Source organism: Bacillus cereus group sp. MYBK79-1, assembly GCF_051915365.1.
Classification (GTDB): Bacteria; Bacillota; Bacilli; order Bacillales; family Bacillaceae_G; genus Bacillus_A.
Genome location: NZ_JBQAEO010000001.1, coordinates 288,358 through 519,043, shown reverse-complemented (window position 1 = coordinate 519,043; position 230,686 = coordinate 288,358). Strand labels below are relative to the sequence as shown.

Here is a 230,686-nt window from a genome sequence, read left to right as displayed (position 1 = left end):
AATTAAAATTCGCGGTTTCCGAATTGAGTTAGCTGAAATTGAAATGGTCTTACAACGACATGAAAATGTTAAGCAAGCAGTGGTAATGGTACGAGAAGACCGCCCGAATGATAAACGAATCGTTGCGTATATTGTTGCCGAAGATAAGGAAACAATTAATCTTGCAGAAATGCGTTCTTATGTTTCAGAAAGTTTAGCGAATTATATGGTGCCATCAGCATTTGTGTTGCTAGAAGAATTACCATTAACGCCAAATGGTAAGGTTGATAGAAAGAAATTGCCTGCTCCAGATTTTAATGGAACAAACAATGAGAGAGTTGCTAGAAATCCGAAAGAAGAAATATTATGTGATTTATTTGCGGAAGTACTTGGTGTTTCTCGCATTAGTATTGATGATAATTTCTTTGAAATGGGTGGCCATTCGCTTCTTGCATCTCGTTTAATGGCAAGAATTCGTGAAACGTTAAGTGTCGAATTAGGAATTGGGAAACTATTTGAATCTCCAACTGTTGCTGAACTAGCGAAACAATTAGATCAAGCAAAAAGTGCAAGACCAGCAATTAAGAAAGTAAGTAGACCAAATGAAGTTCCACTTTCATTTGCACAGCGTAGGTTATGGTTCTTAAATTGTTTAGAAGGTCCAAGTCCTACTTATAATATTCCATTAGTCATTCGTATTTCTGGAAAGTTGAACGAGGAATCATTGCAAGGTGCCTTTTATGATGTAGTTGAGAAACATGAAACACTTAGAACGATTTTCCCTAACGTATTAGGTAGTTCCTATCAGAAAATTTTAGATATGGAAAATTTAAATCTAGAGATGATAATAACAAAAACATGTAAAGATGAATTAGAAAGTGTGCTTGCAGAGGCGGTACGATATAGCTTTAACCTCGATATTGAACCAGCAGTTCGTTTGGAACTTTTTACAGTGAGTGAAAATGAACATGTATTACTAATGCTATTACACCATATTGTAGGGGATGGCTGGTCATTACAACCGTTAACGAGAGATTTTACAGCGGCATATAAAGCACGATGTCAAGGTAACAGAGTTCAGCTAGAGACACTTCCAGTTCAATACGCAGATTATGCACTTTGGCAACAACAGTTGCTTGGTGATGAAACTACAGAAGAGAGTCTTATTTCAACACAATTAGAGTTTTGGAAGAAAGAGCTAGAGGGGTTACCAGATCAATTGGAGTTACCTACAGATTATCAGCGTCCAATTGAAACGAGTTATCGAGGAGAAACAATTCATTTTCAAATAGATGCGGGTATGCATAGTAGGTTAGTAGAACTTGCACGGAAAAACGGAGTTAGTTTGTTTATGGTGTTGCAAGCAGGACTTAGTGCGTTATTTACAAGATTAGGTGCAGGTACTGACATACCAATCGGTAGTCCGATTGCTGGAAGGAACGATGATGCACTCTCTGACATAGTCGGTTTATTTGTAAATACATTAGTGTTACGTACAAATACAGCAGGAGATCCAAGTTTTAAAGAATTATTGAATAGAGTGAAGCAAGTAAATCTTGCAGCTTATGAAAATCAAGATGTGCCATTTGAACGACTTGTTGAAGTGTTAAACCCAGTACGTACTCGAAATAGTCATCCGCTGTTTCAAGTTATGTTAGCTTTCCAAAATACGCCAGAAGCAACGTTTGATGCTCCTGATATAGAAGCGAACCTTGAAATTCAAAGCGTCGGCTCTGCAAAATTTGATCTAACATTTGAAATTAGCGAGAGTAACGGCGTTGATGGTACTCTAAACGGCTTACACGGATTATTAGAGTTTAGTACGGATTTATATAAACGTGAAACGGTGCAAAAATTAATAGAACGATACATTTTGTTATTAGATGATGCAGTAGAGAATCCGGATCAATCAATTGGTAGATTAGAAATTTTAACGTTAGCAGAGAAAAATACAGTGTTAGAAAAGTGGAATGGTGGTTTTCAAATTGTACCAGAAATGACATTATCACAATTATTTGAAAAGCAGGCTCATATAAATCCAAATGCTATTGCTGTCGTCTTTGAAGATGAAAAGTTAACTTATGAAGAGTTAAATAAAAAAGCGAATAGAATAGCTCGTTTGTTAATAGCAAAAGGAATTGGTCCTGATCAACTCGTTGCTTTAGCAATGCCGAGATCTTTACATATGGTTGTGAGTTTACTTGCGGTTCTTAAAGCAGGAGCAGGTTATCTTCCATTAGATCCAGATTACCCATCTGATCGTATTTCATTTATGCTCCACGATGCGAAACCATCATGTGTTTTAACAAATTCAGATGTGGAAGTTGAATGTGATGAAGAACTGAAAATTTTAGTTGATGATGAAAAAGTAATAAAAGAAATTGAGAAATATAGTGAAGATAATATTGATGAAATGGAGCGTGTGAAGCCGTTAACTCCATCACATATTGCTTACGTTATTTATACGTCAGGCTCAACAGGTAGACCGAAAGGCGTTATGATACCTCATCAAAACGTAGTAAGACTTTTAGGAGCAACTGATCATTGGTTCCAATTTGACGCAGACGATGTTTGGACGATGTTCCATTCATACGCTTTTGATTTCTCAGTTTGGGAAATTTGGGGGCCTTTATTATATGGAGGGCGTCTAGTCGTGGTACCACATACTGTAAGTCGTTCACCGAAAGAATTTTTACAACTTCTTGTTAAGGAAAAGGTTACTGTTTTAAACCAAACTCCATCAGCGTTCTATCAATTGATGCAAGCGGATCGTGAAAATGAAGAGATTGGTCAAACATTATCTTTACGATATGTTGTTTTTGGAGGAGAAGCACTTGAGCTAAGTCGATTAGAAGATTGGTATAGTCGACATCCTCAAAATGCACCGAAGCTTATTAATATGTACGGTATTACAGAGACGACAGTACATGTTAGTTATATTGAGTTAGATGAGAATATTGTTTCTTTACGCGCGAATAGCTTAATTGGTTGCAGTATACCAGACCTTAAAGTATACGTATTAGACAACTACTTACAACCAGTGCCACCTGGAGTAGTTGGAGAAATGTATGTTGCTGGTGCAGGGCTTGCTCGTGGGTATTTAGGAAGAGCAGGATTAACTGCTGAGCGCTTTATCGCAGATCCATTTGGTAAGCCTGGTACAAGAATGTATCGTACAGGAGACTTAGCGCGTTGGCTTAAAGATGGGACGCTAGATTATATAGGGCGTGCAGATCAGCAAATAAAAATTCGTGGATTCCGAATTGAATTAGGTGAAATAGAAGCGGTCATAATGAAACACCCTAAAATTCAGCAAGTAGCCGTTATTGTACGGGAAGATCAACCAGGGGATAAACGGTTAGTTTCTTATATCATCGCATCTAATAATGAAATGATTGATACGAATGAAATGCGTCAGTATGCTGGAGGCAGTTTACCAGATTACATGGTTCCGTATGCTTTTGTAGTAGTAAATGAGTTACCTTTAACTCCAAACGGTAAATTAGATAGAAAGGCATTGCCAGCTCCAGAATTTATCGCATCATCTTCTAGTCGTGGACCAAGAACACCGCAAGAAGAAATGTTATGTGACTTATTTACAGAGATTTTAAGTGTACCTCAAATTGGAATTGATGACGGATTCTTTGATTTAGGTGGTCATTCACTTCTTGCGGTGCAGCTTATGAGCCGAATTAAAGAAGCGCTTGGAGTGGAATTAAATATCGGAACTTTATTTGCAGCACCAACCGTTGCGGGATTAGCTGAGAGACTTGAAATGGGAAATGGTCAAAGTGCACTTGATGTGTTGCTTCCATTACGATCGGGTGGAGACCAATTACCACTATTTTGTGTACACCCCGCAGGGGGATTAAGTTGGTGCTATGCAGGACTTATGAAATCTTTAGGAACAGATTATCCAATCTACGGTGTCCAAGCACGTGGTATCGCTAAAAATGAAGAACTTCCAAAAAGTTTAGAGGAGATGGCGGCGGATTATTTAAAACACGTTCGTGAAGTACAGCCTCACGGACCATATCGTTTACTCGGTTGGTCGCTCGGAGGAAATGTTGTGCATGCAATGGCAGCTCAACTACAAAGTGAAGGGGCAGAAGTAGAATTACTCGTTATGCTGGATTCTTATCCTGGTCACTTCTTACCGAATACGGAAGCACCTACTGAAGAAGAAGCGTTAATCGCATTACTTGCTTTAGGTGGATATGATCCAGATAACATGGATGGTAAACCACTTACGATGGAAAGTGCGGTTGAAATACTTCGTAAAGATGGAAGTGCATTAGCAAGTCTTGAAGAAGAGACTATTTTGAACTTGAAAGAAACGTATGTAAATTCGGTAGGGTTGTTAGGGAAATATGTACCGAAAGTGTATAACGGAGATATTTTATTCTTTAGATCTACTGTTATACCAGACTGGTTTGATCCTATCTCTCCAAATACGTGGCTAAATTATTTAGATGGGGAAATTGTACAACACGATATTGAGTGTAGACATAAAGATTTATGTCAGCCAGGTCCGCTTACAGAAATAGGACAAGTATTAGCGAAATATTTGCAGAATAAGAAAGGGGTAAGTACAGTATGACGAATCCGTTTGAAAATGATAATTACACATATAAAGTATTAAAAAATGAGGAGGGCCAGTATTCTCTCTGGCCTGTCTTTCTCGATGTACCTATTGGGTGGAATGTCGTACATGAAGAAGCTAGTAGGCATGATTGCTTACAATATGTTGAGAATAACTGGACAGATTTGAATCCAAAAAGTAATCAAGTTGGCGAAAAAATATTAGTAGGAAAACGATAATGAAGGCAAAAATAAATCCAAAAGTAGTTGTAAGTATCGTATATATAACAGCGATGTTTATGGCTGCGATGGATGCAACAATTGTGAACGTAGCACTACAAACGATAAGTAAAGAACTACAAGTGCCTCCATCTGCAATGGGGACGGTTAATGTTGGGTATTTAGTTAGCTTAGCTGTTTTCCTTCCGATTTCTGGTTGGTTAGGAGATCGCTTCGGTACGAAAAGAGTATTTCTAAACGCTCTTTTCGTATTTACAACTGCCTCTGTATTATGTGGAATAGCGAACGATATTACTTCATTGAATATTTTTCGTATCATGCAAGGTGCTGGTGGGGGACTTTTAACACCAGTCGGGATGGCGATGTTATTCCGAACATTTTCACCAGAGGAAAGGCCGAAAATTTCACGGTTTATTGTGTTGCCAATTGCTGTCGCACCGGCAGTAGGACCGATTATTGGCGGTTTCTTTGTAGATCAAATGTCTTGGCGCTGGGCATTTTATATTAATTTACCGTTTGGAATCGTAGCGTTACTATTCGGTCTTCTATTTTTAAAAGAGCATATTGAAAAATCAGCTGGTCGCTTTGATTCTCTCGGTTTTGTTCTTTCAGCACCCGGATTTGCGATGCTAATCTATGCACTTAGTCAAGGGCCGTCAAAAGGATGGGCTTCCCCAGAGATTATAAGTACTGGAATAATTGGGACTGTATTCATTGCGTTGTTTATTATTGTAGAACTTAGAGTAAAGCAACCGATGTTAGATTTACGCTTATTAAAAGAACCAGTCTTTAGAAAAATGAGTCTTATTTCATTGTTTTCATCCGCTGGTTTACTAGGAATGTTGTTTATTTTTCCACTTATGTATCAAAATGTAATAGGAGTTTCCGCACTGGAATCAGGTCTTACAACGTTCCCTGAGGCGATTGGATTAATGATTTCTTCGCAGATTGTGCCATGGTCATATAAGAAATTAGGAGCCAGAAAGATAATTTCTATTGGATTAATTTGTACGGCGATTATCTTTGTTTTATTAAGTTTTGTAAATCACGATACGAGCCCTTGGCAAATACGTGCATTATTGTTTGGCATCGGTATTTTCTTAGGTCAGTCTGTTGGAGCAGTTCAATTTTCTGCATTTAATAATATTACGCCACCCTCTATGGGGAGAGCAACTACTATATTTAATGTGCAAAACCGATTAGGCTCTGCGATAGGAGTTGCTGTTTTAGCTAGTATACTAGCCGGTTTTGGAAATAATAGTGCACAAAATAATGCTCAGTCAGATTTCTTACCCTATCAAGCGGCATTAATTGGATCAGCAATATTTTTACTCGTAGCATTACTATTTTCTTTACGTATTTCTGATAAAGAAGTAATGTCAAAGAAGAAAGAAAAAATGTTATCCGTATCAAAAAAAGAGAAAGCACTTGTCAATGAATAACAACTGAAATTCGTTGTATAAAGGAGAGTTTACATGATAGAGAGTAAAGTTGTAGATTCTGTACCAACTTTGAATGAGAATAGTTGTCAAATATGGTGGGCAAGAATTTCAGATTTACAATCATGGCATTACAATTTACTAAATGACGTTGAACGAGAGAAAGCAAATTCATATCATCATTCGGCAGATCGTGCACGTTTTATAATAGGTTGCGTAATTAGTAGATTAGTTCTTGGGCAAATACTTTCTATTTCACCAGTTCAAGTACCAATTGATCGAATGTGCCCGGTATGTAAGTTACAACATGGCAGACCACAATTACCAGAAGGAATGCCGCAAATATCTGTTTCACATTCGGGTGAATGGGTTGTTGTTGCATTCACAAAGTCTGCACTTGTAGGCGTTGATGTTGAACAAATGAATCCAAATGTAGATGTTATGAAAATGGCAGAGGGCGTATTAACAGACTTTGAAATCGCGCAAGTTATGAAATTACCAGATGAACAGAAAATAGAAGGTTTTTTAACATATTGGACCCGAAAAGAAGCAGTACTAAAAGCGACAGGTGAAGGACTAATGATTCCACCAGTAGATATTACTGTATCAGCTCCCAATGATCCTCCAAACTTGTTGGTTTTTAAGTGTAGACAAGAGTTAGTAGAAACTACAAGGATGGAAGATATAAGACCAAGTGAAGATTATATGGCTTCCATTGCAATATTTAGTAAAGAAGTAACTGAAATTATGCAATTAGACGCAGTAGCGCTTTTAAATTATAAATAAGTTTAATAAAATATCTTATAGAAGAGGTGTTCCTCATGTTAGTAGCGGAAAATAGAAAAAATGAATTCACTTATAATGTACAAGCAATTAAAAATATTTTATTTTCTGGAGATATATCGTCTATTCATGCTTTAGAAAAGATTTTGAATGATACAGTTCAGTTTGATGTTCTCGAACAAGAGGTAATTGATAGACAGTACATCCCGAAAGAAGCAAAGAATTTCTTTGATAAAAACGGAACATTTCTTTACCGTGTATCCAATGTTAGTTATAAAGGAAAAGTATTATCTGAAAATCTCATTTTTGCGGACACTTCGTTTTTACCAAATATAATAAAGAGTGAGTTAGAGAGTGGAAACATTCCAGTTGAAAAACTTATAGAAAAGATGGAAGTAAGAAGGAACGTATTATATGAGGGATATCAGCCATCTGGAAATATTATTGAATTGTTTGATGGATGCTCTGTTATGGCGAATGTGTATCCAACTAGAAAATCTCAAATTGTAAGTAATTGCAAATGCATATTTTATATTTGTGAAGTGTATCATGCAGAAAATATAAAGGAATTACTTAAATAAAACAAGAAACCAGCCTATAAAATGGCTGGTTTCTTGTTTATTTCACAGCTTCTTTTAACTCTTTACCTGCTTTAAATGCTGGAACTTTACCAGCAGCGATTTGAATTTCTTCGCCAGTTTGTGGGTTACGTCCTGTACGAGCAGATCTTTCGCGCACTTCAAAAGTTCCAAAGCCAATCAATTGAACTTTATCGCCAGATTGTAATGCAGTGGCAATTGTGTCAAATACAGATTGTACAGCTGCAGAAGCATCTTTTTGAGAAATATCAGCTGATTGTGCTACATTTTTAATTAATTCTGTTTTGTTCATGTTTTCACCTCATAAAAAGTTTTTTAGAATGAATGTTTTAGTATAATGGATAGTATAGAGAAAGCTATTTATATGGTTAGAAAGAATACTATATAGTTATGTTAATTTCGTTGTAAGAGACTGAATCCCTGCTAATAATTAGGGATTAATTAAGAATTGATGTATAGAAAACGCTATAATATGAGGATGAGGGGGAGTATACGGATGATTTTTCGTGAAAAAGATGAGAAAGAAAGTATATTAATTCGTCAACATGATCATGGTTTTTTAGCTGGAGAAATTGCGAAGCATATAAAAAAAGATTTTTTTGAAGATGACGCATACTTAAAAGAGACTATTGATGCAATATATGAGCATGATAGAGGATGGATAGAACTTGATAAAGTACCAATTTTGAATGACGCTAAAAATATCCCATATACATTTATGGATTGTCCCAGTTCATTGCGCTTTGTTTTTTATATAATTGGTTTGAATGAAATTGAAGATTCGAATCCATACGGCGCATTACTTTGTAGTAAACATTTTTTATCCTTTCCATTAAATGAGGAAGATGAAGAGATGATTTCATTTTATACAGGGGAATTGGAACGACAAAAAAGAATATTGAAAACGTTAACAAAAGAACAATTTGCGATGTTTGATAAACATTATAGATTATTAAAGTTTTGCGATGAACTTTCTTTATATGTATGTATGAATAAACCTGGTGTAGAAAAAGAAGATGAAATTGATTTGTTTAAATATGGTTTTGAAGGAACAGAAATGTTTAATAGTAAGGAGGAGAAATCTATTCAAGCTGAATGGGTAGATGAGAAAACAATTCGAATTACACCGTTTCCATTTCAAACGGAATTTCATACGTATGTAAAATATAAAACTATAAATAAACGTGAAATTGAAGAAAAAGGAATTGCAAAAGCTGATAGAGAATCGGAAATGGAGAAACAAAATATTCGTTTCATACAATAGGGGGGCGATTTCGATTGAAAGAGCACATGTTAAAACAGGTTGATTACCATGCTTGGGCTAATATACGATTATTCAATCGACTAAAAGAATTACCAAACTATGAGACTATTTATAATGAACAGATACAGAGTGTATTTCCATCAATCAAAGATACTTTCGCGCATATTTATATTACAGATCAAGTGTGGTTACACATATTGCATGGTAAAAGTATGAATGAAGCAATACAAGACCGAGAAAATTTACGAAAACAAATCGAAACTAAATCGTTACATGAATTAGAAAAAATGTTTGAAAACATGGCAAAACAATATAAAGACTTTTTAATTACAATACAAGACGTGAATGCTGTGTTTGTTATTGAGAATCCATATGCAGGGAAATTAGAAACTTCAATTTTAGAGTTAGTACAACATGTCGTAAATCATGGTACATATCATAGAGGAAATATAACAGCGATGATTCGTCAACTTGGTCATTCATCGACAATGACGGATTTTGTGCTGTATTTACATATGGTGCAGAAGGAAGTGAAATAGGTAAAAAAAGAATGGCTTATTATAGATAAGCCATTCTTTTTTTTGTGATTAACTTGCCTGCTTTTTATGACTTTCTTTCAATTTCTCTTCTTGTAAAAAACGATTCGTTTCAGCTACAACAATACCACTTAATCCAATAAGTCCAATTAAGTTTGGAATCGCCATAAGTCCATTTGCAATATCAGCAAATGTCCATACGATGCCTAATTTTAAATTTGCACCAACAGCAATCATGACGATAAAGATCGCTTTATAATATCGTACAGCTCTTTCACCGAATAAATAAGCTACACACTTCTCACCGTAATATGACCAGCCTAAAATAGTAGAGTAGGCGAATAATATAATCGCGATACCGAGAATCATACTACCAGCAGTGCCAAATACAGATTGGAACGCAAGTGTTGTCGCTTCAACGCCAGTTTTACCAGATTTCCATGCACCTGTAGTAATTAATACTAGCCCTGTAATTGTACATACAATAAACGTATCTAAAAAAGTACCAGTCATAGAAACTAAAGCTTGTTTTGCAGGGGAATCTGTTTTTGCAGCCGCTGCTGCAATAGGGGCACTCCCTAAACCAGCTTCGTTCGCAAATACACCGCGCGCCATTCCGATTTGAATTGCAGATGCAACTGTTGCACCGATAAAACCTCCAGCAGCTGCAGTACCATTGAATGCGCCAGAAAAAATAAGTGAGAATGCTTCTGGAATTTGATCGTAGTGATAGAAAATAATAATAAGCCCAGCAATGATATAAAAGAAAGCTTTAATAGGAACGATGTATCCTGTCACTTTTCCGATTTTTTTCACACCGCCTAAAATAACAATGGCGATTAAAAACGACATGAATATACCAGTTAAAGCAGGTGGGAAAGAGAAATTAATTCGCATTGCCTCTGCAACTGAGTTAGATTGCACCATATTACCGATACCGAAAGAAGCAGTTGTACCGAATATAGCGAATAAAACAGCAAGCCATTTCTTACCTAAACCACGTTCTAAATAGTACATCGGTCCACCTGAATATTCACCATTTTCATTGCTAACACGGTATTTCACCGCAAGAATTGCTTCGGCATACTTTGTTGCCATACCGAACAAAGCAGTAATCCACATCCAAAAAATTGCACCGGGACCACCGATCGTCACAGCAGTTGCAACGCCAGCTATATTTCCCATGCCAATCGTTGCGGCCATAGCTGTCATCAGTGCTTGGAAGTGGCTAATATCTCCAGAGGAGGATGTATCTTCTGATTTTTTAAAAGCTAGTTTGTGAGCGTATAATAGTTTACTAAACTGTAAACCCTTTAAACGCACTGTGAGAATGGTACCAGTACCAACGAGTAGCAACAACGTTGGTAATCCCCACACATAGTGATTCATTTGTTCTAATACTGTACTTACTGTCTCCATCTGTATTCTCCTTTTTTAGAAAAAATAAAACCACTTCAAGTGAATGAAATGGTCTCTGGAGAAACAAGGGATAGAAAAATAAACCGATACAAATCGGCTTTTTCTTTCGCTTGTCTCTGTCCTTTTACCTGAGAGATTATCCGCTATAGTAGCGGATTTGCTCCTTCGGTGCTCGTTTTCCTCTGCGCTATAAAAAAGCGAAAGGGAGTCTCTCCAGAGATTCGTCCCCATGCAGTTCTACTTGTAAACAAGACCTGAGAGTTTCAAAGTTGATTCAGCAACTTTTTGCCCCGTCGGTAGATCAATAGACCTTCTCCTGAATGGTTCATCCGAATTATAAAATTAATAACTTATACGCATTAAATGTGTATAGAATCAATAAAAACATTATAGATATACAATTAGTGAAATGCAATCATTTTTTATTTTAAAATAGTAAATAGTTCTATTTTTTTAAAAGTCCTAATTTATCTTCAACTTCATTTAAAGTAGATAAAGCTAGTACAATATGTTGGTCCGCAAGTCCTAAAGCGTGTTTAGTATTTTCAATTGTTTCATTGGATGGAGTAGAGTTATTTGCCCCGTCTATAATTAAATCTGCTGCGTTTTTCATAAATTTAGAAGCAGTCTTAAACTCAGTTGTAAAATAAACTAGCTGTTCTTGTATTTGTACTTCCGATATATTTTCTTTAATTTTCAAAGTGTCTATTTCGTTCAAAATGTTTTCATATTGTTTGGAAACAGCAGTCATTGTAACTAATAGTTTATCTCTATTTACTGAATCTCCGTTCGTGTTAATTTCTTCCCAAGCAGGCAACCAATCTTTTTCGATGATGTCATTATAATTAGTAGTTAATTCATTAATTTTAGGTTGCAATTTAGTTTTGAAAGTTTTTGTATCCGTTGTTTCTACAGTTGCTTTTTCTTTGTTATTTTTAACATTAGTAACGTAGAAAATTGTACCGAAAATGATGAAAATAGAAATAACAACTGTCCATTTAGTAAAAAGTAATTTTTGCAATATGTAACGCCTCCAAAATTAAAAAACTTATAATTATAATATATAACAATAATGTTGTTTGAAGTAGAGAAAATAGGTTCGAAAGTATATAATATATATTTTATATACATAAATAATTAAAGTTAGTAAGATGATGAAAGTAATATGTAAGAAAAGAGGATTTTTAGTGAAAATGAATAGAAGAAAACTAGTTTCAAATATTCCAATGGCTATGTTATTAGTTGGTTTAATTGCATTCATATTTATGAATAAAGAATCTAAAATTAAAGATTTTCCAGTGCCAATGTCAGCAACACATATTAACGATGATAAGGAAGAGGATTATAAATATATAAGTGTAATGCCTATTACAAAGGTAAGTGGATGGGAGAACTTAGGTGAAAACGGGCATACTGCTAGTTTTAAAAAAGGGGTAAGGATGGTAACAGTATTACATTATCCTAATGAAATTACCTATTATTTATTTGAAAAGTAAATCGAATGGCCATAGAAAAATCGTTTTTTTATTAATTTGTTTATAGTTTTTTATATCTTTTTACATATTGTAAAATTGAAGTTCAACCAATAGTAAGAAGGTCTTTTTGTTATAGCAGAGAATATAAATAATGATATAAAAAAATATAAGGAGATGTATTTTATGATGAACGAAGCCTTATATGCGATAGAAGAATACCGAAAGGAATTAAATACGGGTAATATTGAGAAAATAAATAATTGGGTATCAGATGATTTTATTGGCTACTTTGGGTATTACAATGATAGGGATTATGAAGTATATCGAGGGGATACATATAAAGAAGATAATATTGAAACATTAAAGAGTTATGAAGGGCAAAACCCCTATTGGAATTATAAAGATTTAACACATAGTTTAAGGCAAGAGAACGAACTAGTGTTATCTGCCATTGTAGATTTTTATTTACATGATAAGAAAGTAGCATCGGTTTTAGCGATGGAAGTTTTTAAGAAAGAAATAGATGGATGGAAGTTATATAGGCAGCATATGGAAAGATATGCGGAATAATGAGAGAGATTAAATGAAGAAAATTTATATCTTATTGCATCATAATAAAAGATTCGTAGTTGGTGTGTATGAATCTTTTGTTATGATGTATTTTTATGGTGTAAACTTAATTGAAGTTTATAGTGTCTATAATTTTGTTATGTAAACTATTGTAGTGAAGGAAAGAGATAAGATGATTGTAGTTCGATCTTGTGGATATTTCCTGACAAGATATGTATGTATGGTGTCAACTCACAGCATTTATAGATGGTCATTAAAGTTCGAATGAAGAAATGTAGTCGATAACAATAGAAATTAACGTTTGTGTAAGTAAAAGTGCTGCAACTGGGAAATGGAATGTAAGATGAGGGGGAATTAAAAATGTTACTAAAAACAATCTATTGTAAGGTAGAAGCAGAGAAAAAGGAATTGTTTTCAAAAGCACAAGAAAAATGGCGTGATATACAGCATCTAGATGGATTTCATGGACAATTTGGTGGATGGAGTGAAAATGAGGCGTGTGTTTATACTTTATGGAATGATAGGGGTGCGTATCATTCATTTATGAATGGTGCTCACGATACCATTTATTTAAATAGTAATCAAGAAGATACGTTTCTTTCATGTGAAATTGAACTGTTTCAAACATTGTATGATATAACTGATATGCCTTTGAAAGGCGTTGTTACAGAAGGGTCATTTGTAAGAGTTGCAATTTGTGATGTAAAACAACAGAGTGAAAAGCAATTTTTACATAAGCAAGAGGAAATTTGGAATAAAGGAATGAAAAAAGCAAAAGGGATGATAGGTGGAGTAGTTGGGAAGTCTTTAAAAAATGTAAATCGTTACATAGTGTTAACTTATTGGAAAGATGAGATGGCTCATCAAAATTATGTAGAAGAGATTTTCCCTGAGTTGTATAAATTAGCTAATATTCATGAGGATATAGAAAAAGTACAAGGAAAACAAGCTGTATGTAAGGAAGAATGGCTTGTATATTAAGCGCAAAAAAAGTGCATAAATGAATGTATAATAAAGATAATTTCTTATAAACAAGAAATTAATAGAAGACGTTATATACCCTTTCATGTTAATATATTTAAGTTATAATAGAAGGCTTACCCTTTTGTATTGTACGGTAGAAGCAGTGTGAGCTTGAATTTTTTTGAAAAGGATGTGCCTAATTTGCGTATCAATAAATTTATTAGTGAAGCTGGAAAAGCGTCTCGACGTGGAGCAGATAAATTAATTAATGAGAGAAGAGTAATTATTAACGGTAAGGTTGCAAAAATTGGTGACCAAGTAAATCCAGGTGATGATGTACGCGTAAATGGAGAGCAACTTCGTATTGCTCGAGATCACGTATATATCGCTTTAAATAAACCAGTAGGTATTACATGTACGAGTGAAAAAGCTGTAAAAGGTAATATTATTGATTTAGTGAATCATCCATTACGAATTAGTCACATTGGACGTCTTGATAAAGACTCAGACGGTTTAATTTTATTAACAAATGATGGTGATATTGTTAATGAAATTTTACGTGCTGAAAACAAACATGAGAAAGAATATATCGTTTCAGTAGATAAGCCAATTACACCTGATTTTCTAGAGAAAATGGCAGCTGGTGTAAAAATTTTAGGGACGAAAACGCTTCCTTGTGAGATCACACAGTTATCAAAATATGAGTTCCAAATTATTTTAACACAAGGGCTAAATCGCCAAATTCGTCGTATGTGTGAAGCTTTAGGTTATCAAGTATACACGTTAAAACGTACGAGAATTATGAATATTGAATTGAATAATTTACCAGTCGGACAGTGGAGAGATTTATCGAAGAAAGAGAAACGACGTCTATTTTCAGACTTAAATTACGAACCACAAGATTGGTAAAATTGAGAAGGGGAAACCAAAAATCTATTTTTGGTTTCTTTTTTTTATTAAATAAAAAATCTTTTTTAAACACTTGCAAAAATAAAATGAATAAGATATAGTAAATAACAATTAATGGATGTACTTATAAAAGCAAAGAAAAGGACACGAGTTATTTTCCCCGGTTATACAGAGAAGGAAGGAAAGCTGAGAACTTCCTAACGCAGAAAAATAACTTACCACCTTAGAGCTGCACTAGGGAAATACAGTATCTAGTGCCGTGTAAGCGACGTTATCGCAAAAGAAGCCATTATGTTTTTTTGTGATGGGAATCTGGGTGGAACCACGAATATAAGCATATTCGTCCCTAATTTTTAGGGATGAATATGCTTTTTTGCATTCAATTTCATAATAAGCGAAGAAAAGGACACGAGTTATTTTATCCGGTTATACAGAGAAGGAAGGAAAGCTGAGAACTTCCTAACGCAGAAAAATAACTTACCACCTTAGAGCTGCACTGGCGAAATTAAGTATCTAGTGCCGTGTAAACGACGTTACCGTAAAAGAAGCCATTGTATATTTACGATGGGAATCTGGGTGGAACCACGGGTAAAAGCACGCTCGTCCCTATTTTAGGGATGAGTGTGCTTTTTATTATGAAATGGAGAGATGAAAAATGAAAGAACAAATGATTGAAATTAAATTTCCAGATGGTAGCGTTAAAGAATTTGTAAAAGGAATTACTTTAGAAGAAATTGCTGGATCCATTAGCAGTAGTTTAAAAAAGAAAGCAGTCGCAGGGAGAGTAAATGATGGGTTATATGATTTACGCCGAAATATTGAAGAAAATGCGGAAGTAGAAATCGTTACTATAGATTCAAATGAAGGGGTAGAAATTGCAAGACATTCCGCCGCACATATATTAGCGCAAGCTGTAAAGAGAATGTATGGCAATGTAAACCTTGGTGTAGGACCGGTTATTGAAAATGGATTTTATTATGATATGGACCTTCCAAGTAGTGTGAACGTAGAAGATTTACCGAAAATCGAAAAAGAAATGAAAAAGATTATAAATGAAAATGTAAAAATAGAACGAATTGAAGTCTCACGAGAAGAGGCAAAAAAACTGTTTCAAGAAATGAATGATCACCTGAAATTAGAATTGTTAGAAGCAATTCCTAGTGGGGAAAGTGTAACACTATATAAACAAGGTGAATTTGTAGATTTATGTAGAGGACCACATTTACCGTCAACAGGCTATTTGAAAGCATTCCAATTAACTCATGTTTCTGGTGCATATTGGCGAGGTGATAGTAACAATCAAGTGCTTCAGCGAATATATGGTGTTGCGTTCTCTTCTCAAAAAGAATTAGAAGAGTATTTACATTTCGTTGAAGAAGCAGCAAAGAGAAATCATCGTAAATTAGGTAGTGAGCTAGAGTTATTTATGTTTTCTGAAGAGGCTCCGGGAATGCCGTTTTATTTACCGAAAGGACAGATTATCCGAAATGAATTAGAAGCATTTTTAAGAGAAATTCAAAAAGAGTATAAGTATCAAGAAGTACGTACTCCGTTTATGATGAACCAAGAATTATGGGAGAAATCGGGACACTGGGGACATTATAAAGACAACATGTATTTCTCTGAAGTAGACAATAAAAGCTTTGCATTAAAACCGATGAACTGCCCAGGACATATGTTAATGTTTAAAAATAAATTACACTCTTATCGCGAATTGCCAATTCGTATGTGTGAGTTCGGCCAAGTACATCGACATGAATTTAGCGGGGCATTAAACGGATTATTAAGAGTACGTACTTTCTGCCAAGATGATGCTCATTTATTTGTAACTCCAGAACAAATTGAAGATGAAATTAAATCCGTAATGGCGCAAATTGATTACGTTTATAAAACTTTTGGGTTCGAATATGAAGTAGAGCTTTCTACTCGTCCAGAAGGTTCAATGGGTGATGATAAATTATGGGAGCAAGCAGAGGCGTCATTAGAAAATGTATTACATTCATTGAATTACAAATATAGACTAAATGAAGGTGACGGTGCATTTTACGGGCCAAAAATTGATTTCCACATTAAAGATGCTTTAAATAGAAGTCATCAATGCGGAACAATTCAACTAGATTTTCAAATGCCAGAGAAGTTTGATTTAAATTATATAGATGAGAAGAATGAAAAGAAAAGACCAGTTGTCATTCACCGAGCAGTATTAGGATCTTTAGATCGTTTCTTAGCAATATTAATTGAGCACTTTGGAGGTGCGTTCCCGGCATGGGTGGCACCAGTTCAAGTGAAGGTCATTCCAGTTTCAAATGCAGTTCATGTACAATATGCTGATGAAGTTGCAGATAAATTAGCACAAGCTGGCATTCGTGTTGAACGAGATATGCGAGAAGAAAAATTAGGATATAAAATAAGAGAAGCGCAACTGCAAAAAGTTCCTTATGTTCTTGTTATTGGTGATAAGGAAATTGAAAATGGAGCTGTGAATGTACGTAAATATGGGGAAGAAAACTCAGATGTAATGGAACTAGATGTGTTTGTGGAAAGTATGAAAGAGGAAATAAATAATCGGAAATAGAGTTTAAAGAGAAAACACACCAATTCAGAATGGTGTGTTTTCTTTTTAACCTTACAAAAATGTAAGGTAAATGTAAGCGAAATCGAAGGAACGAGTTGTAGAAAAATGAGAATATGAAATAGGAAAAAGGTTTACGTTACCGGTGTAATTCTTTCTGATTGAAAAGTTAAAAAATTCTTAAGGGTTTACATGAGAAAAAGATAAGAAATATGTGAGAAATTAATTTTATACAAAAGGGATGGAGTGAAAGAGATGTCAACAAATGTAGTTACTGTAGAAAGTGTAGAAAAAACGTATGGGAAAAGGAATGAGAATCAGTCAAAAGCGTTAAGGGGTGTGTCATTAAGTATTAAAGAAGGGGAATTCGTCGGGATTATGGGTCCTTCTGGATCTGGAAAAACGACTTTACTTAATGTGATTAGTACATTGGATCAAGCGACAGGTGGTAGTGTGACAATAGCTGGTACAAATATTACTTCTATGAAGGGGAATGCATTGTCAGATTTTCGATCTCAAAAATTAGGGTTCATTTTTCAAGATTTTAACTTACTAGAAAACTTATCAATTTATGAAAATATTGCTTTACCACTCTCTCTGCAAGGTGTACCTTCAAGTGAGATTACTGGAAAGGTAAATGAGGTGGCGAAGAAATTAGGAATTACTGAAATTTTAACAAAATATCCAACTGCGGTTTCTGGTGGACAAAAGCAAAGAACAGCGGCAGCACGAGCTTTAGTACATAATCCAGCAATCGTATTAGCAGATGAACCGACAGGAGCGCTTGATAGTAAAAATGCAAAAAGCTTATTAGAAGCGATGCAAGATTTACATGAAAATCACAATGTAAGTATTTTAATGGTTACACACGATGCATTTAGTGCGAGTTATTGTGAGCGTATATTATTTATTCAAGACGGCCTTCTTTATAAAGAGTTAAAGCGTCAAGGAACACGAGAAAATTTCTATCAAGACATTTTAGGTGTGCTCGCTCATATGGGCTCAGCTGCTGAGTCTAAGTAGGGGGTGAGACTATGTTATTCAAATTATCACGTCATAGTATGAAAAAGATGTTAAAAGATTATATGGTTTTACTTATTGGTCTCGTTATTAGTATTAGTATTTTCTACATGTTTCAAACGATGGCGATGAATAGTGAATTTACGAAGGATAATAGTCTTATTAGTAGTATTAGACTCGTATTCTGGGTAGGTGCCATACTATTATCTTTCATTACTGTATTTTATATTATATATGCCAATTCTTTCTTGCTCACATTAAGAAGAAAAGAACTCGGTATGTACATGATGCTCGGTGCGAAAAAGAAAAAAGTAGCACAGTTATTATTTATTGAAACATTCGGTATGGGTATTGTCAGTATTATTATCGGGATTTTAGTAGGGATGTTACTTGCAAGTGTAGCAGGAAACTTTTTAATGAATGGTATGGAGATTTCTGCAAAAGGTAGTTACTCATCTGTATATACACCAGCAATCTTAGTTACAGCTATTTTCTTCTTAATACTATTTTTTATTACTGGTTTAATGAATAGCATCCGATTATTACGTAAAACAGAACTAGAGTTAATTCGTGAAGATGAAACACTAGATGAAGTGAAGAAAAGTAAAACTCGCATTATTATAATGACTGTACTTGGTGTATTACTGGTAAGTACAGGATACTATTTTATGGTAAATATAAAAATGTTTGCTGAAGTTGGTTTTATAATAGCGACGATCGTTACAACACTTGGAACATATTTTATTTTTAGTTCATTGCTCCCATTTTTTGTGATGAAAATAAAAGGGAATAAAAAACGAAATGAAACGGGTTTAAATAGTTTTACATATGCACAGCTACGCTTTCGAGTAAATAGCTTATCGAGAGTACTAGGTACGGTAGCGATGTTAATTGCATTAGGCGCAGGCGCAATGACAGCAGGTATGGCGTTTCAAAAAAATGTAGGTATTATGACAGACTTTTCTCGTGTATATGATGTTGTAATTCATGATCCAAATGATCAAGATAAAGCGGCCTTAAAAGAAATGGAAATTGTAGAAGAAAGCAAGTATAAGTATAAAGTAGATGGAGAAGCGGTTTATTATTTACGTAATGATTTAACTGAGAAACCACCACTCGTTTCCGATCACTTTGATACAAAAACTTTAAAAGAGCCTGCTCGTAAACGTGTGGCTGAACCTTTAACTGAACCTGTTTATACTGCTTTGGAAGCTCCCGAAGCAGCGAATAAGCTTCCTCGTATGCCAAGAGATTGGGAAGATGCAGTTGTAAGAGAAATACAAATTACACATAATCAGTTTAACGGAAAACCTGTAAGAATTGCTGATGAAGAACACTACAAAGCAGTTCAAGGAACGGAACATAGTGTAACATTAGCAAAAGTAGATGATATGAAAAAATATAAACCATTGTTGCTCGATATAGATAAGAGGCAAAAAGAATTAATTGAAACATCAACAGGTACAAAAGTAGAACTATATACAAAAATGACCATTTATCAGTTTATGAACAGTTTCATGAGTGGAACAATGTTTATGGGATTTTTCCTTGGAATTGCCTTTTTAGCAATGATGGCAAGTTCGCTTATGTTCAAAATATTAACAGGTGCTTCTCGTGACGTACGTCGTTATGAAATGTTACGAAAAATCGGTGTGAGACGTAGTATGTTAACAAAAAGTATATATAAAGAAATTTCATATTTATTTATCTTCCCGGCGATTATTGGAATTTCCCACGTGTTAGTAGGACTTAACTTATTTAGCTTTATATTAGTTGACCCGTTTGTAAAAGTGTGGGTGCCAATAGGGATTTTCTTAGTTATTTATTTCATCTATTACTGGATAACTGTCCAACTTTATAAAGGTATGGTAATGCCGAAAGAAGAGGTAGCTAAATAGTTTATGAAAAGAGTCTTTGTTTAGAAAACAAGGGTTCTTTTTTTATTTTAGTAATACATTGTGATTAAGTCTTCCAAAGATTAATGTATTGAAAATTAAGAAAATATTAAGAGTTTATATAGCAGAAAGTTAAGAAGTGTATGGGATATTAAGAATGTGCAAAAAATCAAGGTGAAATTGTTGTACATTTATACTTTTTTGGTAGTTTTGCAGAACTAAATTGATATTTTTATAAATTTAAAAGAAAGGAAACTACTTATGAAGAAGATGAAAAAATTAATTAAACTCATTGGTGTCATCACTATACTATTATTAATCGTAGCACTAATATTTCCTACATGGACCTCGCAAATAAAAGGAAAAAACAGTATAAGTACATTAGAGCAAGTAGAGATAAATGGAAGTGGTCATGAAATTATGATACGCGGCAAAGATAAGAACAATCCGGTCATTATTTTTGTACATGGTGGACCAGGTACTTCAGAAATACCATATGCTCAAAAATACCAAAACTTATTGGAAGAGAAATTCACAGTTGTTAATTACGATCAAAGAGCGAGCGGGAAATCGTATCATTTCTTTGAAGACTATTCGAATCTTACATCAGAACTTCTTGTAGCAGATTTATTAGCTTTGACAGATTATATTTCAAAACGTCTAGGTAAAGAAAAAGTAATATTGGTTGGCCATTCTTACGGTACATATATTGGAATGCAAGCTGCCAATAAAGCTCCTGAAAAATATGAAGCTTATGTTGGCATTGGGCAAATGAGTGATACAGTAGAAAGTGAAATGGATAGTTTAAACTATGTGATTGAACGGGCACAAAATGCTGGGAATACAGATGAGGTTTCCTATTTAAATGGGTTGACTGAAAAAATTAAAAATGGTGATACATATACTCCGAGAAATTATGTTGTGAAATATGGTGGAACATCAAGACTCATTGAAAACCCAGATGGTGATAACATTGGAATGTTACTCAGTAATGAATATAACTTGTTAGACGTAATTCGTTATAACGTTGGATTATCACATTCTCAAACGGTCTTATTAGAAAAGGATTTAAAGAATCCATTGCCTAATAAGGTGACTAAAATGAAGCTACCGTTTTATTTCCTTATGGGGAAATATGATTATAACACTTCATTACATGCGGCAAAAACATATTTTAATACGATTGAAGCAGAGAAAAAAGAATTTATTACTTTTGAGAAATCCGCGCATTATCCGCAATTTGAAGAGAAGGAAAAGTTTTATGAGTGGATGTCTGATACATTTGTAAAATAAATAAAGTGTATCCCAACTATAGAGAATTAAAAAGTTAGCAAGATATATCATTACAAAAAGCGAAGTTAAATAAAAAAGACTCTTGTATAAAAAAACAAGAGTCTTTTTGTAATGTTCTTTATATAGAAGGGAAATATTGGATAATGGTCGAAAAATATAATGTAACTTCCAAGAAATGACTAAAATAATACTATTTTGTCGAGAGAAAGGATACGAAGTATGAAAGAAATGCTACAGTTATTTCGCAACAAAGTGTATGCACGATTTTTCCTAGCAAATATTTTAGAGCGACTCGGTTCTATGATTGCTGGAATTTCTTTAATATTTTATTTTTGGGAAATGCATGTATACAATTTTTCTCTCCATCAGAACAGTCGATGATACAGGGAGTAGTTGAATTAGATCAATACAGTGCAGCAGCGGGTATGAATCAAATAGTAAATAGTTTGTATGCTTTGTTTGGTGTAGGAATTGCAACAATGGGCTGGATGTATGAAATTGTAGAAGAGTCATTCATGGGACGTGTTCAAAGTTTACTAAGTCCATTAACGACAGGATTCCAGCTGTTATCTCTCGGTGCGATAGCAATGTTGTTCCCGAAATGGATTCGTGCAGATACATTGTTTATTATTTTTTGTTACTTGTTTATATCAAGCCATTTTACCTAGTGGGAAGAAACGGGTGCAAGGTATAGCTGAAGAGGTGTAATATATGTGGCTTTTGATTTCTGAATATTCTATCGGAAGGTAAGGGGAAATCGTTATGTTGATGCGAATTGCTAAATGGTGTGGGATTACTTGTTTACAACTAGTAGCTGCAATCTTATGTATAATCTGCCTAGGTGCGCTGCCGCGTTTATTTAAGGGATTGCAAATTGATTTAATTGGTTTTTGGAACACGATTGTCTTTCTTGGAGGGAAGTTACTTCAACCAGGTGAAATTACATATGGGTTTCGGAACTCAAGAAAATTATTTCCGCAAATTTGGATTCATTATATTGAAACGATGATTGTATTTCTATCAGCGTTTTTACTATCTTTGCTTATAGCATATATACTTGTCGTTTTGGTATTGCAGCGTTCTCATATGAAACAGAAAATGTGGAACGGGATTTTTCTTACGCTCGAGAGTATACCGGATATATTACTTATTTTATTATCACAACTTCTTGTCGTAATTATGTTTCAAAAAACAGGATTTATGCCGGTCAAACTAGCTGGATTAGGGGAAGAAAGAATACGTTTGTTACCGATTATATGCCTTACTATACCAACAACATTATTGTTTATTAAACTTTTGTTATTACGATTTAAAGAAGAATTAGAGAAAGAATATAGTTTATTTGCTAAGAGTAAGGGGCTAAGCTTACGGCATATTTTGACACATCATATTTCAAGAAATGTTTTATTGACGACAATTTATTATGCGAAAACAAATATTTTATTTATGCTTTCAAATTTATATATTATCGAATGGATTTTCAATACATATGGAATGTTTGTTTTTGTAAAAGAAAATTCTAAATTAGAAATATTTACAGTGAGTCTAGTAATATTATACGTACCGCTTTTTATACTATTTCGTATATTACATACGCTTTTACAAAATGTTATAAAGGAGCGTGTGTAACATGTGGCAAGTTGTAAAAAGAGATGTGAGATTTTGGATAGGTATTACTTTTTTGAGTGTACTAATGATTGTTAGTATTGGATATACGGTGTTTTTTGATGGGAATATTCGTGAACTTACGATGATGTATAACGAAAAAGGGGAACTAGAGGCAGCCCCATTTTCACCATCAAGTAAATTTTGGTTTGGAAGTGATGTGAAAGGCCGCGACCTTGTTCAATTAATAATAGAAGGCGCGAAATGGACAGTTGGAGCAAGTATCATTATAGCGATAGTACGAGTTATAGTTGGAGGGGGAATTGGTTTACTTCTTGGTATGTATAGTAAACGTTCTTTTCCAGTTATTTCATCCTTTTTTGATCCTTTTAGCATTGTACCAATGGTTATGATTTCTTATTTTATGTTAAATGAAGTTTTGACGTTTGACAGTGGAGCAGAAGTTGTGCCGTTGTATTTGCGTGTGGCATTTCAAATTATAGTTCTTGTATGTCTTGCGGTACCAACGGTTATATTGTATGTAGCGCAAGAAGTAAAGCGTATTAAGAAAGAAGAATTTATGTTGGCAGCTACTGTGCTCGGCGGAAGTAAGTGGCATCGGTTGAAGCGCCATATATGGCCGCATATGTTACCCCCATTTCTTTTATTAGTAGCTCAACAATTTGTAAGTACTTTATTGCTTCTTTTACACCTTGGTTTGTTGCAATTATTTTTTGGTGGAACAATAACCTTCAGTGGAATGGACCCAGATAGTGTAACAAAAGAATGGACGGGTTTAATTGGTCAAAACTTCCGCCATTTAACGACTCATACATGGATTGTACTTATACCGATTGCTTTTTATAGTATGACAATTCTTGCGGGAAATCTAGTTAGTAATAGTATGCAAGATGCGATTAAACTAGGAAATGTAAGAATGCCTAGGAGTAAGGATAAAGAAGTAAAGGAAGAGAAACAAATACAATCTACTGTGAATGATTTTTCTTTCTATAGAGATATACAAAAATAAAAAAAGATAGCTGAAGACAAATCGTTTTCAGCTATCTTTTTTTCGTTTCATTTAGTGGTGTCCAGTTAATAGAGTAAACACTATTATTAGTAAAAATCCACTAGTTGCCCACATGAAAAATGTAAGGAAAGAAAGCTGTTTCTTTGCCTTCCAAAGCATTTCATGAATTGTAACATAGCCAAGTGAACCGATAGCACTTCCCATAATAAGCCCTTGTAAATGTATGGCTTTGCCTTCCATCAAAATGCCAAAAACAGTACCGGTACCGAGAATAAGTGAAAGTAATAAAGTTGTTAGTAAAAATGAAATATATTTATGCTTTGTAAAGAGAAAGGGGATAATTAAAGCTAATCCTTCAGGAATATGGTGAACGACAATTGCTATTAAAAAAGGAATGGCAGAGTCAGCATGATTAATAAAAGCTGTACCTAAAGCAAAGCCACTCGGTAAATTATGAATAAATATAGCAAAAGAAAGAAAAAGGAAAGTTTGCCATGCTTGTTGATCTTTTTTATGTATCATTGGATGATGACAATAGTTATCTAATAAGCTCATAACTAAAATACCGATAGCTATACCGAGTATAGGGCCAATTATTTCATAGCTTGCAAATGTTTCAGGAATAATTTCAAGGGATAAAAGACCGAGCAAAATTCCGCCACATAATGCATATAAACGATGCATTTTTTCTTCAATTAGCTGGCGCGTAGCAATGCCGACAGCACCACCTAATAGTAATCCTCCGAATGAAAAAAATGTAACTATCATAGGAATCCATAATCGTTCCATCGTATCACACTCCGATTCTTCCACTTATTTTTAGCTTACGAAAAGGAAAGTTAGATTAGTCCAAGTAATTGTGTTTGATTATAGAGAAAAAACTAACAATTCGTTATAATTTATATATTATATTTAAATGGAAAAATGAAATGGGGAATACAATTGCAAACAAAATGGAGTCTATCTGAATACGAAAATCCAAAACGATATGATATAGAAAATAAAAGTTTGTCAGATTTTCCGTTCTTACTATCATGGGCACAAAAACTAAGTATACAAAATGAATGGATTCTAGATATCGCCTGCGGAACAGGAAGGATTACAATTCCATTTATAGAAAACGGATATCAAATGATTGGTGTAGATATACATGAAGGTATGCTTGCTGAAGCGAAGAGAAAATCTAAGGAGTGTAAAAAAGTAAAATGGCTACAACAAGACTGCTTACAATTAAAGATTGAAGAAACGATTCCGTTCGCATTTATGGTTGGCCACGGATTTCAGCATTTTCTTACGAATACTGATCAAAATAAGTTATTAACATCTATTCATCATGTGTTAGCTGATAATGGTATATTCATATTCGATACACGTTTTCCTTCAAAAGAAGAATTAATACAACCATCTACAGAAGAATATTGGATAACTGTTAGTGATGAAAAGCGAAGAAAATGTGATCTGTATACTGAAATGACATATGATTCAATTCAGCAAATACAGCACTACATAACAACAAGAAAGTTTTATGAGAATGATGTACAAGTAGAGGAACTGAAAACAACGATTGATCTTCGCTATACGTATCCCCAGGAGTTAGAAAGATTATTAGCAGCGAATGGTTTTGAATTATTACATATATATAATGATTGGGAAGGAAATGAGTTAGGGGAAGACTGCTATTCTATGGTAGTAGTTTGCCGGAAGCAAAAAAAGTGTTATTTTTAAAATATGAATGTGAAAAGCTTTTAAGGAGAGAAAAAGATGACTTGGTACTTAGATAATGTTTATGAAATAAATAAAGAAGCGCCCTATACATTCTATCTTCCTAGCTCAGAAGTTTTGGAGAAATTAAAGATTGGAGATTTGGTGAAGCTAATTTTTGTATCTAAAAATGAGGAAGAAGATGGGTTTCATGGCGAAAGAATGTGGGTTAAAATCACTGAAAGAAGTGAGAAGAAGTTTGTAGGGGAACTGGACAATGATCCGTATCGTTTAGATTTAAAAATAGGTGATAAAATTTCATTTGGAATTGAAAATATATGTGATACAGAATATGATGATCCAGCTTCAAGTGACTGGGATTTCTATTTTGATACGAAGGTAATTGTTAGTGATGATGTACTTGAAAAAAGAGAATTTAACTTTATGCTTAGAGATAATTCAACAGCAGAGAGCGATCCAGATTGGTCAATTTTAAGTGGCTATGAAAGTAATGACTATGTAAATGATCCTAAAAACTTTCAAATTATTTCAATTGGAGTCATATTGAATATAGATGATTCTATTTTAGAATTTCTTGAGGAACCACCTTTATGTGCATATGAAAGAAACGATGAAGGTAGATTCTATAAAATTGAAGACTATGATTGGGATGCTTATTTAAATGGATAGGAGAAGGTACTACTTGTTAAAGAAAAGCACATTTTGTTTCGGAATCATATTAACGTTTTTATTAAGCGGATGTATTAGTTTTGGTAAAGAAACTACAGATACAATATATTTAATTCCTGAAGAGTACGAAGGGGATTTAATTGTTGTGTACAACGTACCTGGTGCTAAGTTGTTACCGAAGGAAGAAGAGTTTAGTGTTGTTACTTTCGCAGCTGACGGGACTGCTTTGACATCTACAAAAGATATGAAATATGGTACAGTGAATGATTTATATTACACAGTAAATAAAGAAGGGAAGCGTACAAAAATTGATTCGAGCTGTATACACCTTGCTTCAACTGGAAGTAGAAGCGAAAATTCGTGGGAATTTCCATTTGCAAATTTAGAGGTAACTCGTAAATCATGTTCTCAAGAATTTTCAGCCAATGGCAGAGAGGTAACAGAGAATCAAGAACATCCTGCTGAAAAGAAGATGAGAGATTTAATGCAGCATGTACAAGAACAGTATATGAATAAAGTGAAATAGTTATTATGTTAGAACGCAGAAATTTAAAAGTGGTGAAAATTGAAGAGAGTAGTAGTAAATGGAGGGTTTTGTAATGCAGCAAATTAAAAAAATAGGAAACTCATTTTGGTATATGACACCTGTTTCTGAAACAGATAGACCTATATTAGGAATGGTCGTTGGACGAGATAAAACTTTAATGATTGATGCTGGAAATTCAGAAGAACATGCACAATTATTTCTAGAAATGCTACAAGAACAGAATGTATCAAGTCCTGATTTCGTAGCATTAACGCATTGGCACTGGGATCATATTTTTGGATTACCTGTACTACAAAATGCATTAACTGTTGCGCATGCTGAAACGAAAAAAGAAATGCAGACACTAGTATCTTATAAATGGACAGATGAAGCGTTGGACGCACGCGTAAAAGAGGGTAATGAAATTGAATTTTGTGCGGATTGCATCAAGAAAGAGTTTGAAGAAAAAGCGAGAAATATTAAAATTATTCCTCCAACCTTAACGTTTCAGGATCAAATTGAATTAGACCTTGGTGAAGTGACATGTGTGTTACAACATGTCGGCGGAGATCATGCACATGATTCTGTTGTTATTTACGTGAAAGAAGAAAAGATATTATTTTTAGGAGACTGTATATATGCAGATATCTTTTCTTCAAAGTGGAACTATACGACGAAACGAACGTTTAAATTAATAGAAGAATTGGAGGCGTTTGATGCTGAAACATATATTCTTTCTCATGGGACAGCGATAAATCGGGATGAGTTTTTACAAGAAATACATTTACTAAAAACAGTAGGAACTTATACAGAAATACATAAAGGCGATGAAGAGAACATAAAAGCAGCGTATAAACGAGACGTAAATAGAGAATTAAATGAAGATGAATTAGAAACAATAACGTTTTTTGTAAATGGTTATGAGATGAATAATCAGTAAGACACTACATGAATCAAATATAATTAAACTGCACAAAAAGAGTATTGAAATTTAATTCAATACTCTTTTCAATAGTTAAATATGTAGTTTCAACCAAATGCTAATTAGAGGGTTACATCGTTTGAAGTGATGCCATTCTATTTATTTTTCGTATAGATAAGTTTTCAAAATGAAGCTTTCTTCGCTAATTCAGTTATATAGTTGAAAAATCCGTTGTGGTTTACATCATAAACGACATTTACAGGTCGCCCACTATCAAACTCCACTGTACGCCCCTGGCTAGGTCCATATGTATGAACAATACTATTAATCGTTTGAGTTTTTGCAAGATTAGTGTTTCCGACAAATGCAGTAGTTAGTACATCCCACAAATAATAAGTAGAGTTCGTTGAGAAGTGAACGAGGGGAGGAACCATTGCATAGCATTGACCAAGGAAATCCACACCAATATATTTACGCTCTTTCGCCCACTGTTCACGTATGTCTATAGTTAATGGGACTTGGTTTGTACTTTCTAGTGTCACTAAGTCGATTTTAATTTTTGATTCCCATACACGAGCTACTGCTTCAGGATCCCAAAACGAATTCCACTCAGCTGTTCCATCATGTTCTGGTTCATGTACATTGCCGGCAGTACGAAATGTTCCTCCCATCCAAACAAGGCGCTCAATTTTCCCCTCGATTACAGGTGCTTCATATAGTGCACGGGCTAAATCGGTAAGAGGACCTGTAAATAATAAAGTTGTTTTCTCTTCAGTTTGTAGTAGGGTTTCAATTAAATGATGATGTGCAGGTTTTTCTGCTACGGGTGTGACAACTTTTCCAGACTCATTTAAAATCGGTAAAGCATCTACATAAAATGCATGCATCCGCCAGTCTTTTGGAAATGGATTTTTCGCACGGGAATTTGATGCAGCTACTTCAATATTTTCTTTGCCGAAACGATCAATAATTTTGCGACTTGCAGACATTGCTGGTTCTAAATAGCAATCTGCTGGGATAACTGAAACACCTTTAAGCTCGACATTATCCATCTGTAGTAATAAAAATAGTGAAATTAAATCATCTACACCACCATCATGATTGAAGTACACTTTTTGCATCATTGTAATCTCCATCCTATATGATTTAGTTAGAAATTAAATATGAATTGTGGAAAAATCATCAATAATTTCCACCACTTCAATTTCGCCATTAATCAGTAACTCAGGGAGTTCATTACTATCGTTTCCTCTCCAATACTCTCTAGCTTGCTCAATTTTTTGAGAGAAAGGAATACCGTCTTCTTTCGGTAAAAGATTCTCGTCACCTTTAAAAGAATTACCGATTACTCGTAGTTTAACAATTTGTAAAACTTCTCGATTGTAAGAATCAAATAATGCTTTCCATTTTAATGCATCTTCGTAGCTCTTTGCAGCATATAAACAAGATAACCTGGAAGGGTATTCAGGGAATTCTTGTAGTCTTACCATTTCTACAATTGTTTCTCTAACGGCTCTAATTGTTTGATCCATATAATTCATAACTACTTTAGTATTTTCATTATTTATATGTAATTCTTCATTTGTATAATGTTCTTTTAAAATTTGCATGGGATCTTCACCGTTAGAATTCAAATGTTCCCTTTCAAAAAAGAAATGAAAGAGGGTATTCGTTTGATTTTTATCGAAATGAATGATTTGTCCAATATTCATTTTTTTCCTTGTTACGATGTGATATGCGTAAAACGCTTGTTTATCCATGGTTATCCTCCTAGTAGTAACTATCAGGTATTACAAAGTTAAATTTAATAATTCAACATTGAAATATATAAAACCTTTATAAATAAAAGTGAGAATTTGAGTAGAAAGTATAGTAAATATATGATAACGCTTTAAAAACGTTCACAAAATGTTCACTTACGAAGAGGTTTCCACAATCGATATAATGACAAAGACTTAAACAGAAAGGATGATAGAAATTGCCAACAACAAGAAAAGAAAGCCTCCAATTCGGTATGATGATGTGCCTTGGGATGGTTATTGTAATGACGTTTTATAATTTACTACTGAACGGAGCAGGAGAGCCAATTCATATTAAGGAGATCGCATTAGAACTAATAATTGGATTCATTATTGCATTATTAATTGAAATATGTATCGTTGGACCTTGTGCGAAAAAAATTGTATTCATGTTACCGTTTGATAAATCGAAGAAAATAAATATTATAGTTGCGATGGCGACAGCTATGGTAATCGGAATGGTTTTCTTTATGTCTTTTTACGGAATGGCTATGATGTATTTACATGGTGGACTACAAGGAGACTCATTTGTATCGATGTATTTTTCAATTTTTATTAAAAATTTCATTTTGGCGTATCCATTACAATTAATTATTATGGGGCCACTTGTGCGTTTTTTATTTGGAAAGTTTGTTATGAAGAATAAACCTGTTAATATAGCGTAGTTATAATTATTAAAATAATATATAAAGATAAAAAAATAAAAACACATCTCAAATATTTTGAGTTGTGTTTTTTATTATTCATTTGTAGCTATCTTCATACTGATGTGACATTTGTCCTTTTGCCTTTATAGGATTATAGCTTTTAATTAAGTCAGAAATAGAAGATTAGGAGATGATTTTTTGAAAGGCATTGTATTTGCTGTTTTAGCTGGTGTATTTATTACACTTCAAGGGACATTTAATGTAAAACTTAGTTCACATATTGGTATATGGTCAACGAGTATTATAACGCATTTCATTGGATTCCTTATTGCAACAACAATATTTTGGTTAAAGAAAGAAGAGAAAATAGCGGATTTGAAGGATGTGAAAAAAATATATTTAGTAGCTGGTGCACTTGGTGGGTTAATTATTTGTGCAGAAACAATAGCAATACATTCAATGGGAGTTACATTAACAGCTGGAACACTTATGGTTGCTCAATTATTAACAGCAACTTTTATTGAGATGAAAGGATTATTTCAAATAAAAAAGATACAGATAGAGAGATATCATATTGTGGGAACAATAGTAATGATTATAGGTATTGTTGTATTTAATATGTAAATGAAAGGAGGAAATGAAAGTGGAGAATAGATCAGATTTAATTATTCATTATTTGAAAACCAATAAAACACTAGAGGCTTTTTCAGAAATAGATACAGCTTATTTTCAATTAAATCATTTTGAAAAAGGCGAGCTGATTTGCAATATAGATGACGAAATGGATCGTTTATATTTTGTTGTTAAAGGTAAAGTAAAAGTTTACACGATTACACCAGAGGGAAAGAAACTGATCCTTCGTTTTATTAATCCATTGGCGGTTGTTGGTGATATTGAATTCATACAAAATAGTAAAGCGCATAATGCTGTTGAAGCTTGTTCAGAAGTTGTAGCGATCTCTATTTCCCATACGGTTATTAGAAATAAGTTATTACAAAGTCCTAAATTAATGAATTTTTTGCTTGAAAACATTGCGAACACATTAAAAATATCGACTCGTTTTACAGCTCTTAATTTACTGTATCCAGTAGAAGTACGTGTAGCTAGTTATTTACTTTCTATTTCCACTGACAGTAACGGGAATATGTATAAAGAAGACTTGGATGCGACTTCTGTATCAAGTATTGCGGATTTTATAGGAGTAAGTTATCGGCACGTAATTCGGGTGTTACAAAAATTTTATAAAGAAAAATTAATTGAAAAGAGAAATGGAGTTATTGTAATTAAAGATTTTTTTGGAATGAAGGAAGTTGCTAAAGATAATATATATGAGTAATGAGAGGGAGAGAAAGATTTTGATTGGATTTAGTTTAGCGATAGTAGCTGGAATATTAATTAGCGTACAATCTGTTTTTAATGCAAAGGTAAATGAAAGTGTAGGACAGTGGTTAACATCAACATGTGTTCTTGGAATAGGTCTCATAAGTTCTATTCTGTTTTATATCATGACAGAAAACAGTATTAGCATTAAATTTTATACTACAAATTATTTGTTTTATATAAGTGGATTGTTTGGCATTGGGTTAATTATTTGTATAATGGGTGCAATAAAGAGTTTGGGTCCAGCGTATACGGTGCTCATTAGTCTTATTACTCAATTAGTTGTTGCGTTATGTATTGATACATTCGGCTTATTTGGAATAGAAAGGGTTTCCTTACAAATAAATAAATTAATTGGAATAGCTCTTTTAATTGTAGGGGTAGCAATTTTTAAAAATCTTTTTTTGAATAAAAAAGCTATTAAAATAACTGAGGATGAGATTTAAAGTATATAAAGGCAAAGGTATTAAGAATCAGATTATATATTTATGTAGTAGAGAATGCCTTTCTTATATGTCCTATAAGTGAAGGTTTTATATCTATTGAATAAAAACGTGAGTTAGCAATTAGCGTAGTTGAAAAGAAGACATCGATACGTGGAGGTCTTCTTTATTTATATTGTTTTGAGGTTATATGAACTTAAGTATAGGGGTATAAGAAGTGGCTTTAGGCAAGAAGAATATGACCGAAAATATAATATTACTAAACATATATAACTAATGCATGCAATGTCTCTTTCAATTATTATATTGAAAATAATTTTATGGTAAAATCTTTAACATAATGAAATAAAGGAGTAGTATTCTATGGGGTATTTCTCAAATAGTTTATTAGTTTTGTTTGTTCTTATCGTCTGCAGTTGTATGATTTTTGGTTGATACTATAATGATAGATTTATATAAAAGAAGTTAACTGAGGTGAGGTTAACTTCTTTTTATTTTATGTTGAGAAGGAATTATTTTGTTCTTATGGAAGTTTGTTTAAGTTAATTACATATTAAGGGTAATTTTGTGAAATACAAACAAACGAGAGAATAAGGAGAATTTACATGAATAATAGTATAAATTACACAATGGAACACCCAACAGATTTCAATGGATTATTAGCTTTATACGAATTTTTAGGATGGAATTCTCTTAAATTAACGGTTAATGAATTGGAGAAAATGTGTAAACAAAGTTGGTATGCAATATATGCTTTTAAAGAGCAAAGATTAATTGGGATGGGACGAGTAATATCAGATGGGATAATTACGGGCATTATTTGCGGTGTATGTGTAATGCCACAATATCAGTCCATTGGTATTGGAAAAGAAATAGTAAAGCGATTAATCCAGCACTGTGAACAAAACAAGGTTATTCCCCAACTTATGTGTGTGGAAAAATTGCAATCTTACTATGAATCTTTAGGATTTGAGGCATTCTCTATTGGGATGACAAAACATATTATAAGATAGCCGCGCTTTATATTTTCGATTTACTCGTACATATTTTCAAACTTCATTATAAAGGAGAATTGCTGTATGGAGATTGCTAAAGGGGTAGAAATGTTACAACTTGAGTTTCAAGAATTTATTATTCACCCAATTCTTTTATGGGATGATGAAATGGCAGTTTTAATAGATACTGGTTTTCCTGGACAATTTGAAGATATACAAATAGAGATGGAGAGAGTTGGGGTATCATTTGATAAGTTAAAAGTCGTGATTTTGACGCATCAGGATATAGATCATATAGGTAGTCTTCCAGAGTTATTGCAACGCTGTGGAAGTAATATTAAAGTTTATGCGCACGAGTTAGATAAGCCATATATTGAGGGAGATTTACCTTTATTGAAAGATGGAAAAGTCGAGAATCCACCAAAAGGAAAAGTGAGTAATACTGTGATTGACGGGCAAGAACTTTCGTATTGCGGTGGGATACTAATTCTACATACTCCAGGGCATACACCGGGCCATATTAGTTTATATTTGAAACAAAGTAAAACTCTTATTGCAGGAGATTCTATGTATAGTGTGAATGGAAAGTTAAGAGGAATTCACGCCCTAACTACTTTAAATGTTAAGGAAGCGCAGCAGTCTTTGAAGAAGTATTTAAATTTAGAAATTGAAACTGTAGTTTGTTATCACGGGGGATTATGTAAGGAGAATATACATGAACAAATTAAAAAATTGTAGAAGATGAAGATAAGTATATTTTTGTTAATTAATGCTAAAATATAATCTAATTATTAGTATATAAAAAGGCATGTTTGAAGAAATACAAACATGCTTTTTTATTAAAGGAAACCCATGTAATATTAACGGCCTAATCCGTTCCAATAAAAAGAAACGATTTCTTGTGCTAATTCATCTATATTAGCAATAATGGGATTGTGATTCTCATCTTTAAAATTCCCAATTGATAATAAAGATACGAATGCATGAGCCGCAAACTTAGCGTTGCCTTTTGGGATTTCTCCAATTTGCATTGCATGATCAAGTGCTTTTTCTAATACTTCATACATGTTGTCTTCAGCATTTTTTAATTGCTTCAATTGTTCTTCAGATAACGACAGTTTTGCATCTTTCATAAAATTCTTCATATCAATATCCATCGTTGCGTGTAAGTAGACTTTAGCGAAGTCCAATAATCTTTCTTTTAAAGTCTTATTTGTAGAAAGGATTTGAGACATATTCTCGCGTATACGTACCATCATTTGAATCATAGTAGCGGTAAATAAATCTGCTTTTGTTGAATAGTAATAGTAGACGGTTGCTTTCGTAACACCACAAACTTTTGCGACTTCATCCATGGAAACGACTTGATAATTTTGAGTAAGAAATAACCGAGTTGCCACTTCTAAAATAGTTTCTTTTGTAGATTTTGTATTTTTATTCTGACGAGGCCTTCCGAGGGGACGTTGTTTTTGTTCCAAATCCATTCGCTCCTGACATGTATTGTTGAGATAATTATAACACAAATTTTTATTCATTCTTGATTAATTAACCGACCAGTATATATAATTAATATTAGAGGAAAAAAGGAAGGTGGGTTTTTATGAAAAAGCACCGGTTACATATGTTAGGGAGGCTTGTAGCAGGGAAAAATACACAATGGATCACTTTATCGATTTGGATTCTTATTACATTACTACTTTCATTTACTTTGCCACAAGTAAACAGTACGAAAGAACCGAATCCGAAAAATTTACCTGAAACAGCTATGTCGCAGCAAGCGGAAGCACTTATGAACAAAGAGTTTCCGAATAATGCAGGAAACCCTTTGTTAGTAGTATGGTATAGGGATGGTGGATTACAGTCACAGGATTATAAACTCATACAAGACGTTTATAAAGAATTAAAGGCCAGTCCTTTAAAGGAACAATCAACGTTACCACCATTTGATACAATTCCGGAACAAGTATTATCAAAAAGTGCATCAAAAGATGGTACATCATTTGTTACACCAGTATTTTTTAATAAGTCTGCTGGAACAGATATATTAAAAGGAAATCTTGAAGATGTAAGAAACATAGTGAATAGTAAGGTCGATAAAGATCCATTCAAACAAAAAATAAGTGATTCTGGTTTACATGTTCGATTATCTGGACCAGTAGGTATTCAAACAGATGCGGTTAGCTTATTTAGTCAAGCTGATGTGAAGTTATTAGTTGCTACTGTACTACTCGTATTAGTCTTATTAATTTTACTGTACCGTTCACCAATTTTAGCAATTTTACCTTTACTTGTTGTTGGCTTTGCATACGGTATTATTAGTCCTACACTCGGTTTTTTAGCTGATCACGGATGGATTAAAGTAGATGCCCAAGCGATTTCAATTATGACAGTATTATTGTTTGGTGCTGGAACGGACTATTGTTTATTTTTAATTTCAAGATATCGAGAGTACTTGTTGGAAGAAGAAAATAAATATAAGGCATTGCAACTTGCAATTAAAGCTTCTGGCGGGGCAATTATAATGAGTGCGTTAACTGTTGTACTAGGATTAGGAACATTATTACTCGCTCATTATGGTGCCTTTCATCGATTTGCAGTGCCATTTAGTGTTGCTGTATTCATAATGGGAATTGCTGCTTTAACAATTTTACCAGCGTTATTATTAATTTTCGGTAGAGCTGCATTCTTCCCATTTATACCGAGAACAACTTCAATGAATGAGGAATTAATAAGAAAGAAAAAGAAAGTAGTAAAAGTTAAAAAATCAAAAGGTGCCTTTAGTGAAAAACTTGGAGATGTTGTAGTACGAAGACCGTGGACAATAATTATGCTCACTGTATTTGTATTAGGTGGATTGGCATCATTTGTACCACGTATTCAATACACATATGACTTATTAGAATCGTTTCCTAAAGATATGCCTTCCCGTGAAGGGTTTACGTTAATTAGTGATCATTTCTCTGCGGGTGAACTAGCGCCAGTAAAAGTAGTTGTTGATACGAAAGGAAAAGAGCTTCCTATTAAACAAGAAATAGAGAAATTTTCTTTCGTAAAAACTGTGAAAGATCCAAAAGAGGGTAAAGAAAATAAGCAAATTAAAATGTATGAGGTTTCTTTAGCTGAAAATCCATACTCAATTGAAGCGTTAGATCAAATCCCTAAATTGAAAAACAGTGTAGAAAAAGTATTAAAAGATGCAGAGATTAGTAATGCTGAAGATCAATTGTGGATTGGCGGAGAAACGGCGTCATTATACGATACAAAGCAAATTACGGAACGTGATGAAGCGGTTATTATTCCAGTAATGATTAGTATTATAGCGTTATTGTTACTTGTTTACTTACGATCAATTGTCGCGATGATTTATTTAATTGTAACTGTCGTTTTATCATTCTTCTCGGCATTAGGCGCCGGATGGATATTACTTCACTTCGGTATGGGAGCGCCGGCCATTCAAGGTGCGATACCGTTATACGCATTCGTATTTTTAGTTGCTTTAGGTGAAGATTATAATATCTTTATGGTTTCAGAAATATGGAAAAATAGAAAGACACAAAATCATTTGGATGCAGTAAAAAATGGGGTTATACAAACAGGTAGTGTCATTACATCAGCAGGTTTAATTTTAGCAGGAACTTTTGCGGTATTAGGTACACTTCCAATTCAAGTTCTCGTTCAATTTGGTATCGTAACTGCAATTGGTGTACTACTAGATACGTTTATTGTTAGACCGTTACTTGTACCAGCAATTACAGTTGTTCTAGGGCGTTTTGCTTTTTGGCCAGGGAAACTTTCGAGAAAGAGTGAAGAAGTACAAAAGGTGGATGCATAGTTAAGAAAGCCAAGGATATTTTCCTTGGCTTTCTTTTATGTATTTCATTAATTTTTTGAAGTCAAATCTTCAGTTTCAGCGTGATCAGCATCTTCAATAGCGGTTTCTGGCATTCCATATAAGCCGTTCATTGCTTGTTCTTCCACATTAAGGTTTGCAGTATTATTATTCTGAATAGGTGTAGCGTTTTCGGTAACATTTTCTTTTTTATTTACATTTTTGTTATTCATGTTTTACCCCTCCAAACGTCAGTTGATTTATTAATAGTATGTGGTTGGATTTCAATAAATATGTGAATGGATTTTTGTTGATGTTATATAATTAAATAAAAAACTTGAGGATAAATTTAAATTGTAAGGAGTGAACAGGTGTGGTGAGAACAAGAAAGTTAGCCTTCTAAAATAAAAAATAAAATTTTAGGAGGCTATTAAAATGAGTTTTCATATAATTGACAGAGAAAATTGGCATAGAGAGCAGTATTTTGAACATTATTTAAAGTTGAAATGTACGTTTAGTATGACGGTGAATATTGATATCACGATGTTATTAGAGGAATTACAGCAAAAGGGAATAAAATTTTATCCCGTTTTTATATATTTAATTTCTAGAGTAGTAAATAATCATAAAGAATTTCGAACATGTTTTAACGATGAAGGAGTTTTAGGCTATTGGGAGAAAATGATACCAAGTTATACAATCTTCCATAAAGATGATAAATCTTTTTCAAGTATATGGACGGATTATTCTAGTGATTTCCACATTTTCTATAAAAATTATGAAGAAGATATGAGATGCTATGCTAATGTTCATGGTCTCTTCACGAAAGAGAATATTCCGCCAAATGCTTTTCCAATCTCTAGCATACCTTGGTCTAGTTTTACTGGATTTAATCTGAATATTAATAATGATGGTGATTTTCTATTGCCAATTATAACTTGTGGAAAATATTTTAATGAAGATAATAAGGTTATACTACCAATTTCATTGCAAGTCCACCATTCGGTTTGTGATGGATATCATGCGAGTCGATTTATAGAGGATTTACAGAAGTTAAGTAATAGTTGTAACGAGTGGCTTAAGTAATATGTAATTTTTAAATATGCACAATTAAAAATGAATAAAAGAAGTGACCGTGTTTATTACATGGTCTCTTTTTTATTCATTAATACTAAGTTACAGTGGAAAAAATGGGTCGATTTGTAGTTTAATGGTATATAAATAGATTAATTTTAATTTTCTTTATTTTATATCTATATCGTTCGCAAAACTTATTATTTTGTAACAATGAAGGGGAAAACAAAAATGACAATGATATCTATAGAAAAAACTACAATTTTAGATGCCGAAAAGTTAACAGAAATAATGACAAGAACATTTGATGAAGAAGCAAAACGATGGTTATGCTGTCAAGATGATGTAATTGACTATAACATCCAACCACCGGGGTATTCTTCAGTTGAAATGATGAGATATTCGATTAAAGAACTGGATTCTTTCAAAGTAATAATGGACGAAGAAATAATAGGGGGAATTATAGTTACGATTTCTGGTAAATCATACGGTAGAATTGATCGTATTTTTGTAGATCCTAAATATCAAGGAAAAGGAATAGGGTCGCAAGTTATTAATTTAATAGAAGAGAAATTCAAAAGTGTAAGGATTTGGGATCTTGAAACATCTAGTAGACAAATTAATAATCATCATTTTTATAAAAAAATGGGTTATGAAATAATTTTTAAATCTGAAGATGAGTATTGTTATGTAAAAAGAATAACTGTAGAGCCAGTTGAAGAGAATCTAATTAAAAATGAAGATTTGAAAAATAGCCAATACGAAAACTGTAATCTGGTTAATACAGAATATTATCAAGTAAATTTAAAAAATAGTGTATTTGTCGGTAGTAATATAATGCATATGAATGTGAGTAATTGTAATGTAAGTCAATCAAAGTTTAGAAATATAAATTTTAAAAGGTCTTTATTTGCAGATTTAAATCTTTCTGGTGGTAAATTTAATTTGGTGACATTAGGTGGAGTGCAATTCAAAAATATAAGTCTTGAAGATGATAAAGAACCAATTTTATTCGATAAATGTGATTTAGAAGGTAGTACGATAAGTAATAGTAATCTAAAGAATATGGAAATAGAAAATTGTGATATAACCGGTATGAAAATAAATGGTATTTCAATTGAAAACCTGCTTGAGTTATATAATAAAGTAAAGAGTTAACCAGCATAAAATTGTTGATAAGTTGATAGAAAAACGAATATTATTCTAAAATAATTATGTAAAAATAACATAAAGAAATGAAGTTAAGAAGGGGTTTTATGTGGGGAGCTAGAGAATATATATGTATTGTTATGAATATGGAGGGAAGAAATTATGGGGATCAAAGTAAGAGCGGTAGAAATACAAGATGCTAGAGCCATTCATCGTATATGCATACAAGATAACGTTTTACCTTATATGGTTTTCTTACCTAGCATGCGTGTAGATGCGATGGAAAATAGAATTCGAAATTTAGCACCAAATCAATTTGAATTTGTTGCGGAGTATGATGGAGAAGTTGTTGGATTTGTTGGATTAACCCAAAACCCAGGACGTAGATCTCATTCGGGTGATTTATTTATAGGGGTAGATAGTGAATTTCATAATAAAGGCATTGGGAAAGCACTTCTTACAAAAATGCTTGATTTAGCTGATAATTGGTTAATGTTAGAGAGAGTGGAATTAGGTGTTTTAGAAACGAATCCTAATGCGAAATCTCTATATGAAAAATTCGGATTTGTAGAAGAGGGAGTAAAGATAGCGAATTTGAAGGCCCACGGAAAGTTTATTAATGAAATTATGATGAGTCGTTTTAGACCAGATGGTTTAATTGTACATAATAAATAAAATTGTAAATTAAGACTGTTGCTTTAACATAAAAAGTATGGTTAATATTTGCCATGCTTTTTTTGCTATTAGAAGAACGAATAATTAATAATGGTTGATATGTTAGGAATCATTTTAGTTTGAAATGCATATTACTTAATAGTATTTATTTCTGTGAACAGGAAGAATGAAATAGAAATTTTATACTCAATTCTGTAATTATGACTCAGACAACTACAGTGCTAGATGGAACATGCATCAGATATATGCATGGGTATAAATTATTGCACCTTGAACAATGCACTACATTACATAAGTACATTTAAATTATATATATTTCTATACATAGCATATTAATGCATTCAAGGAATAAGGAGTGATTGGATTGTCGACAGAGCAACCTATTCCTGGACATTTCGTAATGGATGAACAGCGTGCTATGCTGTTGCCGCCAGAATTAAAAGCGGCTCCATCTGAATCCTTAACTGAACAATTATTTATTGAACGATCTTTAACAGAAAATAGATTTTGGTTACGTATAATGAAAGAGCATGCATTGTTTCTTGGTGAAGGATTTAATCGAAATGATAAAAATTTAATTCAGCAGGTAGACCAATTTTATAATCTGTTTGATCGACATTTGCAAAAAGCGTTTACGATTCCGCAAACAGTTCAAGCGGTTAGGCAATTAAATGAAGAAAGTATTCAACTCGTATATGCTTTTCGTAATTATAAAAGAAATTTACTCATTTTAATTATTAATTGTAAGGTGAAAGGTTTTAATTTTCCGCTTTTAGTAGATCACATTGCAAGAGAAGCAGAATATTTTATGCGAACACTTCAAAAGTTTAACGAAGGGAAAATGGACCCTATTCAAGATGCGATCATTAGTGAGAATGTATTTTGGTTGCGCATTATGATGGAGCATTCCCGTTTTATTGCTTCATTATTGGATCAATCGGAGAGAAACCTAGTTCATAAAGCATTGAAGTTCGGAGATGATTTTGAGGTGTTATTAAACCAAGCTAGAGATGTTGAATCTATGCTATACAAAAAAGAACCGACCTATCCAATTATTGGTAAAATGAATAAAGATAGCGAAAATGCGACAGTGGAGTTAAGGAATTTCAAAAAAGCAGGATTAGAACTAATTCAAACGTGCCAAATTCGAAATGTTATCAACCCTCTGTTGGCTGATCACGTTACAAGAGAAGCAGAACATTTCCTGTTTATGATTCATGTTTTAGAACAAAGATTGAAACAAAAACAGATGGATCAATCTACGCAGCAATAAAAAGCATGACAAATCAATGTCATGCTTTTTTATTTGTTAGTTGTGATTAGGCAGTTTTGATTGTAATAAAAATAATGCTAATCCAATGAAAATAATTGAAATTCCCAGTGATTGTTGTAAAGAAATAGTCTCTTCTAATATAAAGTACGCTAGTATACAAGTTCCAATCGTTTCTCCTAAAATACTCATAGAAATAACAGTAGCGCTCATCCATTTTAGTAACCAATTGAATATAGTCTGACCTAAAATCGTAGCAATGAAAGCTAAGCCAATAAAGCAAACCCAAGTTTGTGTAGAGTAGTAGATGAAAGATTCGTTTTGCATGTAGGCAAATAAACCAAGAAAACAGGCGCTACTTCCATAACTAATTACGGAATACGGAATAAGTGATAAATCTTTACGAACATGTTGGCTAATGAAAAAGTAAGCTGTAATAATTCCAGCCGCAATAAACGCTAAAATATCTCCGTATAAAGCTTCTCCACTAATTTGGAAGTCTTGCCATCCGATAACGATACTTCCTGAAATAGCGATGAGGCAACCAATAATCGCTCCTTTCGTAAATCTCTCTTTAAATAGAAAGTAACCGCCAATCATTGAGAATAAAGGTTGTAACGTTACGATAACTGTAGAACTTGCTACAGAAGTATATTGTAATGATTCGAACCAAAGTACATAATGTGCAGCTAAAAAGAGACCAGATATGAATCCGAATACCCATTGTCTTCTTGTTACTGTTTTTAGCTCGCTTCGATTATTTTTACTAAAAAGTAAAAAGGGTAACAGAATTAGTGCAGCAAAGAATAATCGATAAAAAGCAATGATAGCTGCAGGAGCTTCTGCTAATTTTACAAAAATCGCTGAAGTTGATAGGGCAAATACGCCGAAAAATAAGATGCAATATGAAAGAATAGGTGATTTCACAGTTTGTGCCTCCGATACAATGTTTATTATAATGAACTTTATACGATATAATGTACAAAGGTAAGTATATAAGTCCCTGAGGCGATAGGAAAGGATTATTTACCTTTGTTTACTATGTCAGAACAAAGACAACGAAACATGCAATATGATGGACGAAAGGAAGTTTTTACTATGATACATGATAGACTCGGACAAACTGTATTAAGTTATCGTAAGAAAAATAATATGACAATTCGGGAATTTGCTGATTATGCAGGAATTAGTACTTCACTAATTAGTCAAATTGAACGAGGGTATGCGAATCCTTCTTTAAGTGTATTGGAATTAATTGCGAAAGCATTAAATGTACCGCTATTTACACTTTTTATTAATGAGATTGATACAGATTCACTCATTTCTAAGAAAAAAGATCGAAAAAAAGTATATCGGGAGAACAATGATCACATTGTATATGATGTATTAACACCCGATTTTATGAAAGCACGTATTGAAATGTTAATGATGGATTTAAATAAACAAGCAAGAACAACGGAAAGTCATTATTCACATGAAGATAAGGAAGAAATTGCTGTTGTTATGAAAGGAGAAGTGTATGTGGAATTAGAAGGAAAAGAATATTTTTTAGAAGAAGGTGACGTTGTACGTATACCGCCAAACGTGAAGCATCGATTTTTAAATAAAAGTGATGAATCCAATCATATTTTATTTGTATTGACGCCATCTTTAGGATGAGTATAAAGTGATTTTTATTACGGGGGATAGATAGATGGAAAATAAAACAGTTTTAAAAAGTGGCCTTTCAATTATTTCTCAATGTAAAAAACAAACAAATGATATTTGGCATGCACATTTCGGAGCAGCTGCAATTGCTAGTTATTTCTTTATGAAAGATAATAATCCGGAAGAAGAAGTGACTCGTAGTATGTATTCCCAAACAAAAATGATGCTGAACAAGCAAAACTTAGGTGAAGTCATCGATAGTAAAGAAGAAATTGATTTTCAAAGTGCTGAAAAAATGATTATAAAATCATTGGAACATACAATTGATGAACTTCATTGGGTGGGGCATAATGTCATTTATGCTGCATTAAGTTTATTAGCTGTGAAAGAGTTACAAAAATGGGGTAATAATCAAGAGATTGAAGGGATTACTAATCTTATATTATCGTTTCAAAAAACAATTCCAGGTAGATCGTGGATTGGTTTTACGACGAAGGAAGTAAAACAATTAAATATAAATGACGTGATAGAAAGTGAATTAAGAAATCCGAAACAAGTATCCAAGTTTATTTTAAAGGAGCTCTCGCAATTTAAAATTATTTATAGAGCGGAATCGCATCATGATTTAATTGGTCATTTACTTACTTTTTCTCATGCAATTAATATTATGTATGACTTAGGGCATAGGGATATATTCCATCGCGGGATACGTCCACTGTTAAAACTAGTATTCGTGTTACGTGGCAGTCAAAATCTTACGTCGAATAGTGAAATAAACTTGCACTCACCTATAGATCGTTTACCTTTAATTGAATCTAAACGTGCTCATGCATTGCCAACAGAAAATCAATTTTGGCTAAAAGATTATAGTGTATTTGATTGGGATTTCGGGCATGTCTTTAAATTCTCATATAGTTATTTTGATCATATAAAGAGAGCTCCAATATATAAAAATATAACATTAGAGAAATTCCGATTTATTATTAATACATAATGGAGTCTAATGATCTGTATAAAGGGCTAAATTAAAAATTTCTTTGTTGAAAATATATTATTTTGAAATTTGTAAGATTTTACATGCGTATTTTACTTTTACTAATTATGTAAGTAGGCTATACTAAAATACATACATTTTATTATTGGAGAGAAATAAAACGACATGGAATTAGTGAAATTAGAGAAAGTAATAGAAATTAAAAAAGAAGAGCTTTTATATTTAGTATCGGATTATGGAATTCAACATGAAAAAGTACTGGCATTAAGCCAAGAAATAGACAAATTGATTAATTACTTTATGTTTTTGAAATAGAAAGAACTATGACGTGATGCGAAAATGTTATAGTTCTTTTTTATTTGGAAATTCAGATGTAAATTCGAATATATTGTCTAATTTCTTACAGAATGCACAAGCTGCTAGTCGAATATAAGGACTTTTGGGTATAATAATAAAGGAATTATTAATTGTATCGGTTAGGAGCGCAGCACATATGAAAACAGTTGTTGTTATCGGTGGAGGTATAACAGGACTTTCTACTATGTTTTATTTAGAAAAATTAAAAAAGGATAATAATATTGATTTAAATTTAATCCTTGTAGAAAAAGAAGAGTACTTAGGTGGTAAAATCCATAGCATAGAAGAAAAGGATTTTATTATGGAGTCAGGAGCAGATTCTATCGTTGCTCGTAATGAACATGTTTTACCGCTTGTAAAAGATTTGAATTTAGAAGAAGAAATGGTATATAACGAAACGGGTATTTCTTACATATATTCTGATAATACTTTACATCCGATTCCTTCTGACACTATATTTGGCATACCGATGAGTGTCGAGTCGTTGTTTAGCAGTACGCTAGTATCAACGAAAGGGAAAATTGTTGCTTTAAAAGATTTCATAACGAAAAATAAAGAGTTTACAAAAGATACTTCGCTTGCTCTATTTTTAGAAAGCTTTTTAGGGAAAGAGTTAGTAGAAAAACAAATTGCTCCGGTGCTTTCAGGTGTATATTCCGGTAAATTAAATGAGCTTACTATGGCATCGACATTACCGTATTTACTGGATTATAAAAATAAATATGGAAGTATTATTAAAGGTTTTGAAGAGAATAAAAAACAGTTTCAATCAGCAGGAAACAAAAAGTTCGTATCATTTAAAGGTGGACTATCTACGATTATTGACTGTTTAGAAGAAGTGCTGACTGAGACAGTAGTTAAGAAAGGTGCTATAACGACAGCTGTAAAGAAACAAGGTGATCGCTATGAAATTTCCTTTGCAAATCATGAATCAATTCAAGCAGATTATGTTGTTTTAGCAGCTCCGCATGATATCGCACAAACTTTATTACAGTCTAATGAGTTAAACGAGCAGTTCCATACATTTAAAAACTCATCTCTTATAAGTATTTACTTAGGATTTGACATATTAGATGAACAATTACCGGCGGATGGCACAGGATTTATCGTAACGGAGAATAGTGATTTACAGTGTGATGCTTGTACATGGACAAGCCGAAAGTGGAAACATACATCTGGAAACCAAGAGCTATTAGTAAGAATGTTTTATAAGAGTACCAATCCGGTATATGAAACGATTAAAAATTATAGCGAAGAAGAATTAGTACGAGTCGCTTTATATGATATTGAAAAGAGTCTCGGAATTAAAGGTGAACCAGAAGTAGTTGAAGTTACAAATTGGAAAGACTTAATGCCGAAATATCATTTAAAACATAATCAAGCAGTTCAAACATTACAAGAAAAAATGACGGATCTTTATCCAAATGTATACTTAGCTGGTGCTTCCTATTACGGTGTGGGAATTGGTGCATGCATTGGAAATGGAAAGAACACTGCAAATGAAATAATGGCAACATTAAAGGAACCTTCAAAATAGAATACATATATAAATAAAATGTCCCTCCAGTATACTGGAGGGACATTTTATTTATTTCACTTGAATGGGAATTTTTTTATTAGTTGTATTATTCTCAGTAATCGTTAATGTTATATTTCCGGACTCTTTAAATGAATAGGATGAGAGTTGATAAAGCTTTTTTATACCGTGTTTCTCTTTTAATTTATTGGTAGGAATTAATGTTATGTTCGGTTTCCATGTTTCCTGTTTACCTGAAGGATAGTTTACTATTATTTCTGGATTACTTAATTGCATTGTTTCCCAAGAGGCAAAATGTAGTTCAGCTTCTGTATCTTTTTTTAGTAATTCTTCTGAGAAATATCCAAGATGTCCAACATTACCGAAAACAGTAAAGTTTTGATTTTGTAATGTGATATCTAAATGTTTAGGTTGATATGTTGCTGCGTGGTAGATTCCATAGGAAAGTGAAAGAGTGGCGGCGATTAAAATGCTGATTGAAAATGTCTTAAAGCTATTGCCTTTAAAACTAGTCATCATGAATGAGTTTGGGGCGAACTTTTTTGCAAATAAAAATATGAGTAATATGAGTAAGAGGGATAAACCGATGAATATATACATAGAAAATATACACCTCCATAACAAACTATATTTTAACTATATTTTACCATAAATGTATGGGGTAGGTTGTTATTTTAGAAGGGAAAAGTGAGTATGGAGTCGAAATTATAATACATATTATTACGAGCAGAGTGATGGAAATGAAAATAAAACAATTAATTTTTGAAAATAGATAATAAAGAGATGGTCATAGTATTTTGATCATCTCTTTATTTTTTCTAATCATATAAAAGCAAGAAGGGTTACTCTTAGTTCGTATGGAATTAAGAGGATAAGCTTCTCTTGAAATATTTGATTAATGGGACATTAAGGACTTTCCTAATTTAAAATATTTTTTCTGCTATAATGAATGAGTAGAAAGAAAGGAATGATTCTATGGCATTTCCTATATTAGAAACTGAACGTTTGCGTTTAGTTGAGATAGAACAATCTTATTGTCAAAAAATATATGAAATCTTTTCATTGGATGAGGTAACATGTTATTATGGTATGAATTCCTTTACGGAGTTTGGACAAGCTTCACGTATGATTGAATCTTTTTCAAAAAATTACTTTGAGAAAAAGGCAATACGATGGGGGATTGTATTAAAAGAAACAAATACTTTAGTAGGTACAATTGGATTAAATAATTTACAACTATGGAGTAAACGATCTGAAATTGGATATGACTTACATCCTCGTTATTGGGGGAATGGTTATGCGTCAGAAGCGGCCGGGGAAATTATTCATTATGGATTTCAAGATTTAGGCTTATTTAGAATTGGAGCTATTACATACCCTGAAAATGTTACTTCTTGTAAAATGTTATCTAAAATAGGCTTTCATAAGGAAGGGTTATTACGTGGATATATTCATCAAGGAAATAAGCAACATGATGCACTATTGTATTCTATAGTTCGAACGGATGTAGAGGATACAAATTTATAATAAAAAACCCCTCTTTTATAAGAGGGGTTAAGTAAAAATTAACCTAATTTAGGTAATAAACGTTCTCCACTTTTCATGCTACTTTTACATAAAGGGCATTTAGGCTCTTCTTCAAATGAAAAGTTCTTTCTCATCCATCCTAAACAATCCTCTGCTTCACATTCCCAGACAGGGGTTTGTTCTGGTGGTACTTCTGCTACATCGTTCTTTCGATTGCGATACATATAACCACTCCTTTTATGTAAAAAATTTTAGTTATATATTAAAAAGGTTGTTAACCGAGCTGGTAACAACCTTTTTATTGTTTAAATTATAGCTTTACAACGTTTTTAGCTTGAGGTCCACGGTTACCGTCTTCAACTTCGAAGCTAACTTCTTGACCTTCGTCAAGAGATTTGAAGCCGTCGCCAGTGATAGCTGAGAAGTGAACGAATACGTCGTTACCGTCTGCAACTTCGATGAAACCGAAACCTTTTTCGCTGTTAAACCATTTTACTTTACCTGTTAATGTCATGGTAATGCCTCCTAAAATTTAAAAAGATTACAATATGATCGGCCTTATTTGAATGAAAAATAAAAGTTCACATATTATCAAAAACCAATAAGGCGTACAAAATGTTCCTGATTGATACTTGATAATATGTAAAGAAAATATAGTGTTAAATTGACCTTAATTACTATCTTACAACAAATGGTGGGAAATAGCAAGTGCTGGTAATACCAGTGTGCAATAGGATGGGAAAAATGGTAAAAGTCACAAAAACATCTCTTTTATTTATATATTATTCCTAATTTGGGTTTATGCTAAACTGAGAACATTTGTATTGAAAATTTGCATTAGAGAAATGATATATATTATTTATATATTTGTTATGGAGGCGAGAATATTGCAATTTACTCAATTTAAAATAATTGAAGCAGCCAAAGAAGGAAGAAGAAAAGTTCATCCAGTATTCGCTGTTATACTTGCAATTGTATTTTTAACTTTAGGTGAGTTGTTCATGTTATTTATGCTTTTTTTACCGAAAGCAGAAACACTTTTAATGAAGGCAATTTATAGTGATATAGAGATGATCTTGACGTTTGGTGGAGCTATATTTTTTGTGTTTTTATGGATTAGATTTGTAGAGAAAAGATCGATTTCATCCATTGGGTTTTGGAGAAATCAGTGGATAAGAAAATATTTGAAAGGCGCATTAATAGGTTTTGTTTTCATTTCAATACCAGTCATGCTCCTTTTATTAACAAGTAATGTACAACTACAAATGCAACAAATCACACCAACCGCTATACTTGGAATTGCGGGATCTTTAGTTGCTTTTTTAATACAAGGTGCAACAGAAGAGATTGTTGTTCGAGGATGGCTATTTCCAGTCCTTTCAATAAGAAGCCGTATATGGATCGGGATTGTTGTTACTTCTTTTTTATTTGGTTTTCTTCATTTACTAAATCCAGGTATTACAATTCTTTCAATATCGAATATAATATTAGTTGGTGTATTTGCAGCTATTTACGTTTTGAAAGACAGTAGTCTTTGGGGGATATGCGCATGGCATTCCATTTGGAATTGGGCACAATATAACGTATTCGGATTTGCAGTTAGTGGAATGGCAATGTATTCTACACCACTTTTTAAACCTGTAACAAAAGGATCGGAATTCCTTCATGGAGGCTCGTTCGGAATCGAGGGTAGTATCATCACAACAATCATGCTTTCTATCGCTTCCATTGTTTTATGGAGACAGTTATGGGGGAGAAAAGCGAAACAACGAGATCTAAGTTAATGAAAGTGGGAGAAACTATGGGGATTATAGCGTTTGAGGGAGCGAGCGCGGTTGGTAAGAGCAGCACGTGTCGTGAGTTAGAAAAAAATTATGGTGCGTACATTATACCTGAAGTGAATGTTTTATTTGAAAGACCAAAAAACGAACATAGAACATGGTATTTTGAAAAGCAAGTAGAGCGCTGGAAAATAGCAGTGCAGAAGTCAGAGCAATATGAATTAGTAATACTTGATGGCGATATTTATCAGCCACTTAGTTATAATTGGTGTTTCCATTTTGATATATTTAATCAGCCATTATCTTTAATAGAAAACTTTTATAAAGAAAAGCTGATAAATAGGGAAATTGGATTTCCTGATCAATATTTCTATTTATATACGAATGATGAAGAGCTTAGAAAACGGAAAGAATCTGACGAGACGAAAAAAAGAAGAAACTTTGAAAAACATTTACATATATCAAAATCGTTTAAACGTTATTATGAAAATTTAAATACCGTTACAGATGGGTATTGCAAAATGATTGACGCGAAAAATGTAAAATCGAATGAATTAGAAATTGTAAACAGTTTGAACAGTTTAAATGTGTGTGAAAAGAGCCGTTTTGATGTTTCGCGGTTAGATGCTATTACGAAGTGGTTAAAAGAACATCGTGCATAAAAAACAACGAGTGCCGTATAAGGTACTCGTTGTTTTTTTATGTATTATATATTGAATTTAAAATTTGTAAGTTTGCTTTTTCATTTTTTTGAATAGCATTTGTATATTTAGCTAGAAAGAGTTGAGAAGGATAAACCGGTAGTTCACCACAAATATCGATACCATAGACATCTTTATTCCTAATAAGAGAATGAATACATTTTAATAGTGTAGAGAGTTTCATCTGTCCTTGATCCCAATTTGTAATAGTTACTTTTGAATCTAACACATCTTTATCAATGCTTACATATATAGTTTCTGTATGAATATGCGAAAGTATTGTATATACAGAGACTTCATGAGATGTATCTATTGGGAACACTTCTACGCATGAATAATCAGTAGAATGAATACTTAAAGAAGAAGGCCCGATAATAATTACTTTCTTTAATTTCGGTTTTTTTTGAAGAGCGAATGATACCCATGACCCACAAGAAATAAGAGTATGTTCATTTTCTTCTTTTAAGTTCATGTCTGTGTGATGATCAAATAAAATAAGGCTAAACGGTTCATCTATTTCTTTTAGTAGTAAATAAGATACATAATGATAATTTCCAGAATCGATAAAAGTGATTCCTTTTTGCTTTCTACGATATAACTCCCGTTTTATATGCATTAAAGAAGGGGTCTCGCAATATAGGTTTGCGTGCTCTAAATGACTAAAATCAATATCTTCATGTGAATAAGAATGGAGTTTATTTTGTAATAAATACGTATTATCAAAGTCTAAAAAAGTTAAACCGCTATACAATAAACTCATATATATTCATCTCCTTTAAATTTAGGCTAGCATATATTTTTATTAATTTTAAACGAAATGCTTAGAGGTAGATTTGTATTTAAAAAAAGACGGGGTGTTTTGACAGAATAATCTTTCAATTAACGTTGGAAAGAAATATAATATAAGGAAATATACATATGTTTCAGGAAATAGAAAATACGAAATGGGATACGTGGGAGGAAACAAGCAAGATGAAAACATTATTAAAAATAATAAGTATAATAGCTGGTATGGCGGTAATCGGAGTAGGTTTAACATATGGTATGCTATATTATTTGAATAATAGTAAACCAACTGCGAAAAAGGCATCACCAGCAGTTCCGGCAGCCGAAGTACTAGCTGATAGTAATGTAAAAGCTGAAGATGCAAAGCTTTTAGAAAATGGCAATCATTCATTACCAAATAGCGGTTTTAATAAAAATTTCAAGTGGACAGATGAGAACATACAGACAGCATTACATGAAATGGCACATCAAAAAACGAAAGCTGATCAAAAGTGGGGTTATATTTTTATCACACAAGAGCGTATTGAAAGTTTACTTGATATTGTAAAGAGTAATGATTTAGTACAAGGAAATACATATGCAGACATTTTAGAGAGATGGAAACAAGGGAAATATGAAAAGATGGACGCGGATCACAATAAGATTTGGAAACTACAAAGCGGGAATTTAGGCGAAGGTAAAGGAGTACTGTCAGAAGCGGAACAAAAAGAATTAATTAATCAAGTGTTTATGCAAAAAGGTACATATTCAGGAAGTAAATTAATTGCAGGTGGGGGACAGACTAATAAATAAGATAATATTGGGGGAGAGTAATTGCTTTTTAGGCAGTTACTCTTTTTTGTGTGCACCTTTTAGTTTTTCTCTAGTAAGGAAAGAAACGATTGTAAAACGGGTGAAATCCATCTAGATTTATGATAGATTACATGGCTTTGAATAACTGCGGGTGTTTCGAGAGGCTGAAAACAGAGTTGCTCTTTTTGACAACTTTCTTGTACAACGATGTAAGGAAGAATTGAAATTCCTAACTCACACATGACAGATTGTTTAATGACTTCAACGTTGGAAGTTTCAAATGTTTTTGCTGGAAGATTTCCGCTTTGACGTAAAAAACGATCTACCATCGGTCTATAGCCACAGCTTTGTTCTGTAAAGATAAACTGGGTATCGTTTAGTAAACAAAATGGATTAGAGTGCGTTGAGTAATGTGTAGGTAAAATCCATCCAAATGATTCAGTACAAAAAGTACGTGTAATAAAATCATCATGTTCCATACTTTCCCCAATTATGAAAATAACATCTGTTTCTCCTTCACGTAGCTTATTCATTGCTTGTTCGTTTGTATTTGTTTCCAGTACGATATTTACTTTCGGATTTTCCTGTTTGTAAGTACGTAATAATTGTGGTAATCGGTACACTGCTAATGATTCGTTAGATGTAATACTTAATGTTCCCTCTAAATTATCACTATTTTGAGGGATTTCTTGTGCTTTTTCATAAATAGCAAGTAACTCTAGGGCATAAGGATGAAATTGATGACCTGCCTTAGTAAGAAGTACTTTTTTCCCTAATCGATCAAAAAGAGGGAGGTGTAAATCGTTTTCTAATGCTTTCATATGCGCTGTTACAGTAGATTGCGCATAACCTAACGCATGAGCAGCTTTAGAAAAGCTACCATACTTAACGATGGCACAAAAAGTTTTAACATGTCTCATTTCCATAAGCGATCCCTCTTTTATTATCATGATTTGTGAATGATTATATCACGTATTTCAATTTTCCAAATGATTAAATTCTTTATAAAATGAAATTATAGAAATATTCATTTAAGTGATATTGGAGGAGAAATGATGATCAAAAATGGCTATCATGTAGCTGTAGTTGGTGCTACAGGTGCAGTTGGACAGAAAATTATTGAACTGTTAGAGAAAGAAACTAATTTTAATATAGTTGAAGTTACATTGCTTTCTTCAAAACGATCCGCTGGTAAGGTAGTGCAGTTTCAAGGACGAGAGGTAATAATACAAGAGGCAAAAACAACTAGTTTTGAAGGTGTAGATATTGCCTTTTTTAGCGCTGGAGGAGAAGTTTCAAAACGATTTGTTAATCATGCAGTGTCTAGTGGCGCAATCGTAATTGATAACACGAGTGAATACCGAATGGCTCACGATGTACCGCTCGTTGTTCCAGAAGTGAATGCGCACACTTTAAAGGAGCATAAAGGTGTTATAGCAGTTCCAAATTGTTCAGCATTACAGATGGTGACAGCTCTTCAGCCGATACGAAAATCATTTGGTTTAGAACGAATTATCGTTTCAACATATCAAGCTGTATCTGGCTCAGGAATTCATGCAATTCATGAATTAAAAGAACAGGCTAAATCAATGCTTGCAGGGGAAGAAGTGGAGAGTACTATATTGCCCGCGAAAAAAGATAAAAAACACTATCCAATTGCATTTAATGTATTGCCTCAAGTAGATATATTTACAGAGAATGATTTTACATTTGAAGAAGTAAAAATGATTCAAGAAACGAAGAAAATTTTGGAGGATCAAAACTTGAAAATGGCAGCAACTTGTGTGCGTGTTCCAGTTGTTTCAGGGCATTCAGAATCGGTGTATATTGAGCTTAAAAAAGAAGCGACCGTTGCTGAAATAAAAGAAGTACTGCTGGATGCACCCGGTGTTATATTACAAGATAATCCTAATGAACAGCTGTATCCAATGCCGTTATATGCAGAAGGGAAAATAGACACATTTGTCGGGAGAATTAGAAAAGATCCTGATACGCCAAAAGGGTTCCATCTTTGGATTGTTTCCGATAATTTATTAAAAGGGGCTGCTTGGAACTCAGTTCAAATTGCAGAAACGTTGGTGGAGGAAGGGATTATTTAGTATAGAATTACACAAAAATAAGAACTAGGAAACTCTAGTTTCCTAGTTCTTATTTTTGTGAGAATTTAATATAAATTAGTTTTTATAGCGTTTTTATAAATATCTACTTTATTCGCGGAAAATATTAACGTTTTATGTTCTTCGTTAATACTAAGATTTATATGAATTGTTACAGGTAGTTCAAGCTTTTTTACTACATCTTCTATAGCAATATACTCATCTTCTGTTTCATTATAGTAAACAACAGATCTAATTAATACCTCTTCATGTTCTATATCAATTTCACACATCATAGGGAATTTTTCGTCATTATGTAAGAGTAATTCGCCAAGTACTATTGAACCATTGAACTCTTCTGTAAAGTTAGTTGTTGCCGCTGGTTTCACCCATGTTTCATCATATTCTTCGTTTTCTTCTTCATCTATCGCCCATTCCCATATTGGGTTTTGTTTCAAATCCTCAATCGTTAATTCATCAATCGGTTTGCAAATGCCCATAAATATGTTCTCCTTTTGTTGTGTTAAATAGGTTTTTTAATCACAAAAATTAGTTGATTGCTTTTAAGTAGATTCAATATAGAATTTTGCTCATTTAATATTAAACTACTTTATTTAGAAATAAAGCTATTACGGTAATAGTAACAAGTGTCTAGTTATCTATCAAATAACTATTAGAAGAGATTTTTAAATGGGATTGTGTTAAGGGGAATAGTAAAAAACATCAAGAATGAATAAAATTCATTTGGTATGATATGGATATAATCAATGCGAGGGGGAAAAGTGATGTATGAAGTAAAGGGGTATTTTTCATCATTAAAAGGAAGTCATTATGATATCGGAAAGCAACAAGGGGAGTTTGTGAAAAATCATCCGTATCTTATTCCGCAATTTATACAAAAAGAACATTTAGTATCAAATAACTATTGGACAGAATCTAGAAATATATTAAATCAATATTGTCCTGGAATTAATGAAGAAATTGAAGGTTTTTGTGAAGTGTTGAAAATTCCTGCTAAACATATGATGTATTATTATCAAACATTATTAAAAGCAGGATGTAGTCATTGTGTCGTATTACCTAAAAAAACAGATTCAAAGCACACATATGTATTAAGAAATTATGATTTGTCGCCAAAAATAGATGATATGCGTTTTTGCTCAACGCATGTTGAAGGAGCATATGCTCATAGTGGATTTTCTACTTTTTATTTTGGCCGAACTGAAGGTGTTAATGAGCATGGGTTATCTGTTACATTTTCAGCATGCGGTCAACCAATAGGAAATATTGAAGGCTTACGAAAGCCGGTGTTAAGTGGTTTACAATGTTTTGCAGTAATTCGAGTATTATTGGAGAAATGTAAAAATGTGCAGGAGGCGAAATTACTAATAGATGAAATGCCAATTGCAAGTAATATTAATGTTATTGTAGCGGATCCTTTAGACGCAGCGCGTATTGAAATATTTGATGGATATAAATCAATAACCATAAGTGATGAGGAAAGCCAAGGTTTTATCGTATCAACAAACCATGCAATAAGTTTACCTATTCAAAAATTGAATAATAGAAGATTAGAACAATCTGCAAACAGATATCACAAATTGTATAATCATTTAAATCAAAATGAACAAATAAGTATGGAATCTTTAAAAGGATTAGTAGAAAAAGAGTATCCAACTGGGCTAACAGTACATAATTATGAAGAGTGGTTTGGAACTTTGCATTCTGTCTTGTTTAATTTACATAATCGTACAATGAATATTTGCTACGGATCTCCACTTTTAAACGACTGGTACTCATTGAAAGTTGGAGAAAGTCTATCTTTTTCTAAGGTGAATGTGAAATTTAAAAATAAAACATATGCTGACTTTTGGAGAGAAGAGCATAATAAATTGATTCCACAAGAATAAATGAGATAAAATGGTAATAGCAAGGTGTATATACGGGAGGGAATGCCATTGCTAAAAGTTATGTTACCGATTGTTCTTATTTTATTTGTTGTCGTTTCAATGTATATTACTTATGAAAAAAGAAAAAAAGCAGGGATAAAAGGATTGAAGAGTGCGTTAACTTCAATTTGTTTCTTTACACTAGCAATCTTAAATTTATTTGCATATTGGTTTAACTTTGGCGGGATTTTTATTTGGTTCATTTCAATTGTTTTATTGCTAGTTGGAGCATATTTTACGAAATATATTCCAATATCTAAAAAGGTACATTGACATTTATATGAGTTTGAATATTTTGTTTTGAAAAGAGATTATTCTACTAAGTCGTTGTGAAACGGGTTCAAAGGATAATCTCTTTTGTTCGTTTAGCTTTATAAAGAACGTACTGTTCTTTTTAGTTGCTCAATAAATTCTCGAGTTGCAGCACACATATATTTATCTTTTCTGTAAATAAGTCCTATTTCTATTGTGGGAGTAGGATTTTCTATTTTAATAGCTTGAATGTTTTTATTTTGTAAAAAGTCTATATACGGTTTTGGTAACACTGTAATTCCCATTCCTTTTGAAACCATTTGGATTAAAGAATCCATCGTACTAATTTCTAAAATTGGTTTTGGTGTAAAGTTGAATTTTTGACAATGAGATGTAATTAGTTCGGTTAAAAAGAAATTTTTAGGTAATAGAATTAAAGGGTAGTTCTGTAATTCAGCAATAGATACATGATTACGTTCATCTAATCGATGACCGATCGGTACGACTAATGTAAGTTCACTGTTGTATAGAGGGATAGAAATAATCTCCTTATCTTGCACCGGGAGAAATGTAATGCCAATGTCTAGTTCATTTTGTAATAATTTTTTACGAATATCTCCAGTGCGAAGCCCTAATACAGAAAGTTCTATATTGGGATATAAATGATTAAAATTTAAAATTGTTGATGGTAGTAAATAATTTACGACGGTTAGCAAAGATCCAATTGTTAAGGTACCTTGCTGTAATCCGTTTAAATCTTGAATAGCAGAGCGAGCTTGTTCAACTTCATGAAAAATGTTTTTACTATGTAATAATAAAATCCTTCCTGCGTCAGTTAAAGATATCTTTTTACCAATGCGATCGAAAAGCGGCATTCCTATTTCATGTTCTAATGCACGTATCTGCTGACTTAGAGAAGGCTGTGAAATATTTAATTTCTCAGCTGCTTTTGTGAAATGTAATTCTTTTGAAACAGCTAAAAAATATTCAAGTTGTCGTAATTCGATTGGGATCACCTCAAGTTTAATGATAGGTTATACCTATCATTATTATATAAATAATTGGATTGAACAATGATTTTTCGGGTTTTATAATCATCTGTATATAACAGAGGTAGTTGTGAAAATAAATTGAGAGAGAAATTCATGTAACACCTTTAAAGGAGGAAAAAGAATGGCTGATGAATATCAATTATTATCTTTAAATATAGGGTTACCAAAAGAGGTTATATACGGCGAAAAGGTAATTCATACAGGCATAAATAAGAAACAAGTAAAGGAAGCGGTGTTTTTATCCTTTGTAAAATTTAATGGAGATGGGCAAGCGGACTTAGTTCATCATGGCGGAGTAGATAAAGCAGTTTGTGTGTATTCGGGAGAACATTATAGATACTGGGAAAAAGAGTTGAGTCAAGATCTTGTATATGGAGCATTCGGAGAAAATATAACAATTAGTGCTATGTGTGAAGAGGATGTTTGTATTGGTGATACATTTCAAATTGGAGAAGCAATTGTACAAATAACACAGCCAAGACAACCTTGTTTTAAATTAGCTAAGAAATACAATATTCCAAAGTTACCACTATATTTTCAAGAAACAGGATATACAGGATTTTATTTTCGTGTATTAAAAGAAGGGTGGGTATCACCTGTTGATACGTTAAAGTTACTAAAATCTGATCCGAAAGGTGTTACAGTAGCATTTGCTAACCGTATCATGCATAAGGAAAAACAAAATATGGAAGGGTTAAAAAGGATCTTAGAAGTACATGCACTTTCTACTAGTTGGAGAAATACATTTGAAAAGCGAATGAGAGGAGAAAAAATTAGTACAAAGGAGAGATTAGAAGGTAAGGAATAATAAAAAATATTATTTATAAATGGTGCATTTCTATTAGTAAAAACGACTTAGAAAGCACTATTTTTATATAATAAACTCATTAATATTCAAGAATCCTAATATTATTTTATTCGACTTATTTTCGAATAGTCGAAACATAAAATAAATTAGACTTTTTTTTTTTATTTTATGATAGTATATTGATTGGTAAGACCTATTACTTTAAGAGCAGGTTCTACAACTATATCTAATTTGATGGAATTAACGTATGGAGGGACAACATGGGGAATGTTGAAAATTTTGAAAAACTTCTTTTAGAAGAACCGGAAAGAGAGCAGTTATTTCCTTTATTTGAAGAAGTGTTTGAGATTACAATTCAAACATTGAATGATTTTTCAGAGAGAGGTTATTGGGATGATACATACAAAGCTTTATCATTTTTACATGACGATAAAGCAATAGCAAATGTTGCGGCATTTTCGCTACCATTGTTAGTAAATGGTGAAAGAATAAATGCAGCGGGAATTCAATCGGTCATGACACACCCTAATTTTCGTAGACAAGGACTCATGACACAATTAATGAGTAAAATGCTAGAAGAAATCGATAAGAAATGTGAATGTATTTTATTGTTTACGGAAATACCTGAACTATATGCATCATTTGGGTTTAAAGTTGTGCAGGAGTATTTGATGACTATTCCATATGATAAAAAGAATAATAATGATTCCTTACTTAGAAAATTAGATTATTATAACGAAGAGAATAGGCAGTTAATACAAGAAACTATCGATAGTAGCCAAAGGCTTTCAAATAAATTTTCAACATCTAACTTCCAATCTTCATTTTATTTAAATATGTATGATGCGAAATGGAATGAGAAACTGTATTATTCAGAGAAACTAGATGCTCTAATTGTGTATGAAGTAAATAATGAGAAGTTGAAATTATTTGGAGTGTTTGCGCCAGTACTTCCAGTTTTAGATGAAATTTGCGGGGGAATTTCTGAAAGGTTTACAGAAATCGAATTTTACTTCTCTCCAGATCAATTAGGGATTGAGGATGTACAATTTACAGAAGTACAATCAAGTAAGTATTTAATGGTTCGAAGTAATAAAGAGTTAGATTTTAAAGGATTTAAATTCCCAGTGTTAACGGAATTTTAAATGTTTATATAGATATTTTTGAGGGGGATACACGTATAAACACTATTAAAATAGGTTTATACATATGAAGTCGACTTGAAAAAATGAATTTGAGATTGAATTTTGCAATCTAACAAATATAGATAAAAACCGTATTCTTTCTATTTGAGAATACGTTTTTTCTATTTGCGTAATATAAAGCACATTTATTGACCGGAAAGTCATTCATGCGTATCATTTAATAATGTTAAATATTAATTTGCATAATATAATAGAAGTAATGAAAAAATCAAAAATTATATGGCTTAAGTAAGGAGGGTATGAATTATTAAATGGTAATTTTATAGGAAAAAGGAGATTATGTATGAAATCATTTCGCAAATTATTACAGTATTTAAAACCATACATGTTCTTCGCTATTATTGGACCGCTATTTATGGTACTTGAGGTTGCGATGGACTTAATTCAGCCGACTATTATGCAACATATTATTGATGTTGGGATAGCAAATCGGGATATGAATTACGTAATAAAAATGGGGCTTCTTATGATAGGAGCAGCAGCACTCGGTTTAGTTGGAGGACTTGGGTGTATGATGTATTCTACAAAAGCAGCTGTTAATTTCGCTACAGACATACGAAAAGATGTATTTGCGAAAATAGAAACATTTTCTAGTGAAAACCGTGATTCATTTGGAACTGGGAAATTATTAACGATTGTGACAAATGATATTACTTCTATTCAATCGGCGATGACGATGACATTACGTGTTCTTGTTCGTGGTCCTTTGTTATTTATAGGAAGTATAATAATTGTTTTTGTAACAGCGCGCGAGTTATTTCCTATATTGCTCGTAGTCGTTCCAATTTTATTACTTGCGATTATATTCATTGCAAGTAGAGCAAGCGGGACGTTCAAAAAAGTGCAAGAAGCATTAGATAAAGTGAATACAAAGTTACAAGAAAATTTATCTGGTGTACGTGTTATAAAAGCGTATGTAAGACAAAAATATGAAATTAATCAGTTTGGAAATGTTAATACAAATTTAACGAAGATAAATATTCGAGCGGTGCAGCTTATTTCCTTAATGATGCCAATCATTATGTTAGTTGTGAACGGAGGTATTGTCGCAACATTGTGGATTGGTGGAGAAAAAGTATTTAATGGATCTCTTCAAGTAGGAGCAATATTAGCGTTTATAAACTATTTGAATATTATTTTAATGTCACTTATGTCTATAAGTATGGTATTTATGCAAATCGCACGAGCATTTCCGTCTGCGGATCGTGTACAACAAGTTTTAAATACTGAAGTTGATATAATGAGCGAAACAAATGCATTTGTACCTAAGCAAATTGAGGGACAGATTGACTTTAAAAATGTTAGTTATAGTTACACGAAAAATAATGAATATGTTTTAAAAGATATTTCATTTAGTATAAGTAAAGGTGAAAAAGTTGGGATTATCGGTTCTACAGGAAGTGGTAAATCTACTTTAGCAAAACTGTTACCGCGTTTATACGATGTTGATCAAGGTGAAATATGCATTGATGGAATAAATGTTAAGGCATATGATTTACAAAAACTTCGTGCTTCAATAGGTTTTGTACCTCAAAAGGCATTGTTGTTTTCGGGTAGTATAGAAGAGAACCTACGTTATGGTAAAGAAGATGCAACAAGTGATGAACTGGAAGTAGCGGCTTCATCAGCTTGTGCGACTGAGTTTATCAGCAAGCTGGAAGATTCTTATCAATATCATTTAACACAAGGTGCGACAAATTTATCAGGTGGACAAAAACAACGGGTATCCATTGCAAGGGCGCTTGTAAGAAAGCCATCCATTCTTATATTAGATGATTCTACATCAGCAGTTGATGCGAAATCAGAATCTAACATTCAATCGGCATTAAGAACAGAATATAAAGGAACAACAACATTATTAATTGCCTCTAAAATCTCATCTATAATAGATGCTGATAAAATTCTCGTTTTAGATAACGGTGAATTAGTTGGTGATGGTACACATGAAGAATTGTTAGAACAATGTGAGGTATATCAAGAAATTTATCTTTCCCAAGGTGGTAACTTATATAAAGAAGGTGGGAAAGAACATGCGTGATTTTCAAGGGCAATTTGCTAATAAAGGTGGGCGTAACGCGCCTAAAATGGGTGAATCTAGAAATACTAAAGGAACTGTATTGCGAGTATGGAACTATATGGGGTATCAAAAGGCTGCTCTTACGTTCGTTATATTTTTAGTATTTGTTACGACGTTACTTGGGTTATTAGGTCCTTATTTAATGGGAGTAATTATAGATCAATATATTGTACCGAAAGATTTAAGTGGTACTGCAAGAATGTGCATGTTACTTATCACAATTTACGGTATTACAGTGTTTTTAACATGGTTACAAACATTTGTTATGATTAATGTTGCATTAAAAACAATACAAAAAATACGACAAGATATTTTTGAGAAAATCCAAATGCTTTCTTTACGGTTCTTTGATGTACGTTCTCAAGGGGATTTAATGAGCCGTGTTACAAATGATATAGATAATTTGAATCAAGCGTTGACGCAAAGTGTTGTACAAATTATTTCATCAGCATTAACCTTTATAGGTGTAACGATTGCGATGTTCGCATTAGATTGGATTTTAGCGATTGTTACTTTAATTACAGTACCTATTATGTTTTTCGTTACAAAAAAACTAGTTGCTTATAGCGGTAAAAACTTTGCAAAGCGTCAAAAAGATTTAGGAGAATTGAATGGTTTTATTGAGGAAGCTATAACAGGAGCGGATGTTACAACGTTATACGGGAAAGAAAAAGAAACCGTACAAAATTTCAATAAAATTAATGAACAACTAAGAATTTCAGCTACGAAGGCGGATACATTTTCAGCTTTTATTTTTCCAAGTATGAACTTTATAAATAACTTAGGTATGGGGCTTGTCATTGGGACTGGTTCAGTTATGGTTTTAAACGGAATGACAACAGTAGGTGTCATTGCGGCTTTTATTAATTATTCTCGCCAATTCTCAAGACCACTCAGTCAATTCGCAACTTTAATGAATACGATTCAAGCGGCAGTTGCTGGTGGAGAACGTGTCTTTGAAATTATGGATGAAGTACCAGAAATTCAAAATAAAAAAGATGCATCATGCATTGTACAAAATTTACAAGGGCATGTTGCACTTGAGAATGTTTCATTTGGTTATGAGGAAAATAAAACGATTTTAAAAGAAGTGAGTCTTAAGGCACAGCCAGGGGAGACAATTGCTTTAGTTGGTCCAACTGGATCGGGCAAAACAACAATTATTAATTTGCTAACGCGTTTTTACGATATACAGCAAGGCCAAATTCATATCGATGGAAAAAATATAAAAGATTATGATATTAATTCGTTGCGAAGTAAAATAGGGGTAGTTTTACAAGATACGTATTTATTTGCTGGGACGATTATGGATAATATTCGTTACGGTCGATTAGATGCAAGTGATGAAGAAGTAATCAATGCAGCTAAGGCAGCATCTGCACATTCTTTTATTAAGCATTTACCGAATCAATATGAAACAAAAATTGCTTCAGAAGGATCGAATTTAAGTCAAGGACAAAAACAACTTCTTGCGATTGCACGAGCAATTTTAGCAGATGCAGATATATTAATTCTCGACGAAGCAACTTCAAATATTGATACGAGAACAGAATTGCAAATTCAAGAAGGATTAAACAATTTGATGAGAAATCGAACAAGTTTCGTAATCGCTCATCGATTGAAAACGATTGAAAAAGCAGATCAAATCCTTGTTATAAAAGATGGAAGCATTTTAGAAAAAGGAAATCATGAATCTCTTATGGAAGATAGAGGATTTTACTTTGACCTGTATACGAGTCAGTTTAAAATTTAATAAAAATATTGATGTGATGCGGTTTCTCTAGGAAGGAGAAGCCGCATTTTTTATATTTGTAAAGATAATTAGAAATATAGGATTGGAATGTTTTAGATACATAAATTGTTAGCGAAAACTAGCAACTTCAGTGACAGATGGAAGGAATAATTTACGTGGTATTGTAATAATCTCAAGAGCAATCTGGGCTGAATAGAGAAGTATTGGAGTTAACTCTAAAGTGTGAGTTAATAATAATATAAAGCTGGTTAGGATTGCAAAGCTTCCCAAAAAAGAAACTTTTTGAAGTGTTACGGAAATCTTTTATTAAGAAAAAGAAAGAAAAAAATGCTGTAACAATGAGAATCAAAAATTTATACTTATCAGCCATTAAACCCCTCCTGAAAAACAGAAATATATATTATGATAAATAGATTTAGAAATGAATATTATGCAAAAAATGATACCACAACTTAAAACATTAGTTGTGGAATTTATGTTGGAATTCGTTTTTTAGAAGATAGTTAATTTAGAAATGATAGGTTAAAAAAATAGATTAGTGCCCTATTTATTATTTGCTAGAGCTGTACTGGATATTTGACCGGACAATAAGACGAGCTTTGAATATAGTAATAAAAAAGGGGATGTTGAATAATGACCAGGTATAGTTTGCATGGAGGTCACAACAGTATTGTACAGGGGGCGAATTATGGGAATCGGAAAGAACACATTTTGGATCGCCAAGTTAAGGATGCAGTTGTTGCTAAATTAAGAGCATTGGGGCATACAGTTTATGACGATACTGATGAAGTAGGGACAACGCAAGCACAAAATTTAAATAATATTGTTTCAAAAACAAATTCGCACGATGTAGACTTAGTAGTTTCGTTTCACTTAAACTCATATGATACGAAAGCTAATGGTGTTGAAGTTCTGTACTATGACCAACAAGCTTTATCAGCAAAAATAGCAGCGCAACTTTCAAAAGATATTGGCTGGACAAATCGTGGTGCTAAGGAACGAAAAGATCTATATGTGTTAGCGAATACGAAAGCACCTGCAATTTTAATTGAACTTGGATTTATCGATAATGAAACAGATATGGCAAAATGGAATCCAGATAAGATTGCTAATTCCATTGTGTATGCATTAACGGGGCAATCTGGTGGGACAACTCCGCCATCTAAACAAAATATCATTCAATCAGGAGCGTTTTCACCATATGAAACGCCTGATGTAATGGGAGCATTAACGTCCTTAAAAATGACAGCTAATTTCATCTTACAATCTGATGGTCTAACATATTTTATCTCTGAACCAACTTCAGATGCGCAACTTAAAGGAATGACGGACTACCTCGATCGTAAAGGCTGGTGGTATGAAGTTAAGTAAAGGTTCTAATTTAATAGAACAGAATATAAAAAAATAGGCTATAAAAAGAGGATTACTTATTATCGGTAATCCTCTTTTTATTATTTTATCTCGTAAGAATAAGATTAGATGTAGGAGACTCCCGCTTTAAAAATTAATAAGTAATACATGTAAGTGGGAGATGCATCGGAAATTTCAAGTGTATTTACAAAATATACTTTTAAAAAGAAAAGAAATTTAGAAGTTGAATTTAATTGATTACAATTGAAATAGCACTAAAAACTAATAAAACAGCCATAATGATGTTAAATAATTGAGTATGTTTTAATAAAAGTTTTTGAAACATGGAACCAAATAAGCTCCAACTAAATGTACTCATTAAACCAACTACACCTAGAAATAATGAGAAAAGTAGAAAACTTGAATATGAATTATAGTAAGGAAGAATAAAAGTTGATACTACAGTAAGTCCGAAAAGTATTCCTTTAGGGTTAACAAACTGAAGAAAGATCCCCACTGTAAATAAATTTTTATTATATTGTCCATTGGGATCTGTACTAGTTTTACTAGTGAGTATTTTAAAAGCTAAATATAGCATATAAGCTACACCTAATATTTTTAAAGGGAATTCGATTATGGGTAGGATATTAATTAGTACAACATTAAAGAAACTACATAAGGAAGTGAGAATGAAAAAACCGAAAGCTACTCCAAAGCAAAATTGCATACTCCTTTTTAAACCATGTTGGTTGGCGTATGTCATAGCTAAAAAATTGTTAGGCCCAGGTGTGAAACTACTTATAAAAACAAATAATAAAAAAGAAAATATAGGCATTTCAAAACCCCCTAATTATTTAGTGTGTGTTATAATGACCGAAAAGAACAATATAACGTGTACTTTTTATTATACATAATGGTCGTTATATTGTATATGGTTTAGGAGTGTTTCTTATGGAGGAAATTCAACTTATTTTAGCAAAAAATTTAAAAACAATACGTGAAAAAGAGAAAATGAGTTTAGAAAAGGTCTCTCAATTAACAGGTGTGAGTAAAACGATGATTGGACAAATTGAAAGAGGAGAGTCAAGCCCAACATTAACAACGATTTGGAAAATTGCGAATGGTTTGAAAGTGTCATTTACTTCTTTAATTAATAATCCACAACCGGATACGAAAGTTGTTTTACGAAATGATGTTCAAGTATTATCAGAAGACAATGGGAGATATAAAGTGTATCCTTCTTTTCCTTTTCAAGATGATAGGAACTTTGAAATCTATACGGTTGAAATTGAAACAGAAGGAAAATTAATTTCGGAAGGCCATAAAGAAGGGAGTAAAGAATTTATAACGGTATTTGAAGGGGAATTGACAATTGAAATAAATGATTGCCAATATAATTTAAATAGCGGGGATGCAATTTGCTTTAAGGCGGATAGGCCGCACTCTTATAATAATTCCGGAAGAACGTTAACTCGGTTAAGTATGACTATTTATTATCCAGCTGTATAAACTTGTTATTGCATCAAGAATATAAAGAAAAGTGCGTTGATAAACCATCTATAAAAGATGGTTTTATTTTTTGAAATTCATAAAAAAAAGACACTCGTTTGAGTGTCAACATAGTATTGCTCTCGCGTATAGGATTGGAGTGTGTTTATCGAATACGTATTGAGATGGTCCGCATTTGATAAACTGTCTTCTTATTCAATGTAACATTGGCAGTGAGAAGTGTAAATTGATAATGTTTATACGGAAAATTTAGTATAGATAATTTCTACTATGAATATAGTGTAATGTATTTATTATATCGTATTAACGAGCAGTAAAATTCCTACATTAAAATTCAGGTGCAGCAAAGAAGTTAGGTGGGAATCGAGCTTCACGTAAATGCTCGATTGGTTTAACTAATAATAAATGGGGATGGACAAAACTCCTACTGATTAAACTTTCGCTTTTTTTCTTAAGTATTTAAGATGGTGTCTTATAAAAAAATGAATCATTTTTTAAACGATTCGTATAATTGTTAGAGAGACATTTGGTGAAGTGGAATTATTATATTAATTTGAAGTTGATATTGTGGAATAAAAAGTAGAGCTGGGAAATGAAGGTTTTTGTAGTAGTTATAATAACGGTAAAATGTTTAATAGAATTATTATTTGGAATGAAAAAGAAAATAGCTGATAAGTTATTTTTTAATAAATAGATTTATAATGATTTGAATGAATAAAAAATATGTGGAATGAGGTATTAAATTGAACCGCAATGACAAATTATCGTTGAATAAAGGTATGATAAGATCTGAAAATATTGGACCTACCTTTCCAGTTCTTCCGCCAATTTATATTCCAACGGGAGCAACAGGAGCAACGGGAATAACAGGTCCAACGGGAGCAACAGGAGCAACGGGAATAACAGGTTCAACGGGAGTAACAGGAGCAACGGGAGTAACAGGAGCAACAGGAGCAACAGGAGCAACGGGAGCAACAGGAGTAACAGGAGCAACGGGAATAACAGGTTCAACGGGAGTAACAGGTTCAACGGGAGCAACGGGAATAACAGGCTTAACAGGAGTAACAGGCTTAACCGGAGCAACAGGCTTAACAGGAGCAACAGGCTTAACAGGAGCAACAGGCTTAACAGGAGCAACAGGCTTAACAGGAGCAACGGGAGCAACAGGAGTAACAGGAGCAACAGGAGTAACAGGAGCAACAGGCTTAACAGGAGCAACAGGCTTAACAGGAGCAACCGGAGTAACAGGAGCAACGGGAGCAACAGGGGCAACAGGCTTAACCGGGGCAACCGGAGTAACCGGAGCAACCGGAGTAACAGGAGCAACCGGAGCAACAGGGGCAACAGGGGCAACAGGCTTAACGGGACCGACTGGAGTTATTGGTCCCATAACAACAACTAATTTATTATTTTACACTTTTGCAGATGGAGAGAGGCTTATATATACAGATTCAGATGGGATAGCTCTATATGGAACAACTCACATACTATCTCCTGATGAGGTTTCATATATTAATTTGTTTATCAATGGAATACTTCAGCCACAACCATTTTATCAGATTAGTCCTGGTCAGCTAACTTTATTGGATGATCAACCACCATCGCAAGGTTCATCAATTATTTTGCAATTTATTATAATTAATTAAAAAAGACAGATTCTTAAATTAATAAAAAGAATCTGTCTTTTTGTTCTACATTAAAATAATTAACATTAAGTGACGATAAATTCGATTGTGATTGGAATTCCGCCGTCTAATGCATCTCCGCCAGGAATTGTAATAGCACCAGTTGGTCCAGTAGTAACACTGGAGTTCACACTAGGTTGAAGAATGCCGTTTACATATAAGTTGTAATACGTAAAAGTGGGAAAAGCAGTTGCAGTAGTACCGGCATCATTTAAACAAGCCGTTGCAGCAATTGCAAAAGCTGCACCTGTTCCTGTTCCAGCACCTAGTGTAGATGTAAATCTTCTAGAGGCCATAAATGGTTGGATGATTGGCAATTCATTCTCACTCCCTAAATTGTTTTTTGGAACGAAGTATACAATAACTTGTCCACTATATTGTATGAGAGTTTTTGATAATAGAAACGGCTTTATGATAATAGAAGGAACACAATTTAAGTAAAGGTATTATTGTTATTTATTTGAAAAGGTGGTGTTATTACTTGTTAGTTATTGGTTATATGCTAATGCTTAGTTTTAATGTTTAAATTAAAATGTGCTTTTGGACCTAAGAGATAAACGTGGAAAAATAAAATAAACTCTTAAGTTTAGGTGTTTAATCTAAGCAGTCAATTATTAAAAACATATAATTAATATGTGAGTCATGAACATAATTAAATAACGTTTTAAAGTTTAATTATAATTCATGTTTCCTATTTTAAGTGAATGAAACCTATGCATGATTTTATAGTTCTTATAATAGGAAAATACTCAACTATAAGACAAGTAAGGAGGAAATAAATGTCACAAAATAATTGTTTTGGTCACAATAACTGCAATCCGATAGTTTTTACACCAGATTGTTGTAATAATCCGCAAACAGTACCAATTACTAGTGAACAATTAGGTAGATTAATCACTTTACTAAACTCTTTAATTTCGGCTGTTGCAGCGTTTTTTGCAAATCCAAGTGATGCAAACAGATTAGCTTTACTCAATTTGTTTACTCAACTATTAAATTTACTAAATGAATTAGCACCTTCTCCAGAAGGGAATTATTTAAAACAATTAATTCAAAGTATTATCAATGTACTACAATCTCCTAATCCAGATTTAAATCAATTACTTTCCTTATTACAACAATTCTACAGTGCTCTTGCACCATTCTTCTATACTTTAAAAATTGATCCGGCAAGTTTACAACTTTTATTAAACTTATTAGTCCAACTAATTGGTGCTACTCCAGGAGGCGGGGCAACAGGTCCAACAGGCCCAACAGGTCCAGGAGGCGGGGCAACAGGTCCAACAGGCCCAACAGGTCCAGGAGGCGGAGCAACAGGCCCAACAGGTCCAACAGGAGACACAGGTCTAGCAGGAGCGACAGGAGCGACAGGAGCGACAGGAGCAACAGGTCCAACAGGAGATACAGGAGCAGCAGGCCCAACAGGTCCAACAGGAGACACAGGTCTAGCAGGGGCAACAGGTCCAACAGGAGATACAGGAGCAGCAGGGGCAACAGGTCCAACAGGAGACACAGGTCTAGCAGGAGCAACAGGTCCAACAGGGGATACAGGAGCAGCAGGGGCAACAGGTCCAACAGGCCCGACGGGAGCAACAGGTCCAACGGGAGCAACAGGTCTAACAGGAGCAACAGGATCAACTGGTGCAACTGGTGGCGGAGCTATTATTCCGTTTGCTTCGGGTACAACACCAGCTGCGTTAGTTAATGCATTAATAGCTAATACAGGAACCCTTCTTGGATTTGGATTTAGTCAGCCTGGCGCAGCATTAACAGGTGGAACTGATATCACATTATCTTTAGGAGTAGGCGATTATGCATTTGTAGCACCACGTGCAGGAACTATTACGTCATTAGCAGGTTTCTTTAGTGCAACAGCTGCATTGGCTCCATTAGCACCTGTTCAAGTTCAGATGCAAATATTAATTGCACCTGCAGCAAGTAATACGTTTACAGTTCAAGGAGCACCTCTATTATTAACACCAGCATTTGCTACAATAGCTATTTTTGATACAGCATCAGGCATCGTACCTGAAGCTATACCAGTAGCTGCTGGAGATAAAATACTACTGTATGTTTCGTTAACAGCGGCAAGTCCAATAGCTGCAGTAGCTGGATTTGTAAGTGCAGGTATTAATATCGTCTAACTTGTTACAATATTTGTTTGAAATTTGAACTGACATTTGTATATAGCCCTTACTAATTTTATTAGGGAGGGCTATATTTTTGCGGGAATTGGTTGATAAATCAATTGGAAAGTTACTATTTTTTAAGTTGGTAAAATATGATTTTTAATTTATGAAATAAATTAATTGGCTTGAAAAATTATCCATACATAAAAAAAGGCTGAACTCTATTAATAATAGAATTCAGCCTTTAAATAAACTATATACTATGGGAGTAAACAGTTTATTGTGAGTGATGAAATTTCATTGCCAAATAAACTATTTGTTCTTATTACAGTTACATCCTTTTTTCTTTACATAGCCTTGCTCGGCTAAATCTCTTTGTGATTGGGAATTGGAAGATTGAGAATTCGAAGACTGAGAGTATGCTGATGAACTACTATTTTTATTATGAGAGTAGTTTTTTCGATAGTTATAATTATTCATAGTACTATCACCTCCAATTAAATATATAAATAGTATATGTATGTACTCTATTAATTGTTACGATAAAAAATCTCCTAGGTATTTTCCAAGGAGATAAATAGTTATTTATTTTTGATATAAATCAATATCCCCAATAAAGAGGAAAATAATAAGAATCATGATAGTATAGATTTTGTTGTTGAGTAGGGGGCAGAGTTGGCTGGCTTTTTATTTCGCGGTTTTGATTACAGTTTGCAGGAGGACCAATTACTGTAGTGGATTGAATAGGAGATACCGCTTGTTTCCATTGTTGTTCATCGAGACAGTAAGTATGAGCCATTATATTAGCGGGAGTTAATCTTAAAATATCAGAACCAAAAATAACTTCTGGGGTTGGGGCGTCGAAAATAGCTAATAAATGAGTGCCATCTGCTGTAGCAATTTCATAATGCCACCACGCTTGTGGGATGTTGGCAACTTGCCCTGGTTTTATCGGTAAGTTTAATATTTGATTAGTAAAAGGATTTAGTAAAGAAACAACAGCAGATCCTGAAATACAGTAAACAAGTTCAGCTGCATTTTGATGAATATGCGGCTCTATAACATTTCCTGTACTTAAATAGATATCTAATAAAGAAGTATTTTTTAACGTATTTAATTGTTTCATGCCAAGTACGTTTATATAATTTTGTGCATCTTTCTGAAAAAAATTACTTTCACTTAAATCATGAGTGAAAGTAGTTGAGGGGGAAGTGTAGTCGATATTAGAAGTCATTTGTATTACCCGCCTTTCTATAAGTAAGTTAGGTTACAAAATTAGGGTATGTGTCTAGTCTTTATTTTGTGCAGTTGTCGGCAGCTTAATAAATTCGCTTATTCCATAAAGAATAAGGTATTAAGATTAAACTATATTCGTATTCCCGTTCATACTTTGGATTGATGGAAAAAAGTAATGAAAGTGTTAATTTTAAATTACATCAATCATTTATAAGGAGTGAATGTCCATGTCATTTAGTGAAATGATTAGAAATGAAGTGCTCAGCTGGGCGGGTGTTTCTGAAAAACCGCATCGATTTGGTGGCATTGAAATAAATTATGGTAAGAAGGAACTTGGTCATCTGCATGGTGATAAGTTGGTTGATTTACCATTTCCAAAGTTAAAGCGAGATGAATTAGTGAACCAAGGGTTGGTAAAACCACATCATGTATTACCTGAATCAGGTTGGATAAGTTATTATATAAAGAGTGAAGAGGATATTCCATTTGCAATTGAATTATTCCGTATGCAATATGACCGAATAAAAAAGTAATGAAATAAAGTAGAGTAGTAGAAATTTATTTTTATGTCACATCCCTCCTTAATCATTCGTCTTGTATGTAGAACGAAAAGGAGGGATTTTATTATGAAAAAATTTGATGTAGCTATTGTTGGTGGTGGGCTTGCTGGATTAACAGCATCTATATATTTAGCGAAAGCTGGAAAGAAAGTTATTGTATTAGAAAAGTCAGGTCACTTCGGTGGTCGAGGGATGACTATAAATAAAAATGGCATTTGTATGAATCTTGGTGCACATGCTTTATATAGAGGGGGAGAAGCCTTTATAACTTTTAATGGGCTCGGTATGAATCTACCGGGTGGAATCCCATCTACAAAAGCACATGGAATATGGAAAGGGGATATTTTCACCATCCCAACAGATTTTCGCTCTATTTTATCTACACCGTTACTTTCATGGTCTGCAAAAGTACAGTTCTCTCGTCTTATGATCCATTTAGGAAATTTAGATGTAGGAAAAGTTCCCAAAATGAGTCTAACTACATGGGCAGAAAATGAAATTAAAGATCCAATGGTTCGAAATATATTTTATGCATTATGCCGAACGACAACATATACGTATGCTCCTACAATACAATTAGCATCTTCCGTACTAAAGCAAATACAGCTTTCAATGAAAGAAGGAGTACTTTATGTAGATGGTGGTTGGGAGACGATAATAAAAAATTTAAGGAATATAGCAAGTACCAGTGGTGTGCAATTTCTAGCTAAAAAGCATGTGTTGAAAATAGAGTATTGTGAAGGGAAACAAAGAATACAATGTTTTGATGATGAAGTATTTGAAGCAGAGGCAGTCATTGTAACAACTCCGCCGAAAGAGGCTTGTAAAATTATAAAAGGTGCAGAAAGAACAAGTTTGCAAAAATGGAGTGAACAATCTATACCAGTGACCGTAGCAGCATTAGATATTGGTTTAAAACAATTGACGAACCCTTTGCATCATTTTGCATTGGGGCTAGATCAACCTATATTTTTCACAAATCAATCGAGAGCAGCTAAATTAAGTGAAAATGGATCAATTGCAGTGAGTCTAATTAAGTATCATAACCCTGTACTAGAGCTGAATCAAATTCAAGATGATAAAGAGCAGTTAGAAAATACTATGGAATTGTTACATCCGAATTGGGAAAGGGAAGTAGTTGCAAAGCAATATTTACCGAAAATAACAGTAGTACATGATTTTCCTCATATTAACCGTGTTGAAAATCCCGGTCCTAATATACCTGAAATACCAGGTGTTTATGTAGCAGGAGATTGGGCAGGGCATGATGAAATATTAGCTGATGCTGCAGTAGCAAGCGGAAAACGTGCAGCGTTACACATTTTAAAGCAATTCGAAAGTGGGGCAGTACATCATGGAAACGGAGCAGTTATATGAAGCGTATCAACCATTATTATTTTCATTAGCATACAGAATCCTTGGGAGTGTTATGGATGCTGAGGATATCGTTCATGACGTTTTTATCTCGTTAAATAATATAGAGGACGTTCAATCTATAGAAAATATGAAAGCATATTTATGTAAAATGGTAACAAATCGCTCAATTGATAAATTACGTTCGGCAGCACATAAACGGAACGTATATGTCGGAATGTGGTTACCAGAACCATTTGTGGAAGAGACTGATGACCCATCAGAGTCATTTGTAATGAAAGAATCAATTTCTACGGCATATTTATTACTTTTACAACAACTGAATGAGGTAGAGAGGGTTGTTTTCATATTAAGAGAGATTTTCAGTTATGAATACGAAGAAATCGCTTCAATTGTAGATAAGAGTAGTGTGAATTGCCGAAAAATCTTTCAACGTGCACGAAAAAGTATTTTAGATAAGCCGAAGCAGTCAAAGTTAAGTACGAAAAAAATGGCTGCTTATGTTGAAAAGTTTGTATCATCATTACAGTGTGGGGATGCGCAAGGCATGTTAGAAGTATTAAAAACAGATGCGATATTGAAAGCAGATGGTGGGGGTAAAGTTACAACTGCAATTCATCCAATTTACTCTGCAGATAGAATTATACGTTTATTCTTTGGAATTGGGAAGAAGTTCCCGCCAGTGTACAATGTTGAGTATAAGATAGTAAATGGCGCCCCAGGTGTTATTGTTAAAGTGAAAAATAAAGTGACTTATGTGCTTTCATTTACATTTGAGAATGAAAAAATCGCAAACATTTATATAATGGTTAATCCTGAAAAACTTATGCACTTAAATGTAATAGTATAAAAAAGACGCATTTCTTTAGAAGTGCGTCTTTTTTACTATTTCTCTAACATTTCAAGAGGTACATCTTTTTCGCCGGCTACCTCAAATTTAATTTCCCCGTCTTCTTCATAAATACGTGAAATAATCGGTATAGTAATCATTAATTTTTTATGCTGTTTGCGCTTTCGAGCAGCATCTAAGCTAATCACGTTCATTGTAAGCATCCTTTCTTCTAGAAATATATAAACAAAAGAAAATGCGTCCGGAAAGGGCGCTTAATTGAATTTGAAATACCGATTCATTTAATTGGGGTTTATATTTTTTAATAACTGCAATTGAATTAAAAATAGTATGAATGGAATAATTGCACGTAGAAATTAACTTTACCAAAAAACGAAACAATATGCTATAAAAAAATTCAAATCTTTGTCATATAACGAGAAAAAGGTTCTTGTTTCGCATATAATGAAAGTAGACGGGCAGCAAGAGCTTTTTCATCATATTGCTTTGGAAAGGCGATGAAAAGAATGGATACGTTAGATTCATTATTATTTCAACTTGAACAATATGGAGAAGAGCATGATCGAAATAAAAAAACACGGGAAGAAAAATTACGGAATATTTCTCGTGAGATGGGGCAGTTTTTATCAATTTTAGTAAAAGGGTGTCGCGCAAAAAACATTTTAGAAATTGGAACTTCTAATGGTTATTCTACATTGTGGTTAGCTAACGCGGTAGAAGAAACAAATGGAAATGTAACAACTGTAGAGCTTTCTTCAGAACGAGTTGGAGAGGCACTTGTTAATTTTGAAAAGGCAAACCTTATACAAAGGATTGATGTTCATAATCAAGAAGCAGGGGCATTTTTAGATGCGCAGCTAGATCATTCATTTGATTTTATTTTCCTAGATTCAGAGCGTACGCAATACATGTGGTGGCTTGAGCATATAAAGCGCATTTTACAACCAAAAGGTATTCTTGTTGTTGACAATGCAACTTCTCATGCAAGTGAATTAGCCGAGTTTAGAAAAATAATTGAAGAAGATGAAATGTTTGAAACGGTGTTATTGGCATTTCAAAATGGAGCATTTGTAGCGCGTAAGAAGAAATAAGATAGAGCGTAATATAATTATCACATTGAAAAAGGGTGTATGTCAAAAATAGGAAGAACATAGTTTTTATACGTAACATACGAAGAATCCGCCTTCAGCATGTTGTTCTCTAGGTCTTAAGTCTGAGGAAAATTATGTTGATTACAGGTATACTTATAGTAAGAAACAGGGAATGACTGCATAAGCAGGCATTTCAAAAAAATCGATTTCAAGCAGTCAGAATGTATATGAAATACGATATAATAGATGAAATATAGTGCATATAAATTCGCACATATAAATAAAGGAGCGATTTTGTTGACTGAACTCGAGAAAAAAGAACCTGTATCCATTGTGAAAGATAGTAATGTAGATGTAGTAGTAGATACAGTAATAAAAGATCAAGAATTAGAGGAACTGAATAAAGAAGCTGATCTTTATGTACAAAAGTTAAATAGCGAGCAAAATACAGATTTATCAAAGGTATTGTCACAGCTAGGGGATTTAGGGGATAAAGAGCAACAAGCAGCAGGACAAACGTTATCAGCATTAAAACGTCCTGTAACAGCGATGATGAATGGAAAGAACGAAGAAATTCCAAATACATTGTTAGAATTACGTAAAGTGGTATCAGAGCTTGATCCGAATTCATTAAAAGCAAGTGGTATGAAGAAAATTATGTTTAAAGTATTCAAGAAAAATCCACTTGAAACATACGTGCATAAATATCAATCTATAGATAAGCAAATTGAGGAGATTATAAGATCCCTTCTAATTGGTCGTGACAACTTACAAGAAGATACAGTTGGTCTTGAAATGCTTAAAGAACAATCGCACGATAAAATTCACGCTCTTGATAAACAAGTATACTTAGGAAGAAAACTCGCTGGCATGCTGGAAGCTGAGAAACAAAATCCAGAACGTCAAAGAGATATTCCATTAATTAACGATGCATTAGAAAAAATTCTTGTACGTACACGTAATATGCAGCAAGCGAAAAGTGTGCTATTACAATCTATCGCATCTGTAGACATTATTAAGAAAAATAATGAAAAGTTAACAGAGGCAATTCGTAATGCAATTACGATGACGCAAAACGTTGTAACGGTTTCAGCTGCTATCCAGTTAGCATTAACAAATCAACGTAAAACAATTGATGCAGTGAATGCGACAAATGAAGCAATTGAATCAATGGTATTAAGTAACTCACAAGCATTAAAACAAAATACAGAAGAAACAACAAAACTTCTTGAAAATCCTGCAATTAGCATGGATAAATTACGCGAGTCATTCCAAAACGTATTCGCTGCAATTGAAGCATCTGAAAAATCATCAGAACGTATTATCGAGTCAAGTAAGAAGTTTGTTATTGAACTAGATACATTTAATGATGAAATGAAACAAAAACTCATTCAGCGCCCAAGAAAATAGCAGACTTTTAGAGGAGGTGAAAAAATGAGTTTCATTCAAACCGTATTAGTACTATTGGGTACATTGCTTTTAATCGCATTTACTGTCGTTGTTTTAGTTGTATATTTCGGACGTAAACTGTATTTTTCATGGGCGAAGCCATATAAAAGAGCACACGATTCTTTAGATAAGTTATCGAATAAATCATTACCATTTCTACAAGAATTTACACAACATCCACTCTTTTATCGCTGGATTCGTACGGAAGGAAAGAAAGAACAACATACATTAAACACTCTTTTCTGTGCATCTGGGCAACGTACGAGAGAGCAAGTATTTTCAATGTTACCGAAAGAAAAACAGAAAAAAGTACATGTAATGGCAAAAACGACGAAAAAACTTACAAATGAAGATATTGATGTAGCGGCGATGAAAGTAAAAGATTTTTTAAGACAAGAAACGCAGCAAACAGTAAAACCGACAGACTTATCGTTTTATAAATTGTATTTTTATGATCGATATCCAGATGCATTAAATACAATTCAAGCGTATAAACGCTCAATAAATCCTTCATTACAACGAACAGTTGATGATATTACAATTTCAGTATTAAATGCTCTTCCATATTATCAAGAACAACGCATGTTTGAGCAACAACATAAACTTGAAACGTTTTTAATGAAAGATTTAACAGCGATGCTATCGTTAGTCGTACAATTACCACCTTCACAACGACCAGAAAAAGAAGAAGAATTAAAAATCTACTTGCAAAATTTCCAAAAAGAAATGGAAGTAGTTGAGCGAGACATTCGTGACTCGATTGATCACGATTTGAATGTGAAGATGAGAGCAGCGACTGAGAAGTTTAAGAATAAATAAAAAAGGCGCCTTAAAGCTATAATACTTGGCTTTTAAGGCGTTTTTTATTAGGTGTTATTTTGCTTTAATTGTAGTTTTACTAGAAGGAGTACTTTCATTATGCAATCGATCAACTGCAGTTACTACATACGTATACGTTTCTCCAGAAATAGCCGTTTTATCTACATAAATCTCTCCAGGTTTTGTTTTTCTTACAGTAGTAAGTAAATTTTTGGGGTTTTGTATATCCACTTCATTTTTTCCATTCACACGGTAAATGGCGTAATAAGCAGAGTCATTCTCTCTATTGTCAATGATACCTACAGCAATACCTTCATCCCGTGGAATCGCACCTTTTAAAGTCGGTTGTTTAGGTGGATCGTGATCAAGCCAAGGCATAGGCGGGATTAGTGCAGGGTGTTTATATATGTCATTTGCGAGTCTATCTTTAACTCCAAGTGGATTGTTATTCATATCTTTTAAGCTAAAATGCATACTACCTTTTATTTCAGGAAATAGCCGATTTAATGCAATTTGTCTTGGATATTCTTCAGGATCAGACCAAGCGGGAACAGAATTATTATTAATTTTATAGGCCGCCTGACCGATATATAGGTGAATCGGTTTATTAGTTGTTTCTTTTACCCACCAATCTACTAATATGTCATATGCAGCTGGTGTGAAACCGATATTCCAATATATTTGCGGTGTCATGTAATCAATATACCCTTTTTGTATCCATTCACGTGTATCAGCATAAAGGTCATCATAGTTTCTTTGACCTGCAGTTGTGTTAGAGCCAGTTGGATCGTCAGCTATATTTCGCCATACGCCGAACGGACTTATGCCAAACTTTACGTATGATTTTTCTTGTTTTATAGCAGTATTTAAATCTCTTACAAGTTCATTTACATTGTCACGTCGCCAATCCTCTATCTTTGTAAATCTACCGTTATTATATGTTTCGTACGTTTTTTGATCGGGGAATTGCTCACCCGCCACTTTATATGGATAAAAATAATCATCCATATGTAATGCATCAACATCGTAATTTTGTACAATTTCTAAAGCACCTTCAGTTATAAATTTTTTCACTTCTGGAATGCCAGGGTTGTAATATAACTTCCCGCCATAAGGTACAACCCAATCAGGGTGCTGTTTTGCAGGGTGATTATTCGCTAATCGATTTATATCAGTGTGATTCATCGTTATTCGGTATGGATTAATCCATGCGTGGAATTCTATATTTCTTTTATGAGCTTCTTCAATCATAAATGCGAGCGGGTCATATCCAGGGTCTTTTCCTTGTGTACCCGTAATGTATTCAGACCAAGGACCGTAATTGGAAGGGTAAAAAGCATCGGCGGTTGGTTTTATTTGTAAAACGACTGCATTCATACCAGTGTTTTTTACATCGTCTAATAATGTAATAAACTCTTGTTTTTGATTTTCGATAGGTAAGCCAGTTTTTGAGGGCCAATCAATATTAAGAACAGATGCAATCCATACAGCACGTAATTCATGTTTTTTGTACGTAGTATTTACTTCGGCATAAGTAGAATGAGGGGAAATGAAAGAGAAAGGGATGAACAAGATGACGAGACAACATATCATTAATAAACGTTTTATGATCATTTATACGCCTCCCTATTATATGGTTAATTAATATGATATCCGAGGTAAGGTTGTTCTTACAATTTAGAAAAATAAATATTGAAACATTAATTTAATAGGAAAAATATTTTTAGTGAAATTTACTTTCATTATAACTAAATCGTTTCATTACTTCATATGCTTGTTAGTAAAGTGAAACTTCCTTTCATTTGAAGGGGAATAAATTATAAGTATAGGAGGATTAATAAATGAAAGTATTGTTCGTTTGTTCTGGAGGAATGTCCAGTGCAATTGTTGTAAACGCTTTAAAAAAGGAAGCGGAGAAAAAAGGTGTAAACATGGAAGTCCATGCGATTGGAACAAGTGAGGTAGAGGAAGAAGTAAAAAATGGCTGGGACGTTGTAATGGTTGCACCTCAAGTAAGACATCGATTTGATTCTGTTAAAAAATTTGCAGAAGAGGAATCTATCCCGTGCGGTATCATACCGCCGCAAGCATACACGCCACTTGGTGGACCGACTTTATTAAAAACTGTAAATGATTTAATTAGTTAGGGGGAAGCGTTATGAATAAGTTTGTCACGTTTCTTGATAAAAATTTATCTGGACCGATGGCAAGGCTTTCTGAACAGAGGCATTTACAAGCAATCCGTGATGGAGTTATTTCTGCATTACCATTTATTATTGTAGGAAGTTTCTTTTTAATCGTAGCATTTCCACCATTACCGAAAGATAGTTTCATATCTATTTGGGCATTAAAAAATCAAACGAGTATATTAATACCATATCGTTTAACGATGTTTATTATGTCTTTATATATAGCATTTGGAATAGGATATAATTTAGCGAAAAGTTATAAGCTAGATGCTTTATCAGGGGCACAGCTTGCAGTATGTTCATTACTATTAACATTAACGCCTGAATTAATTGATAAAAAAGGATTTATGCTTCCGATGACAAATCTCGGAGGTCATGGATTATTCGTGACGATGATTGTTTCTATTTTATCAGTGGAGATTTTAAGGTTTTGTAAGCAGAAAAACGTAACAATCAAAATGCCAGAACAAGTACCACCATCAGTAGCGCGTTCATTTGAAGCACTTATACCTGCGGCTTTCGTTATTATTATTATGAGTCTTATTACTGTCGTTTTTAAAGTGGATGTACATTATGTTGTGGATAAATTAGCAGCACCGTTAGTTAAAGCTGGTGATAGTTATTTTGGTGTTATCATCCCTGTATTTTTAATTACATTTTTCTGGTCTTTCGGGATACATGGTGTATCCGTTGTAGGTACTGTAGCAAGGCCTCTTTGGGATGTGTATTTAGGGAAGAACGGTGAAGCTGTAGCAAGTGGTGCAAGTCACTTTCCATTCATTGCACCAGAGCCGTTTTATCAATGGTTTATTTGGATTGGTGGTTCGGGTGCTACGTTAGGACTTGTGTTAGCTATGATTGTATTTGGACGATCAAAATATTCGAAAGCATTATCGAGAACTTGTATAGTGCCCGGCATTTTTAATATTAATGAACCAGTTATATTCGGTTTACCAATTGTCCTGAATCCAATCTTAATTATTCCATTCGTTATTACACCGCTAGTAACAGCTACTATAGCTTATTCTGCAACTGCAATGGGATTTGTAACGCCAACTCATATTATGCCGCCGTGGACACTACCAGCTCCAATTGGTGCATATTTAGCTACAGGAGGAGATTGGCGTGCGGTAGTATTAGTTTTAATAAATATAGCAATATCATTCCTTATTTATCTACCATTCTTTAAAATGTACGACAAAAATATGCTTGAAATTGAAAAGAATGGAGACGGAGAATCTGTTAATTCATAAGTTTTATACTGTATGTATGAGTGATAGGTATTTTGCCTATCACTTCTTTCACATGAAGTCCAGAGAGGGTGAAATGGAATGAATATAAAATTTAGTTATAAAGGTGTATTTTTATTATTATTTGGAGTGATATGTGCGAATTTCCTTTTTGTACCTTTATTAAGAATGCTACATCTATCACAAATGCATAGTATATGGCTTGTTACAAGCATTGCGGCCAGTATTCTACTTACAGTAGTTGTTTCTTTTATTGATGGATCGTTTGCATCAAAGACTCAGTTGTTTTTTAGGTTTATATTATTTTCGATCGGTTGTACGTTTGTAACTTACATGATTGTTTTTTAGTAAATAGGAGGTTATGCATGTTATGTATATTGCAGGGATAATGTCCGGTACATCGTTAGACGGAATAGATGTAGCACTCGTTCATATAGAAGGGAGTGGTGTAGAGTCTAAGGTCGAACTTATACATTTTACTACAGTTCCATTTTGTAATGAAATGAAAAATGAAATACAACAATCATTATCAATAGAAAATTCGAATGTCCAGCTCATATGCAGTTTAAATTTTAAGCTCGGTTTATGTTTTGCCAACGCTGTAAAGGAAGTTTGTAAAGATGTCAATTTTCCTTTGAAACAATTAGATGTAATTGGTTCTCACGGACAAACGATTTATCATCAGCCGAAGCAGGAGGGTACTATGATTCCTTCTACATTGCAAATTGGAGAACCAGCAGTTATAGCGTATGAAACGAATACGACGGTTATTTCTAATTTTCGAACGATGGACATGGCAGCAGGGGGACAAGGTGCGCCACTTGTGCCATATTCAGAGGTCATTTTGTATCGTCATCCAATTAAAAATAGACTACTACAAAATATTGGTGGGATTGGTAATGTTACCGTAATACCAAGTCACCTTAGTGATAAGAGTGTTATAGCTTTTGATACTGGTCCAGGGAATATGATAATTGATGAAGTATGTCAGAGGTTATTTCAGTTGCCATATGATCAAAATGGTAAGATTGCAAATCAGGGAGCAGTAGTAGAAGAAATTTTGACATATTGTATGGCTCATCCATTTTTGAAAATGAATCCACCGAAATCAACTGGTAGAGAACAGTTTGGAGAAGAATTTGTCAGTGAATTATTGAAGCGATTTGAAAAGCATAGTAAAGAAAATATATTGACGACTGTTACGATGTTTACAGCAAGTTCAATTGTTCATCACTATAAGGAGTTTATTCTGCCGTATTATGAAATCGATGAAGTGATTTTAGGTGGTGGCGGTAGTTATAATCGTACACTTGTTGATATGATACGTTGTGGATTGAAGGATGAAAGATGTACAATATTCATTCAAGAAGATATAGGCTTTTCTTCAGAGGCGAAAGAAGCGATTGCCTTTGCAATTTTAGCAAACGAAACGTATCATCGTAATCCGAGTAATGTCCCAAGTGCAACAGGTGCAAAGCAATCTGTAGTTTTAGGGAATATAACATTCCCTCCAATAAGATGATGAAAATGAGGCGAACATATGAAGTATATGATTGGAGTAGACGGCGGGGGAACGAAGACAGAAGTAATTGCATTTGATCAAGACGGAAATGAACTTGTAAGGGCTACAAGTGGTTTTGGAAATATATTAATAGATTTTGAAGAAGCACTTTTTCATATTATGGAAGCAATTGATCAATGTCAAAAAGGTTTATTAAATGGGGATTGCGCTTGTATTTGTTTAGGATTAGCGGGTGTAAGTGGAGCAAATACAAATGAATTAACATTACATCTAAAAAAGAAGTACGGAACACCAATTGAAGTTTTTAATGATGCAATGATTGCACATGCAGCTGCTTTAAAAGGGAAAGATGGTATTTTAACGATTGGCGGTACAGGCGCGATTTGTCTTGGAAAGAAAGGAGAAGTGTACGAGTATAGCGGTGGATGGGGACATATTTTAGGAGATGAAGGAAGTGGATATTGGATTGCGTTACAAGGTTTAAAGAGAATGGCAAATCAATTTGATCAAGGAGCTGCACTTTGCCCATTAAGCTTAAGGATTCAAGATGAGTTTCAACTTTTGACGCCATCTCATATAAAAAGACTAGTTTATAGTTCTTCAAAAGAAAAAGTTGCAGCAATCGCACCACTCATTATTGAGGAAGCGAGAAATGGGATTGATGACGCACGTGAAATAATTCTACAAGCTGCTAAGGAATTAACGAGAATTACGGTGAATATTTACAATAAGCTGCAGTTTAATTTATCCACTTCAATTGCAGTAAGTGGCAGCATATTGTGTTTAGTACCTGAAATATATGCTGAATTTAAGAAATGCTGTGAGAAGAGTATAGGAAAAGTTACATTTGTATCACAATCACAATCAGAATCAGCAGTGAAAGGAACATATTATTTAATGGAAAATATATATTTCAAAAAATAGCTGCATGAGAATTTTGGTGTGATTTGTAAATATATGATGTTAAAATGTATAAAGGGATGTGGATAAAAAGTACAATATACATAGTTCGTGAATATTGTATATGTATTCCTATGTAGAAAGTGAATGATTATATGATTAATAGTATGCAGTTTTTATATTTGGTGGCTTCTTATTTATTTGGAAACATATTGACCGCTTATATAGTAACAAAGTGGAGACATAACGTTGATATTCGAGATGAAGGAAGCGGGAATCCCGGCGCAAGAAATATGGGGCGTGTATATGGAAAAGGGTATTTCGTCGCTACATTTTTAGGTGATGCAATTAAAGGGGCAATCGTAGTTTCTATTGCAAAATACCTTTTTGAAGATTCTATATTCATAATGTTAGCTTTACTGGCTGTTTTACTTGGACATATTTACCCAATTTTATTTAAAGGCAAGGGTGGAAAGGGAATTTCAACATTTATTGGAGGATTAATCGCATTTGATTATTTGATAACGCTTACCCTTGTTGCTGTTTTCATTATATTTTATTTAATCTTTAAAGGATTTACGAAGCCAGGATTAATTACAATTGCTTGTTTACCAGTTTGCATGATTTTTTATTCTTACTCTATTGTTACGACTATTTTAAGTGCTCTTATCATTGTACTTATTTTATATGTAAACCGAGAATGAAATGAACTTTTAATAAGTGGAGTTAATCTCCACTTATAATTTTTATTAAATATATGAAGGAGATACAACATGGGGTTAATTTATAAAGTTGCTGATCAAGCTTGGGAATTTGAAAGTATACATAAATTGAATTATAAAACATTTGTTGAAGAAATTCCGCAACATGAAGAAACGAAAGAGCGTGTTCGTATAGATTGTTTTCATGAAGAAAATACATATTTAATTTGTTTAGATGACGATAAGTTAGTTGGTATGGTTGCGTTGCGAGGAAAACGACCATTCTCGTTAGACTTTAAAATTTCAAATTTAGATTTCTATTTGCAAGAACATGGAGAAAATGTATATGAAATTCGTTTACTTTCAGTAGAACGTGAATATCGAAATGGAAGAGCATTGTTAGGTTTAATTCGCTTTTTACATCGTTATTTACTTCTAAATGGATATGAATTAGCGCTCATTTCTGCTACAACACGTGAACTACCTTTATATGAGCAAATGGGATTCAAATCTTTCCATACGTTAGTCGGTAAAGAAGAAGCAACTTTCCAGCCAATGTATGTTACTCCTGCTATGTTTGAAACGTCAAGTGTTGGAGGGATGATGACGAAAGAGTATACGTTTTTACCTGGTCCAGTAGATATTGAAGGGAATGTTCGAAAGGCATTTTCTACTAAGCCTATTTCGCATCGTTCTAAGTCATTTCAAGTGACGATGGAAAATGTGAAAAAACGTTTACTGCAAATGACGAAAGCAAAACGTGTGCAAATTATGTTAGGAACAGGGACGTTAGCAAATGATGCCATTGCTTTACAGTTACGTTCTTTAAAAGGGAAAGGACTAGTATTAACAAATGGAGAATTTGGTAATAGATTAGTTGGACACGCAGCACGCGCGCAATTACATTTTGATACGTATAAAAAAGAAATGGGAGAACCGTTTCTTTATACAGAATTAGAAAAAATAATGGAAACTGGCAAATATGAATGGCTTTGGTTCGTTCACCATGAAACATCAACTGGAATGTTAAATGATTTAGACGAGCTAAATATTTTATGTAATAAGTATAAAGTGAAGTTTTGTGTAGATTGTATTAGTTCAATTGGAGCGATACAGATAGATTTAAAGGATGTATATTTTGCAAGCGGCGTAAGTGGAAAGGCAATTAAATCGTTTACTGGATTATCTTTCGTTTTTCATAATCATAATGTGAAAGTAAACGAGACTTTACCGGCCTATATGGACATTGGTATGTACGAAGAAAATGAAAGTATTCCATATTCTCATTCATGGAATTTAATGTATGCATTGCAAGAAGCACTAAAAAGATTCGAAGATGAAATGGTATTTGAAAAAATAAAAGAGACGTATGCATATATTGAACAAGCTATTACAACTATGGGTTTAAATCTTGTTTCACCTAAAGAACATGCTGCGCCAATTATACTTACCATTCAATTAAATAAAGATCTTTCTTCTAAAGCGGTAGGTGATGCGTTAGCGTTACAAGGATATATCGTCCATTATGAATCAGCGTATTTACAAAAGAATAACTGGATCCAAATCGCATGTCTAAATCATTACAAAGAACGTGATATGAAAAGGATGTTGAATTGTTTACAAATGTGTGTATTACAGAGTGAGGTACATATATAAAGATTTTTTCTTAATATACGTGGTTTCGTATAAAGGAGTTGTTACATACGAAAACTTAGGAATAGATCATTGGAAGAGGTGTTAGTATGATAACTAAAAAACTACCATTACATATAGCAGACATCAAAAAGGCTCAAAACATTCTAGACCGAAATGCTCGTAAAACGCCATTAGTAAAATCATTTTATTTGACTAGTAAAACAGGCGGAGAAATTCACTTGAAATTAGAAAATATGCAATTAACGGGTTCTTTTAAATTTCGTGGTGCATTTAATAAAATGTCACAGCTGACAGATCAGGAAAAAGAGCGAGGAGTAATTGCTTGTTCCGCTGGTAATCATGCGCAAGGAATTGCTTTATCGGCTCATTTACTTGGTATTAAGAGTAAAATTGTTATGCCTATTTCTGCACCTCAGGCAAAAGTTGAAGCAACTAGAGGATATGGATCAGAAGTGATTTTATATGGTGAAACTTTTGATGATGCGAAGGCAAAATGTGAGGAGATTATTAAGGAAACAGGTGAAACATACTTACATCCATATGACGATATAGAAGTAATGGCTGGTCAAGGTACAATAGGATTAGATATTCTTGATGATATGTGGGATGTTGATACTGTCATTGTACCAATTGGCGGAGGGGGAATTATTTCTGGTATTGCTGTTGCATTAAAATCTTTTAATCCATCCATTCATATTATTGGTGTTCAAGCAGACAATGTTCATGGGATGAAAGCATCTTATGATAAAGGTACGATTGTAGAGCATTATGAGGCACCTACTATAGCAGATGGTTGCGCAGTTAAAATACCAGGTAATTTAACTTTTGAAGTTGTAAAAGAATTAGTAGATGATATTGTAACAGTATCAGAAAGTGAATTAGAAGTAGCGATGAAAGACTTATTACAGCGTGGTAAAGCTGTTGTAGAAGGTGCTGGCGCGTTAGCTACTGCTGCTCTACTTGCAGGGAAAGTGGAGCCATATATTAAAGGGAAAAAGGTAGTCGCGGTTATATCCGGTGGAAACGTAGACTTGCAGCGCATTTCGAGTGTTTGTGAGCAATTTTTTGTAGCTAATGAAGTGAAATAGTATTTTAAAAAATAGTGTTAAGAATGAGGAGCTAAGAGGATTGTTCTTAGCTCTTTTTAATTATGCCTGAGCTGAAGTAAATAATGACTCCATTTTTATTTTACTCTTTTCTCGAATTTCAGCATCTGCATGGCGCATTACAAATTTATGCGCTATAGCGATTGCTAAAACATCATCTAATAAGCCAATCCCAATAATAGCAGCTATATCTGGAATGAAGTCGATTGTTAATACGTAATAAGATAAAGCGGCTAATATGATGAATTTCGCTTTAGTAGGTAACCCTTTTTTCCTCATTGTGTAGTATAAAATAATACTTTCATATACGCTTGATTTCCCGAGGTTTGCTGAGCTTTTTTTGAATTTTTTCCAAAGTGTCTGTTTCTCCATATAAACACTCCTTTTACAAAAATATAGATTTTTTAAAAGGATAGACAAAGAAGTGAGGAAATAATCAATTTTATTGTTTTTCCTATTGTATATTCCATAAAAATAGGGAATTACCTGTTCAAAATAATAGACTGATCAAAGTTACTTAAATTCACGCAACCACCTTATTCATTAGGATAAAGATTCTGATATGTTTCCACTGTAAGTTTGATTAAATTCTTTAAAACATCGATGTCGATATTAGCTAGTTTATTAATATAAATGCAAGCCTTACTTTTTGTGTGTTTACCAAAGTTTTCTAATAGTTTTTCTCTTTCCTCACTTTCATAGGTCAAATAAAGACTAATTTTCGCTTTTCTTGGTGAAAAACCGACTAAAGGCGCATCCCCTTCACGTCCTGATGCATACTTATAGTGATAGCTACCAAAGCCTATAATGCTAGGACCCCACATTTTTGCATCGTAACCAGTTACTTCTTCAAAAATTTCTAATAACTGATAGGCATCTGCCTTCTTCTTCTCATTTTCCACACTTTCAATAAATTCAATTACACTATTTTCAGTTTCTTTCATCTTCGGCTCATTCATATATACACCCACCTATTCTCTGAATAAATTTATCTTAACATAAAACTTAAACTCAGTATTCAAACCAAATGCATCCGTACAATAAATTGTTCTTTGTAATAAATTTATGTACATGTCGTGGACCATCCTATGACATCAATATTTCCTCTTTGTACAAATCCTATTTGCAGTTGTTCTTTCATATTTTCAGTTACAATTGGTTTCGGTACTTTATTCGAAATATTCAGCATTCCTTTAATTTCACCGTATTGTTCCGGCATACTGGTCATTCGTTATCAAGGCCTAAATCTTAAAAAGTAATAAAAAATAAGGGATGATACATATTATACATGACTAATTCATAGTCAACAGCATCCAATATGATATGGGCAGGGCTAGAAGTGTTGGAGGTACTATGGCACAGTTGGGCATTATTAATAAGAGCCCAATAAAAAATTCTCTTGGATGCAAGAGGATTTTTTTATTGGGAATAGTAAGAGGGAGGGGAGGTGCATTACATATGGGAAAAGGTAGAAGTAATAATGCTGGTAAAAAGCAACCGAATTTCGATGATTCATCTAATTTCGCTAAACATAGCCAACCGACAGAAAAAAAGAAGAAATAAGAAAAGGAGCTCTCTTGATAAAGAGGGCTCCTTTTTAAGGTATATTGATATTTCAGCACAACATATCATTCGCTCAACCAAATATACCCTTATTAAGGTTATATGGAGAGTGGAGAAAATGATTGAATTATTACTTGTTCCAGCTGCAGGTTTAACGGTGGCACTATTCGGTGAAAAGCTCAAAAGTAAAAATGATGATAAACGAAAGATACAAGTGTTTTTTGAAGTATTAGGAATTGCAATTAAGAAAAAGAATTTGGTAAATGGTTTATACAACAGTTATAAAATATAAGACATATATCTGTCGATGAAAAAGTACGTGATGGTCAAATGATTTTGAATGATGAATGTAAAATAGTAGCAACGCCAGAACATACTTCGGGGTATATATTGCTATCATGGAGGAAAACTCGATATATGAAATAATAAAAAACCGATCTTTCTTATATCGAAAAGATTGGCTTTTTATTTCATAGATTCCGCGATTCTAATCAAATCAGTAACATTGTATTTTCTTTTTATGTATAGTTTGTTACCAAGGGCGATTATATATTGAAAACCGTCCTTCTGAAAGATAAGTTCATATGCTAAATCAAAATGAGGATTATATACTGCCTTTATATTATGTTTTAAATTGTAAAATTTAGTTCCCTTATGTACATATTGATTTAATTTATGTTGAACTGGTGAAACAGTGATTTTTAAAATCCCATTCAGATCTTCATTGTAGTATCGTAGTTCTAAGTAATCGTTATAGATGAACCCTTGAAATTCGTGAATGTCGAACGGGAATTTTGTAGGAGTAAGTATATGTTCCATACATTTCATTTCATATTCTTTTACAATAGTAGCTTCTTTCATAAGAGGATTAGTTCCATCATAAATTTGATTAATTTGGGATATCTTATTGTTTTTTGTTACTATTTCTAAAATGTAACTTATAGTAAATTCATTATTAGTGTCTTTGAAAAAAGAAATAAGAATTGTAGTATCCTCTTTTGGAGACGGTACTATTTTAATTTCATGAATATGTTTATTTGTTTGGAAAGTAGGTAGTTCAATTCCTTCTGTTACATATGACCTCATTAATATTTTATCATTTTTGAGTAAAGCTTGTTTGAAGTCACTTATCACATTTGTTTGAGATTTCGCCATAATAATTGAAGTCGATTGAAAATATAGTAAGAAAAATACGCAAAAAATCTTTATACATGTAGTGGTCAATTTCATCACCTTTTAACTATGCTTCCGTAAATTTGAAATATATATGTATAGGAGGGGAGAAAATGAGTTTATTATTTGATGTAATAATGGCTATAATTACATTTTACCCTCGAAATGACATGAAACTAAAACATCATATTGCTAAATTAAGTGAATTTGAATGGTTTCGAAGGCTACATGAAGATACAAAGTATACAAGATTAATTTGGAGTAATAGAAAAATTTAAAAGTTCATTTTGTCTACGACTAACATGGAAACATTAATAAATTCCGAGAAAAAACAAAAAGAGTTTGTGCATCTAGTACACGATGAATATAAAAAAAGAAGATAAGAATTTTTTTATTTTTCATATTTGGTGAAACAAATGGTACAATGAAAGCTAATGTGAAAAATAAGGAAAAGAAGTGGTCTATTTGAAAAACTTTTTAGAATTAGGAATTAGTGAAACTTTTAATCATACATTACGTGAAAATGGAATTACAGAAGCAACACCAATTCAAGAGCAGGCAATTCCTGTTATTATGTCAGGTAAAGATATTATTGGGCAGGCGAAAACAGGGACGGGTAAAACGTTAGCATTCGTGTTACCGATTTTAGAAAAAATCGATCCAGAGTGTAGTGATGTTCAAGCTTTAATTGTTGCACCAACAAGGGAACTAGCACTGCAAATTACGACTGAAATTAAAAAAATGCTTGTTCAAAGAGAAGATATTAATGTACTAGCGATTTATGGCGGGCAAGATGTAGCACAGCAATTGAGAAAATTAAAAGGCAATACACATATTGTTGTTGCGACACCAGGACGCCTATTAGATCATATACGTCGTGAAACAATTGATTTAAGTAATCTTTCAACGATTGTACTAGATGAAGCGGATCAAATGCTTTATTTCGGTTTCTTATATGATATTGAAGATATTTTAGATGAGACACCTGGTAGTAAACAAACGATGTTATTCTCAGCAACAATGCCAAAAGATATTAAAAAATTGGCGAAGCGATATATGGATGAACCGCAAATGGTTCAAGTACAAAGTGAAGAAGTAACGGTAAATACAATTGAGCAGCGTGTCATTGAGACGACAGATCGTGCAAAGCCAGATGCACTTCGTTTTGTTATGGACCGTGATCAGCCATTTTTAGCTGTTATTTTCTGTCGTACAAAGGTTAGAGCAAGTAAGTTGTATGATAATTTAAAAGGACTAGGTTATAATTGTGCTGAACTTCATGGTGATATACCTCAAGCGAAACGTGAAAGAGTTATGAAGAGTTTCCGTGAAGCTAAAATTCAGTACTTAATCGCAACGGATGTAGCAGCTCGTGGACTTGATGTAGATGGTGTAACGCACGTATTTAACTTTGATATCCCTGAAGATGTAGAGAGTTATATTCACCGCATTGGCCGAACAGGACGTGCAGGTGGATCAGGTCTTGCAATTACGTTCGTTGCAGCGAAAGATGAAAAACATTTAGAAGAAATTGAAAAAATGCTTGGTGCACCATTGCAAAGAGAAATAATCGAACAACCGAAGATAAAACGTGTAGATGAAAATGGAAAACCGGTACCAAAGCCGGCTCCAAAGAAATCAGATCAATATCGTCAAAGAGATAGCCGTGAAGGTTCAAGAAGTGGTTCAAAAGGTGGCCCAAGAAATAGTTCAAGAAATGATAACAATCGATCATTTAATAAGCCAAGTAATAAGAAAAGTAGTGCAAAACAAGGTCAGCAAAGACGTGGCCGTTAAATAGTGGTAATTGTAAAAGAGTCGCAGAATATTGCGGCTCTTTTTTTTGCTTGTATACAATAAGAGTGATGCCGAGAAAAAATGAAAATTTCATTCACCGTATTTAAAATAAATTTTATAGTCCAAAACCAGTAGAGCAAAGGTATTACTATCCTGTCGCAATTCAATAACAAGTGCAACTTATGTATGAACAATATTTAACTGGAAAAAGTCGAGAGAAAGCAATTTGTACTAGCGCCCCTGATGATACGGATTATGAAAAATCAATTGGTATAACGATAAGAAACCATTTTTTGCTAACAAAGAATTGGACGATTTGGTGAAAGAAATTCATAACATATTCAAACGGGAATGTGGTGCTGCAACAAAAAGAGAACGAAACTTATTATGTTTACTATTTCGGCAGAACACTTTGGTTGAAAGGAAAGGTATTGAAGCGGGAGAGTATTTTCATTACACATTCCGCAATTATCGAAATGGAACAAGAGAGGTTTATGAATGATTTAACTCATATTGGTAGATGGAAAAAATAAGGGCGTGTGAAGATTGAGCTTTCTTATTTATAAATTTAAACTAACAACCATTTTCGAACATTGGTCGAACGAGAAAATTATTGTTGCTGAAATGGAAAGTAAAGCAAGTTATCTGTATTGGCAGCAGTTCAGAGCAAAATTTATAACAATGTCGATGTCGGAATTTATGAAGTTTGTAAAGTGCGAGATTGAAGATGTTTTTGACATTAAGCGCATGTACAGTGCAGAGCCGGCTTTCAAGAAAATGTAAATGTAGCTTACGATCGTTGGGAACTGGAAAACTCATTTGTTCGTTTTGTTTGATGGAGAAATTGAAAAGCGCAACTGTCATCATTTTTGGGGAATTGCTTAATACGATTATGGGGACAATATCGTTCGAAGCTACCAGAAGGAGGAATATGCGGTACAAGAAAAAAGGACTAGCAGTCGTACCTGCCGTCCTTTAATAGGAGAAAAAGTATTCTTGTTTAGAACTACGCATAAACAGAAAATCTGCTTGTAATTAGTTTTACCCTAAATGTTCGTGTCTATACAAAAAAGGGATAAGTAAAAAATACTTATCCCCAGGAAGGGAAATCCCAAGCACCAAAATGGCTCGTATTGGTCTGCAGGTTCAAAAGTAGTATATGTAGAACGAAAAAATCTCATACAAAAAGCAGACAACGATTTTTGTTGTCTGACAGTGAGTCGAATGAGTTAGCTAATTGTGATAAATTGCATTCCCATTACGAGAAGAGTGAAGCTGCTAGTTCAAACAGCTTGTTGGTATTATTTTCGATATTTTAAAAAATATACAAGAAAAGCAGATAAGTTAAGAACTTACCTGCTTCTGCTGTAACAAAAGAAAGAAGTATTAGCCGTGGGTACGGCGGCTTGAAAATAGTATGTATTTTTATTTGAAAAATATTCAAGGGATGAAGAAACATGGAATGTTTGATAAAAGGTATCTATGAAATTAATCAGCGAATTAGTAAAACAAAAGAGAAAAACAATGAGCAAATATAACAATAAAAAGGTAAATGTTCAAAAGAGCGATGAGTATAAAGTAAAACAAAATAGTTATATTAAAGCTTGATTTTCATAAAAAATAAAGCACACATATAAGTGTGCTCTTATGAACGCTTTAGATTTGTATGACTAGATAGTCACCATACAATAAAATATGCTTGTTTGATATAAATGTGTGTCAAATCTATAACATATATTTTGTTGTATAAAAGGAACATTAAATGTTAATTAGCCAAGCATATTGTTTTTATTAAAGAATCTGTGCAACTGTTAATGCTGCAGAACGAATATCTACTATACCAATTACTTCAACCGGTGCAATTTGAATTAAATCACCAGGGTTTAAGTTAATTAGAATGACACCACTGGATACATCGACTTCACCGGTTCCGATAATATTAGAGCGGACTGCTGTTCCAGATCCTGCAATAATATTAGTTGACTTGTGGTGAAGGAACTGAAAGACTACAAAGCATTGTGCGTCCAGATGAAAAATCAAGAAGAACAGGCTCGAGCGGGGGGCATCGTTCTTTTTCCTATCTACGCTACTTTAAAAGCGAAAAAAACAGAAACAAAGACAACTTTTAAGGAGCCTAACAGCTGCTTTTTTATTTTGAACAGAAAAAAACTGTAGTGGCTCCTTTTCACAATACTACCTTATACTTATTGATTTTTCGCTTAACATCCATAAAAACTAATAGTGTTGCAATAGGGAAAAGACCTTTAAACCAAAGAAATCCAGAAGAAAATGCGACCGAGTGTACAAAATAAGTAATACCAAATAACCTAAGCATGAACTTTAATTCTTTTGATGAATATTTATAGTTTTTAAATCTTTCCCACATATGTATCAACTTCTATTCTTAAGATGTTCTGTAGTTTTACTTGATGATATCTCGCATGTTTCAGACAAAGAAAAGTAGGAGTTTTTTCTTTGTCTGAAAGTTCTAAAAGATATATAATGATTTTCTGACTATTAAATTTGGAGGGATACAAGTGAAAAATGAAACGTTACATACTCAAGAAGATATTACTAATATGCTCGATTCATTATTAAGACCGGCAGAACCATTTTGGAATAAATTTTATGCAAATAGAGAAAAAGATGTTCCGTTTTTTGAAAATGTTCCAGATGAGAATCTAGTTTCTTATATAGAAACAGGATGGATTTCCAAAGGGAAAGTGCTGGAACTTGGATGCGGGCCAGGAAGAAATGCAATTTATTTGGCGAATGAAGGATTTGAAGTAACAGCAGTGGATTTATCTATAGAGGGCATTAATTGGGCGAAAGAGAGGGCGTTAGCAAAAGGAATAGAAATCGATTTTATTTGTGATTCAATTTTTAATTTAGAGTGTCAAAATGATTTTGATTTTGTGTACGATTCGGGCTGTTTACATCACATTCCACCGCATAGGAGAATACATTATGTGGATTTAATTAAAAACTCATTGAAACCGGGTGGTTATTTTGGGTTAACATGTTTTGCAGCAGGCGATTTAGATGAGCGAAATGGATCAGAAATAACAGATTGGGACGTATATAGAGGGTGGAGTCTACAAGGTGGTCTTGCATATTCTGAAGAAAAACTGAGAGATATATTTAAAGAATTTGAAGTAATTGAAATTCGAAAGATGAGGCAAATTAGACAACCAAATACTATGTTTGGGGAATCATTTCTTTGGACAGCATTATTTAAGAAGAAATAAGAGAGTAGATAATTGACAAACTCATCGTTTTTATAGACAATATATTTATGAGAATATACGTTCGGTTATGTTGGCCGATGTATGTTTTGCATAAATACATAACAAGGGGCTGTCTTTATATGAGTAACACAAATCAAAAAATTACGACGTTTCTAATGTTTGAAGGAAAAGCTGAAGAAGCGATGAATTTTTACACGTCACTATTCGACCAATCAGAAATTGTAAGTATCTCGCGTTACGATGCAAATGGACCTGGTAAAGAGGGTTCTGTCATTCATGCAACTTTTACGCTAAATGGTCAAGAATTCATGTGCATTGATAGTTATGTAAAACATGGTTTTACATTTACACCATCCATGTCTCTTTATGTAACTTGTGAGACAGAAGAAGAAATTGAAACGGTCTTTCATAAACTAGCGCAGGATGGATCTGTACTAATGCCGTTAGGTTCTTATCCATTTAGTAAAAAATTTGGCTGGTTAAATGATAAATATGGCGTGTCTTGGCAGTTAACGCTTGCGGAATAAAAATTTAATAAGAAAAGCGTAGCCTATTTATAGCTACGCTTTTCTTATTAAGAATTTTGCTTGCCGAATCTTTCACCGAGTTTAGCTAACAATTCAGGCTGATCCCCTTGACTCATTACAACTTCAATAAAGATAAGTTGATTCGTATTTAAAGTTATATTCGTTAAGACTTCTGCTAACTCTATTTCATTTTCCACTTTACATGTTAGACTTTTTTCTTCTGATCCGAATATGTTTGCAAGTTTCGTGTAATCCCACATTTGTATGTCATTATACGGTTCGTTTTGTCCGTGAATTGCACGTTCAACAGTGTATCCGTTGTTGTTAATTAAAAATATAATCGGTTTTAAATTTTGACGAAGTATAGTCGATAACTCTTGAACAGTTAATTGGAAAGAACCATCACCAATAATTAAAATGTTACGCCGCGATAAATCAGCGAGCTGTGTACCGAGTAGAGCAGGTAATGTATAACCAATCGATCCCCATAATGGTTGCGCTACATATGTAGTGTTGCTTGGTAAAGGGATAGTAGCACTACCGAAGAAAGGTGTTCCTTGCTCTGCGATTAAAACATCGTTTTCTTGTAAGAAATGGTATATTTGTTGCCAAAAACGTTTTTGTGTAACCATTTGTGCTTTTAGATTGAACTTTTTAGTAATAGTTAGTGATTCTGAAATAAATTGCTTAATTTCAAGCGTTTCCTCATTACGATGTTCAATTAAATCACTTAACTGTTGTAAAACATCTTTCATTATAACGGGTCCATATTTTTTATCTATAATTTTCACAGCATAGGGATGGATTTCAATTACTTGCTCTTTCGTAAAACCTTGTGTAAAGCCACTAGTAATAGTATCAGTTAATTTCACACCAATACTAATAATACAGTCAGATTCATCAATTCTTTTTCGTAAGTATGGAGAACTAACATCACCAGTATAAATCCCTATAAATTGAGGATGCTTTTCAGGGAATATTCCTTTCCCCATACTTAATGTTGCGATAGGAAACCCAGTTTTTTCTACGAATTTATATAAAAATTCTTCCGCATGAAAACGATTCACTTCAAAATCAGCTAAAATAACAGGTTTTTTGGCACTATTTATTTTTGAAGTTGCATGTAGCAGCATTTTATCCAGCGCTTCCATATTACTTACAACTGGTTTATGTAAAATTGGATCCGTAGGTTTATTAATTGGTTTATTATACACATCAATTGGTAATTGAATATGAACAGGTCGCTTTTCACTCCAACATGCACGTAACGCACGATCAATTTCTTCAGCGGCATGTTCAGGTGTTAATTTTGATTGTGCCACCGTGATTTCTCTATATATATTGGAAAAATGATCGAACTTTCCATCACCTAACGTATGATGAACGAGTGCTCCATTTTCCATTACTGTTGTTGGTGGTGTCCCCGTGATTTTTATAATAGGTACGTTCTCTGCGTATGAGCCAGCAACGCCGTTAATGGCGCTTAATTCTCCAACACCGAAAGTGGTAATAAGAGCAGCCGCTCCTTTTATGCGAGCGTACCCATCTGCAGCATATGCCGCATTTAGTTCATTACAATTACCGATCCACTCTAGCTTTTCATGTGCTAGTACATCATCTAAAAAAGCTAAATTATAATCACCAGGAACACCAAATATATGCTCAATTCCTAATTCGCTGAGTCGATCTAATAAATATGTACTTACAGTATATTGCGTTTTCAATTGAATCATCTCCTAATTATGCAGTGAATATTTCAATAGACTAAAGAAGTTCTAATGTGTTCGTTAAAATATTGATTACTGGATTGTGGTATAATTTACATACAGGGGGAAAGTAGATGACTCAACATAAAGAAGAACAGATGAATGAAGCATTAGCATTATTTTATTTTGCATATAAAACATTTACTGAAAAGCCAGATGAAATTATAAAAGAGTATGGCATACAACGAGTGCATCATCGAATTTTATTTTTTATCGCACGTTTTCCAGGGATAAGCGTAAATGAGTTATTATCACTGTTAGAAATAAGTAAACAAGCTCTACACGGACCATTACGACAACTTGTGGAAAAGGGTTTAATTGAAAGTAATGAAGCGACACATGACCGTCGTGTGAAACAGTTATCATTAACAGAAGAAGGTACCGATTTAGAGAAAAAATTAAGCGATGTACAAAGACAACAAATGGGTGCTATTTTTTCAAAATTTGGTGAATCGTGTGAAGAAAATTGGCATCAAGTTATGAATGAAATGGCAAATAGCCGATCAGGTTTTGATGCTTGGATCTCGAAACGGGAAGTTACAATCGATCAAAAATGATAAGAAATACATCTGTTTTATAGTTTGAAAAAGAACAAATTTTATCCGTACATTTGGCAACTATGGATTGGTCATAGAGTGAATGGATAAAAACATACATTACTAGATACTTTAAACGTGTACGCAATGGAACAATACAATTCACATTTCCGAGAGGGGAATTATTATGATAAAACTTGTACTTATTCGTCACGGACAAAGTTTATGGAATCTTGAAAATCGCTTTACAGGATGGACAGATGTAGATTTATCAGAGAATGGATTAAGTGAAGCGAGAGAAGCAGGAGCAATATTAAAGAAAAACGGATATACTTTTGATGTAGCTTATACATCGGTATTAAAACGAGCAATCCGGACGTTATGGATTGTACTTCATAAGATGGATCTTGCTTGGGTCCCAGTACATAAATGTTGGAAGCTAAATGAAAGACATTACGGTGCATTACAAGGGTTGAATAAAGATGAAACTGCGAAAAAATATGGTGAGGAGCAAGTTCATATTTGGAGAAGAAGTATTGATGTAAGACCACCTGCTCTTACTGCGGATGATCCTAGATATGAAATGAATGAGCCAAGGTATAAAGCGCTTAAAAAAGGTGAGTTTCCATTGACTGAATGTTTAGTGGATACGGAGAAAAGAGTACTTGAATATTGGCATTCAGAAATTGCGCCGTCATTAAAAAGTGGTGAAAAGGTGATAATTTCATCGCACGGTAATACAATACGTTCGCTAGTGAAATACTTAGATAACCTTTCAAGTGATGGTGTTGTTTCATTAAATATTCCAACGAGTATACCACTCGTGTATGAATTAGACGATAATTTACGTCCAATTCGTCATTATTACTTAAGTATGGACGGAGAAGTACCAGAAGGGGAAATTCCGAAACATATTTCTTTTTAACATGAAAATTTGAAACGTATGCTTGTCTACATATACAATGTAGATTCAAGATAAAAGACGTGGTACCTTCTAATGTATATGCAATATTGCTAAATTTAGAAGCTTGTCCACGTCTTTTGTCATAAAGAGAGCTGCTTGTGCATGTAATGATATCGTGAGTAGTTTTTGAATGGAGGGTGATGTCATTGGTGATCTCTAACATTCGAATCGGCTTATTTATTTTAGCAATCGTTTTTCTAGTTCTTGTTTTCTTTTACTGGAGAAATGAAGAATTGTATGAGGAGAAGAAGCAACGAATTAGAAAGACTTGGTATGGGTTGTTTATAGTATCAGTCACCGTGTATTTCATGATAAAAGGAATCGATTTAACCCTCTGGAAAAATCTTTTAATGTTCACTGCAATGGTTATTTTCGTTGATATTGCATTTATTTTAACACCTAATATTTCAGAAATATGGGGAGCAAAATTTAGCGATATCGGCAAGACTGTTCAATCGATAAAACGGTCATTAATTGCTTCTAAAGCAAGAGGAGAAATATACACAACAATTATTCAAAACGTGAATCCAGCAGTATTCGGTACGATGGAATGGCATACGGAAGAAGAATATACAAAAAGTTTAAACGCATTTTTAGATTCATACGGGGAAAAGATTGGAGCGAAAATTGTTGTATTTGAAGCGGCAAAAGAATTAAATACAAACTTTCGCGGTATCCGCTCGCAATTTAGTATTATCGTTCCATTTGAACACATTGAGCAATTGAATGAGCAGAAAGCGGTGCAAGTAGAAAATGTCGGAATTATACCAGCAAAAATAGTGAGTGATGTTTTCATTGTTATTGATGGGAAGAAAAATAACCTACAAGATCGGGATTTTGAAAATGTATATAATTTAACAATACATCATAGTTATTTTAGTAAATAAGGACAGAAGTTTTTCTGTCCTTTTCACTTATACATAAATGTAAAGCAAATTTAGACAAACTTGTATAAAATCGGACAATCATTCCTACACTAGCACGTAGAGGTGATTGTAGTGATAAAAGATTATGACAATGATTTTTTTAAAGAAGATAATGAAGATACAACAGATTTCTCGTTAATAAAAGGAGATACATTACAGCAAGTAGAAGAGTTAGAAGAAGAATTAAAAAGAAAATGATACGTGTACACGCTGTCTGCATTTGCGATATAATATAAATAGAAGATTGTATCTTTTTGAAGAGGGGGAGAAGAGATGGCTGAAGTAAATGTACAAAAATCTTCATTTTTTAAAGAAAAAAAAGAAGAACCAAATACAGATTTCTCTCTTGTGAAAGGTGCGTTAACGGAAAATATAAATCGTTTAGAGAAATTAATGAATAATGGTACTTCAAAATATATGAGAACAAAAAAAACGAAAGAAAATGCATAGTGCATTTTCTTTCGTTTTTTTATACGATTAAATATTTCACAAGTGGATGTTAAAGTATGAAATGGAAAGGGAAAGTAATGAATCATGCTATAATGATAAAAGACTTACATATTATTTTTTTATTTTGAGAGGAGCTTAAAAATGTATTCTACTTTAGAACAATTAACAAAGCACCCTGTATTTTATCATTTTGCAGAAATTTCAAAGATTCCTAGAGGATCGGGCAATGAAAAGGAAATTAGTGATTATTTAGTTGGCTTTGCAAAAGAGCGTAACTTAGAAGTGATTCAAGATGAAGCATTAAATGTCATTATTAAAAAAGAAGCAACCACTGGTTATGAAAATGTACCAGCTATAATTATTCAAGGTCATATGGATATGGTATGTGAAAAAAATCAAGCAACCGTACATGATTTTGAAAAAGATCCAATTGAATTACGCATCATTGGGGACATGTTATATGCAAATCAAACGACTTTAGGTGCTGATAATGGTATTGCAGTTGCATATGCGATGGCTTTATTAGATTCAAAAGACATTCCGCATCCAGCACTTGAGGTAGTTATTACTACTGAAGAAGAAACAACAATGGGCGGGGCTTTCGCTGTTGATGCAAATCACTTTGATGGTAAGATTTTTATTAATATTGATTCTGAAGAAGATCATAAATTACTTGTAAGTAGCGCAGGTGGTGCGAAAGCTGTTGAAACAATTCCAGTCATTTGGGATGAAGCGCCAGCGAATACAGATGCATACCGTCTATATGTTGGTGGTTTAAAAGGCGGACATTCTGGTATGGAAATTGATAAACAACGCGGTAATGCGAACAAAGTATTAGGACGAGTATTACGTGATTTATCAGCAAATATTCAATTTGATATAAGTGAAGTTCACGGCGGATTAAAAACAAATGCAATTCCGCGTGAAAGTGTAGCTACAATTGTATTACGTACAGAAGATGTAGAGAAAGTAGAAGAAAAACTAGTATCTTGGACAAGAGTATTACAAGAAGAAATGCGTGCTGTTGATCCAGATGTTCACGTTACACTTACAAAATTGGATGAGAAAGTAGAAAAAGTATTTGCTAAAGAGACACAAAAGCAACTTATTTCATCATTATTCTTAATTCCAAACGGCATTCAAAGTATGAGCTTGGATATTAAAGGTCTAGTAGAAAGTTCAACAAATTTAGGTGTTATTGAAACGTTGCAAGATGAAATTAAATTACGTAACGAAGTGAGAAGTTCTGTAAGTAGTTTAAAACAACACGTTGCAGATGAAATTAAATGTATTGCCGAATTAGTTGGTGCAACATTTGAAATAGAGTCAGAGTATCCAGAATGGCCATACAATCCGAATTCACAAATTCGTAATTTATTTGAAAAAGTGCATCAAGAAAAATACAATAAAGAGATTGAAATCTTTGCAGTGCATGCAGGTATTGAATGTAGTGCGTTCGTTCAAAAGATGCCTGAATTAGATGCAATTTCATTCGGTCCAGATATATTCAATGTTCACACTCCAGATGAACATATTAGTATTTCTTCTGTTGTGAATAACTGGGGATTCTTCGTTGATGTAATGAAGGAGACGAAAGAGTTAGCTAAATAAATTGCTGAAATGAAGAGTAGCCTATAAAATTTTATAGGCTACTCTTTTGTATAGCGTTGTATTAGAAATTAACGTTTATTATTTTGAGATTTTAAAGCTGCCTCCATAATAATAATTTTCTCCAAGTTTCATAACAGCTACATATGTTCCAGGATTATAAGCCTTAGTAATAGGAGTTACAAATCTACCATAATTATGTTTTAAACCTGAGTCATAAATGGTTTTATATCTATGCAAGTTTATTTTGTCATTTTCATTTCCGCTCAATTGATATATTTTTACTATACCAGTATCTTTACCACCAGTATATATAGTAACATCGAATGTATCTCCGTGTTTCAAGTCACCAACTGCTAACTCTTCTATAAAATCTGCATTATGATGTAATAAAAAATAGTTTTGCCACTGCCAATTATCTAAAAATGGTGATACTTTTTGTGTAAGTTGCGATTGTGCAGACACAGGTGTGATTGTATAAATTGTATTCGAAAATAAAACTCCTCCAACAGTCAATGCACCAATAATTGTTGATTTCTTTAAAAATTTCATCTTCTAAACCTCCTAGTTAATAAAGGATTCAGAAATCTTTTTTGTGAAAACAAGCTGTGAAATCTAATGGTTGATAATATCTTCTATAATCATATTAACATTTATTGATTTATCTGACAAATTGATAAATAATAAAATTATATCAAGTGAGTTCAAGCTAAGATAAGAAAGAAGTTAGATGTATAGCTAAGAAATCTTTATTATTTGAAAACATGATTATTTTAAAATTGAAATTTCAATTCACACCTTAAGTTTGAGTACATAATTTTACAATTTGAATTATGTAATTTATGACGTTATGATTTTTTTATTATAAAAGAAAGGCTTGAATGTAATGATTCGTTGTTTGAGAAAGCTATAAAATGTTGCAGTCGCATTAAGTTTCTAAGTGAATTGCAAAGATCTACAATACTTAGAAGCTAGGAATAAAGTTATGAAGCTTCCATTAAAGGGACATTTTCTTGAATAATAGAAAGGAATATTCATAAGTAAATCGAAGTTAATTCAGAAGCTGTTATTTAGTATAGCATCGGGACGTACTACTCAGCATTAAGGAGGAAATCGATTATGAGTGACACACAGACATTACGAGGATTAACCACAGTCAGTTTTTGGACGGATGATATGACAGCGGCAAAGAAGTGGTACGCCGAACTGTTGGGCATCGAACCTTACTTCGAACGTCCAGGATATACCGAGTTTCGTCTTGGCGATTACCAGCATGAGCTGGGGCTGATTGATAGCCGCTATGCGCCCGATGGTACAGCACCCAGACCGGCCGGTGCTGTAGTGTACTGGCACGTCGATAATGTAACAGCAACTTTCAAAAATCTGCTGTCTATGGGAGCGAGAGAATACGAGGCACCCACAGAGCGCGGCGAGGGTTTTATTACTGCTTCCGTGGTCGATCCCTTTGGGAACATCTTAGGGATTATGTACAATCAGCATTATTTAGAGGTTCTGGGTTCGACTAGAAAAACGTAACTTCACAGTTCACCGAGGCTTGGTAAGTTGCACTGTGGAGGATAGCGATTATTTATGCAGATATGCAGTTGCAGCTGTCTCGAGTTATGTGATGCTTACCTTAATTGTTCCAAATTCTGCTTCTACTCTGGGGACGAAAAGAACAAGAAAAGTGAGAAGGGTCTCACGAGGTAATAGTAAAGGACTATTTTAGAATAGAGCACGTTTGCACAATAACACTTAGATTTAAACAACTTTATTGTTGCATTTTTAAGTGTAGTAAAGTATTTTACATCAAAAATTAAAAGACTTTATTTTAACCCCTTCTTAAAGTCAGAACGGGGTTATACGTGTTTTAGATATTAAAATTAAATAACGTTATTGTCATTTTAAAATTACTTCAAAGCAACATATTTTTCACTTCAACAAATTTCACTTCATCGTCTTTCCAAATGATAATGTCTTTTCCTCCATCATTAGGGCCAGGTGCAACTTGTGCTCGATCCCCAAGAGAATTAAATAAGTCAGCGATTAAGTATTCAAATTTTCGTGGATCCATTTTCTCTAGATATTCACGATTAGCCTGCTCTCTCAATTGGTTCATACGAATTTCCTCTTCTGAGACTTGTGTCGCTTTAAGGATTATTCCTAATCCAAAAACGATGACTAATGAAAGGATAGCCCAAATCATGCAATTTATCTCGGTATGAGTATGTCCCGAATGAGAATAATTAAAATCCTTGATAGCTAATAAACCAGTGTGTTTCGATATCTAATCGTGACACACTGGTTTTGTTTTTTGAAAATGTGGAACAAATGTATTATTTAGATTGTCTATTCATTGTAATCCTAAAAAATATGAAAGTACGGATCATCTTGAAAAATACAAAGATATGAAAAAAAGGGATGTGTGTAGGGATACAAAATATCAGTGCGCCTAAAAGTTGGGATGAGATGGTCTATATAAAAGAGATCCTAATGTATGTATATAGCATTTGATAAAACTGTCTATTTTTATAGGGATTATGCTAGAATATCGTTTTTTGAGTACAAAGATATTGGAGGTATGAGAATTGAAAGGTATGTTTTACAAAAAAATCATTGTAATAGTAACAGTGCTTACACTATTTTGTAGCATAGTTGTTACATCTGGAAGAGCATCAGCGGAAACAGTTTCTGCTATAGAAGTAGAAGCAGGATCAGCAATTTTAGTAGAAGCAAATTCCGGAAAAATTTTATATGAAAAAAATGCAGATGAATCATTAGCAATTGCTAGTATGACAAAAATGATGAGTGAATATTTAGTTCATGAAGCGGTGGAGAATGGAAAACTTAAATGGGATCAAAAAGTTAAAATTTCTGAATATGCATATAAGATTTCACAAGATCGTTCCTTATCAAACGTTCCATTAGAAAATGGTGGTTCTTATACGGTCAAAGAGTTATATGAGGCAATGGTAATTTATTCTGCAAACGGTGCAACAATTGCTTTAGCTGAAGAGATTGCTGGAAAAGAAGTTAATTTCGTAAAAATGATGAACAATAAGTCAAAAGAGTTTGGAATGAAAAATTATAAATTTGTAAACTCAACAGGTTTAACAAATTATGATTTAAAAGGGCATCACCCAGAAGGGACAACTCCAGACGAGAAAAATAAAATGTCCGCAAGAGATTGTGCGATTTTAGCACAACGTCTTATTCAAGATTTTCCGAAAATATTAGATACTGCAAAAATCCCTAAAAAAACATTCCAACAGGGTGGTAAGTATCCAATTGATATGACGAACTTTAACTGGATGTTAAAAGGTTTAATTAAGCAATACGAAGGTGTAGATGGGTTAAAAACAGGAACTACCCCAGAAGCTGGTGATTGTTTCACTGGTACAGTAGAAAGAAACGGAATGCGTTTAATCTCTGTCGTGATAAAAGCAAACTCCCATGCAGCACGTTTTGATGAAACGAAGAAATTATATGATTATGGATTTGCGAATTTTGAAATGAAGAAAGTTTATGGAAAAGATTCAGTAGTAAACGGGCATGAAACAGTGCGAGTAGCAAATGCAAAAGACAAAGATGTAGTTGTTCAAACAAAGCAAGCTGTTTCACTTCCAATGCCAAAGAGCAACAAAGACGTATATAAAAAAGAATTTAAAGTATGGAATGAAGAACAAGAAGCACCTATTAAAAAAGGTGTAACAATTAGTAAAATGATTATCTCGCCTAAAGATAGTACAGATCCTGGGTTTTTATTAGGTAAATCATTAAAAGTAGACCTTGTAACAAAATCTGATATAGAACAAGCAAATTGGTTTACACGTTTTATGCGTAACATCGGATCTTTTTTTAGCGGCATGTGGGATAGTGCGGTTGATATAGTAAAAAGCTAATTTATGTGGATGGCTTAGAATTGAAGAGTGCATTGATTTTCAAATTTTGTCCTTCGGAACTTTTTGTATTGCTATTAAGCTAAAATAAATTTGTATCTATATAATCAAAAACGCTATTTTTTTTGTAGAAATATACAAAAAGGATGGCGTTTATTTTGATTTTTTGATTCAAAGCACTCTGGTACAAGGATAGTTTAATAAAGTTACACAGGATAAAAGAAGATTCATTATTCAATTAAATTACATTGAAAATAGATATACACTGTGAACTATTATATAGTGTATATAGGAATAACAAAAAGGGGGACTACATATGTGGAAGCGATTTGTAGCGATTGGTGATAGTTTTACAGAAGGCATAGGGGATGAAGTTGAAGGAATCGCATTAAAAAGCTGGGTAGATCATTTTGTTCAACTTTGTGCATTGGATATAGAATATGCTAATTTTGCAAAGCGTGGGTTAGTAACTAAAGAAATTCGCTCACAGCAATTGGAAAAGGCATTAACTTTTAATCCAGATTTGGTCAGTCTAATTGCAGGTGCAAACGATGTTTTAAAAGGACATTGGAATTATCAAGAATATAAGAACGATATGGAATTTATGATAGATACATTAAGTAAAACAGATGCTGATATTATTATAGCAAGCCTTCCAGATTTTACAGTTCGGCTTCCATTTTCTTCTGAAAAAAAACAAATGTTAAAAAAACAATTATTAGAGGCAAACGAAGTTATACTTTCACTGAGTAGAGAGTATAAGCTTCATTATGTTGACTTTTGGAATCATCCATTAGTTAATGATAATTCACTTTGGTCTACGGATTTAATTCATCCAAACTCAAAAGGATATGTAAAAGTTGCTGAATTAATTCATAGTAGTTTACCTGTACATGACTCTTCTAAATAAGCTTTAGAGTGAATGAATCCCACAGTCGCATACAGCGTCTATAAATTAAACTTTAAGTAATTTTTTTGTTGAAGGCCCCTTAGAATAAGGGGCCTTTTTGGTATTAAATATCTACAAAAAGGATCAGAGCTGGGAATCTAAACAAAAAGATATTTTAAATAATAGTGTTAGATACGCCCCTTTTGTATGTAAGAATATTAATATCTTCTCCTTCGAATGGAACTTAATCATAAATTATTTTTTTGTAAATGTGGAACAATTTCATTACTTACACTGTCTATTAAGCGTTACAACATTTTTTATTTAATTTATTAAGAAAGGAATAAACATTTTTAACTAAGGGAGAAGATTGAATTGAAAAAATTATGGATGCTGCTTTTCTTTTGTTTTGCAGTTATATTGGTAGGATGTAATAAAAACGAATCGCCAAAACAAGCATTTGAAGAATATATCAATTTATGGAATGATAGAGAATTTGCAAATATGTATGATCATTTATCAGAACATACAAAAAAAACGATTTCTAAAAAGGAATTCACAGAGAAATATCAAAAAATTTATGAAGGTATTGGCGCTAAGAATTTAAAAGTTAAAACGAAAGGAGAGAATGCTAAAGATAAAGAACTTTTTCTTTTTGAAGTTAAGATGGATACGGATGGAGGAACAGCTTCATTTATCCATGAAGCAAAACTTGTAAAAGAAAAAGAATCTTGGAAAATAGATTGGACACCAGATTTCATTTTTCCAGGTATGAAAAAAGATTACAAAGTACGTATGCAAATAGAACAAGGAAAACGTGGAGAAATATATGATCGAAATGGGAAAGGTCTTGCAACGAATGGTAAAGCGACTGAGGTTGGAATTATTCCAGAGAAACTAGGTGAAACGGCGGTTCAAACAAAAGAAACAGTAGCACAATTACTTGATATGTCTATAGAAGAGGTCGATCAGAAGCTTACAGCGAAATGGATAAAACCAGATTCCTTTGTACCAATTGGTATTTTAAAAGAGGGAACTAGACAGAATGATTATATTGAATTAGAAGGAGTTTCATCTCGCCCAGTAAATATTCGGACGTATTCATTAGGAGAAGCGGCGGCGCACTTAACTGGTTATATAGGAAAGGTGAATGCAGAGGAGTTAAAATCGCTTCAAAAAAACGGGTATCAAGCTGATGATTTAATTGGTAAGACAGGTTTAGAGAAAGTATTAGAGAATAAATTGCGTGGCGAAAAAGGTGGACGCGTATTTATAGAAGATGAGAGTGGGAAAGAGATTAAAAACGTAGCAAAAAAAGAAGCGAAAGCAGGGGAAAGTGTTACGTTAACAATTGATGCTACAATTCAAGAAAAAATCTTTAATGAGATGAAAAATGAAGCAGGATCTAGTGCAGCGGTCAATCCTAAAACGGGTGAAACTATCGCACTTGTAAGTAGCCCTGCTTATAATCCAAATACAATAGTTAGAGGCGTATCAAAAGCCCAACGAGAAGCATGGAATAACGACTCGAAACTACCAATGATGAATCGTTTCACACAAGCATTTGTACCAGGTTCCGTATTTAAAACGATTACAGGTGCAATTGGTTTGGAAACAAACACTATAAACCCTAAGGAAGAATTTAAAATTCAAGGATTAAAGTGGACAAAAGATTCATCTTGGGGAAATTATTATGTAACACGTGTGAAGGAAGCTAGTCCAATTGATTTTGATAAGGCAATGAAGTACTCTGATAATATTTATTTTGCTCAACAAGCTTTGAAAATGGGAAAAGATCAGTATGTAAATGAATTTAAGAAATACGGATTTCATGAAAAACTACCAATCGAATACGAATTTCCTATTTCAATCATTGCAAGAGATGGGATAAAAAATGATATTCAACTAGCAGACACTGGATACGGACAAGGACAAGTATTAATGACACCACTTCATTTAGCATTAACATATGCACCGATCGTAAATGAAGGAAATATTCCGTCGCCTCATCTTTTAAAAGAAGCAAAAGTAGAAGGGAATTGGAAAGAAAATGTGGTTTCAAAAAAGAATCAAGAGATATTAAAGAGTGCATTAATAAAAGTCATTAATGACCCTGATGGCGCGGGGAGAATTGCTAAGGTTGATGGTATAACTCTTGCTGGTAAAACCGGTACAGCAGAACTGAAAGAGTCAAAAGAAGCAGACGGAAAAGAACTTGGATGGTTTGCAGCTTTTGATGCAAATGCGCCCGACATGATTGTTACCATGATGATCGAAGATGTAAAAGGAAGAGGGGGGAGTAACGTTCCAGGCGAAAAAGTAAAACATGTTTTTCAGAAATAATAAGTAACTATAAGGTGAAATCTTTTACTACATTCATTGTTTGTTTAACACGAAGGTATAAAGTGAGCAATACAAAGAACAATTAAGTTTCGAAAAAGCATTCTCCTTAATCGAGAATGCTTTTTTGTTGTGGCTGAATAAAGATGATAACCCATCTTTGTTTTCATTTTTGAAAGGTTGGTATTACTAATAGTAAATAGAAGAGTAAAACAAATTGAAAGGGACAAGGGAGGGGGTTTTTAAACTGTAACAAAACAGTTATTTAGTATAACATAAATAGAGCACACAAATAAGTATGCTCTAAGAAAAATAGGTGATACAAGTAGATTGTTGTGTGAAATTCACAAATAATAATCAGATTTTTACGAGTGTATTTTTAACATTGTATGCGTTACTTCTTTTTAGGAGCCTGTCATGTAAAAGAATGTATAGATGATTATTTTATGAAAGTAAATGCACACCTTTACATTTTTAGGAGGATTTTTCTATCAAAAAAAGATAAACATTGGAACAAATGAAACTTGTATCTTGTCTATATATTGAAACCATAATAAAAGTGAGGGCAGTTTTATCTTTATTCAAATAAGTTCGAGGTGTGGAAATGGAAGAGACGTTTATTGAAAAGTGTATTCATGATGAGCTTGACTATGTTATAAAAGACTATTGGCAAGATGTATGGAATTATTCATTTATTATTACGAAAGATCCACACTTATCAGATGATATCACGCAAGATGTATTTATAAAGGTATTTAAAAATTGGAATTCATTTCGAAAGGAGTCATCTATTAAAACGTGGATATTAAAAATTACAAGAAATACAGCAATAAACTATTTGAAATCCTCCTATTTTAAAAGGATATCATTAGTAGGTTTTTTTAGTGATGATAAGCAATCTCCATCGGCAGAAAAAGAATTTTTTAATCAAGAGGAAATGAATGAAGTGTGGGATGTTGTATTAAAACTACCTAAAAAACACCGTGAAATAATAATTTTAGACGCGAAATATGAATTATCTTATGAAGAAATGGCCGAAACACTAGGAGTATCCATTGGAACTGTAAAATCAAGATTAAGCCGAGCGAGAAGTAAGGTTTCAAAATTAATAGGGGAGGGTAGTAGTGATGAACAATAAACAAAATCCTGACTGGTATAGAAAATTAAAAAAAGGCCCAATGGAGAATCGTAAAGATGAAGAAGAATTTATCTTTAAAATAAAGCAGTCTATATACGAAAATAATGAAGTGGATCTCGTAAAACATAAAAAACCTTTTCAAAAAAAAGCATTACCTATTGTAGTTGTTTTTGTTTGTACAATGTTATTTTTTATTGTTCAACAACCTTGGCTTGATGATAATAAATCACCGGTACAAAGTAGCACTCAAATTAAGCCTAAAACAAAAGATGAGTCCGCTCAAGATCCAACATTAAAACAATTTATGAATGATTTATATCAAAGTACAAATTCAAAAAATGAAAATGACTTGTATAGAGCGTTAAATGATGAAGTTCTATTTAAAGGGAAGAGTTATAAGAAGGATGAATTGAAATTTGATGAAGATATTTTTCATGAGTTGCAAGTTGCTCTTACCATGGGGGGAGAATTTACAAATGATACAAAGCAAGCATACAAAGTACCAAGTGGATTGACAGAAAGTAACGAACCAAAGCAAGCGCATTATATATATGCAACTGTTACTGGAAATAAAACGAAAATTTTAGCTGAACCAAAGCGAGAATCACAAGTTTTATATGAAGTATCTAATGAAATGGTAAAAGCTTGGATTCCAGAAAAAGTGCAGAATGATGGATATATAAAAATATCGACAATTAATGGTAATACTGGATATGTACAAAAAGAGTACGTTTTAACGGATATTAAATATTCATTTATGTTCGAAAAGAATAATGAAGGTATATGGGAAATAATAAATATAGATTCTATATGGTAAAAAAGGAAGGTTCACTTTAATGAACCTTCCTTTTTGTTTTTATTCTCTTTTTGAAGAGTATTCCAGTACTCTAAAATATCTGATGTAACGAGAGCGGCAATGTTTTTTTCTGAATTACTACCAGGAATAACGACAGAAACGGCAATTTGTGGATCTTCGGTAGGAGCATATGCAATGAAAAGAGAATGGTTTATCATTCTTTCTTGTTCATTCGGAGCACCTGTTATGCCTGTTTTACCTGCGACGTGAAAGGGTAAGTTTTTAATTTCCTCTATATTTTGGCTCATCCCACCTTGCACGACACTCCAAAAGTTCATCGGATAACGATTTGAACTTTCTAAAATTGGTTTAAACTTTTTTGCTTCCTTACCATGTTGATCAATAATAGCACTTACGATTTGAGGTTTATATTTATCACCTTTACTTGCTAAAGTTGCTGCATATTGAGCAAGTTGAAGAGGCGTGTGTACTTCATTTCCTCCCCAAGAGGCATTTAATAAGGCGGAGATCCCATTTTCAAACTTGTTTGTTGGATGAAATTCATATTGTCCGTCTTCTTCAAAAGGTAAATCAACCCCGGTTTTAGAACGAAGGCCGAATTGTTTTAAATACTCTGTCCATATATGTGCAACTTTTTCTATATTCCCATTATTTTGGTTGAATAAGGGTAGAGCTACTTTGGCTGTCATAAATGTGTTAGATGAATTAATGATAGCCTGCCTCGGTGTAATCTCACCTGTTGGCGTTCCAGGTGCATTCGTAATGTTATTTTGATTATCATATTGAAAAGTACCTTTATCTAAATAAGTATCTTCAGGTTGAAAAAGCTTTTCGTTTAATCCAATTAAAATAGTAAGTGGCTTTATAGTAGAGGCCATATTTACATAAGATTCACCATACTTTAATTTTTGAATTGCTTTATTTTGCGAAAGTGATTTGATGTTTTCTTTTTTAGATGATACTTGTTCATATAATGTATTTGGATCAAACACTGCTGAGTTGGCCATAGTTAAAATTGCGCCATTTTTCACATCGGTTACCACAACATAACCAGCATTAACATCAGTTATTTTCTTGATTTGAGATCTTAATGCTTCCTCTGTTTTTTGCTGCAACTTAGAGTCTAAAGCTAGCCGGACATCTTTTCCTTTTTGTACTTTTTGCATGTTCCATAAGAACTTTTTATTATTCACTTTAAAAATAAGAGTTTTTCCGGGTTTTCCTTTTAAATCATTTTCATATTGTAGCTCAATCCCGCTTTTTCCAACGGGTACATTAAGGGCATTTTCTACATACCCAATTACTTGTGAACCAATTCCACGCTTAGGATAATATCGAATCACTTCATCTTTGATTATTACATTATTGGGTTTGTTTTTGTTTATGAATGCAAGTTCATTCTCAGTTATGTCAGAGTATAACGGTATATCATTCATAGTCTGCTTTTTACAAGATTGTTGTAATTGAGATTTTATGTCCTCTGTAGAAATGTCATGTTGAAACTCGCTTGAAAATTGATTGAAAAAAGCCAATGTGTTTGCTGCATCTTGTTTCGATAGCTTCTCATCATTAAAAGTGCAATATAGAGACTTAACTTTCTTATTTGTAGCTAGTATTACACCATTTCGATCAAGTATTTGTCCTCTTTCGGTCGAAGAAGTTTCGATAGTAATTGAAATGAAATTACTGTTAAACAAAATTATTAAAATCACACTTACAATAGAAAGAACCGCTATATATCTCCATCTTTTTATTTTTGTATGTAACATAAAACCCTCCCTTTATAGCCTATTCCATATTATAGTTAATTATTTTTTTTGTAAATGTGGAACAACTTTATTATTTATATTGTCTATTAAGTATTACAGCATGAAGAAAGGAATAATCAGTATGAAAAGTTTTTAGCAAATCTATGTGTAAGTTTTATATGGGCCAGTATATAGTTTAGCATTTCTAATGCTAGCGACAAAAAATAGAGAGAAAACAGGAAAGGAGAGTTATGAATTACGTAGCTAAACGAAAAGGGATGAGTGCTAACAAGGATTTAGCAAAAAAGTCGAAACGATATTTATAATCGGTCATCGGTATGTAACATATAAGGAATTAAATGGAGGATTTATGGAAAAACAAAAAGGAAAGAACAAGACGTATATATCTATACGATTAAATATAATGTTCCTTTGCATATTTTTACTTTTCTCAGGTATTATTGTTCAGCTAGGAAAGGTGCAAATCGTAGAGGGAGAGGCTTATAAGAATCAAGTAGAAAGCAGTCAAAACGCAACTACTAGCATTCCAGTTCCACGTGGACAAATACTAGATCGAGAAGGGAAAACAGTTGTTAATAATAAATCTCTTCGTACGATTACGTATACAAGGGTAAAGGGAATTACTAGTGAAGATATTTTAAAAACAGCAAAAGACTTAGCGAAAGTGCTTGAAATGCCCGAACAAGATATAAATAAATTAACAGATATTGATAAAAAGGATTTCTGGATGCAATTGAATACGAAACGTGCGGAGACAATGATCACGAAAAAAGATATAGAAAAGTTTAAAGAAAAGGGAATAGAGGGAAAAGAGTTAGATAAAAAAATAGAAGAATTAAGACGAAGTCGCGTTACAGAAGTAGAATTGGCAGAATTAACAGCACAAGATTTAAAGGTGTTAGCTATTAAAAGTAAAATGAGTTCTGGTTATCAACTAACACCACAAATTATAAAAAAAGATGTAACAGATGAAGAGTATGCGCGAATAAGTGAAAATCTTGCTGAGTTTCCAGGAGTAGATGCAACAGTTGATTGGGAACGTAATTATGTAAATGGTAATTTATTCCGTTCTGTGTTGGGTAATATTACGAGTAGTGAAGAAGGGTTACCGAAAGAAAACTTAGATTCTTATTTGGTACGTGGATATAACCGTAATGATCGTGTAGGAAAAAGTTATATTGAACAACGATATGAAGATGTGTTACACGGTACAAAAGAAGAAATGAAAAACATTACTGATAAATCAGGAAACATTATAAACACAGAGATAATCTCTAAAGGAAAAAGTGGTAATAGTTTAACATTAACGATTGATATGGAATTACAAAAGAAAGTGGAAGAAAGTATAGAGAAAAATTTGAGAGCGTTTAAGAGTTCAGAGCCACTGTTGGACCGAGCTTTTGTCGTCATGACGAATCCAAATAACGGACAGATTTTATCTATGGCAGGCAAAAAGATTGTAGAAAAAGAAGGGAAATTAGAGATTGAGGATTTGGCATTAGGTAACATGACAACTTCCTATGAGCTAGGGTCAGCTGTAAAAGGTGCAACTGTATTAACTGGATATGAGACAGGGGCAATACAGCCAGGAGATCAATTTTATGATGCACCTATGAAATTTAAAGGTACACAAGCTAAGAAATCGTGGAATGTATCTGGATTTGGTAATATTAATGATTTACGAGCGCTACAAGTATCTTCGAATGTATACATGTTCCAGACAGCTTTAAAAATTGCGGGAGTTAATTACGTACCAAATGGTTCATTGGATATAAAACAAGAAGCATTTGATACGATGCGCTATTATTTTAAACAATTTGGATTAGGAGTTCCAACAGGTATTGATTTACCGAATGAAATAGTTGGACAAACTAGAAAAGTAGATAGTCAGCCTGGGTTTTTACTAGATTTTTCTATCGGGCAGTATGATACGTATACACCTTTGCAATTGGCGCAATATATTTCAACGATTGCTAATGGAGGTTATAGAATGCAACCTCAAATTGTACAAGAAATACGAGAGCAATCAATAAAAGAAGAAGAGGTTGGCAAAGTTATACGCTCTATAGAGCCTGTCGTATTAAATCGAATTGATATGAAGACAGAACATATTGATCGAATAAAAGAAGGGTTTAGATGGGTATTCCAAGAAGGTGATGGAACTGGCGTGAAATATTTCAAAAATGCTCCATACAAACCAGCAGGAAAGACAGGGACAGCTCAAACTGTATATGGTGGAGATGATCCAATTGGTAGAAATGCGAAAGGGGAACGTATGGAATGTTACAACTTAACGTTAGTTGGATACGCCCCATATGATAATCCAGAAGTAGCATTCTCAGTAGTAGTCCCATGGCTTCATGATGATAAAAATGGTATTAATTCTATAATTGGAAAGGAAGTTTTAGATGTATACTTTGATTTGAAAAAGCAACGTATACAAGGTGAAACTGCTAGTACAGAGAGTTCGAATCAAAATCATTAATAATTGTGTACTTTTCTCAGGGGAAGAGATCCTGTTTATATAAAAGCCTTTATAAGTTAAAGAAAAAGTAAGATTTGAAATAAGAGTTAGTAGCTATCATAGTTGCTATCTCTTATTTTTGTTAATATCTTGGTTACTAGTTAAAAAAGGTTTTAAATTTATGGAACAAACTTGTTTCTTAGATGGTCTATTATGTGTACGTATAAAAACAGGTATTCAAATAGATACATTGTATTGAATTTACTACTTGTTTTCAGTATTGAAAATTTGAAAGGAATGATGATTTTGAAAAATAAGAGGATGCTAAAAATAGGAATATGCATTGGTATATTAGGTATAAGTCTTACAAGCCTAGAAACTTTTACAGGAGGGGCATTGCAAGTTGAAGCGAAGGAAAAGACAGGGCAAGTTAAACATAAAAAGCATGCGACATATAAAGAATTCTCTCAACTTGAGAAAAAATTTGATGCTCGATTAGGTGTGTATGCTATTGATACGGGTACACATCAGACAATAGCTTATCGACCTAACGAAAGATTTGCCTTTGCATCAACCTACAAGGCGTTAGCCGCAGGAGTATTGCTACAGCAAAACTCAACTAATAAATTAAATGAAGTTATCACTTATACGAAAGACGACTTAGTGGAATATTCACCTGTTACAGAGAAACATGTAGATACCGGAATGACACTAGGAGAAATTGCTGAGGCCGCCGTTCGTTCCAGTGATAATACTGCAGGGAACATTTTATTTAATAAAATAGGTGGACCTAAAGGATATGAAAAAGCGCTTAGACAGATGGGTGATCGGATTACTATGGCTGATCGCTTTGAGACAGAGTTAAACGAGGCTATTCCAGGAGATATTCGTGACACTAGTACAGCGAAAGCAATTGCTACGAATCTGAAAGCTTTAACGGTCGGAAATGCGCTTCCAGCTCATAAACGTAACATTCTTACAGAGTGGATGAAAGGAAATGCTACAGGAGACAAACTTATTCGTGCAGGCGTACCAACTGACTGGATAGTTGGAGATAAATCAGGAGCTGGAAGTTATGGGACACGAAATGATATTGCTATCGTTTGGCCTCCGAATAGAGCACCTATTATCATCGCAATTTTATCTAGTAAAGATGAGAAAGAGGCTACCTATGATAATCAACTAATTGCAGAGGCAGCTGAAGTTATAGTTAAAGCTCTTAGGTAATAATCTCTCAATTCTTTATTTAATGTAATTGAAAATATGAACTTGGAAAGCGATTCTTTTTAATGTGAAAAGAATCGCTTTTTTGTATTTCTATAATGAATAGTAAGTATATAAGCGAAAATTATTATTTCATGGACAATGTATCCCCTAAAGTGCATGAGGGAAATTTTCACCTGTGGTGTTCGTAGCAATAATATTATTATGTATACGATAATAATATTTTGGAGTAGTTAAGCTAGATACTCCTATATGGATATGTAATTTTACATATCCATATAAAAGACACATATGTGCTAATCACTATTAAATTATATTAAAATCATTTTTAGGTAAGGGGATTCATATAGATTTAAGGGAATCAAAGAATTTTTATGTTTAATTATCATAGTGTAATTATTTCACTTTATGAAATGAAATTTGTATTTAACTTTTTTAAATATAACATTTTTAAATTCGAATAATAAATATCTGAAAAATCAAATTTATTCAATGTGATTTTCAGGTTTACTTATGAAAAACATAGTGTTTAAAATGAGGGGGAAGTAAGGTCCTTATATTCTATCAAAAATAAATAAAAAACGAGATACGATTACTCTATCGAAAAAATTTCTCTCCTCAAGTGTGTGTGATGAAATCCTAACGTTAGGTTGTACAACATTTACGATTAAAACTGTAAAAAACAATAGTGAAGAGGTGTACGGAATGAAGAATAAAATTATGACAGGATTTTTAATAACATCAATCGTTACTGGAGCGACTATTCCTATCAATACTCTCGCAATGCCAATCGTTCAGGCAGAAACGAAACAAGATAATATAGATATTTCCTCAGCATTACGAAAAATAGGTGCACACTCCAAATTAACACAAACCTTTATAGATGGAGCCTTAGCAAGTCCGAATGTGCAACTTGAAGAAGTTCCATCTATAAATACAACTCAATTTCTAATTAAACAAGATATGAAAGAGTGGTCATCAGAACTTTATCCAAAATTAATTCTACTAAATTCAAAAAGCAAAGGATTTGCAACCAAATTTAATAGCTATTATCCAACATTAAAAGGATTTGTAGATAATAAGGAAGATAAAGAAGGGTTTTTAGATAGACTGGAAGTTCTTCAAGATATGACTATAACAAACCAAGAAAACGTGCAACGTCAGATTAATGAGTTAACAGATCTTAAACTACAGGTAGATAAGAAACTGAAAAATCTTGATACGGATGTGGTAAAAGCACAGAGTGTACTTAGTTCAGGGGGAACAGGAAAAATAGACAAGTTAAAAAATGAAATGCTAAATACAAAAAAATCAATTCAAAATGATTTACAGCAAATAGCATTATTACCAGGAGCTTTAAATGGACAAGGGCTAAAGGTATTCCAAGAAATTTATAGTCTATCAAAAGATATCATTGAACCGGCTGCTCAAACAGCAGTAGTAGCGTATAACAAAGGAAAAGAAATAAACAATGCTATTGTAGAAGCAGAGAAGAAAGCAGAGCAAGAAGCAACAGAAAAAGGAAGATCAGCTATAGAAATTGAAGCTGCCAAAAAAGAAGCACGTGAAACGATAGAGAAAAGTAAAAAAGGTGAAATTGCTGCAGCTGCAGTTACGAAAACGAAAGAGTATGATCTTATGAAAGTAATTGATCCTGAAAAAATTAAAAAAACATACAGTACCTTTGCAGAAATTAATAAACTAACAGCAGAGCAACGAGCTCATTTAGATGATCTAGAGAAACAAAATCAAAAATTATATGACTTAACAACTAAATTAACAGTAGCAGATTTACAAAAATCAATGATTCTTTTCATGCAAAATGATTTGCATACATTTGCTAATCAAGTAGATGGAGAAATTGAGCTAATGAAACGTTATAAAGAGGATTTGAATCTAATAAATAATAGTATTACAAAATTATCGACTGAAGTTGATACTAATAACACTCAGTCTCAAAAAGATACATTAAGACGACTAAAAAATGTAACAAATCAACTCGAAGAGCAAGTTAATAAATTTTAATATTAAGAAATAAGGTTTAATGAAAAAATTATAACGTAACTGGAAATAAGGAGGAGAATCAAAAAATGAAATTTCCATTTAAGGTCATAACTTTGGCCGCTTTAGCAACGGTTATAACTGCTACGAATGGTAGTACTATTCACGCACTTGCACAAGAACAGACAGCACAAAAACAGAAAATAGAAAATTATGCGTTAGGACCTGAAGGGTTAAAGAAAGTGTTGGCTGAAACAGGCTCTCATATTCTTGTAATGGATTTGTACGCAAAAACAATGATTAAGCAACCGAATGTAAATTTATCCAACGTTGATTTAGGTTCAGGGGGGGGAGAATTAATCAAAAACATTCACCTAAATCAGGAACTGTCACGAATCAATGCAAATTACTGGCTAGATACAGCGAAGCCAAACATTCAAAAGACAGCACGTAATATTGTAAATTATGATGAACAATTTCAAAATTATTACGACACACTAATAGATACTGTAAAAAAGAAAGATAAGGCGGGCCTCAAAGAAGGAATAGGGGATTTAATCGGTACAATTCATACAAATTCAAATGAAGTTACGGAAGTTATTAAGATGTTAGAAGCTTTCAAAACAAAGTTGTATACAAATACTGTAGATTTTAAAAATAATGTTGGAGGTCCAGATGGACAAGGGAGATTAACGGCTATATTAGCGGGAAAACAAGCATTAGTCCCACAACTTCAGGCCGAAATTGAGAATTTACGTTCTACGCAGAAAGCACATTTTGATAATGTATTAGCCTGGTCAATTGGTGGTGGATTAGGAGCAGCTATTTTAGTTATTGGAACGATTGCAGGAGCGGTAGTAATTGTTGTGACCGGTGGCACAGCGACACCAGCTGTTGTTGGTGGTCTAACAGCTCTAGGGGCAGCTGGTATCGGTTTAGGAACAGCAGCTGGTGTTGCGGCATCTAATCATATGAACTCTTATAATGAAATTTCTAATAAAATCGGAGAATTAAGTATGAAAGCCGATCTTGCTAACCAAGCAGTTATTTCACTTACTAATACAAAAGACACGTTGACATATTTGTATCAAACAGTGGATCAAGCAATCATGTCTCTAACGAATATTCAGCAACAATGGAATACGATGGGAGCGAATTATAAAGATCTATATGATAATATCGACCAAATGCAAGAACATAAACTTTCTTTAATACCTGATGATTTAAAGGCTGCAAAACAAAGTTGGAATGATATTCATAAGGATGCAGAATTCATTTCAAAAGACATTGCTTTTAAACAAGAAAAAACAAACTAAAAATCAATATATATGTATAGGAGGAATTAAAATGAATAAAAACTTTCCTTATAAACTACTTGCTGTATCGACGTTTTTGACTCTGACAACAACTACTGTAGTTTCTCCAGTGGCAGCCTTCGCAAATGAAAGTAAAATGGAACAAACTAGTACCGAAGATATCTCTCTTTCTGTAAACAGCGAAAAGATGAAAAAAGCTTTGCAAGATGCTGGGTTATTTGCAAAATCTATGAATGATTACTCTTATTTGTTAATTAAAAACCCAGATGTTAACTTTGAAGGAATTGACATTAAAGGATATACAAATCTACCTAGTCAAATTCTACAAGATCAAAAGAATGCAAGAGAGCATGCTACGAAATGGGATTCACACATAAAAAAACAACTTTTAGATACACTGACGGGGATTGTAGAGTATGATACTAAATTCGACAATTATTATGACACATTAGTAGAAGCGATTAATGAAGGGGATGCAGACACATTAAAAGAAGGCATTACAGATTTGCAAGGTGAGATTAAACAAAATCAAGCATATACACAGAATTTAATACAAGAACTAGCTAAGTTAAGAGATAGTATTGGAGAAGATGTCCGGGCATTTGGAGGTCATAAAGATATTTTGCATTCGATTCTGAAAAACCAAGCATCTGGAATTGATGAAGATGAAAAGCGCCTAAATGAAGTTTTAGAGCAAGTAAGACATTTTAAACAAGTAGAATCAGATGGAATTATAACTGTATCAATTCCCTCAATTCCTACGTGGATTGCTGGTGGTGTAATGATAGGGGTAGCAAGAAATAATTTAGGTACGTTAGAGCCATTGTTAGCACAATTACGTCAGACTATAGATTATAAAGTAACATTAAATCGTGTAGTTGGTGTTGCGTATAATAATATTAATGAAATGCACAATGCGATTGGATCGGCTATTAATGCACTTACCTATATGTCTGCACAATGGCATGATTTAGATTCTCAATATTCGGGAGTGCTAAGTCATATTGATAAAGCATCCCAAAAAGCGGATCAAAATAAATTCAAATTCCTAAAACCTAATTTGAATGCAGCGAAAGATAGTTGGAAAACATTGAGAGCGGATGCGTTTACATTAAAAGAAGGGATAAAAACATTAAAAATGGATCCTGTTTCTTCAAAAAAATAGCGGAATACGGTATTTGTTGCAAGGGCATTTATACAGTTATAAAATGATTTTTTGTTCTTTATAAATTGAAAAGACGGAGGTATAATCAGGCCTCTGTCTTTTATTTTATTGAAATATTTTTATAATTCCATCCTATATGTAGAAAGTAGTTATACAAGTTTGAATTTTTAAGGTGAATGATTTTTATGAATTTTTCCGTAAAACCTAATCTATGATTAGTGAGCTTTATATTCTTATTTTCCTAATTGAATACTTTTATACAATTAGATGGAAGTTAATAATACTAAATCAAAACATAATAGGTTGTTATTGATGAGTTTATTGAAAAGTTGTTATTTTATGTGTCATCAAATAACATTTATAAACAATTAGAAATAAAGAAAAGGAGACTATTATGAGAAAAAATAGAGTATTAGATACAACATAAATAGCGTAAATAGTTTTTGATGTTAAAATATGATAAATAAAATAATAGTCCTTACATGTACTAAGGGAAAATGAGGGAGATAATATGGGAAATAACTCAAAATATAAAACTAGAAAAATACTTGCAGCCACCGCTACAGTAACTATGCTTGCAACTGCAATGATTTCTACAACAGATATCATTGCAGAGGAAACAAAGCAGCAAAAAAAAATATCGACATCACTGCAAGAGGGAAAGTCAGTTAAATCAGAAAACAGAACATATACAGTCCCAGGAAAAGGGGATGTTGAGGTACTGAAACAACAGGAAAGAAAAAGTATGGCATTTAGTCCATATGAACCCACTGGTTTATATGCAAAGCCAAATGAACAAATAACGATTAATGTAGAAGGAAATCAAAATATTCAGGCATACATTGGAACGTATTCGTATGATGCTTCTTGGAGAGAAGATTCTAAAATAAAATCATTTACATTAAAACCTGGTATAAACACAATCCAATCGACAAATGGAGGAATGATTTATTTTTACAATAAACAACAAGGTGGTACCATTCGAACAACGGTCACAACTGGTGGAACGACTACGCCTCTCTTTGAACTAGGCAAGCATACAAAACAAGATCTAATAAACATGCTGGACCAATATCCCAATGCACATGCAGTGGAGTTAAAAGGAGAACGTGTATTAATTACGGCCAGCCCTGCACGTGTTAAGAAATATTTGTTAGGTTCTAATACAGATCCTGTACAACTCTTAAAAAAGATGGATGAAGCTACTCGAATTCAAGACAAAGTAGCTGGTTTATCCGAGGAACAAGTAGATAAACATTATATTCATTACGTAGAAGAAAATCATTCTCCCGATTATTATATGTATGCAACTTCTTATCGAACCGCATATGTAGGAGATGCAATCCAATACGTGTTAGATATTAATAAATTTATAAAAGATGGCTGGGGTCCTTGGCATGAGGCAGGGCATTTGAGACAGCAATCACCTTGGAAGTTTTATAATATGACAGAAGTACAAAATAATATTTACAGCCTTTCTGTAGAAAAAGCATTTACATCTAATCAATCTTTTAGATTGCAACAGGAGGGCGCTTATACTAAGGCATTTCAATACTTAGAACAACCTAATAAAAATTATGACGAAGTTAGTGATGTTTTTGTTAAGCTTGTTATGCTTTGGCAACTACAGTTAGCATATGGAGAGGACTTCTATCCTAAATTGCATCAATTGTATAGAGACATGTCTTCAAGTGAACTTCCACAAACTGATGAAAATAAAAAACAATTATTTATGATTTCGGCATCAAAAGTAGCCAAACAAAATTTGATACCTTTCTTTGAGAAGTGGGGATTACGTCCAAATAACGATACCATTCAAAAAGTAGCTGCATTAGGGTATCCAACTTTAACAGCAGAGATTTGGAAGGGGACAGATTCTAATCCAATTAAACCAGATATACCTAATGTAAATAATATTTTAGAAGGAAATAAGTTTGCATGGTCATTAAAAGGGATTAGTGATTTCGAATTTGCTAAAATCAATTTCAATAAGTCGACAGAAGAAGTGCATATTGACTTAAAAGCAGGCGTACCGCATCATTATTTTAATGAAACATATGCGAGTATTAAAGTACAAAATGCATCAGGCAAAGTAGTATACAATAAAGACATTTATGGAAACAAACAACAAAATGCTGAATCGCAAAAAGTTCCAGTTAAAGTAGGAGATTATATTGAGTTAACACATCTAGAAGGTGTGCATAGAGCTACTTTCACAAATGTAGATAATAGTAAACAAGAAAGCTTTGGAAAAAAAGCAATGTACGAAGTTACAAAAGAAGGCTTGAAGAAAGTAGAAAAAATGCCAGAAGCCACAATTTTAGACGGAAATCAATTTGGATGGTCACTAAAAGGAATAAGTGATTTTGAGTTTGCTAAAATCAATTTCAATAAGTCGACAGAAGAAATGCAAGTGGACTTAAAAACAGGCGTACCACATCATTATTTTAATGAAACATATGCGAGTATTAAAGTACAAAATGCATCAGGGAAAGTAGTATACAATAAAGACATTTATGGAAACAAACAACAAAACGCTGAATCACAAAAAGTTCCAGTTAAAGTAGGAGATTATATTGAGTTAACACATTTAGAAGGTGTGCATAGAGCTACTTTCACAAATGTAGATAATAGTAAACAAGAAAGCTTTGGAAAAAAAGCAATGTATGAAGTTACAAAAGAAGGCATGAAGAAAGTAGAAAAAATGCCAGAAACAACGGTTTTAGACGGAAATCAATTTGGTTGGTCTTTAAAGGGATATAATGATAGGGAAATCGCAAAAGTAGATTATAATAGGGTAACAGAGAAAATGCAGGTGAATTTAGAAGCAGGTGTACCACATTCTTACTTTAATAATACGTATGCAAGTATTAAAGTACAGAATTCATCCGGTAGTGTTGTGTACAATAAGGAAATAGTGGGAAATAGACAACAAACTGCTGAAAGCCAAGCCGTGCCCGTAAAAGTGGGAGATTACATTGAGTTTACCCATATAGAAGGGGAAGCAGTAAAGGAAAAGACACGCGCTACACTTATTAACCTTGAGAATAATAAACAAGAATATATAGGCAAAAAAAGAACCTATCAAGTTACTTCTACGGGATTAAACAAAATAGATTAACATGAAGAACATTCAAATTATTAGTAAGATGCTAAATAGCCGTTCATTATGAACGGCTATTTGGCTTTTATTTAATATAAAGTGAAATGAAAATACTCTCTCTATTATATATACTCTTATTTTCATCAACAGCTATATTTTTTAATGTAACTTGTAAAAAACTCACTCGACTGAGAAAAGTTGTCAAATAAAAGAATCGGCCAATCTAATTTCTAATGGTCCCAGTATCTTTTATTTTGACATGTGTCTTTACATTTATTTTAGCCTCTGCTAACGCTTGAAACCAATCTCCTTTTACTTTTTTCCACTCTTTATATTGAAAGGCTCTAGCATATAGGGATAATCCGATTGGATCAATTTTATTCTGCTGTATTTGATTTAATATATTTTGTAAATTATCATTAATTTCTTTTTGAATAGCACTTTTTAAATTATTTATATTTTTTTTATTATCATAGTGCCCCTTAATTAAATTCGCATTGGTTTTTTCTATTAAAGCTACATTAGCATATATATTGAAATTAAATACAAACTTTCCGTTTTGATAATTAACATCTACCTTCCTTGTCGCGTTCTGTACGAAGATAGATGTGTTTGTCTTTTTGTTAGGTTTTTTAGGAGGAATCGCAAGGTGTAGTATCATTCGGCCGTTACTTTTTGGCTTATTTATAAGATTGAAAAATTTAACATTTTTTTTAGGGATATGAGTTAAGTATTTCCCTCGGCGATTTAAAAATGCAATTCCTACTGTGTCGATTTCATTCTTTGTTTTTTTGATAATTGGAACAGTTTGCGTCATTCCTTCTTCATTTTGTTCTCTCATTAATTGTTGAATTGTAGAAGAGACGGATTGGTTATTTTGAATTGACGATTCGATTACACCATTTATATAAGATGAAAGTGATGGTTTACTAGGCTTGTGAATTTTAAAAATTTCTTCTGCAGGTCCATCTACAAGTACTACTTTAGCATTAATGGTAGCGTAAGGATCACGATAAGAGGAATCAAGCTCCTGCAACCAATTTGCTTCTTGCGCTAATTTTTTCCCAATTAAAATGATTTCAGCTTTGGAAGCTGTCATAAAGCCAGTTAACTTCGTATCTATTTTACTGAATCCAGTATATACAGTAGATGCTTGTGTCCAATGTTCTATAGTGCTTTTTGGCTGTTTATGATGAAAGAGTGGTATGCTTGTTCCAACTTTTATGTCTCCATTAGGGGTTCTATCCAAGCCAATTAACAGGATTAATGAAACCTTCTCAAGAGGAATTCTCTGACTACAACCAATTAAATATACACAACAAATTACAATCCATATCCATTTTCGAATCAAAGTTGTTTCCTCCTAGTAATCCAAGTAAAAAGAATACTGTAAGCGAAAAATAAGATTGGTAATAGAATAAAGAAAACGACATTTAAGATATCCATAAGAGAATATATAAACAAATATTGATCCACATCGGGATTTAGGAAAATAAATAGGCCAACTATAAATAACATAAAAGCAAGCAGCGCCCAATTGCGGGCGTTTTTTTGAAGTGAAATGGTCACAGATTTAAAACTGAAAAATAAATACGGATATATCGTAGTGGAAAATACAATTAAATAGTAAGCGATATATATAATTTCTAATCGTTCCATGAAAGAAAAACGAACCCCTTTTAACAGATGAAATACTGGCCAGATTACGTCTTTTATCCCCTCCGGACTAAAGTATATATAAGAAAGAATAGTCACATATAGATAGAAAAACATGGTTCCAGTATTCGCAATTAGTAGTCCTTTTATGGCTTTTTGTTTTTTTTGTAAGAACGGGTATATATAATATGCAAGTTCTAAGCCAGCATAAGGAGTAATGGTTTCTTTTGTTGCCTTTAGAATAGGGTATAATCCATCTTTAAAAATAGGTAATAGGTGTAAAGGGTTGTAGTTAGTCTTTAGTGAAAAAAGAAGAAATAGTGGCATCCAAGTAGTGAAGAAGAAAACAAGCATAGAATAACTAGTAAGAGCCCTTAACCCACTCAGGGCCAAAATAATAAAAGGTAATAGTAATAATATGGTGATTTGATAAGCAGGAGTGGAAGGGAATATCCACACTTTTACAATATCAGTTGCCTTTAATAAAGTATTAAAGCCAGCAAAAAATAGATAAAAGGCATATAAAAGAAAAAGAATTGTCCCTATCCATTTACCAAAGTACGTTTTTAGGATTTGTGAGAAATTTTTGTTGGGATTTTTTTGTAACAATAATATAATAAATACGCCGATTATAGAAGTAGTTATCCAGCCAAGAATGATAGAAATCCAGCCATCTGTGCCAGCCGTAGTAGCAAGTGGGCTTGCATGATTAACATACCTGATGCAAGTTGCAGTGAATGAATGAAAATAATAAATTCAAATAAAGTTATGTTTTGGAATTTAAGATTCCCCATGCGAACCACCTTCTTTTTTCTTTTTTTGTTTCGGCTGTCCTGTACTCGAGCGGGTGGTAATCATAGAAATAGGAAATCTTACAAAAGAATCTTTTAATTCTTGAAGCCGAAATGGTGCTATTGGCAATCCGTATGGTGAACCATACGAAGTTAGTGAAACAAAATGAGCAAATAAAAGCATTAATCCACTAACAATACCTACAATCCCATAAAAGTATGCCAATAACATCATTGGAAAACGAATAAGGCGTATAGAACTTGATAAGTCATAATTAGAAACAATAAATGATGCAATGGCGGTAATAGATACGATAATAACCATAACGTTACTCACAAGACCAGCTTGAACAGCCGCCTGCCCAATTACAATCCCTCCAACAATTCCAATTGTTTGTCCAATTGGTTGTGGTAAGCGAATACCAGCTTCACGTAGCATTTCGAGTGTAATTTCCATTATAAAAGCTTCCAATAGGGGAGAGAAAGGGACTTTGACTCTTGACGTTGCAATAGAAGTGTATAAATCTATTGGAATGATTTCAAAGTGAAAAGACACTATAGCAATATAAAATGCCGGTAAAAAAATGGCTATAATAAATCCTGCAAATCGTAATAAGCGAAAAAATGATGCAATGAGCCAATGTATATTATAGTCATCTGGAGTTTGAAAAAATCCAATTAAATTCATTGGAACAATCATTGCACCAGGGGATCTATCCATTAACACTGCTACTTTTCCATCGAGTATATGATTTGAAATGGCATCTGGGCGTTCGCTTAAATAAGCTTGTGGGAAAGGAGTCCAATTTTGATCTTTTGTATAATTAGATAGTTCTCCAATACTCAATACTGCATCCGTTTTAATTTTACAGATTCTAGTTTCTATTTCTTGGACTACATCTGCGTTTGCTACATCACCTAAGTAAATTAAATAAACTACTGAAGTGGCTCGTTCTCCAATCGTCAGCTTTTTGATCTTTAACTCTGTTGAAGGAAGATATCGACGAATTAAGCCTATGTTTTTTGTGGCATTCTCAATAAACCCATCATGTGAGCCTTTAATAGTAACTTCTGAAATGGGTTCTTGAATCGCTCTCTCTGCCCAACCTTTTGTATTTATTAGAAGGGACCTCTTTTCTCCTTCCATAAACAGTACACATTGTCCCTCAAGTAACCCTTCTTTAATTTCATTCCACGTATATACTATTTTGGTATGAGTAGCAATAATATTAGAATTAAATATTTGACTGTCTTCATTCACTTCTTGTAATAATGGTGTAACAACATTGCCTTTTAAAGCGACACCATCTGTAAGGCCTTCAAAATAATATAGTAAAATATTCGTGTTTGTTTTTAATTGCAAAGGATGTTCAATCAAATCTGCACTAATATTAAAGATGTTATCTAATGTATTTTTAAGCTCTTTTAAGTTACTTGTTTGGATCTTTTCAATGGTTTTATCTGTCTTTGTTTCTAGGGTCTTTTCATTTAAGGACAAAATTGACACCTCTTTAATATATAACGATTAGTTGTAGTTATTATTTTTATATGTTTGAATTTTATTCACTAATTTAAACGGATTGAGATCAAGAATAAATAAAATTGAAGTACTATATTATAAATTCAATAATTGAGAGTAAAAAAGTAGATGTAATTTGTGTAGAAATCTAAGTATAAAGATAGAAGTGAAATTTGAATGATTATAATAAAAAAGAACCCTTGATAGGTTCTTTTTAATAGTTGGTAAATATGTTGTCAACAATAGATGGCGGTAAAGGTAGTAATTTAGATGTCTTTATGTTACTCAGCTGAATTTTGTAGGAAGAATTATTTTTTCATACCTCAATGCTCAATAAAAAAGGACATTTCATTTATTTGGGTGTTTTAGTGTATTTGAATTTTGCACGCTAACAAATTTTGTTTAGGGACAAAATGTGAAGTTTTATTCTGAAATAACAGAAAGTTAATGCGGCAAAATTCCTATTGGTAATTTGGATAGGTATCAAATATTTCTTTGGCCTTATTTTCTTGATATGATCGTACGTTTATATGTTTCTAAGGGAAAGAAATATTTTTATTTTTATTACCAACTATTGTTTGATTAAGATGGTAACACGAAAATGAAACGTTTACAACCAGAAAATAAAGAAAAAATATTAAAATGCGACTTTTTTCGACAAATATTCCTATAAAACGTTTTGTAGGAATTAGAAATAACTAAATTAGGAATAATAGCTTAATATATTAAAGTGAAATTCAATGAATAAGAGTCCAAAGGCATGAATTTAAATGATAAAGTTATAATTTTCTTTTTTGAACTGTAAGTGTTTTACAAGTATAGTTAAACTTTAATCCAACTAGCATTTCTTCCTTTTGTCACTAGCTTAATATGGCCAAACAATTGCAAGGAATTTAAAGCCTTACTGATTGTACTCTCTGCTATGTCTGGATATGTGTTACGAATACACTCCTTAGTAAAGGGTTGTTTTTGTTTAAGTATAAAATCCTGAATTCTTTCCACTTTAGTATGCTTACATATAGAATCTAGAACTGTATTATGAAGATCTTTGTACGCCTCTAATATAATAGTTAAAAACGTTTTTAACCAAAAACTACTATTATGTTCCTCGCAGTACCAATTTACCGAAGATTTATAAATCGAATTGTAATATTCAGATTCATTTTTCTTAATGTATTTATCCAGACATACATATTTTACAAATGTATTTCCACTCTTAATTAATAGCAATTGCATTAACATAAGTGCCAATCTGCCGTTACCCTGATTAAAAGGAACTATGCAATAAAAATTAAATATAAAACGAGCTATTAATAAAAGTGAATGATGGCCCTTACTAGAATTTAATGAGTTATATTGATCACATAATTGTTCCATTACTTGTGGAATAAGCTCATGTGGAAGAATGCGGTAACTATTTAAGTGCATTCCGTTTTCAGGAATACCTGGAATAGCAAACGGTTTTTCGCGCCATTTGGCACTGTCAGAGGTAATGTAATGTATTAATTGAAAATGTAATTCCTGTATAGTCTCTGAATTGATTAATAAATCACAGGAATTCTTATGTACAAAAGTAAGTGTTTGATAAAAACAAAAGATAGCATCTTCCGAAATATTTTGAGGTACTATATCATCTAAAATAAGTTCTTTTAATCTTTTATTTGGGACTTTTATATCTTCATAGGTAGTAGTAAAGTTTTTTATGTAATGAAGTGGTATGGTTTTTTCTAAGCTAGTAAATATATCAGGATTTTGTTCCTGATAAGCAGCTAATTTTCCTTTTAATTCACTAATTTCACTGATTATATTTAATAGTCTCCTTTTTAATTCAATATTTTTATACTTGTCATCGAAAAAATTTCTCATTTTTATTCCCCCTGTAACCCCTTAACATGCTGTTACATAAATCTTTCCATTCTAAAGATAGTTTACAACATTATTTTGAAATAACAATATATTTATTTTGATTTTGAACTTATTTTAGAATCAAAATTGTTATTTAAATTTGATTAACGAGTTAGAACTTATAATTAATCATGTTTGAATAAAAATTGAATATACACAGATAGAAAATATAATTTTAGAATTATTTTTAGTGTAGTTTGCTGTATTATTGCTGGGAATTTACTAGAAAGTAACTAATTTTCACAAATAAAATAAAGAAATTTTAAAGAGGAATCAATAGGATCTAATTTGAATAGGCATAATCCTAACATTAAATATGCAAATGTACAATAATTAAATGAAAAAAATATGAAAATATCGACTTTTTTCGACAAAATAAATTTAGATAGAAAAACAATCAAATGTAAGAAAATTGTTGCTTTAGATGGTCTCTGCATTTCATAAATTAATATTGAAGGAATTATCAAATGATTTTTACGAGTAATAAAGGAGTAGATATATAGATTAAATTGTGACAATTATAAAGTTAGTATTCTCCATTTTCATTATTTAATTTAACAAATTTAATAATAGTAAGGTAACTTTTCTATATTTAATATAAGTATTTGATGGGTTATGCTCATAAAAAGTGTCATTTTCTATATATCCATGTAGCATTTAGTACTTGTATTGCGAAATATTTTGACATAAGTTAATTTAAATATTAGGTACAGAAACATTTTAAGGAAAAGAGTCAGTATAAAAGTACCCTGAAAAACGTTTCACCCTAAAAACGTTTTTCCTCAAGAGGTTTTCTCAGGAGCACTAAAGGTTTTTAATTTGTTTCTGTGCCTTATTAGATAAAAATAATATAATAAGTTATTTAGAAAAGGTGAAAAATCCCCCCATTATAAAGAACCTTTTCATATCACTTAACGTCCGTATGGTCTAGTTAAAGTAGGAATTTAAAGAAAAGGAAAGGGCTAGCTCTAGTTATAATTAGTGCAATAAATAGGGGGCTACTCAAATTTTTTTGTTTGATTTGGTAGGAGTAATATTTACGTTTGTTGGACTAGGTGTATTAAAGTGCATACCTTTTTGAGAGGTCACTACTATGTTCAATAGTCCAAATTAAATTTTCCATTTTCTTGATTTGCAACAAGTTCATTTCCAAAAATCCTTTCATACATAAATATAGCGAATGTTCCTATTCTATACTAAATATTTTAAAATTTAAATAGTTATCTTATACGATAGAATAAAAAGAAGTTAATACTCTAAAATTTATGTGAGAAAAGGACATACCTACGCATACATATGCTATAGGTGTGTCCTTTTTTAGTTGTTTATAAGTTTCCTACAGAGTTATTGAAGTAAAGTTTCAACAGTTTCACCATAGTGAAGTGAGATTCATTTAAACCGTATATTAAGTTCATATGAATCGTAAATTGGAATTGTACAATATGTGTGTAAGGCGTTTCTGGAATTATATTATTTTGAAAATATAAACTTCAATATACCAAAAAGTAAGAATATTAAACCGTAATCGATATTTGGATTTTTTGTGAATCTTTATTGTTTTTTTATAAACTCTTTACTACATAATGTTACAAAATAGAATAAATTTGCTTAATTTAGCCCCATATCAGGTTAATAAATAAACTAAATGTGTTTATGTTATTGAACTATTAATATATTAGTGGGTGATTTGTTCGTTTATCCCTATATTGCTATTATATTAGCGTAAACAATATATTGGGGGGACAAGTATGAATTTGAAATTAACATCTAAGTTAGAAAGATTAAGAAAAAGTAAAAAAGGAATTGGTGCTTGTGTTTTAGCTGCAGGGGTGACGGCAATTACAATGATTCCTCAAAGTGCATATGCACATGGGTTTGTTGAAAAGCCGAGTAGTCGTGCTGCTTTATGTAGTCAGAATTATGGAGCATTAAATTTAAATTGTGGAAATGTAATGTACGAACCTCAAAGTCTAGAAGCACCTAAAGGATTCCCAGATGGTGGACCGATTGATGGGAAAATTGCTTCGGCAGGAGGACTGTTTGGAGGGACTCTTGACCAACAAACATCAAATCGCTGGTTCAAAAATACAATAAAGGGGGGAGCAAATACATTTACATGGAAATACACAGCGGCACATTCTACAAGTAAATGGCATTATTACATTACAAAAAAGGGATGGGATCCTAATAAACCATTAACACGTGCTGAATTAGAACCAATTGGAACTGTGAACCATGACGGTTCGGCCGCATCAAATAATTTAACACATACAATTAATGTACCAACTGATCGAAATGGTTATCATGTTATTTTAGCTGTATGGGATGTAGCAGATACGTCAAATGCGTTTTATAACGTAATTGATGTAAATTTAGTAAATAATGAAACTCCCGACGCAGTAGCTCCAAGTCAACCAACGGGATTAAATGCGTCTAAAGTTTCTGCCAATAGTGTTGAACTAACATGGAAGGCCTCTACTGATAATATAGGCGTAAAAGAATATCAAGTGTTACGTAATGGAGAAGTAATTGGGACGGTACCAGGTACAACTTTTACTGATAAAAAACTAAAAGCAAATACGGAATATACCTATACAATAAAGGCATTAGACGCTGCTGGAAACATATCAAAAGAAAGTGAAAAACTAAAGGCTAAGACAACAAATGAAATTCCAGATAAAGAGGATCCAACTCAACCAAAAGGATTACATAGTATGAGTACAACAGCGACAACTGTTGATTTGATGTGGAGTCCGTCTGAAGATAATGTAGGTGTTGACCATTATATTGTATATAGAGAAAGCGCTGGGGTTATGAATAAAATTGGGGCAGCTGATAATACATCCTTTATGGATAAAGATTTGAAGGCTAATACATCGTATAAGTATGTAGTGACGGCGGTTGATTTAGCTGGAAATGAATCTAGTAGAAGTGATGTTTTGAATGTAACAACAAAGTCAGGGGATTCCACATATGAAAAATGGGATGCAAGAAAGGCATATACTAAAGGTGATAGAGTAGTACATGAGGGAAAAGTGTATGAAGCGGTTCAAGATTATCAAGGGAACGGCGACTCAAATTGGATTTTTGCCCTATCACTTTGGAAGCCAGTTTTGAATAAATGATAAGCTGGAAAAGGTAGTTAACATTTTGGGATTTCTTTTTGAAAATTAAAGGTCGTTCCAAATACAGATTATCTAATGGTTTAAATGATATGTGAGTAAATTTAATCACCATCTTAATGTTTACGTAATGAAATCAAAAAAGAACCCCAATGGTATTCCATCAAAAAGGAATTCCATGGGGATTCTTTATTTTTTTAATTTGTAATAGCGTATATTTTCACTGTAAATTTGTTAGTGGCACCAATTGGACTTGCAATATAATATTTAGTATTTGTGTAGGCTTCAGTCCTAGATTCATGTGAAATATTTTTCCAAAGAGTAGAATCTGTACCTAGGGAAACGTCAATCATTACATTGAAAGAAATAGAAGAAGGATAATCTTTTTCTGAAGGTTCAATAACCCATTTTAATTCCTTAGTACCTACAGGTAAACTATCAATTTTAAAGTTTTGACTGGATCGGTTTTTTTGTCCGGATAAAGGACTAGACTCGGATGAAATCTGCGAAATTAATACTTCTTTTTCATTCGAATGTATACCATTTAATTTAATGATACTATCAATTAAACCTGGCCCAGGAAAATCAGCTGCGATGATACCAGAATGTTTAATTCCACCTTGTTGCAAGAGTTCGGTCCCAAGTGTATTCATACCACCATAATATACTTGTCCATTTCTATCGCGGGGGAAATCACTCCACGCATTAGTGAAATTCGTTTGAATCAACTTAGGATTACTATCAGTATTTCTGTTCTCTTTTCCACTTGCAACAAACCAAGGATATACATTATTTAAAAATGCAGCTGCACCACCTGTACCGCTAAAATGGTTGAGATATATTTTTCCATTATTAAAGTTAGTATTTGCATTTTGTAGATGGGTTTTTACCGCATTCCATTTTCCATATATTTCGTCTGGACCGCTTCCAATTTCAAATTTATCTTGTATATTCAAACTTTCGTAATCAATACCGTACAATTGAGAGGATGTAAAGTTTTGTAAGATTACAATTTTACCCCGGATATCTCCTAAAGTAGGGTTGTTTCTACCTGTAGTTGGTACGGAATTAGGGTCCCAAAAATATGAAGCATTAACGTTTTTATATTTTAAAAATATCTCCTCAAATGATAGTGATCCACTTTCAGGAGTAGTTTCTTCTTTTAAGCGCATTAAAATTGTTTCTGTAGGATAATCTTTTAAAAATTGAATTGCCTCTTTTAATACATCTTCAAACACTGCTTTTTGATTTGCAATACCATGGTACATTGCAAAAGAATCTTTTACACGTTTAACACGCATATCTAAATATCGAATTCCAGAATTTAATTGTTGGGGTAGACTCATAGTTTGATTTCTTGTCAAATTTTCATCAAGAAAACTTGCGCCATGTAAAGCCATTGTACCGTGAGTCCCTGGAATAGATAATTCACTTAATTTTATTGAATCTGCTACTTTCGACATCCAAGCTGGATTTTGATAGCCTATATTGGATTCATAGGAATAACCGGGATGACTATCAGCAAAAATAGTAGATGGTGTACTTAAACTTACTAGTGTAAAACAAGTGAGGATGCTAATTTTAAAGAAGTTTTTCATTTTGTTCATTTTATCTCTCCTGACTTTTAAACAATAGTTAAAATAAGATGATTTTTTACTATATTTATTGTTGCCACTCTTTAAATAATGAATTGTTGTATTTGAAAAAAATTAAAAAATAGGAGGTGTAAGTTATTTTAGACTTTAATAATTTGTTGTAATGAATTGTACCTAATAGCCAAACGGATTCTTAAAGAATCGAAGTATGGACTCGAAAAAACAACCTTTTATCGTATTGTATACAAACAAAACAGAAGCCTTAAAAAAGACTTCTATTTTGTGACATATAATGAATGATAAGCTGGTTAACAAATCAAGATAATGTGACTGAGTGGTAAAAATCTATTAATAGCTGTTTCAAAATTTCTTATAACAAGGCTACTTAGGAAAAGTGGATCTCTACAATGCTAATAAAAATTAAAAAATTTTATTCATTAAAACTTAAACTAACTACAGTTGCGATAGATTGGGCTGCATGTTCCCAGCTGCCATCTATAACTTTCCCAATCTGCTGACCAAGTGCATTTAAATCATTTGGATTAACTGGGATCCCATTATAAGCAGCAAGAATTGATAAAAGTGGAGCAGCAAATGGTGTCCAACCACCTCTATCAATATTAAATACAGGCTTATCTATTACCTTTCCATCTTGCACTGTAAACTCATAATAAAATTGATCATCTGGACGAAAACTTAAATGATGAGAAATTTGTCCCTTAACATATGTTTTACCGCCACCTAAATTTACTACTTCAATTGGTTTTACATTAAATTCATGCTCAAATACTTTAATTTTTTTAACTTCTGGACCATTTAAGGCAGCCTTAACCGCTGTTTCCAAATTATTTTGTGCGAATGGTTGAATACTCATTTGTGCCTCTTTTTGTTGGATAGGAGCCTCTTTTTCTGCAGCAAACATCGATGTAGTCGGTAGTGCACCTGTAGCTAATGTAGCTGCAAGTGCTGTCGTCATCATGATTTTTCTTTTCATCTTCATAGTTTTCTTCCTCCCTTAAAGTAATGATATATAATTTTTTAAAGACTGACATGGGGCAATATTTTATTTCATAATGCACGCAAAAACTAGGTTAAGAATTATGTCAGAAAATCAAAATTAATTATATATTCATTTACAATGATATCTATCTACACATGTTTTTTCAATTTTCTAACAAATGGCGCAATAATAACTTTTCATAAGGTAATTTAGTGTTTCAATTCTCTCTATGCACGTTTTAAACAAATTAAAATCGGAGTGGTAATAATATATTTACAAGCAAATGTCGTATATAATTTGAGAAAAGTACACAATTTTTTTATAAAAAACTATAGGGATTATCGTTATATCGTTATCAAACTAAGTAAGATAAATAATAATATGATGAAGAGCTTCCAGTGATTCGCTATAAATTCACTGAAAAATGAGCATGACATCATATACTCATGCACGACAACTAGGATATCAAAGCTCCACTTTATAGCGAATGAGCTAATACGAATGAGATTGAAAAATTTTATTAGTGGCGTATAAAACTATAACAATACTACAAATCAATTAAAAAATTTCAGTTATTCTGAATGAGAAGGGCACGTAATATTTATTGTGAACTGTAGTACTGATCAAGATTTTAGGAGGAAATATGAACAAAAAGACTAAAAGAATCATATTACTTATTAGTATTTTAGTAAGTTTTAGTATCTTTTTATATTCACAAAACAATTTAATAAGTATAACTGAAGTTAATATAACATCTAATAAAATCCTCTCTTCTTTTAAAGGTTTTAAAATTCTACAAATTTCAGATTTACATAATAAAAAATTTGGCGACAATCAAGAAACTTTAATTCAAAAAGTAAAAAGCATAAATCCAGATATTATTGCAATTACGGGTGATCTAATTGACAGTAAATCATACGATGCAGAAGTTAGTATGGAATTAATACGAGAGCTTGTAAAGGAGTATCCCGTCTATTTTGTGACAGGAAACCATGAAAAATGGTCAGGAAAATATAATGATTTAGAGAAAGAATTAAAGAAACATCATGTTACTGTTTTAAGAAATGAACATGTAACGATTCAAAAAGAGGAACAAAAAATAAATTTACTTGGTATTGATGATCCGGAATTTGTTACTGGAAACCGTGATGAAGGAAATATTGTCAAAGATGAAATTATAAAAGCGAAAATTGAAATACAGGCGGATACATATAATGTATTACTATCCCATAGGCCTGCGTTTCTGGCAAAGTATGCTGATGAGCAAATAGATTTAGTGTTATCGGGGCATGCTCATGGAGGGCAAGTTAGATTGCCATTTATCGGAGGGTTAGTTGCCCCGAATCAAGGGATATTCCCTACATATACAGCCGGTTTATATGAAAAACAAAATACGTCTATGGTAGTAAGTAGAGGATTAGGCAATAGTATCATTCCGCAAAGGATTTTTAATAGGCCAGAACTTGTAGTCGTACAGTTAAATTGAACTGTACGACTTTTTTGTACAGAGAAAAATAGGCCTAATGCATTTTATACAAGTTAACATTACAATTTTGTTAAAAATTTTCTACGTTACATAAAGTAACAAAATTTGACCCGAAGAGTTTGTTATAGTGTAAATAATCAAAAAACTTAAAAATTAGTCGAGTGAAAAGCGTGATAAGTAATTCATGTAAAAAACTTAAAGGGGTGTACACATGCATAAAGAATATGAAATTGAAGAGTATACGGCGATTGAGGAACAAATACATTATTATTATAAATGTTTATTAGTAAGTCATCCTGATCAAATAATAAAGTATTTAGAAAAAAGGTTAGAAAAATATGCAGAAACATTACAATATGCCCATTTATATCCCGACACAGTTATATTACCGTTACAGCAATTAGTTATCGAATATTCTTTAGATGTTGCTAGAATTAGGAAATATATGAATTTAAAAACGTAAAGTAAAATATAAAATTTAAATGAAACAGAGTCGACTTTAGGAAATGAAATTCTAATGTCGACTCTGTTTCATTGTTTAATATTGTTGATTGACAATACATACTAATCAATGAAGTTTGACATATAATTACGCAAGAGTAAAATAAAAGTGAGTACTCACTCATTTTTAAAAAGGGGGAAGAATACGTGCAACAACCTGCCATTATTTTACGGACTGTATCAAAAATTTTTGGAAAAAAAGAAGTTTTACACAATCTTTCATTGCAAGTTGAAAAAGCAGAGATATTTGGTTTAGTTGGGCCTTCTGGTTCAGGGAAAACGACTCTTATTAAATTGATTGCAGGTATTAATGAGGCAACGGAAGGTGAAGTGTTAGTTTACAATACGAACATGCCTAATTTAAATGAAATGAAAAGAATTGGTTATATGGCTCAGGCAGATGCATTATACGAAGAATTATCAGCATATGAAAATGCAGATTTCATGGCAACAATGTATGGATTAAAGGGAAAGCATAAAAAAGAAAGAATTGAAGAGGTTTTTGCCCTTGTTCAATTATCACAACATATGAAAAAGCAAGTACAGCATTTTTCAGGTGGAATGAAGAAGCGTTTATCACTCGCAATAGCACTCCTTCATGAACCGGAAATATTAATTTTAGATGAGCCAACAGTTGGGATAGATCCGCTTCTTAGAAAAACAATCTGGGAAAAATTTTATAATTTGAAAAAGAAAGGCGCAACGATAATTGTAACGACACACATAATGGACGAAGCTGAATATTGTGAACGCCTAGGGTTAATTAGAGAAGGAAAGCTAGTAGCGACTGGAACACCTGAAGAATTGAAAAAGCGGGTATCCTCAGGAAGGATTGAAGATGTCTTTTTGTTGGAAGAGGTGGCCCTACCATGAGAGTTACCGGTGTAATCATTCGTATTATTCGCCAATTTTTTCGAGATAAGCGTTCGTTAGCGATGATGTTCGGAGCACCTATGTTATTACTTTGGTTATTATCGCTAGTGTTTACACAAAAAGACTATGTACCGCATATTGCTGTAGTTGATGTGCCTGCTCCCATTGTAAAAACAATGAAAACTCAAGAAGCCTCAATTTATGAATACGGCAAAGAGAAAGCAATTTCTGAGTTAGAACAGCAAAAGGTAGATGCAGTAATTTATTTAGAGAATGGGAAAATGAAACTTTTATTAGAAGGAAGTGATTCATCAAAAAATCGTGCTGTACTTCAAGTTTTACAAAAGAGTACAGAAAAGAGTGATGTATCTGTTATGAAGCCTGAAGTAAATTACTTACATGGCACTAAAGATTTTACAATGTTTGATGGGTTAGGCCCCGTATTAATCGGTTTCTTTACATTTTTCTTTGTATTTATTTTATCAGGGGTGTCTTTCGTAAGAGAACGTTTAAGTGGTACTTTAGAAAGGTTATTATCGACTCCCATTAAAAGGTGGGAAATAGTTGTAGGATATATTATTGGGTTTGGGATCTTTGCATTTATACAATCAATTATTATCGTGAATTTTTCAGTTTATATTTTAGATTTGTATGTAGCTGGTTCCATATGGCTAACGCTACTTATTACATGCATGCTTTCTTTAACAGCACTAACTTTGGGGACGTTTTTATCGGCATACGCAAATAATGAATTTCAAATGATTCAATTTATACCGCTTGTCATTGTGCCACAAATTTTCTTTTCTGGGTTGTTTCCAATGGAATCTATGAATAAGTGGCTCCAAATGTTAGGGAAATTATTTCCGCTCACATATGGCGCTGACGCAATGAGACAAGTGATGATTCGAAATCAAGGATTTACAGAGATTGCATTAGATCTAACTGTATTACTACTTTTTTCTCTATTATTTGCAATAGGGAATGTATTTGCATTAAAGAAACATCGAAAAATATAATGATGATACAAAGGGGCATTATAGATGAAGAAGGATTGGCTGGAAGAATTAATTGCCGCTACAAATACGGATAAACGAAATGAACGTCAAATGCGTATATTAGAGGCAGCTGTTGATATGTTTGGAGAAAAAGGATATGCTGCCACTTCAACAAGTGAAATTGCAAAGCGTGCTGGTGTAGCGGAAGGAACAATCTTCCGCTACTATAAAACGAAAAAAGATTTATTGTTAGCAGTCGTCATGCCGACATTAACAAAGTTTGCTGCACCATTTTTCGTACAAGCTTTCGCAAAGGAAATATTTAAATCGGAGTATGAATCATATGAAGGGCTTCTAAGAGTTGTTATTCATAATCGTTTTGAATTTGCAAAAAAGCATTTTCCAATGATAAAAATATTAATTCAAGAAGTGCCATTTCAGCCAGAATTGAAAAATGAAATACAACATTTAGTAGAAACAGAGTTACTTTCACATTTTAAAAAGTTAATTGTAAAGTTTCAAGAGGAAGGGGAGATTATTGAAATACCCCCATCTTCTGTATTACGACTTACTTTATCAGCTGTATTAGGGTTACTATTAACACGTTTTTTATTATTACCAGAAGAAAAATGGAATGATGAATTGGAAATTGAAAATACGATTCAATTTATATTGTACGGACTAACGCCACGGAGGTAATATGATGCGCCAATTTGCAAAACCGAAAATTGTTGTTAGTAAATGTTTAGAATTTGATGCTTGTCGTTATAATGGCGAGATGATTCCAGATGTAACAATACGAAATTTGCAGCCATTTGTTACATTTATACCTGTTTGTCCAGAAGTTGAGATTGGATTGGGGACTCCTCGTGAAACGATACGAATTGTAGAAGAAAATGGTGTGAATAAGCTTGTGCAGCCGTCAACCCGGGAAGATGTAACGGAGAAAATGGAGCAATTTTCAAACGGCTTTTTACAAACTTTACCTGATGTGGATGGTTTTATTTTAAAGAACCGTTCGCCAAGTTGTGGTACGCGTGATGTGAAAATTTATTCTGGTTTTGAAAAAGCACCAGCAAAAGGAAAGGGATCTGGCTTATTTGGCGGAGCAGTAATAAAAAAATTTTCGCATCTGCCAATTGAAGAAGAAGGTAGATTGTCGAATTTTATTATTAGAGAACATTTCTTTACACGTCTGTTTACAATTGCACATTACAAAATGATTAAACATACTAAAAACATAAAAGAACTCGTATCGTTTCAATCAGACTATAAATATTTATTTATGGCATATAATCAAGTGAAACAAAAAGAATTAGGGCGTATTATTGCAAATCAAAAAAATGAAACGATTGAAGTTGTATTTGATAAGTATGAGAAAACATTATATGAATTATTTATGCGCACACCCCGCTATACATCGAATGTAAATGTATGTGAGCATATTTTTGGATATTTTAAAACAAAGTTGAAAAAACAAGAAAAAGATCATTTTTTAGATTTGATACAAAAGTATATAGAAAAGAAAGTCCCGCTTAGTAGCTTACTTACAATTTTAAAATCATGGGCCATTCGATTTGACGATAAGTATTTATTAAGACAAACATATTTTGAACCATACCCTGAAGCTTTAGTAGAAATTTCTGATTCGGGAAAAGGTAGAGATTATTAAACAATAAATTACATAATTCGACATAAAACTTCCTATATTGTTGTAGAACAATGTAGGAATTTTTTTGTGCATTAGTACAGAATCTGTTTTAAAATTAAGTTATGACAGAATTATAGCAATTGTCTAACTAATATTCATGTCTTTTAATTCGTAATGTTTGTAGTAGAAACTCGCACGCTGTCGAAACTCAATATTCGATAAGGGGTGTGTAGCGGAATGGAATTTACTCTAACTCGCGAAAAACAAATGATTAAAGAAATGGTACGTGACTTTGCTGAAAAGGAAATCGCACCGAAAGCTGTGTATTATGACAAAACTGGGGAATTTCCATATGAAACATTTCAAAAAATGGGCGAACTAGGATTATTAGGCATCCCATTCCCTGAAGAGTATGGAGGTTCAGGTGGCGATACTGTATCGTACGCGTTAGCAGTTGAAGAAATTGGTCGTGCTTGTGGTGGGACAGGATTAAGTTACGCTGCAACAATTTCATTAGGTGCTTCTCCAATTTATTATTTCGGTACAGAAGAACAAAAACAGAAATATTTAGTTCCAATGGCGTCAGGTAAAACATTAGGTGCTTTCGGATTAACTGAGCCGAACGCTGGATCTGATGCAGGCGGCACACAAACGAAAGCTGTATTAGATGGAGATGAATATGTTATTAGTGGTGAAAAGTGTTGGATTACAAATGCAGAGTATGCAAATACAATTATTGTAACCGCTATCAATGGTGTTGAAGATAATGGTAGAAAACGTATTTCGGCATTTATCGTACCGACTACAAGTGAAGGATTAACGATCTCAAGTCCTTACGATAAGATGGGTGTTCGTGCTTCTAATACATGTGAAATCGTACTTGATGGTGTACGTGTACCGAAAGAAAATATTCTTGGTGATGTAAATAAAGGATTTAAACAATTCTTATATACACTTGATGGAGGACGTATTTCAATCGCAGCATTAGCAGTAGGTATTGCGCAATCTGCATTTGAACGTGCACTGCAATATGCGAAAGAACGTCAACAATTTGGAAAGTCAATTTCTAATTTCCAAGCGATTCAATTTAAATTAGCTGATATGGCGACTGAAGTAGAGCTAGCGCGTAATTTAGTACATAAAGCAGCTTGGTTAAAAGATAACGATAAACCTTTTGGTAAAGAAGCGGCTATGGCAAAACTTTTCGCATCTGAAGCTGCTAGTCGTATTGCAAATCAAGCGGTACAAATTCACGGTGGATACGGCTATATGCGTGAATATGAAGTGGAACGACATATTCGTGATGCAAAACTATTAGAAATTGGTGAAGGAACTTCTGAAATTCAACGTCTCGTAATTGCAAGACATTTAGGATGTAGATAAAAAGGAGGAATCACTATGTTTCAAAAAATATTAATTGCTAATCGCGGGGAAATCGCAGTTCGTATTATGAAAACTTGTCAAAAACTTGGCATTCGTACAGTTGCTATTTATTCTGAGGCTGATGAAAATGCCCTACATGTAAAAATGGCAAATGAAGCTTACTTAGTAGGTGGCCCTCGTGTCCAAGAAAGTTATTTAAACCTTGAAAAAATTATTGAAATTGCTAAGAAGACAAATGCTGAAGCAATCCATCCGGGATATGGATTATTATCAGAGAATCCGTCTTTTCCAGTACGCTGTAGAGAGGAAGGAATCGTATTTATAGGTCCATCAGAAGAAATCATTACGAAGATGGGAAGTAAAATCGAATCACGTATTGCAATGCAAGCTGCAGATGTCCCAGTAGTTCCAGGTATTACTTCAAATATTGAAACAGCTGAAGAAGCAATTGAAATTGCTAAACAAATTGGTTATCCATTAATGCTGAAGGCATCCGCAGGCGGCGGAGGCATTGGAATGCAGTTGATGGAAACTGAGCAAACGCTCACCAAAGCATTTGAAAGTAACAAAACAAGAGCACAAAACTTCTTCGGTAACGGAGAAATGTATTTAGAGCGCTATATAGCGGATGCACATCATATTGAAATTCAGCTTTTAGCAGATACACATGGTAACACAGTGTATTTATGGGAGCGTGAATGTTCAGTACAACGCCGAAATCAGAAAGTGATTGAAGAAGCACCCTCACCATTTTTAGATGAAGGTACACGAAAAGCGATGGGTGAAGTTGCTGTACAAGCTGCCAAAGCTCTAGGATATACAAATGCTGGTACAGTTGAGTTTCTAGTTGATGATCAGAAGAACTTCTATTTCTTAGAGATGAATACGAGATTACAAGTAGAGCATCCAGTTACAGAAGAAATTACTGGTTTAGATCTTGTAGAACAACAACTTCTAATTGCACACGGTGAGAAACTATCATTTACACAAGATGATGTAAAACGTAGTGGTCATGCCATTGAGGCGCGTATTTATGCAGAAGACCCGAAAACTTTCTTCCCATCACCTGGGAAAATTACAGGTTTAACGCTTCCAATAAATGTACGCATTGATCACTTTTTGGAGAATCAAGTAACGATTACACCTTTCTATGATCCAATGATTGCAAAAGTCATTGCTCATGGTGAAACTCGTGAAGAAGCAATTTCAAAATTACATGATGCTTTAGAAGAATTAAAGGTAGAAGGTATTAAAACGAACACGCCAATGTTACTTCAAGTATTGGAAGACGATGTGTTCAAAAGTGGTATTTATACAACGGGTTTTGTAACGAAACAACTTGTTAAAAAATAAGATTTAACAACATTAAGGGGGAAAAAATGATGACGAAAGTATATGCATCGATGGCAGGAAATGTATGGAAGATTGTTGTAGGAGTAGGAGATACAGTAGAGGAAGAGCAGGATGTCGTCATTTTGGAATCTATGAAAATGGAAATTCCAATCGTTTCAGAAGAAGCTGGCACAGTTATGAAAATTAATGTGCAAGAAGGCGATTTTGTAAATGAAGGAGATGTATTACTAGAAATTGAATAGGGAGATATAGGGGGAAGCGAATTGAAACTACCTAATTTTGCTGTCATTAAGGAAGTCGGGCCACGTGATGGCTTACAAAATGAAAAAAAGATTGTTGGCACAAAAGATAAAGTAAAATGGATTCAACTACTTACAGAAGCGGGATTGTCGTACGTTGAAGTTTCCTCATTCGTTCACCCTAAATGGGTCCCTGCATTAGCAGATGCAAATGATGTGTTTTCTGAGCTAAAAAGGGATCCAAATGTTACTTATGCAGCGCTTGTTCCAAATCAAAATGGTTTGGAACGAGCTTTTTTGCAAAATGTAGATGAGGTGAATGTTTTTTTATCAGCAAGTGAATCTCATAATAAAAGTAATATTAATAAATCAATTAAAGAAGCCTTAGTTGTAATTGAAGATATAACAAAACAGGCATTATTCGAAGGGAAAAAGGTAAGAGGCTATGTTTCTACTGTATTTGGCTGTCCTTATGAAGGAGATATAAGTGCCACGGCAGTTGACGAATTATGTAATCAACTATTTTCATATGGCATTTATGAAGTCTCATTAGGGGATACGATTGGTGTAGCGAATCCGTTACAAGTAGAGCAAGTATTAGAACATTTATTAAAGAAATATGATGCCTCGCAGTTTGCAATGCACTTCCATAATACGTATGGAATGGCTCTGGCGAATGTAGTTAAGTCATTAGAATATGGTATTACAACGTATGATAGCTCTTGTGGTGGTCTTGGGGGCTGTCCATATGCACCGGGAGCATCAGGCAATGTTGCAACTGATGACTTAGTTCATATGCTCCATAAGTTAGGGGTCCAAACGAATATTGATGAAGAGAAGTTATTGAGAGCGAGTCAATTTATTCAAAGTAAATTAAATATCCAATTACCGAGTCATGTGTATAGAGCGCTTCAACATAAAACGATAAGTAGGTGAGAAGATGCTACAATTACAAAATATTTCAGTTGATTATGTAACTCCTCAAGTTGTAAAGATTTCATTAAATCGTGAAAGACAAGCAAACTCATTATCTTTAGCGTTATTAGAAGAGTTACAAAACTTATTAACTCAAATAAATGAAGAGTCAAATATTCGTGTAGTTATTCTAACAGGTGCTGGTGAAAAAGCGTTTTGTGCTGGTGCTGATTTAAAAGAACGTGCTGGCATGAATGAAGAACAAGTTCGTCATGCTGTTAGTATGATTCGTTCTACTATGGAAATGGTTGAACAATTACCACAGCCAGTTATTGCTGCTATAAATGGAATCGCACTTGGTGGTGGTACGGAATTAAGTTTAGCTTGCGATTTTAGAATTGCTTCAGGCACTGCAAGTCTTGGTCTTACTGAAACTACACTTGCAATTATACCAGGAGCAGGTGGTACGCAGCGTTTGCCAAGATTAATTGGTGTTGGTAGAGCAAAAGAATTAATTTATACAGGAAGACGTATTTCGGCGCAAGAAGCAAAAGAATATGGTCTAGTAGAATTTGTTGTACCAGCTCATTTACTTGAAGAGAAGGCGATTGAAATAGCAGAGAAAATTGCTAGTAATGGTCCAATCGCTGTTCGATTAGCAAAAGAAGCAATTTCAAACGGTATTCAAGCTGATTTACATACCGGATTACAAATGGAAAAACAAGCGTATGAAGGTGTAATCCATACGAAAGATAGATTAGAAGGATTACAAGCATTCAAAGAAAAACGCACACCAATGTATAAGGGGGAGTAAATATGTTAGACCAAAAACACCAATCGAATACATTTGAAGAACGAGTTGAAACGATTAAACAAGGCGGCGCATCAAAATATCATGAACAAAACAAAGCAAAAGGAAAACTATTCGTTCGAGATCGCTTAGCTCTTTTATTTGATAATGGTGAATATGTAGAAGATGCATTATTTGCCAATTGTGAACAAACAGGATTACCTGCTGATGGTGTTATTACGGCAACAGGTAAAATACATGGTCGTACTGCATGCGTAATGGCAAATGATTCAACAGTAAAGGCTGGATCATGGGGTGCACGTACAGTTGAAAAGATTTTACGTATTCAAGAAACGGCAGAAAAATTACGTGTTCCGTTATTTTATTTAGTTGACTCTGCTGGAGCGCGTATTACTGATCAAGTTGAAATGTTCCCAGGGCGCCGCGGTGCAGGAAGAATCTTCTATAATCAAGTGAAATTATCAGGTAAAGTTCCGCAAGTATGTTTATTATTTGGACCTTCGGCAGCTGGTGGCGCATATATTCCAGCCTTCTGTGACGTTGTCATGATGGTTGAAGGAAATGCATCTATGTATTTAGGATCTCCTCGTATGGCTGAGATGGTTATCGGTGAGAAGGTAACGTTAGAAGAGATGGGCGGAGCTCGTATGCATTGCTCTGTATCAGGATGCGGAGATGTTTTATGTAAAACAGAAGAAGATGCAATAACGCAAGCAAGACAATACATTTCATATTTTCCAAACAACTACTTAGAAAAGACTCCATTGGTTACACCTCAAGAACCGAAACAATTCGATAAAACGTTAGAACAAATCATTCCAGAAAACCAAAATGCTCCTTTCAATATGAAAGATCTCATTAATAGAGTTATTGATGAAGGTTCTTTCTATGAAGTGAAAAAGTTATTTGCTCAAGAACTCATTACAGGTTTAGCACGTATTGATGGTAAGCCAGTTGGTATTATTGCAAATCAACCGCGTATGAAAGGCGGCGTATTATTCCACGATTCAGCTGATAAAGCAGCGAAGTTTATTAATTTATGCGATGCCTATCATATTCCATTATTATTCCTTGCAGATGTACCTGGATTTATGATTGGTACAAAAGTAGAGCGTGCTGGTATTATTCGCCACGGTGCAAAAATGATCTCTGCAATGAGTGAAGCAACTGTACCGAAAATTTCTATCGTTGTTCGTAAAGCGTATGGTGCTGGTTTATATGCAATGGCAGGCCCAGCCTTTGAACCAGATTGTTGCCTTGCATTACCGACAGCTTCTATTGCGGTAATGGGTCCAGAAGCCGCGGTCAATGCTGTATATGCAAATAAGATTGCAGCTTTACCAGAAGAAGAGCGTGATAGCTTCATTGCTGAAAAACGCGAAGAGTATAAGAAAGATATTGATATTTACCATTTAGCATCAGAGATGGTCATTGATGGTATTGTTCATCCAAACAATTTAAGAGAAGAGTTAAAAGGACGATTCGAAATGTACATGAGTAAATATCAAGTATTTACGGATCGTAAACATCCTGTTTATCCAGTTTAAAAGCCCTATTTAGGGCTTTCTTGCTCAAAAGTCAAGGAGGGGAAAACATTGAAACAAGCAGTTTGGTTTCCAACAGAAGAGTATAAAGAAAAAACGCGTTTATATGGTTGGATGAAATCATTGGGCTATGAAGATTATGAAACGTTTTATAATAAATCTATTGAAGAAACAGCTTGGTTTTGGAGAGAAGCTGAGAAAGCGGTTGGCTATCAATGGATGAAACCTTATACAGACGTGCTAGATTTAGAAAACGGTACGCCGTTTGCACAGTGGTATAATGGCGGAACATGTAACGTTGTAGAGTCAGTTTTATCACGCTGGCTTGCAGATGATGAAACAAGAATGCAACCAGCACTTCAGTATGAGGGGGAAAATGGAACTTCAAAATCATTTACATATGAAGAACTTGACAGCTGGGTAAGTCGCGTTGCAAACGGTTTGAGACATGCGGGTATTGAAAAAGGTGACCGTGTAACAATTTATATGCCGATGATTCCAGAAACAGTTGTTGCAATGCTGGCTGTTATGAAAATCGGAGCAATTATTTCACCAATATTCTCAGGATTTGCGTCTGATGCAGTCATGACACGTGTGCAAGCGGCAGGATCAAAAATGATTATTACTGCAGATGGTTTTTCACGCCGTGGTAAAGTTGTTTCATTAAAAGATGAAGTAGATAAAGCTTGTGAGCATTGTCCAACTGTTGAAAAAGTCGTTATCGTGCGTCACGCAGGAAATGAATTTACACCGCATAATTATGATTTCTCATGGAGTACCTTAGAAAAAGAAAAGCCATGTGTACATGCTGAAGAAATGCATAGTGATGATCCGTTAATGCTCATTTATACATCAGGTACAACTGGAAAACCGAAAGGGACAGTACACACTCATGCTGGATTTCCTTTGAAAGCTGCTTTTGATGCAGGGTTCGGAATGAATATAAAACAAGGTGACCGCGTATTATGGGTAACTGATATGGGCTGGATGATGGGACCATTTTTACTATTCGGCTCACTCATTAATGGAGCGACGATGGTTATGTATGAAGGTGTTCCGGATTTCCCAAAAGCAGATCGTTTATGGGAGACAGTTGATAAATATGAAATTACACATCTTGGTATATCACCAACATTAATTCGTGCGTTAATGGCGAAAGGTGATGAGTATGTAAATAAACATTCGCTTAAGAGTTTAGAAGTATTCGCATCAACAGGTGAACCTTGGAATCCAGATCCTTGGATGTGGCTATTTGAAACAGTTGGAAAAAGTAATGTGCCGATTTGTAACTATTCAGGCGGAACTGAAATTTCTGGTGGGATTTTCGGAAACGTCCTTATTAAACCAATTGCACCGATAAGCTTTAACGCTTCTTTACCAGGAATGGCAGCGGTTGTGCTCGATGATCAAGGTAATCCAATTCGTGATGAAGTTGGAGAATTATGTTTAGAGAAACCTTGGGTTGGTATGACGAAAAGTTTCTGGGAGGACGATGAGCGTTATGTGAACACATATTGGTCACGTTTTGAAAATAAATGGGTTCATGGTGACTGGGTTATTTATGATGGTGAGCAGTATATTATTACAGGACGCTCAGATGATACGTTAAACATTGCTGGGAAACGTATTGGACCTGCTGAATATGAATCAATTCTTGTAAAGCATATTGACGTCATAGAAGCTGCCGCGATTGGTGTACCTGATGAAGTAAAAGGTGAAGTTTGTCATTGTTTTGTAGTATTAAGGGACAATGTAACATTCACAGTAGAGTTAAAGAAGGAATTAATGAGTTTAGTAAACTCTCATATTGGAAAAGCATTATGTCCAAAAGATATTCACGTTGTAGAAGATTTACCGAAAACACGTAATTCTAAAGTAATGCGACGCGTCATTAAAGCTGCTTACTTAGGAAAAGAATTAGGTGATTTATCATCACTTGTAAACCCTGAAGTAGTTCCGTTTATTGAGGGGTTACAGTCTAGCAAATTATAAGATATAAAGTATGTATAATATGAACTGGCCTCTAATTGTTAGAGGTCAGTTTTTATTTTTTCTTGCATTATAATTAATGATAAAAAGAAGATTTATAATAGTTGTATATATTTTTGTATGGATAATGAATATACTTCATTTATTTAAAATGAAAATTCACATAGCAATACAAGTGTTTTTATGTGCATTGGATCGCTTAGGACGAGTGTTTGTTTTTGGATTTCTATGTATTTACCTAGTACATTTATAAGCTCGTAGACATACTTTATTAATAGAAAGAGTTTGGAGGTGAGATTGTGATTTATAGATCTAGTAACTATAGAAAAAAGTGTACATGTAAACCAAATGATTGTTGGCATGTATTTGAAGAGTGTAAAAAAGAACATGAAGAGCAAAATAAGCCATGTGACTGTTGCTGTGTACCGGGAATTAGAGATGAATTAAAAAAATTAGTAAACAGAGCGGCGCGCATTACGACAGTAGGGAATAATTATGAGGGAACAGTTTATTCAGTAACTTGTGATGTTGTAAAGCTTGCTAATAGTGCTGGGGTAGTTACAGTAATAATATCCGTTTGTAATATTGAAGCGATTGAACCATTGTTGACCTAGGGAAAGTATAATTATGCTTTTTTGTAAAGCCATTCATTAGAATGGCTTTATTTTAATTTCATATAAAAGGAGAATATATTCTTTATATAGAAATAAGTTCGAGGCTATAAAGTATGATGTACGAAAGGAGCATGAAAGTGATAAAACTAGAAACCTTTAAAAAGTCTGATTTCAAACAATTAATAAATTGGATTGATTCTGAAGAATTTTTAATACAGTGGTCAGGAAATTCATTTACATATCCTTTAAATGAACAGCAACTAGAAAAATATATAGAAAGCACAAATACACTTGCATTTAAAGTAATAGATGAAGAGACTAAAGAAGTAGTTGGTCATATTTCACTTGGGCAAATAGACAATATAAATAAGTCTGCAAGGATTGGAAAAGTACTAGTGGGTGATACGAAAATGCGAGGACGTTCTATAGGGAAACATATGATGAAAGCAGTACTACAAGGTGCATTTGAAGAATTAAAACTACATAGAATAACTCTTGGCGTTTATGATTTTAATACGTCGGCCATTTCATGTTATGAAAAAATAGGATTTGTAAAAGAAGGTTTATTACGCGAGTCAAAAAAAGTAGGGGAAACGTACTGGAATTTATGGGAAATGAGTATGTTAGAATATGAATGGAGCGATAAAAAACAATAGTTTTTTATAATTATGTTATGTTAATTAAAAGGGGTATGGTGTGGAAGTTATGAATAAAAAAACTAAAGTAATTTCGGTTGCAGCTGTTTCAGGAGGAGGTAAAACAACTGTTACAGAAAGATTAACTCAAAAGCTAACAAATTCAAAAGCACTATATTTTGATAGCTATCACTTTGAAAACTGTCCTGCAGATATTTGTAAATGGATTGATGATGGAGCAAATTATGATGAATGGGTACTTACGCCATTAATTCATGATATTCAGCAGCTTATACGAGATGGAAATGTAGATTATATTATTGTAGATTATCCTTTTGCATACTTAAATAGTGAAATGCGAGAATTTATTGATGTAACTATATTTATCGATACGCCTTTAGATATTGCGATGGCTAGAAGAATCTTGCGAGATTTTAAAGAAGATACAATAGATGAAATACATAATGATTTGAAACATTATATGACATTTGCGAGAAAAGCATATTTAGAGGCAATCCATACTGTTAAGCCGAATTCGGATATTGTATTGGATGGCTCTTTATCTGTAAGTGAAATAATGAATCATGCTGTAGAGGAACTTGGCCGAAGAGAAGTGATTGTCAATGATTAAATGCATAGAGGAATATGTACAAGTTGATGATTTTAAAATGTATACGAAAAAGTTCCAAGGAAAGAAGCTACAGCCAGTTATTATAATGGAGGCAGGTTATGGCGATTATTCAAAGACATGGGACCATATTGCTGAAGAGTTGACGGAATATGGGACGGTCCTTACATATGATCGAGCGGGATTAGGGAAAAGTGGGAAGAGTTCTAAGAGGCGTATTAGTTCTGAAATGGTAAAGGATTTAAGGTGTTGCTTGGAGCAAATACAATTGAAACCACCTTATATTTTTGTAGGGCATTCTTTTGGCGGTATAAATGCACGTTTATTTGCGACTTTTTATCCCGAAGATATGTTGGGAATCATTTTGATGGATTCGACACCAGAAAATTATAAAGAAGCATTTTTACCAATCATGTCTACTGAATTTCAAGAAGCTTACTATAAACAGTTTGTATATGAAAGTTCATATGAAGAGTTTACATTTAGTTTAAGTGAAGTAGATAGATATTGTAAATCAATGAATGATATTCCACTTGTCGTGTTAGCTGCGGGTAAAAAAGCTTTTTATTCGCCAGATGCACAAATCAAATGGTTACAATTGCAAGAAGAATTATTACGATTATCAAGCAATAATAAATTTGTAATTGCAAAACAAAGCGGTCACTATATTCAAAAAGATGAGACATATTATGTGATAGATGCTATTAAGTGGATTGTTGAGGTAGGGGAGAGATAAATATGTACACTTCATTTCAATACAATTGGCAAGTAAGAGATGATTGGTTTAAGTGGTGTGAACAACTTTCAGAGGAAGAATTGCTCCGCAAGCGTGTAGGTGGTGTAGGGAGTATTTTAGAAACTTTATTCCATATTGTTGATGTTGAATACAGCTGGATTAGCGCACTTCAAGGACAAGAAGATAATGAACCGCAGTTTCAAGATTATCAATCAATCCAAAAAGTGAAAGCGTTATCTGATTTATATAAACGAGAATTAGAAGATTTTTTACAAGCATGGTCAGCTAACTTAGAATATAAAATATTAACAGCTTCGTGGACAGATAAAACATATACGTACGGTGAAGTGTTAAGACATGTAATTGTACATGAAATCCATCACATGGGTCAGCTATCTATATGGGCGAGAGAGCTCAATATTCAGCCTGTTTCAGCGAATTTAATTGGAAGAGGACTATAGTTTTAAAAAAACGACTTGTACTGTAAATGCAAGCCGTTTTTATATGTAAAAAGATTTCCTAATTGAAATCCTCGGATTTTTTCTGACGTATATGTAAAAACATTAAAATTGTAATAATGGAGAAAATCAACAATGTTTGTATGATTAAATTTTTAAACTGAAGCAAAACTGTCCAAGATGTAACAGCATCTTTAAAAGCTTGGAGTGCAGAGTACGAGGATGGATCAAAACCGTACTGTAGTAGCTTTTTTGTTTCAATAAAGGTACTGTTTTCTTCATTTGAGTCTAATATTACAGAAATAAGTCTAGTATCTCCTCGATGTGCTGTACTTACAAAACTATAATTACCATTAGTTGAAAAACTAGTTTGTAAGCCGTCAACACCTTGGAGATTAATGTTTTTATTAAGGGAATAAATCATTTTATTTGTGTTGAAAACTTTTGAATCTTTGAAGGTAAATTGGTAAGAGGTTAGCTTCGTAATATTCAATACATCTGGAAAGTCTTTTACTAATTGTGTCGCTAGTTTCGCTACATCTATCGCTGTTGTATTGGATTGTTTATTTGTATCGTTATCCATACCAGTAGCATTTAGAAACGGGGATGGTTGTGATAACTTTAGTTGTTTTGCTTTTTCATTCATTAAAAGTGTAAAGTTATCTTCGTTTCCAGCAATGTGTTCTGCAAGAGCAAGTGCGGAACGATTATTCCCTGTCAAAAACAATGCATGAAGTAAATCACGAACTGTCGTTTTATCTTTCGAAGTTACTTGTATAGGACTCGTTTCTGCTCGGAAAACTTCATTACTTATTTTTACTAATTCATCTAATTGTATTTTTCCTTCATTCAGTTGTTCCATTGCGATATACTCTGTCATTAATTTAGATAAAGTAGCTGACTGTATAGGAATTTCTTCATTTTTTTTATAAACAACTTCACCTGAATTAGCATCTATTAAAATAGCTGATTTAGCTTGAATAATTGGACCATTTACATAAAGATAAAAATATAAAACGATAAGTGCTGTAATAACAAAAGATAACAATAAAATTGTGAATTTTTTCAAGAATTGCATAAGCGATCCTCCTATTATGACATCGATAATAATATTGTAAAAAGGAATACTTAATTAGGAAGAAAGAAAAGGTAAAGAATTTCTAAAGAATTATAAAGGATTATTAAATTTTGGATGTTAATGGAAAATGAAAGGTCCAATTCCTTATATAGTAAGAAATTGGACCTAAAATTAAGCTGTATTAACATTTATATTGTTGTAGTTTTACAGTGAAAGTGGTTTTTTTATCATCACTATATACTTCAATTGTTCCTTTATGCAATTCAACAATACTTTTTGCAATTGCTAATCCGAGTCCAGATCCACCAGTGTTCGTAGAGCGAGATTTTTCAACGCGATAAAAACGTTCAAAAATATGAGGTAAATCCGTACTAGGAATAGGTTGACCGTAATTTGTTATATCAATTGCAATCATATTATTACTTTCATAAACAGTAATATCAATATACTCACCATCGTTACCGTAAGCGATAGCATTAATAATTAGATTTTCAAATACGCGAACTAATTTGTCTCCATCTGCTAATACCATGAGTTTTTGAGATGGGAAAGAAGGACGACATTCTATATTAGCTTCTTGAAACTGAATGCGGAATTGAACAGTTAATTGTCCAAGTAGCTCTACAATATCAATGGGAACAGAATATAAACTTAACTCTTTATTTTGAACACGTGTATATTCAAACAGGTCATTCATTAATGCGTTAAGACGGGTTACTTTATCGTAAATGACTTGTATATAATGACGTAATTCCACTTCATCTCTATAATTATCATGGTGGATTAAATTTACGTATCCAACTATAGAGGTAAGAGGAGTACGTAAATCATGCGATACATTTGTAATCAATTCACTTTTTGCTTGTTCTGCCTGTCTTTCTTCATCAATCGAAACTTTCAATTGTTCAACAATGTGATTTACCCCGCTTGCTAACTCTTCCAAATAATTATGGTTTACGATAGAAACTTTATGATTGAAATTTCCATTTGCAATATAACGAATCTCTTCTATCATTTTTTTAATACAAGTTTCATAGTAAAGCTTTCTTTCATGACGGTAAAAAATGTATAGGTAGGATGAGAAAATCGAAAATAAAAATAAATAAGAGACGATCATCATCCAAAGAGATTCCTTTATTCCTTTATATTTTTCATAACCAAAAATTCTTATGAATTCTTTGCCGAGTTCGCTTAACGTAAGTGAACTTTCAATTACACTTGTAACGAGGCGATATACAATTAATTCAGTAATAGGGGTAAGGGTGATGGCTAACATGAACCAAAAAATCAACTTCCATTTTGGGATATCTTTTAATATATCAAATGCTTCATTTCTCAATTTTATAGCCTACTCCCCAAACCGTATGAATAAACTTTTCTCCATTCATACCTGTTTCAAGTTTATCCCGTAAATTACTAATGTGGACCATTACAGTTTTATTTGAACCATAACCATCTTCATTCCAAACGCGTTCAAAAATTTCTTCGGAACTAAATACTCTTCCCGTATTACTCGCAAGTAAATGTAAAATATCAAATTCAATAGATGTAAGTTTAATATACTCTCCATTTACTTTAACAGTATGATTATGTTTGTGAATTTCAGCAGAACGAATATGAATAATACCATCTTCATTCTTTTGAGAAGTGCTATTTTGGAAAGATGATCTTCGTAGTAAAGCTTTCACTCTAGCTACTAATTCTAATGGATTGAATGGTTTAATCATATAATCATCGGCACCTGTCATAAGACCTAATATTTTATCCATATCTTCTGCTTTTGCACTAAGCATAAGAATAGGTACAGTATTATTCTCACGAACTTCCTGGCAAACTTCTAATCCATTTCGTTTTGGCATCATTATATCTAGAACCATAAGGTCAACTTCATAGGTAGAAATCATTTGTAATGCCTCATCGCCATCATATGCTTTATAAATGTTATAACCCTCATTTCGTAAATAAACAGCAAGTAACTCAACAATTTCTTTATCATCATCAATAATTAATATGTTTTTATTCATTATGTAGTTCCTTTCCTTACAAATCATTAACATTACTATAATATCAAACATTTATGTATTTTGTAGCAATGATTCCACATAAAATTTCATGTAACGTATAAAAAAGGGATTAAAACATTCATAACGAATACAGAGAAGAAAGATATTTAAATAATGTATTATGCTGAAAGTGAGGAATAAGGGGGACTTGCTATGTTATATAAGGATATCTATTCATTTACTCTAACTGGAAAAATTGAAAATGATATAAAAGCTTTTCTATTAAAATACAATAAAGAACTTACATATAAACATTCAATTCGGGTGGCAAATGAGTCTCGTAAAATTGCGGTTACTTATAATGTAAATGCAGAAAAGGCAGCAATTGCAGGATATTTACATGATATTAGTGCAATCTTTCCGAATGAAGATCGGATTGTAGTTGCTGAGCAATTTGGAATAGAGATATTACCAGAAGAACGAGAATTCCCACTGATTATTCATCAAAAGTTATCGGAAGTCATTGCAAAAGAGATATTTAAAGTGGAAGATGAAGAGATTTTAAATGCAATATGTTGTCATACTACACTACGTAAACATGCAACGAAAATGGATTTAGTGTTATTTGTTGCTGATAAATTAGAATGGGATCAAAATGGTACACCACCATGTTTAGTAGAAATAAAAAAAGGGTTAAACAAATCTTTAGAACATGCTGCTTTTGCATATATTTCATATTTGTGGGATAGAAAAGACACGTTGAAAGTTTTACATCCATGGCTAGAAGAATCATATTGGCAGTTAAAAGAAATTGTAGAGTAAAAAGGGTATGGGAATGCAATTAAAAGAATATATGAATCAAACATTTCCTGGAGTTACATTAGTACCACATATATACTTTCAGTGGAAACATCATTTGCATTTTCATTTTGGGAAAGGGAAATGTCCAAATGTCGAAAGAACCGAAGATATAAATATGGAATACTTCACTCAACTTTATACATATAATAAATACTTGTTTGAAGATATATTTTCAAAAGAAGATGAAGTGTTTTTAGTAACAAATGTTTATCGATTTAAAAAGGAAAATGTGAAAAATCCGCAGAAAATAAATGTATATAATCGATTTATCCCGCTTTAATGGGCAGTAAGACCCCCACCTCAAAATTCAGCGAAAGTAAAGAAGTTAGGTGGGGAATCAACTGCCCATAAAAGTCCGATTGGTTCAACTAATAATCAGTGGAGGATGAAGAAAACCCCCACTGATTAAAGTTTCACTTTATTAAAAAGAGGGATTTAAAGATCCAAATAAGACTAGAAACATTACCTTTTCTATTTGAAGATGAAGAAGCTGATTTATATAGTACTTATCAATTTTCACTAAAATGTTTTGCCTGCGATATAAAGTATATACCACTTATTCAAGCTGCGAATCATGAAGATTTTCCAGGTCTTTATCCTCGTTTTGGACGCAAAAAAGAGATTTCTTATCCAGATGTATTTCTTATAAATGTAACGAAAGATATTATCATGTTTATATACGATGATAGAGGATGTGAAGTAATTGCGAAGAATAAAGAAACAATACGAAATTTATATGAGAAATATAAAGAGTGGATTCCAGATTATGAACGAGAAGGTATAGATAAAGTATTTACATGATAACAATAGGGGAAGTGAAGCGTGTAATGAAACGTATTGCAATCGTAGCCGCATGGGAACCAGAACTTACGTATTTGCATCAATATTATCCAAGTGAAAGCATTGAAAAAAGAGCAGCTTGGGAATTTCATTTTCATTATATCAATGGACTGGAAATTATCTCCGTAATAACTGGAGTTGGAAAAGTAAGCTGTGCTAGTTGTGTACAATTATTAATTAGTGAGTTTCAGCCAGATGAGTTGTTTATGACAGGTATATGCGGAAGTTTATCAAACAAGGTGAAAAATGGTCATATTGTAGTGGCTCTTAATGCAATACAACACGACGTTACTGCTGCTGGTTCAGGGGAAGATGTTTTTAATTTATATAATGGTAGAACAGCACCTATTGAAACAACAAAGTCACTTGTAAGAAGAATAAAAAAGATACGATCTTATGATCCGATTCATTTCGGTACATTCTTATCTGGAGATCAACGAATCCGTAGTTCAGAAATGAGATATTTACTTCATACTGTATATGGAGCATTGGCGGTTGATCAAGAAGTCGCAGCATTCGCTTATGTATGCCAAATTAATAAAAAACCTTTTCTATGTTTAAAGGCTGCTTCAGATCAAGCAAATGATAAAACGAAAGAGGAACAAAAAATTTATAAAATGTTAGCATGTGAGCGAGCGTGTGAGCATTTAATTGCTTTTTTACGTGTGTATGAGATTAATGTAGTAAATAATAGATAGTAAGAGGGGTTAATATTGGAAAGTACAAATAAAATAGCTATTTTGGGTGCAAACGGAAAAGCCGGAAAATTCCTTGTAAACGAAGCGTTAGAAAAGGGATATCAAGTAAAAATATTAACAAGAAATTCTAATAATATCAAAATAACAAATGAAAATTTAGAGATTATTAATGGAGATGCACGTGATTTTGCTTCAATACGCAAATTACTTAAAGGGTGTCGAGCTGTAATTAATGCGGTAGGTCAACCCAAAAATGAATCTTATATTTTTAGCACAGTAACGAAGCATATTCTAGAAGCAATGAAGGAGTTTGAAATAAAAAGATATATTGTAATTTCTGGAGGTTCTTTAAATGTTACAGGAGATCAAAAGGGAATTGCAAATAAAATAGGGGCTACATTATTTAAAGTTTTTTTATCAAAAATGATGCAAGATAAATATAAAGAATTACAAATTATCCAAAGTAGTGAAGTAGATTGGACAATTGTTAGATTACCATTTGTTATAGAAGGAAATGGTATTGGAAATATAAAAGAGAGTTTAGTTGATATGCCAGGAATCAAAATACAAAATGGGGATATTGCACCGTTTGTTATAAAACAAATTAATAGTGATAGATATGTGGGGAGGTGTCCGTTCATTTCAAATTAAGTGGTATAAAAATTAAAGAATGTTGGGTAGGATGGAACTAGTATATTTTATGTATTTGAATGTTAAGTTTAACACGAGTAAGTGGGGGATAATTTTATATGATTCAATACAAAAGGTGTAGTGAAGTAAGTATAGATTTAGTATATGAAGCATTTAAAGATGGATTTTCAGATTACATTATTAAAATGGAAGTTTCAAAAGGAGATTTTATAAAAAGATTTTTTGGAGCTGAAGGGAATTCACTAAAACATTCCTTTCTTGCTTTAGACGGTAACAAATCTGTTGGTGTAATACTTGGCGGGATAAAGGATTATGAAAACATAAAAACAATGCGCTGTGGAACATTAGCCGTTCATCCTAATTACCGTGGTATTGGTGTGAGTCAAAAGTTATTTGAACTACATAAAGAAGAGGCGCTTCAAAATGAGTGTAAGCAACTTTTCCTTGAAGTCATTGTAGGCAATGACCGAGCGATTCATTTTTATACGAAATTAGGCTATGAAAAAGTGTACGATCTATCTTATTATAATTTAAAAGATTTGACTAGGATAATAACTAAAGATTGTAAGGGAATTGAAGTAAAACAATTAGATTTTCCATCGTTTAAAATTGAAATACAGAAATGGTTGCACTTCCATATAAATTGGCAAAATGATATGGATTATATCGAAAAATCAAATAATACATTTTACGGCGCATATGTCGATAATGATTTAAAGGGTTCTATATGTGTGAATGAACAAGGTAAAATTAGTTTTCTTTTCGTAGACAAAGACTATAGAAATCGTGGTATTGGATCAAAATTATTACAAGTGGCAAGGGCAAGAGAAAACTTAAATGTATCAAGTTTATCAATTGGGTTTCCAAACAACAATTTATTAGAAGGATTTTTAAAGAAAACTGGATTTGAAAAGAACTCATTAGCACAATATGAAATGTATATATTGCTATAAAAAGCGGAAGGAGTTATTCTTTCGCTTTTTATTTTTGTACTATATTGATATTTTACTTTGTACAATATTCTTTTTTTATGTAGAATAGATAGGATGGGAGGGGATGAAATGAATATAGGATTAAAGTTTAAGATTTTTGAATTACATTGTTTCGTTCAAAAAACTTATTCTGATATTAAAATAGCATGTGATATTGCTATTTATCAAGAAAACACTTCTAAATATTTAATTTCATTAGGATTTTTAAATAAATCATATATGACTTATATAGAAGCAAAAAGATTTTATCGTGAAAATGAAGAACTTGTGAGTGTTGAATTTGATAATTTCTTTCATACATATGATAAATTAGAAGAGGAATTAAAAAAAGTTATTTCAACTGAAGATAAAAATCCTTCATTACTACATAGTAGATTTGATCAGTTTCAGCAAAAAGTTGAGAATATAAATGACCTAATAAAAGTAATGCAAAATGCTCGTTAAAGAATACTTTTTCTTTTTCATATAGAAATTATGTATTAAAAACATATTAGGGATATGACATATTGAAGAGGTGACTTTTGTTGATTACAGAAGTCATCTTTTTATAATACGGTTTTGTGTAATGTGGTATACTTTTGATTTTTTCTATTTTTGATAGGAATACATTTAAGCAGTTTCATATTTTAGGGAATTATATGAGGAAAATAAAATGAAGAATAAAAAAGAAATAGCTATAGTTGCATTAACAGCAGGATTAGCCTTAACAACTGTAACACCATATGAAGTAGGTTATGCAGAGGAAAAGGGTCAAATGCAAGTTGAAATTCAAGAGGATTCGTTCCGTACAGGTGAACTTACACAACCATCACAAAAGACGCCTGAGAACGTAGTGAAAGATGCACTTAAAGAAAAGACGGAGCATGCTTTGTCTCCAAAACAAGTGAGTGGAGACGAAGGGGTAGATTACGAAGTTGTTCAAAAGCGTGGTTCATATGATGGGACTACACTTGTGCGTATGCAACAAATATATGAAGGTAAAGAAGTATACGGACACCAATTGACTGCTCATGTAGATAAAAAGGGTATTATTAAAAGTGTTTCAGGAGAAAGTGCACAAAATTTAATACTAGAAGATTTAAAGAATCCAATTAACTTGTCAAAAGAAGAGGCAAAACAATTTATTTATACGAAGTACGGGAACGATATTAAATTTATTTCTGAGCCAGAAGTTAAGGAAATTATTTTTGTTAATGAAAAGAATGGGCAGGCTAGCAATGCATATCAAGTTACATTTGCTGCTGCAACACCAAACTATGTATCTGGAACTTATTTAGTGAATGCTCATAATGGTGATTTGTTAAAAAATATGGTGCAAGAGTCAGATATAAAAGTAAGTGAAGAGCATGATGAAGCTATTAAGGAGAGTGAAAAAAGCAATGTCAAATCATTAACGGGAACTGGAAAAGATGATTTAGGTATAACTCGTACATTCGGTATTTCTGAACATAATAACGGGAAATATGCGCTTGCTGATTACACAAGGGGAAAAGGAATTGAGACGTACGATGTAAATTATAGAGATATTACTTTTGAAGATAAATATTATCCTGGTATATTAGCAACTAGTACATCAACAACATTTACTGATCCAAAAGCGGTAAGTGCTCATTTCTTAGCAACAAACGTATATGATTTTTATAAAGACAAATATAAGCGTAATAGTTTTGATAATAAAGGGAAAAAAGTAGTTTCAGTTGTACATGCATGGGATTCTGGAGAAACAAATGATCCTAAAAATTGGGGTAATGCATTTAGTGCTAATATTAACAATGTTAGTATGCTTATATATGGTGATCCAATGGTTAGAGCGTTTGATATAGCGGGTCATGAATTTACACATGCGGTTACATCTAGTGAATCTAATCTTGAATTTTTTGGAGAATCTGGCGCAATTAACGAGGCGTTATCTGATATTATGGGAACGGCTATTGAGAAATATATAAATAATGGGGAATTTAATTGGACAATAGGAGAACAAAGCGGATCAGTTCTCCGTAATATGAAAAATCCATCTGCAATTAATTTTTTCAATGGAGTATCGTATCCAGATGACTATAGTAAATACAGTGATTTAAACGGAGAAGATAATGAGGGCGTTCATTTCAACTCAAATATTATTAATAAAGTGGCGTATTTAATTGCACAAGGTGGCACTCATAATGGTGTAACTGTAAATGGTATTGGTGAAGATAAAATGTTTGATATTTTCTATTATGCAAATACTGATGAATTAAACATGACATCTGATTTCTCTGAATTAAGATTAGCGTGTCTTAAAGTTGCAACGAACAAATATGGGTTGAACTCAATTGAGGCTCAAGAGGTCCAAAAAGCTTTTGATGCAGCAAAAATTAAAGGAACAGTGAAAGAAAACGAAAAAACTGCAGAAAACCAAGTCCCAGAGTTAATTGTACCGTTTACAATTACACTGCGTGTAGGTGATACGTTTGACCCGATGAGTAATGTAAAAGCTGTTGATAAAGAAGAGGGTGATTTAACAAATAAAGTAAAACATAAAGGGGATGTAGATACTTCTAAAATAGGTACATACATTGTGGACTACTCGGTCGTTGACTCACAAGGAGGGAATGTAACGGCTACACAGACGGTAGTTGTAGAGGGAAATGGAGAAACATTAGATTTAAACCCTACATTAACAGTGCCTACTGCGGCGACAATCCACATAGGAGATTCATTCGATCCAATGGCAAAAGTATTAGCTATTGATCAAGAAGACGGCGATCTTACTTCTAAAGTAAAAGTTGATGGTAAAGTGGATACAACTAAATCCGGTACTTACGTTTTAACGTACACAGCTACAGATTCTAAAGGTCATGAAGTAACTGCGAAACAAACTGTAACGGTCAAAGTTAGAGAAGAAGTTGAAAATGAATTACCAATACTAAAAGTACCTGCTACAACTACAATTACTGAAGGAGATCAATTCAATCCAATGGTAGGTGTATCAGCTACTGATAAAGAAGACGGTGATCTTACTTCTAAAGTAACATATAAAGGTATTGGAGATACCACTAAAGCTGGTACTTTTGAAATAATATATAGTGTCACAGATTTTGTAGGTAATGAGGTACATACAATACAAAAAGTATTAGTGAAGGATAAAGACACTAGCAAAGCTAAAGGTCCTACTAATAACAGTAATATCCCGAACAACAGTAATTCCGATAAAAAAGAATCTACATATAAAGAGCTTCCAAACACGGGTGCCAGTACAACTAACAGTGTAACAATGGGCATATGGATGGTTATTGCAGGTACCGTACTCACTTTAGCTCGCAAATTTAGAAAGATACAAAAATAGTTGTGTATCATGAACTGATTCCATTAAGTTAGTTAGATTATTGCATTAAGGGATTTTTAGAGATTGAGTTTGATATTGTCCGGGACTCATTTTTTGTTAAAACAATCACTATTTATTCTTAACTTATTGTAGAAGGTAGAATAATAGTAAACATAGAATATATTAATAAATTAAAATGTTTACGGGGTGAAAGTTATGCTAATGAAACAAGACGAAATTAAAGTAGTAGTCGGAGCTGGAGTGTTTAATAATAATCCAGGTTGGATACAAACACAAGAAGATGAACTTAATTTACTAGATAAAACAACGTGGGAAGAAAGATTTGAATACAACTCTATTTCAGCTATTTTAGCTGAGCATGTATGGGAACACCTTACATTTGAAGAGGGTGTATGCGCAGCAGAAATTTGTTATGAATTTTTAAAGCCAGCAGGGCACATTCGGTGCGGTGTTCCTGATGCATTTTTCCGAGACGAAGCATACCAAAATATAGTTCAAATAGGCGGACCTGGTCCGAAAGATCATCCAGCAGCAAGTCATAAAATTGTTCATAATTATAAAACATTAACGAAAATGTTTGAAACTGCTGGATTTGAGGTAGTTCTACTTGAATATTGTGATGAAAATGGTGAGTTTTATTACAACGAATGGGATGCTAACGATGGTGTTATTTTTCGTTCCAAAAGGTATGATTCTAGAAATAAAGGCGATAAACTTGGTTTTCCATCGCTAATTGTCGATGCGATTAAGCGCTAAATCATTCAACAAAAACACGAGTAAATTCTATCGTTTCAAAAGTCGCAAATGCGGCTTTTTTTGTACGTAAGTTTATATTTAATAAGGAAATGGACATACATGATATTTAATTCCTAACAAAATATAACTTGATTTAGAAAATATTTAAGTTTTTCAGCGCCATTAACTTTAAATTAATACTTCGGTGATATAAATATTTATTTTATATTTATATTCGTGTAAAATAAAGTGAGAACATACATTCTATATAGAGGGGAATCAATATGATAGCTGAAATTGAAAAAGTAACTGATGGGTATATTGTAAAATTTGAATACCAATTTCCATATACAATAGAGGAAGTTTGGTCTGTTTTAACGGAAAACAGTAAGCTTAAAAAATGGATGTCTAATTTACAGATTGAAAGCCTTAAAACAGGTGGAATAATCAAGTTTGACATGATGGACGGTTCATTTATAAATATTGATATTTTAGAGTGTCAATTAAACTCAGTATTTGAATTTACCTGGGATAAAGATCGTGTCCGATTTGAAATACATAAAGAAAAAAATGGTGCTCTTTTCCTTCTTAAAGAGTACATTCATGAATTAACGGATCATACTCCGAAAGATATAGCTGGTTGGCATATTTGCTTAAATCTTTTTTCCTCTGTACTAGAAGGAAAAGAAAAGGAATTTTCTAAAGATGAATGGCAGCAATGGTTTGAAATATATAAGGATAAGATCCTTGAAGTGAGAGGATAATTATATAAAAGGTTATATTAATTATGTAATTATTACACTGTAAAAATGATTTTAATGAAAAATAAGAATAGAGGTTAATATGAAAGTAAATCAATTAATTGCTAATAACATAAACAAATTAGATACAGCTATTCCATTTAGTAAGTCGTTTGGAATCGCTGGTTTATCAGGATCAGGTAAAACAACTTTTTGCCAAACGATTGGCGAAGAATCAAAAAAACGATTAGTTTCTTTATTGCCAAAGGCTGAATATCAATATTTATTTCCTAACATTATGGAAACGAATTTTAGTGCTATTAAGATGGAAGATATGCCTTTAGTTCTTTTTCTAGGAAAATCATCGATTTCTTCCAACCCACGTTCAACGATAGGTACTCATACTGGTGTGTTTACTGAAGTTCGTGAAAAACTTGCCGAAGTATTTCATCTTTCACCTGAGGTTTTTTCATTCAATAACCAGTTAGGCTGGTGTACTGGCTGTAAAGGTCGAGGCACTACTAAAAATATTGAGTGTAAAAAATGTAAGGGAAAACGTTATAGTGAAGAAATCGAACAACATACGATAGATTTATTTGCTAAACCACATACAATTTCAAATATAAATGATTTAAGTGTTGAGTCTATTCTCTCGTTAGCGGAAGAGTTAAATATTAGTGAAGCGAAGCAACATATACTGCAAAATATAATTAATATGAACATTGGTTATTTAACATTAAATCGAATTATGGGTACGTTGTCAGGTGGAGAGTTAACAAGACTATATTTGGCTGAATTCATGGCAGTAAGTGAAAATGCTGTAATTATTATTGATGAGATTTCAGTTGGACTTGATCATGAAACATTATTACAAATATTAGAAGAGATTAAGCAGTTAGGGTGTAAAAATCAAATTTGGCTCATCGATCATTCAGATACAGTACTGGATACAACAGATGAGCAATTGTTCTTTGGACCTGGTAGCGGAAAATATGGTGGACAAATTGTGAAAGAATCACCAAGACCAAAACCAATACTGTGGGATTTAAATAAAGAAATACCAACAGAATATTATACATTCCAAGAATTATATTGCCGTAATATCCAAATGTTGGAGTTTCAAATTCCTAAAAATAGGCTTGTAACGGTTACAGGAGAATCTGGATGCGGGAAATCTACACTTGTTAACGAATGTTTAGCTACGGATTTCATGAAACGATATCCCAAAGATAAATTAGTTATGGTCGGACAAGATCGAAATCAATCTATTACAAGTCGATCAACTGTAGCCACTTTCTTAGATATTAAAAAGAAACTAACAAAGTATAGCGAAGAAATTGATGATATTTTTGAGCGTTCGATTGAGGATATTATAGATGAACTTCCAAATGAAGATATTGCGTATAAACGCTTGAGTCTACTAATTAAATTAGGACTTGGTTATTTAACGTTAGAACGAAAAACACAAACATTATCAACAGGTGAGTTTCAATGTGTTCATTTAGTTTCGGAGTTATTTGCAAACACAAGAAATCCACATACATTATTTATTTTTGATGAGCCTTCAAAAGGTTTATCACAAAATATTTTAAATCAATTTATAGATAGTGTTAGAGGGATATTGCAAGATGAATCAGTCTCTATCATTATGATTGAGCATAATCGTTACATGTTAGAAAGCTCTGATTATATTGTAGATTTCGGGAAAAGACAGCTTGAATCTATAAAGCATCTTGATGTAGTAAGTCATGAAGATTATTATCGTCAAAAAAGTAGTGTGAATAATACTGAGCAAATACATATTCCTTCAGCACTTAAGCATAAAGAAGGCGTTCACTATTTAGAAGAAAATCATATTAACTATTTTAAAAATGCCGAAAACATTTATAAAGGTGGTATTTTAAAAAGTTTATCATCAATGGCTCGTTTAATTTATGGTGAATATGAATCTGATACAATTGCACCTGTAGTTGCTATTGATCTTGAAAGACATTTATATAGTCAATATAGTTTCTTATATGAGATTGGTGGACTAATTAATCATATTGTAGCTGCTCATCCAACTAATAAAGATACGAGAAGTTTTGATTTCTATTCACAGGACAATCACTGTCCATCTTGTTCGGGACGTCTTCAAATTGAAGTTTTCGATAAAGATATTACAATTCAAGATAAAAACATTCCATTTTGGGATGGTTTATTTGATCCAGAAATCATGAAAGTATTAAAATTTTATCAATATGAAAAAATAGAATTTTTATTTGAAGAAATTAAAAATGAGCTTGGTCACGATTTATCAAAGAGCTATAACGATATGTCAGAAGAAGAAAAGCAAACGTTTTGGTACGGATATTTTGAAAAATCATTTTATGATAAAAAAGGAAAGACACGCAGAACATGGGTAGGATTTAATACGATTATTGGTGGATATATTGTTATTTCAAAAGCAGCTATTAAAGAGGAAATTAAGACTTCTAAAGAAATGATGACATGTCCAATTTGTGCGGGAACGGTATTAAATCATCAAAAACCGCTTAAATTTTCTAACTTCGATATTCGTGAAATTATCAATCAACCAATTGATGAAGTGTTGAAAATAGTCGGTGATTTACCTGCACTTCATAAATTGAAATCTATTGTTGGTGGCGATATGAAATTGACAGAAGATGTTTCGTTATTGCCAAGAAAAGCACAAGTTGCACTGAAAATGTTTGAATTAGAACAGGCAAGTTTTTCAAACTATGAAATGGTGTTACAAAATGTCTTACCATTCTGGGATGAAATAAAAAGAAATATTGAATCCATTAGTGTTAATAATCAAGTAACTGTTTGTGATTTCCCTAATGTATATGAAACGAGAGAAAACATTATAGATAAGTATTTCACAAATGGTAAATATAAAAAACTTACGTATGTATACGAAGCGTTTGGATACAAAAAGTTAGTTACCCAAATTAATAAAATTAAAAAAGCTAACCCATGTCCATTTTGTAAAGGAAAGAAAGTTATTACAGAAGATAATCTACATGATGGTGTGTTTAAACTAACAATTCCTTGTGTAACTTGTAATGCAACTGGTATTAATGACGAAGGACTAAAAGAAGTTGTTGAGGGCGTGGATGTACAAACATGGTTAACTGGAAAAGTTAGTGATATTGTGGATGAAAGCTTATTAACAGAAGCTGTTGCGCAAATACCAATTTTTAATCGTATTCGAGAATTGGATAAACGAGATATGATGGCGGTTTATGAATGTCTTGAGAGTAATCAGTAAAGTTATATTAGTTTATGTGTTATTAACATAACTTATATAAAACGTATATTCTTTATAATGTTTATAATAACGCAGTATGAGTAAAGGTAATGAAAGAAGATCCAATTTCTTAATGTGAAAATTAAGGAATTGGATTTTTTAGTATTTTTATGTCCCGTATACTACATTTCCAACTAAGGATATATGGAGGAGAGATAGAAAAGTAAAAGGGACAAAAATTTGATATATTATGTAATTATTATATTATAAAAGTGATTATTAGGGGTAAAAATAGTTAGCAAGTAATATCTTTTGCTTATAATATCTTCGTTCTGTTGTCTGATTTTTTGGATTTAACAGAAATATATACTTGAATGAAGTATATATTTCTGTTAAATTTATCCTATGGACAGAACAAGTTTAATTAAAGGTCATTTAGAAATGTGTGTATTATCTATTTTGTCGAAAAAGAAAAGTTATGGTTATGAGATTATGAAAGAACTTGAAGTAAACAATTTAAAATTGAAAGGAGTAGGAAGTATTTACCCCATTTTAACTAAGTTGAAAAATCAAGATTGGGTTAATACTTATCAAGTAGTAACAGACAGTGGTAAAGTTAGGATTTATTATGAAATTAATGAAAACGGGAAAATACGTCTTGAGAATAAAATAAATGAGTGGTTAGAATTGCAATCGGATATTCAAACATTACTAAAAAGCGGTTTGAAAGGAGACCTTCTGAAATGAGGAATAGATTACTAGGTAAAGAAAAGCAATTTTTAACAGACGTACTTAAGGAATTAAGGCAATACGATATTAGTTTAGAAGAAAGGGAAAATATTAAGCGACAAATATTAGAACATATTCAAGAATGTCGTGAACATGGTGAAGATAGTATAGATGATTTAGGTACACCTCAATTATTTGTTCAAGATTATTTAGAAATAAATGAGATTGATTTACAAGTTAAAAGGAAGCAATTGAAAAATGAAAAGGGGAAATTAAACAAATCTATCTTACGCGGCATATTCATCGCAGTTATTACTTACCTCATCTCGCAAACTACATTTACAATATTTTTAACTAGATCATTAAATCCAACTAATAGTAAAAATACATTTCAGTATAATCTTTTATATCGTATTTCAGAAAATCAATGGTGGAATTCATTATTAATAATGATTAGTTTTATGCTCTCTGTAGTAGTATTTATTAGTTTAGTAAGTTATAAAAAAAGAAAGCTCTCTAAAGCATAATGAAGAATACAATCTATAAAATGTCTCTAATTTATATTCTTTGTAATGTATTAATGTTATGTATTACAGATCCAAAAGTTTACGCTCAGCAAAATATTAAAATTGCATTGGATAAGTATATTGAAAAATTTATAAAAGAGCAGAACATTCCAGGAGCTTCTGTTGCAATTGTACATAAAAAAGATGTATTTTTCACAAAAACGATAGGAATTACTGGAGAATCTGAAAAAAAGGTAACTAGTAAAACCCCATTTGCAATCGGCTCAATAAGTAAATCTTTAACAGCTTTAGCTATAGTAAAATTAATAGAAGATAAAAAATTAAAATTAGAGGATCCAGTTCAACGATACCTTTCCTGGTTTAAACTAAAAGATTCACAAATATCCTCAACTATAACAATCCAACATCTACTAACTCATACAAGCGGAATCAGTACATATGAGGGCTTAGCATTATCAGATAAGCAATCCAAAAATTCTACAGCATTAAAAGAAAATGTAATGAAACTTTCAAATGTAAAATTAACTGCTCCACCAGGTGAGAAATATCAATATAGTAATGCGAATTATATTGTATTAGGTGCAATTATTGAAGGAGTCACAAATGAAACATATTCATCATATATGAAAAAGCATATTTTTCAGCCGTTAAATATGAATGGCGCGGCAGCAAGTAAAGAAACTGCATATGAAAAGGGTTATTTAACAGGTTATCAGTCTTGGTTTGGCATACCAAGAAAAAGTATAGTGTCCTATGATAATGCTGGGGCACCGTATGGTTATATTACTGCAAGTTTAGAAGATATGATTCAATTTCTTGTGTTTTTGAATCATAAAGAGCACACTCAATTTTTAAAGAAAGAAAACATAGATCTTTATCTATCATCACTTTATAAAATTAATTCAGAAAAAAGTTATGGTTTTGGGTTAAGAACAACAAATATAAATGAAGGTGAAAAGATGATTTGGCATTCAGGATCAACTCCCGATGCTCGTGCAGAAATGTTTACTTTAAATAATAGTGGCTGGAGTGGTGTGATTTTAACGAATAAAAATCATGTATTAGAAGAGCAAACATTATCAGTGTTGAAAAATGGAATTATTAGTATTTTGAATGGAAAAGAACCAATTGATCCACCTAAAAACATACCATTTACACAAATTGCTATGTCTTTAGTTATACTCGTGCTTTTCATTTCACCAATTATGTTTGTTAAAGCGTATAGGCATAAGAAAAATATTAAAAAACTAACTTGGTGTTTCGTAGGAAATCTATTTCTACTATTATCTATTATTTTCATCCCGATTCTTACTTATAGTACAAGCTCACCATGGCGAACAATTAAAATATTTGCGGCAGATGTAGCCTTTCTTACAAGTATTATAGTAACTTTATTAGTTGTGAACGGATTAATATCAATCTTTATAGCCTTAAGACGGAAGGGAGTATGAGGAGAAATAATTAAAGAAATATAATTCAAGTGTTATAAACAGTTGACTCTCACACGATGTTATTGTTTAGGATAAAGTTGAGCTAGGAAGTAGAGGTAATTAATGGAAAGGGAATATGTTTAAAATAGGTGATTTTTCAAAACTATCTTCCATTAGTATTCGTATGTTGAGACACTACGATAAAGTAGAATTATTACAGCCAGTAAAAGTCGATGAACAAAGTGGATATCGATATTATTCAGCTGGCCTGATGTTTAATATTTACCATGTGAGCCCAGCGATGGAATCGGATCATAATAAGTGGGTTACAGAAGTTTATTATCCAGTTAAATGATGATAAAGAAAAAAGGCATATAATTAACGCCTTTTTTTCTGACGATTCTCCCATTTTTAACAACGTTAAAAAAGTTTAGTGTTCTTAAAGAATCTAATGAGATCACTTTCTCTGAATTAAAATGGTATTCTCCTAGCAAATTAATATGTTCCCAGCCTAAAGGTGAAATATGGTGCAATATTACGGTTATGGCGGGTGTAAACCAATTAGAACGTGATCTTATCTATATGCGACAGCGTGAAGGAATTGAATTGGCTAAGAAAGAAGGAAAGTGTAAGGGTCGGTTAAAGAAGGTACCATAAAAATTATGCAGTAAAGCTTTATAAAGAGGGAGATATGACTGTAAATCAAATTTGTGAAATTACAAATGTGTCTAGGGCCTCATTATATAGAAAGCTATCGGAAAGGAACAGTTGATGAATTATACCAAAAATCGGAAATATATAATAGAAAATAAATTCCATATCGAGGTGGAGTTATATGCCTAAAATTGACAATATGTTAGCAATTCTATGGATGCTTCGCTCAGGTAAAAAAATTACTGCAAAACAAATTTCAGAAAAGTTAGAGATGAATATAAGGACTGTGTATCGTTATATTGATACAATTTCAACAAGTGGCGTACCTATCATTTCAGAACCAGGACATAACGGTGGATACACTTTATTGAACAATTTTATTGAGGCTCCTCTTTTTTTTGATTTTGAGGAGCAAACTGCACTATTTCACGCTGCTGTTTTTGCAGAAGAAGCCGGATATTATAGAGGTGAAGCACTAAATAGGGCCATTTCAAAACTAAGTAAATACTCAAATCAAGAGCAGGAAACAAAGATAAACCAACATTTAGCTAGTCTTGAAGTAATAAGTCGATTAAGTTCACTCTCTATGGAACCTTTTTTGAAGGAGTTGGAGCAGGCCGTGTCTGACGGCTACTCAGTAAAAATTCTTTACCATAAAAGTGGCGAAAAGCAATTAAATTATAGATTGGTCGATCCGTACAAAATTATCTATTGGAATAATAAGTGGTATGTAATTGGATTTTGTCATCTTAGGAATGATATCCGTAGTTTTAGAGTAGATCGAATTGAAAGTCTAATGCTTACAGAAAATAAGTTTAACCGACCAGAAAATTTTTCAGCACGTGACTTTTTTATAAATGGTCTTCTTCCAACTATAGAAGATAAGGAAGGGACTATTTATTTGGTTATTAATGGGGATAAAAGTGTATTGGCTGATATTTGCCAACATTGGTTTTTAGGACATTATTTACAAGAACGGACTTCAAATCAAGCGGTTTTTCTTCTTGAAAAAGATATATTACATACATATGTACCTTATTTACTTTTACCGTACAATAAATCTATTAAAGTTATTGAGCCAATAAGTCTTAAGAAAAGACTTATTGAAGTTCTTTCGGAATTAATAAAATTTCATCAAGTATGATAACTTCCCTGACGTTAACTGTCAGGGAAGTTATATTATAATAGCTATATAAATTGTGATTGGAGTGTTATTGGATGCAAACAAAAAAAGCATTTCTATATGTATTTAATACAATGTCGGACTGGGAATATGGATATTTAATTGCTGAATTAAACTCAGGAAGATATTTCAAAAAAGATTTAGCAGCTTTAAAAGTAATTACAGTAGGAGCTAATAAAGAAATGATTACTACTATGGGAGGACTGAACATAAAACCAGAGATTTCCCTTGATGAATGTACTTTTGAGAGTAAAGATCTTTTAATTTTACCAGGAGGGACCACTTGGAGTGAAGAAATTCATCAACCAATCTTAGAAAGAATTGGCCAAGCTTTAAAGCTTGGTACTATTGTTGCTGCAATTTGTGGTGCAATTGAGGGTCTCGCGAATATGGGATACTTAGATACTAGAAAGCATACAAGTAATAACTTAGAATATACTAAAATGGTATGTCCTAACTATAAAGGAGAAAAGTTCTATGAGTTGGAATCTGCGGTATCTGATGCGAATTTAGTTACTGCATCAGGAATAGCTCCTCTGGAATTTGCAATGGAGGTACTGAAAAAAATAGATGTATTTACACCAGATACATTACATTCATGGTATAACCTAAATAAGACTCATAAACCTGAATACTTCTTCCAGTTAATGAACTCAATAAATAAATGAAGTAACTGAAAAGCTCAATTTCTCTATTTTGATTTGTAGAGAAGTTGAGCTTTTTAATTTGAAATTTCCTTATCGTTGTGAATTCGTATTTTCCTGACGCGACCCCTTTATCAACTTATCCGTAAATATCAAGAGAAATTACTTCTTGATTCGATTCGTCAACTACTAGTACAATTTTATTTGCAAATGTACAAAATGAGCGGAGTGTAATGGAATCCTTTAATGACTCTTTTAAAAACCAACCTGTTGGTACTAAAGAAATGCAATTCTCTTTTTGAAAGAATGAATGTTTGAGGAAATATGCTATTTCTTGAGTTTCTTTTAAGAACATCGGAGCAATGCAATCGAATAGTACAGAATAATATTTTAATGTTCTTCTACCGACAATTCTATTAAAAGAACAACTTCGGTATAAATCAGGCACTACGGGATATATACCGTTAGTTAGAAGTGCTTTTAAAGTTTGTTTTGATTCTTCCTTTAAACCTATCATGAAAATTTCATGTAATTCATTATTAATATAAACTTGTTTCACATCGTTATAATGAGGGATTAATTCATTTTTAACTATATTTAAAGTAATGTCATTTGTAATGGGAAAGGACGTATAAACGTCCTCTTCAAGTATGACATCCATGCCACTGAAAAGTTGGCAAATTGGACTGAGAGAAGTCTTTGAAGATACAGGAGGTACCTTTTCTATATAAAAACCTTCATTTATAGTAGGTGCTGGATATTTTTGCTCTTCGATTTCAATTAACCAATCATACATAATTATCTTTCCTTTCCTCATAGTTTTCGTATCGGACTATATAGTGCAATAAAAACTTCAAGTAGTTTCGTGAAAGCAGCTAAAGCAAATACAAGTACTGGATTATAGGCTGAAATAATGCCTCCTACTAATGCCCCGAGTGGCATAGCTAATCGTGTAAGTACACGTGAAAATCCTAAAACCCTTCCTTGCATATTTGATGGAACGGTTTCCTGGCGAACTGTGGCTACAATTATATTCCATGCAATATTGCAAGTCATTGCAATACCGAAAGCAATGCCAGGAGCAAACCAATATGTACTCCAAAGTGCGAAAGTTAAGCCAATTGCTCCAGCGAATAGGAGTAAAGGAATTAGAAGACCGCGCTGCAATTTTTTTTCTAAAGGAACTGCAATTAAACTTCCTAAAATCCCACCTATACCTATTAATGAATAATTAAAGCCACTTTGTTCCGGGGTAAGTTGCAATGTGGATAATAAATAATACATGAATACACCTAAAACCGCACTTGCTCCAAAGTTTCCTATCATAGCCTGAAAAGATAAAGCTATATTTAAGCGATCATTTTTGAGCCATGTAAATCCATTAACCAAGTCAGAAAGTACATTTTGAAGTGCATTTTTGCCTTCGCATTTCTTGTTTACGGTTTTCATAGGCGGTAATAACATCACAGCAACTAATGTTGCAATAAATGAAAGAACATTAATCCAAAGCACTTGAAAGCCGCCAATAAAAGAAATGAAAATCCCAGCTATCATTGGACCTAATAAACTAGCCAATTGATTGATCATTTGGTAGTAAGAATTAGCCTTTGTTAATGATGCTCCTGCGATATGCGGAATGACTGTAACAGTTGTTACATCAAAAAGCATAGACATAACTGCTAAGATAAAAGTAATTATGTATAAATGCCAAATTTCTAATAGATGTAATGTATGTAGAATGGGAACAAGACTTACTAAAATAATATTGGTAATATCCGCTATCCAAAGTAACTTTTTTCGATCGTATCGATCAATTATTACACCAACTAAAGGGCCAAATAAAACAATTGGCAATACATTAATAGCAAATAAAGAACTCATAATTACAGCTGAACCGGTTAATTGATAGGCAATCCAAGGCAACGCAAAAGTATATAGTGAATCCCCAATTCGTGAAATGAGTAAACCAAAAATGAAAATCTTGTATTCTTTAGAGAAAGTTGACTTTGCGGTAAGTCTTCGTTCTTGTATAAGTTTCACACTGTTTATACCACCTTTAATATAGAGGAATTTGAAAATCATCCGTCCAATACTTGTTATATATAGAATTCTGTAATTTTTAGATGAATCCTACTTTTTAGAGGTATTTTAAAACTTAAAGGAGGAAAAAAAATGAAAGCAGTATTATGAAAAAGATTTTAGTACGAACAGGATGGGGGGAAAGCTCATAAACAAAGTATAGAAATTCGTGGAAAGAAACAGTACCTGATTATATAGCGCAAAACCTACTTGATGCTGTGTGTTGGATTGAAGATAATTTAAATACATAATAAAATTATAGTAAACTATTTTATTCAAAGGTCGTTAGGAGGGAAAATATTGATACAAATGGATAAGAATGTGCGAACAGCTGGTGCGTATGTAGTGTATAAAAATTTATTTGTTTTTCAAGTTGGTCCAACGAGTAAAGGGGATACACTAGGTGTAATAAGGCTGGGGGGACATAAAGAAGCCGATGAAACAGCAGTAGAAACTGCTAAAAGAGAAGTGAAAGAGGAAGCTGCTATTGATATTACCATTATGAGTTCACCAAGTATATATTACAAAGGGAATTGGAGTGCACAATCAAAGAAAATAAGAGTAGAAAATGAAATCAATCCAATATTAATTATTGATAGCCCAGATGAAACTTTATCTATTATGTATATGGCACATTCAGAAAATGAACCAACTCCATCCGCTGAAACGAACGGGTTATTATTGCTTTCAGTAAGTGATATTAGGCTAGTTTGTAGTAAGGAAATAACACTAAACGATTATATTAAACAAGGTGGAATGGCTATATTGAAAGAAAAAATGGATAAAGAGTTAATCTTACAACCTTTTCCGCAACTTAAGTTTTTAGCGGAACTTTTAAAAGAGGATCCTGTATTATTTCAGCAGTTTATAAATTAGCAACAAAAAGCCAAATTTATAAGGAGATTTTGTATTAAATAATTTCTTTTTAAGTGTATATCATCCATTATGAAACTGTACATTGCATGTAGTAAAACTATTTTGCATTAAATATAGTTGAGTATGTAAAAACAGTCCGTACTGTTTTAGATAGTGACGAAGAAGATAGTTTGATTATACAAATAAATAAACTATAAATTTATTATGTAAACTGTTTGTGCACATGGAATATATTTTTCATATAATTTGTATTTTATAATATATAATAGAATAAATAATTGATGGCTCATTTTTATTAAGAAGCTATGGAATATATAAGTATCAACAAAGGGGGACACATAAAATGAACGAATTAGAGTACAAAAACTTTTATGATAAAGTAGGAAAATTAAATGGATGGGATTTTAGTAAAATAAAATGTGAAACTGTAGGAGATACATGGGACTTTTATAGAGAGGTAAAAGAAAGGTGCAAGTCATCATATATTTTACTTGATGTTGGTACAGGTGGAGGAGAGAATGTACTTAACATAGCATCTTCGGCTAAATTTTTAATTGGAATAGATAATTCTAACGGCATGATTGAAACAGCACATTCTAACTTGAAAAAATCAGGTGTACAAAATGTTGAGTTTCTTCAAATGGATTCTGAAGCTTTAGCGTTTCCGCATGCGCATTTTGATATAGCTTCAAGTTGTCATGCACCGTTTATAGCATCTGAATTAGCAAAAGTAATGAAAAAAGGTGCCCTGTTTTTAACACAACAAGTTAGCGAACATGATAAATTGAACCTGAAAGAAGCATTTAGAAGAGGGCAATACTTAGGCGAAAAAGATGGAATTTTAAAAGAAAAGTATATGAGGGAACTTATTCATGCAGGATTTGAACTCGTGCAAGTACGTGAATATAATATTACTGATTATTACGGTACGCCTGAAGATCTTATTTTCTTGTTAAAACATACACCTATTATTCCTAGATTTGGAGTAGAGGAAGAGGATTTTACTATTTTACAAAACTTCATTGACGCAAATAGTTCTGAAAAAGGAATTCGTACAACTTCAAAAAGATTTATGATTATTGCTGTTAAATTATAATGTGTTATAGAGTAAAAGCTGCTTTTCTTTAAAAAAAGTAGCTTTTTGTGTGTAATAGAAGTTTATACAAGATAGTCTCCACTATTAGAAATTGTAGTTAAGGATTTTGCTATAGAAATAAATAAGTATGTTGACATGCGAGAGGTATGCATAAGGATGAAACAATGAATATATATGAGGAGCTACCATCTAATATAATAATACTTCGTGCTACAGTACCAGAAATTTGGGATGAATATAGAGGGAAGACAGCGAATATTTTTAGGAAAAAAACAAGAGCGACAGTAAAACTAATCCCGTATTTTAACCATCTGTTACATTGGGATTATTCGTATAGTAGAAGAAATGAGAAAACATTGATAAAGTCCAATATAACTTCAAAAAGGTTGATTCTTGTAATGTATAAGAATCAACCTTTTTGAAGCGTATATGATAAAGAAATAATGTATAGAGTAAGTAAGATGTTTGCTTAGAGTGTTATTTTTTAGCAGGTGTATTTCCCATTGCGATAGAAATTCTATTCCAACTATTAATTTGATTAATAATCAAGACAAGGTCAATATATTGTTTTTCATCATAATGTTCACATACTCGTTTATATAGGGACTCAGGAACTCTTTTAGTAGGAATAAGTGTAATATGCTCAGCTAGTTCAATAGCAACTTTTTCTTCTGTTGTATAAAAAGTACATTCATCCCAAGTACTTAAGCAATAAATTCTTTGTTCAGTTTCTCCCATTTTTCGTGCATCAGATGTATGTAAATCTATGCAGTAAGCACAGCCATTGATCTGAGAAACTCTAATTTTAATGAGCTCTCTAGTCATTCGATTAATCGTTGATTGCTTTGTGTACTTTTCCATGTCCATCATAATTTTCATAGCATCGGGTGCAGCGTCATAGTAAGAAATTCTTTGAGTCACAATACAACACTCCTTTTAGCTTAAGATATTATTTATTATATCTTGATGTGGTTGTTCATATCAATTATTTGGACTGCAACGCAAACTGCTTGAAGTTAAGATTTTAATGCAATAGTCTAAAATGTTAATGTAACTGTTCTAATACAAAAGTATTATTTTGTTAATTAAAGTTTCAATCTCTAGATGGATTTTTCCTGTTAGTTTTTGAAATACAATACTAATAGATATAATGAATTTGGAGGTTAATTAAAATGATTACACATATATCAGATATAAAACTACAAACAGTTTCTATAGAAGGGGTAAAACAAGTTTATAAGGACATATTATCTTTTCCTATAAAAAAAGAAACGGCATCATTTATTCAATTTGAAGTAACACCTTATACAACAATTAGTTTTCAAGAAGTATATGAACAAATTGCACCTGCACATTTCGCTTTTGAGATTCCATATTCAAAATTTCATGAAACAGCAAGATGGCTAAAAGATTCTGGATTACTCATTGTGAAATGGAAAAATGGAAATGTAATTGGTGAAGAGAATGGTTTATTCAATTTATACTTTAAAGACGGAGATGGAAATCTACTCGAAATTATCGCACATAATTATGTTAAAGAAAATGTATTAGTACCGCAGTCCCCTTTAAATATTTTATATGTAAGGGAAATCGGACTCCCTGTTAAAAGTGTACCTGTATTTACAGAATGGCTAAAATCAAATCTAAATATGAAAACGATGGAAGATGGGGATATTTTCAACTTTGTTATAGGTGGCACTGCATACATCGTTGCTACTTGGTGGCAGCGACCTTGGATCCCAATTGCGATGAAAGCTTTACCACCAAAAGTACACGTTTCTTTCGGAACACCAGGTCAAGCATTTTTACAGCAAATCCAAATTAACTTTAAGAAAAATAGTGTCCCATTTCAATGTAAACATAATGAAGTATCATTTATTGAGCAGAGATATGCATTTTCAATTGTGCATACACCAAATTTCCCTTCCGATATTCCTAGTAAATTAAACTTACCACTTTCTATTTAAGGATAGAAAGTGGTAAGTTTTTTATATTTTCGTGGAGAAGGGTTTCAGCATAATTACACTGAATTTATAAGGGAGTATAATGTGTCAGCTTAATTTACAGTAAGGAGAGAAATGAATTGAATTTAGGAAATCCGATAGCTAAAGGGAATACAGCAGAAATCTATCTCTATGATACTAAAGTTGTAAAATTATTTAATGAATATCTGCCTAATACAGAATCTATGAATGAAGCAAAAAAACAAAAATATGCGTATTCATGCGGGTTACCAGTTCCAAACGTATTTGAAGTGACAAAGATACAAAATAGACAGGCAATTATTATGGAATACGTAAAAGGGGACAGTATAGGTGATCTCCTGCTTAATAATCTAAATAAGGCAGAGCATTACATAAATATTTGTGTTAATGAGCAAAAAAAGATTCATTCTATACGTGTGAATACGGATGAAATGGAAGCAATGAGGGAAAGGTTAGAGCGTCAAATTAAATCTGTACATAAATTAGATGAAAAACAAAAGGAAAGTATATTGGATAAGTTACATTCAATCAAATTTGAACCTAGATTATGCCATGGCGATTTCCATCCATTTAATCTAATTTTGAGTGAAAAGAATGTAAGTATTATAGACTGGGTAGATGCTTGTTCAGGTGATATTCGTGCAGATGTGTTTCGTACATATTTATTATATGCGCAGTCTCATATAGAATTAGCAGAAATGTATTTGCAAATATATTGCAGTAATGCCAACCTGACAAGAGATGAGATTTTTCAATGGGCTCCTATTATGATTGCAGCTAGATTTTCTGAGAAAGTATCTCCGCAAAATGAAGTGTATTTAAACAGATTATTGACTAAGTATGTATAAGTAATAAAACAAAGGTTGTTTAGTAGCCAATTAATAAATGCTGTTGTTTAACTAAAGTTTCCTTGTAGTTAAACAACAGTATTCTTAAACATTAATATAGGTATATTTAGTTTCAATCTTCATCCTATAAAGATTCATTATCCGTACTTGTTCCTCAGTTAATTCTTCTTTATCCCAATACATATGCATTAAGCTATATTCAAAAATCTTCTTTAATTTTATAAACAATGGAAACTTGTCTAGCATCTCTTTAGGTAGTTCATTTTCTTCTTGATACCCTTCAAATAATGCTTTTGTAATAGAATGCTCATAGTCAACGATATTCCCATTTCCAGCAAATGAATATTCTATCGCACTATAAATAGGAACGGCTAAATCAAATATGTAAAAATGTTTTTCACAGTCTTGAAAATCAATCATTGTTAAGTTTGAATTGTTTTCAACTAAAATGTTTTCTAACCATAAATCACCGTGAATTAAGCCGTAATTGGAAGTGGATTTTTGTAGCTTTTTTATAGAAGTTAAAACGTCAGATGCAATTTCTCTTATAGTAGTTTCTTCTTTAGGGATATACTTAAGAAAATTATACTCTTCATTTTCATACCAATTGTTTATATGTTTAACTGGTTTAGTCTTTTCAAAGCTTTTAGAAATACGATGTAATTTTCCAATTTGTTTACCAAGCTTTCTAAATATATTAGAATTCCATTCGTACCTTGGTAAATGTATACCAGGCGCAGCTTTATATAATACAGCAAATAGCTCTTTGCCTAATGTTAATTTCTCTACTAAATTCCCATTAAGAGAAGGTATTATTGGAGGAACTGCTAAACCATTGTCATATAAAAAGTTCGTATATGTAACTTCTTCTAACTGTTCTTCATATGTTTTGTAGTTTGTCATTCTAATGAAGTAAGTACCTTGTTGTGCGTGACATTGATACATTTCATTCGTTATAGATTTAATGTTAATAAAATTTAATGGATATCGTTCATTTATTAATTGGAGTATTTCTTTTTCTAGCTCGTTCATTGTAACGTCCTTTCCGAACTGTGATTTTTTAACAGATAACTAAAAGAATCTTAATTTACAACATTCGTGTTTTATTTTTGATATCCTTTAAAAGGAAGCATGATGTAATGAATGGCTCATGTTATAAAACACAAGAAATATCAAAAGAAAGAAACGACTCTCTTTTATACTTATAAATAAGGAGTGAAGGAAATGAATGAATGAACATATACAGCAAATGATTGATTGGATTGAGAGCAATTTAAAAGAAGAATTTTCATTAAATGAATTATCGCGTTATAAGGGTTATTCTCCGTATTACTGTTCTTTTAGATTTCACCAAGTAACAGGTGTTAGTATTAGACGCTATATTTTTTTAAGAAGGTTGTATTTATCTACGGAGGATTTGAAGAATGATAGAAAGATAATAGATATTGCATTGGATTATGATTATTCTTCGCAAGAGGCTTATAGTAGAGCTTTCAAAAATGTTTTTGGAATGAATCCAAGAGAATTTAAGCTTAACAACATGCCTATTCAATCATTTGTTAAACTCAATTTAAATAAAGAAGGGGAGTTTAAGATGAATATTTCTAGAAAAATAGTGGTAGAACAGTTACGTAATAAGAATAGTGAGTTATTTGATAAAGACGTACTTAACATATTAAATGGTCAAGTTATGTATGAAGAATTTAAAACCGAAAAGTTAATGGGTGATTCTGATTATGCGCCTTTTAACGAAGCTATGTGTGTGAATCCCGCTACTACACAAGTTTTTAATGAAGAGTTTATTAAAATAAGAGCAGAAGGTCATAACAGTTCAGTAGAAAGTTATACAAAAAAGGTTATAGATCCATTAGAAAATCTTTTTACGAAAAAGTATAAATGTATTGTTTTATGGTTCGGTGAAGATATGTTTTGCCAAATGAATCTACTTACTTTACTTTCATACCTTGAACAGTCTTGTTATGAAGGAAAAGTATACTTAAATAGCTTCAGAGAAGATGAATTTAAAGTAAGTCAACTTGAACTGGAATTAGGAAATTATTCTTCTATATACGATGAAGTAGTAGTAAATCATAAAAAAACATCACATAAAATACCACCTGTAATGTATCAAGCTATAGATTTATATTTAAATATGTTAAAAGAAGAAAATATTGTAGTGAAATTCATTTCTAAAAATAAAGATTTATCAAATCAAGAATTATTAAAAAAGTTGTTTCGGCTTTTTCCAACAATCGGATATGGTGATTCTCAGTACATAGAACTGATAAATAAAATAAATAAGAAAGCTGAACCTAAAATATAGGAACAGCTTTCTTATTACAATTGTTCAAGTAACGCTAATTCGCCCTCTACAAATAACATTAGTTCTTTAATCGTTTCTCCAGAAAAATCAAACCGAATTCCAGCTGTTTCATATACTTCCGTTAAAGATTTAGAGCTACCTAATGATAAAGCCTTTTTATAATTTTCTATTGCTTGTTTAGGATTTTCTTTATATTGTTTATACATTTGCAACGCACCAAGTTGTGCGATAGCATATTCGATGTAATAGAATGGTATTTCGAATATGTGTAGTACAGGTAACCAGCCAGTTGCGATCCAATTTTCATACCCTTCAATATTTACGACGTTTGATTGGTAAGTGTTATGTAATTCTAAATACTGTTCATTTCTTTCTTTAGCGGTATGGTTAGGATTTTCATACATCCAATGTTGAAATTGATCAACGATAAGCATTTGTGGTAAATACTTAACAATATCTTTAAAGAAATCTAATTTTGCTTTTATAAACTCTTCGCTATTTTCATAAAATGTATCCCAATACTCCATCGAAAATAATTCCATCGTCATGCTAGCGAGTTCAGCTGATTCTGAAGGGATCTCTACATATTTTTGAAGTTTTAACTGCTTCATACACTCATTATGAATACTATGGCCCATTTCATGGAGGAAAGTAGTAACATCATAATGTGTATGATTGAGATTCATGAAAATAAAAGATAATCGAGAAGCAGGTAAATATTCGCAAAACCCTCCTGGTCCTTTTCCTTTACGACTTTCTAAATCTAAGCAATTATTTTTATGCATCCGGTCCAGTAATGTAGAAAATTCAGGATCTAGTTTGTGTAAAACACGAGAACTTTTTTCGATTAATTCACTTGCGTCTTCGATAGGTTTTAATGCTTTTTGATTTGGTGCGGTTGCTTTTAAATCCCATGGACGAAGACTATCTACTTGAAGTTCAGATCTTTTCTGATTAAATATTTTATCGATAAGTGGTACAACGTATTTACGAATAGATTCAGCAAGCTCATAGCAATCTTCAGGCGTATAATCGAAACGTTCATATTTTTTAAACATATAATCACGATAATTATCTAATTGAATGTTTTTGGCCTTTTGATGACGGATTACGATTAATTCATTTAATATATGTTGTAATGTATCTTCGACAGATAAGAATGTTTCAGAAATGAGCGTTTTTGCTTTTTTTCGTATGTGACGATCTGGATCTTGTAAGTAAGACTGTAGTTCAGTAATTGTTTTCTCTTCACCGTCCCATTGTGCGGTTAAACCACCTGTAATTTCGAAGTACTCGGTTACTAGTTTGTCTTCGTTCACTTCTAAATCAATGTTCTTTTCACAAAATAAAGTTTGCGCATTCTTAATTTTTTTATCTAGTAAGCTATACGCTTTTGGATCAAGTTCCATTCGAAAAGGGGACTCTAAATATTTATTATCAAATGAATTTTGATAACGTTTCAAAAGAGGCCTGACAAATTGTTGGTCATATTCAAAAGTATCTTTTATTTTTTTATTATCTGTACTACATTGAAAGGCGATATAGTGCGATGTTAATTGTTCTTCAATTTCCCAAATGAATGTAGATTGTTTTTTTAACCAGTTTTCAAGTTCTAGTTTTGAAGAAATCACTTCATTTTCTAGAGTAGAAAGAGTGTTTTCTAATTCTAGAACGTTACTAATATCAATCGTATTTAAGCGCTGCATGACATATCCCTCACTTTTTATTTATTCATGGAGATATTCTATTTATTAATTGTAATTTCCTTGTTAAGAGAAGGAAATGTGAAATAATGTTAAACTTTACTTTATCAGAGCTTCTATAAGGGAGTGAAATAATGTATAAGTATTTACATATTTTTAATGATATAGAAAACATGATTCAACATGGAGTGATAAAAGAAGGAAAGAAATTACCGTCTATACGATCACTCGTTACGCAATATGAATGTAATAAGGCGACAGTTATACGGGCACTACATGAATTAGAAAAGCGCCATATTATTTATTCCGTTCCTCAAAGTGGATACTACGTTGTTCGAAAATCAGGGAGTGCTATAGAAAACGACGAGATAATTGATTTTGCTTCTTCAGCACCAGATCCAGATGTTTTTCCATATGTAGATTTTCAACATTGTATTAATAAAGCCATTGATACATATAAAAATGACTTGTTTATATATGGGACGCCGAAAGGTTTACCGTCTTTAATTCCGGTTATTCAAAAACAACTGGCAAACTATCAAGTCTTCACTAAAGAAGAAAATATTTTTATAACGTCAGGTGTACAGCAGGCGCTAGTAATATTAACTTCTATACCATTTCCAAATGAAAATGAAACGATATTAATTGAACAACCAACATATCATCTATATATTGAATATCTAGAAATAAACAAAATTCCTGTAATTGGTATTAAACGTACGAATGAAGGTATTGACTTAAATGAATTGGAACGCATTTTTCGAACAGGTAAAATAAAATTCTTTTATACAATACCAAGATATCATCATCCGCTCGGAACTGCTTATTCTAAAGATGAGAAAGAAAAAATTGTGTTATTGGCTAAGAAATATAATGTATATATAGTTGAAGATGATTATTTAGCAGATTTAGAAATGGATTCAAAAGCAGATCCGTTATATAGCTTGGATAATGGGAATCATGTCATATATTTGAAAAGTTATTCAAAGATTATTTTTCCAGGTTTACGAGTGGGTATAGCAGTAATCCCACCGGTAATAGCGAATGCTTTCCATACATATAAAAAGATTTTAGATATCGATAGCCCGATGATATCCCAAGCTGCTTTAGAAGTATATATAAAGAGTGGCATGTTTGAACGTCATAAAAATAAAATTAAATCTTCCTATCACGATAGATCTAAAAAACTAGCAGAAACATTAGAAATAACTCATAGTGAAAACCCGCTTTTATTCACATATAAAAAGCAAAATACAATTGGAATCCACACTTGTTTAAAATTACACAAAACGAGTATTTCCGAAATGTTTTTCCATAGATTAAATGAAATGCAAATAAGTATTGATGCGATTGATAAAAATTATTTGAGAGGTTTTCCGAAAGATAGACTATTAAAGTTAAACGTATCGAATGTGAAGGAAGATAGGATTGAAGAAGGAATTCGTAAAGTAATTGAGGAAATCAAACAAGTGGAACGTATAACCTTTCAATTTAAAAAAGAAAAAAATGAATAAGGGGGTTTGTTGTGAGACGCAAAATAATTCTCTTGTTTGTGTGTATCGCTATAATAATTGGAGCTATAGTTGTGACTAAATATTATAAAAAAGATGACCAATGCATTGCGGTTGGTAAGTATTCAAGAGGTATTATCGTAGATCAAAATAACGAACCTATATCTAATGTGAAAATTTATGAAGATTCTATTGAAAGTAAGGTGCGCAGTATTTCAAATGCAGGAGGTGAATTTGAAATACCACATGGTGTTTGTGGTGAGATTATATTACAATTAGTTACTCCAGATGGTGAAACCTATACGAGGAAATATGATAGTAATTATATACCGGAAGTTATAAAATTGAATTATAAAAATGAAGATAAATAAAATGAAATTATTACAAGGAAAAATAGTAGTTGTAGCCGGAGCTACTGTATATGTAACAGGAAGAAGTATTGTCTTGTATGGGGAGAATCGAAACGATTGAAGAAACTACAGAGGTTGTTACTAAGCAAGATGGTATCGAAATTGCAATTCGTATTTTGGAAGTGGGAGATTCTTGCGAACAGGGATAAAACCAACAGTAATCTCAACAAGTGTTGCCCATAAAGGCCAGGGGCAAAATCAAATTTTTCAAGGACAGTGGCACAGGGGATATAGTGATTAAAAATTGTTAAAAAGAGTTTAAGTGTAGCTAGGAATGTGGTGTGTAATTTAATTTAATACAAAATAGTAAAAACCAAACTAACATTGCAGCTAAAGATTAGTTTGGTTTTTTATGAATTTATATTGAGAGAGCCAATCTAATGTACATACTTATATTGCCTTATACAAATAAATTTCCCAAGCGGATGTCTTTGATACAAATATTTTCTCAAGGTATAAATTGTTTTTTACTGCATTTTCAATAGGGACAGCAGAAAACATGTAACGACCACCCATTTTTTTAAAATGTTCTATATTTAGCTCTACATTTTTTAAGCGTTTTTTCGAACCTTTCTTAAACATATAGTGTTTTCCAAGTTCATCGGTGAAAATATAACAGCGGCCACCCCATTCGTCAAAATACGTACGAATCGTTTTATTTTTCGCTAATTCCTTCTCAATTATTTTTCGGAATTCATATTTGTAAGATAGAGGATAAAAATTGTTGTATGTGTCAAGTGTATAGAAACCATTGTACTGAGCGATAGCTGGATGTAAACCAATATTAGCGATACGGTACTGTTCCAAAGGTAAACCGATATACTCTTTTATCTCCTGAAATTGTTTTTTTGCAAAAAATTCCTTTACTGAAGGTTTATTTTGATAAATAATTTCTTCATTATAAAAGCATAACAAAATAATTTGAGCTATCATAAAACTTGTTGCAACGTATCTCCATACTTTCCCTTGTAACCACAATATTTTTAATCCAAGAGCGAATAAAACATAAATAACTAACGGGCGCAAAAAATGATAACGTGCAAAATTAAATGTATCTAAAATGTGAAGCCGTTTTGTTAATGGAAGCCAACCTTTATAAAACCAAAAAGCATACCAAATTGACAAAACTATGTTAAAACAGAACAAAAAAATAAAGACTTTTTCTCGCTTCCATCGTTTTGTCGTAATGATGAAATACAACGCAATAAGTATGGCAGGTAAAATTATAAATGTATGGACTGTCATGACATGGGTATGTCCTAAAAGAAAATTTTTCACTGTAAGTCGGAGGGAACGCCATAACGATAATCTTGCATGAAAATATTCATCTCTACTGTTAGGTGCAGTTAATAAAAAAAAGGAAGATACTAAGCGATATTCTACAACCATGTAAATGAGCGTCATATAAATAATTGAAAAAAGAAAACGAAAGTTCCATTCTTTTTTTACTACTAAGTCCACTAACCAGAGCATCCCTATACTACTTAAAAAAAAGAAAAAACCTAAAACAAAACTCGAATATAGAGGAATTAGAGTAAGTACGAAATAGTTCTTCCACAACTTTTCCCCTTTTCGAATATTTAAAAATGCCCAAAGTGCAAGAGGCATTCCCAGAGTACTAAGCATTCCTGATGGCCAAAAAGGGGTAAGAGCAAAAGCTAATGAAACTCCCATTGAAATGACCATCCATTCCTCTCTCGGTAAAAAATGATGTTTTAAAAGTACATACATGCCTATAAAAGCAACCACTCTTGTAATCGTCTGACTTAATACATAAGCAACCATATTTGGAAAAAAAGCATACAACCAAACAATGCAACTAAATTCCGTACTAAATGCGTTTCTTGACAATTGATTATTTATCACCTGTGGAATTGTACCATTAATCGAACCTCTTATCTCTCCACTCGATGTCAAAACCTTGTACCATGACAAATTGGAATCAAGATTATCATGAATGCGAATATGCGCATTTTCTCCAAGAATAAATAAAGGAGACAAATAAAGAATGAGTATAATTGTTGCAAAAACAAGTAACTTTCTTTCGTTTTTATTCTGGTTTAAAAACATTGATCGCACCTCAAGAAATTCTCAAAAAGTTTACTTATAAAATTTCCAAAATGAAAGAAATTATCCCTGGTTGATCAAGGTGCTATAAATGTAAGTGTTGGATTGAAGAGGAAAACGGCAGATGAAAATGGTATTGTTTTATAATCTTGATTAGTTTAAAAAAGTATATCCAAATTGTTAAAGTAAGGATATATATTACGGAGAAGATTTTTCTGTATAACTGAATACTAACTATCAGTTTGCATAACTCCTACTTTTTTAGTAGCATTTTTTTTCGTGGAGAAAAAAATATAATGGCTGAGAATAGTGATACTATGCAACAATCTATAAAAATTAAAAAGGAAGTTAACAGTTAAGTGGCTCAAAGGCTAGTATTTAATCTAGCTCTTGAAAACTACATGATATTTGAGTGTATATCTCTTAGTATTTTGTGAGTTCAATGAAAAAATACCATTTATTACCGATTGATGATACCATTATATTGTAGAGTACTCCTCATTAACAGTTCGTAAAAGCCCGATTGGTTCAACTAATAATCAGGGGGGAATGGCCCCTTTTAATTATATTTTCATTTTATATTTTAAATTAGGAGGATGATGAAGTTTATGGCGGTACGTATAGTGGATGATTTACAACAATTATCGTTGTTACTAATGTTTTTAAGTACATTTATATTTTACAGATACTTAAAGAAAGTTAAACGAGAGAGAAAATTGACTGGTTTTGAATGGACCATGTATTTAGTTACTCAATTTGCGACAGTAATTTGGGCATTTACTTATTTAATTAAACACTTAGCTGAATCGTAATTTCTATTCATTTCATCTCGTTTACTGTTATCTATTAGGAATATAAATATAGTCCGTATCTAAATCAATGACAACATCGCTTAGGACTTCTTCTTGTAGTAATTTTGGGAGTTTTTCATAGTGATACCGTACACAAAATAAGCTTAGAAGATCTTCGGTAGATAAGTCTTCACTTTTAACATTTAAATACATTGTTCTTATTTCATGTAGAGAACAGTTAAAGCCAATAACATGCTCATTTATTCCATATCCATCAAATTCAATTATCATATTATCACTGTTGGGTGCTAGCCAACGTTATAGCTTAAATTTTTATTAAATCTATTATACATTGTTTGAAATTTAGTGAGAATATTTTTTTATAAAAGATGAGGGTTATAAAAGGAACAAAATAAATTAGTTTTAGAAGGACCAAAACGGTTTAAGTGGGAAACGCGAGAAATTAAGTCTATACAGGATGATGAAATTATCGTTAAAACAATTGCAGGTGCAATAAGTATTGGAGCAGAGTTACCACAGTATAAAGAATCGGATGTTACAGATACAAATCCTATTTATCCAAGAAAAACTGGATATGAAAGTTATGGTGAAGTAATTTAAGTTGGTAATAAAGTAGTTTCTTTTTATGGACATGAAAAGATAGGAATAGTTAAGGGGGCATAAAATAATTTGAGTGCCTAATTATATAAAACCTAAAGTTGCTTTATTATCTATTCTTTTATGTGATGCTGCTAAAGGAGTATTAAAACTAAATCCGCGAAAGGATGGAAAAGTACTTATTACTGGAATGGGAGTGATTGGTTTACTCACTTGTTATTTCTTAAAATACTATGTAGGTGTGGATCATGTGGATGTTGTTGAACCAAATAGAAGTAGAAGAAGATTTGCTAAAAAATTTGGTGCCAAAAACATTTATGATTCTGTAGAGCAAATCATTGAAACATATAGTTACGGTTTCGAATGTTCAGCTACAAATAGCGGATTCCGTACATTGCAAAAAGCTCTTAATAGTAATGGTGAAATATGTATACTTTCTGATGGTAATAAAGAAGAATTAACATTAACCGCTGACTTTTACCGGAAAGAATTGCAAATCATTGGATCAAGTGACGGATATGATTATCAAAAACATGCAGATTGTTTTTGATAATCATATAGAACAGACGCCATGGATAGAAGAGATTTTTCAATATGATATTCATTATACCGTACTTGAAAAATGTTTTGAGGAATTAAGTGAAAGGATAATTACCCCTTTAAAAGTATTTGTCTCATATGAATAAAATGACCACGTACTTGTCACGTAGGTCACATATATTTCGTCACTAATATGATAACAAAACGAGGAGTAACATGTACGGGGATTTTTTATAGGTACAACCGGTTGTGTAAACAGAGAAGGGTTGTTGCTCTTTCATTATGTACAAATCGTATATTATCTTTCTCAATGTACATATTAAGTAAAGTGTTTAATATCATGTACATAAAAGGCGGGGTAATATGGATGAAAATAAGAAAAGTGAAGAATTGAGTAAATTTAAGAAACAATGGTTTAATGAAGATAATCAACCAGTAGCGGGTATAGAGTTAGCTTTGCCGCCTGATATAAGCAGCCTGTTAGACTTGAAATCAGTTGATGAAAGTGGAGAAAGTAATAACGAGTAAGTTTACTTTATGCATCCATTCGGGTGCATTTTATTTTTCTACAAACGTAAGGAATAATAAAATAAGGTGGATTTTAAACCAATCTTTATAATAGAAATAGATTTATTAGTATGCTATATTCAATGGAGTTATGGTGACTATGGTAAATAATATGAATAGAAGAAAAGACTATATATAAACAATACATATATCTTTTGGTATTAGGAATAAAAAAAGCAATGTGGCACAGGGAGTCACTGTGCTTAAATTTATACATCTGTCATGTGATATTAAAAACGGAATAAGGAGATAGAAACATAATGGAATTTTGGGAATCAAGTTTTATTGAGAAACAAACGATGTGGGGATTTGAACCTACAGAATCTGCAATTTTGACAAAAGATTTTTTTCTGGAAAAGAACGCTAAAGACATATTAGTTCCGGGTATTGGATATGGAAGAAACGCAAAGGTGTTTATCGAAAATGGTATAAATGTAACAGGTATTGAAATTTCAAAAACAGCCATCAATTTAGCAAGAGAAAACGGACTAGATGATGTTAGTATGTATCACGGTTCGGTAAACGAAATGCCTTTTGATAATAAACTGTATGATGGAATATTTAGTCACGCACTTCTTCATTTGTTAAATGAGCATGAGCGAGAGAAATTTATTAAAGATTGTTATAATCAGTTAAAACCAGGTGGATATATGGTTTTCACAACAGTTTCTAAAAAAGCTCCAATGCATGGAAAAGGAAAACAGTTGGATAAAGATTATTTTGAGATAATGGAAGGTGTAAAAATGTTCTTCTATGATTCTGAATCTATAAAACAAGATTTTAATAAGTATGGATTAGTACAAGTTTCGGAAATTGACGAACCAAATAAGATCATGGAAAATAAGCCTTCAATTAATTTCTTAATGATAAAATGTAAGAAAGTACTATAATTTGAAGTTATTATAAATGTTTATATATTAATAATGCACAAATAAAAAGGACAAGCATATAATATAAATACCTTTTAACTTTAAGTAACCTTAACTTTCGTTAATAGGATATCTCAAAATCCCCAAAAAGAGCACTTGCGGAAACAAGTGCTCTTTTATTTTTTATTTAAGATGATTGATATGGTATTTTAAACCATTATTTTGTATAAAGTGGTAGAATGAATAGGGAAATGTGTAAGGAGGCGGGGGATTTGAAACTAAAAGAGCTGGCGAATTTGTTATTGATTAAAGAAGCCATTGGCGATATGAATGTAGAAATTACGGGATTAGAAATGGATTCTAGAAAGATCACTAGCGGAAATCTTTTTATATGTGTATCAGGTATTGATGGTTTTCTTGAAGATCGACATCAATTTGTTGAAGCTGCAGTGAAAAATGGAGCTGTGGCGTTAATTGTAGAAAGAGATGTAAACATTGAAATACCTAAAATAATCGTTAAAGATGCAAGGTATGCTATGGCAGTTATTGCGTCACATTACTATGGTTACCCATCTAATAAAATGAAGCTAATTGGAATTACAGGAACTAATGGTAAAACAACTACTTCCTATTTAATTGAAAAAATTTTAACTGACTATGGATTTCAAACAGGGCTTATGGGGAATAACGGAGTTAAAATTGGTTCAAAATGGTATCCGACTGAAATTAATACGCAAGAACCTCCAACACTTCAACGGAATTTGCAGACGATGAAAAATCATAATACAGATTATTGTGTTATGGAAGTTACGTCACAAGGCTTACATATGGAGAGAGTTAAAGGGTGTAACTTTAAAACTGCTGTTTTCACAAATTTAACGCAAGATCATTTGGATTATCATGTAACATTTGAGGAATATAAGCACGTAAAAGGTCTTCTTTTTTCAAGATTAGGAAATGATTTTTCTGCTACAGATAAAAAAATTGCTATTTTGAATGCAGACGATCCATCGGTAGAATACTTTAAAAAAGTTACTTCGGCAGAAGTTATCACATATGGGATACATAATAGAGCAGATGTTCAAGCGAAGGATATTACTTTAAGTTCAAAAGGAATACAGTTTTTAGCATCTGCCTTTAATGGAGAAATAAAAGTTAATCTAAATCTATTAGGACGATTTAACGTTTATAATGCATTAGCAGCAATAACAGCTGCATTGGTTGAAGGTATTCCGCTTACAAATATTAGTGACAGCTTATCTAACTTAAAGAGCATTGAAGGTAGAATGGAAATCATAGACGAGAATCAAGGTTTCCTTGTAATAGTGGACTATGCTCACACACCGGATGCGTTAGAAAATGTCCTGTCTACAATTAGCGAGTTTTCAAAAGGTAAAATCATTACTGTTTTCGGTTGTGGTGGAGATAGAGACGCAAAAAAACGATCTATAATGGGTGAAATTGCTGGAGGTTATAGCGATTTTGTTTATATTACGTCTGATAATCCACGTTCGGAAGACCCGCAGGCAATAATGAAGGATATTGAAAAAGGATTTTCACAAGATAATAATTTGAATTATAAAGTAGAAGTAGATCGTGAACTTGCTATAAACCATGCAATAAAAATGGCATCTTCTAATGATATCGTTTTAATTGCAGGGAAGGGGCATGAAACGTATCAAATTTTAAAAGATAAAACAATTCATTTTGATGATAAAGAAAAAGCTCGACAAGCAATTATAAATAATAGATAGATTATCTGTTAGAAAAGACGGGATAAGATTAAGTTGTGAATGGAGTGTTAATGAATGCAAACTAGAAAAGATTATTTATATGTACTTCATACAATGTCAGATTGGGAATAAGACTATTTAATTGCTGAACTTAATACAGGGAGATATTTCAAAAAGGGTTTAGTACTTTTTAAAGTAGTTACAGTCGGAATAAATAAAGAAATGGTTATTTCAATCGGTGGCTTGAATATAAAGCCGAATATTCCCTTTAAAAACCATGCTTCTATTGATGTCGAAGCATGGTTTTTATATTACTGTTTAATAAAGATTTAATGATAAAAATCTCATAGAATGAAAATATTATTCTATATTTTATGCTGTTATTTCTGTACGACAAACGTAATAGCATTTGTTTTTAATTGAATGTGTCTATCGTTTCGGACTATATTATAAGCTAATTCTTTTATTTCAACTTTTATTTCTTGCCATTCTTTATAAATGCTTTTTAATAGGCGTATCATATCATCAGTAGCAAGGTTAATTTCAATTAAAGCATCTAATTCTTCTTTCGTATGTAAGTCAATTTCTTGTATGTTCGAGTTAATAATTAAACAATTGATACCACCAGTTTTTGTACCTTTTTTCATAGAATGGAGCACGTTTGTTAAATCTTTTTCTGATTTGACATGCTCTAAACTTGATACTGCAACGATATAATCATAAGTATCAGGCTGGATGTAGTAGTTCTCAATTGCTGTTTGTTCTGCTTTTATAACTTCAAATACATCATGTTCTTTGCTATAAGTTTGTAATTTTGTTAAAGCGGAATCTAGTAAGTCCACACATGTAACAGTCCCGCTAGTATGTTTTATTTTTTGTGCAATTGGAATACTATTTCTTCCGACGCTAGATCCGAGGTCAAGTACTTGCAAGTTATTTTGTCCTTGAAAGTAATCCATTAAGTCCATAACTGTTTTAACTGGTTTGTAAAGCCAAGAGCCAGTTTCAAATAGTTTATATTGTTCATAATAAAGGTCATGATATTTCTTTTCTTCGTGTCTTATGTGATCGATATGGTTCATATAGTTTCAGCTCCAATATTTTCATTCCAACAAGGCCCTTCAGCTAAACTAGCTTTAGCATCTAAAACCAATTCTAAATTACTGATCAAGATTTTCACCTCGCTTTATAAGATATCTTTATAATTCGATGAGAATAAAGATAAACCTTTTAGTCAGAGGGTATTAAGATTTGTACTATAGAAAATTGATTTTCTTAAGGGATAAAAAATCTATAAACATGGAGAGGGAAATGCATATGATGTTTTATGAAATTGTTTGCTTTTCTTGTAAAAATATATTTCTTGCTTACGAAGGTAGTGAAAAATATAAGCGATTTAAAGAGAAACCGAAAGGAACATATTGTTGCGATGAGTGTAGCCACAAAATTCAATTAGAAGCGATAAAGCATTTATTTAGATAGTTTTTTGTCCGGAAAAGTTTGACAATAAAAGTATTATAAATTATCATATGAAAAAACTAATATATAAAATGGCATGGAAGAGAAGAGTAGTTAAGAAAGTATACGTACAGAGAGCTCTGGTAGCTGAGAAAGAGCGGTATACATCTTAATGAAAAAAGACTTGGAGCTGCGCAAGGAACTAATTTGTTTAGGGATGGTGCGACGGGTTCTCCCGTTATAGAGATAGGGTATAAGCATATTTTGCCGTACCTGAAGAGGTTAATATGGCGACGTATTGACAAACTGAGGTGGTACCGCGAAGCTAACAACTCTCGTCCTCAAGATGAATAATCTTGGGGGTGGGAGTTTTTTTATTGCATAAATTTGAAAATGTGAAAACAAATAATAATTGAGGTGAGTAACATATGCATTGGGCGTATGAAGTAGCACATGAATTAATTAGAAAACATCCAAACAAAGAAACGTTTGTTTGCGCATCTGGAATCAGTCCATCTGGTTCTGTTCATATCGGCAACTTCCGCGAAATAATAACGACATATTTCGTGGTAAGAGCACTACAAGATTTAGGGAAAAAGACTCGTTTTATATTCTCATGGGATGATTATGATAGATTTAGAAAAGTTCCTAAAAATATTGATCCATCTTTTGCAAAATATATTGGTATGCCGTACTGTGATATACCAGATCCGTATGGCTGTCATAACTCCTATGCAGAGCATTTTGAAAAAGAGTTTGAGAAATCTCTTCAAGCATTTGGAATTGAAGTGGAATTCATATATCAACATGCTGAATATAGAAGCGGAAGGTATAACGAAAATATATTCGAGTCTTTATATAAAAGAAAAGAAATATATGATATTTTAATGGGTTTTAAAACTGGAGAGTGTAGTGAAGAAGAGCGAGAGAGCTTTTATCCGGTTACATTGTATTGTGAGAAATGCGGGAAAGATGCAACAACGATTACACATTTTGATGAAGTATTAAAATCAGTTCAGTATGAATGTGTATGTGGAAATCAAAATGAATTATCAGTATTAAATACAAATAAAATGAAACTGAATTGGAAAATCGATTGGCCGATGAGGTGGATGATAGAGGATGTTATTTTTGAACCGGGCGGAAGAGATCATTCATCGGAAACGGGTAGTTATAATGTATCCAAGGAAATTGCAAGGAAAATATTCAATCGTGAAGCTCCTCATTACGTTGCTTATGATTTCATTGGAATTAAAGGGAATCATGAAAAAATGTCTAGTTCATCAGGGAATAGTATTACACCTAGCGAGTTGTTAAAAGTGTATTTACCAGAAGTGATTCTATTTATGTTTGCTAAATACAGACCAAACGCAGCTTTTCATATCGACCTTGATGAAGATGTGATTCGCAATTATACAGAATATGAACGATTGAAAGATGGTTATGACAATAACACGCTCAAAAATGAAGATTTATTTGATACAATTAAACTTTCTAAAGTTTATGGCAGGCTTAAAGAATATCCAAAATTTAATCAAGTAGCAGGAACGTTACCGCTATTAAATTTTGATTCATCTATTTTACAAGGTATATTAGAAAAAATAGATAGGAAGTATGCGTTAGAGGATATGATACCGATAAGCAAACGTGCAGAGTATTGGATAAGAAACTTTCAATCTGAAAAATTAATTGCGGTAAATCAAGAGAGAAATACAGAGTTTTACAACACGTTAGATGAAAGGCAGAAAGAATGGGTAGTAGAAGTTTGCAAAATACTTCGTTCTAACAAAGATTACTCTAACTTTATGGAACAATTGTATTCAATTTGCCATCATGAAAATAAAAAAATAATGAAAGAAAATCAAAAACAATTATTTATTATAATTTATAGGCTCATTATGAATCAGTCTAGCGGCCCGCGTATACTATTATTAATACATGTTGTAGGAGTTGAAAAGTTCATCGCATTATTAGATTTCTAAAAATGCTAAAAGAAACGCAAGTACTCAGAAATCTAAGTACTTGCGTTTCAAATTTTGCTACCGTGAATACATTTTCGGACATTCATCACCACGTGGTTCATAAAAGCAATGGCTTTTAAATTGCCCTGCAAACGGCTGGTTATACCATTCAGGTGGACAAGCTCCAACTGGACGAAAATACCAAAGAGCCCATCGTGCTGGCCATCTCCATTCACCTTGCAAAACTTTTCTTGCAATTTCTTTTTCTGAATCACGAGCTCGCTGATAAAAATATCCGTATTGCACTGCTTCAAACCCGCCAGGGCTTTGATATACTGCATCACGCACAGATCGAAGCTGTTTAAAATCTAAGCAATCACAAAATACACGATTTACTACTACGCAGCCAACAAGTTGTTCACCTTGTCGACCTTCTCCTTCAGCTTCTGCACGAATTAAACGAGCTAGTAAATCAACATCACTTTCGTTATATGGAATAAGGGGCATAGTGCTACCACCTTTCTTTACCTGTTATAGTAAAGAGTGTATGTATGAAAATAAGCTAAGTGCTTTTCTATATGTAAATTTATTAATTTTTAACAGGAGCTTTTACGAAAAAAGCTAATTAGTAATTGTAGACTAATATAAAAGGGGAGAGATAAGATGTATCGCATTCATAAAGAACATATCGTTTACGCAATGTCACCCGATAATCAGCCTTGTATGGAAGTAGAAGTAGGGAGTCGTCTTGTATTTGAAACATATGATTGCTTTGAAAATCAAATTGATTCTGAAGATGTTGCGTTTCAAGAATTAGATTGGAACCGAATTAATCCAGCGACTGGTCCAGTATATATTAGTGGTGCAGAACCTGGTGATATTTTAGTCGTAACGGTTGAAAAAATTAAAATTGCAGAGAAAGGTGTTTTAACTACAGGGGCGAATCTTGGTGTAATGGGTGAAGAGCTGAACGAAAACACAGTGAAAATAGTCCCAATACATAATGAACATGTTTTGTTTTCAAATGAATTACAAATCCCGATTAATCCAATGATCGGTGTTATTGGTACAGCGCCGAAAGAAGAGAGCATTTCATGTGGCACCCCGCATGATCATGGCGGGAATATGGACTGTAAAGAAATTAAAGAAGGGACAACTTTACTATTACCTGTAAATGTTCCTGGTGCTCTATTAGCATTAGGTGATTTACACGCAGCGATGGGTGATGGTGAAATTGGTGTTAGTGGCGTAGAGGTTGCTGGTGAGGTAACAGTAACAGTTCAAATAATAAAAGGAAAGAAATGTCCACTACCAATGGCTATCCAAAAAGAAAAAGTAATGACGATTGCTTCAGAAAAATTGTTAGATGATGCAGCGAATCGCGCTGTACGTAATATGGTGACATTTTTACATGAAGAATTAGAAATGTCTAAAGCGGATGCAACGCTTTTATTATCAGCTGCAGGCAATTTAAAAGTATGCCAAGTTGTGGACCCGCTGAAGACTGCTCGAATGGAACTAGGTATGAATTATGTGGAGAAGCTAGGTTTTAATTTGAGTAAATTTCATATTAAATAAGAATGTTAGAAGAAGGATGCTGTTGTATAAAAGTATCCTTTTTTGATTTACGGATGATATAAAAACAGGTAGTATTTATTTTATATAATTGAATATAAGATTGGGATCGAAAAAGGAGTAAACACATGGTTAAAATTATGATTGTAGAAGACGATATGAAAATTGCAGAACTATTATCAACACATGTCGCGAAATACGGGTATGAAGGAATTATTGTATCGGATTTTCAAAATGTATTAAACATTTTTTTAGAAGAACAACCAGAGTTAGTTTTATTAGATATTAATTTACCAAGTTTTGATGGGTACTATTGGTGTCGTCAAATTCGCGGCGTGTCTACATGTCCGATATTATTTATTTCGGCTCGTGAAGGCACAATGGATCAAGTTATGGCGCTTGAAAACGGTGGCGATGATTTTATTTCAAAGCCGTTCCATTACGAAGTTGTAATGGCTAAAATTCGTAGTCATTTAAGACGTGCTTACGGAGATTATGCACCGAAAGTAGAAGAACGGATGGTTGAGCAACAAGGTCTTTGTTTATATCCAGAAAGGCTTGTATTGAAGCTTAAGAATCAAGAAATTGATATAACGAGAAATGAAGCTATTTTATTAGAGATGTTAATGAAAAACTATCCGCGTGTTGTGGGTAGAGAAGTGCTATTAAATAAATTATGGGATAGCGAATCTTATGTTGATGATAATACTTTAAGCGTAAATACAACTCGTGTGCGTAAAAAGTTAAAAATGTTACAGATTGAAGATGCAATTGAAACGATCCGTAGTGTCGGTTATAGATTACATATTACTTGGGATACTGGTATGGAGAAATGCTAAAATTGTTTATTCGTGATCATATATCACTTATTTGTTTTACAGTAATCCAGCTACTAGCCATTTTTCTTGTATATTGGTTTGATGGGCATAATCATATTGCAACGGCATTATATGCAATGTTTTTAGGTGTCTTTTTTATGGTAGGCTATTTAGTATTTCGTTACTTTACCCATCGTACTTTCTATGAACGGTTAGCAAATCCGTTGCACTCTTTAGATGAATCTGTTCAAAAATCAGATTTTGCAGTTTTATCTACTGCGCTTCAAGACTTGCTTGAGGAACAATATCGCCATTATCAAAATCAGCTCCAGATACAAGAGAGAAAAAATAATGATCATCTAACTTTTATGAATCAATGGATACATCAAATGAAAACACCTTTATCTGTAATAGAGTTAATTACACAGGATGAAGTGGATTCGCGTTTTGAAAGTATAAATGAGGAAACAGATAGGCTGAAAAAAGGGCTAGAGATGGCTCTGTATGTCGCGCGTTTAGAAGCATTTACACAAGATTTTTATGTGGAAAGAGTACAACTCCATAAAATAGTGAATGATTCCGTGCATGAACATAAACGCTTCTTTATTCGGAACTTTGTATATCCAGAGCTTGAAATTGATAAAGGTATTACTGTTGAAAGTGATGCGAAATGGTTACAATTTTTAATTGGACAAATACTATCGAATGCGATTAAATATTCATCAGGTAGTAGAGAAAAGATTAAAGTGCAAGCTTGTAAGGAAGATAAGACAGTCATACTTGAAATTGCTGATAATGGTGTAGGTATACCGAAGCAAGATCTACCTAGAGTATTTAAACCTTTCTTTACAGGGGAAAATGGCAGAGATTTTAAAGAATCTACTGGAATGGGGCTATATCTTGTATATGAAATTACGAAACAATTAGGACATAGTGTAGAAATTTATTCAGAAGTTGGTAAAGGTACGGTTGTACGAATTAAATTTTATAATGTATAAATAAGTGATCTAGGCTAAAGAACTTTGGAAATAAGTTTTTTAGCCTTATTTTATCTCACTTTAATGGGGAGTAAGCCCCACCTCATAATTCAGCGAAAGAAAAGAAGTTAGGTGGGGGACGGGCTGCGCATTAAAGTACGATTGGTGAGGGCTAATAATATGTGGGGGTAGTTGACAGCGATTATATGAAATGGCAAAAGATCATCTTAGTATGTTTAATGACACGCTAATAAATACGATTGTTAAATTAGAAGGATTTAATAAAAAGCTGATAAATAGTTTTTGTAAGAAAAAAGCCACCCCTTTGAAAGAGATAGCTTCATGAATCCACCCTATGAATAAGTGTATCAACATTAATAAGTATAATGTTCGAATTCGTGATATGGTTTGTGGATTATAATAGAATTAGTCTTTTGTTTTTTCATGATACAGTATTGTAATTAAGTAAACAAACTTAATAATGTATATCCAATTAATCCTAAAATAGTGATAGGAACCATCATTAAGAAAGAAGAAATTCGATTAGTATTAGAGCGTTCTAACACAAGAATGAAGATAATCCCGACTATCACTTCGGTATATCCAACAGGTAACATGTGACTATAGTCTTCAAAGTTTAAAAGAATGTGAAGTCCATCCGTTACAAAAACTCCACTAATAAGCGCACTTCCGAATTTATGAAGTGGATTTGTAGTATCTTTCCATAGAAAACCTGCAATTCCAAAGATAGTTCCTCCTATACATGCACATACAATCCATACAGATATAAAATAAATAGAGTGAGCTACATTTTTAATAACTATTGCATAACCATAGTAGCCTAATACCATACCGAGTAGTGCAAGAATACCAGAAAGTATAGCTGTACGCTTAGAATAACTAAAACTAGCAACAAAAAAGGATGGAACTAACCAAACGCTTCCTAGATTAGCTAATGAATTCCAATGTCCTGGAAGTATACCTTGCCCAAATTTAGTTAGTATACCAACAATTATCCCTACTATAATCGGGATGAGAAAAATCCTTAAAAACATATTTAACTTTGTGATTTTTAATGTTTTTTCCATAAATTCAATCCTTACATTAAAATTTTCTACAAACATATAATAGCTTATTAAAGGAGAGTAATCAATAAAAAATTATCGAAAAACAATAAATGGTTATTGGATAACGAATAACATTTTGTTTTTATAATTAGGTGAATAAAATATCAAGAACTCGTTACTCAACCAAATGGTAAATCAAATAATATATGCAAGTAATGAAATTTCCAAAAACATGTAATTCAACTTAGTATAAATCTCTCGTATTTTCATGAAATGATTTATGATAAAAAAGAAACGAAAAGGGATTGATATAGTTTCCTACTGTTTTTATTTACAATTTATTAGAAGGAGGATTTTTTACTAGTTGTGAATGATAGGGGGATTGTAATGGATATTCGAAAAATAAAATATTTCATAACGGTGGCAGAAGAATTAAACTTTAGCCGTGCAGCAGAGCGTCTTATGATGGCACAACCGCCTTTAAGCCAAGAGATTCGTAAATTAGAAGATGAATTAGGGGTTCAACTTTTTTACCGAACAAAGCGAATGGTTGAGCTTACCGATGCTGGGAAAATATTTTTAGAAGGGTCTCGGCAAACGTTACTTCAAGTAGAAAGAACTATTAAAGAAACACAGCTTGCGGATGAAGGAAAGATTGGATATTTAATCATTGGTTTTGTTGATTCTACAGAAACGGTTATAAACATATTAAAAACATTTCGAGAACGCTTTCCTAAAATTCAGCTTATATTACGCGAGATGACAACAGACCAGCAAATAAAAGCACTCTATGAAAAACAAATTCACATTGGATTTATTCGTTCTAAGCAGAATAATGAAATATTGTTTTCCGAAGTTTGTTCTAAAGAACGTTTAAAATTGGTTTTATATGAAAATCACGCATTAGTTTCGTTACCTAATATTTCTATTAAAGAACTAGTAGATGAACCATTTGTTTTATTTCCTCGTCATTTCGGTACTAACTTTTATGATTTAATTATTAGTTACTTTTGGGAGCATGGAGTAAGTTTAAATATTGTTCAAGAAGCAATTCAAATGCAGACGATTGTTAATTTAGTTGCAGCAGGAATGGGAATTTCTATCGTTCCATCATCGGTGGAAAGTTATAAAAAATCGGGAGTCATATATAAAGATATTGAGGAACATACACCGGAAATAAACTTATACGCTGGATGGAGGCAGGATGAAAAGTCTGTCGTGCTCGAGAACTTCTTAGCAGTTGTTAGAGAGATTTATACGACTTCACAATTTGAATTTGAAAAGTAAAGGCCCATCTTGATTGGATGGGCAGTAGTGATTTGGGAAAGGTACTATATTTATTGTTAAGTCACTGACGATTTAACCTGTTTTACTTGGGTCATACTCAATGAAACCTTTTAGTACACTATCAATTTGACCCATAATTTCAGGTGACAATGTAACACTAGAAGCAATTACATTTTCTCTTATTTGCTCCGGATCTGAAGCGCCAATAATTGCAGAGGAAACAGCTGGATTTTGTAGTACCCAAGCAACTGCGAGTTGAGGTAAGGTAAGATTATTTTCAGTTGCAATAGGATTAAGTTTCTGTATTGCAGTAAGTACATCATCACTCATCCAACGTTGTACGAGTTTGTTGAAAAAGGGTTTTCCTGCATCTGAATTAGCACGTGATTGGGCGGGGAGTGGTTTACCTGGTTGATATTTTCCAGTGAGAATACCTTGTGCGAGGGGAGACCAAACAATTTGGCCAAGTCCTTCACGTTGACCTGTTGGAATCACATCAGTTTCTATAACTCGCCACAACATCGAATATTGAGGTTGGCTAGCAATAAGAGGGATTTTCAATTCTCGTGCAAGTGCTGCACCGCGTGTGATTTGCTCCGATGTCCATTCACTTACGCCTAAATAAAGGACTTTCCCTTGTCTTACAAGATCTGAGAAAGCTAACATTGTTTCTTCCAGAGGTGTTGTTGTATCGAATCGATGTGCATAATAGACATCAATGTAGTCTGTATGTAGCCGTTGTAACGATGCATTACAATTTTCTATAATATGTTTTCGTGATAATCCACGATCATTTTTTCCGGGTCCGGTCGGATGGCATACTTTTGTACAAAGTTCTATACTTTCTCGGCGTATTCCTTTCAAAGAACGACCAAGTACTTCCTCAGCAATAGTGTCCGAATAAACATCTGCAGTATCGAACGTTGTAATTCCAACATCTAATGCGGCTTTCACACATTCATTTGCAGTATCTTCATTTACTTTTCCACCATGGTTTATCCAGTTACCGTATGCAATCTTACTTACTGTTAATCCACTGTTTCCGAGTTTGCAAAATTCCATTGTAGAGTCCCTCCTTAAAAATGATAACTTTATTATAAAAACAGAAATGTAGTATGTATAATATAAAATTAATCATACAGTTATATAAAAATTATATAAGGGGGAGTGCTTAGAAGGTTATTATTAGGGGAATCTAAAAATAAAGTATGCTTGTTCAATTTGAAGTTAAGAAATGATAAATAGCCCTTGAAGAAAGCAATCTTTATAACAGCACATATAATTGCATTTACTCATACAGTACTAGTATGGTACAATATGGTTATTAATGACGGAAAGGAATGATGGGTGGACGATGATTAACTAATCTTATTTTTAAATGTTGAAATTCAATAAATTTCAATTTCTAAAAAATAGGATTAGTCTGCCCAATTTCCATTCAACGGTATTGCTATTTATGTTGCGCAATAGCTTATTTGGGTATAAATATTTTAACGACTAATCCTGCCAAATTTATTTGGGAGGATTTTTTTATTCTCCCTTAATGAAAGGGACGGTATTATGAAAGAATTATTAAAATTAAATGATGTTTATGTTGAAATAAAGGAAAATACTTTGTTAGAGAAAATGAATGTGACAGTAAAACAAGGGGATGTTATCGGATTAATTGGTAAAAACGGGGCTGGTAAATCAACATTACTTCAATTAATAAATGGGAAGATTGAACCGTCAAAAGGTACTGTTGAATGGCTTCAAATGAATATGACAACTGCATATGTTGAACAAGAAAAAGAATCATTTGTTAGTAAGGATATAGTTGCAAAAGAAGCGGAACTCCTTGCAAAATGGGGCGTGCCAACGAACGATTTTCTAACTTTAAGTGGTGGTGAAAAGCTAAAAGTTCGATTAGTAAAAGGATTTGCTGAAAATCCTAATATATTAATATTAGACGAACCGACAAATCATTTAGATGAGATGAGTACGGAATTTCTCATTAAACAAATAAAAAATATGAAAGGTACAGTTATCGTCGTATCGCATGACCGATACTTTTTAGATGTTGTCGCAAGTAGAATATGGTCAATTGAGGATAAGAAATTAATTGACCATAGCGGAAGTTATACGAGTTATATGAAAGCACGGGAGCATAAACGAATGACGCAGCAGCGTGAATATGAGAAACAACAAAAGAAGATAGAACAAGTAGAAACTCATATAAAAGAATTAAGTTCATGGTCACAAAAAGCACATGCGCAGTCTACAAAACAAGAAGGAGTGAAAGAATTTTATCGTGTAAAGGCGAAGCGAATGGACGCGCAAGTTAAATCGAAACGAAAACGTCTTGAAAAAGAGCTGGAGAAAACGAAAGTAGAACGTGTGAAAGAAGAATATTCAGTTGAATTTTCTATTCAAGCGAATAAAAAAGTAGGAAAACGTTTCTTAGAAGTAAAACAATTGCGGAAAGAATTTAATAATCGGACATTATTTGAAAACGTTAATTTTACAATTCAGCACAGTGAAAAGGTTGCGATTATTGGACCAAACGGTAGCGGGAAAACAACGTTACTAAAGATGATTATGGGAACAGAAACTGCTGAAGGAGAAGTATGGATTTCACCATCAGCAAACATCGGTTATTTAACACAAGAAGTATTTGATTTACCACTTGATAAAACACCAGAAGATTTATTTTATAAAGAGACATTTGAAGAAAGAGGAAAAGTCCAAAATTTAATGAAACATTTAGGATTTGAATCTTCCCAATGGAAAGAGCCGATTCGACATATGAGTATGGGTGAACGAGTAAAATGTAAGCTAATGGCTTATATTTTAGATGAAAAAGATGTACTTATTTTAGATGAACCTACGAATCACCTTGATCTATCTTCACGTGAACAGCTTGAAAATACATTAGCTGAGTATAACGGAACACTCATTATCGTTTCTCACGATCGATATTTTCTGGAGAAAACAACTAACGCAAAACTCGTGTTTGTAAACAATACGATACAAAAGCATCTCGAAGAACCTACGAAAACTAGAGATGAAATTGAAGAACTACGTTTAACGTTAGAAACAGAGAGACAAGAAGTATTAGGGAAATTAAGCTTTTTAACTTCTAAAGACAAAGAATATAAAGAGCTAGATGAACGGTTTATGGAACTTACGAAGCAGATTAAGGCGCTTTAGCGTAAGGAAGAGGTATTAAGATGGAAGAAGAGAATTTGACTAATTTATTTAGAATAGATTGTGGTGATATATACCTACAAGAGTTTACGGTCAAAGATGCAGAGAGTATTTATAAAATATCAAATCAACCGGAAATAGAAAAGTTTTTACCAGGCTGGAAATCAACGAAAGAACAACGAGTTAATTGGGTTACAAATGATGAAATACCAGAAAACAAAGCATTTCTTCATGCAGTGACAACTACGAGTAACATAGATGATCACATATTAAGACTAGGAATATTTAAGAAAACCACAAATGAATTTATTGGATGGTGCTGTACAGGTATAAAAGATGAGCTTCCTGCACCGAACAGAGAACTCATGTATGCTGTTTCAAGGGAATTTCATAATAATGGTTATGCATCGAAAGCAACAAAAGGCTTGATCGGCTATTTGTTTGAAAATACAAATGTTGATGTTCTAAACGCAATTGCTTTAATTAACAACGTACCATCAAATAAAGTTATTGAAAAATGTGGATTTATTTATTTGGGTCGGCAGTCGATAGAAAATCAAATTTATAATCATTATGTATTGAGTAAATCCGAATGGATAAAAAATGGTGCTCTTTAAAGGGAGCGATAATGCAAAAAAAAGCTTAGAGCTAAAACTCTAAGCTTTTTTACATTGTGTGCTTTTCACCAAAACAGATGTATCAAGTTGTACAAGCAAGAACCATTTTATAAACAATATATTCGAAAAGGGATTTGGGAAATTTTGTCGAATGTATTTATCTGTGAAAACACTAAATTTTCACTCGAATTATTCTGTAAATGAATTACTTTAAGCTTTAATAAAAGCATAAAGGGAAAAAAGAGTTTGTAACTAAAATTAACGGTAAAGCTTTAGTGGATTACATTTTTTAAAGTATGAAATAGTTTAAAAGAGGGGGAGAAAGCGTATTATAATTTGGTTTCGTAACTTACCACAAATAAGTATGGATTTATCAGAATGGAATCCTTTTATACAGAATAATTGGCATAGGAAACATTATATGAAGTTTGTATATGTACTTCAAATCATTATTTTTCTAATACCGCATTATTTTAGGGCAAGTTTCACTAATCTTAATATATTTTATCTCATCATCATAGGCATTTTGGTCTTCATCATTCATGAATGGCTACATATTATTGTTATAAATAATAAAGGTGATATTAGCTTAACCCGTAGTGGAATATTTTTTTGGCTAAATACGAATGCAATTCTATCCAAAGCGAGATTTTGGATCTTTATGAGTTTACCCATTATTGTATTATCAGTTGTTCCGGCCATAATTTCATCTTTTGTATTAGGAAATATTAAATCAATCTTATTATTTGTATGTTGGATAAACGCAATAATTTCTGCTTCAGATATATACAATTCTTTGTTAATTGCGATTAAACCGAAGCACTCAATTTTTTGTAGAGGGTATTATAAAGTGAAAGAGAATTAAAATGGTGAGTCAAATACATTTCAATTAAAAAAGGCATAAGTTAAAAATATAACTTTTGGAAGGAAAAGACCGATAAAGTAATCGGTCTTTTCTTTTTCGTATAATAAAGATAGGATATTGTATTTCCTACCACTATACAATTATTATAAGATAGTTATGCGTTAATTTTAATTTGTAAATAGTGTTATTATCAGTTTTTTTAGAAATCTTACAAGCGTGTAAGATAAATGAAAGATGAATCAATATGAGCTATAAGAGAATTCATTTACACTCTATTGTGAGAAGTGCAAATGAAGGGAGAATAGAAATGGAAATTTTACATGCGAAAAATATTAGTAAAGTATATAAAGGGAAAATACCTTTTAAAGCATTAGTAGATATTGATTTATCAATTCAAGAAGGTGAATTTATAGGAATCATGGGGCCATCCGGTAGCGGGAAAACTACGCTATTAAATATGGTATCTACTATTGATTCTCCGTCCTCAGGAGAAATTTTAATAAATGGTACAAATCCTTTCCAGTTATCATCAGAGGATTTAGCTTTGTTCCGCAGGAAACAATTAGGATTTGTTTTTCAATCATTTAATCTACTTAGCACACTTACAGTAAAGGAAAATATCGTATTGCCGATGACTTTAGATGGTGTTTCTGTGCCAGAAATGAACAAAAGAGTAGAAGAAATCGCAGAAAAGTTAAATATTACAGATATATTGAATAAAAGAACGTTTGAAATTTCAGGGGGACAAGCTCAAAGAACAGCAATTGCTCGTGCAATTGTTCATAAGCCGCAATTATTACTTGCAGATGAACCAACCGGGAATTTAGATTCTAAATCTTCAAATGATGTAATGGAAATGTTAGATACTCTAAATAAGGAAGAAAGGGCAACGATGATGTTAGTTACACATGATCCGTATGCAGCGAGTTTTTGTAGCAGAGTTATTTTTATAAAAGATGGTCAATTATATAATGAAATTTATCGGGGTGAAAGCAGGCAAGCATTTTATCAAAAGATTATGGATGTCCTTTCTTTGTTAGGAGGGAAAAGGCATGACTTTTCGTCAATTCGCATTTAATAATATTTTTCGTAATAAGCGTACATATGCTGCCCATTTTTTAAGTAGTGCATTTTCGATTATGATTTTCTTTACATATGCACTTTTATTATTCCATCCTGATTTACAGGGGGAGTTGAAATCGACAAGTAAAACAATAAGTACATTTGGTACATTAGGATTTGAAGTTTCACAAGGTTTGATTTTTGTCTTTTCATTCTTCTTCATTCTATATTCAGTGAGTTCGTTTTTAAAAACACGTAAGAAAGAATTTGGAATTTTAATGATGCAAGGCATGTCAATGAGACAGCTTAAGAAGTTATTGTTAATTGAAAATATGTTAATTGGACTCGGTTCAATTTGTATAGGTGTTCTTATTGGACTTATATTTTCTAAACTAGTTTTATTAATAAGTGCCAGTGTATTAATGATTAGTAACGGCTTACCTTTTTATATGCCAGTAAAGGCGGTATTATTAACTGGCATCACGTTTCTATTCTTATTTTTAATTGTTTCGCTAGTTACTTTTAAAATGATAAGAGTAACAGAACTTGTGGAACTTATTCAAGCAGGGGAAAAGCCAAAGCCTGAACCCAAATCGTCAATTTTATTATCAATTTTTTCTTTATTTAGTATAGGATATGGCTATATTTTAGTATTTCGCTTTATCCCAAGTTATAGTTTTATTACGCTCGGAATGGGTGTGCTCCTAGTAATTATAGGAACGTACTTTTTATATACACAGTGTAGCGTTTATATATTGCATCTTGTGAAAAGGAGTGAATCTTTCTTTTTAAAGAGAACCAATATATTAACATTTTCAGAATTAATATACCGTATGAAAGATAATGCAACAATGTTTTTTATAGTATCTATTATTTCAGCAGTTGCTTTTACAGCAATTGGCACGACAGCAGCTCTTGGAAACAAAGATTTGGTAAGGATGACAAACCCGTATACATTTTTGTATACAGCTCCTGATAAAAATAAAATAACGGATAAACATCTCTCGATTATAAAAAAACATCTTGCTGATTCTAATATTCCATATCGAATGGCTTCCACTTCAGATATTTATACAGAAAGTAATGTAAATGTAATGAAGTTAAGTGAATATAACGAACTTGCGAGAGCACTCGGGTACCAACAAGAAACGATTGAAAAAGAAGATGAAATGTTATTAATCCCTGGAGTCGTATCACAAAAACAAGAGTTTAAAAATGGTGATTATAAAAAGAATATTGAAGTCATTCAAGGCGATTGGACAAAGACATTTCATGTGAAAAAAACTGTAGATAATTTAGTTTTGCCACACGATACGGAAGGGATTAATATTGCGATTCAAGATCATGTGTATGATGAAATTCCGCTTAATAGTAATCTAGATTTTGAAAATATTATTCAATATCGAACTTATGGATTTGTTGTAGATGATTGGATAAAAACGAAAGAGATTTCAAACCAATTAAGTGACATATTCGATCAAGATCCTAGAGACATACATTTTGAATTTAGAGCACTAACTATAGAGTTGTTAAGTGCAAAACAAACGAATGGGTTATTACTTATGGCAAGCGTTTTAGTTGGAATCGTCTTCTTTACTTTCGCTGCTAGTTTTATTTATTTCCGGTTATATACTGATTTGGACCGCGATCAGCAGCAATATAAGATGATTTCGAAAATGGGATTAAGTAAACGAGAGTTGAAAAAAGTTGTAACAAGACAATTAGTATTAATGTTCTTCTTACCGATTATCGTTGCAGTGATTCATACTGTGGTCGCTTATATGGCATTACAACAATTAGTCGATTTTTCTATTATGAATAGCTCTATCATAATTTTAATTTCATTTATATGTATACAAGTTTTATATTTCTTTATAACTCGTTGGCGTTACTTACAAAAGCTTTATAAAACTATGGAACAGTAGAGAATATCAGCAAGTAAGATTGCAGAAAAGCATGTAAAAAACAATTTGAGTTATGAAAGGAACTGTGATGAAAAAAACACTCTCTATTTTCATATTAAGTATATTAATTTTAATAAGTTTAAGTGCATGCTCTAAAAATGAAAACAGATTTCCAGCTAACGGGGTATTAATCATTGGAGATGAGAATCATACTTTAACAATTATGAATCGTTATAAGGAAAATACGAAAGAAATTGAAGTTTTTTCGGTGAAAACAGGTAGATTTGACCAAAAAAGGGTTTTGATATTAAATGAATCTACTGCAAAAGCGATGATTAAAGCAAAAATTTTTCGTAAAAGAGATCATTCATCTCATTCTAAACCTTTAGATACGTTACCGAATTTTCCAAAAGAAAGTTCACTATTATTTATAAATGAAGAAGAAAAGAATATAAAAAGTATTGAAATAGAAGGAAAAGTGATACCAGTTACATATGATAGTGATGCTTGGCTTGGTAATAATCGAAATTATGGAACACTATGGTATGTAATTGTGGCGAGCAATAGTGTATATAAAGAAATACAGGCAAATGAAACAAAAATGCAACTTCTTCATCTGAAAAAATCTTTAGGTGACGAAAAACCTAAAATGTCGACAGATAATATATTGACTAATGAATATGTAAAAGTAAGAAAGTTAATTAAAGATTTTGAGGAAGAAGTATCAGTTCAATTTGTCACGATTGGAGAAAAATCATAAAAAGGGTTCAAGGTTGATAGGGATTTTATCAGCCTTGAACTCTTTTTAATTTTAGACCATTTAGATAACATAGTTTACATTACTTCATTTAATCGCGTCTCGCTCGGTTCTTCAATCGCATTTGAATTTTGAACTGAATTATTTTGAGATTCTTTTTCCTTACGAGACCTTTGTAGCATTTCAAGTATGATCCATAAAGGAACACCTTTATCTTTTAACATCTTCCATAAATCTAATTCGTTAAATTTATGCTCACGTTGTTTCATTTCTTTTTCAGATGAACGAATATCAAATTTGATGGGATCATTTGATTTTTTATCTTCAAGTTTAGTAGAAGAGATAGTATTATGCTCAAGATTAGATGGAGTTATTTTAGTCGGTTGAGATAACGTATGAATATTTAATCCGATTTGCATGCCTTTTCCTCCTCCTTAAGTAATAAAAATAGTTTTCTTATAATTATTAAAGCTATTTAACATGAGGAAACTAAATCTAATTATAAATTCGAATAATCAGATTTAAAAGTTATATTGTAAAAAGTAATGCCTCACTTGAATTAATATTTATCAACATTTGTGTATGTTTTCTCTATATACAATGTATATAAAATACTTTACATTATGTTTAAGTTAAGAACTCATTTTTAATAGGGAAATGTAAACGTTTTATTAGGGGGAGGAAGCATGGGGAAATTATTTTTAAAAATATGTTTATTCACAATAGGGACTGTGTTTTTATTCACAGCGAAAACAACATACGCTGAAGAGAAGCAACAAAATAATTATCCTATCATACTAGTGAATGGATTTGCTGGGTGGGGTAGAGAGGAAATGTTAGGGGTTAAATATTGGGGTGGTGTTCATGATATACAAGAAGATTTAAAAAGAAGTGGCTATACAGTACATACTGCTGCTGTTGGACCTGTTTCTAGTAACTGGGATCGCGCATGTGAATTATATGCGCAAATTAATGGTGGTACAGTAGACTACGGTGCCGCACATGCTGAGAAACATGGACATAATCGTTTTGGCAGAACTTATAGTGGTTTTGCACCGAATTGGAGTGAAACAAATAAAGTTCATTTAGTTGGGCATAGCATGGGTGGACAAACGATTAGAACATTAGTACAGCTATTAAAAGAAGGTAATTTAGAAGAAAAAAATCATGTGAAAAATCATCCGAACACGAATATATCATCACTATTTGAGGGCAAGAAATCATATGTTCATAGTGTGACAACATTAGCAACTCCTCACAATGGGACAACACTTGCTGATGGAAGCCTTCTGTTGCCGTTTGTAAAAGATTTACTCATTGCAGCTGCAAGTTTAGGAGGAAACAGTAATTTATCATTATATGATTTTAAATTGGATCAATGGGGGATAAAGAAGAATACTGGAGAGTCCTTTTTCCAATATACTGATCGTATTATAAATAGTTCACTTTGGAAAGATACAAAAGATATAAGTCAATGGGATTTAAGTACAGATGGTGCAAAGGAGCTTAATAATTGGGTAAAGACGCAATCAGATGTGTATTACTTATCCTATAGTGGACATGCATCACAAGCAGTACCTATAACAGGTTTACATCTACCTCATATAACGATGAATAAAGTGTTAATGGGCAATGCATTTTTCCTAGGTTCCTATGCGAGATATGAAGAAAATCGTCCATTCATTGATACTTCTTGGTGGCAAAATGACGGTGTAGTAAATACAAATTCTATGATTGCACCTTCTTCTAATACTGCTGTAAATAATAATGAGGCTTTACAGATTGGAAAATGGAATCATATCGAAACGAAAGCAAATTGGGACCATCTCGACATGGTAGGACTTAGTGTTTCAGACACGTTAGGTTTTTCTAGTATTCAAGAGTTTTATAGAACAATTATAGAAAAGCTATCAAGATTACCGAAATAGGTAATAATAAAGCGCTCTCGATGGAATTCGAGGGCGCTTTATATTATATTGAAAGAGGGATATGGTAGAAAAATATGGGGGGATATTATGAAAATTAAAGTTGTATTATCAGGATATGGAACAGTAGGAAGAGAGTTTATAAAATTACTAAATGAAAAATATTCATATATATATGAAACATATGGTATAGAGTTAGTTTTAAGTGGCGTTTTAGGTAGAAATGTTGCAATACATAATGAGGATGGATTATCTATTCATCACTTATTAAGGTATGGTGGCGGTAGCTCCGCAATTGAAGAATATATTGAGCATCATCCGAAGGAACGAGCAACGGATAACATAAGTGGTACTGTACTGGTGGAATCGACTGTTACAAATCTTAAAGATGGAAATCCAGGAAAACAATATATAAAACAAGCGATTGAGAAACATATGGATATAGTAGCAATTTCAAAAGGTGCACTCGTTACAAACTGGAGAGAAATAAATGGAGCAGCAAAAATCGCAAATGTACGAATTCGATATAGTGGTGCAACTGCTGCCGCATTACCGACACTTGATATTGGCCAATTTAGTTTGGCTGGTTGCCATATTGAAAAAATAGAAGGAATATTAAACGGGACTACAAATTATATTCTTTCGAAAATGAATGAGGAAGATATTACGTTTGAAGAAGCACTGAAAGAAGCGCAAAGTAAAGGAATTGCTGAAACGAATCCAATATTAGATGTAAGTGGTTCTGATAGTGCGTGTAAATTGTTACTTTTGACAAACAGTTTAATGAGAACAGAAAATACACTTACCGATATACATATAAAAGGAATCGAACAGGTTACACAACAACAAATTCGAAATGCTAAAGAACATAATAAATATATTAAATTAATAGCTTCAGCATATAAGGATAAGTGTGGTAAAGTGGCTCTTCATGTGGAACCACGCGAAATAGATAAAGATCATCCGCTAGCAAATGTAAATGGGACAGAAAAAGGGATTACATTCTTTACAGATACGATGGGGCAAGTTACTACAATTGGTGGTGCTTCTAATCCACGCGGAGCCGCAGCAGCAGCTTTAAAAGATATAATTAACTTATATCATAAAGATTTGTACCGTAATAACGGGAAGTAAAATCCTCCATTGATTATTAGCCTTCGCTTTATAAGACCGTACCGCCCTTTATAAAAAATACATATGTAGTGGACCTTTTGAGAATGAAATAAATATGCAAAAATGATTGCAGGGGGGAAGGAATTGTTTAAAGATTTTAAAGTTGTAAAAGATCGTCCTGTTTATATTCAATTGAAAGATTATGTAAAAAAGATGATTATGAAAGGGCATTTGCTCGGAAATCAAAAAATTCCTTCAACAAGGGAATTAAGTGAATTACTAAATGTGAGCAGAAATACTGTACTGGCTGCTTATGCAGATTTAGAGCAAGAAGGACTCATTTATGCAGTTAAAGGTAAAGGGAATTTTGTAGCGAAGATTGATATATCGAACACTTCGTCTGTTGAAATAGATTGGAAAAATAAACTTAATACAGTTACCTTATTGGCGGATGAATTAGATTTAATGAAACATGGTGTTCGCTGGGAAAAAGGAATGATTGTTTTTAATAGCATTGCTCCAGATGAAAAGCTATTTGATGTGGAAAATTTCAAAAGAGCTTTTCTTACTCGCATGTCCATTGAAGGGGATGTCGTATTAAATTACGGATACGCAAAAGGTTATAGGCCGTTAATGAATTATCTACTTCACTATATGGAAATGAAAGGTGTAGATATTTCGAACAAAGATATTTTAATTACAAATGGATTTACAGAAGGATTAGACATTGTACTATCTTCGCTATCGAAAAAATCAGGGCGAGTTATTTGTGAGAATCCGACACATCATGCTGCACTGAAGCTGTTCCGTTTACATGGACTTGAAGTACATGGAATAACTATGAATGAAGATGGCATCGATACGAACGAAGTAGAAAAAAGTTTGCGTGAAAAGGATTTTGATTTTGCGTATTTAATTCCTTCTTATCATAATCCAACCGGTATTGTTACGAGTTCAGAGAAAAGAACGGAACTGATGAGATTATTTTCAAAATATAAGGTTCCTATTATAGAAGATGGGTTTAATGAAGAGCTACGTTATTCAGGTTCACATTTAGCACCATTATTAACTTTTGCTGGCGCTGGTAATAATGTAATTTATATTAGTAGCTTTTCAAAGGTACTTTTCCCTGGTTTACGTGTAGGCTGGATCATCGCAGATAAAGAGCTAATCCATCATTTAGAAAGTGTAAAAAGAGCAAGAACAATACACACATCAACGCTAGATCAAGCGGTTTTATTTCAATATTTACATGAAGGGTATTTTGAAAAATATTTAAAAAAGGCAAGATCTGTTTATAAGAAAAAATATGAGTTAGCTGTTGGGGCATGTAACGAGTACATTTCGTTTCAAAGAATGACCGGTGACGGTGGACTTCATTTATTTATAGAGTTAGAAGAAAAAATTCATGCCCGTACTCTTTTACAAAAGTGTTATGAGCAAGGGGTTACATTTTCTCCTGGAGATGTTTTTTATTCTGATGGAGGAGGAGCGACTACTTTTCGATTAGGATTTTCACGTCTGAAAGAAGAAGAAATAGTACGTGGAATCAAAATAATCGGTGATACAATAAAAAATGAAATTTGGAGTTGAGGAAATGAGAATTGGCGTTATTATGGGTGGAGTATCCTCTGAAAAACAAGTGTCAATTATGACTGGAAATGAAATGATTGCAAATTTAGATAAAAATAAATATGAAATCGTACCAATTACGTTAAATGAAAAAATAGATTTAATCGAAAAAGCGAAAGACATTGATTTTGCGCTACTCGCATTACACGGAAAATACGGGGAAGATGGGACGGTTCAAGGAACGCTTGAAAGTTTAGGTATTCCTTATAGTGGAAGCAATATGTTATCTAGCGGTATATGTATGGACAAAAATATTTCGAAAAAGATTTTACGTTATGAAGGTATAGAAACACCAGATTGGATTGAACTTACAAAAATGGAAGATCTAAATCTTGATGAGTTAGATAAGTTAGGGTTTCCATTAGTGGTAAAACCGAACTCTGGTGGCTCAAGTGTTGGGGTAAAGATTGTCTATGATAAAGACGAATTAATTGCAATGCTGGAAACTGTATTCGAATGGGATTCTGAAGTAGTAATAGAGAAGTATATAAAAGGTGACGAGATTACATGTTCAATTTTTGATGGAAAACAGTTACCTATCATTTCAATTCGACATGCGGCGGAGTTCTTTGATTACAATGCAAAATATGATGATGCTAGTACAATTGAAGAAGTTATCGAACTTCCAGCTGAGTTGAAGGAACGTGTAAACAAAGCGTCACTGGCTTGCTATAAAGCATTAAAGTGCAGTGTTTATGCAAGGGTGGATATGATGGTGAAGGACGGTATTCCATATGTAATGGAGATTAATACATTACCAGGGATGACACAAGCGAGTTTACTACCAAAAAGTGCAGATGCAGCGGGAATTGATTATAGTAAACTATTAGATATGATCATTGAAACTTCATTAAGGGTAAGAAAAGAAGAAGGGTTTTAAGCACTGGTATCATGAATACTTTTGACAGTAACATGAAGTATGTTATGATGAATACAGTACGAAAATTAAATATTTATCCACTAGGGGGGCCTATTATAGGCTGAGATCAAATGAGAATTTGAGACTCTTAGTACCTGATCTGGTTAATGCCAGCGTAGGGAAGTGGGAAAGACATTGCTATTTTATCAATAAATACTGTCAATTTCACTTTCTTTACGTCTGTAAAGAAAGTTTTTTTATTTTAAAGCGTTAATAAATGTGGATAAATACTTATATTAAATAAATTACTTGGAGGGATTTAAATGACTTTTTCACAATCATTACGTAAAGAAGTAGATTCAATTTGGGAAGCTAGTTTTCATCACCCTTTTGTAAAAAAACTTGGTGAAGGAACGTTAGATTTAGCTAGTTTTCGCTATTACGTGCTTCAAGATTCATATTATTTGAGTCATTTTGCTAGAGTACAAACGTTAGGAGCTGCAAAAGCACTGGAATTAGAAACGACAGCTCGTATGGCACACCATGCTCAAAATACATATGAGGCAGAATTATCTTTACATGAGAATTTTGCGAAGAAACTAGGGATAACACAAGAAGAAAAAGATAATTTTATTCCAGCTCCAACTGCATACGCATATACTTCACATATGTATCGTGCGGCATATGAAGGACATTTAGGCGATATCATTGCAGCAATTTTACCTTGCTATTGGCTGTATTATGAAATTGGCGAGCGTTTAAAAGAGTGTCAGCCAGAAGAGCCAATTTATAACGAATGGATTTCTGCTTACGGATCTGATTGGTTCCGTACATTAGTTGAAGAGCAAATTACACGATTAGATATTATCGCTGAAAAGGTGACAGAGTCTGACCGTAAGCGAATGAAACAGCATTTTATTATTAGTAGTCAATATGAATATTCATTTTGGGAAATGGCTTATACTTTAGAGCAGTGGCCAGTGAATATAGAAGTAAAAGATGTAATAGGGTAAAGAAAAGAGGTATTGCGATACATATGTATGGTCAATACCTCTTTTTATACTCTTTTGTAAAATTATTGTGAATTTCAAATACAATATGCAATATATATTGTATAATTTGAATGTATTATATTTGTAATATAAAAGGAGGGCTATGTATGATGATTTTTAATTCTTATACGCGTCATTCATTAACATGTTAATTAGATAAGCGGTATTTGTTTTTCTTTTAAGTAATTAGATATTGTGATTATACTTTAGTTTTTTTGTGATCAAGAAAAATGAAGAAAGGAAGTAATCATTTTATGGAAAAATTAAAGTTGTTAACATTTGAAAATATAGTAGAACCTCTTTTAAACGAAAGCGTATCATTTATATATTTTCCTATTGAATGGCTTGATATTGTAGAGATACATTATAAGACATTTTTATTAACGAGTAAGTTGAAACGATTGAATGAAAGGTTATATGATATGTTTTCTGATATATTATTTATTCAGCATAATCCATATGTATTAAATGAAAATACGCCGTGGATTGTATGTAAAGAACCTATTAGAAAAGAACAACTTGATTATATTTTCCAAAGTTGGTATGAAATTATTCATGATTGGAAGCCTAATAAATTAATAGAATCGCCAAAATATGAATGGCATTACGATTTAATTTCTAATTTAACAGTATTACATGATAATGAAATATATTCTAAGTGGGTGCCCGCTTTAATTTCACATATGTTTTGTGAACGCCCTTTACAATTAGAAAACATACACGAAAAAAATATATATTTTTCGCCTCTTAGATCACAAAATATTTGTGAGGCTATGTCAGAGCCTATTAAAGACGAAAAAACACAAGATTATTTCGCCTATGTATATCGGTTCGAATGTATAACGCGCGGAGGCGAGAATATTCCATTATTAAATGTTTCAATAGGAATTCGTAGATTTTATCAAGAATATAACCATCCAGATATTCCTTTGCTTTTAAGACGAAAACGAGGCATGATTTTAATTTCTACTCCAGAATTTGCATCGAATAATAAAAAAAATCGGTTTGTAAAGCTAAAAGTGCAACAAGCAACAAACGGTATAAAGTGGATTAAGATATTTAGAAATTTAAAAGATGATTTTCATATAGGTGGAGAAGTTGATTTGGAGCATATTCTTCAATATCCGAAAGATTATATGCTGGGAGAAAATCTTAGGGTGTTACTTCCATATAACGAGAGAATATATAAAGTTCAAGGTACTAAAATAAAACTTGGTATAAAAGTAAAGGAAAGAGAGTATTTATTTAAAGGGTTTCAGCAAAAATTCTCTTATTTCAGATTACTACCGGAATGTAAAAAGGTAGTCACAAATAATGAAAATGAATTATTCCCTTTAATTGCACCAAAAGGATTAGAGACTATAACGTTAGAAATATGGTCTGAAAAAATATCGTTGGAAGTAGAACAAGCGTTATTTGAAACTGAAATTGTGTTAGCTCAAATCGGTGAGTCATCATACGTATTAAATGCAGATTCTCCAGTATTGTTAAAAATAGTAAGACATAATATTGAAAAAGTATTGCAAAATCCATATAAAATGCAATATTGCCAGAAATATAAAACAAATTTAGTAGAGGATGTTATGAAAGCGGTTTATGCTACTGCAGGTGAGCGCAATGATGCAACATTAGCGTTAATCGCAATGAAAAATTGTGATGGCCGTGAAAAAATTGATCCGAAGCAAATTGTTAGAGAAGGGTTTGCACGAACAAACCGTATTTCAGCATTTATTAATTTATTTATAGGCCAAAGTGTATCTCGTAAAACAATTATAAATTGTATTTTTAGTTTATTAGAACAAAAAGGATTTTTAAAACGTAATTGGAATAAGATAAATTTACCTTGTACATATGTTAATTTATCAATTGAACGAATCTCGAAATTTGATTTCTTACCTATTTTTTCACAAATAAAAGGAAAAGAAATTTCATATAAATTATATGGGAATACAGATTGGCAAACGATTGATCGTTTAATATTACATGTAAATAAACATAATACCTTTTTACCACAGCCTTCAAAAAGAAATGATATGGGAATTCAATTTAAACAATTTGTTTCTGAAACATTAACAGGAATTTTACAACATGCAAAAGAACAAAATGAGCAAGTATATTTCATTATAGATGCGAATGTAAGAAAACATTGGATAAAAGAGTTAGTAAATAAAAAAATTGATGTAGATACTTTTCCGGAGATTGTTCCAGATGTGCTAAAGGTTCCAAACTTAAATATTATAAGAATAAATACAGCTTTTGATGTACCAAAATACGGTGCGATACAATGTGATGATGTACTGGATGGAACGAGTTTATATGTAGATCAAAAAGGAATGTATTATAGCACTGGTGAGTATTCATTTAATGATAGTGAAACATTGCATCGGTACATACTTGAAATATTACCGCTAGGTGTAAAAGTTGCAGAAAGGAATTATATTGCCAAAATGATACATTACATGTGCTGTAACTCAAGTATGCTTTTGGAAAAGGATGTACACATGCCGTATTCCATGCATATGGCGAAAGTAATAAAAGGCTATATGACGGATATAGATGTAAGAGAGTTTAAAGAGTTTGATGATGAACTGGATGTAGATATAATAAAGATAGAAAAGAAAGATTCAATTATTCTGCTGTAAATAAATAATAGACAAATCCTGCTCATTATATCGGTCAGGATTTGTCATTTTTTCATGTAAATAAGGATATCCTTTGTCATGTATCTTCTCTTTTATGTATTTACTTTATTTGCGTACAGGATTAAGATGTTTTTTAGAAATAAAAAACTGCATCATTTAAGAAAGCTATATGAATTGATTCAAAAGTAATTTGAAAGGAATGAGGAATTGTGAAGAAATTAGATGTGCTATTAATGCTATTGAGCGGCCTCTTTCCAGTTGCAGGAATGATGAAGCAAATCCCACTAGAACAATCTTTATATATTGGAGGCCTTTTATTTTTTACTAGTTTCGGTAGTTATTTTGCGAAAAAAATATATTCACGTATATGTAGTTGGATAGCTTATGCACCATTTATAACACTCCTGTTAGTCATTTGGCATCAAGATATTTCAATAAATTCAATAATAACGAATGCGAAAATTGCCGCATGTGTCGCTTTAATTCCGTGTCTATTCCGTTTTCGTACATATGGACTTACTTTCGGTTTAGTCTCATTATGGGCTGCTTTACTTTGGGATATAAAAGAAGTACAGTCGTTAGTTATACTTGAACGTATGTCGAGTTTAATGATAAGCAATTTCAAATACCTCATGCTTTTAGTTGGCGGGCTTATATTAGGTGGATTAATCGCCATGTTATTACACCGTAAAGAGGAAGATAATAAAGAAAATATAAATCTATTTCAACAAAAAAAGAAACGTAAAAAGCTATCATTTAAGATTCCACTTCCAAAATTACCGAAATTAAAGATGAAATTATTTAAGTTTGGTGGAAAAGTACCAAAACGAAAAACACCAGAAAAAATACGTGAGCATAATTACGAAGAACCAGCTCCAGCTGCAACATATGAAATGAGAGAGCAAATAGATCAATATAAAGAAGGTACTGCTCAAGGACAAACGAGGATGGAACGTCGTAGAAATAGGTATAATGCGTAATAAAGTTAAAAGCCCCTTAATGATTAATCAATTTTACGAAAAATCATTAAGGGGTTTTTATGTTATTAAATATAGATTGCTAAGGTGGAATTTATAGCATAATGTAAAGTTGAAGACTTAAATAAAATAATAGGAGGACAAAATGCTTATTATTACATATATTTCTGTCTGTATATTATTTCTAGTTAGCTTTTTACATGTTTACTGGGCTTTCGGAGGTAAGTGGGCGACAAATAGTGTCATTCCAACAAAAGCTGGAGAAAAGGCGTTTACACCAGGTACAGGGATGACATTGTTCATTGCGTTATTACTAAGTATGGCAGCGATAATTTTATTACAACAAACAAATATTGTTCATTTTGCATTTCCTAACATTATTGTTCAAATGGGATCCTGGATTTGTATGATTGTATTTTTCATAAGAGTAATTGGTGAGTTTCATTATTTTGGTATCTTTAAGCGGAAAACAGATACGCATTTTGCTAAAATGGATACAGTTTTATATATACCACTTTGCGCATTTTTATCTTTATCATTCTTACTAGCAATTATTACGTGAACATTAAAATAGTACCTGTTTTCTTCACAATGAATATACGTAAATTGGTAAGTGTAAAAGTGAAAAATCTAGTAGTAAATAAAAAGGATGTAAGCGCCTTTTTATCGAATTATAGATTATTATGAAAGGCGGGTGCATGATGAAGTATGTAAAAGTCAGTATGAATGGCGGAAGTGAACACAAATTTTCGATGACTTTAGAACGGTTTGAAGAACTTATTACAACAAAGAGTGGACTATTAGAAAATAAATTAGTTAGTATTGAAAATGTAATGATTAATCCTACTAATATATCTTCTGTAGTTGAAAAAATTGGTGTACCAGCTAAGTTTATGGAAGCTTAACAATCGGTACATAAAAAACATCTACGGGGGATGTTTTTTATGTATAAATATGTTAATTGTACAATGAATTTATGAGGAGAATTTATAGTGATACTTCGTACATGCACAAAAAATAAGTACAAGCATATATTAGATAGTGGGACAAGACCTTCGTGTCCTACTTAATACTCAGAAAAACCTCTATCACATGAGAGCATCCCATTGCAGGGTGCTCTTTTTTATCCCGCTCTTTAACTTTCAATTTTAAACATATCTTTGATGTTAATAAATATTAAAAATAATATAATAGCAAAAATTAAGTTAGATAAATAGAAATTTTGATGGAATAATAATTCATAGATAACATCTAAAGTATATAACAAGGAAATAGTAGGTAATATACAAATGAATATAAATCTCCAATTTTTCAAATGTCTTTTATAATTAGTTAATATCCTCTCCATACATATATCTCCTATGCTTTTTATTTTCTATATAATTATACATTTAAATAAAAGGATTTACAAAATGTTGTAGTGAAAGCTTTTGTTGAAATCTTATATAGCTGTAGCAATCTTTCTAATACATGATTTGACTAAAAAACTTTTAAAGAGTGATACTTAAATGATACACTATAATCTACGTTATTTTTGAAATGAATAGAGGGATTTATGTGATAGATAAAATTAAAAATGCTGTAGAGGATATGTACGAAGATGAAGCAAAACATTTACTTCAAAGTATTCTAATCCAATTAAATTTATTAGAAGAAAACTATAGTGAAGATACAATTGAAAATTTAATGGATATTCCTAATCAACTAACGAGTAATACAACTTATAAAAGAAGTGTAAAAGAAAGCTCGCACGTACATATTGCTTTTGATGATTCAACAGCTGGAAGTTTAAAGCATATGCTGGGTCAAGAAGAGCGATTGGAAGAGATGGTTGTTGATTTTTCTGAATTCTTTTCAATTGGGCCGATATACAAGTTACATATGAATGAGGGGCAATTAGCAAGACAGAAATGGCTAGTAAACAACTTAACCACTTATGAAAATTATTTTGAAGAAGAGTATTTATCAAGTTTTTTAGAAACTATGGAAGAACTACATACTATTCCTATTGAAACGCCTATTACAATTTGGAAAGCTAATAATGCTCATGAACATGTAGGTCTATGTTTTGTAATGGCACAATTAAAAGATAAGAAAAACATTCGCGTTATGAATACATCTGAAGCAAGTAAAGAAATATTAAAAAAAGAGTATGCTATTCGTGGAACTGGAGAGTTAGCACCTGAAAGCTTAGCTCTAATTCAAAAAAGTTTTGTAGAATTGCCGTATGTAACTGAAGAGAAACGTATGCAGTTTGAACATGAGTGGGATAGTCTATCGAAAAGTACGGAATTTTTAAGAGTTTGGACAGACAATGAAGTGTGTTCTGTACAAGAAGATTATTTTGATCAATTTATTATTGAATGTGCGAAAAGTTTAGGTGCTGATCGAGAGTTCCTAAAAGCTCCTAGAGTAATTGGTGAAGCGCTAGGTCTTGTAGAGCAGTTAGTTGGCGATACGTTTTTAGAATATCGCTTAAAGGAACTAATAAAACAAGAGGTATTTGAATTTGAAGGTTCATTAGATGAAATGCGTTTTTATAGTGTGAAATTTAAAAAATAATACATCGATTCCTTTTATGAAAAAGCACGTATTTAAAAAATACGTGTTTTATTTTTTAGTTGAATTTAGGCTATACATAAGCTTCCTTTAGAGGGCACATTACATATGAATGTTAAAGGTACCGAATGAAAAAAAGGTGGTTTGTTAATATGTATAACCAACAAAATTATCCATATGATCAAGGAATGTATTATAATCCACAAAACTACGGGTATGAATCTACAAATGAAGTGAGAGATATGGAACAAGAAGATTATAGACCAGATGATGCGGAAGATGCTCCAACGTCACCACCACCGTCACAAGCGCCGTCGTTACCGTCTACATTCGCTTCACCTGCACAAGCAGGGAATATGAAATCATGGATGTGTAACTGTCTAGGAAGATGGGGCTATTTACGTTTGCATCGTCCTGGACCTTTTGGAAGAGACTTATGGTTCTTCCCGACTGAAGTGAGGAGAAATGGGGTTTCAGGTTACACTTGGCAAGGTGGTCGTCGTCGTAAAGTAAGCTACCGCTATCAGCAAATTAGTAATTTCATGTGTTTCGCATAAAGAAAAGTGAGAGAGTAGAAAGATTTTACTCCCTCACTTTTTTATCCTTTCCGGCAAGAAGACTCCATCTGATTTGTGTTATGGGTGAAACCCAACAATTCAGGTGGAGTCTTCTTGCCGTCAGCAGGTAGGCTGAACGCTTTTGTTTCGTTCATAACAATTTTTGAGGGCGAATGTTTGTTTCTTTTTGTCTTACGATATTATGTAGATAAGAAGGGAATAGATTGTAAGGCAACGAAATTAGATAATGATTATCATTCAGCTACTTAAGCCAAAAGTAATGAATACGCTTAATGAACTTTCTAAGAAAGGTGGTGAAAACAATGGCTAGAAAGAAAGCAGTGAAAGTATTACGTAAACAAAAGAAAAGAGAAACGATGCAACGATTCACGCAGAAACAAAATATTGGACGAACTTGTCTCAAGGCTAAAGAATTTCGTTTACTGCAACGCATGTCACATAGTTCAAAAGCATTGCGAAATGTTGGGTTGTACACGATTAAACAAAGTTATTTGAATCATAATAAAATGGCTACTGTAAAAGAAGTGGACAATGCCATGCAGGCTGATATGAACTACTCGGGCGTTCAATCAAACTCTGTTCAAGCGATTCGTAGGGCCTTATTTACAGAAATGAAGAGCTTTTTTAAAGCGTTGGAACAGTGGAAGAAACATCCTGATAAGTTCACAGGTCGTCCGAAGTTTCCGAATTATTCTCGTTCCACTGACAAACGAATCATTGAAATCTATCAAGTGCCAAAAGTGGATGAGAACGGGTATTGGATCATTCCAATGAATGTTGCATTCAGAAAAAAATTCGGTTCCATTAAAATACGTATGCCGAAAAACTTAAGAAATAAAAAAATCTCCTACATTGAGATTGTACCAAAGCAAAAAGGTCGGTTCTTTGAGGTGCATTATACATATGAAATGCACATTTCTCAAATGAAGAAACAACCCATGACTACGAGTAACGCTTTGAGTTGCGATTTAGGTGTAGATAGATTATTAAGTTGCGTAACCAATACAGGTGATGCCTTCTTAATTGATGGAAAAAAACTAAAATCCATTAACCAGTACTTCAACAAAATGATATGTAATCTGCAACAGAAAAATGTGGAAAATGGACTTTCAAAACGAGTTGTAACGAATAAAATGGCCGCACTTTGGCATAAAAGAGAACGACAAATACATGGTTACATTGCACAAAAGGTAGGCCTGTTGTTTAAAAAAGTGAAAGAATTCGATATAGATACGATTGTTGTAGGGTATAACGCTGGTTGGAAACAAAAATCTCATATGGGGAAAAAGAATAATCAAAAGTTTGTTCAAATCCCATTTGAGAAATTGATTGCGGCAATTGAGAATAAATGCATAAAAGAAGGCATCCGCTTTTTCAAACAAGAAGAAAGCTATACTTCAAAAGCTAGTTTTCTAGACAAAGATCCGGTCCCAGTTTGGTCTAAGGATGATAGAACGCAGTATCGCTTTAGTGGCAAACGAATTACTCGTGGTTTGTATCAAAGTAAAGCAGGAACATGTATCCATGCTGATATTAATGGTGCGTTGAATACATTGAAAAAATCAAAAGTTGTACAATTGGATGACAACTTCAAAGTGAAAACGCCGATTCTATTAGAAGTGCAAAAACGTAAGGCTGTTGCTTCGCGCATAGCTTAGTGGGTGCGTCAACCATCCATGTGTACGCGACTTGTCGGGGCTTGTAGCACACGCTGGATTCATCTGAGTGGTGGCTTCTTCCACAAGGGAGAACTGCTCTTTTTCGAAAGGGTGGTGCAAGTGGGAAAACAATCGTTCGTTGCCAGTACCAACCAAAAATATACTTGGGGTGTTACCATAGGGTGGCATGAATGCTAGAGCGTCAAATTGTCTAGTAATAGACGAAAAGACCTAGTGTTCTAACTCAAGCCCCCACTGAAACATTTTATCTCAGTGGGGGTAGTTGACTTTTCAATATATGAAGTAAGATTTTGATTAAAAATTTACAATTTTCACGTTTTAATTAGAGTATAATGCATATGTTGGTTCGTTTTCAAAAACAAATGAGAGTGAGGGAATACAATGTCAATGAAAAACAAAGTTGGGCTAAGAATAGAGGATGGCATTAATTTAGCTTCAGCGCAGTTTAAAGAAGATGCATATGAAATTTATAAAGAATCTCGAAAAATGCAACCCATTTTATTTGTGAATAAAACTGAATTAGGTGCAGAGTGGCTGATTACAAGATATGAAGATGCGCTACCACTTTTAAAAGATAATCGCTTAAAAAAAGATCCGGCCAATGTATTTTCTCAAGATACATTGAATGTGTTTCTTACTGTTGACAATAGTGATTATTTAACGACACACATGCTAAATTCAGATCCACCTAACCATAATCGTTTACGATCACTTGTACAAAAAGCTTTTACACCGAAGATGATCACGCAATTGGAAGGTAGAATACAGGTTATTGCAGATGATTTGTTAAATGAAGTCGAGCGAAAGAATTCCTTAAATCTTGTTGATGATTACTCGTTCCCTTTACCGATTATTGTAATAAGTGAAATGCTCGGCATTCCGAAAGAAGATCAGGCGAAATTTAGAAGTTGGTCTCATGCTGTCATTGCTTACCCAGAAACGCCAGAAGAAATAAAAGAAACCGAAAAGCAATTAGCTGAGTTTATTACATATCTCCAATATTTAGTTGATGTTAAAAGACAAGAACCAAAAGAAGACTTGGTGAGTGCTTTAATACTTGCAGAAAGTGAAGGGCATAAACTTAGCGCTCGGGAACTATATTCAATGATCATGTTACTAATTGTGGCGGGACACGAAACAACTGTAAATTTAATTACAAATACAGTATTAGCGCTTCTTGAAAATCCGAATCAATTACAGTTATTAAAAGAAAATCCAAAATTAATTGATGCAGCTATTGAAGAAGGATTACGATATTATTCTCCGGTTGAGGTTACAACTTCAAGGTGGGCAGATAAACCTTTTCAAATCCATGACCAAACAATCCAAAAAGGAGATATGGTTGTCATTGCATTAGCTTCGGCAAACCGCGATGAAACAGTATTTGAAAACCCAGAAGTATTCGATATTACTCGGGAGAATAATCGTCATGTTGCTTTTGGTCACGGTAGCCATTTCTGCCTTGGTGCCCCGCTTGCTAAGTTAGAAGCAAAGATTGCTATTACTACTTTGTTTAAGCGAATGCCTGAACTACAAATAAAAGGGAATCGTGAAGAAATGAAATGGCAAGGTAATTATTTAATGCGTTCTTTAGAGGAATTGCCTTTAAAGTTCTAGAATAGTTATAAGGAGACATGCATACATCGAAAATGATTTACATAGAGTATGTATGTGTTATTTAAATTCGAAACGGAAGGGTGAAAACATCCCAATGATCAACTAATTCTATTTGTAAGAGATCTTCGTTAAAAAACGAAATATTCTTCTGAATAGGGTTAGTCTGTGCATTTATAGAAAAGGGATGTATTTCGCTCTGCGAATATATAGTCTTTTTATATGATTTGTGCTGCTTCCTGTTCAGAACATGAAATAGGGGGCTTTTTTATGTCGACAAATGTAGTAACGAAACAAAACAATGGGGTATCACAAGTATTAAAAAATCGGTTTGTGCAAGCAATTCTTGCCTCAGCATTATTTTTACAAATTGGAATATGGGTTCGGAACTTTGCGGTATTACTATATGTAATGGAAATGACAAAAGGTGATGCTTTTGCCATTTCAATGATTTCAGTTGCTGAATTCGCCCCAATTTTCATCTTTTCCTTTATTGGCGGAACGTTTGCTGATAGGTGGAAGCCGAGGAGGACAATGATATGGTGTGAAACGTTAAGTTCTATTTCGGTATTTGCGGTATTAATTACACTTATGTTTGGAACATGGAAAATTGTGTTTTTTGTCACGCTTATTTCTGCAATCCTTTCGCAGTTTTCTCAACCATCAGGGATGAAATTGTTTAAACAGCATTTATCAACGGAACAAATCCAATTAGCGATGTCTATATATCAAACAATATTTGCGATTTTTATGGTGTTAGGACCGATTCTTGGAACATTTATTTTTCATAGTTTTGGAATATATATTTCAATTATCATAACAGGTATTGCTTTTTTACTGGCAGCAGCTGTGTTGTTATTTCTTCCGAAAGATCTTGAGAATGATAATGAGAAGAAAGAAATCACGCTATTACAGGAGATGCTGGATGGTATTAAATATGTGAAAAAGAAAAAAGCATTAACTTTGCTTGGGCTTTGTTTTATGGCAGCAGGATTAGGTATAGGATTGATTCAGCCATTAGGTATATTTATTGTGACTGAGCAGTTAGGATTATCAAAAGAGAGTTTGCAATGGTTACTAACAGTAAATGGTGCGGGTATGATTGTTGGCGGCGCTTTAGCGATGGTATTTGCGAAAAACGTAGCTCCGCAAAAGATGTTAATTGTAGGGATGCTCGGTCAGGCGATTGGCATTGGTATTATAGGTTATTCGACGAATTTATGGGTAACACTCACAGCACAACTTTTTAGTGGGTTAGCTCTTCCGTGTATCCAAATAGGTATTAATACGCTCATTATTCAAAATAGCGATACTGATTTTATTGGAAGGGTAAACGGCATTTTAAGCCCATTATTTACAGGATCAATGGTAGTAACGATGAGTATTGCTGGCTCATTAAAAGAGACGTTTTCATTAAGTATGATGTATGAGGGCACAGCTTTACTATTTATAATTGGATTATTATTTATTTTACCTATATACAATTTAAAGCCAGTAATAGCAGTAGAAAGTGAAATAAATGGTAAAGGAAGTGCTGTACAACATGAATCCTAATCCAAATGTTAAATATCCTATTGAAGGAAATCAAAATGTCCATTTTATAAAAAATACAATAACGAAAGCGAATATATTCGTTGGAGACTATTCATATTATGATGCGAAAGACGGAGAAATATTTGAAGATCGAGTATTACATCATTATGAATTTCTTGGAGATCATCTTATTATTGGAAAGTTTTGTTGCATTGCAAATGGAGTTACCTTTATTATGAACGGAGCGAATCATCGGATGGATGGATTTTCGGCATATCCATTTAATATATTTGGAAATGGGTGGGAGAAATATACACCTAGTTTGTCTGATTTACCATACAAAGGAGATACAGTTATAGGAAATGATGTTTGGATTGGTATGGATACAACGATTATGCCTGGAATAAAAATAGGTGATGGTGCAATAATCGCAGCTAAATCTGTTGTGACTAGAGACGTCGCACCGTATACAATTGTTGGCGGAAACCCAGCAAATAAAATAAAGGAACGATTTACAAATGCAATAATAGAGGAATTATTGCAAATTCAATGGTGGCATTTTGACATTGAAAAAATAACTGAAAATATAGATACGATTGTACAAGGAGATATTGAAACATTAAGAAAGCTAAAAAGGTAATAAAAAATGCATGATAAAGAGTATCATACCTCCGAATTTTGTTAATGATAATAGAACAAGGAGGTGTGATACTATGGCACAAGACGTTTTATGTGAAGTAAACAACTGTAAATTCTGGGCTAACGGCAATAAATGTAGTGCAGATGCAATTTATGTAGTAAGTAATAAAGGGAAACAGGCATCAACTACGGAAGAAACAGATTGCAAAACTTTTGATCCAGAACTATAAAATTTTTGAAGGGTAGCCAAATCGTGGTTGCCCTTTTATTAATTATAGTATTGATAATAAATCTCATTTTCATTCATTGTTTTTAACTTTTCTTGTTATTTTTTCATATTTTCTTCATAAGTGATGTAATCCAGAGCAATTCATGTTCAATACGCGATTTACTAAATTCAATGAATTCTGTAATAAAAGATGAGCTAACATGTAAAGATTGAATAGCAGTAAGCTGTTTATGTAGTACGTCTTGGCGTATTGTTAAAATTTCTTTTCTAGCTTCGTAATCAAGTTTTTCAAATAGCGCGATACGCACAAGGAATTCAGCGTTATTTGTCGCAATATTTTCGGGAAACTCTCTTAACATTTCATAAAAATTTCTTCTCCTGTTTCAGTTATGTCGTACATATTTCGATTCGGCTTTCCGACTTGTTTATGTATTTGTTTAATTATAGCCCCCATATTTTCGAAGCGCCGAAGAGCGGGATACAGTGTATTATGGGGTTCAGCCGAGATACGTGTAAAAACGGGTCATAAGATGTAATATATTTCCATTATTGGTTTTTTAGTTAAAAATATCTACCTCATGATTAACAAAAAGCTGATTACCTATGCGCTATAAATGAACTGCCCCAATTGTTAAACAAAACCTAGCAATTGGGGGCAGTTCATAGTTATCATTTGACTCTTCTAGTGACTTTCTCAAGTAAAGCACCCTTTGGTTGAATAAGATTTATTTATTCATTCCCATCAATCGCTTAATTGTTCTTATTTGTCCACGATGATTAATTTCGTCTTCCATAACGTGAAACCACAAGTAGTAATTATTATAAGGCACACCATTATCCCGTTTGTTTTCCTCGAATAACCAGCTATCTTGTTTTGATTTCAGATATGTTAGTGTATTTTCTCTAACTTGTGATAATTCATTCAAATAATAATCTAAAGATTGCTTTTTTATTCCTTCCCTTGCTTTGTCTCCAAGTTCTAAAGAAATTCGCCACTTTAGATATTCACTTTCAGTTAAATCTCTTTTTTCAAACGAGATAACTTGATGAACAAACTCCATCGCTGCAATATGTGATAAGAGAGAACCAATAGTGTTTGAACTACCGTTTGGTAAGAAATCTAAATCACTTTGGTTTAAATTGGAGATTTCGCTCAATGTAACATCTCTTGTATGTTCAAGCATTGTTACAAGCTCTCCAATCTTATTTGAATAGTTTTCTCTTGAAATTATTCTATAATCTATCATATATATCCCTCCAATTCATGCTAAGCATAAGTTTACCAATAAAATATAAAAACAAAGTCTGAAAATTCATGTGAAATAATGATATAATTTAATTGAATATAAAGAAAAAGGAAACCTGTTTTTATCAGTGTTACCTTATCCAAGACTAAATTTTACCCATACATCATTTTTTTGATGTAGCTCTTGAAGATAAAAACTATTTAATTTTCAAGGAACAGTTATTAACTTAAAACTTATTATACGAGGAGGGTGTATCATGAAAAAAATATGCTTTGTATTAATTGTCGACGCTGGTATAAATTATGGTTCAATATTTTCTCTACCATTTTTAAGGAATCAGGATGATTTGAAGGAATATTTTTCTGATTATTATGATGTTTCAATTAATTATATTAGGGATAAAAAATCAGTTGACTATTTGGTAGTTCCCAAACCGTGTCCACCTTTTGATAATGAAAATAATCTTCCAATAATTGAAGTACCAGCAATCTTATTTATGGAAAAGGATTTTGAAAAAATAAAGACTTATATAGACAATTATTTTTCTAATAACTCATAAAGAAAATAAAAGTACAGTAAAAAGAAGTCCGATAAAAAACGAGTGGCGTAGAATATTTCTATTAATCATTCGTTTTTTATTATATTTACATATCAGTCTATCGCAAATGAACTTGTACAACATATCGGGAAATATAATGAGGTTAATATCGTTGAAGAGTTTGCTGCACCTTTACCTGTTACCGTCATATCCGATTTATTAGGAGTGCCAACAACTGACCGTAAAAAAATTAAAGAATGGTCTGATATTTTATTTATGCCATATAGTAAAGAAAAATTTACCGATTTGGATGTAGAAAAAGGAATTGCGTTAAATGAATTTAAAACGTATCTGCTTCCAATTGTTCAAGAGAAAAGATATCATTTAACCGACGATATTATTTCAGATTTAATACGAGTTGAATATGAAGGCGAAAGATTAACTGATGAAGAAATAGTTACTTTTTCTTTAGGCTTATTAGCGGCAGGTAATGAAACAACTACAAATTTAATTATTAATAGCTTTTATTGCTTTTTAGTGGATTCACCTGGAATATATGAAGAGTTAAGAAAAGAACCTACATTAATTTCAAAAGCGATTGAGGAAGTATTACGCTATCGCTTTCCCGTTACATTAGCTAGGCGGATTACAGAGGACACAAATATATTTGGACCTTTTATGAAAAAGGATCAAATGATTGTTGCATGGGTAAGTGCAGCAAATTTAGATGAGAAAAAATTCTTACAAGCTTCTGAGTTTAATTTACACCGAATTGGAAATGAAAAGCATTTAACCTTTGGTAAAGGTCCTCACTTTTGCTTAGGGGCACCACTTGCACGACTTGAAGCTGAGATTGCATTAAGAACTTTCATAAATGCCTTTGAAAAAATAGAGTTATCTCCATCGTTCAATTTAGAAAAATGTATATTGGAA

General features: G+C 32.8%; 211 protein-coding genes, 18 pseudogenes, 2 riboswitches and 3 other annotated features (2 of these 234 running past the window's edge). Of the genes and pseudogenes, 173 read left to right on the top strand and 56 right to left on the bottom strand.

Annotated features, from left to right (window positions below; all coding sequences use genetic code 11):
- The 5 genes in view from ACTFOB_RS02685 to ACTFOB_RS02665 are tightly spaced (at most 35 nt apart) and all read left to right on the top strand, a layout consistent with a single transcriptional unit that may run on beyond the window.
- On the top strand, positions 1 to 4,579 hold the 3' portion of the coding sequence (locus ACTFOB_RS02685; RefSeq protein ID WP_440024372.1) for an amino acid adenylation domain-containing protein. Its footprint begins 2,582 nt before the window's first position; 4,579 of the gene's 7,161 nt are visible here — the last part of the coding sequence; the start codon falls outside the window, past its left edge; it ends in the stop codon at positions 4,577 to 4,579.
- Positions 4,576 to 4,800 carry an MbtH family protein gene (locus ACTFOB_RS02680; RefSeq protein ID WP_440024371.1) on the top strand — a complete coding sequence of 75 codons (225 nt, stop codon included), beginning with the start codon at positions 4,576 to 4,578 and terminating at the stop codon, positions 4,798 to 4,800. Before ACTFOB_RS02685 ends, ACTFOB_RS02680 begins: the two co-directional genes overlap by 4 nt.
- Complete coding sequence (locus tag ACTFOB_RS02675; protein WP_440024370.1) at positions 4,800 to 6,242, top strand: MDR family MFS transporter; 1,443 nt, start codon at positions 4,800 to 4,802, stop codon at positions 6,240 to 6,242. The genes ACTFOB_RS02680 and ACTFOB_RS02675 overlap by 1 nt, the downstream gene beginning before the upstream one ends.
- 33 nt (positions 6,243 to 6,275) lie before the next feature.
- A complete protein-coding gene (sfp, locus tag ACTFOB_RS02670) occupies positions 6,276 to 7,025 on the top strand; it encodes a 4'-phosphopantetheinyl transferase Sfp (RefSeq protein ID WP_440024369.1) in 750 nt (249 codons plus the stop codon).
- Between the two features lie 35 nt (positions 7,026 to 7,060).
- On the top strand, positions 7,061 to 7,603 hold the full coding sequence (locus tag ACTFOB_RS02665; RefSeq protein WP_440024368.1) for a cold-shock protein: 543 nt from the start codon (positions 7,061 to 7,063) through the stop codon (positions 7,601 to 7,603).
- Between the two features lie 37 nt (positions 7,604 to 7,640).
- Here the strand turns inward: ACTFOB_RS02665 and ACTFOB_RS02660 are convergent, their stop codons facing one another.
- On the bottom strand, positions 7,641 to 7,913 hold the full coding sequence (locus tag ACTFOB_RS02660; protein WP_001043907.1) for an HU family DNA-binding protein: 273 nt from the start codon (positions 7,911 to 7,913) through the stop codon (positions 7,641 to 7,643).
- 204 nt (positions 7,914 to 8,117) lie between these two features.
- On the opposite strand from ACTFOB_RS02660, the gene ACTFOB_RS02655 reads away from it, so the two are divergent.
- Together ACTFOB_RS02655 and ACTFOB_RS02650 are read left to right on the top strand one after the other, a co-directional pair.
- Entirely contained in the window at positions 8,118 to 8,885 is a 768-nt protein-coding gene (locus ACTFOB_RS02655; protein WP_440024366.1) for a DUF3891 family protein, read from the top strand.
- Between the two features lie 14 nt (positions 8,886 to 8,899).
- A complete protein-coding gene (locus ACTFOB_RS02650) occupies positions 8,900 to 9,424 on the top strand; it encodes a DinB family protein (protein ID WP_440024364.1) in 525 nt (174 codons plus the stop codon).
- Between the two features lie 48 nt (positions 9,425 to 9,472).
- Here ACTFOB_RS02650 and ACTFOB_RS02645 read toward each other — a convergent pair whose 3' ends face one another.
- Both ACTFOB_RS02645 and ACTFOB_RS02640 read right to left on the bottom strand, forming a co-directional pair.
- On the bottom strand, positions 9,473 to 10,840 hold the full coding sequence (locus ACTFOB_RS02645) for an alanine/glycine:cation symporter family protein (RefSeq protein WP_440024362.1): 1,368 nt from the start codon (positions 10,838 to 10,840) through the stop codon (positions 9,473 to 9,475).
- A gap of 106 nt (positions 10,841 to 10,946) precedes the next feature.
- A riboswitch (glycine riboswitch) is annotated at positions 10,947 to 11,067 on the bottom strand.
- Positions 11,068 to 11,285: 218 nt separating this feature from the next.
- Entirely contained in the window at positions 11,286 to 11,861 is a 576-nt protein-coding gene (locus ACTFOB_RS02640; RefSeq protein ID WP_440024360.1) for a hypothetical protein, read from the bottom strand.
- Between the two features lie 130 nt (positions 11,862 to 11,991).
- Here ACTFOB_RS02640 and ACTFOB_RS02635 point away from each other — a divergent pair, with 130 nt between their 5' ends.
- From ACTFOB_RS02635 to ACTFOB_RS02585, 11 genes and pseudogenes are all read left to right on the top strand, one after another.
- On the top strand, positions 11,992 to 12,336 hold the full coding sequence (locus tag ACTFOB_RS02635) for a hypothetical protein (RefSeq protein WP_440024359.1): 345 nt from the start codon (positions 11,992 to 11,994) through the stop codon (positions 12,334 to 12,336).
- A gap of 162 nt (positions 12,337 to 12,498) precedes the next feature.
- Positions 12,499 to 12,885 carry a DUF4440 domain-containing protein gene (locus tag ACTFOB_RS02630; protein ID WP_440024357.1) on the top strand — a complete coding sequence of 129 codons (387 nt, stop codon included), beginning with the start codon at positions 12,499 to 12,501 and terminating at the stop codon, positions 12,883 to 12,885.
- Positions 12,886 to 13,245: 360 nt separating this feature from the next.
- Positions 13,246 to 13,866 carry a DUF4937 domain-containing protein gene (locus tag ACTFOB_RS02625; protein WP_440024355.1) on the top strand — a complete coding sequence of 207 codons (621 nt, stop codon included), beginning with the start codon at positions 13,246 to 13,248 and terminating at the stop codon, positions 13,864 to 13,866.
- A gap of 183 nt (positions 13,867 to 14,049) precedes the next feature.
- Positions 14,050 to 14,757 carry a pseudouridine synthase gene (locus ACTFOB_RS02620; RefSeq protein ID WP_140392455.1) on the top strand — a complete coding sequence of 236 codons (708 nt, stop codon included), beginning with the start codon at positions 14,050 to 14,052 and terminating at the stop codon, positions 14,755 to 14,757.
- Positions 14,758 to 14,883: 126 nt separating this feature from the next.
- Positions 14,884 to 15,108, top strand: a binding site (T-box leader).
- 37 nt (positions 15,109 to 15,145) lie between these two features.
- Positions 15,146 to 15,368: a binding site (T-box leader), on the top strand.
- Positions 15,369 to 15,412: 44 nt separating this feature from the next.
- Positions 15,413 to 17,332, top strand: a complete 1,920-nt coding sequence (thrS, locus tag ACTFOB_RS02615) for a threonine--tRNA ligase (protein ID WP_440024353.1) — start codon at positions 15,413 to 15,415, stop codon at positions 17,330 to 17,332.
- 252 nt (positions 17,333 to 17,584) lie between these two features.
- Positions 17,585 to 18,352, top strand: a complete 768-nt coding sequence (locus ACTFOB_RS02610; protein ID WP_000106429.1) for an ABC transporter ATP-binding protein — start codon at positions 17,585 to 17,587, stop codon at positions 18,350 to 18,352.
- A gap of 11 nt (positions 18,353 to 18,363) precedes the next feature.
- The gene (locus tag ACTFOB_RS02605; RefSeq protein WP_440024351.1) at positions 18,364 to 20,247 is read left to right on the top strand and encodes an FtsX-like permease family protein; all 1,884 of its coding nucleotides are present in this window, start codon (positions 18,364 to 18,366) and stop codon (positions 20,245 to 20,247) included.
- Between the two features lie 258 nt (positions 20,248 to 20,505).
- Positions 20,506 to 21,537: an alpha/beta hydrolase gene (locus ACTFOB_RS02600; protein ID WP_440024350.1), complete on the top strand. Its 1,032-nt coding sequence runs from the start codon at positions 20,506 to 20,508 to the stop codon at positions 21,535 to 21,537.
- A gap of 219 nt (positions 21,538 to 21,756) precedes the next feature.
- A pseudogene (locus ACTFOB_RS02595) lies at positions 21,757 to 22,245 on the top strand (hypothetical protein).
- Between the two features lie 54 nt (positions 22,246 to 22,299).
- Complete coding sequence (locus tag ACTFOB_RS02590) at positions 22,300 to 23,166, top strand: ABC transporter permease subunit (RefSeq protein WP_440024349.1); 867 nt, start codon at positions 22,300 to 22,302, stop codon at positions 23,164 to 23,166.
- A 1-nt stretch (position 23,167) separates the two neighbouring features.
- The gene (locus ACTFOB_RS02585; protein ID WP_440024348.1) at positions 23,168 to 24,172 is read left to right on the top strand and encodes an ABC transporter permease subunit; all 1,005 of its coding nucleotides are present in this window, start codon (positions 23,168 to 23,170) and stop codon (positions 24,170 to 24,172) included.
- A gap of 51 nt (positions 24,173 to 24,223) precedes the next feature.
- Here the strand turns inward: ACTFOB_RS02585 and ACTFOB_RS02580 are convergent, their stop codons facing one another.
- Entirely contained in the window at positions 24,224 to 24,961 is a 738-nt protein-coding gene (locus ACTFOB_RS02580) for a ZIP family metal transporter (RefSeq protein ID WP_440024346.1), read from the bottom strand.
- A gap of 135 nt (positions 24,962 to 25,096) precedes the next feature.
- On the opposite strand from ACTFOB_RS02580, the gene ACTFOB_RS02575 reads away from it, so the two are divergent.
- From ACTFOB_RS02575 to ACTFOB_RS02560, 4 genes are all read left to right on the top strand, one after another.
- Positions 25,097 to 25,897: a class I SAM-dependent methyltransferase gene (locus ACTFOB_RS02575; protein ID WP_440024344.1), complete on the top strand. Its 801-nt coding sequence runs from the start codon at positions 25,097 to 25,099 to the stop codon at positions 25,895 to 25,897.
- A 36-nt stretch (positions 25,898 to 25,933) separates the two neighbouring features.
- Positions 25,934 to 26,563: an immunity protein Imm33 domain-containing protein gene (locus ACTFOB_RS02570; RefSeq protein ID WP_440024342.1), complete on the top strand. Its 630-nt coding sequence runs from the start codon at positions 25,934 to 25,936 to the stop codon at positions 26,561 to 26,563.
- The gene (locus ACTFOB_RS02565; RefSeq protein ID WP_440024341.1) at positions 26,556 to 27,089 is read left to right on the top strand and encodes a DUF6843 domain-containing protein; all 534 of its coding nucleotides are present in this window, start codon (positions 26,556 to 26,558) and stop codon (positions 27,087 to 27,089) included. Before ACTFOB_RS02570 ends, ACTFOB_RS02565 begins: the two co-directional genes overlap by 8 nt.
- A gap of 73 nt (positions 27,090 to 27,162) precedes the next feature.
- Positions 27,163 to 28,029, top strand: coding sequence for an MBL fold metallo-hydrolase (locus tag ACTFOB_RS02560; RefSeq protein WP_440024339.1), 867 nt, complete (start codon positions 27,163 to 27,165; stop codon positions 28,027 to 28,029).
- 164 nt (positions 28,030 to 28,193) lie between these two features.
- Here ACTFOB_RS02560 and ACTFOB_RS02555 read toward each other — a convergent pair whose 3' ends face one another.
- Complete coding sequence (locus ACTFOB_RS02555) at positions 28,194 to 29,147, bottom strand: nucleoside hydrolase (protein ID WP_440024337.1); 954 nt, start codon at positions 29,145 to 29,147, stop codon at positions 28,194 to 28,196.
- Positions 29,148 to 29,168: 21 nt separating this feature from the next.
- Entirely contained in the window at positions 29,169 to 29,771 is a 603-nt protein-coding gene (locus ACTFOB_RS02550) for a DUF2441 domain-containing protein (RefSeq protein ID WP_440024336.1), read from the bottom strand.
- Positions 29,772 to 29,989: 218 nt separating this feature from the next.
- On the opposite strand from ACTFOB_RS02550, the gene ACTFOB_RS02545 reads away from it, so the two are divergent.
- The 6 genes from ACTFOB_RS02545 (at position 29,990) to ACTFOB_RS02520 (ending at position 34,013) form a co-directional block, all read left to right on the top strand.
- A complete protein-coding gene (locus ACTFOB_RS02545) occupies positions 29,990 to 30,475 on the top strand; it encodes a DUF2798 domain-containing protein (protein WP_440024335.1) in 486 nt (161 codons plus the stop codon).
- A 180-nt stretch (positions 30,476 to 30,655) separates the two neighbouring features.
- Positions 30,656 to 31,081, top strand: coding sequence for a DMT family transporter (locus tag ACTFOB_RS02540; protein ID WP_440024334.1), 426 nt, complete (start codon positions 30,656 to 30,658; stop codon positions 31,079 to 31,081).
- A 19-nt stretch (positions 31,082 to 31,100) separates the two neighbouring features.
- The gene (locus ACTFOB_RS02535; protein ID WP_440024332.1) at positions 31,101 to 31,793 is read left to right on the top strand and encodes a Crp/Fnr family transcriptional regulator; all 693 of its coding nucleotides are present in this window, start codon (positions 31,101 to 31,103) and stop codon (positions 31,791 to 31,793) included.
- Positions 31,794 to 31,812: 19 nt separating this feature from the next.
- Entirely contained in the window at positions 31,813 to 32,283 is a 471-nt protein-coding gene (locus ACTFOB_RS02530) for a DMT family transporter (protein ID WP_440024787.1), read from the top strand.
- Positions 32,284 to 32,885: 602 nt separating this feature from the next.
- Positions 32,886 to 33,293 carry a GNAT family N-acetyltransferase gene (locus ACTFOB_RS02525; RefSeq protein ID WP_440024331.1) on the top strand — a complete coding sequence of 136 codons (408 nt, stop codon included), beginning with the start codon at positions 32,886 to 32,888 and terminating at the stop codon, positions 33,291 to 33,293.
- Between the two features lie 66 nt (positions 33,294 to 33,359).
- A complete protein-coding gene (locus tag ACTFOB_RS02520; protein WP_440024329.1) occupies positions 33,360 to 34,013 on the top strand; it encodes an MBL fold metallo-hydrolase in 654 nt (217 codons plus the stop codon).
- Positions 34,014 to 34,135: 122 nt separating this feature from the next.
- On the opposite strand, the gene ACTFOB_RS02515 is transcribed toward ACTFOB_RS02520, so the two are convergent.
- Positions 34,136 to 34,759: a TetR/AcrR family transcriptional regulator gene (locus ACTFOB_RS02515; protein ID WP_440024328.1), complete on the bottom strand. Its 624-nt coding sequence runs from the start codon at positions 34,757 to 34,759 to the stop codon at positions 34,136 to 34,138.
- 116 nt (positions 34,760 to 34,875) lie between these two features.
- Here ACTFOB_RS02515 and ACTFOB_RS02510 point away from each other — a divergent pair, with 116 nt between their 5' ends.
- Positions 34,876 to 37,107, top strand: a complete 2,232-nt coding sequence (locus tag ACTFOB_RS02510) for an MMPL family transporter (protein ID WP_440024326.1) — start codon at positions 34,876 to 34,878, stop codon at positions 37,105 to 37,107.
- Between the two features lie 47 nt (positions 37,108 to 37,154).
- Here ACTFOB_RS02510 and ACTFOB_RS02505 read toward each other — a convergent pair whose 3' ends face one another.
- A complete protein-coding gene (locus ACTFOB_RS02505; RefSeq protein ID WP_151630340.1) occupies positions 37,155 to 37,337 on the bottom strand; it encodes a DUF4021 domain-containing protein in 183 nt (60 codons plus the stop codon).
- A gap of 202 nt (positions 37,338 to 37,539) precedes the next feature.
- Between ACTFOB_RS02505 and catA the strand changes: the two genes are divergently transcribed.
- From catA to ACTFOB_RS02485, 4 genes are all read left to right on the top strand, one after another.
- The gene (gene catA, locus ACTFOB_RS02500) at positions 37,540 to 38,190 is read left to right on the top strand and encodes a type A chloramphenicol O-acetyltransferase (protein ID WP_440024324.1); all 651 of its coding nucleotides are present in this window, start codon (positions 37,540 to 37,542) and stop codon (positions 38,188 to 38,190) included.
- Between the two features lie 201 nt (positions 38,191 to 38,391).
- Complete coding sequence (locus ACTFOB_RS02495; RefSeq protein ID WP_440024322.1) at positions 38,392 to 39,336, top strand: GNAT family N-acetyltransferase; 945 nt, start codon at positions 38,392 to 38,394, stop codon at positions 39,334 to 39,336.
- Positions 39,337 to 39,489: 153 nt separating this feature from the next.
- Positions 39,490 to 40,002, top strand: coding sequence for a GNAT family N-acetyltransferase (locus ACTFOB_RS02490; RefSeq protein WP_440024320.1), 513 nt, complete (start codon positions 39,490 to 39,492; stop codon positions 40,000 to 40,002).
- Positions 40,003 to 40,366: 364 nt separating this feature from the next.
- A complete protein-coding gene (locus tag ACTFOB_RS02485; protein ID WP_151630344.1) occupies positions 40,367 to 41,275 on the top strand; it encodes a DUF2935 domain-containing protein in 909 nt (302 codons plus the stop codon).
- Positions 41,276 to 41,311: 36 nt separating this feature from the next.
- Here the strand turns inward: ACTFOB_RS02485 and ACTFOB_RS02480 are convergent, their stop codons facing one another.
- Complete coding sequence (locus ACTFOB_RS02480; RefSeq protein ID WP_440024318.1) at positions 41,312 to 42,199, bottom strand: DMT family transporter; 888 nt, start codon at positions 42,197 to 42,199, stop codon at positions 41,312 to 41,314.
- 171 nt (positions 42,200 to 42,370) lie between these two features.
- Here ACTFOB_RS02480 and ACTFOB_RS02475 point away from each other — a divergent pair, with 171 nt between their 5' ends.
- From ACTFOB_RS02475 to ACTFOB_RS02460, 4 genes are all read left to right on the top strand, one after another.
- The gene (locus ACTFOB_RS02475; protein ID WP_440024316.1) at positions 42,371 to 42,931 is read left to right on the top strand and encodes a helix-turn-helix domain-containing protein; all 561 of its coding nucleotides are present in this window, start codon (positions 42,371 to 42,373) and stop codon (positions 42,929 to 42,931) included.
- 34 nt (positions 42,932 to 42,965) lie between these two features.
- A complete protein-coding gene (locus tag ACTFOB_RS02470) occupies positions 42,966 to 43,913 on the top strand; it encodes a hypothetical protein (protein WP_440024314.1) in 948 nt (315 codons plus the stop codon).
- A gap of 165 nt (positions 43,914 to 44,078) precedes the next feature.
- On the top strand, positions 44,079 to 44,228 hold the full coding sequence (locus ACTFOB_RS02465; RefSeq protein WP_000424361.1) for an aspartyl-phosphate phosphatase Spo0E family protein: 150 nt from the start codon (positions 44,079 to 44,081) through the stop codon (positions 44,226 to 44,228).
- Between the two features lie 178 nt (positions 44,229 to 44,406).
- Complete coding sequence (locus tag ACTFOB_RS02460; protein ID WP_151630349.1) at positions 44,407 to 45,807, top strand: protoporphyrinogen oxidase; 1,401 nt, start codon at positions 44,407 to 44,409, stop codon at positions 45,805 to 45,807.
- Positions 45,808 to 45,858: 51 nt separating this feature from the next.
- On the opposite strand, the gene ACTFOB_RS02455 is transcribed toward ACTFOB_RS02460, so the two are convergent.
- A complete protein-coding gene (locus tag ACTFOB_RS02455) occupies positions 45,859 to 46,407 on the bottom strand; it encodes a hypothetical protein (RefSeq protein ID WP_440024312.1) in 549 nt (182 codons plus the stop codon).
- A 375-nt stretch (positions 46,408 to 46,782) separates the two neighbouring features.
- Here ACTFOB_RS02455 and ACTFOB_RS02450 point away from each other — a divergent pair, with 375 nt between their 5' ends.
- On the top strand, positions 46,783 to 47,334 hold the full coding sequence (locus ACTFOB_RS02450) for a GNAT family N-acetyltransferase (RefSeq protein WP_440024310.1): 552 nt from the start codon (positions 46,783 to 46,785) through the stop codon (positions 47,332 to 47,334).
- A gap of 38 nt (positions 47,335 to 47,372) precedes the next feature.
- On the opposite strand, the gene ACTFOB_RS02445 is transcribed toward ACTFOB_RS02450, so the two are convergent.
- A complete protein-coding gene (locus ACTFOB_RS02445; protein ID WP_000286198.1) occupies positions 47,373 to 47,558 on the bottom strand; it encodes a cold-shock protein in 186 nt (61 codons plus the stop codon).
- 86 nt (positions 47,559 to 47,644) lie between these two features.
- Entirely contained in the window at positions 47,645 to 47,848 is a 204-nt protein-coding gene (gene cspD, locus ACTFOB_RS02440; RefSeq protein WP_000176365.1) for a cold-shock protein CspD, read from the bottom strand.
- A 373-nt stretch (positions 47,849 to 48,221) separates the two neighbouring features.
- On the opposite strand from cspD, the gene ACTFOB_RS02435 reads away from it, so the two are divergent.
- Both ACTFOB_RS02435 and ACTFOB_RS02430 read left to right on the top strand, forming a co-directional pair.
- The gene (locus ACTFOB_RS02435) at positions 48,222 to 49,118 is read left to right on the top strand and encodes a CPBP family intramembrane glutamic endopeptidase (RefSeq protein ID WP_440024309.1); all 897 of its coding nucleotides are present in this window, start codon (positions 48,222 to 48,224) and stop codon (positions 49,116 to 49,118) included.
- On the top strand, positions 49,082 to 49,777 hold the full coding sequence (locus tag ACTFOB_RS02430) for a chloramphenicol acetyltransferase (protein WP_440032710.1): 696 nt from the start codon (positions 49,082 to 49,084) through the stop codon (positions 49,775 to 49,777). Before ACTFOB_RS02435 ends, ACTFOB_RS02430 begins: the two co-directional genes overlap by 37 nt.
- Positions 49,778 to 49,814: 37 nt before the next feature.
- On the opposite strand, the gene ACTFOB_RS02425 is transcribed toward ACTFOB_RS02430, so the two are convergent.
- A complete protein-coding gene (locus tag ACTFOB_RS02425; RefSeq protein ID WP_440024307.1) occupies positions 49,815 to 50,576 on the bottom strand; it encodes an arginase family protein in 762 nt (253 codons plus the stop codon).
- Positions 50,577 to 50,788: 212 nt separating this feature from the next.
- Between ACTFOB_RS02425 and ACTFOB_RS02420 the strand changes: the two genes are divergently transcribed.
- The gene (locus ACTFOB_RS02420; RefSeq protein ID WP_440024785.1) at positions 50,789 to 51,394 is read left to right on the top strand and encodes a PRK06770 family protein; all 606 of its coding nucleotides are present in this window, start codon (positions 50,789 to 50,791) and stop codon (positions 51,392 to 51,394) included.
- 59 nt (positions 51,395 to 51,453) lie between these two features.
- Here ACTFOB_RS02420 and ACTFOB_RS02415 read toward each other — a convergent pair whose 3' ends face one another.
- The gene (locus tag ACTFOB_RS02415; RefSeq protein ID WP_440024306.1) at positions 51,454 to 52,344 is read right to left on the bottom strand and encodes a LysR family transcriptional regulator; all 891 of its coding nucleotides are present in this window, start codon (positions 52,342 to 52,344) and stop codon (positions 51,454 to 51,456) included.
- A 105-nt stretch (positions 52,345 to 52,449) separates the two neighbouring features.
- Here ACTFOB_RS02415 and ACTFOB_RS02410 point away from each other — a divergent pair, with 105 nt between their 5' ends.
- Positions 52,450 to 53,493, top strand: a complete 1,044-nt coding sequence (locus ACTFOB_RS02410; protein WP_440024305.1) for an aspartate-semialdehyde dehydrogenase — start codon at positions 52,450 to 52,452, stop codon at positions 53,491 to 53,493.
- Positions 53,494 to 53,558: 65 nt separating this feature from the next.
- On the opposite strand, the gene ACTFOB_RS02405 is transcribed toward ACTFOB_RS02410, so the two are convergent.
- A complete protein-coding gene (locus ACTFOB_RS02405; protein WP_440024304.1) occupies positions 53,559 to 53,990 on the bottom strand; it encodes a hypothetical protein in 432 nt (143 codons plus the stop codon).
- A 285-nt stretch (positions 53,991 to 54,275) separates the two neighbouring features.
- Between ACTFOB_RS02405 and ACTFOB_RS02400 the strand changes: the two genes are divergently transcribed.
- A complete protein-coding gene (locus ACTFOB_RS02400; RefSeq protein ID WP_440024302.1) occupies positions 54,276 to 55,400 on the top strand; it encodes a C45 family autoproteolytic acyltransferase/hydolase in 1,125 nt (374 codons plus the stop codon).
- Between the two features lie 48 nt (positions 55,401 to 55,448).
- Entirely contained in the window at positions 55,449 to 55,712 is a 264-nt protein-coding gene (locus tag ACTFOB_RS02395) for a hypothetical protein (RefSeq protein WP_212958668.1), read from the top strand.
- A 98-nt stretch (positions 55,713 to 55,810) separates the two neighbouring features.
- On the opposite strand, the gene ACTFOB_RS02390 is transcribed toward ACTFOB_RS02395, so the two are convergent.
- A complete protein-coding gene (locus ACTFOB_RS02390; protein WP_440024299.1) occupies positions 55,811 to 56,707 on the bottom strand; it encodes a LysR family transcriptional regulator in 897 nt (298 codons plus the stop codon).
- A 157-nt stretch (positions 56,708 to 56,864) separates the two neighbouring features.
- Between ACTFOB_RS02390 and ACTFOB_RS02385 the strand changes: the two genes are divergently transcribed.
- The 4 genes from ACTFOB_RS02385 to ACTFOB_RS02370 all read left to right on the top strand — a co-directional run bounded on the left by ACTFOB_RS02385 (position 56,865) and on the right by ACTFOB_RS02370 (position 62,586).
- A complete protein-coding gene (locus ACTFOB_RS02385; RefSeq protein WP_440024297.1) occupies positions 56,865 to 57,551 on the top strand; it encodes an MOSC domain-containing protein in 687 nt (228 codons plus the stop codon).
- 260 nt (positions 57,552 to 57,811) lie between these two features.
- Positions 57,812 to 58,696 carry a GNAT family N-acetyltransferase gene (locus tag ACTFOB_RS02380; protein ID WP_440024296.1) on the top strand — a complete coding sequence of 295 codons (885 nt, stop codon included), beginning with the start codon at positions 57,812 to 57,814 and terminating at the stop codon, positions 58,694 to 58,696.
- A gap of 343 nt (positions 58,697 to 59,039) precedes the next feature.
- Positions 59,040 to 60,794 carry an ABC transporter ATP-binding protein gene (locus tag ACTFOB_RS02375; protein ID WP_440024294.1) on the top strand — a complete coding sequence of 585 codons (1,755 nt, stop codon included), beginning with the start codon at positions 59,040 to 59,042 and terminating at the stop codon, positions 60,792 to 60,794.
- A complete protein-coding gene (locus ACTFOB_RS02370; RefSeq protein ID WP_440024292.1) occupies positions 60,787 to 62,586 on the top strand; it encodes an ABC transporter ATP-binding protein in 1,800 nt (599 codons plus the stop codon). Before ACTFOB_RS02375 ends, ACTFOB_RS02370 begins: the two co-directional genes overlap by 8 nt.
- A gap of 108 nt (positions 62,587 to 62,694) precedes the next feature.
- Here the strand turns inward: ACTFOB_RS02370 and ACTFOB_RS02365 are convergent.
- Positions 62,695 to 62,956, bottom strand: a pseudogene (locus tag ACTFOB_RS02365) (hypothetical protein).
- 263 nt (positions 62,957 to 63,219) lie between these two features.
- Here ACTFOB_RS02365 and ACTFOB_RS02360 point away from each other — a divergent pair.
- On the top strand, positions 63,220 to 63,957 hold the full coding sequence (locus ACTFOB_RS02360) for an N-acetylmuramoyl-L-alanine amidase (RefSeq protein ID WP_440024290.1): 738 nt from the start codon (positions 63,220 to 63,222) through the stop codon (positions 63,955 to 63,957).
- A gap of 229 nt (positions 63,958 to 64,186) precedes the next feature.
- On the opposite strand, the gene ACTFOB_RS02355 is transcribed toward ACTFOB_RS02360, so the two are convergent.
- Positions 64,187 to 64,771, bottom strand: coding sequence for a LysE family transporter (locus ACTFOB_RS02355; RefSeq protein ID WP_440024289.1), 585 nt, complete (start codon positions 64,769 to 64,771; stop codon positions 64,187 to 64,189).
- 116 nt (positions 64,772 to 64,887) lie between these two features.
- Here ACTFOB_RS02355 and ACTFOB_RS02350 point away from each other — a divergent pair, with 116 nt between their 5' ends.
- On the top strand, positions 64,888 to 65,445 hold the full coding sequence (locus tag ACTFOB_RS02350; protein WP_440024287.1) for a helix-turn-helix domain-containing protein: 558 nt from the start codon (positions 64,888 to 64,890) through the stop codon (positions 65,443 to 65,445).
- A gap of 743 nt (positions 65,446 to 66,188) precedes the next feature.
- A complete protein-coding gene (locus ACTFOB_RS02345) occupies positions 66,189 to 67,091 on the top strand; it encodes a DUF4183 domain-containing protein (RefSeq protein WP_440024285.1) in 903 nt (300 codons plus the stop codon).
- Positions 67,092 to 67,156: 65 nt separating this feature from the next.
- Here ACTFOB_RS02345 and ACTFOB_RS02340 read toward each other — a convergent pair whose 3' ends face one another.
- On the bottom strand, positions 67,157 to 67,447 hold the full coding sequence (locus ACTFOB_RS02340) for a DUF4183 domain-containing protein (RefSeq protein WP_001121647.1): 291 nt from the start codon (positions 67,445 to 67,447) through the stop codon (positions 67,157 to 67,159).
- A gap of 462 nt (positions 67,448 to 67,909) precedes the next feature.
- Here ACTFOB_RS02340 and ACTFOB_RS02335 point away from each other — a divergent pair, with 462 nt between their 5' ends.
- Complete coding sequence (locus ACTFOB_RS02335; protein ID WP_440024283.1) at positions 67,910 to 69,274, top strand: exosporium glycoprotein BclB-related protein; 1,365 nt, start codon at positions 67,910 to 67,912, stop codon at positions 69,272 to 69,274.
- Between the two features lie 586 nt (positions 69,275 to 69,860).
- On the opposite strand, the gene ACTFOB_RS02330 is transcribed toward ACTFOB_RS02335, so the two are convergent.
- Positions 69,861 to 70,493, bottom strand: a complete 633-nt coding sequence (locus ACTFOB_RS02330; protein ID WP_440024281.1) for a cupin domain-containing protein — start codon at positions 70,491 to 70,493, stop codon at positions 69,861 to 69,863.
- 229 nt (positions 70,494 to 70,722) lie between these two features.
- Between ACTFOB_RS02330 and ACTFOB_RS02325 the strand changes: the two genes are divergently transcribed.
- From ACTFOB_RS02325 to ACTFOB_RS02315, 3 genes are all read left to right on the top strand, one after another.
- Positions 70,723 to 71,028: a luciferase domain-containing protein gene (locus ACTFOB_RS02325; protein WP_000010324.1), complete on the top strand. Its 306-nt coding sequence runs from the start codon at positions 70,723 to 70,725 to the stop codon at positions 71,026 to 71,028.
- Between the two features lie 93 nt (positions 71,029 to 71,121).
- Positions 71,122 to 72,432: a phytoene desaturase family protein gene (locus tag ACTFOB_RS02320; RefSeq protein WP_440024279.1), complete on the top strand. Its 1,311-nt coding sequence runs from the start codon at positions 71,122 to 71,124 to the stop codon at positions 72,430 to 72,432.
- Positions 72,410 to 73,279 carry a sigma-70 family RNA polymerase sigma factor gene (locus tag ACTFOB_RS02315; RefSeq protein ID WP_440024277.1) on the top strand — a complete coding sequence of 290 codons (870 nt, stop codon included), beginning with the start codon at positions 72,410 to 72,412 and terminating at the stop codon, positions 73,277 to 73,279. Before ACTFOB_RS02320 ends, ACTFOB_RS02315 begins: the two co-directional genes overlap by 23 nt.
- 35 nt (positions 73,280 to 73,314) lie before the next feature.
- On the opposite strand, the gene ACTFOB_RS02310 is transcribed toward ACTFOB_RS02315, so the two are convergent.
- The gene (locus ACTFOB_RS02310) at positions 73,315 to 73,473 is read right to left on the bottom strand and encodes a hypothetical protein (RefSeq protein WP_001100983.1); all 159 of its coding nucleotides are present in this window, start codon (positions 73,471 to 73,473) and stop codon (positions 73,315 to 73,317) included.
- Positions 73,474 to 73,776: 303 nt separating this feature from the next.
- On the opposite strand from ACTFOB_RS02310, the gene ACTFOB_RS02305 reads away from it, so the two are divergent.
- The 3 genes from ACTFOB_RS02305 (at position 73,777) to ACTFOB_RS02295 (ending at position 76,638) form a co-directional block, all read left to right on the top strand.
- Positions 73,777 to 74,370: an O-methyltransferase gene (locus ACTFOB_RS02305; RefSeq protein ID WP_440024275.1), complete on the top strand. Its 594-nt coding sequence runs from the start codon at positions 73,777 to 73,779 to the stop codon at positions 74,368 to 74,370.
- Between the two features lie 297 nt (positions 74,371 to 74,667).
- On the top strand, positions 74,668 to 75,780 hold the full coding sequence (locus ACTFOB_RS02300) for a toxic anion resistance protein (protein WP_440024274.1): 1,113 nt from the start codon (positions 74,668 to 74,670) through the stop codon (positions 75,778 to 75,780).
- Positions 75,781 to 75,804: 24 nt separating this feature from the next.
- Positions 75,805 to 76,638 carry a DUF3974 domain-containing protein gene (locus ACTFOB_RS02295; RefSeq protein WP_440024272.1) on the top strand — a complete coding sequence of 278 codons (834 nt, stop codon included), beginning with the start codon at positions 75,805 to 75,807 and terminating at the stop codon, positions 76,636 to 76,638.
- Positions 76,639 to 76,692: 54 nt separating this feature from the next.
- Here ACTFOB_RS02295 and ACTFOB_RS02290 read toward each other — a convergent pair whose 3' ends face one another.
- Positions 76,693 to 78,252: a glycoside hydrolase family 10 protein gene (locus ACTFOB_RS02290; RefSeq protein WP_440024271.1), complete on the bottom strand. Its 1,560-nt coding sequence runs from the start codon at positions 78,250 to 78,252 to the stop codon at positions 76,693 to 76,695.
- A gap of 227 nt (positions 78,253 to 78,479) precedes the next feature.
- Between ACTFOB_RS02290 and ACTFOB_RS02285 the strand changes: the two genes are divergently transcribed.
- The 8 genes from ACTFOB_RS02285 to tdcB all read left to right on the top strand — a co-directional run bounded on the left by ACTFOB_RS02285 (position 78,480) and on the right by tdcB (position 85,944).
- Positions 78,480 to 78,785, top strand: a complete 306-nt coding sequence (locus tag ACTFOB_RS02285; protein ID WP_151630376.1) for a PTS sugar transporter subunit IIB — start codon at positions 78,480 to 78,482, stop codon at positions 78,783 to 78,785.
- A gap of 11 nt (positions 78,786 to 78,796) precedes the next feature.
- Complete coding sequence (locus ACTFOB_RS02280; protein ID WP_440024270.1) at positions 78,797 to 80,080, top strand: PTS sugar transporter subunit IIC; 1,284 nt, start codon at positions 78,797 to 78,799, stop codon at positions 80,078 to 80,080.
- Positions 80,081 to 80,158: 78 nt separating this feature from the next.
- Positions 80,159 to 80,425 (top strand): hypothetical protein, encoded by a 267-nt coding sequence (locus tag ACTFOB_RS02275; protein WP_151630378.1) that lies wholly within the window; start codon positions 80,159 to 80,161, stop codon positions 80,423 to 80,425.
- 22 nt (positions 80,426 to 80,447) lie between these two features.
- A complete protein-coding gene (anmK, locus tag ACTFOB_RS02270; RefSeq protein WP_440024783.1) occupies positions 80,448 to 81,599 on the top strand; it encodes an anhydro-N-acetylmuramic acid kinase AnmK in 1,152 nt (383 codons plus the stop codon).
- A gap of 18 nt (positions 81,600 to 81,617) precedes the next feature.
- Positions 81,618 to 82,523 carry a BadF/BadG/BcrA/BcrD ATPase family protein gene (locus tag ACTFOB_RS02265; protein WP_440024269.1) on the top strand — a complete coding sequence of 302 codons (906 nt, stop codon included), beginning with the start codon at positions 81,618 to 81,620 and terminating at the stop codon, positions 82,521 to 82,523.
- Between the two features lie 131 nt (positions 82,524 to 82,654).
- Complete coding sequence (gene plsY, locus ACTFOB_RS02260) at positions 82,655 to 83,203, top strand: glycerol-3-phosphate 1-O-acyltransferase PlsY (protein WP_440024782.1); 549 nt, start codon at positions 82,655 to 82,657, stop codon at positions 83,201 to 83,203.
- A gap of 69 nt (positions 83,204 to 83,272) precedes the next feature.
- A complete protein-coding gene (locus tag ACTFOB_RS02255) occupies positions 83,273 to 84,856 on the top strand; it encodes an aminotransferase class V-fold PLP-dependent enzyme (RefSeq protein ID WP_440024268.1) in 1,584 nt (527 codons plus the stop codon).
- An 86-nt stretch (positions 84,857 to 84,942) separates the two neighbouring features.
- Entirely contained in the window at positions 84,943 to 85,944 is a 1,002-nt protein-coding gene (gene tdcB, locus ACTFOB_RS02250; protein WP_440024267.1) for a bifunctional threonine ammonia-lyase/L-serine ammonia-lyase TdcB, read from the top strand.
- Positions 85,945 to 86,004: 60 nt separating this feature from the next.
- Here the strand turns inward: tdcB and ACTFOB_RS02245 are convergent, their stop codons facing one another.
- The 3 genes from ACTFOB_RS02245 to ACTFOB_RS02235 form a co-directional block, all read right to left on the bottom strand.
- Complete coding sequence (locus ACTFOB_RS02245; protein WP_166705456.1) at positions 86,005 to 86,334, bottom strand: YkvA family protein; 330 nt, start codon at positions 86,332 to 86,334, stop codon at positions 86,005 to 86,007.
- A 164-nt stretch (positions 86,335 to 86,498) separates the two neighbouring features.
- The gene (locus tag ACTFOB_RS02240) at positions 86,499 to 86,921 is read right to left on the bottom strand and encodes a DUF1801 domain-containing protein (protein WP_440024266.1); all 423 of its coding nucleotides are present in this window, start codon (positions 86,919 to 86,921) and stop codon (positions 86,499 to 86,501) included.
- Positions 86,922 to 87,025: 104 nt separating this feature from the next.
- The gene (locus ACTFOB_RS02235) at positions 87,026 to 87,181 is read right to left on the bottom strand and encodes a hypothetical protein (protein WP_440024265.1); all 156 of its coding nucleotides are present in this window, start codon (positions 87,179 to 87,181) and stop codon (positions 87,026 to 87,028) included.
- Between the two features lie 462 nt (positions 87,182 to 87,643).
- On the opposite strand from ACTFOB_RS02235, the pseudogene ACTFOB_RS02230 reads away from it, so the two are divergent.
- Positions 87,644 to 87,781: pseudogene (locus ACTFOB_RS02230) on the top strand (FtsK/SpoIIIE domain-containing protein); the annotation flags it as partial.
- Positions 87,772 to 87,921, top strand: a pseudogene (locus ACTFOB_RS02225) (MBL fold metallo-hydrolase); the annotation flags it as partial. The pseudogenes ACTFOB_RS02230 and ACTFOB_RS02225, both read left to right, overlap by 10 nt.
- A gap of 69 nt (positions 87,922 to 87,990) precedes the next feature.
- Here ACTFOB_RS02225 and ACTFOB_RS02220 read toward each other — a convergent pair.
- Positions 87,991 to 88,749 carry a hypothetical protein gene (locus ACTFOB_RS02220; RefSeq protein WP_440024781.1) on the bottom strand — a complete coding sequence of 253 codons (759 nt, stop codon included), beginning with the start codon at positions 88,747 to 88,749 and terminating at the stop codon, positions 87,991 to 87,993.
- Positions 88,750 to 88,811: 62 nt separating this feature from the next.
- Here ACTFOB_RS02220 and ACTFOB_RS02215 point away from each other — a divergent pair.
- A pseudogene (locus ACTFOB_RS02215) lies at positions 88,812 to 89,081 on the top strand (hypothetical protein).
- Between the two features lie 73 nt (positions 89,082 to 89,154).
- Complete coding sequence (locus tag ACTFOB_RS02210; RefSeq protein ID WP_440024264.1) at positions 89,155 to 90,495, top strand: DEAD/DEAH box helicase; 1,341 nt, start codon at positions 89,155 to 89,157, stop codon at positions 90,493 to 90,495.
- 1,791 nt (positions 90,496 to 92,286) lie between these two features.
- Here ACTFOB_RS02210 and exsF read toward each other — a convergent pair.
- Positions 92,287 to 92,472, bottom strand: a pseudogene (gene exsF / locus ACTFOB_RS02205) (exosporium protein ExsF); the annotation flags it as partial.
- 560 nt (positions 92,473 to 93,032) lie between these two features.
- Here exsF and ACTFOB_RS02200 point away from each other — a divergent pair.
- Positions 93,033 to 93,743, top strand: a complete 711-nt coding sequence (locus ACTFOB_RS02200) for a class I SAM-dependent methyltransferase (RefSeq protein ID WP_440024260.1) — start codon at positions 93,033 to 93,035, stop codon at positions 93,741 to 93,743.
- A gap of 119 nt (positions 93,744 to 93,862) precedes the next feature.
- Positions 93,863 to 94,270: a VOC family protein gene (locus tag ACTFOB_RS02195; protein ID WP_440024259.1), complete on the top strand. Its 408-nt coding sequence runs from the start codon at positions 93,863 to 93,865 to the stop codon at positions 94,268 to 94,270.
- A gap of 47 nt (positions 94,271 to 94,317) precedes the next feature.
- Here ACTFOB_RS02195 and ACTFOB_RS02190 read toward each other — a convergent pair whose 3' ends face one another.
- Positions 94,318 to 96,003 (bottom strand): alpha-keto acid decarboxylase family protein, encoded by a 1,686-nt coding sequence (locus ACTFOB_RS02190; protein ID WP_440024258.1) that lies wholly within the window; start codon positions 96,001 to 96,003, stop codon positions 94,318 to 94,320.
- A gap of 107 nt (positions 96,004 to 96,110) precedes the next feature.
- Between ACTFOB_RS02190 and ACTFOB_RS02185 the strand changes: the two genes are divergently transcribed.
- The 6 genes from ACTFOB_RS02185 (at position 96,111) to pepD (ending at position 100,523) form a co-directional block, all read left to right on the top strand.
- Positions 96,111 to 96,593, top strand: coding sequence for a MarR family winged helix-turn-helix transcriptional regulator (locus tag ACTFOB_RS02185; protein WP_440024257.1), 483 nt, complete (start codon positions 96,111 to 96,113; stop codon positions 96,591 to 96,593).
- Between the two features lie 166 nt (positions 96,594 to 96,759).
- Complete coding sequence (gene gpmA, locus ACTFOB_RS02180; RefSeq protein WP_440024256.1) at positions 96,760 to 97,497, top strand: 2,3-diphosphoglycerate-dependent phosphoglycerate mutase; 738 nt, start codon at positions 96,760 to 96,762, stop codon at positions 97,495 to 97,497.
- A gap of 188 nt (positions 97,498 to 97,685) precedes the next feature.
- Positions 97,686 to 98,423: a type II toxin-antitoxin system SpoIISA family toxin gene (locus ACTFOB_RS02175; RefSeq protein WP_141403215.1), complete on the top strand. Its 738-nt coding sequence runs from the start codon at positions 97,686 to 97,688 to the stop codon at positions 98,421 to 98,423.
- 111 nt (positions 98,424 to 98,534) lie between these two features.
- Positions 98,535 to 98,660: a hypothetical protein gene (locus ACTFOB_RS02170; RefSeq protein ID WP_000588712.1), complete on the top strand. Its 126-nt coding sequence runs from the start codon at positions 98,535 to 98,537 to the stop codon at positions 98,658 to 98,660.
- 75 nt (positions 98,661 to 98,735) lie between these two features.
- Positions 98,736 to 98,912, top strand: coding sequence for a stage II sporulation protein SB (spoIISB, locus tag ACTFOB_RS02165; RefSeq protein WP_215563266.1), 177 nt, complete (start codon positions 98,736 to 98,738; stop codon positions 98,910 to 98,912).
- Positions 98,913 to 99,053: 141 nt separating this feature from the next.
- Complete coding sequence (gene pepD / locus ACTFOB_RS02160; RefSeq protein WP_440024253.1) at positions 99,054 to 100,523, top strand: beta-Ala-His dipeptidase; 1,470 nt, start codon at positions 99,054 to 99,056, stop codon at positions 100,521 to 100,523.
- A gap of 78 nt (positions 100,524 to 100,601) precedes the next feature.
- Here the strand turns inward: pepD and ACTFOB_RS02155 are convergent, their stop codons facing one another.
- A complete protein-coding gene (locus ACTFOB_RS02155; RefSeq protein ID WP_440024251.1) occupies positions 100,602 to 101,072 on the bottom strand; it encodes a DUF5065 family protein in 471 nt (156 codons plus the stop codon).
- 567 nt (positions 101,073 to 101,639) lie between these two features.
- Here ACTFOB_RS02155 and ACTFOB_RS02150 point away from each other — a divergent pair.
- A complete protein-coding gene (locus ACTFOB_RS02150; protein ID WP_440024249.1) occupies positions 101,640 to 102,056 on the top strand; it encodes a VOC family protein in 417 nt (138 codons plus the stop codon).
- Positions 102,057 to 102,450: 394 nt separating this feature from the next.
- On the opposite strand, the pseudogene ACTFOB_RS02145 reads toward ACTFOB_RS02150, so the two are convergent.
- Positions 102,451 to 102,726: pseudogene (locus tag ACTFOB_RS02145) on the bottom strand (restriction endonuclease); the annotation flags it as partial.
- A 382-nt stretch (positions 102,727 to 103,108) separates the two neighbouring features.
- On the opposite strand from ACTFOB_RS02145, the gene ACTFOB_RS02140 reads away from it, so the two are divergent.
- The 5 genes from ACTFOB_RS02140 (at position 103,109) to ACTFOB_RS02120 (ending at position 109,603) form a co-directional block, all read left to right on the top strand.
- The gene (locus ACTFOB_RS02140; protein ID WP_440024247.1) at positions 103,109 to 104,422 is read left to right on the top strand and encodes a D-alanyl-D-alanine carboxypeptidase family protein; all 1,314 of its coding nucleotides are present in this window, start codon (positions 103,109 to 103,111) and stop codon (positions 104,420 to 104,422) included.
- A gap of 313 nt (positions 104,423 to 104,735) precedes the next feature.
- Positions 104,736 to 105,329, top strand: a complete 594-nt coding sequence (locus tag ACTFOB_RS02135) for an SGNH/GDSL hydrolase family protein (protein ID WP_440024246.1) — start codon at positions 104,736 to 104,738, stop codon at positions 105,327 to 105,329.
- Positions 105,330 to 105,683: 354 nt separating this feature from the next.
- On the top strand, positions 105,684 to 107,651 hold the full coding sequence (locus ACTFOB_RS02130; protein ID WP_440024245.1) for a penicillin-binding transpeptidase domain-containing protein: 1,968 nt from the start codon (positions 105,684 to 105,686) through the stop codon (positions 107,649 to 107,651).
- A 601-nt stretch (positions 107,652 to 108,252) separates the two neighbouring features.
- Entirely contained in the window at positions 108,253 to 108,786 is a 534-nt protein-coding gene (locus ACTFOB_RS02125) for an RNA polymerase sigma factor (RefSeq protein ID WP_000393076.1), read from the top strand.
- Positions 108,776 to 109,603: an SH3 domain-containing protein gene (locus ACTFOB_RS02120; RefSeq protein WP_440024244.1), complete on the top strand. Its 828-nt coding sequence runs from the start codon at positions 108,776 to 108,778 to the stop codon at positions 109,601 to 109,603. The genes ACTFOB_RS02125 and ACTFOB_RS02120 overlap by 11 nt, the downstream gene beginning before the upstream one ends.
- 11 nt (positions 109,604 to 109,614) lie before the next feature.
- On the opposite strand, the gene ACTFOB_RS02115 is transcribed toward ACTFOB_RS02120, so the two are convergent.
- A complete protein-coding gene (locus ACTFOB_RS02115) occupies positions 109,615 to 111,372 on the bottom strand; it encodes a peptidoglycan D,D-transpeptidase FtsI family protein (RefSeq protein WP_440024243.1) in 1,758 nt (585 codons plus the stop codon).
- 349 nt (positions 111,373 to 111,721) lie between these two features.
- Here ACTFOB_RS02115 and ACTFOB_RS02110 point away from each other — a divergent pair, with 349 nt between their 5' ends.
- Both ACTFOB_RS02110 and bla read left to right on the top strand, forming a co-directional pair.
- Positions 111,722 to 113,857 (top strand): peptidoglycan D,D-transpeptidase FtsI family protein, encoded by a 2,136-nt coding sequence (locus ACTFOB_RS02110; RefSeq protein WP_440024241.1) that lies wholly within the window; start codon positions 111,722 to 111,724, stop codon positions 113,855 to 113,857.
- Between the two features lie 279 nt (positions 113,858 to 114,136).
- A complete protein-coding gene (bla, locus tag ACTFOB_RS02105; RefSeq protein ID WP_370458083.1) occupies positions 114,137 to 115,063 on the top strand; it encodes a class A beta-lactamase Bla1 in 927 nt (308 codons plus the stop codon).
- 19 nt (positions 115,064 to 115,082) lie between these two features.
- Here the strand turns inward: bla and ACTFOB_RS02100 are convergent.
- Positions 115,083 to 115,154 (bottom strand): annotated as a pseudogene (locus ACTFOB_RS02100) (undecaprenyl-diphosphatase); the annotation flags it as partial.
- A gap of 611 nt (positions 115,155 to 115,765) precedes the next feature.
- On the opposite strand from ACTFOB_RS02100, the gene hblC reads away from it, so the two are divergent.
- From hblC to ACTFOB_RS02080, 4 genes are all read left to right on the top strand, one after another.
- Positions 115,766 to 117,085, top strand: coding sequence for a hemolysin BL lytic component L2 (hblC, locus tag ACTFOB_RS02095; RefSeq protein WP_440024779.1), 1,320 nt, complete (start codon positions 115,766 to 115,768; stop codon positions 117,083 to 117,085).
- A 65-nt stretch (positions 117,086 to 117,150) separates the two neighbouring features.
- Positions 117,151 to 118,377, top strand: a complete 1,227-nt coding sequence (gene hblD / locus ACTFOB_RS02090) for a hemolysin BL lytic component L1 (protein WP_440024240.1) — start codon at positions 117,151 to 117,153, stop codon at positions 118,375 to 118,377.
- 31 nt (positions 118,378 to 118,408) lie between these two features.
- Positions 118,409 to 119,542 carry a hemolysin BL binding component B gene (gene hblA, locus ACTFOB_RS02085; RefSeq protein WP_440024239.1) on the top strand — a complete coding sequence of 378 codons (1,134 nt, stop codon included), beginning with the start codon at positions 118,409 to 118,411 and terminating at the stop codon, positions 119,540 to 119,542.
- A gap of 511 nt (positions 119,543 to 120,053) precedes the next feature.
- A complete protein-coding gene (locus ACTFOB_RS02080; RefSeq protein WP_440024238.1) occupies positions 120,054 to 122,663 on the top strand; it encodes a putative mucin/carbohydrate-binding domain-containing protein in 2,610 nt (869 codons plus the stop codon).
- Between the two features lie 205 nt (positions 122,664 to 122,868).
- Here the strand turns inward: ACTFOB_RS02080 and ACTFOB_RS02075 are convergent, their stop codons facing one another.
- From ACTFOB_RS02075 to ACTFOB_RS02060, 4 genes and pseudogenes are all read right to left on the bottom strand, one after another.
- On the bottom strand, positions 122,869 to 123,996 hold the full coding sequence (locus ACTFOB_RS02075; protein WP_440024236.1) for a Ger(x)C family spore germination protein: 1,128 nt from the start codon (positions 123,994 to 123,996) through the stop codon (positions 122,869 to 122,871).
- Positions 123,993 to 125,095 (bottom strand): annotated as a pseudogene (locus ACTFOB_RS02070) (GerAB/ArcD/ProY family transporter). The gene ACTFOB_RS02075 and the pseudogene ACTFOB_RS02070 overlap by 4 nt, the downstream one beginning before the upstream one ends.
- Positions 125,082 to 126,590: a spore germination protein gene (locus ACTFOB_RS02065; protein ID WP_440024234.1), complete on the bottom strand. Its 1,509-nt coding sequence runs from the start codon at positions 126,588 to 126,590 to the stop codon at positions 125,082 to 125,084. Before ACTFOB_RS02065 ends, ACTFOB_RS02070 begins: the two are co-directional and overlap by 14 nt.
- Before the next feature lie 843 nt (positions 126,591 to 127,433).
- Positions 127,434 to 128,477, bottom strand: coding sequence for a Fic family protein (locus tag ACTFOB_RS02060; RefSeq protein WP_151630417.1), 1,044 nt, complete (start codon positions 128,475 to 128,477; stop codon positions 127,434 to 127,436).
- Between the two features lie 1,787 nt (positions 128,478 to 130,264).
- Here ACTFOB_RS02060 and ACTFOB_RS02055 point away from each other — a divergent pair.
- Complete coding sequence (locus tag ACTFOB_RS02055; protein WP_440024232.1) at positions 130,265 to 131,641, top strand: lytic polysaccharide monooxygenase; 1,377 nt, start codon at positions 130,265 to 130,267, stop codon at positions 131,639 to 131,641.
- A gap of 194 nt (positions 131,642 to 131,835) precedes the next feature.
- On the opposite strand, the gene ACTFOB_RS02050 is transcribed toward ACTFOB_RS02055, so the two are convergent.
- Together ACTFOB_RS02050 and ACTFOB_RS02045 are read right to left on the bottom strand one after the other, a co-directional pair.
- Positions 131,836 to 133,245, bottom strand: a complete 1,410-nt coding sequence (locus ACTFOB_RS02050) for a phosphatidylinositol-specific phospholipase C (protein WP_440024231.1) — start codon at positions 133,243 to 133,245, stop codon at positions 131,836 to 131,838.
- 418 nt (positions 133,246 to 133,663) lie between these two features.
- Complete coding sequence (locus ACTFOB_RS02045; RefSeq protein ID WP_440024229.1) at positions 133,664 to 134,233, bottom strand: methyltransferase; 570 nt, start codon at positions 134,231 to 134,233, stop codon at positions 133,664 to 133,666.
- Between the two features lie 643 nt (positions 134,234 to 134,876).
- Between ACTFOB_RS02045 and ACTFOB_RS02040 the strand changes: the two genes are divergently transcribed.
- The 18 genes from ACTFOB_RS02040 to ACTFOB_RS01955 all read left to right on the top strand — a co-directional run bounded on the left by ACTFOB_RS02040 (position 134,877) and on the right by ACTFOB_RS01955 (position 151,047).
- Complete coding sequence (locus ACTFOB_RS02040) at positions 134,877 to 135,719, top strand: metallophosphoesterase (RefSeq protein WP_440024227.1); 843 nt, start codon at positions 134,877 to 134,879, stop codon at positions 135,717 to 135,719.
- Between the two features lie 211 nt (positions 135,720 to 135,930).
- Complete coding sequence (locus ACTFOB_RS02035; RefSeq protein WP_063224861.1) at positions 135,931 to 136,182, top strand: hypothetical protein; 252 nt, start codon at positions 135,931 to 135,933, stop codon at positions 136,180 to 136,182.
- Positions 136,183 to 136,367: 185 nt separating this feature from the next.
- Positions 136,368 to 137,093, top strand: a complete 726-nt coding sequence (locus tag ACTFOB_RS02030; protein ID WP_440024226.1) for an ABC transporter ATP-binding protein — start codon at positions 136,368 to 136,370, stop codon at positions 137,091 to 137,093.
- Positions 137,090 to 138,109 (top strand): ABC transporter permease, encoded by a 1,020-nt coding sequence (locus ACTFOB_RS02025; RefSeq protein ID WP_440024224.1) that lies wholly within the window; start codon positions 137,090 to 137,092, stop codon positions 138,107 to 138,109. The genes ACTFOB_RS02030 and ACTFOB_RS02025 overlap by 4 nt, the downstream gene beginning before the upstream one ends.
- A 24-nt stretch (positions 138,110 to 138,133) precedes the next feature.
- On the top strand, positions 138,134 to 138,787 hold the full coding sequence (locus tag ACTFOB_RS02020) for a TetR/AcrR family transcriptional regulator (RefSeq protein WP_151630423.1): 654 nt from the start codon (positions 138,134 to 138,136) through the stop codon (positions 138,785 to 138,787).
- A 4-nt stretch (positions 138,788 to 138,791) separates the two neighbouring features.
- Complete coding sequence (locus ACTFOB_RS02015; RefSeq protein WP_440024223.1) at positions 138,792 to 139,760, top strand: YbgA family protein; 969 nt, start codon at positions 138,792 to 138,794, stop codon at positions 139,758 to 139,760.
- 216 nt (positions 139,761 to 139,976) lie between these two features.
- On the top strand, positions 139,977 to 141,122 hold the full coding sequence (locus tag ACTFOB_RS02010) for an acyl-CoA dehydrogenase (protein ID WP_151630424.1): 1,146 nt from the start codon (positions 139,977 to 139,979) through the stop codon (positions 141,120 to 141,122).
- A 15-nt stretch (positions 141,123 to 141,137) separates the two neighbouring features.
- On the top strand, positions 141,138 to 142,475 hold the full coding sequence (locus ACTFOB_RS02005; protein WP_440024222.1) for an acetyl-CoA carboxylase biotin carboxylase subunit: 1,338 nt from the start codon (positions 141,138 to 141,140) through the stop codon (positions 142,473 to 142,475).
- 26 nt (positions 142,476 to 142,501) lie between these two features.
- Entirely contained in the window at positions 142,502 to 142,717 is a 216-nt protein-coding gene (locus ACTFOB_RS02000) for an acetyl-CoA carboxylase biotin carboxyl carrier protein subunit (RefSeq protein WP_001985297.1), read from the top strand.
- A gap of 21 nt (positions 142,718 to 142,738) precedes the next feature.
- Positions 142,739 to 143,650 (top strand): hydroxymethylglutaryl-CoA lyase, encoded by a 912-nt coding sequence (mvaB, locus tag ACTFOB_RS01995; RefSeq protein WP_440024221.1) that lies wholly within the window; start codon positions 142,739 to 142,741, stop codon positions 143,648 to 143,650.
- Between the two features lie 4 nt (positions 143,651 to 143,654).
- Positions 143,655 to 144,443 (top strand): enoyl-CoA hydratase, encoded by a 789-nt coding sequence (locus ACTFOB_RS01990; protein ID WP_151630427.1) that lies wholly within the window; start codon positions 143,655 to 143,657, stop codon positions 144,441 to 144,443.
- A gap of 2 nt (positions 144,444 to 144,445) precedes the next feature.
- Positions 144,446 to 145,987 (top strand): acyl-CoA carboxylase subunit beta, encoded by a 1,542-nt coding sequence (locus tag ACTFOB_RS01985; RefSeq protein ID WP_440024220.1) that lies wholly within the window; start codon positions 144,446 to 144,448, stop codon positions 145,985 to 145,987.
- A 48-nt stretch (positions 145,988 to 146,035) separates the two neighbouring features.
- On the top strand, positions 146,036 to 147,976 hold the full coding sequence (locus ACTFOB_RS01980) for an AMP-binding protein (protein WP_440024219.1): 1,941 nt from the start codon (positions 146,036 to 146,038) through the stop codon (positions 147,974 to 147,976).
- Between the two features lie 296 nt (positions 147,977 to 148,272).
- Entirely contained in the window at positions 148,273 to 148,587 is a 315-nt protein-coding gene (exsK, locus tag ACTFOB_RS01975) for an exosporium protein ExsK (RefSeq protein WP_151630430.1), read from the top strand.
- Between the two features lie 113 nt (positions 148,588 to 148,700).
- The gene (locus ACTFOB_RS01970) at positions 148,701 to 149,243 is read left to right on the top strand and encodes a GNAT family N-acetyltransferase (protein ID WP_440024218.1); all 543 of its coding nucleotides are present in this window, start codon (positions 148,701 to 148,703) and stop codon (positions 149,241 to 149,243) included.
- A 49-nt stretch (positions 149,244 to 149,292) separates the two neighbouring features.
- Complete coding sequence (locus tag ACTFOB_RS01965; RefSeq protein WP_440024217.1) at positions 149,293 to 149,853, top strand: hypothetical protein; 561 nt, start codon at positions 149,293 to 149,295, stop codon at positions 149,851 to 149,853.
- Positions 149,846 to 150,586 (top strand): alpha/beta fold hydrolase, encoded by a 741-nt coding sequence (locus ACTFOB_RS01960; protein WP_440024216.1) that lies wholly within the window; start codon positions 149,846 to 149,848, stop codon positions 150,584 to 150,586. Before ACTFOB_RS01965 ends, ACTFOB_RS01960 begins: the two co-directional genes overlap by 8 nt.
- Before the next feature lie 2 nt (positions 150,587 to 150,588).
- A complete protein-coding gene (locus tag ACTFOB_RS01955) occupies positions 150,589 to 151,047 on the top strand; it encodes a DinB family protein (protein WP_440024215.1) in 459 nt (152 codons plus the stop codon).
- A gap of 58 nt (positions 151,048 to 151,105) precedes the next feature.
- On the opposite strand, the gene ACTFOB_RS01950 is transcribed toward ACTFOB_RS01955, so the two are convergent.
- The 3 genes from ACTFOB_RS01950 to ACTFOB_RS01940 all read right to left on the bottom strand — a co-directional run bounded on the left by ACTFOB_RS01950 (position 151,106) and on the right by ACTFOB_RS01940 (position 154,146).
- The gene (locus tag ACTFOB_RS01950; protein WP_440024214.1) at positions 151,106 to 152,122 is read right to left on the bottom strand and encodes a D-alanyl-D-alanine carboxypeptidase family protein; all 1,017 of its coding nucleotides are present in this window, start codon (positions 152,120 to 152,122) and stop codon (positions 151,106 to 151,108) included.
- Positions 152,123 to 152,303: 181 nt separating this feature from the next.
- Positions 152,304 to 153,461: a sensor histidine kinase gene (locus tag ACTFOB_RS01945; protein WP_440024213.1), complete on the bottom strand. Its 1,158-nt coding sequence runs from the start codon at positions 153,459 to 153,461 to the stop codon at positions 152,304 to 152,306.
- Positions 153,451 to 154,146 carry a response regulator transcription factor gene (locus ACTFOB_RS01940; RefSeq protein ID WP_151630437.1) on the bottom strand — a complete coding sequence of 232 codons (696 nt, stop codon included), beginning with the start codon at positions 154,144 to 154,146 and terminating at the stop codon, positions 153,451 to 153,453. The genes ACTFOB_RS01945 and ACTFOB_RS01940 overlap by 11 nt, the downstream gene beginning before the upstream one ends.
- Before the next feature lie 192 nt (positions 154,147 to 154,338).
- Between ACTFOB_RS01940 and yqeK the strand changes: the two genes are divergently transcribed.
- From yqeK to ACTFOB_RS01850, 18 genes and pseudogenes are all read left to right on the top strand, one after another.
- The gene (gene yqeK, locus ACTFOB_RS01935; RefSeq protein WP_440024211.1) at positions 154,339 to 154,947 is read left to right on the top strand and encodes a bis(5'-nucleosyl)-tetraphosphatase (symmetrical) YqeK; all 609 of its coding nucleotides are present in this window, start codon (positions 154,339 to 154,341) and stop codon (positions 154,945 to 154,947) included.
- Positions 154,948 to 154,960: 13 nt separating this feature from the next.
- Positions 154,961 to 155,248, top strand: a pseudogene (locus ACTFOB_RS01930) (DUF3885 domain-containing protein); the annotation flags it as partial.
- Positions 155,249 to 155,403: 155 nt separating this feature from the next.
- A pseudogene (locus ACTFOB_RS01925) lies at positions 155,404 to 155,787 on the top strand (DUF3885 domain-containing protein); the annotation flags it as partial.
- Positions 155,787 to 156,524 (top strand): phosphorylase family protein, encoded by a 738-nt coding sequence (locus ACTFOB_RS01920; RefSeq protein WP_440024778.1) that lies wholly within the window; start codon positions 155,787 to 155,789, stop codon positions 156,522 to 156,524. The pseudogene ACTFOB_RS01925 and the gene ACTFOB_RS01920, both read left to right, overlap by 1 nt.
- Positions 156,525 to 156,539: 15 nt before the next feature.
- On the top strand, positions 156,540 to 157,175 hold the full coding sequence (locus ACTFOB_RS01915) for an SDR family oxidoreductase (protein ID WP_440024210.1): 636 nt from the start codon (positions 156,540 to 156,542) through the stop codon (positions 157,173 to 157,175).
- Positions 157,176 to 157,273: 98 nt separating this feature from the next.
- On the top strand, positions 157,274 to 158,128 hold the full coding sequence (locus ACTFOB_RS01910) for a GNAT family N-acetyltransferase (protein ID WP_440024209.1): 855 nt from the start codon (positions 157,274 to 157,276) through the stop codon (positions 158,126 to 158,128).
- A 108-nt stretch (positions 158,129 to 158,236) separates the two neighbouring features.
- Positions 158,237 to 158,611, top strand: a complete 375-nt coding sequence (locus ACTFOB_RS01905; protein ID WP_440024208.1) for a hypothetical protein — start codon at positions 158,237 to 158,239, stop codon at positions 158,609 to 158,611.
- Between the two features lie 208 nt (positions 158,612 to 158,819).
- A complete protein-coding gene (locus tag ACTFOB_RS01900; RefSeq protein WP_440024206.1) occupies positions 158,820 to 161,492 on the top strand; it encodes a M4 family metallopeptidase in 2,673 nt (890 codons plus the stop codon).
- A gap of 195 nt (positions 161,493 to 161,687) precedes the next feature.
- Positions 161,688 to 162,248: a class I SAM-dependent methyltransferase gene (locus tag ACTFOB_RS01895; protein WP_440024204.1), complete on the top strand. Its 561-nt coding sequence runs from the start codon at positions 161,688 to 161,690 to the stop codon at positions 162,246 to 162,248.
- A 263-nt stretch (positions 162,249 to 162,511) separates the two neighbouring features.
- Positions 162,512 to 162,991, top strand: a complete 480-nt coding sequence (locus tag ACTFOB_RS01890; RefSeq protein WP_440024202.1) for an SRPBCC family protein — start codon at positions 162,512 to 162,514, stop codon at positions 162,989 to 162,991.
- A gap of 79 nt (positions 162,992 to 163,070) precedes the next feature.
- A complete protein-coding gene (locus tag ACTFOB_RS01885) occupies positions 163,071 to 166,241 on the top strand; it encodes an ATP-binding cassette domain-containing protein (protein ID WP_440024200.1) in 3,171 nt (1,056 codons plus the stop codon).
- 420 nt (positions 166,242 to 166,661) lie between these two features.
- Positions 166,662 to 166,967, top strand: coding sequence for a PadR family transcriptional regulator (locus ACTFOB_RS01880; RefSeq protein ID WP_440032708.1), 306 nt, complete (start codon positions 166,662 to 166,664; stop codon positions 166,965 to 166,967).
- Positions 166,964 to 167,476, top strand: coding sequence for a hypothetical protein (locus tag ACTFOB_RS01875; protein ID WP_440024197.1), 513 nt, complete (start codon positions 166,964 to 166,966; stop codon positions 167,474 to 167,476). Before ACTFOB_RS01880 ends, ACTFOB_RS01875 begins: the two co-directional genes overlap by 4 nt.
- On the top strand, positions 167,476 to 168,927 hold the full coding sequence (locus ACTFOB_RS01870) for a serine hydrolase domain-containing protein (protein ID WP_440024196.1): 1,452 nt from the start codon (positions 167,476 to 167,478) through the stop codon (positions 168,925 to 168,927). Before ACTFOB_RS01875 ends, ACTFOB_RS01870 begins: the two co-directional genes overlap by 1 nt.
- A gap of 115 nt (positions 168,928 to 169,042) precedes the next feature.
- Positions 169,043 to 169,171 (top strand): annotated as a pseudogene (locus tag ACTFOB_RS01865) (MerR family DNA-binding transcriptional regulator); the annotation flags it as partial.
- Positions 169,172 to 169,440: 269 nt separating this feature from the next.
- A pseudogene (locus ACTFOB_RS01860) lies at positions 169,441 to 169,678 on the top strand (helix-turn-helix domain-containing protein); the annotation flags it as partial.
- 63 nt (positions 169,679 to 169,741) lie between these two features.
- Positions 169,742 to 170,704, top strand: a complete 963-nt coding sequence (locus ACTFOB_RS01855) for a helix-turn-helix transcriptional regulator (protein WP_429606352.1) — start codon at positions 169,742 to 169,744, stop codon at positions 170,702 to 170,704.
- A 74-nt stretch (positions 170,705 to 170,778) separates the two neighbouring features.
- A complete protein-coding gene (locus ACTFOB_RS01850; protein WP_151630460.1) occupies positions 170,779 to 171,411 on the top strand; it encodes a type 1 glutamine amidotransferase family protein in 633 nt (210 codons plus the stop codon).
- Between the two features lie 115 nt (positions 171,412 to 171,526).
- Here ACTFOB_RS01850 and ACTFOB_RS01845 read toward each other — a convergent pair whose 3' ends face one another.
- Positions 171,527 to 172,183, bottom strand: a complete 657-nt coding sequence (locus tag ACTFOB_RS01845) for a hypothetical protein (protein ID WP_440024194.1) — start codon at positions 172,181 to 172,183, stop codon at positions 171,527 to 171,529.
- A 17-nt stretch (positions 172,184 to 172,200) separates the two neighbouring features.
- Complete coding sequence (locus ACTFOB_RS01840; RefSeq protein WP_440024193.1) at positions 172,201 to 173,427, bottom strand: MFS transporter; 1,227 nt, start codon at positions 173,425 to 173,427, stop codon at positions 172,201 to 172,203.
- Between the two features lie 339 nt (positions 173,428 to 173,766).
- On the opposite strand from ACTFOB_RS01840, the gene ACTFOB_RS01835 reads away from it, so the two are divergent.
- The 3 genes and pseudogenes from ACTFOB_RS01835 to ACTFOB_RS01825 form a co-directional block, all read left to right on the top strand.
- Entirely contained in the window at positions 173,767 to 174,342 is a 576-nt protein-coding gene (locus ACTFOB_RS01835) for an NUDIX domain-containing protein (protein ID WP_440024192.1), read from the top strand.
- Between the two features lie 343 nt (positions 174,343 to 174,685).
- Entirely contained in the window at positions 174,686 to 175,438 is a 753-nt protein-coding gene (locus tag ACTFOB_RS01830) for a class I SAM-dependent methyltransferase (RefSeq protein ID WP_440024191.1), read from the top strand.
- A gap of 75 nt (positions 175,439 to 175,513) precedes the next feature.
- Positions 175,514 to 175,798, top strand: a pseudogene (locus tag ACTFOB_RS01825) (alpha/beta hydrolase); the annotation flags it as partial.
- Positions 175,799 to 175,915: 117 nt separating this feature from the next.
- Here ACTFOB_RS01825 and ACTFOB_RS01820 read toward each other — a convergent pair.
- The gene (locus ACTFOB_RS01820) at positions 175,916 to 176,359 is read right to left on the bottom strand and encodes a carboxymuconolactone decarboxylase family protein (RefSeq protein ID WP_440024190.1); all 444 of its coding nucleotides are present in this window, start codon (positions 176,357 to 176,359) and stop codon (positions 175,916 to 175,918) included.
- A gap of 251 nt (positions 176,360 to 176,610) precedes the next feature.
- Between ACTFOB_RS01820 and ACTFOB_RS01815 the strand changes: the two genes are divergently transcribed.
- Positions 176,611 to 177,405, top strand: a complete 795-nt coding sequence (locus ACTFOB_RS01815) for a VOC family protein (protein ID WP_440024188.1) — start codon at positions 176,611 to 176,613, stop codon at positions 177,403 to 177,405.
- Positions 177,406 to 177,521: 116 nt separating this feature from the next.
- Positions 177,522 to 178,271, top strand: a complete 750-nt coding sequence (locus ACTFOB_RS01810) for an aminoglycoside phosphotransferase family protein (RefSeq protein WP_440024187.1) — start codon at positions 177,522 to 177,524, stop codon at positions 178,269 to 178,271.
- An 84-nt stretch (positions 178,272 to 178,355) separates the two neighbouring features.
- On the opposite strand, the gene ACTFOB_RS01805 is transcribed toward ACTFOB_RS01810, so the two are convergent.
- Positions 178,356 to 179,303 carry a phosphotransferase enzyme family protein gene (locus tag ACTFOB_RS01805; protein ID WP_440024186.1) on the bottom strand — a complete coding sequence of 316 codons (948 nt, stop codon included), beginning with the start codon at positions 179,301 to 179,303 and terminating at the stop codon, positions 178,356 to 178,358.
- Between the two features lie 196 nt (positions 179,304 to 179,499).
- Here ACTFOB_RS01805 and ACTFOB_RS01800 point away from each other — a divergent pair, with 196 nt between their 5' ends.
- Positions 179,500 to 180,594, top strand: a complete 1,095-nt coding sequence (locus tag ACTFOB_RS01800; RefSeq protein ID WP_440024184.1) for a helix-turn-helix domain-containing protein — start codon at positions 179,500 to 179,502, stop codon at positions 180,592 to 180,594.
- A gap of 14 nt (positions 180,595 to 180,608) precedes the next feature.
- Here ACTFOB_RS01800 and ACTFOB_RS01795 read toward each other — a convergent pair whose 3' ends face one another.
- Positions 180,609 to 182,300: a M3 family oligoendopeptidase gene (locus tag ACTFOB_RS01795; RefSeq protein ID WP_440024183.1), complete on the bottom strand. Its 1,692-nt coding sequence runs from the start codon at positions 182,298 to 182,300 to the stop codon at positions 180,609 to 180,611.
- A gap of 131 nt (positions 182,301 to 182,431) precedes the next feature.
- Between ACTFOB_RS01795 and ACTFOB_RS01790 the strand changes: the two genes are divergently transcribed.
- From ACTFOB_RS01790 to ACTFOB_RS01780, 3 genes and pseudogenes are all read left to right on the top strand, one after another.
- On the top strand, positions 182,432 to 183,811 hold the full coding sequence (locus tag ACTFOB_RS01790; RefSeq protein ID WP_440024181.1) for a PLP-dependent aminotransferase family protein: 1,380 nt from the start codon (positions 182,432 to 182,434) through the stop codon (positions 183,809 to 183,811).
- 11 nt (positions 183,812 to 183,822) lie between these two features.
- Positions 183,823 to 184,179, top strand: a complete 357-nt coding sequence (locus tag ACTFOB_RS01785) for a carboxypeptidase regulatory-like domain-containing protein (RefSeq protein ID WP_440024179.1) — start codon at positions 183,823 to 183,825, stop codon at positions 184,177 to 184,179.
- Position 184,180: 1 nt separating this feature from the next.
- Positions 184,181 to 184,334 (top strand): annotated as a pseudogene (locus tag ACTFOB_RS01780) (short-chain dehydrogenase); the annotation flags it as partial.
- A 274-nt stretch (positions 184,335 to 184,608) separates the two neighbouring features.
- Here ACTFOB_RS01780 and ACTFOB_RS01775 read toward each other — a convergent pair.
- Complete coding sequence (locus ACTFOB_RS01775; RefSeq protein WP_440024177.1) at positions 184,609 to 186,288, bottom strand: DUF6044 family protein; 1,680 nt, start codon at positions 186,286 to 186,288, stop codon at positions 184,609 to 184,611.
- 605 nt (positions 186,289 to 186,893) lie between these two features.
- Between ACTFOB_RS01775 and ACTFOB_RS01770 the strand changes: the two genes are divergently transcribed.
- Positions 186,894 to 187,097, top strand: coding sequence for a hypothetical protein (locus tag ACTFOB_RS01770; RefSeq protein ID WP_440024175.1), 204 nt, complete (start codon positions 186,894 to 186,896; stop codon positions 187,095 to 187,097).
- Between the two features lie 27 nt (positions 187,098 to 187,124).
- Here ACTFOB_RS01770 and ACTFOB_RS01765 read toward each other — a convergent pair whose 3' ends face one another.
- Complete coding sequence (locus ACTFOB_RS01765) at positions 187,125 to 187,367, bottom strand: hypothetical protein (RefSeq protein WP_440024174.1); 243 nt, start codon at positions 187,365 to 187,367, stop codon at positions 187,125 to 187,127.
- A 257-nt stretch (positions 187,368 to 187,624) separates the two neighbouring features.
- Between ACTFOB_RS01765 and ACTFOB_RS01760 the strand changes: the two genes are divergently transcribed.
- From ACTFOB_RS01760 to ACTFOB_RS01735, 6 genes and pseudogenes are all read left to right on the top strand, one after another.
- Positions 187,625 to 187,675, top strand: coding sequence for a KxYKxGKxW signal peptide domain-containing protein (locus ACTFOB_RS01760; RefSeq protein ID WP_115735470.1), 51 nt, complete (start codon positions 187,625 to 187,627; stop codon positions 187,673 to 187,675).
- Positions 187,676 to 187,770: 95 nt separating this feature from the next.
- A complete protein-coding gene (locus ACTFOB_RS01755; RefSeq protein WP_440024173.1) occupies positions 187,771 to 188,244 on the top strand; it encodes a zinc-binding dehydrogenase in 474 nt (157 codons plus the stop codon).
- 353 nt (positions 188,245 to 188,597) lie between these two features.
- Positions 188,598 to 188,762, top strand: coding sequence for a hypothetical protein (locus tag ACTFOB_RS01750; protein WP_440024172.1), 165 nt, complete (start codon positions 188,598 to 188,600; stop codon positions 188,760 to 188,762).
- 299 nt (positions 188,763 to 189,061) lie between these two features.
- Entirely contained in the window at positions 189,062 to 189,691 is a 630-nt protein-coding gene (locus tag ACTFOB_RS01745; RefSeq protein WP_440024171.1) for a class I SAM-dependent methyltransferase, read from the top strand.
- 251 nt (positions 189,692 to 189,942) lie between these two features.
- A complete protein-coding gene (locus tag ACTFOB_RS01740) occupies positions 189,943 to 191,424 on the top strand; it encodes a UDP-N-acetylmuramoyl-L-alanyl-D-glutamate--2,6-diaminopimelate ligase (RefSeq protein ID WP_440024169.1) in 1,482 nt (493 codons plus the stop codon).
- A gap of 54 nt (positions 191,425 to 191,478) precedes the next feature.
- Positions 191,479 to 191,667: pseudogene (locus ACTFOB_RS01735) on the top strand (glutamine amidotransferase); the annotation flags it as partial.
- Positions 191,668 to 191,783: 116 nt separating this feature from the next.
- On the opposite strand, the gene ACTFOB_RS01730 reads toward ACTFOB_RS01735, so the two are convergent.
- Positions 191,784 to 192,485, bottom strand: a complete 702-nt coding sequence (locus ACTFOB_RS01730) for a class I SAM-dependent methyltransferase (RefSeq protein WP_440024168.1) — start codon at positions 192,483 to 192,485, stop codon at positions 191,784 to 191,786.
- 229 nt (positions 192,486 to 192,714) lie between these two features.
- Here ACTFOB_RS01730 and ACTFOB_RS01725 point away from each other — a divergent pair, with 229 nt between their 5' ends.
- Together ACTFOB_RS01725 and lysS are read left to right on the top strand one after the other, a co-directional pair.
- Entirely contained in the window at positions 192,715 to 192,885 is a 171-nt protein-coding gene (locus ACTFOB_RS01725; protein ID WP_440024777.1) for a DUF2197 domain-containing protein, read from the top strand.
- A 65-nt stretch (positions 192,886 to 192,950) separates the two neighbouring features.
- Positions 192,951 to 193,207: a binding site (T-box leader), on the top strand.
- An 82-nt stretch (positions 193,208 to 193,289) separates the two neighbouring features.
- The gene (gene lysS / locus ACTFOB_RS01720) at positions 193,290 to 194,843 is read left to right on the top strand and encodes a lysine--tRNA ligase (protein WP_440024166.1); all 1,554 of its coding nucleotides are present in this window, start codon (positions 193,290 to 193,292) and stop codon (positions 194,841 to 194,843) included.
- Positions 194,844 to 194,900: 57 nt separating this feature from the next.
- Here lysS and ACTFOB_RS01715 read toward each other — a convergent pair whose 3' ends face one another.
- Positions 194,901 to 195,329, bottom strand: coding sequence for a cell wall hydrolase (locus tag ACTFOB_RS01715; RefSeq protein WP_001128407.1), 429 nt, complete (start codon positions 195,327 to 195,329; stop codon positions 194,901 to 194,903).
- A 156-nt stretch (positions 195,330 to 195,485) separates the two neighbouring features.
- Here ACTFOB_RS01715 and ACTFOB_RS01710 point away from each other — a divergent pair, with 156 nt between their 5' ends.
- The 3 genes from ACTFOB_RS01710 (at position 195,486) to ACTFOB_RS01700 (ending at position 198,213) form a co-directional block, all read left to right on the top strand.
- A complete protein-coding gene (locus ACTFOB_RS01710) occupies positions 195,486 to 196,400 on the top strand; it encodes an acetamidase/formamidase family protein (protein WP_440024164.1) in 915 nt (304 codons plus the stop codon).
- 125 nt (positions 196,401 to 196,525) lie between these two features.
- On the top strand, positions 196,526 to 197,236 hold the full coding sequence (locus ACTFOB_RS01705; protein WP_440024163.1) for a response regulator: 711 nt from the start codon (positions 196,526 to 196,528) through the stop codon (positions 197,234 to 197,236).
- On the top strand, positions 197,230 to 198,213 hold the full coding sequence (locus tag ACTFOB_RS01700; protein ID WP_440024161.1) for a sensor histidine kinase: 984 nt from the start codon (positions 197,230 to 197,232) through the stop codon (positions 198,211 to 198,213). The genes ACTFOB_RS01705 and ACTFOB_RS01700 overlap by 7 nt, the downstream gene beginning before the upstream one ends.
- Before the next feature lie 440 nt (positions 198,214 to 198,653).
- On the opposite strand, the gene ACTFOB_RS01695 is transcribed toward ACTFOB_RS01700, so the two are convergent.
- Positions 198,654 to 199,280, bottom strand: coding sequence for a DUF6518 family protein (locus tag ACTFOB_RS01695; RefSeq protein ID WP_440024160.1), 627 nt, complete (start codon positions 199,278 to 199,280; stop codon positions 198,654 to 198,656).
- Positions 199,281 to 199,646: 366 nt separating this feature from the next.
- On the opposite strand from ACTFOB_RS01695, the gene ACTFOB_RS01690 reads away from it, so the two are divergent.
- Positions 199,647 to 200,546, top strand: a complete 900-nt coding sequence (locus ACTFOB_RS01690) for a LysR family transcriptional regulator (RefSeq protein ID WP_440024159.1) — start codon at positions 199,647 to 199,649, stop codon at positions 200,544 to 200,546.
- A 72-nt stretch (positions 200,547 to 200,618) separates the two neighbouring features.
- On the opposite strand, the gene ACTFOB_RS01685 is transcribed toward ACTFOB_RS01690, so the two are convergent.
- The gene (locus ACTFOB_RS01685) at positions 200,619 to 201,608 is read right to left on the bottom strand and encodes an aldo/keto reductase family protein (RefSeq protein ID WP_440024158.1); all 990 of its coding nucleotides are present in this window, start codon (positions 201,606 to 201,608) and stop codon (positions 200,619 to 200,621) included.
- A gap of 498 nt (positions 201,609 to 202,106) precedes the next feature.
- Between ACTFOB_RS01685 and abc-f the strand changes: the two genes are divergently transcribed.
- From abc-f to ACTFOB_RS01655, 6 genes are all read left to right on the top strand, one after another.
- A complete protein-coding gene (abc-f, locus tag ACTFOB_RS01680) occupies positions 202,107 to 203,735 on the top strand; it encodes a ribosomal protection-like ABC-F family protein (protein ID WP_440024156.1) in 1,629 nt (542 codons plus the stop codon).
- Between the two features lie 20 nt (positions 203,736 to 203,755).
- Positions 203,756 to 204,349, top strand: a complete 594-nt coding sequence (locus ACTFOB_RS01675; protein ID WP_440024154.1) for a GNAT family N-acetyltransferase — start codon at positions 203,756 to 203,758, stop codon at positions 204,347 to 204,349.
- Between the two features lie 364 nt (positions 204,350 to 204,713).
- Positions 204,714 to 205,214: a DUF3267 domain-containing protein gene (locus ACTFOB_RS01670; RefSeq protein WP_440024152.1), complete on the top strand. Its 501-nt coding sequence runs from the start codon at positions 204,714 to 204,716 to the stop codon at positions 205,212 to 205,214.
- A gap of 307 nt (positions 205,215 to 205,521) precedes the next feature.
- Positions 205,522 to 206,292 carry an ABC transporter ATP-binding protein gene (locus ACTFOB_RS01665; protein WP_440024150.1) on the top strand — a complete coding sequence of 257 codons (771 nt, stop codon included), beginning with the start codon at positions 205,522 to 205,524 and terminating at the stop codon, positions 206,290 to 206,292.
- On the top strand, positions 206,267 to 208,201 hold the full coding sequence (locus ACTFOB_RS01660; RefSeq protein ID WP_440024149.1) for an ABC transporter permease: 1,935 nt from the start codon (positions 206,267 to 206,269) through the stop codon (positions 208,199 to 208,201). Before ACTFOB_RS01665 ends, ACTFOB_RS01660 begins: the two co-directional genes overlap by 26 nt.
- 67 nt (positions 208,202 to 208,268) lie before the next feature.
- On the top strand, positions 208,269 to 208,940 hold the full coding sequence (locus ACTFOB_RS01655) for a lipoprotein BA_5634 family protein (protein ID WP_440024775.1): 672 nt from the start codon (positions 208,269 to 208,271) through the stop codon (positions 208,938 to 208,940).
- Between the two features lie 74 nt (positions 208,941 to 209,014).
- Here ACTFOB_RS01655 and ACTFOB_RS01650 read toward each other — a convergent pair whose 3' ends face one another.
- A complete protein-coding gene (locus ACTFOB_RS01650; RefSeq protein WP_440024148.1) occupies positions 209,015 to 209,356 on the bottom strand; it encodes a DUF3914 domain-containing protein in 342 nt (113 codons plus the stop codon).
- A gap of 267 nt (positions 209,357 to 209,623) precedes the next feature.
- On the opposite strand from ACTFOB_RS01650, the gene ACTFOB_RS01645 reads away from it, so the two are divergent.
- From ACTFOB_RS01645 to ACTFOB_RS01605, 9 genes are all read left to right on the top strand, one after another.
- Entirely contained in the window at positions 209,624 to 210,865 is a 1,242-nt protein-coding gene (locus tag ACTFOB_RS01645) for an esterase/lipase family protein (RefSeq protein ID WP_440024146.1), read from the top strand.
- An 87-nt stretch (positions 210,866 to 210,952) separates the two neighbouring features.
- Positions 210,953 to 211,996, top strand: coding sequence for a homoserine dehydrogenase (locus tag ACTFOB_RS01640; RefSeq protein ID WP_440024144.1), 1,044 nt, complete (start codon positions 210,953 to 210,955; stop codon positions 211,994 to 211,996).
- Between the two features lie 123 nt (positions 211,997 to 212,119).
- A complete protein-coding gene (pdxR, locus tag ACTFOB_RS01635) occupies positions 212,120 to 213,568 on the top strand; it encodes a MocR-like pyridoxine biosynthesis transcription factor PdxR (RefSeq protein ID WP_440024142.1) in 1,449 nt (482 codons plus the stop codon).
- A gap of 4 nt (positions 213,569 to 213,572) precedes the next feature.
- Entirely contained in the window at positions 213,573 to 214,487 is a 915-nt protein-coding gene (ddlB, locus tag ACTFOB_RS01630; RefSeq protein ID WP_440024140.1) for a D-alanine--D-alanine ligase, read from the top strand.
- 72 nt (positions 214,488 to 214,559) lie between these two features.
- A riboswitch (TPP riboswitch) is annotated at positions 214,560 to 214,665 on the top strand.
- A 124-nt stretch (positions 214,666 to 214,789) separates the two neighbouring features.
- Positions 214,790 to 215,479 carry a thiaminase II gene (gene tenA, locus ACTFOB_RS01625; RefSeq protein WP_440024139.1) on the top strand — a complete coding sequence of 230 codons (690 nt, stop codon included), beginning with the start codon at positions 214,790 to 214,792 and terminating at the stop codon, positions 215,477 to 215,479.
- A gap of 293 nt (positions 215,480 to 215,772) precedes the next feature.
- Positions 215,773 to 218,160, top strand: coding sequence for an RNaseH domain-containing protein (locus ACTFOB_RS01620; protein ID WP_440024138.1), 2,388 nt, complete (start codon positions 215,773 to 215,775; stop codon positions 218,158 to 218,160).
- A 209-nt stretch (positions 218,161 to 218,369) separates the two neighbouring features.
- Complete coding sequence (locus ACTFOB_RS01615; protein ID WP_440024137.1) at positions 218,370 to 219,140, top strand: DUF3959 family protein; 771 nt, start codon at positions 218,370 to 218,372, stop codon at positions 219,138 to 219,140.
- A gap of 142 nt (positions 219,141 to 219,282) precedes the next feature.
- A complete protein-coding gene (locus ACTFOB_RS01610) occupies positions 219,283 to 219,699 on the top strand; it encodes a DUF3995 domain-containing protein (RefSeq protein WP_440024135.1) in 417 nt (138 codons plus the stop codon).
- Positions 219,700 to 219,838: 139 nt separating this feature from the next.
- Positions 219,839 to 220,042, top strand: a complete 204-nt coding sequence (locus tag ACTFOB_RS01605) for a hypothetical protein (protein ID WP_440024774.1) — start codon at positions 219,839 to 219,841, stop codon at positions 220,040 to 220,042.
- Between the two features lie 230 nt (positions 220,043 to 220,272).
- Here the strand turns inward: ACTFOB_RS01605 and ACTFOB_RS01600 are convergent, their stop codons facing one another.
- Entirely contained in the window at positions 220,273 to 220,485 is a 213-nt protein-coding gene (locus ACTFOB_RS01600; protein WP_440024133.1) for a hypothetical protein, read from the bottom strand.
- A 209-nt stretch (positions 220,486 to 220,694) separates the two neighbouring features.
- On the opposite strand from ACTFOB_RS01600, the gene ACTFOB_RS01595 reads away from it, so the two are divergent.
- From ACTFOB_RS01595 to ACTFOB_RS01565, 7 genes are all read left to right on the top strand, one after another.
- Positions 220,695 to 221,699, top strand: a complete 1,005-nt coding sequence (locus ACTFOB_RS01595) for a DUF1835 domain-containing protein (RefSeq protein ID WP_440024131.1) — start codon at positions 220,695 to 220,697, stop codon at positions 221,697 to 221,699.
- A gap of 149 nt (positions 221,700 to 221,848) precedes the next feature.
- Positions 221,849 to 222,253, top strand: a complete 405-nt coding sequence (locus tag ACTFOB_RS01590; protein WP_016087711.1) for a hypothetical protein — start codon at positions 221,849 to 221,851, stop codon at positions 222,251 to 222,253.
- Positions 222,254 to 222,576: 323 nt separating this feature from the next.
- Positions 222,577 to 223,932, top strand: coding sequence for an RNA-guided endonuclease TnpB family protein (locus ACTFOB_RS01585; protein ID WP_440024129.1), 1,356 nt, complete (start codon positions 222,577 to 222,579; stop codon positions 223,930 to 223,932).
- Between the two features lie 402 nt (positions 223,933 to 224,334).
- The gene (cypA, locus tag ACTFOB_RS01580) at positions 224,335 to 225,570 is read left to right on the top strand and encodes a cytochrome P450 (RefSeq protein ID WP_440024128.1); all 1,236 of its coding nucleotides are present in this window, start codon (positions 224,335 to 224,337) and stop codon (positions 225,568 to 225,570) included.
- A gap of 267 nt (positions 225,571 to 225,837) precedes the next feature.
- A complete protein-coding gene (locus ACTFOB_RS01575; protein WP_440024126.1) occupies positions 225,838 to 227,121 on the top strand; it encodes an MFS transporter in 1,284 nt (427 codons plus the stop codon).
- Positions 227,111 to 227,740 carry a Vat family streptogramin A O-acetyltransferase gene (locus ACTFOB_RS01570; protein WP_440024125.1) on the top strand — a complete coding sequence of 210 codons (630 nt, stop codon included), beginning with the start codon at positions 227,111 to 227,113 and terminating at the stop codon, positions 227,738 to 227,740. The genes ACTFOB_RS01575 and ACTFOB_RS01570 overlap by 11 nt, the downstream gene beginning before the upstream one ends.
- 73 nt (positions 227,741 to 227,813) lie before the next feature.
- On the top strand, positions 227,814 to 227,969 hold the full coding sequence (locus ACTFOB_RS01565; protein ID WP_000046094.1) for a DUF1540 domain-containing protein: 156 nt from the start codon (positions 227,814 to 227,816) through the stop codon (positions 227,967 to 227,969).
- Between the two features lie 103 nt (positions 227,970 to 228,072).
- On the opposite strand, the pseudogene ACTFOB_RS01560 reads toward ACTFOB_RS01565, so the two are convergent.
- A pseudogene (locus ACTFOB_RS01560) lies at positions 228,073 to 228,476 on the bottom strand (PadR family transcriptional regulator).
- A gap of 217 nt (positions 228,477 to 228,693) precedes the next feature.
- The gene (locus ACTFOB_RS01555) at positions 228,694 to 229,215 is read right to left on the bottom strand and encodes a DinB family protein (RefSeq protein WP_440024124.1); all 522 of its coding nucleotides are present in this window, start codon (positions 229,213 to 229,215) and stop codon (positions 228,694 to 228,696) included.
- Positions 229,216 to 229,471: 256 nt separating this feature from the next.
- Here ACTFOB_RS01555 and ACTFOB_RS01550 point away from each other — a divergent pair, with 256 nt between their 5' ends.
- Both ACTFOB_RS01550 and ACTFOB_RS01545 read left to right on the top strand, forming a co-directional pair.
- Positions 229,472 to 229,774, top strand: coding sequence for a hypothetical protein (locus tag ACTFOB_RS01550; protein WP_440024122.1), 303 nt, complete (start codon positions 229,472 to 229,474; stop codon positions 229,772 to 229,774).
- A 93-nt stretch (positions 229,775 to 229,867) separates the two neighbouring features.
- Positions 229,868 to 230,686, top strand: a pseudogene (locus ACTFOB_RS01545) (cytochrome P450) (its annotated part continues 48 nt past the right edge of the window); the annotation flags it as partial.

Coding starts and splice junctions, on each gene's coding strand:
- ACTFOB_RS01645 (WP_440024146.1), top strand. CDS start 209,624: ATGGGGAAATTATTTTTAAAAATATGTTTATTCACAATAGGGACTGTG.
- ACTFOB_RS02010 (WP_151630424.1), top strand. CDS start 139,977: ATGGAATTTACTCTAACTCGCGAAAAACAAATGATTAAAGAAATGGTA.
- ACTFOB_RS01655 (WP_440024775.1), top strand. CDS start 208,269: ATGAAAAAAACACTCTCTATTTTCATATTAAGTATATTAATTTTAATA.
- ACTFOB_RS01830 (WP_440024191.1), top strand. CDS start 174,686: ATGAACGAATTAGAGTACAAAAACTTTTATGATAAAGTAGGAAAATTA.
- ACTFOB_RS01695 (WP_440024160.1), bottom strand. CDS start 199,280: ATGGAAAAAACATTAAAAATCACAAAGTTAAATATGTTTTTAAGGATT.
- ACTFOB_RS01685 (WP_440024158.1), bottom strand. CDS start 201,608: ATGGAATTTTGCAAACTCGGAAACAGTGGATTAACAGTAAGTAAGATT.
- ACTFOB_RS01815 (WP_440024188.1), top strand. CDS start 176,611: ATGATTACACATATATCAGATATAAAACTACAAACAGTTTCTATAGAA.
- ACTFOB_RS01800 (WP_440024184.1), top strand. CDS start 179,500: ATGAATGAACATATACAGCAAATGATTGATTGGATTGAGAGCAATTTA.
- ACTFOB_RS02400 (WP_440024302.1), top strand. CDS start 54,276: ATGTATGAAGTAAAGGGGTATTTTTCATCATTAAAAGGAAGTCATTAT.
- ACTFOB_RS02570 (WP_440024342.1), top strand. CDS start 25,934: ATGACTTGGTACTTAGATAATGTTTATGAAATAAATAAAGAAGCGCCC.
- cspD (WP_000176365.1), bottom strand. CDS start 47,848: ATGACATTAACAGGTAAAGTAAAATGGTTTAACAGCGAAAAAGGTTTC.
- ACTFOB_RS02330 (WP_440024281.1), bottom strand. CDS start 70,493: ATGACTTCTAATATCGACTACACTTCCCCCTCAACTACTTTCACTCAT.
- ACTFOB_RS02350 (WP_440024287.1), top strand. CDS start 64,888: ATGGAGGAAATTCAACTTATTTTAGCAAAAAATTTAAAAACAATACGT.
- ACTFOB_RS02460 (WP_151630349.1), top strand. CDS start 44,407: ATGAAAACAGTTGTTGTTATCGGTGGAGGTATAACAGGACTTTCTACT.
- ACTFOB_RS01940 (WP_151630437.1), bottom strand. CDS start 154,146: ATGAATAAAAACATATTAATTATTGATGATGATAAAGAAATTGTTGAG.
- ACTFOB_RS01700 (WP_440024161.1), top strand. CDS start 197,230: ATGCTAAAATTGTTTATTCGTGATCATATATCACTTATTTGTTTTACA.
- ACTFOB_RS01795 (WP_440024183.1), bottom strand. CDS start 182,300: ATGCAGCGCTTAAATACGATTGATATTAGTAACGTTCTAGAATTAGAA.
- hblA (WP_440024239.1), top strand. CDS start 118,409: ATGAATAAAAACTTTCCTTATAAACTACTTGCTGTATCGACGTTTTTG.
- ACTFOB_RS01650 (WP_440024148.1), bottom strand. CDS start 209,356: ATGCAAATCGGATTAAATATTCATACGTTATCTCAACCGACTAAAATA.
- ACTFOB_RS02275 (WP_151630378.1), top strand. CDS start 80,159: ATGAATATAAAATTTAGTTATAAAGGTGTATTTTTATTATTATTTGGA.
- ACTFOB_RS02375 (WP_440024294.1), top strand. CDS start 59,040: ATGAAATCATTTCGCAAATTATTACAGTATTTAAAACCATACATGTTC.
- ACTFOB_RS02060 (WP_151630417.1), bottom strand. CDS start 128,477: ATGAGAAATTTTTTCGATGACAAGTATAAAAATATTGAATTAAAAAGG.
- ACTFOB_RS01990 (WP_151630427.1), top strand. CDS start 143,655: ATGCTACAATTACAAAATATTTCAGTTGATTATGTAACTCCTCAAGTT.
- ACTFOB_RS02120 (WP_440024244.1), top strand. CDS start 108,776: ATGAACAATAAACAAAATCCTGACTGGTATAGAAAATTAAAAAAAGGC.
- ACTFOB_RS02610 (WP_000106429.1), top strand. CDS start 17,585: ATGTCAACAAATGTAGTTACTGTAGAAAGTGTAGAAAAAACGTATGGG.
- ACTFOB_RS01660 (WP_440024149.1), top strand. CDS start 206,267: ATGACTTTTCGTCAATTCGCATTTAATAATATTTTTCGTAATAAGCGT.
- pepD (WP_440024253.1), top strand. CDS start 99,054: ATGTATTCTACTTTAGAACAATTAACAAAGCACCCTGTATTTTATCAT.
- ACTFOB_RS01710 (WP_440024164.1), top strand. CDS start 195,486: ATGTATCGCATTCATAAAGAACATATCGTTTACGCAATGTCACCCGAT.
- ACTFOB_RS01590 (WP_016087711.1), top strand. CDS start 221,849: ATGTATAACCAACAAAATTATCCATATGATCAAGGAATGTATTATAAT.
- ACTFOB_RS02195 (WP_440024259.1), top strand. CDS start 93,863: ATGAGTAACACAAATCAAAAAATTACGACGTTTCTAATGTTTGAAGGA.
- ACTFOB_RS02445 (WP_000286198.1), bottom strand. CDS start 47,558: ATGTATCGCAATCGAAAGAACGATGTAGCAGAAGTACCACCAGAACAA.
- thrS (WP_440024353.1), top strand. CDS start 15,413: ATGAAAGAACAAATGATTGAAATTAAATTTCCAGATGGTAGCGTTAAA.
- ACTFOB_RS02295 (WP_440024272.1), top strand. CDS start 75,805: ATGAGTTTCATTCAAACCGTATTAGTACTATTGGGTACATTGCTTTTA.
- ACTFOB_RS01585 (WP_440024129.1), top strand. CDS start 222,577: ATGGCTAGAAAGAAAGCAGTGAAAGTATTACGTAAACAAAAGAAAAGA.
- ACTFOB_RS02505 (WP_151630340.1), bottom strand. CDS start 37,337: ATGAATAACAAAAATGTAAATAAAAAAGAAAATGTTACCGAAAACGCT.
- ACTFOB_RS01905 (WP_440024208.1), top strand. CDS start 158,237: ATGAATATAGGATTAAAGTTTAAGATTTTTGAATTACATTGTTTCGTT.
- ACTFOB_RS02655 (WP_440024366.1), top strand. CDS start 8,118: ATGATTTTTCGTGAAAAAGATGAGAAAGAAAGTATATTAATTCGTCAA.
- ACTFOB_RS01970 (WP_440024218.1), top strand. CDS start 148,701: ATGATGTACGAAAGGAGCATGAAAGTGATAAAACTAGAAACCTTTAAA.
- ACTFOB_RS01765 (WP_440024174.1), bottom strand. CDS start 187,367: ATGATAATTGAATTTGATGGATATGGAATAAATGAGCATGTTATTGGC.
- ACTFOB_RS01895 (WP_440024204.1), top strand. CDS start 161,688: ATGCTAATGAAACAAGACGAAATTAAAGTAGTAGTCGGAGCTGGAGTG.
- ACTFOB_RS02580 (WP_440024346.1), bottom strand. CDS start 24,961: ATGGAACGATTATGGATTCCTATGATAGTTACATTTTTTTCATTCGGA.
- ACTFOB_RS02630 (WP_440024357.1), top strand. CDS start 12,499: ATGATGAACGAAGCCTTATATGCGATAGAAGAATACCGAAAGGAATTA.
- anmK (WP_440024783.1), top strand. CDS start 80,448: ATGTATATTGCAGGGATAATGTCCGGTACATCGTTAGACGGAATAGAT.
- ACTFOB_RS01600 (WP_440024133.1), bottom strand. CDS start 220,485: ATGGAGAGGATATTAACTAATTATAAAAGACATTTGAAAAATTGGAGA.
- ACTFOB_RS02005 (WP_440024222.1), top strand. CDS start 141,138: ATGTTTCAAAAAATATTAATTGCTAATCGCGGGGAAATCGCAGTTCGT.
- ACTFOB_RS02680 (WP_440024371.1), top strand. CDS start 4,576: ATGACGAATCCGTTTGAAAATGATAATTACACATATAAAGTATTAAAA.
- ACTFOB_RS02125 (WP_000393076.1), top strand. CDS start 108,253: ATGGAAGAGACGTTTATTGAAAAGTGTATTCATGATGAGCTTGACTAT.
- ACTFOB_RS02510 (WP_440024326.1), top strand. CDS start 34,876: ATGAAAAAGCACCGGTTACATATGTTAGGGAGGCTTGTAGCAGGGAAA.
- ACTFOB_RS01950 (WP_440024214.1), bottom strand. CDS start 152,122: ATGCAATTCTTGAAAAAATTCACAATTTTATTGTTATCTTTTGTTATT.
- ACTFOB_RS01885 (WP_440024200.1), top strand. CDS start 163,071: ATGAAAGTAAATCAATTAATTGCTAATAACATAAACAAATTAGATACA.
- tdcB (WP_440024267.1), top strand. CDS start 84,943: ATGATAACTAAAAAACTACCATTACATATAGCAGACATCAAAAAGGCT.
- ACTFOB_RS02150 (WP_440024249.1), top strand. CDS start 101,640: ATGAGTGACACACAGACATTACGAGGATTAACCACAGTCAGTTTTTGG.
- ACTFOB_RS02135 (WP_440024246.1), top strand. CDS start 104,736: ATGTGGAAGCGATTTGTAGCGATTGGTGATAGTTTTACAGAAGGCATA.
- ACTFOB_RS02525 (WP_440024331.1), top strand. CDS start 32,886: ATGAATAATAGTATAAATTACACAATGGAACACCCAACAGATTTCAAT.
- ACTFOB_RS01880 (WP_440032708.1), top strand. CDS start 166,662: ATGTGTGTATTATCTATTTTGTCGAAAAAGAAAAGTTATGGTTATGAG.
- ACTFOB_RS01790 (WP_440024181.1), top strand. CDS start 182,432: ATGTATAAGTATTTACATATTTTTAATGATATAGAAAACATGATTCAA.
- ACTFOB_RS02255 (WP_440024268.1), top strand. CDS start 83,273: ATGGGGTTAATTTATAAAGTTGCTGATCAAGCTTGGGAATTTGAAAGT.
- ACTFOB_RS02045 (WP_440024229.1), bottom strand. CDS start 134,233: ATGAAGATGAAAAGAAAAATCATGATGACGACAGCACTTGCAGCTACA.
- ACTFOB_RS02415 (WP_440024306.1), bottom strand. CDS start 52,344: ATGATAATAAAAGAGGGATCGCTTATGGAAATGAGACATGTTAAAACT.
- ACTFOB_RS02320 (WP_440024279.1), top strand. CDS start 71,122: ATGAAAAAATTTGATGTAGCTATTGTTGGTGGTGGGCTTGCTGGATTA.
- ACTFOB_RS02490 (WP_440024320.1), top strand. CDS start 39,490: ATGGGGATCAAAGTAAGAGCGGTAGAAATACAAGATGCTAGAGCCATT.
- ACTFOB_RS02155 (WP_440024251.1), bottom strand. CDS start 101,072: ATGAAATTTTTAAAGAAATCAACAATTATTGGTGCATTGACTGTTGGA.
- ACTFOB_RS02430 (WP_440032710.1), top strand. CDS start 49,082: ATGGGGGAGAAAAGCGAAACAACGAGATCTAAGTTAATGAAAGTGGGA.
- ACTFOB_RS02420 (WP_440024785.1), top strand. CDS start 50,789: ATGAAAACATTATTAAAAATAATAAGTATAATAGCTGGTATGGCGGTA.
- ACTFOB_RS02015 (WP_440024223.1), top strand. CDS start 138,792: ATGCGCCAATTTGCAAAACCGAAAATTGTTGTTAGTAAATGTTTAGAA.
- ACTFOB_RS01910 (WP_440024209.1), top strand. CDS start 157,274: ATGATTCAATACAAAAGGTGTAGTGAAGTAAGTATAGATTTAGTATAT.
- ACTFOB_RS01705 (WP_440024163.1), top strand. CDS start 196,526: ATGGTTAAAATTATGATTGTAGAAGACGATATGAAAATTGCAGAACTA.
- sfp (WP_440024369.1), top strand. CDS start 6,276: ATGATAGAGAGTAAAGTTGTAGATTCTGTACCAACTTTGAATGAGAAT.
- ACTFOB_RS02280 (WP_440024270.1), top strand. CDS start 78,797: ATGAATAAGTTTGTCACGTTTCTTGATAAAAATTTATCTGGACCGATG.
- ACTFOB_RS01725 (WP_440024777.1), top strand. CDS start 192,715: ATGCATATGATGTTTTATGAAATTGTTTGCTTTTCTTGTAAAAATATA.
- ACTFOB_RS02315 (WP_440024277.1), top strand. CDS start 72,410: ATGGAAACGGAGCAGTTATATGAAGCGTATCAACCATTATTATTTTCA.
- ACTFOB_RS01610 (WP_440024135.1), top strand. CDS start 219,283: ATGCTTATTATTACATATATTTCTGTCTGTATATTATTTCTAGTTAGC.
- ACTFOB_RS02025 (WP_440024224.1), top strand. CDS start 137,090: ATGAGAGTTACCGGTGTAATCATTCGTATTATTCGCCAATTTTTTCGA.
- ACTFOB_RS01775 (WP_440024177.1), bottom strand. CDS start 186,288: ATGTTTTTAAACCAGAATAAAAACGAAAGAAAGTTACTTGTTTTTGCA.
- ACTFOB_RS01640 (WP_440024144.1), top strand. CDS start 210,953: ATGAAAATTAAAGTTGTATTATCAGGATATGGAACAGTAGGAAGAGAG.
- ACTFOB_RS01605 (WP_440024774.1), top strand. CDS start 219,839: ATGAAGTATGTAAAAGTCAGTATGAATGGCGGAAGTGAACACAAATTT.
- ACTFOB_RS01550 (WP_440024122.1), top strand. CDS start 229,472: ATGAAAAAAATATGCTTTGTATTAATTGTCGACGCTGGTATAAATTAT.
- bla (WP_370458083.1), top strand. CDS start 114,137: ATGATTTTGAAAAATAAGAGGATGCTAAAAATAGGAATATGCATTGGT.
- lysS (WP_440024166.1), top strand. CDS start 193,290: ATGCATTGGGCGTATGAAGTAGCACATGAATTAATTAGAAAACATCCA.
- ACTFOB_RS01715 (WP_001128407.1), bottom strand. CDS start 195,329: ATGCCCCTTATTCCATATAACGAAAGTGATGTTGATTTACTAGCTCGT.
- ACTFOB_RS02600 (WP_440024350.1), top strand. CDS start 20,506: ATGAAGAAGATGAAAAAATTAATTAAACTCATTGGTGTCATCACTATA.
- ACTFOB_RS02020 (WP_151630423.1), top strand. CDS start 138,134: ATGAAGAAGGATTGGCTGGAAGAATTAATTGCCGCTACAAATACGGAT.
- ACTFOB_RS02285 (WP_151630376.1), top strand. CDS start 78,480: ATGAAAGTATTGTTCGTTTGTTCTGGAGGAATGTCCAGTGCAATTGTT.
- yqeK (WP_440024211.1), top strand. CDS start 154,339: ATGTTATATAAGGATATCTATTCATTTACTCTAACTGGAAAAATTGAA.
- ACTFOB_RS02190 (WP_440024258.1), bottom strand. CDS start 96,003: ATGATTCAATTGAAAACGCAATATACTGTAAGTACATATTTATTAGAT.
- tenA (WP_440024139.1), top strand. CDS start 214,790: ATGACTTTTTCACAATCATTACGTAAAGAAGTAGATTCAATTTGGGAA.
- ACTFOB_RS02450 (WP_440024310.1), top strand. CDS start 46,783: ATGGCATTTCCTATATTAGAAACTGAACGTTTGCGTTTAGTTGAGATA.
- ACTFOB_RS02675 (WP_440024370.1), top strand. CDS start 4,800: ATGAAGGCAAAAATAAATCCAAAAGTAGTTGTAAGTATCGTATATATA.
- ACTFOB_RS01985 (WP_440024220.1), top strand. CDS start 144,446: ATGTTAGACCAAAAACACCAATCGAATACATTTGAAGAACGAGTTGAA.
- ACTFOB_RS02310 (WP_001100983.1), bottom strand. CDS start 73,473: ATGAACGTGATTAGCTTAGATGCTGCTCGAAAGCGCAAACAGCATAAA.
- ACTFOB_RS02080 (WP_440024238.1), top strand. CDS start 120,054: ATGGGAAATAACTCAAAATATAAAACTAGAAAAATACTTGCAGCCACC.
- plsY (WP_440024782.1), top strand. CDS start 82,655: ATGATTAATAGTATGCAGTTTTTATATTTGGTGGCTTCTTATTTATTT.
- ACTFOB_RS01845 (WP_440024194.1), bottom strand. CDS start 172,183: ATGTATGATTGGTTAATTGAAATCGAAGAGCAAAAATATCCAGCACCT.
- ACTFOB_RS02290 (WP_440024271.1), bottom strand. CDS start 78,252: ATGATCATAAAACGTTTATTAATGATATGTTGTCTCGTCATCTTGTTC.
- ACTFOB_RS02585 (WP_440024348.1), top strand. CDS start 23,168: ATGTGGCAAGTTGTAAAAAGAGATGTGAGATTTTGGATAGGTATTACT.
- ACTFOB_RS01570 (WP_440024125.1), top strand. CDS start 227,111: ATGAATCCTAATCCAAATGTTAAATATCCTATTGAAGGAAATCAAAAT.
- ACTFOB_RS02235 (WP_440024265.1), bottom strand. CDS start 87,181: ATGCCGGAACAATACGGTGAAATTAAAGGAATGCTGAATATTTCGAAT.
- ACTFOB_RS02465 (WP_000424361.1), top strand. CDS start 44,079: ATGGAATTAGTGAAATTAGAGAAAGTAATAGAAATTAAAAAAGAAGAG.
- ACTFOB_RS02550 (WP_440024336.1), bottom strand. CDS start 29,771: ATGGATAAACAAGCGTTTTACGCATATCACATCGTAACAAGGAAAAAA.
- ACTFOB_RS02455 (WP_440024312.1), bottom strand. CDS start 46,407: ATGTATATATTCATCGGTTTATCCCTCTTACTCATATTACTCATATTT.
- ACTFOB_RS01965 (WP_440024217.1), top strand. CDS start 149,293: ATGAATAAAAAAACTAAAGTAATTTCGGTTGCAGCTGTTTCAGGAGGA.
- hblC (WP_440024779.1), top strand. CDS start 115,766: ATGAAGAATAAAATTATGACAGGATTTTTAATAACATCAATCGTTACT.
- ACTFOB_RS02370 (WP_440024292.1), top strand. CDS start 60,787: ATGCGTGATTTTCAAGGGCAATTTGCTAATAAAGGTGGGCGTAACGCG.
- ACTFOB_RS01770 (WP_440024175.1), top strand. CDS start 186,894: ATGGCGGTACGTATAGTGGATGATTTACAACAATTATCGTTGTTACTA.
- gpmA (WP_440024256.1), top strand. CDS start 96,760: ATGATAAAACTTGTACTTATTCGTCACGGACAAAGTTTATGGAATCTT.
- ACTFOB_RS01855 (WP_429606352.1), top strand. CDS start 169,742: ATGCCTAAAATTGACAATATGTTAGCAATTCTATGGATGCTTCGCTCA.
- ACTFOB_RS02515 (WP_440024328.1), bottom strand. CDS start 34,759: ATGGATTTGGAACAAAAACAACGTCCCCTCGGAAGGCCTCGTCAGAAT.
- ACTFOB_RS01960 (WP_440024216.1), top strand. CDS start 149,846: ATGATTAAATGCATAGAGGAATATGTACAAGTTGATGATTTTAAAATG.
- spoIISB (WP_215563266.1), top strand. CDS start 98,736: ATGGCTGAAGTAAATGTACAAAAATCTTCATTTTTTAAAGAAAAAAAA.
- hblD (WP_440024240.1), top strand. CDS start 117,151: ATGAAATTTCCATTTAAGGTCATAACTTTGGCCGCTTTAGCAACGGTT.
- ACTFOB_RS01750 (WP_440024172.1), top strand. CDS start 188,598: ATGGATGAAAATAAGAAAAGTGAAGAATTGAGTAAATTTAAGAAACAA.
- ACTFOB_RS02635 (WP_440024359.1), top strand. CDS start 11,992: ATGATGAAAGTAATATGTAAGAAAAGAGGATTTTTAGTGAAAATGAAT.
- ACTFOB_RS02660 (WP_001043907.1), bottom strand. CDS start 7,913: ATGAACAAAACAGAATTAATTAAAAATGTAGCACAATCAGCTGATATT.
- ACTFOB_RS02645 (WP_440024362.1), bottom strand. CDS start 10,840: ATGGAGACAGTAAGTACAGTATTAGAACAAATGAATCACTATGTGTGG.
- ACTFOB_RS01955 (WP_440024215.1), top strand. CDS start 150,589: ATGTACACTTCATTTCAATACAATTGGCAAGTAAGAGATGATTGGTTT.
- ACTFOB_RS02605 (WP_440024351.1), top strand. CDS start 18,364: ATGTTATTCAAATTATCACGTCATAGTATGAAAAAGATGTTAAAAGAT.
- ACTFOB_RS02475 (WP_440024316.1), top strand. CDS start 42,371: ATGATACATGATAGACTCGGACAAACTGTATTAAGTTATCGTAAGAAA.
- abc-f (WP_440024156.1), top strand. CDS start 202,107: ATGAAAGAATTATTAAAATTAAATGATGTTTATGTTGAAATAAAGGAA.
- ACTFOB_RS02520 (WP_440024329.1), top strand. CDS start 33,360: ATGGAGATTGCTAAAGGGGTAGAAATGTTACAACTTGAGTTTCAAGAA.
- ACTFOB_RS01620 (WP_440024138.1), top strand. CDS start 215,773: ATGGAAAAATTAAAGTTGTTAACATTTGAAAATATAGTAGAACCTCTT.
- ACTFOB_RS02560 (WP_440024339.1), top strand. CDS start 27,163: ATGCAGCAAATTAAAAAAATAGGAAACTCATTTTGGTATATGACACCT.
- ACTFOB_RS02335 (WP_440024283.1), top strand. CDS start 67,910: ATGTCACAAAATAATTGTTTTGGTCACAATAACTGCAATCCGATAGTT.
- ACTFOB_RS02355 (WP_440024289.1), bottom strand. CDS start 64,771: ATGCCTATATTTTCTTTTTTATTATTTGTTTTTATAAGTAGTTTCACA.
- ACTFOB_RS01745 (WP_440024171.1), top strand. CDS start 189,062: ATGGAATTTTGGGAATCAAGTTTTATTGAGAAACAAACGATGTGGGGA.
- ACTFOB_RS02000 (WP_001985297.1), top strand. CDS start 142,502: ATGATGACGAAAGTATATGCATCGATGGCAGGAAATGTATGGAAGATT.
- ACTFOB_RS02035 (WP_063224861.1), top strand. CDS start 135,931: ATGCATAAAGAATATGAAATTGAAGAGTATACGGCGATTGAGGAACAA.
- ACTFOB_RS01670 (WP_440024152.1), top strand. CDS start 204,714: ATGGATTTATCAGAATGGAATCCTTTTATACAGAATAATTGGCATAGG.
- ACTFOB_RS02185 (WP_440024257.1), top strand. CDS start 96,111: ATGACTCAACATAAAGAAGAACAGATGAATGAAGCATTAGCATTATTT.
- ACTFOB_RS01850 (WP_151630460.1), top strand. CDS start 170,779: ATGCAAACAAAAAAAGCATTTCTATATGTATTTAATACAATGTCGGAC.
- ACTFOB_RS02305 (WP_440024275.1), top strand. CDS start 73,777: ATGAAAAGAATGGATACGTTAGATTCATTATTATTTCAACTTGAACAA.
- ACTFOB_RS01805 (WP_440024186.1), bottom strand. CDS start 179,303: ATGAACGAGCTAGAAAAAGAAATACTCCAATTAATAAATGAACGATAT.
- ACTFOB_RS01665 (WP_440024150.1), top strand. CDS start 205,522: ATGGAAATTTTACATGCGAAAAATATTAGTAAAGTATATAAAGGGAAA.
- ACTFOB_RS02625 (WP_440024355.1), top strand. CDS start 13,246: ATGTTACTAAAAACAATCTATTGTAAGGTAGAAGCAGAGAAAAAGGAA.
- ACTFOB_RS02405 (WP_440024304.1), bottom strand. CDS start 53,990: ATGGGCATTTGCAAACCGATTGATGAATTAACGATTGAGGATTTGAAA.
- ACTFOB_RS01900 (WP_440024206.1), top strand. CDS start 158,820: ATGAAGAATAAAAAAGAAATAGCTATAGTTGCATTAACAGCAGGATTA.
- ACTFOB_RS02050 (WP_440024231.1), bottom strand. CDS start 133,245: ATGAACAAAATGAAAAACTTCTTTAAAATTAGCATCCTCACTTGTTTT.
- ACTFOB_RS02425 (WP_440024307.1), bottom strand. CDS start 50,576: ATGAGTTTATTGTATAGCGGTTTAACTTTTTTAGACTTTGATAATACG.
- ACTFOB_RS02665 (WP_440024368.1), top strand. CDS start 7,061: ATGTTAGTAGCGGAAAATAGAAAAAATGAATTCACTTATAATGTACAA.
- ACTFOB_RS02385 (WP_440024297.1), top strand. CDS start 56,865: ATGGCTGATGAATATCAATTATTATCTTTAAATATAGGGTTACCAAAA.
- ACTFOB_RS02325 (WP_000010324.1), top strand. CDS start 70,723: ATGTCATTTAGTGAAATGATTAGAAATGAAGTGCTCAGCTGGGCGGGT.
- catA (WP_440024324.1), top strand. CDS start 37,540: ATGAGTTTTCATATAATTGACAGAGAAAATTGGCATAGAGAGCAGTAT.
- cypA (WP_440024128.1), top strand. CDS start 224,335: ATGTCAATGAAAAACAAAGTTGGGCTAAGAATAGAGGATGGCATTAAT.
- ACTFOB_RS02040 (WP_440024227.1), top strand. CDS start 134,877: ATGAACAAAAAGACTAAAAGAATCATATTACTTATTAGTATTTTAGTA.
- ACTFOB_RS02565 (WP_440024341.1), top strand. CDS start 26,556: ATGGATAGGAGAAGGTACTACTTGTTAAAGAAAAGCACATTTTGTTTC.
- ACTFOB_RS01690 (WP_440024159.1), top strand. CDS start 199,647: ATGGATATTCGAAAAATAAAATATTTCATAACGGTGGCAGAAGAATTA.
- ACTFOB_RS02115 (WP_440024243.1), bottom strand. CDS start 111,372: ATGTTACATACAAAAATAAAAAGATGGAGATATATAGCGGTTCTTTCT.
- ACTFOB_RS02265 (WP_440024269.1), top strand. CDS start 81,618: ATGAAGTATATGATTGGAGTAGACGGCGGGGGAACGAAGACAGAAGTA.
- ACTFOB_RS02555 (WP_440024337.1), bottom strand. CDS start 29,147: ATGGAGATTACAATGATGCAAAAAGTGTACTTCAATCATGATGGTGGT.
- ACTFOB_RS01555 (WP_440024124.1), bottom strand. CDS start 229,215: ATGATAGATTATAGAATAATTTCAAGAGAAAACTATTCAAATAAGATT.
- ACTFOB_RS02470 (WP_440024314.1), top strand. CDS start 42,966: ATGGAAAATAAAACAGTTTTAAAAAGTGGCCTTTCAATTATTTCTCAA.
- ACTFOB_RS01565 (WP_000046094.1), top strand. CDS start 227,814: ATGGCACAAGACGTTTTATGTGAAGTAAACAACTGTAAATTCTGGGCT.
- ACTFOB_RS01730 (WP_440024168.1), bottom strand. CDS start 192,485: ATGAACCATATCGATCACATAAGACACGAAGAAAAGAAATATCATGAC.
- ACTFOB_RS02360 (WP_440024290.1), top strand. CDS start 63,220: ATGACCAGGTATAGTTTGCATGGAGGTCACAACAGTATTGTACAGGGG.
- ACTFOB_RS02590 (WP_440024349.1), top strand. CDS start 22,300: ATGTTGATGCGAATTGCTAAATGGTGTGGGATTACTTGTTTACAACTA.
- ddlB (WP_440024140.1), top strand. CDS start 213,573: ATGAGAATTGGCGTTATTATGGGTGGAGTATCCTCTGAAAAACAAGTG.
- ACTFOB_RS02055 (WP_440024232.1), top strand. CDS start 130,265: ATGAATTTGAAATTAACATCTAAGTTAGAAAGATTAAGAAAAAGTAAA.
- ACTFOB_RS01870 (WP_440024196.1), top strand. CDS start 167,476: ATGAAGAATACAATCTATAAAATGTCTCTAATTTATATTCTTTGTAAT.
- ACTFOB_RS02495 (WP_440024322.1), top strand. CDS start 38,392: ATGAAGGGGAAAACAAAAATGACAATGATATCTATAGAAAAAACTACA.
- ACTFOB_RS02245 (WP_166705456.1), bottom strand. CDS start 86,334: ATGGAGAAACAGACACTTTGGAAAAAATTCAAAAAAAGCTCAGCAAAC.
- ACTFOB_RS01575 (WP_440024126.1), top strand. CDS start 225,838: ATGTCGACAAATGTAGTAACGAAACAAAACAATGGGGTATCACAAGTA.
- ACTFOB_RS01875 (WP_440024197.1), top strand. CDS start 166,964: ATGAGGAATAGATTACTAGGTAAAGAAAAGCAATTTTTAACAGACGTA.
- ACTFOB_RS01675 (WP_440024154.1), top strand. CDS start 203,756: ATGGAAGAAGAGAATTTGACTAATTTATTTAGAATAGATTGTGGTGAT.
- ACTFOB_RS01890 (WP_440024202.1), top strand. CDS start 162,512: ATGATAGCTGAAATTGAAAAAGTAACTGATGGGTATATTGTAAAATTT.
- ACTFOB_RS02410 (WP_440024305.1), top strand. CDS start 52,450: ATGATCAAAAATGGCTATCATGTAGCTGTAGTTGGTGCTACAGGTGCA.
- ACTFOB_RS02110 (WP_440024241.1), top strand. CDS start 111,722: ATGGAAAAACAAAAAGGAAAGAACAAGACGTATATATCTATACGATTA.
- ACTFOB_RS02240 (WP_440024266.1), bottom strand. CDS start 86,921: ATGAATGAGCCGAAGATGAAAGAAACTGAAAATAGTGTAATTGAATTT.
- ACTFOB_RS02380 (WP_440024296.1), top strand. CDS start 57,812: ATGGGGAATGTTGAAAATTTTGAAAAACTTCTTTTAGAAGAACCGGAA.
- ACTFOB_RS02575 (WP_440024344.1), top strand. CDS start 25,097: ATGAAATGGGGAATACAATTGCAAACAAAATGGAGTCTATCTGAATAC.